Annotated in this window: 208 protein-coding genes, 4 tRNA genes, 1 other RNA gene, 3 pseudogenes and 1 riboswitch (1 of these 217 only partly in view); of the genes and pseudogenes, 123 read left to right on the forward strand and 93 right to left on the reverse strand. The window is 72.3% G+C overall.

From position 1 onward, the window contains the following. The first annotated feature begins 308 nt into the window (after positions 1–308). The 3 genes from ACZ7LT_RS02345 (at position 309) to ACZ7LT_RS02355 (ending at position 3,423) form a co-directional block, all read left to right on the forward strand. The gene (locus tag ACZ7LT_RS02345) at positions 309–2,384 is read left to right on the forward strand and encodes a PIG-L family deacetylase (protein ID WP_471232993.1); all 2,076 of its coding nucleotides are present in this window, start codon (positions 309–311) and stop codon (positions 2,382–2,384) included. A gap of 72 nt (positions 2,385–2,456) precedes the next feature. Then, a complete protein-coding gene (locus ACZ7LT_RS02350) occupies positions 2,457–2,972 on the forward strand; it encodes a pyridoxamine 5'-phosphate oxidase family protein (protein WP_471232994.1) in 516 nt (171 codons plus the stop codon). Positions 2,973–2,991: 19 nt separating this feature from the next. Next, positions 2,992–3,423 (forward strand): VOC family protein, encoded by a 432-nt coding sequence (locus ACZ7LT_RS02355; protein ID WP_471232996.1) that lies wholly within the window; start codon positions 2,992–2,994, stop codon positions 3,421–3,423. Positions 3,424–3,497: 74 nt separating this feature from the next. On the opposite strand, the gene ACZ7LT_RS02360 is transcribed toward ACZ7LT_RS02355, so the two are convergent. Beyond that, a complete protein-coding gene (locus ACZ7LT_RS02360) occupies positions 3,498–4,859 on the reverse strand; it encodes a glutamine synthetase family protein (protein ID WP_019885761.1) in 1,362 nt (453 codons plus the stop codon). Between the two features lie 324 nt (positions 4,860–5,183). On the opposite strand from ACZ7LT_RS02360, the gene ACZ7LT_RS02365 reads away from it, so the two are divergent. The 4 genes from ACZ7LT_RS02365 to ACZ7LT_RS02380 all read left to right on the forward strand — a co-directional run bounded on the left by ACZ7LT_RS02365 (position 5,184) and on the right by ACZ7LT_RS02380 (position 7,514). Continuing rightward, the gene (locus ACZ7LT_RS02365) at positions 5,184–5,546 is read left to right on the forward strand and encodes a hypothetical protein (RefSeq protein WP_471232998.1); all 363 of its coding nucleotides are present in this window, start codon (positions 5,184–5,186) and stop codon (positions 5,544–5,546) included. Positions 5,547–5,637: 91 nt separating this feature from the next. Beyond that, the gene (locus ACZ7LT_RS02370; protein ID WP_471232999.1) at positions 5,638–6,285 is read left to right on the forward strand and encodes a DUF3105 domain-containing protein; all 648 of its coding nucleotides are present in this window, start codon (positions 5,638–5,640) and stop codon (positions 6,283–6,285) included. Next, the gene (locus tag ACZ7LT_RS02375; RefSeq protein ID WP_471233001.1) at positions 6,282–6,917 is read left to right on the forward strand and encodes a DUF305 domain-containing protein; all 636 of its coding nucleotides are present in this window, start codon (positions 6,282–6,284) and stop codon (positions 6,915–6,917) included. Before ACZ7LT_RS02370 ends, ACZ7LT_RS02375 begins: the two co-directional genes overlap by 4 nt. 177 nt (positions 6,918–7,094) lie before the next feature. Next, positions 7,095–7,514 (forward strand): CBS domain-containing protein, encoded by a 420-nt coding sequence (locus tag ACZ7LT_RS02380; RefSeq protein WP_471233002.1) that lies wholly within the window; start codon positions 7,095–7,097, stop codon positions 7,512–7,514. Here the strand turns inward: ACZ7LT_RS02380 and ACZ7LT_RS02385 are convergent. Together ACZ7LT_RS02385 and ACZ7LT_RS02390 are read right to left on the reverse strand one after the other, a co-directional pair. Next, positions 7,499–8,374 carry an alpha/beta fold hydrolase gene (locus ACZ7LT_RS02385; RefSeq protein ID WP_471233003.1) on the reverse strand — a complete coding sequence of 292 codons (876 nt, stop codon included), beginning with the start codon at positions 8,372–8,374 and terminating at the stop codon, positions 7,499–7,501. The genes ACZ7LT_RS02380 and ACZ7LT_RS02385 overlap by 16 nt on opposite strands. Beyond that, positions 8,371–9,039 (reverse strand): DUF998 domain-containing protein, encoded by a 669-nt coding sequence (locus ACZ7LT_RS02390; RefSeq protein ID WP_471233005.1) that lies wholly within the window; start codon positions 9,037–9,039, stop codon positions 8,371–8,373. The genes ACZ7LT_RS02385 and ACZ7LT_RS02390 overlap by 4 nt, the downstream gene beginning before the upstream one ends. 112 nt (positions 9,040–9,151) lie before the next feature. Between ACZ7LT_RS02390 and ACZ7LT_RS02395 the strand changes: the two genes are divergently transcribed. The 3 genes from ACZ7LT_RS02395 (at position 9,152) to ACZ7LT_RS02405 (ending at position 13,198) form a co-directional block, all read left to right on the forward strand. Further along, positions 9,152–9,646 carry a hypothetical protein gene (locus ACZ7LT_RS02395; RefSeq protein ID WP_471233007.1) on the forward strand — a complete coding sequence of 165 codons (495 nt, stop codon included), beginning with the start codon at positions 9,152–9,154 and terminating at the stop codon, positions 9,644–9,646. 80 nt (positions 9,647–9,726) lie between these two features. Continuing rightward, entirely contained in the window at positions 9,727–11,352 is a 1,626-nt protein-coding gene (locus tag ACZ7LT_RS02400; RefSeq protein ID WP_471233009.1) for a multicopper oxidase family protein, read from the forward strand. 91 nt (positions 11,353–11,443) lie between these two features. After that, positions 11,444–13,198, forward strand: coding sequence for an NAD+ synthase (locus tag ACZ7LT_RS02405; RefSeq protein ID WP_471233011.1), 1,755 nt, complete (start codon positions 11,444–11,446; stop codon positions 13,196–13,198). A gap of 33 nt (positions 13,199–13,231) precedes the next feature. On the opposite strand, the gene ACZ7LT_RS02410 is transcribed toward ACZ7LT_RS02405, so the two are convergent. From ACZ7LT_RS02410 to ACZ7LT_RS02420, 3 genes are all read right to left on the reverse strand, one after another. After that, positions 13,232–14,254: an endonuclease/exonuclease/phosphatase family protein gene (locus tag ACZ7LT_RS02410; protein WP_471233012.1), complete on the reverse strand. Its 1,023-nt coding sequence runs from the start codon at positions 14,252–14,254 to the stop codon at positions 13,232–13,234. Positions 14,255–14,445: 191 nt separating this feature from the next. Continuing rightward, the gene (locus tag ACZ7LT_RS02415) at positions 14,446–15,066 is read right to left on the reverse strand and encodes a TetR/AcrR family transcriptional regulator (RefSeq protein ID WP_471233014.1); all 621 of its coding nucleotides are present in this window, start codon (positions 15,064–15,066) and stop codon (positions 14,446–14,448) included. 53 nt (positions 15,067–15,119) lie between these two features. Continuing rightward, positions 15,120–16,748 carry an MFS transporter gene (locus ACZ7LT_RS02420; RefSeq protein WP_471233016.1) on the reverse strand — a complete coding sequence of 543 codons (1,629 nt, stop codon included), beginning with the start codon at positions 16,746–16,748 and terminating at the stop codon, positions 15,120–15,122. 190 nt (positions 16,749–16,938) lie between these two features. On the opposite strand from ACZ7LT_RS02420, the gene panB reads away from it, so the two are divergent. The 3 genes from panB (at position 16,939) to ACZ7LT_RS02435 (ending at position 19,803) form a co-directional block, all read left to right on the forward strand. Continuing rightward, positions 16,939–17,805 carry a 3-methyl-2-oxobutanoate hydroxymethyltransferase gene (panB, locus tag ACZ7LT_RS02425; protein ID WP_471233018.1) on the forward strand — a complete coding sequence of 289 codons (867 nt, stop codon included), beginning with the start codon at positions 16,939–16,941 and terminating at the stop codon, positions 17,803–17,805. A gap of 157 nt (positions 17,806–17,962) precedes the next feature. Beyond that, positions 17,963–18,955 (forward strand): ATP-binding cassette domain-containing protein, encoded by a 993-nt coding sequence (locus tag ACZ7LT_RS02430; protein WP_471233020.1) that lies wholly within the window; start codon positions 17,963–17,965, stop codon positions 18,953–18,955. Then, positions 18,952–19,803, forward strand: a complete 852-nt coding sequence (locus ACZ7LT_RS02435) for an ABC transporter permease (protein WP_471233023.1) — start codon at positions 18,952–18,954, stop codon at positions 19,801–19,803. The genes ACZ7LT_RS02430 and ACZ7LT_RS02435 overlap by 4 nt, the downstream gene beginning before the upstream one ends. Before the next feature lie 13 nt (positions 19,804–19,816). Here the strand turns inward: ACZ7LT_RS02435 and ACZ7LT_RS02440 are convergent, their stop codons facing one another. Continuing rightward, positions 19,817–23,332, reverse strand: coding sequence for an AfsR/SARP family transcriptional regulator (locus tag ACZ7LT_RS02440; protein WP_471233025.1), 3,516 nt, complete (start codon positions 23,330–23,332; stop codon positions 19,817–19,819). A gap of 439 nt (positions 23,333–23,771) precedes the next feature. On the opposite strand from ACZ7LT_RS02440, the gene ACZ7LT_RS02445 reads away from it, so the two are divergent. Next, on the forward strand, positions 23,772–24,575 hold the full coding sequence (locus ACZ7LT_RS02445) for a site-2 protease family protein (RefSeq protein WP_471233026.1): 804 nt from the start codon (positions 23,772–23,774) through the stop codon (positions 24,573–24,575). A gap of 19 nt (positions 24,576–24,594) precedes the next feature. Here ACZ7LT_RS02445 and ACZ7LT_RS02450 read toward each other — a convergent pair whose 3' ends face one another. Next, positions 24,595–24,819 carry a hypothetical protein gene (locus tag ACZ7LT_RS02450; RefSeq protein WP_471233028.1) on the reverse strand — a complete coding sequence of 75 codons (225 nt, stop codon included), beginning with the start codon at positions 24,817–24,819 and terminating at the stop codon, positions 24,595–24,597. Positions 24,820–24,831: 12 nt separating this feature from the next. Beyond that, on the reverse strand, positions 24,832–25,536 hold the full coding sequence (gene npdG, locus ACZ7LT_RS02455; RefSeq protein WP_471233031.1) for an NADPH-dependent F420 reductase: 705 nt from the start codon (positions 25,534–25,536) through the stop codon (positions 24,832–24,834). A gap of 98 nt (positions 25,537–25,634) precedes the next feature. Between npdG and ACZ7LT_RS02460 the strand changes: the two genes are divergently transcribed. Together ACZ7LT_RS02460 and ACZ7LT_RS02465 are read left to right on the forward strand one after the other, a co-directional pair. Continuing rightward, positions 25,635–26,243 (forward strand): hypothetical protein, encoded by a 609-nt coding sequence (locus ACZ7LT_RS02460; protein ID WP_471233032.1) that lies wholly within the window; start codon positions 25,635–25,637, stop codon positions 26,241–26,243. Between the two features lie 108 nt (positions 26,244–26,351). Next, positions 26,352–27,683 (forward strand): MFS transporter, encoded by a 1,332-nt coding sequence (locus ACZ7LT_RS02465; RefSeq protein WP_471233034.1) that lies wholly within the window; start codon positions 26,352–26,354, stop codon positions 27,681–27,683. A gap of 162 nt (positions 27,684–27,845) precedes the next feature. Here ACZ7LT_RS02465 and ACZ7LT_RS02470 read toward each other — a convergent pair whose 3' ends face one another. Beyond that, entirely contained in the window at positions 27,846–28,082 is a 237-nt protein-coding gene (locus ACZ7LT_RS02470; RefSeq protein WP_471233037.1) for a hypothetical protein, read from the reverse strand. A 58-nt stretch (positions 28,083–28,140) separates the two neighbouring features. On the opposite strand from ACZ7LT_RS02470, the gene map reads away from it, so the two are divergent. Both map and ACZ7LT_RS02480 read left to right on the forward strand, forming a co-directional pair. Then, complete coding sequence (map, locus tag ACZ7LT_RS02475; RefSeq protein WP_471233040.1) at positions 28,141–28,998, forward strand: type I methionyl aminopeptidase; 858 nt, start codon at positions 28,141–28,143, stop codon at positions 28,996–28,998. Between the two features lie 126 nt (positions 28,999–29,124). Beyond that, positions 29,125–29,775: a biliverdin-producing heme oxygenase gene (locus ACZ7LT_RS02480; protein ID WP_471233043.1), complete on the forward strand. Its 651-nt coding sequence runs from the start codon at positions 29,125–29,127 to the stop codon at positions 29,773–29,775. Between the two features lie 9 nt (positions 29,776–29,784). On the opposite strand, the gene ACZ7LT_RS02485 is transcribed toward ACZ7LT_RS02480, so the two are convergent. After that, positions 29,785–30,486 (reverse strand): PhzF family phenazine biosynthesis protein, encoded by a 702-nt coding sequence (locus ACZ7LT_RS02485; protein ID WP_471233046.1) that lies wholly within the window; start codon positions 30,484–30,486, stop codon positions 29,785–29,787. Between the two features lie 126 nt (positions 30,487–30,612). Next, positions 30,613–30,771: a hypothetical protein gene (locus ACZ7LT_RS02490; protein WP_471233048.1), complete on the reverse strand. Its 159-nt coding sequence runs from the start codon at positions 30,769–30,771 to the stop codon at positions 30,613–30,615. A gap of 27 nt (positions 30,772–30,798) precedes the next feature. Here ACZ7LT_RS02490 and ACZ7LT_RS02495 point away from each other — a divergent pair. From ACZ7LT_RS02495 to ACZ7LT_RS02505, 3 genes and pseudogenes are all read left to right on the forward strand, one after another. Next, a pseudogene (locus tag ACZ7LT_RS02495) lies at positions 30,799–30,939 on the forward strand (hemin ABC transporter ATP-binding protein); the annotation flags it as partial. A gap of 67 nt (positions 30,940–31,006) precedes the next feature. Further along, positions 31,007–31,942 carry an FTR1 family iron permease gene (locus tag ACZ7LT_RS02500; RefSeq protein ID WP_471233051.1) on the forward strand — a complete coding sequence of 312 codons (936 nt, stop codon included), beginning with the start codon at positions 31,007–31,009 and terminating at the stop codon, positions 31,940–31,942. Next, complete coding sequence (locus tag ACZ7LT_RS02505; RefSeq protein WP_471233053.1) at positions 31,824–32,810, forward strand: SCO2278 family lipoprotein; 987 nt, start codon at positions 31,824–31,826, stop codon at positions 32,808–32,810. Before ACZ7LT_RS02500 ends, ACZ7LT_RS02505 begins: the two co-directional genes overlap by 119 nt. Positions 32,811–32,865: 55 nt before the next feature. Here the strand turns inward: ACZ7LT_RS02505 and ACZ7LT_RS02510 are convergent, their stop codons facing one another. Beyond that, positions 32,866–33,618, reverse strand: coding sequence for a bifunctional DNA primase/polymerase (locus ACZ7LT_RS02510; protein WP_471233055.1), 753 nt, complete (start codon positions 33,616–33,618; stop codon positions 32,866–32,868). Between the two features lie 194 nt (positions 33,619–33,812). Here ACZ7LT_RS02510 and ACZ7LT_RS02515 point away from each other — a divergent pair, with 194 nt between their 5' ends. Further along, a complete protein-coding gene (locus ACZ7LT_RS02515; protein ID WP_471233058.1) occupies positions 33,813–34,667 on the forward strand; it encodes a glycerophosphodiester phosphodiesterase in 855 nt (284 codons plus the stop codon). A 40-nt stretch (positions 34,668–34,707) separates the two neighbouring features. Here the strand turns inward: ACZ7LT_RS02515 and ACZ7LT_RS02520 are convergent, their stop codons facing one another. Continuing rightward, positions 34,708–35,328, reverse strand: coding sequence for a TetR/AcrR family transcriptional regulator (locus tag ACZ7LT_RS02520; RefSeq protein ID WP_471233060.1), 621 nt, complete (start codon positions 35,326–35,328; stop codon positions 34,708–34,710). Positions 35,329–35,459: 131 nt separating this feature from the next. On the opposite strand from ACZ7LT_RS02520, the gene ACZ7LT_RS02525 reads away from it, so the two are divergent. Together ACZ7LT_RS02525 and ddaH are read left to right on the forward strand one after the other, a co-directional pair. Then, a complete protein-coding gene (locus ACZ7LT_RS02525; RefSeq protein ID WP_471233062.1) occupies positions 35,460–35,648 on the forward strand; it encodes a DUF6243 family protein in 189 nt (62 codons plus the stop codon). A gap of 111 nt (positions 35,649–35,759) precedes the next feature. Continuing rightward, the gene (ddaH, locus tag ACZ7LT_RS02530) at positions 35,760–36,587 is read left to right on the forward strand and encodes a dimethylargininase (RefSeq protein ID WP_471233066.1); all 828 of its coding nucleotides are present in this window, start codon (positions 35,760–35,762) and stop codon (positions 36,585–36,587) included. Between the two features lie 22 nt (positions 36,588–36,609). On the opposite strand, the gene ACZ7LT_RS02535 is transcribed toward ddaH, so the two are convergent. Further along, a complete protein-coding gene (locus tag ACZ7LT_RS02535) occupies positions 36,610–36,942 on the reverse strand; it encodes a MazG-like family protein (protein WP_471233069.1) in 333 nt (110 codons plus the stop codon). A 127-nt stretch (positions 36,943–37,069) separates the two neighbouring features. On the opposite strand from ACZ7LT_RS02535, the gene ACZ7LT_RS02540 reads away from it, so the two are divergent. Then, positions 37,070–37,393 carry a nuclear transport factor 2-like protein gene (locus ACZ7LT_RS02540; RefSeq protein WP_471233072.1) on the forward strand — a complete coding sequence of 108 codons (324 nt, stop codon included), beginning with the start codon at positions 37,070–37,072 and terminating at the stop codon, positions 37,391–37,393. Between the two features lie 229 nt (positions 37,394–37,622). Here ACZ7LT_RS02540 and ACZ7LT_RS02545 read toward each other — a convergent pair whose 3' ends face one another. Both ACZ7LT_RS02545 and ACZ7LT_RS02550 read right to left on the reverse strand, forming a co-directional pair. Then, positions 37,623–38,486 carry a PhzF family phenazine biosynthesis protein gene (locus ACZ7LT_RS02545; RefSeq protein WP_471233075.1) on the reverse strand — a complete coding sequence of 288 codons (864 nt, stop codon included), beginning with the start codon at positions 38,484–38,486 and terminating at the stop codon, positions 37,623–37,625. A 586-nt stretch (positions 38,487–39,072) separates the two neighbouring features. Continuing rightward, positions 39,073–39,825 carry an SDR family oxidoreductase gene (locus ACZ7LT_RS02550; RefSeq protein ID WP_471233078.1) on the reverse strand — a complete coding sequence of 251 codons (753 nt, stop codon included), beginning with the start codon at positions 39,823–39,825 and terminating at the stop codon, positions 39,073–39,075. 133 nt (positions 39,826–39,958) lie between these two features. Between ACZ7LT_RS02550 and ACZ7LT_RS02555 the strand changes: the two genes are divergently transcribed. Continuing rightward, a complete protein-coding gene (locus ACZ7LT_RS02555; RefSeq protein WP_471233082.1) occupies positions 39,959–41,602 on the forward strand; it encodes an alkaline phosphatase D family protein in 1,644 nt (547 codons plus the stop codon). A gap of 89 nt (positions 41,603–41,691) precedes the next feature. Next, on the forward strand, positions 41,692–42,990 hold the full coding sequence (locus tag ACZ7LT_RS02560; protein ID WP_471233085.1) for a Bcr/CflA family multidrug efflux MFS transporter: 1,299 nt from the start codon (positions 41,692–41,694) through the stop codon (positions 42,988–42,990). A gap of 10 nt (positions 42,991–43,000) precedes the next feature. On the opposite strand, the gene ACZ7LT_RS02565 is transcribed toward ACZ7LT_RS02560, so the two are convergent. After that, positions 43,001–44,257: a hypothetical protein gene (locus ACZ7LT_RS02565; RefSeq protein WP_471234767.1), complete on the reverse strand. Its 1,257-nt coding sequence runs from the start codon at positions 44,255–44,257 to the stop codon at positions 43,001–43,003. Positions 44,258–44,475: 218 nt separating this feature from the next. Between ACZ7LT_RS02565 and ACZ7LT_RS02570 the strand changes: the two genes are divergently transcribed. Next, positions 44,476–45,465 (forward strand): small ribosomal subunit Rsm22 family protein, encoded by a 990-nt coding sequence (locus ACZ7LT_RS02570; RefSeq protein ID WP_471233087.1) that lies wholly within the window; start codon positions 44,476–44,478, stop codon positions 45,463–45,465. A gap of 43 nt (positions 45,466–45,508) precedes the next feature. Here ACZ7LT_RS02570 and ACZ7LT_RS02575 read toward each other — a convergent pair whose 3' ends face one another. Both ACZ7LT_RS02575 and ACZ7LT_RS02580 read right to left on the reverse strand, forming a co-directional pair. Beyond that, positions 45,509–46,021 carry a GNAT family N-acetyltransferase gene (locus tag ACZ7LT_RS02575; protein WP_471233091.1) on the reverse strand — a complete coding sequence of 171 codons (513 nt, stop codon included), beginning with the start codon at positions 46,019–46,021 and terminating at the stop codon, positions 45,509–45,511. After that, a complete protein-coding gene (locus tag ACZ7LT_RS02580) occupies positions 46,012–46,986 on the reverse strand; it encodes an XRE family transcriptional regulator (protein ID WP_471233095.1) in 975 nt (324 codons plus the stop codon). The genes ACZ7LT_RS02575 and ACZ7LT_RS02580 overlap by 10 nt, the downstream gene beginning before the upstream one ends. A 138-nt stretch (positions 46,987–47,124) precedes the next feature. Between ACZ7LT_RS02580 and ACZ7LT_RS02585 the strand changes: the two genes are divergently transcribed. The 4 genes from ACZ7LT_RS02585 to ACZ7LT_RS02600 are packed head-to-tail and all read left to right on the forward strand — an operon-like array spanning position 47,125 to position 49,750. Then, positions 47,125–47,310 (forward strand): putative ATP-grasp-modified RiPP, encoded by a 186-nt coding sequence (locus tag ACZ7LT_RS02585; protein ID WP_471234768.1) that lies wholly within the window; start codon positions 47,125–47,127, stop codon positions 47,308–47,310. Next, positions 47,310–48,275, forward strand: coding sequence for an ATP-grasp ribosomal peptide maturase (gene tgmB, locus ACZ7LT_RS02590; protein WP_471233098.1), 966 nt, complete (start codon positions 47,310–47,312; stop codon positions 48,273–48,275). Before ACZ7LT_RS02585 ends, tgmB begins: the two co-directional genes overlap by 1 nt. Then, positions 48,272–49,435 (forward strand): ATP-grasp peptide maturase system methyltransferase, encoded by a 1,164-nt coding sequence (gene tgmC / locus ACZ7LT_RS02595; protein WP_471233102.1) that lies wholly within the window; start codon positions 48,272–48,274, stop codon positions 49,433–49,435. Before tgmB ends, tgmC begins: the two co-directional genes overlap by 4 nt. Before the next feature lie 18 nt (positions 49,436–49,453). Further along, positions 49,454–49,750 carry a DUF6087 family protein gene (locus ACZ7LT_RS02600; RefSeq protein WP_471233106.1) on the forward strand — a complete coding sequence of 99 codons (297 nt, stop codon included), beginning with the start codon at positions 49,454–49,456 and terminating at the stop codon, positions 49,748–49,750. A gap of 36 nt (positions 49,751–49,786) precedes the next feature. On the opposite strand, the gene rnpB is transcribed toward ACZ7LT_RS02600, so the two are convergent. Further along, positions 49,787–50,187, reverse strand: an RNA gene (gene rnpB, locus ACZ7LT_RS02605) — RNase P RNA component class A. A gap of 85 nt (positions 50,188–50,272) precedes the next feature. On the opposite strand from rnpB, the gene ACZ7LT_RS02610 reads away from it, so the two are divergent. Further along, the gene (locus tag ACZ7LT_RS02610) at positions 50,273–51,082 is read left to right on the forward strand and encodes a MerR family transcriptional regulator (protein ID WP_471233110.1); all 810 of its coding nucleotides are present in this window, start codon (positions 50,273–50,275) and stop codon (positions 51,080–51,082) included. Positions 51,083–51,087: 5 nt separating this feature from the next. Then, a complete protein-coding gene (locus tag ACZ7LT_RS02615) occupies positions 51,088–51,699 on the forward strand; it encodes a hypothetical protein (protein WP_471233112.1) in 612 nt (203 codons plus the stop codon). 15 nt (positions 51,700–51,714) lie between these two features. Here ACZ7LT_RS02615 and ACZ7LT_RS02620 read toward each other — a convergent pair whose 3' ends face one another. After that, positions 51,715–53,157, reverse strand: coding sequence for an RNB domain-containing ribonuclease (locus ACZ7LT_RS02620; protein WP_471233115.1), 1,443 nt, complete (start codon positions 53,155–53,157; stop codon positions 51,715–51,717). Between the two features lie 111 nt (positions 53,158–53,268). On the opposite strand from ACZ7LT_RS02620, the gene yaaA reads away from it, so the two are divergent. Both yaaA and eda read left to right on the forward strand, forming a co-directional pair. Further along, positions 53,269–54,051: a peroxide stress protein YaaA gene (gene yaaA / locus ACZ7LT_RS02625; protein WP_471233117.1), complete on the forward strand. Its 783-nt coding sequence runs from the start codon at positions 53,269–53,271 to the stop codon at positions 54,049–54,051. Between the two features lie 216 nt (positions 54,052–54,267). Further along, positions 54,268–54,885 (forward strand): bifunctional 4-hydroxy-2-oxoglutarate aldolase/2-dehydro-3-deoxy-phosphogluconate aldolase, encoded by a 618-nt coding sequence (gene eda, locus ACZ7LT_RS02630; protein ID WP_471233121.1) that lies wholly within the window; start codon positions 54,268–54,270, stop codon positions 54,883–54,885. 11 nt (positions 54,886–54,896) lie between these two features. Here eda and ACZ7LT_RS02635 read toward each other — a convergent pair whose 3' ends face one another. From ACZ7LT_RS02635 to ACZ7LT_RS02665, 7 genes are all read right to left on the reverse strand, one after another. Continuing rightward, positions 54,897–59,306, reverse strand: a complete 4,410-nt coding sequence (locus tag ACZ7LT_RS02635) for a caspase, EACC1-associated type (RefSeq protein WP_471233126.1) — start codon at positions 59,304–59,306, stop codon at positions 54,897–54,899. Beyond that, positions 59,303–59,818 (reverse strand): effector-associated constant component EACC1, encoded by a 516-nt coding sequence (locus ACZ7LT_RS02640; RefSeq protein WP_471233129.1) that lies wholly within the window; start codon positions 59,816–59,818, stop codon positions 59,303–59,305. Before ACZ7LT_RS02640 ends, ACZ7LT_RS02635 begins: the two co-directional genes overlap by 4 nt. Positions 59,819–59,834: 16 nt before the next feature. Further along, on the reverse strand, positions 59,835–60,665 hold the full coding sequence (locus ACZ7LT_RS02645; protein ID WP_471233133.1) for a GNAT family N-acetyltransferase: 831 nt from the start codon (positions 60,663–60,665) through the stop codon (positions 59,835–59,837). A gap of 82 nt (positions 60,666–60,747) precedes the next feature. Next, positions 60,748–62,184 carry a bifunctional RNase H/acid phosphatase gene (locus ACZ7LT_RS02650; RefSeq protein ID WP_471234769.1) on the reverse strand — a complete coding sequence of 479 codons (1,437 nt, stop codon included), beginning with the start codon at positions 62,182–62,184 and terminating at the stop codon, positions 60,748–60,750. Between the two features lie 14 nt (positions 62,185–62,198). Next, positions 62,199–62,942 (reverse strand): zinc ribbon domain-containing protein, encoded by a 744-nt coding sequence (locus ACZ7LT_RS02655; RefSeq protein ID WP_471234770.1) that lies wholly within the window; start codon positions 62,940–62,942, stop codon positions 62,199–62,201. Beyond that, entirely contained in the window at positions 62,939–63,754 is an 816-nt protein-coding gene (locus ACZ7LT_RS02660; RefSeq protein WP_471233137.1) for a Nif3-like dinuclear metal center hexameric protein, read from the reverse strand. Before ACZ7LT_RS02660 ends, ACZ7LT_RS02655 begins: the two co-directional genes overlap by 4 nt. A gap of 101 nt (positions 63,755–63,855) precedes the next feature. Further along, entirely contained in the window at positions 63,856–64,899 is a 1,044-nt protein-coding gene (locus tag ACZ7LT_RS02665) for an ABC transporter substrate-binding protein (RefSeq protein ID WP_471233141.1), read from the reverse strand. A gap of 196 nt (positions 64,900–65,095) precedes the next feature. Here ACZ7LT_RS02665 and ACZ7LT_RS02670 point away from each other — a divergent pair, with 196 nt between their 5' ends. Further along, positions 65,096–66,253 carry a hypothetical protein gene (locus ACZ7LT_RS02670; protein ID WP_471233143.1) on the forward strand — a complete coding sequence of 386 codons (1,158 nt, stop codon included), beginning with the start codon at positions 65,096–65,098 and terminating at the stop codon, positions 66,251–66,253. A 47-nt stretch (positions 66,254–66,300) separates the two neighbouring features. Further along, positions 66,301–66,426, forward strand: a complete 126-nt coding sequence (locus tag ACZ7LT_RS02675) for a hypothetical protein (RefSeq protein ID WP_019885909.1) — start codon at positions 66,301–66,303, stop codon at positions 66,424–66,426. 226 nt (positions 66,427–66,652) lie between these two features. Here the strand turns inward: ACZ7LT_RS02675 and ACZ7LT_RS02680 are convergent, their stop codons facing one another. From ACZ7LT_RS02680 to ACZ7LT_RS02690, 3 genes are all read right to left on the reverse strand, one after another. After that, entirely contained in the window at positions 66,653–67,594 is a 942-nt protein-coding gene (locus tag ACZ7LT_RS02680; protein WP_471233148.1) for a 3-oxoacyl-ACP reductase, read from the reverse strand. 64 nt (positions 67,595–67,658) lie between these two features. Next, positions 67,659–68,735, reverse strand: a complete 1,077-nt coding sequence (locus ACZ7LT_RS02685; protein ID WP_471233152.1) for a Zn-dependent alcohol dehydrogenase — start codon at positions 68,733–68,735, stop codon at positions 67,659–67,661. A 61-nt stretch (positions 68,736–68,796) separates the two neighbouring features. Continuing rightward, positions 68,797–69,651: a MaoC/PaaZ C-terminal domain-containing protein gene (locus ACZ7LT_RS02690; RefSeq protein ID WP_471233156.1), complete on the reverse strand. Its 855-nt coding sequence runs from the start codon at positions 69,649–69,651 to the stop codon at positions 68,797–68,799. Positions 69,652–69,934: 283 nt separating this feature from the next. On the opposite strand from ACZ7LT_RS02690, the gene ACZ7LT_RS02695 reads away from it, so the two are divergent. The 4 genes from ACZ7LT_RS02695 to ACZ7LT_RS02710 are packed head-to-tail and all read left to right on the forward strand — an operon-like array spanning position 69,935 to position 73,442. Further along, a complete protein-coding gene (locus ACZ7LT_RS02695) occupies positions 69,935–70,903 on the forward strand; it encodes an ABC transporter ATP-binding protein (protein ID WP_471233159.1) in 969 nt (322 codons plus the stop codon). Further along, a complete protein-coding gene (locus ACZ7LT_RS02700; protein WP_471233163.1) occupies positions 70,900–71,628 on the forward strand; it encodes an ABC transporter permease in 729 nt (242 codons plus the stop codon). Before ACZ7LT_RS02695 ends, ACZ7LT_RS02700 begins: the two co-directional genes overlap by 4 nt. A 9-nt stretch (positions 71,629–71,637) precedes the next feature. After that, entirely contained in the window at positions 71,638–72,840 is a 1,203-nt protein-coding gene (locus tag ACZ7LT_RS02705; protein ID WP_471233167.1) for a sensor histidine kinase, read from the forward strand. After that, positions 72,837–73,442: a response regulator gene (locus ACZ7LT_RS02710; protein WP_471233172.1), complete on the forward strand. Its 606-nt coding sequence runs from the start codon at positions 72,837–72,839 to the stop codon at positions 73,440–73,442. Before ACZ7LT_RS02705 ends, ACZ7LT_RS02710 begins: the two co-directional genes overlap by 4 nt. Positions 73,443–73,474: 32 nt before the next feature. Here ACZ7LT_RS02710 and ACZ7LT_RS02715 read toward each other — a convergent pair whose 3' ends face one another. Beyond that, complete coding sequence (locus tag ACZ7LT_RS02715; protein ID WP_471233175.1) at positions 73,475–74,953, reverse strand: MFS transporter; 1,479 nt, start codon at positions 74,951–74,953, stop codon at positions 73,475–73,477. 192 nt (positions 74,954–75,145) lie between these two features. Here ACZ7LT_RS02715 and ACZ7LT_RS02720 point away from each other — a divergent pair, with 192 nt between their 5' ends. After that, positions 75,146–75,691: an EF-hand domain-containing protein gene (locus ACZ7LT_RS02720; protein WP_471233179.1), complete on the forward strand. Its 546-nt coding sequence runs from the start codon at positions 75,146–75,148 to the stop codon at positions 75,689–75,691. A gap of 48 nt (positions 75,692–75,739) precedes the next feature. On the opposite strand, the gene ACZ7LT_RS02725 is transcribed toward ACZ7LT_RS02720, so the two are convergent. Together ACZ7LT_RS02725 and ACZ7LT_RS02730 are read right to left on the reverse strand one after the other, a co-directional pair. Continuing rightward, the gene (locus ACZ7LT_RS02725; protein ID WP_471233182.1) at positions 75,740–76,945 is read right to left on the reverse strand and encodes a thiolase C-terminal domain-containing protein; all 1,206 of its coding nucleotides are present in this window, start codon (positions 76,943–76,945) and stop codon (positions 75,740–75,742) included. A gap of 22 nt (positions 76,946–76,967) precedes the next feature. Beyond that, positions 76,968–79,148, reverse strand: a complete 2,181-nt coding sequence (locus tag ACZ7LT_RS02730; RefSeq protein ID WP_471233186.1) for an acyl-CoA dehydrogenase — start codon at positions 79,146–79,148, stop codon at positions 76,968–76,970. A gap of 312 nt (positions 79,149–79,460) precedes the next feature. On the opposite strand from ACZ7LT_RS02730, the gene ACZ7LT_RS02735 reads away from it, so the two are divergent. The 3 genes and pseudogenes from ACZ7LT_RS02735 (at position 79,461) to ACZ7LT_RS02745 (ending at position 82,145) form a co-directional block, all read left to right on the forward strand. Further along, a complete protein-coding gene (locus ACZ7LT_RS02735) occupies positions 79,461–80,690 on the forward strand; it encodes a serine hydrolase domain-containing protein (RefSeq protein ID WP_471233189.1) in 1,230 nt (409 codons plus the stop codon). A gap of 104 nt (positions 80,691–80,794) precedes the next feature. Beyond that, positions 80,795–80,918 (forward strand): annotated as a pseudogene (locus tag ACZ7LT_RS02740) (IS5/IS1182 family transposase); the annotation flags it as partial. A 406-nt stretch (positions 80,919–81,324) separates the two neighbouring features. Then, positions 81,325–82,145 (forward strand): IS5 family transposase gene (locus tag ACZ7LT_RS02745; RefSeq protein WP_471234771.1). Its coding sequence is split into 2 segments (ribosomal slippage): positions 81,325–81,648 and positions 81,651–82,145, totalling 819 coding nucleotides; the frame shifts between segments, so codons are not numbered across the junction. Positions 82,146–82,290: 145 nt separating this feature from the next. Here the strand turns inward: ACZ7LT_RS02745 and ACZ7LT_RS02750 are convergent. Continuing rightward, entirely contained in the window at positions 82,291–82,752 is a 462-nt protein-coding gene (locus tag ACZ7LT_RS02750; protein ID WP_471233192.1) for a hypothetical protein, read from the reverse strand. Between the two features lie 162 nt (positions 82,753–82,914). Between ACZ7LT_RS02750 and ACZ7LT_RS02755 the strand changes: the two genes are divergently transcribed. After that, positions 82,915–85,083 (forward strand): DUF3289 family protein, encoded by a 2,169-nt coding sequence (locus ACZ7LT_RS02755; protein ID WP_471233195.1) that lies wholly within the window; start codon positions 82,915–82,917, stop codon positions 85,081–85,083. Positions 85,084–85,096: 13 nt separating this feature from the next. Further along, positions 85,097–85,669: a hypothetical protein gene (locus ACZ7LT_RS02760; RefSeq protein WP_471233200.1), complete on the forward strand. Its 573-nt coding sequence runs from the start codon at positions 85,097–85,099 to the stop codon at positions 85,667–85,669. Positions 85,670–86,266: 597 nt separating this feature from the next. Here ACZ7LT_RS02760 and ACZ7LT_RS02765 read toward each other — a convergent pair. From ACZ7LT_RS02765 to ACZ7LT_RS02780, 4 genes are all read right to left on the reverse strand, one after another. After that, positions 86,267–86,971: a hypothetical protein gene (locus ACZ7LT_RS02765; RefSeq protein WP_471233204.1), complete on the reverse strand. Its 705-nt coding sequence runs from the start codon at positions 86,969–86,971 to the stop codon at positions 86,267–86,269. A gap of 223 nt (positions 86,972–87,194) precedes the next feature. Beyond that, positions 87,195–87,470 (reverse strand): hypothetical protein, encoded by a 276-nt coding sequence (locus ACZ7LT_RS02770; protein ID WP_471233207.1) that lies wholly within the window; start codon positions 87,468–87,470, stop codon positions 87,195–87,197. Between the two features lie 318 nt (positions 87,471–87,788). Continuing rightward, positions 87,789–88,055, reverse strand: a complete 267-nt coding sequence (locus tag ACZ7LT_RS02775) for a DUF397 domain-containing protein (protein ID WP_471233210.1) — start codon at positions 88,053–88,055, stop codon at positions 87,789–87,791. Continuing rightward, positions 88,015–88,863: a helix-turn-helix domain-containing protein gene (locus tag ACZ7LT_RS02780; protein WP_471233214.1), complete on the reverse strand. Its 849-nt coding sequence runs from the start codon at positions 88,861–88,863 to the stop codon at positions 88,015–88,017. Before ACZ7LT_RS02780 ends, ACZ7LT_RS02775 begins: the two co-directional genes overlap by 41 nt. A gap of 85 nt (positions 88,864–88,948) precedes the next feature. On the opposite strand from ACZ7LT_RS02780, the gene ACZ7LT_RS02785 reads away from it, so the two are divergent. From ACZ7LT_RS02785 to ACZ7LT_RS02805, 5 genes are all read left to right on the forward strand, one after another. Beyond that, positions 88,949–89,413 carry an ATP-binding protein gene (locus ACZ7LT_RS02785; protein ID WP_471233218.1) on the forward strand — a complete coding sequence of 155 codons (465 nt, stop codon included), beginning with the start codon at positions 88,949–88,951 and terminating at the stop codon, positions 89,411–89,413. A 51-nt stretch (positions 89,414–89,464) separates the two neighbouring features. Continuing rightward, positions 89,465–90,157 carry a class I SAM-dependent methyltransferase gene (locus tag ACZ7LT_RS02790; RefSeq protein ID WP_471233222.1) on the forward strand — a complete coding sequence of 231 codons (693 nt, stop codon included), beginning with the start codon at positions 89,465–89,467 and terminating at the stop codon, positions 90,155–90,157. Between the two features lie 89 nt (positions 90,158–90,246). Beyond that, complete coding sequence (locus tag ACZ7LT_RS02795) at positions 90,247–91,188, forward strand: N-acetylmuramoyl-L-alanine amidase (protein ID WP_471234772.1); 942 nt, start codon at positions 90,247–90,249, stop codon at positions 91,186–91,188. A gap of 139 nt (positions 91,189–91,327) precedes the next feature. Further along, positions 91,328–92,173 (forward strand): hypothetical protein, encoded by an 846-nt coding sequence (locus ACZ7LT_RS02800; protein ID WP_471233227.1) that lies wholly within the window; start codon positions 91,328–91,330, stop codon positions 92,171–92,173. A gap of 96 nt (positions 92,174–92,269) precedes the next feature. Next, positions 92,270–93,274 (forward strand): LLM class F420-dependent oxidoreductase, encoded by a 1,005-nt coding sequence (locus ACZ7LT_RS02805; RefSeq protein WP_471233232.1) that lies wholly within the window; start codon positions 92,270–92,272, stop codon positions 93,272–93,274. On the opposite strand, the gene ACZ7LT_RS02810 is transcribed toward ACZ7LT_RS02805, so the two are convergent. Beyond that, a complete protein-coding gene (locus ACZ7LT_RS02810) occupies positions 93,275–94,381 on the reverse strand; it encodes a pentapeptide repeat-containing protein (protein ID WP_471233234.1) in 1,107 nt (368 codons plus the stop codon). A 59-nt stretch (positions 94,382–94,440) separates the two neighbouring features. Next, positions 94,441–94,977, reverse strand: coding sequence for a hypothetical protein (locus ACZ7LT_RS02815; protein WP_471233236.1), 537 nt, complete (start codon positions 94,975–94,977; stop codon positions 94,441–94,443). Between the two features lie 111 nt (positions 94,978–95,088). On the opposite strand from ACZ7LT_RS02815, the gene ACZ7LT_RS02820 reads away from it, so the two are divergent. Continuing rightward, positions 95,089–95,382, forward strand: coding sequence for a hypothetical protein (locus ACZ7LT_RS02820; protein ID WP_471233240.1), 294 nt, complete (start codon positions 95,089–95,091; stop codon positions 95,380–95,382). 130 nt (positions 95,383–95,512) lie between these two features. Here the strand turns inward: ACZ7LT_RS02820 and ACZ7LT_RS02825 are convergent, their stop codons facing one another. From ACZ7LT_RS02825 to ACZ7LT_RS02835, 3 genes are read right to left on the reverse strand one after another with little or no spacing between them, the layout of a single operon-like run. Further along, complete coding sequence (locus ACZ7LT_RS02825; RefSeq protein ID WP_471233243.1) at positions 95,513–96,586, reverse strand: prenyltransferase/squalene oxidase repeat-containing protein; 1,074 nt, start codon at positions 96,584–96,586, stop codon at positions 95,513–95,515. Continuing rightward, a complete protein-coding gene (locus ACZ7LT_RS02830) occupies positions 96,583–97,314 on the reverse strand; it encodes a class I SAM-dependent methyltransferase (RefSeq protein WP_471233247.1) in 732 nt (243 codons plus the stop codon). Before ACZ7LT_RS02830 ends, ACZ7LT_RS02825 begins: the two co-directional genes overlap by 4 nt. After that, positions 97,314–98,708 (reverse strand): glycosyltransferase family 4 protein, encoded by a 1,395-nt coding sequence (locus tag ACZ7LT_RS02835; protein ID WP_471233252.1) that lies wholly within the window; start codon positions 98,706–98,708, stop codon positions 97,314–97,316. The genes ACZ7LT_RS02830 and ACZ7LT_RS02835 overlap by 1 nt, the downstream gene beginning before the upstream one ends. 206 nt (positions 98,709–98,914) lie before the next feature. Between ACZ7LT_RS02835 and ACZ7LT_RS02840 the strand changes: the two genes are divergently transcribed. After that, positions 98,915–99,553 carry a TetR family transcriptional regulator gene (locus ACZ7LT_RS02840; protein ID WP_471233255.1) on the forward strand — a complete coding sequence of 213 codons (639 nt, stop codon included), beginning with the start codon at positions 98,915–98,917 and terminating at the stop codon, positions 99,551–99,553. 8 nt (positions 99,554–99,561) lie between these two features. Here ACZ7LT_RS02840 and ACZ7LT_RS02845 read toward each other — a convergent pair whose 3' ends face one another. The 4 genes from ACZ7LT_RS02845 to ACZ7LT_RS02860 form a co-directional block, all read right to left on the reverse strand. Then, positions 99,562–100,101 carry a hypothetical protein gene (locus ACZ7LT_RS02845; protein WP_471233257.1) on the reverse strand — a complete coding sequence of 180 codons (540 nt, stop codon included), beginning with the start codon at positions 100,099–100,101 and terminating at the stop codon, positions 99,562–99,564. A gap of 120 nt (positions 100,102–100,221) precedes the next feature. Further along, positions 100,222–100,746 carry a hypothetical protein gene (locus ACZ7LT_RS02850; RefSeq protein WP_471233259.1) on the reverse strand — a complete coding sequence of 175 codons (525 nt, stop codon included), beginning with the start codon at positions 100,744–100,746 and terminating at the stop codon, positions 100,222–100,224. A 114-nt stretch (positions 100,747–100,860) separates the two neighbouring features. Next, positions 100,861–101,094, reverse strand: a complete 234-nt coding sequence (locus tag ACZ7LT_RS02855) for a ferredoxin (protein ID WP_471233262.1) — start codon at positions 101,092–101,094, stop codon at positions 100,861–100,863. Beyond that, positions 101,094–102,554, reverse strand: a complete 1,461-nt coding sequence (locus ACZ7LT_RS02860; RefSeq protein ID WP_471233265.1) for an aldehyde dehydrogenase — start codon at positions 102,552–102,554, stop codon at positions 101,094–101,096. Before ACZ7LT_RS02860 ends, ACZ7LT_RS02855 begins: the two co-directional genes overlap by 1 nt. A 131-nt stretch (positions 102,555–102,685) precedes the next feature. On the opposite strand from ACZ7LT_RS02860, the gene ACZ7LT_RS02865 reads away from it, so the two are divergent. The 7 genes from ACZ7LT_RS02865 to ACZ7LT_RS02895 all read left to right on the forward strand — a co-directional run bounded on the left by ACZ7LT_RS02865 (position 102,686) and on the right by ACZ7LT_RS02895 (position 110,449). Beyond that, the gene (locus tag ACZ7LT_RS02865; RefSeq protein ID WP_471233268.1) at positions 102,686–103,723 is read left to right on the forward strand and encodes an MBL fold metallo-hydrolase; all 1,038 of its coding nucleotides are present in this window, start codon (positions 102,686–102,688) and stop codon (positions 103,721–103,723) included. A gap of 101 nt (positions 103,724–103,824) precedes the next feature. After that, positions 103,825–103,926, forward strand: a riboswitch (cobalamin riboswitch). 133 nt (positions 103,927–104,059) lie between these two features. After that, complete coding sequence (locus ACZ7LT_RS02870) at positions 104,060–105,364, forward strand: prenyltransferase/squalene oxidase repeat-containing protein (RefSeq protein WP_471233270.1); 1,305 nt, start codon at positions 104,060–104,062, stop codon at positions 105,362–105,364. Beyond that, on the forward strand, positions 105,361–106,032 hold the full coding sequence (locus ACZ7LT_RS02875; protein ID WP_471233273.1) for an SCO2322 family protein: 672 nt from the start codon (positions 105,361–105,363) through the stop codon (positions 106,030–106,032). Before ACZ7LT_RS02870 ends, ACZ7LT_RS02875 begins: the two co-directional genes overlap by 4 nt. Further along, complete coding sequence (locus ACZ7LT_RS02880) at positions 106,032–107,159, forward strand: energy-coupling factor transporter transmembrane component T (protein WP_471233275.1); 1,128 nt, start codon at positions 106,032–106,034, stop codon at positions 107,157–107,159. The genes ACZ7LT_RS02875 and ACZ7LT_RS02880 overlap by 1 nt, the downstream gene beginning before the upstream one ends. Continuing rightward, on the forward strand, positions 107,156–108,874 hold the full coding sequence (locus ACZ7LT_RS02885) for an ABC transporter ATP-binding protein (RefSeq protein ID WP_471233279.1): 1,719 nt from the start codon (positions 107,156–107,158) through the stop codon (positions 108,872–108,874). The genes ACZ7LT_RS02880 and ACZ7LT_RS02885 overlap by 4 nt, the downstream gene beginning before the upstream one ends. Further along, entirely contained in the window at positions 108,871–109,767 is an 897-nt protein-coding gene (locus ACZ7LT_RS02890) for an ECF transporter S component (RefSeq protein ID WP_471233283.1), read from the forward strand. Before ACZ7LT_RS02885 ends, ACZ7LT_RS02890 begins: the two co-directional genes overlap by 4 nt. A gap of 256 nt (positions 109,768–110,023) precedes the next feature. After that, positions 110,024–110,449: an aggregation-promoting factor C-terminal-like domain-containing protein gene (locus tag ACZ7LT_RS02895; protein ID WP_471233287.1), complete on the forward strand. Its 426-nt coding sequence runs from the start codon at positions 110,024–110,026 to the stop codon at positions 110,447–110,449. A gap of 135 nt (positions 110,450–110,584) precedes the next feature. Here ACZ7LT_RS02895 and ACZ7LT_RS02900 read toward each other — a convergent pair whose 3' ends face one another. Beyond that, the gene (locus tag ACZ7LT_RS02900) at positions 110,585–111,763 is read right to left on the reverse strand and encodes a steroid 3-ketoacyl-CoA thiolase (RefSeq protein WP_471233291.1); all 1,179 of its coding nucleotides are present in this window, start codon (positions 111,761–111,763) and stop codon (positions 110,585–110,587) included. A 238-nt stretch (positions 111,764–112,001) separates the two neighbouring features. Here ACZ7LT_RS02900 and ACZ7LT_RS02905 point away from each other — a divergent pair, with 238 nt between their 5' ends. Beyond that, the gene (locus ACZ7LT_RS02905; protein ID WP_471234773.1) at positions 112,002–113,249 is read left to right on the forward strand and encodes a cytochrome P450; all 1,248 of its coding nucleotides are present in this window, start codon (positions 112,002–112,004) and stop codon (positions 113,247–113,249) included. 170 nt (positions 113,250–113,419) lie between these two features. Beyond that, complete coding sequence (locus tag ACZ7LT_RS02910) at positions 113,420–114,496, forward strand: DUF2330 domain-containing protein (RefSeq protein WP_471233296.1); 1,077 nt, start codon at positions 113,420–113,422, stop codon at positions 114,494–114,496. A 54-nt stretch (positions 114,497–114,550) separates the two neighbouring features. Here ACZ7LT_RS02910 and ACZ7LT_RS02915 read toward each other — a convergent pair whose 3' ends face one another. Continuing rightward, on the reverse strand, positions 114,551–114,892 hold the full coding sequence (locus tag ACZ7LT_RS02915) for a DUF397 domain-containing protein (protein WP_471233300.1): 342 nt from the start codon (positions 114,890–114,892) through the stop codon (positions 114,551–114,553). 173 nt (positions 114,893–115,065) lie between these two features. On the opposite strand from ACZ7LT_RS02915, the gene ACZ7LT_RS02920 reads away from it, so the two are divergent. Continuing rightward, complete coding sequence (locus ACZ7LT_RS02920; RefSeq protein ID WP_471233305.1) at positions 115,066–115,422, forward strand: antibiotic biosynthesis monooxygenase family protein; 357 nt, start codon at positions 115,066–115,068, stop codon at positions 115,420–115,422. Between the two features lie 37 nt (positions 115,423–115,459). Then, on the forward strand, positions 115,460–115,948 hold the full coding sequence (locus tag ACZ7LT_RS02925; RefSeq protein ID WP_471233309.1) for a GNAT family N-acetyltransferase: 489 nt from the start codon (positions 115,460–115,462) through the stop codon (positions 115,946–115,948). Positions 115,949–116,134: 186 nt separating this feature from the next. Here ACZ7LT_RS02925 and ACZ7LT_RS02930 read toward each other — a convergent pair whose 3' ends face one another. After that, positions 116,135–118,183 (reverse strand): MDR family MFS transporter, encoded by a 2,049-nt coding sequence (locus tag ACZ7LT_RS02930; protein ID WP_471233315.1) that lies wholly within the window; start codon positions 118,181–118,183, stop codon positions 116,135–116,137. A 170-nt stretch (positions 118,184–118,353) separates the two neighbouring features. On the opposite strand from ACZ7LT_RS02930, the gene ACZ7LT_RS02935 reads away from it, so the two are divergent. Continuing rightward, positions 118,354–119,349, forward strand: a complete 996-nt coding sequence (locus ACZ7LT_RS02935) for a peptidoglycan-binding domain-containing protein (protein ID WP_471233319.1) — start codon at positions 118,354–118,356, stop codon at positions 119,347–119,349. 157 nt (positions 119,350–119,506) lie between these two features. Beyond that, positions 119,507–120,163 carry an HAD-IA family hydrolase gene (locus ACZ7LT_RS02940; protein ID WP_471233323.1) on the forward strand — a complete coding sequence of 219 codons (657 nt, stop codon included), beginning with the start codon at positions 119,507–119,509 and terminating at the stop codon, positions 120,161–120,163. Positions 120,164–120,309: 146 nt separating this feature from the next. Here the strand turns inward: ACZ7LT_RS02940 and ACZ7LT_RS02945 are convergent, their stop codons facing one another. Next, the gene (locus ACZ7LT_RS02945; protein ID WP_471233327.1) at positions 120,310–121,074 is read right to left on the reverse strand and encodes an ABC transporter permease; all 765 of its coding nucleotides are present in this window, start codon (positions 121,072–121,074) and stop codon (positions 120,310–120,312) included. Positions 121,075–121,279: 205 nt separating this feature from the next. Between ACZ7LT_RS02945 and ACZ7LT_RS02950 the strand changes: the two genes are divergently transcribed. The 5 genes from ACZ7LT_RS02950 to ACZ7LT_RS02970 all read left to right on the forward strand — a co-directional run bounded on the left by ACZ7LT_RS02950 (position 121,280) and on the right by ACZ7LT_RS02970 (position 127,279). After that, positions 121,280–121,924, forward strand: a complete 645-nt coding sequence (locus ACZ7LT_RS02950; protein WP_471233331.1) for an HNH endonuclease family protein — start codon at positions 121,280–121,282, stop codon at positions 121,922–121,924. A 145-nt stretch (positions 121,925–122,069) separates the two neighbouring features. Continuing rightward, complete coding sequence (locus ACZ7LT_RS02955; protein WP_471233334.1) at positions 122,070–123,830, forward strand: alkaline phosphatase D family protein; 1,761 nt, start codon at positions 122,070–122,072, stop codon at positions 123,828–123,830. 94 nt (positions 123,831–123,924) lie between these two features. Beyond that, positions 123,925–126,024, forward strand: coding sequence for an FAD/NAD(P)-binding protein (locus tag ACZ7LT_RS02960; protein WP_471233337.1), 2,100 nt, complete (start codon positions 123,925–123,927; stop codon positions 126,022–126,024). Positions 126,025–126,066: 42 nt separating this feature from the next. Further along, positions 126,067–126,534, forward strand: coding sequence for a DoxX family protein (locus tag ACZ7LT_RS02965; protein ID WP_471233341.1), 468 nt, complete (start codon positions 126,067–126,069; stop codon positions 126,532–126,534). Positions 126,535–126,664: 130 nt separating this feature from the next. Further along, positions 126,665–127,279: a DedA family protein gene (locus tag ACZ7LT_RS02970; protein ID WP_471233345.1), complete on the forward strand. Its 615-nt coding sequence runs from the start codon at positions 126,665–126,667 to the stop codon at positions 127,277–127,279. Here ACZ7LT_RS02970 and ACZ7LT_RS02975 read toward each other — a convergent pair. Next, on the reverse strand, positions 127,239–127,487 hold the full coding sequence (locus ACZ7LT_RS02975) for a DUF2277 domain-containing protein (protein ID WP_019885976.1): 249 nt from the start codon (positions 127,485–127,487) through the stop codon (positions 127,239–127,241). The genes ACZ7LT_RS02970 and ACZ7LT_RS02975 overlap by 41 nt on opposite strands. Before the next feature lie 158 nt (positions 127,488–127,645). Between ACZ7LT_RS02975 and ACZ7LT_RS02980 the strand changes: the two genes are divergently transcribed. From ACZ7LT_RS02980 to ACZ7LT_RS03000, 5 genes are all read left to right on the forward strand, one after another. Then, on the forward strand, positions 127,646–128,971 hold the full coding sequence (locus ACZ7LT_RS02980) for a DUF1254 domain-containing protein (protein WP_471233348.1): 1,326 nt from the start codon (positions 127,646–127,648) through the stop codon (positions 128,969–128,971). Positions 128,972–129,089: 118 nt separating this feature from the next. Beyond that, positions 129,090–130,322, forward strand: a complete 1,233-nt coding sequence (locus tag ACZ7LT_RS02985; protein ID WP_471233351.1) for a helix-turn-helix domain-containing protein — start codon at positions 129,090–129,092, stop codon at positions 130,320–130,322. Positions 130,323–130,428: 106 nt separating this feature from the next. Further along, positions 130,429–130,887, forward strand: coding sequence for a DUF6415 family natural product biosynthesis protein (locus tag ACZ7LT_RS02990; protein ID WP_471233353.1), 459 nt, complete (start codon positions 130,429–130,431; stop codon positions 130,885–130,887). A gap of 323 nt (positions 130,888–131,210) precedes the next feature. Next, entirely contained in the window at positions 131,211–131,765 is a 555-nt protein-coding gene (locus ACZ7LT_RS02995; protein WP_471233356.1) for a glycine-rich domain-containing protein, read from the forward strand. Between the two features lie 29 nt (positions 131,766–131,794). Next, positions 131,795–132,013, forward strand: a complete 219-nt coding sequence (locus ACZ7LT_RS03000; RefSeq protein WP_471233359.1) for a hypothetical protein — start codon at positions 131,795–131,797, stop codon at positions 132,011–132,013. Between the two features lie 394 nt (positions 132,014–132,407). Here ACZ7LT_RS03000 and ACZ7LT_RS03005 read toward each other — a convergent pair. Continuing rightward, a tRNA-Val gene (locus ACZ7LT_RS03005) sits at positions 132,408–132,479 on the reverse strand. Positions 132,480–132,658: 179 nt separating this feature from the next. Here ACZ7LT_RS03005 and ACZ7LT_RS03010 point away from each other — a divergent pair. From ACZ7LT_RS03010 to ACZ7LT_RS03025, 4 genes are all read left to right on the forward strand, one after another. Then, entirely contained in the window at positions 132,659–133,435 is a 777-nt protein-coding gene (locus ACZ7LT_RS03010; protein ID WP_471233362.1) for a DUF4097 family beta strand repeat-containing protein, read from the forward strand. Between the two features lie 70 nt (positions 133,436–133,505). Continuing rightward, complete coding sequence (locus ACZ7LT_RS03015; RefSeq protein WP_471233366.1) at positions 133,506–134,876, forward strand: hypothetical protein; 1,371 nt, start codon at positions 133,506–133,508, stop codon at positions 134,874–134,876. 86 nt (positions 134,877–134,962) lie between these two features. Then, complete coding sequence (locus ACZ7LT_RS03020; protein ID WP_471233369.1) at positions 134,963–135,571, forward strand: DUF4383 domain-containing protein; 609 nt, start codon at positions 134,963–134,965, stop codon at positions 135,569–135,571. A 9-nt stretch (positions 135,572–135,580) separates the two neighbouring features. Next, positions 135,581–135,802: an FmdB family zinc ribbon protein gene (locus ACZ7LT_RS03025; RefSeq protein WP_471233373.1), complete on the forward strand. Its 222-nt coding sequence runs from the start codon at positions 135,581–135,583 to the stop codon at positions 135,800–135,802. A 51-nt stretch (positions 135,803–135,853) separates the two neighbouring features. On the opposite strand, the gene ACZ7LT_RS03030 is transcribed toward ACZ7LT_RS03025, so the two are convergent. Genes ACZ7LT_RS03030 through ACZ7LT_RS03040 form a run of 3 tightly spaced genes read right to left on the reverse strand, consistent with a single transcriptional unit; the run spans position 135,854 to position 140,358 of the window. After that, on the reverse strand, positions 135,854–136,723 hold the full coding sequence (locus ACZ7LT_RS03030) for an HAD family hydrolase (protein ID WP_471233377.1): 870 nt from the start codon (positions 136,721–136,723) through the stop codon (positions 135,854–135,856). After that, entirely contained in the window at positions 136,720–139,179 is a 2,460-nt protein-coding gene (locus ACZ7LT_RS03035) for a phosphoribosyltransferase (protein ID WP_471233379.1), read from the reverse strand. The genes ACZ7LT_RS03030 and ACZ7LT_RS03035 overlap by 4 nt, the downstream gene beginning before the upstream one ends. Before the next feature lie 15 nt (positions 139,180–139,194). After that, the gene (locus ACZ7LT_RS03040) at positions 139,195–140,358 is read right to left on the reverse strand and encodes an HpcH/HpaI aldolase/citrate lyase family protein (RefSeq protein WP_471233381.1); all 1,164 of its coding nucleotides are present in this window, start codon (positions 140,356–140,358) and stop codon (positions 139,195–139,197) included. 190 nt (positions 140,359–140,548) lie between these two features. On the opposite strand from ACZ7LT_RS03040, the gene ACZ7LT_RS03045 reads away from it, so the two are divergent. After that, positions 140,549–141,448, forward strand: coding sequence for a TerD family protein (locus ACZ7LT_RS03045; protein WP_471233384.1), 900 nt, complete (start codon positions 140,549–140,551; stop codon positions 141,446–141,448). 23 nt (positions 141,449–141,471) lie between these two features. On the opposite strand, the gene ACZ7LT_RS03050 is transcribed toward ACZ7LT_RS03045, so the two are convergent. The 6 genes from ACZ7LT_RS03050 to ACZ7LT_RS03075 form a co-directional block, all read right to left on the reverse strand. Beyond that, on the reverse strand, positions 141,472–142,212 hold the full coding sequence (locus tag ACZ7LT_RS03050; RefSeq protein WP_471233386.1) for a TerD family protein: 741 nt from the start codon (positions 142,210–142,212) through the stop codon (positions 141,472–141,474). Positions 142,213–142,321: 109 nt separating this feature from the next. Beyond that, entirely contained in the window at positions 142,322–143,467 is a 1,146-nt protein-coding gene (locus tag ACZ7LT_RS03055) for a DUF475 domain-containing protein (protein WP_471233389.1), read from the reverse strand. 48 nt (positions 143,468–143,515) lie between these two features. Further along, positions 143,516–144,091 (reverse strand): TerD family protein, encoded by a 576-nt coding sequence (locus ACZ7LT_RS03060; RefSeq protein ID WP_019886006.1) that lies wholly within the window; start codon positions 144,089–144,091, stop codon positions 143,516–143,518. Positions 144,092–144,183: 92 nt separating this feature from the next. Beyond that, positions 144,184–144,759, reverse strand: a complete 576-nt coding sequence (locus tag ACZ7LT_RS03065) for a TerD family protein (RefSeq protein ID WP_468705497.1) — start codon at positions 144,757–144,759, stop codon at positions 144,184–144,186. Positions 144,760–144,871: 112 nt separating this feature from the next. Further along, positions 144,872–145,330 (reverse strand): peroxiredoxin, encoded by a 459-nt coding sequence (locus tag ACZ7LT_RS03070; protein ID WP_471233394.1) that lies wholly within the window; start codon positions 145,328–145,330, stop codon positions 144,872–144,874. A 104-nt stretch (positions 145,331–145,434) separates the two neighbouring features. Beyond that, positions 145,435–145,866: a DUF3052 domain-containing protein gene (locus ACZ7LT_RS03075; protein ID WP_019886009.1), complete on the reverse strand. Its 432-nt coding sequence runs from the start codon at positions 145,864–145,866 to the stop codon at positions 145,435–145,437. 454 nt (positions 145,867–146,320) lie between these two features. Between ACZ7LT_RS03075 and aceE the strand changes: the two genes are divergently transcribed. Continuing rightward, positions 146,321–149,053, forward strand: a complete 2,733-nt coding sequence (gene aceE / locus ACZ7LT_RS03080) for a pyruvate dehydrogenase (acetyl-transferring), homodimeric type (RefSeq protein WP_471233399.1) — start codon at positions 146,321–146,323, stop codon at positions 149,051–149,053. 51 nt (positions 149,054–149,104) lie between these two features. Beyond that, a complete protein-coding gene (locus ACZ7LT_RS03085; RefSeq protein ID WP_471233402.1) occupies positions 149,105–149,860 on the forward strand; it encodes a potassium channel family protein in 756 nt (251 codons plus the stop codon). On the opposite strand, the gene ACZ7LT_RS03090 is transcribed toward ACZ7LT_RS03085, so the two are convergent. Together ACZ7LT_RS03090 and ACZ7LT_RS03095 are read right to left on the reverse strand one after the other, a co-directional pair. After that, on the reverse strand, positions 149,841–150,221 hold the full coding sequence (locus ACZ7LT_RS03090) for a peptidase inhibitor family I36 protein (protein ID WP_471233406.1): 381 nt from the start codon (positions 150,219–150,221) through the stop codon (positions 149,841–149,843). The genes ACZ7LT_RS03085 and ACZ7LT_RS03090 overlap by 20 nt on opposite strands. Before the next feature lie 198 nt (positions 150,222–150,419). Next, complete coding sequence (locus ACZ7LT_RS03095) at positions 150,420–152,039, reverse strand: MFS transporter (RefSeq protein WP_471233409.1); 1,620 nt, start codon at positions 152,037–152,039, stop codon at positions 150,420–150,422. 126 nt (positions 152,040–152,165) lie between these two features. Here ACZ7LT_RS03095 and ACZ7LT_RS03100 point away from each other — a divergent pair, with 126 nt between their 5' ends. The 7 genes from ACZ7LT_RS03100 to ACZ7LT_RS03130 all read left to right on the forward strand — a co-directional run bounded on the left by ACZ7LT_RS03100 (position 152,166) and on the right by ACZ7LT_RS03130 (position 160,115). Further along, a complete protein-coding gene (locus ACZ7LT_RS03100) occupies positions 152,166–152,795 on the forward strand; it encodes a TetR family transcriptional regulator (protein WP_471233412.1) in 630 nt (209 codons plus the stop codon). A gap of 155 nt (positions 152,796–152,950) precedes the next feature. Then, entirely contained in the window at positions 152,951–154,162 is a 1,212-nt protein-coding gene (locus tag ACZ7LT_RS03105) for an alpha/beta hydrolase (RefSeq protein WP_471233414.1), read from the forward strand. Between the two features lie 86 nt (positions 154,163–154,248). Next, positions 154,249–155,124, forward strand: a complete 876-nt coding sequence (locus ACZ7LT_RS03110) for a DUF4429 domain-containing protein (RefSeq protein WP_471233417.1) — start codon at positions 154,249–154,251, stop codon at positions 155,122–155,124. Positions 155,125–155,438: 314 nt separating this feature from the next. Beyond that, a complete protein-coding gene (locus ACZ7LT_RS03115; RefSeq protein ID WP_471234774.1) occupies positions 155,439–156,692 on the forward strand; it encodes a sensor histidine kinase in 1,254 nt (417 codons plus the stop codon). Continuing rightward, the gene (locus ACZ7LT_RS03120; RefSeq protein ID WP_471233419.1) at positions 156,689–157,372 is read left to right on the forward strand and encodes a response regulator; all 684 of its coding nucleotides are present in this window, start codon (positions 156,689–156,691) and stop codon (positions 157,370–157,372) included. Before ACZ7LT_RS03115 ends, ACZ7LT_RS03120 begins: the two co-directional genes overlap by 4 nt. 560 nt (positions 157,373–157,932) lie before the next feature. Beyond that, on the forward strand, positions 157,933–158,928 hold the full coding sequence (locus ACZ7LT_RS03125; protein WP_471233422.1) for an alpha/beta hydrolase: 996 nt from the start codon (positions 157,933–157,935) through the stop codon (positions 158,926–158,928). Beyond that, positions 158,925–160,115, forward strand: coding sequence for an acyltransferase family protein (locus tag ACZ7LT_RS03130; RefSeq protein ID WP_471233423.1), 1,191 nt, complete (start codon positions 158,925–158,927; stop codon positions 160,113–160,115). Before ACZ7LT_RS03125 ends, ACZ7LT_RS03130 begins: the two co-directional genes overlap by 4 nt. Positions 160,116–160,125: 10 nt before the next feature. Here ACZ7LT_RS03130 and ACZ7LT_RS03135 read toward each other — a convergent pair whose 3' ends face one another. After that, positions 160,126–161,139 (reverse strand): aldo/keto reductase, encoded by a 1,014-nt coding sequence (locus tag ACZ7LT_RS03135; RefSeq protein WP_471233427.1) that lies wholly within the window; start codon positions 161,137–161,139, stop codon positions 160,126–160,128. Then, complete coding sequence (locus ACZ7LT_RS03140; protein WP_471233429.1) at positions 161,139–161,588, reverse strand: MerR family transcriptional regulator; 450 nt, start codon at positions 161,586–161,588, stop codon at positions 161,139–161,141. Before ACZ7LT_RS03140 ends, ACZ7LT_RS03135 begins: the two co-directional genes overlap by 1 nt. 68 nt (positions 161,589–161,656) lie before the next feature. Between ACZ7LT_RS03140 and ACZ7LT_RS03145 the strand changes: the two genes are divergently transcribed. Next, positions 161,657–162,475, forward strand: a complete 819-nt coding sequence (locus ACZ7LT_RS03145; protein WP_471233431.1) for a serine hydrolase domain-containing protein — start codon at positions 161,657–161,659, stop codon at positions 162,473–162,475. 37 nt (positions 162,476–162,512) lie between these two features. Here ACZ7LT_RS03145 and ACZ7LT_RS03150 read toward each other — a convergent pair whose 3' ends face one another. Genes ACZ7LT_RS03150 through ACZ7LT_RS03170 form a run of 5 tightly spaced genes read right to left on the reverse strand, consistent with a single transcriptional unit; the run spans position 162,513 to position 168,252 of the window. Next, positions 162,513–163,169 (reverse strand): hypothetical protein, encoded by a 657-nt coding sequence (locus ACZ7LT_RS03150; RefSeq protein WP_471233434.1) that lies wholly within the window; start codon positions 163,167–163,169, stop codon positions 162,513–162,515. Continuing rightward, positions 163,156–164,712: an ATP-binding protein gene (locus tag ACZ7LT_RS03155; protein ID WP_471233438.1), complete on the reverse strand. Its 1,557-nt coding sequence runs from the start codon at positions 164,710–164,712 to the stop codon at positions 163,156–163,158. Before ACZ7LT_RS03155 ends, ACZ7LT_RS03150 begins: the two co-directional genes overlap by 14 nt. Further along, entirely contained in the window at positions 164,709–165,392 is a 684-nt protein-coding gene (locus tag ACZ7LT_RS03160) for a response regulator transcription factor (RefSeq protein WP_019886032.1), read from the reverse strand. The genes ACZ7LT_RS03155 and ACZ7LT_RS03160 overlap by 4 nt, the downstream gene beginning before the upstream one ends. Before the next feature lie 32 nt (positions 165,393–165,424). Then, on the reverse strand, positions 165,425–167,080 hold the full coding sequence (murJ, locus tag ACZ7LT_RS03165) for a murein biosynthesis integral membrane protein MurJ (RefSeq protein WP_471233442.1): 1,656 nt from the start codon (positions 167,078–167,080) through the stop codon (positions 165,425–165,427). After that, a complete protein-coding gene (locus ACZ7LT_RS03170; protein ID WP_471233444.1) occupies positions 167,077–168,252 on the reverse strand; it encodes a lipid II:glycine glycyltransferase FemX in 1,176 nt (391 codons plus the stop codon). Before ACZ7LT_RS03170 ends, murJ begins: the two co-directional genes overlap by 4 nt. A gap of 211 nt (positions 168,253–168,463) precedes the next feature. On the opposite strand from ACZ7LT_RS03170, the gene ACZ7LT_RS03175 reads away from it, so the two are divergent. After that, complete coding sequence (locus ACZ7LT_RS03175; RefSeq protein ID WP_471233446.1) at positions 168,464–169,663, forward strand: L,D-transpeptidase; 1,200 nt, start codon at positions 168,464–168,466, stop codon at positions 169,661–169,663. Between the two features lie 7 nt (positions 169,664–169,670). On the opposite strand, the gene ACZ7LT_RS03180 is transcribed toward ACZ7LT_RS03175, so the two are convergent. After that, positions 169,671–170,330, reverse strand: a complete 660-nt coding sequence (locus ACZ7LT_RS03180; RefSeq protein WP_471233448.1) for a pirin family protein — start codon at positions 170,328–170,330, stop codon at positions 169,671–169,673. Positions 170,331–170,409: 79 nt separating this feature from the next. On the opposite strand from ACZ7LT_RS03180, the gene fasR reads away from it, so the two are divergent. The 5 genes from fasR (at position 170,410) to fabF (ending at position 175,262) form a co-directional block, all read left to right on the forward strand. Continuing rightward, complete coding sequence (gene fasR, locus ACZ7LT_RS03185) at positions 170,410–171,591, forward strand: fatty acid biosynthesis transcriptional regulator FasR (protein ID WP_471233450.1); 1,182 nt, start codon at positions 170,410–170,412, stop codon at positions 171,589–171,591. Positions 171,592–171,680: 89 nt separating this feature from the next. Beyond that, positions 171,681–172,601 (forward strand): ACP S-malonyltransferase, encoded by a 921-nt coding sequence (locus ACZ7LT_RS03190; RefSeq protein ID WP_471233452.1) that lies wholly within the window; start codon positions 171,681–171,683, stop codon positions 172,599–172,601. Between the two features lie 15 nt (positions 172,602–172,616). Continuing rightward, positions 172,617–173,621, forward strand: a complete 1,005-nt coding sequence (locus ACZ7LT_RS03195) for a beta-ketoacyl-ACP synthase 3 (protein ID WP_471233454.1) — start codon at positions 172,617–172,619, stop codon at positions 173,619–173,621. A 67-nt stretch (positions 173,622–173,688) separates the two neighbouring features. Then, complete coding sequence (locus tag ACZ7LT_RS03200) at positions 173,689–173,937, forward strand: acyl carrier protein (RefSeq protein WP_471233455.1); 249 nt, start codon at positions 173,689–173,691, stop codon at positions 173,935–173,937. A 62-nt stretch (positions 173,938–173,999) separates the two neighbouring features. Continuing rightward, a complete protein-coding gene (gene fabF, locus ACZ7LT_RS03205; RefSeq protein WP_471233457.1) occupies positions 174,000–175,262 on the forward strand; it encodes a beta-ketoacyl-ACP synthase II in 1,263 nt (420 codons plus the stop codon). A gap of 65 nt (positions 175,263–175,327) precedes the next feature. Here the strand turns inward: fabF and ACZ7LT_RS03210 are convergent, their stop codons facing one another. Then, entirely contained in the window at positions 175,328–175,822 is a 495-nt protein-coding gene (locus ACZ7LT_RS03210; RefSeq protein ID WP_471233458.1) for a DUF3145 domain-containing protein, read from the reverse strand. A 271-nt stretch (positions 175,823–176,093) separates the two neighbouring features. Between ACZ7LT_RS03210 and ACZ7LT_RS03215 the strand changes: the two genes are divergently transcribed. Next, complete coding sequence (locus tag ACZ7LT_RS03215) at positions 176,094–177,017, forward strand: SGNH/GDSL hydrolase family protein (RefSeq protein ID WP_471233460.1); 924 nt, start codon at positions 176,094–176,096, stop codon at positions 177,015–177,017. 13 nt (positions 177,018–177,030) lie between these two features. Beyond that, positions 177,031–177,948, forward strand: coding sequence for an aldose epimerase family protein (locus ACZ7LT_RS03220; protein WP_471234775.1), 918 nt, complete (start codon positions 177,031–177,033; stop codon positions 177,946–177,948). Positions 177,949–178,001: 53 nt separating this feature from the next. Here the strand turns inward: ACZ7LT_RS03220 and ACZ7LT_RS03225 are convergent, their stop codons facing one another. Beyond that, complete coding sequence (locus ACZ7LT_RS03225) at positions 178,002–180,449, reverse strand: glycoside hydrolase family 3 protein (RefSeq protein WP_471233464.1); 2,448 nt, start codon at positions 180,447–180,449, stop codon at positions 178,002–178,004. A 176-nt stretch (positions 180,450–180,625) separates the two neighbouring features. Here ACZ7LT_RS03225 and ACZ7LT_RS03230 point away from each other — a divergent pair, with 176 nt between their 5' ends. Together ACZ7LT_RS03230 and ACZ7LT_RS03235 are read left to right on the forward strand one after the other, a co-directional pair. Next, positions 180,626–181,228 (forward strand): TetR/AcrR family transcriptional regulator, encoded by a 603-nt coding sequence (locus ACZ7LT_RS03230; protein ID WP_471233468.1) that lies wholly within the window; start codon positions 180,626–180,628, stop codon positions 181,226–181,228. 64 nt (positions 181,229–181,292) lie between these two features. Further along, on the forward strand, positions 181,293–182,546 hold the full coding sequence (locus ACZ7LT_RS03235) for a pyroglutamyl-peptidase I (protein WP_471233470.1): 1,254 nt from the start codon (positions 181,293–181,295) through the stop codon (positions 182,544–182,546). Here ACZ7LT_RS03235 and ACZ7LT_RS03240 read toward each other — a convergent pair. Further along, positions 182,537–182,755, reverse strand: a complete 219-nt coding sequence (locus ACZ7LT_RS03240; RefSeq protein WP_471233474.1) for a hypothetical protein — start codon at positions 182,753–182,755, stop codon at positions 182,537–182,539. The genes ACZ7LT_RS03235 and ACZ7LT_RS03240 overlap by 10 nt on opposite strands. 84 nt (positions 182,756–182,839) lie before the next feature. Between ACZ7LT_RS03240 and ACZ7LT_RS03245 the strand changes: the two genes are divergently transcribed. Further along, entirely contained in the window at positions 182,840–183,556 is a 717-nt protein-coding gene (locus tag ACZ7LT_RS03245; RefSeq protein ID WP_471233478.1) for a carbon-nitrogen hydrolase family protein, read from the forward strand. A gap of 31 nt (positions 183,557–183,587) precedes the next feature. On the opposite strand, the gene ACZ7LT_RS03250 is transcribed toward ACZ7LT_RS03245, so the two are convergent. Then, positions 183,588–184,391: an EI24 domain-containing protein gene (locus ACZ7LT_RS03250; protein WP_471233482.1), complete on the reverse strand. Its 804-nt coding sequence runs from the start codon at positions 184,389–184,391 to the stop codon at positions 183,588–183,590. An 80-nt stretch (positions 184,392–184,471) separates the two neighbouring features. Further along, positions 184,472–185,322, reverse strand: a pseudogene (locus ACZ7LT_RS03255) (IS200/IS605 family accessory protein TnpB-related protein); the annotation flags it as partial. 308 nt (positions 185,323–185,630) lie between these two features. On the opposite strand from ACZ7LT_RS03255, the gene ACZ7LT_RS03260 reads away from it, so the two are divergent. Then, on the forward strand, positions 185,631–188,171 hold the full coding sequence (locus ACZ7LT_RS03260) for a M14 family zinc carboxypeptidase (RefSeq protein WP_471233487.1): 2,541 nt from the start codon (positions 185,631–185,633) through the stop codon (positions 188,169–188,171). A gap of 105 nt (positions 188,172–188,276) precedes the next feature. On the opposite strand, the gene ACZ7LT_RS03265 is transcribed toward ACZ7LT_RS03260, so the two are convergent. After that, positions 188,277–188,699, reverse strand: coding sequence for an organic hydroperoxide resistance protein (locus tag ACZ7LT_RS03265; protein WP_471233491.1), 423 nt, complete (start codon positions 188,697–188,699; stop codon positions 188,277–188,279). Positions 188,700–188,761: 62 nt separating this feature from the next. Then, positions 188,762–189,781, reverse strand: coding sequence for an NADP-dependent oxidoreductase (locus tag ACZ7LT_RS03270; RefSeq protein WP_471233494.1), 1,020 nt, complete (start codon positions 189,779–189,781; stop codon positions 188,762–188,764). A 90-nt stretch (positions 189,782–189,871) separates the two neighbouring features. On the opposite strand from ACZ7LT_RS03270, the gene ACZ7LT_RS03275 reads away from it, so the two are divergent. Beyond that, complete coding sequence (locus tag ACZ7LT_RS03275; RefSeq protein ID WP_471233497.1) at positions 189,872–190,312, forward strand: MarR family winged helix-turn-helix transcriptional regulator; 441 nt, start codon at positions 189,872–189,874, stop codon at positions 190,310–190,312. A 3-nt stretch (positions 190,313–190,315) separates the two neighbouring features. Here ACZ7LT_RS03275 and ACZ7LT_RS03280 read toward each other — a convergent pair whose 3' ends face one another. Further along, positions 190,316–191,212 carry an SCO2400 family protein gene (locus tag ACZ7LT_RS03280; RefSeq protein ID WP_471233501.1) on the reverse strand — a complete coding sequence of 299 codons (897 nt, stop codon included), beginning with the start codon at positions 191,210–191,212 and terminating at the stop codon, positions 190,316–190,318. Between the two features lie 123 nt (positions 191,213–191,335). On the opposite strand from ACZ7LT_RS03280, the gene ACZ7LT_RS03285 reads away from it, so the two are divergent. The 5 genes from ACZ7LT_RS03285 (at position 191,336) to ACZ7LT_RS03305 (ending at position 197,614) form a co-directional block, all read left to right on the forward strand. Beyond that, a complete protein-coding gene (locus ACZ7LT_RS03285) occupies positions 191,336–191,905 on the forward strand; it encodes a hypothetical protein (protein ID WP_471233503.1) in 570 nt (189 codons plus the stop codon). 117 nt (positions 191,906–192,022) lie between these two features. Beyond that, on the forward strand, positions 192,023–193,072 hold the full coding sequence (gene mreB, locus ACZ7LT_RS03290) for a rod shape-determining protein MreB (protein WP_471233505.1): 1,050 nt from the start codon (positions 192,023–192,025) through the stop codon (positions 193,070–193,072). Between the two features lie 43 nt (positions 193,073–193,115). Continuing rightward, the gene (locus ACZ7LT_RS03295) at positions 193,116–194,651 is read left to right on the forward strand and encodes a GAF domain-containing sensor histidine kinase (RefSeq protein WP_471233507.1); all 1,536 of its coding nucleotides are present in this window, start codon (positions 193,116–193,118) and stop codon (positions 194,649–194,651) included. Between the two features lie 169 nt (positions 194,652–194,820). Beyond that, positions 194,821–196,260, forward strand: coding sequence for an acyl-CoA synthetase (locus ACZ7LT_RS03300; RefSeq protein WP_471233509.1), 1,440 nt, complete (start codon positions 194,821–194,823; stop codon positions 196,258–196,260). Further along, the gene (locus ACZ7LT_RS03305; RefSeq protein ID WP_471233512.1) at positions 196,253–197,614 is read left to right on the forward strand and encodes a carboxyl transferase domain-containing protein; all 1,362 of its coding nucleotides are present in this window, start codon (positions 196,253–196,255) and stop codon (positions 197,612–197,614) included. The genes ACZ7LT_RS03300 and ACZ7LT_RS03305 overlap by 8 nt, the downstream gene beginning before the upstream one ends. Before the next feature lie 181 nt (positions 197,615–197,795). Here the strand turns inward: ACZ7LT_RS03305 and ACZ7LT_RS03310 are convergent, their stop codons facing one another. Beyond that, the gene (locus ACZ7LT_RS03310; protein ID WP_471233514.1) at positions 197,796–201,005 is read right to left on the reverse strand and encodes an AfsR/SARP family transcriptional regulator; all 3,210 of its coding nucleotides are present in this window, start codon (positions 201,003–201,005) and stop codon (positions 197,796–197,798) included. Between the two features lie 172 nt (positions 201,006–201,177). On the opposite strand from ACZ7LT_RS03310, the gene ACZ7LT_RS03315 reads away from it, so the two are divergent. From ACZ7LT_RS03315 to ACZ7LT_RS03325, 3 genes are read left to right on the forward strand one after another with little or no spacing between them, the layout of a single operon-like run. Further along, entirely contained in the window at positions 201,178–201,927 is a 750-nt protein-coding gene (locus ACZ7LT_RS03315; RefSeq protein WP_471233517.1) for an SDR family oxidoreductase, read from the forward strand. A gap of 13 nt (positions 201,928–201,940) precedes the next feature. Further along, on the forward strand, positions 201,941–202,531 hold the full coding sequence (locus tag ACZ7LT_RS03320) for an NAD(P)H oxidoreductase (protein WP_471233520.1): 591 nt from the start codon (positions 201,941–201,943) through the stop codon (positions 202,529–202,531). After that, on the forward strand, positions 202,528–204,033 hold the full coding sequence (locus ACZ7LT_RS03325; RefSeq protein ID WP_471233524.1) for an MFS transporter: 1,506 nt from the start codon (positions 202,528–202,530) through the stop codon (positions 204,031–204,033). Before ACZ7LT_RS03320 ends, ACZ7LT_RS03325 begins: the two co-directional genes overlap by 4 nt. A gap of 84 nt (positions 204,034–204,117) precedes the next feature. On the opposite strand, the gene ACZ7LT_RS03330 is transcribed toward ACZ7LT_RS03325, so the two are convergent. Beyond that, positions 204,118–204,612: a MarR family winged helix-turn-helix transcriptional regulator gene (locus ACZ7LT_RS03330; RefSeq protein ID WP_471233526.1), complete on the reverse strand. Its 495-nt coding sequence runs from the start codon at positions 204,610–204,612 to the stop codon at positions 204,118–204,120. Between the two features lie 97 nt (positions 204,613–204,709). Here ACZ7LT_RS03330 and ACZ7LT_RS03335 point away from each other — a divergent pair, with 97 nt between their 5' ends. After that, positions 204,710–205,123, forward strand: a complete 414-nt coding sequence (locus ACZ7LT_RS03335; protein WP_471233528.1) for an organic hydroperoxide resistance protein — start codon at positions 204,710–204,712, stop codon at positions 205,121–205,123. Positions 205,124–205,298: 175 nt separating this feature from the next. On the opposite strand, the gene ACZ7LT_RS03340 is transcribed toward ACZ7LT_RS03335, so the two are convergent. The 3 genes from ACZ7LT_RS03340 to ACZ7LT_RS03350 all read right to left on the reverse strand — a co-directional run bounded on the left by ACZ7LT_RS03340 (position 205,299) and on the right by ACZ7LT_RS03350 (position 205,691). Further along, positions 205,299–205,372, reverse strand: a tRNA-Ile gene (locus ACZ7LT_RS03340). Between the two features lie 168 nt (positions 205,373–205,540). Next, positions 205,541–205,613: transfer RNA gene (locus ACZ7LT_RS03345), tRNA-Asn, on the reverse strand. Positions 205,614–205,618: 5 nt separating this feature from the next. Further along, a tRNA-Asn gene (locus ACZ7LT_RS03350) sits at positions 205,619–205,691 on the reverse strand. 190 nt (positions 205,692–205,881) lie between these two features. Between ACZ7LT_RS03350 and ACZ7LT_RS03355 the strand changes: the two genes are divergently transcribed. The 5 genes from ACZ7LT_RS03355 (at position 205,882) to ACZ7LT_RS03375 (ending at position 212,623) form a co-directional block, all read left to right on the forward strand. Next, positions 205,882–206,172 carry a hypothetical protein gene (locus ACZ7LT_RS03355; protein ID WP_019886077.1) on the forward strand — a complete coding sequence of 97 codons (291 nt, stop codon included), beginning with the start codon at positions 205,882–205,884 and terminating at the stop codon, positions 206,170–206,172. A 39-nt stretch (positions 206,173–206,211) separates the two neighbouring features. Beyond that, positions 206,212–207,651, forward strand: coding sequence for an FGGY family carbohydrate kinase (locus ACZ7LT_RS03360; protein ID WP_471233530.1), 1,440 nt, complete (start codon positions 206,212–206,214; stop codon positions 207,649–207,651). A gap of 68 nt (positions 207,652–207,719) precedes the next feature. After that, positions 207,720–209,453, forward strand: a complete 1,734-nt coding sequence (locus ACZ7LT_RS03365; protein WP_471233533.1) for an ABC transporter ATP-binding protein — start codon at positions 207,720–207,722, stop codon at positions 209,451–209,453. Then, a complete protein-coding gene (locus ACZ7LT_RS03370) occupies positions 209,453–211,378 on the forward strand; it encodes an ABC transporter ATP-binding protein (RefSeq protein WP_471233535.1) in 1,926 nt (641 codons plus the stop codon). The genes ACZ7LT_RS03365 and ACZ7LT_RS03370 overlap by 1 nt, the downstream gene beginning before the upstream one ends. A 54-nt stretch (positions 211,379–211,432) precedes the next feature. Continuing rightward, the gene (locus ACZ7LT_RS03375; protein ID WP_471233536.1) at positions 211,433–212,623 is read left to right on the forward strand and encodes a TerD family protein; all 1,191 of its coding nucleotides are present in this window, start codon (positions 211,433–211,435) and stop codon (positions 212,621–212,623) included. Here ACZ7LT_RS03375 and ACZ7LT_RS03380 read toward each other — a convergent pair. The 6 genes from ACZ7LT_RS03380 to ACZ7LT_RS03405 form a co-directional block, all read right to left on the reverse strand. Further along, positions 212,620–213,882 (reverse strand): RNA polymerase sigma factor, encoded by a 1,263-nt coding sequence (locus ACZ7LT_RS03380; protein WP_471233538.1) that lies wholly within the window; start codon positions 213,880–213,882, stop codon positions 212,620–212,622. The genes ACZ7LT_RS03375 and ACZ7LT_RS03380 overlap by 4 nt on opposite strands. Positions 213,883–213,962: 80 nt before the next feature. Continuing rightward, positions 213,963–215,846: a DNA primase gene (gene dnaG / locus ACZ7LT_RS03385; RefSeq protein WP_471233540.1), complete on the reverse strand. Its 1,884-nt coding sequence runs from the start codon at positions 215,844–215,846 to the stop codon at positions 213,963–213,965. A gap of 37 nt (positions 215,847–215,883) precedes the next feature. Then, entirely contained in the window at positions 215,884–217,143 is a 1,260-nt protein-coding gene (locus tag ACZ7LT_RS03390) for an NAD(P)/FAD-dependent oxidoreductase (RefSeq protein ID WP_471233542.1), read from the reverse strand. Positions 217,144–217,357: 214 nt separating this feature from the next. Then, entirely contained in the window at positions 217,358–218,626 is a 1,269-nt protein-coding gene (locus tag ACZ7LT_RS03395) for a deoxyguanosinetriphosphate triphosphohydrolase (RefSeq protein ID WP_471233544.1), read from the reverse strand. A 35-nt stretch (positions 218,627–218,661) separates the two neighbouring features. Continuing rightward, positions 218,662–219,600, reverse strand: a complete 939-nt coding sequence (locus ACZ7LT_RS03400) for a sirohydrochlorin chelatase (RefSeq protein WP_471233547.1) — start codon at positions 219,598–219,600, stop codon at positions 218,662–218,664. A 303-nt stretch (positions 219,601–219,903) separates the two neighbouring features. Then, complete coding sequence (locus tag ACZ7LT_RS03405; protein ID WP_471233551.1) at positions 219,904–220,605, reverse strand: hypothetical protein; 702 nt, start codon at positions 220,603–220,605, stop codon at positions 219,904–219,906. Between the two features lie 108 nt (positions 220,606–220,713). On the opposite strand from ACZ7LT_RS03405, the gene ACZ7LT_RS03410 reads away from it, so the two are divergent. From ACZ7LT_RS03410 to ACZ7LT_RS03420, 3 genes are all read left to right on the forward strand, one after another. Then, entirely contained in the window at positions 220,714–221,415 is a 702-nt protein-coding gene (locus ACZ7LT_RS03410) for an aquaporin (RefSeq protein ID WP_471234776.1), read from the forward strand. Between the two features lie 127 nt (positions 221,416–221,542). Continuing rightward, positions 221,543–222,220, forward strand: a complete 678-nt coding sequence (locus ACZ7LT_RS03415) for a SanA/YdcF family protein (RefSeq protein WP_471233555.1) — start codon at positions 221,543–221,545, stop codon at positions 222,218–222,220. Positions 222,221–222,375: 155 nt separating this feature from the next. Next, a protein-coding gene (locus tag ACZ7LT_RS03420; protein ID WP_471233559.1) for a molybdopterin oxidoreductase family protein crosses the window boundary here: on the forward strand, positions 222,376–223,271 show its beginning. 1,225 nt of this gene lie beyond the right edge of the window; the window shows 896 of its 2,121 coding nt (coding positions 1–896); its start codon is at positions 222,376–222,378; the stop codon falls past the right edge of the window.

Genomic DNA, 223,271 nt, shown 5'->3' on the forward strand with positions numbered 1-223,271 from the left:
CACGCACACCACGTGCCACGTCACATGCCGACCGGACCACGCAACGTCCCCCGGCCCCCGGGGCGGGGCGGCACGCCGCGAGGAGTGCCGGGTCCGCTACCGGCGCCCGGGGCGGGCGCCAGCCGGCCCCGGCAACGTGCTCGCCCGTGCGCGCCGCAGGGCCCGATGTGAGGCGCGTATCACGTGACATACGCCATGTTCTTCGCCCTTCGCGGCTGATGAACCGTATTCATGGAAATTCCGTCTTCTTTGCCGCTTCGGGCCGTCCGGCCCGGAGCCGGCCCTGCCTGCACGAAAGTCCGACGCCCATGCCGCCGCGCTCCCGCCGCCCCCGTCGTCCTCGTCGACGCCTTCTCCTGGCGACCGCCGTGACCCTGACCGCGCTCACCGGCGCGACCGCCGGCACGCTGTGGCTGACGTCCTCGTCGTCCGACGCGTCCGACGTGCCGAGCCGGGGTGTTCCGGTGGAGGCGGCGATGAAGCCCGTGCGGACGGCCGGGACCGCGGTCGTGCAGATCATGGCCCACCCCGACGACGACCTGTTCTTCATGAACCCGGACACCGCCCAGTCCATACGCTCCGGCGACAGCCTCACCTCCGTGTACCTGACCGCGGGCGAGTCGGACGGGGTGAACGCCCGCCGGGACGACGCCCACCAGCCCGCGCCGGACAAGGCCGCCTACGCCGAGGCCCGCCAGAACGGCATACGCGCCGCCTACGCCGAGATGGCCACCGGCAACCGCACCAGCCCCTGGGACCGCACCGCGATACCCACCGAGGGCGGCGGGCTCGCCGAGCTGGACACGCTGCGCGCGAAGCCGCAGATCAGCCTGGTGTGGGTGCAGCTGCGCGAGGCCGGCTCGATCAGCGGCGACCGGCCGCACAGCCTGCACGGCCTTTGGGACGGCCGGATCGGCTCGCTCGCGTCCCAGCGGGCCGCCGGGACGCCGGTCCGCCAGGACTTCTCGTACACCAAGGAGCAGGTCGTCGACACGGTCGCCGGGCTACTGGAGCGGTTCCGGCCGACGTTCGTACGGATGCAGGACCCGACGCCGGGCCGCGACACCGGGTCGGGGAAGTACGCGGACCACCAGGACCACATGTACGGGGCGCGGTTCGCGCAGGCGGCGCTGGCCCGCTACGCCGAGGTGCCGGGCCGCCCCGCCTTCGGGGTCCAGAACTACCTTGGCTACTTCACCGGCGGCCTGCCGCACACCCTGGACCGCAGGTCGTACGGGGAGAAGCTGCGCACGCTGAAGACGTACGCCTGGACCGACCACACGGACTACTGCGAGGACCCCGCCGGGTGCGGCGACCGGAAGGTCGCGGCGCGGCCGGCCGGGCACGGCTGGGCGCAGTCGGTGCGCTACACGCGCGGATCGTCCACGTCGTGGGTGCAGCGCGGCGGCGACGGCTCGCTGTGGGCGTTCTCGGTGCTCGACGGGCGGCTCGCGGTGTGGCAGAAGCCGGTCGGCGCCGCCTCCCTGTGGCGCGGGCCGACGCTGACGGCCGGGACGGGTCTGGACGCGGGCGTGACGTCCGTACGGCTGCCGGACGGCCGGATCGCGGTCTTCGCCACCCGTACGACCCTCGGCGAGACGGCGGAGCAGTACCGGCGTGATGTGGTGACGTCGGTGCAGGCCGCCGTGGGCGGGGCGTTCGGGCCGTGGCGTTCCCTCGGGACGCCCGAGCGGGACGACCGTACGTCCACCTCCGACATCAGCGCCCCGGCGGTGACCGTCGACGCGCGGGGCCATGTGACCGTGTACGTACGCGACGGCCGCTACCGCCTCACCGCCACGGCCCAGCGCGCGGACGGCGGCTGGTCACCGTGGCGGTCCCTGGGCGGACACGACATCCACGGCGACCCGGTGGCCGCCACCGACGCGCACGGCCGCGGCTATGTCTTCGCCGCGACCCCGAAGACCGTGCTGGCCTGGACGCAGCGGACGCCCGGCGGGCCGCTGACCGGGCCCGTGCCGACGGGTCTGCCGCCGACGACGCTGTCGCTGAGCGTGGGACCCGACGGGGACGAGGGCGACGGCGTACGGCTGTGGTTCCGCGCCCCGGGCTCGGGCGATGTGCGCAGCGCCCGGTTCGCGGGCAGCGGCCTGGCCTCCCCGGTGACGGCGCTGACGGGCGGTGTGGCCGGCTGGGGGCCGGTCAGCGGTGGCGAGGGGCTGGTCGCGGCCCGTTCCCGCAGCGGCGGTCTGGCGACCGCGCAGCCGGGCGGCGCGGGGAAGAAGCCGTGGACGCTGTCGACGCCGCTGTTCTCGGGCGCGCCCAGCGGCATCCCGGACGGCCGGGACGCCACAGGCAGCACGGGTGGCGTCGCGACGATCGGTCTGGACGGCCGGCTGAACTGGACGCCGACGCGGCGATGAGTTCCGTTCCGTGGCACGGTCATTCCTGAGGACCTGAACGCCAGCAGGTGACCGACACCGGAGGACCGTGCCATGGAGCAGCCGACGGAACAGCCGACGACCGACCTCGATCCGCGCTACAGCGACGAGAAGGCCACGCCGACACCGTGGTCCGAGGCGGTGGCGAGCCTGGGCGCGGCGGAGGTGTTCTGGCTGACGACGGTCCGTCCGGACGGCCGCCCGCATGTGACGCCGCTGATCGCGGTCTGGTGGGACGGAAGCCTGCATTTCTGCACCGGCGCCGACGAGCGGAAGGCCCGCAACCTCACGCACAATCAGGAGGTCGTCCTCACCACGGGCGCCAACCGCCTCGGTGAGGGGTTCGACGTGGTGGTCGAGGGAGCGGCCGTACGGGTGACGGACGAGGCGCGCCTGCGTGAACTCGCCGCCGCCTACGAGGAGAAGTACGGCCCCGAGTGGCACTTCGACGTACGCGACGGCGCGTTCCTGGGGGACGGTCATCAGGCGCTGGTGTTCGCCGTCGCGCCCCGTACGGCCTTCGGTTTCGCCAAGGGCGAGCCGTACGGTCAGACCCGCTGGCGCTTCTGACGTGACTTGAGGAGACCCGATGAACTGGACGCTCGAAGTGGTCCCGGTCCCCGCCACCGACCTGGACCGGTCGAAGGAGTTCTACGCCGACAAGGTCGGTTTCAAAGTGGACCTGGACGACGAGGTCGCTCCCGGTATGCGCATCATCCAGCTGACCCCGCCCGGCTCCCGCTGTTCGGTCGCACTGCTCTCGGGCATGCCGACGGCCCCGGGTTCGAAGAACATGACACCCGGCACCCTGCACGGCCTCCAGCTCTGCGTCACCGACATCGAGTCGGCCCGCGCCCAGCTGGTGGACCGCGGCGTGGAGGCGGGCCCGATCCAGCACGTGGGCGCGGCGGGCTGGGAGGACGGCAAGGGCGACACCTGGAACTCCTTCATGACCTTCGCCGACCCCGACGGCAACACCTGGGTCGTCCAGGAGGCCCCCTCCGAACTCTCCGAACGCTGACGTCAGGACGCGGCCCGGACATACGAGTACGGGGGTACGGGGACCGGGTCCCCGTACCCCCGTACTCGTAGCGGTCAGAGCACCGGCAGGTTCTTGCGGAGCTCGAAGGCCGTCACCTCGGAGCGGTACTCCTCCCACTCCTGCTTCTTGTTGCGCAGGAAGAAGTCGAAGACGTGCTCGCCGAGGGTCTCGGCGACCAGTTCGCTCTTCTCCATCAGGTGGATCGCCTCGCCGAGGTTCTGCGGGAGGGGCTCGATGCCCATCGCGCGGCGCTCGGCGTCGGAGAGGGCCCAGACGTCGTCGTCGGCGCCGGCCGGGAGTTCGTAGCCCTCCTCGATGCCCTTGAGGCCCGCGGCGAGCAGGACCGCGTAAGTGAGGTAGGGGTTGGCGCCGGAGTCGATGGAGCGGACCTCGACGCGGGAGGAGCCGGTCTTGCCGGGCTTGTACATGGGGACGCGGATCAGGGCCGAGCGGTTGTTGTGGCCCCAGCAGATGTACGAGGGGGCCTCGCCGCCCGAGCCCGCCGTGCGGGCCGAGCCGCCCCAGATGCGCTTGTAGGAGTTGACCCACTGGTTGGTGACGGCCGAGATCTCGGCGGCGTGCTTGAGCAGGCCGGCGATGAAGGAACGGCCCACCTTGGAGAGCTGGTACTCGGCGCCGGACTCGTAGAAGGCGTTCCGGTCTCCCTCGAAGAGGGAGAGGTGGGTGTGCATCCCGGAGCCGGGGTACTCGGAGAACGGCTTGGGCATGAACGTCGCCTGGACGCCCTGCTCCAGCGCCACCTGCTTCATGACCAGCCGGAACGTCATGATGTTGTCGGCGGTGGAGAGCGCGTCGGCGTACCGCAGGTCGATCTCCTGCTGGCCGGGGGCGCCCTCGTGGTGGGAGAACTCCACCGAGATGCCCATCGATTCCAGCATCGTGATCGCCTGGCGGCGGAAGTCCATGCCGACGTTCTGCGGGGTGTGGTCGAAGTAGCCGGAGTTGTCGGCGGGGGTGGGCTTGGTCCCGTCGAGCGGCTTGTCCTTCAGCAGGAAGAACTCGATCTCGGGGTGGGTGTAGAAGGTGAAGCCGAGGTCCGAGGTCTTGGCCAGGATCCGCTTGAGGACGAAGCGGGGGTCCGCGAAGGACGGCGAGCCGTCCGGCATGAGGATGTCGCAGAACATCCGGGCGGTGCCCGGGGCCTCCGCGCGCCAGGGCAGGATCTGGAAGGTGCCCGGATCCGGCTTGGCGATCATGTCGGACTCGTAGACCCGGGCGAAGCCCTCGATCGCCGAGCCGTCGAAGCCGATGCCCTCGTCGAAGGCCTGTTCCAGCTCGGCGGGCGCCACCGCGACCGACTTGAGGAAGCCGAGCACATCGGTGAACCACAGGCGCACGAACCGGATGTCACGCTCCTCGAGCGTGCGGAGCACGAATTCCTGCTGCTTGTCCATTTCCACACCCATCTTCGCTGGTCAGCCCGCCTGCTCCCGCCGTGCGCACCGGGGGGACCATGAGCATCCCACCACACGGTTTCATACAGGTTGCGGACCCATACTGCCTGCTCACGTGCGCCACAGGGAACGGCCACCCCCAGGTCGCCCCGCACTCGTCCCGGACTCGTCCCGCAGTGATCGACGCAGTCGTCCCGCACGCGTCCCGGATCGTGCTCCGCAGAGTCATGCATACCCCGTCTGGCGTGCGACAGGGGTTCTCCCACTACGATCGCGGCCATGGGGGGCCTGCGGCTCAGACGCATCTCGGACACCGCGCGTCCCATGGCACTGCTGAGTGCCATGGCGACGCTGCTCGCCGCGCTCTTCGTCTGTCTGGGCGCGGCCGAGGCGGCCGAGGCCCGTGACCACCACCGGGCCGTCGCCCCGTCCCCGGTCCTGACCGCCTCCCCCACCCGGCCCGCCCCGGCGACGAGCTCCTATCTGTGCCCGTACGACCGCGGGGACTGCGGCCTCTTCCCGTCGCTGAGCGCCGCCGTGCTCACCGCCCCGCCGCTCGATCCCCCGCTGCCCGCCGCGGCGACGCTGCCCCGGCTCGCCCCGCCGAGCGCCCCCGGGGGCACGCACCGTCCGGGGCCACCGCCCCGGGCGCCCGATCTTCACGTCCTTCAGGTCCTGCGGACATAGCCGGGCCGTGCGCACAGGGCCCACCCCGCTCGTTGTGCACCACACCGCTCGAACCGATCGACAGAACACTCGAATGTGAAGGACTTCCGTCATGGGCAACCGCAACACCACCGCCGACCGCCGCGCCCGAATAGAGGAGATGCGCCGCGCGGAGAAGGCCCGCGAGACCCGTAATCGCATCATCACGATCGGCCTGTCCACCGTCGTGGTGGCCGGTCTCGTCGGCTTCGGCGCGTACGTGCTCAACAAGGAGTCGGACAAGAAGGAGCAGCGGGAGACCGCCGCCAAGGCGCCCATCAAGGACGAGAAGACCTGGGACGCGAAGAAGCTCGGCCGCAACCACGTGACCAAGTCCGTCACGTACGAGATGAAGCCCCCGGTCGGCGGCGACCACCACCCGGTGTGGATGAACTGCGACGGCGACGTCTACAAGACCCCGATCCCCGAGGTCAACGCCGTCCACTCGCTGGAGCACGGCGCGGTCTGGGTGACGTACAACGACAAGGCCCCGCAGGCCGAGGTGAAGAAGCTCGCCGAGAAGGTCGACAAGACGTCGTACACGCTGATGAGCCCGGTGAAGGAGCAGACCGGCGCGATCATGCTCAGCGCGTGGGGCAAGCAGGTCACGGTGGACAGCGCGAGCGACCCGCGGGTGGACGCGTTCTTCACCAAGTACATCCAGGGCCCGCAGACTCCTGAGCCGGGCGCCGCGTGCACCGGCGGTCAGGTCGCGCAGTGACCCGTACACACTGGGCCGCGATCACCGCGGTCGTCCTCGCGCTGCTGTTCGCCGGGGCGGCCACGGTCACCTCGGCGCAGCGGGACGAGCCGCGCGCCTCGGGGCCGGCCCATGACTCGGCCGACGCGGGCTTCGCCCGTGACATGGCGCTCCACCACCAGCAGGCGGTGGAGATGTCGTTCATCGTGCGGGACCGCACTCAGGACGAGGACGTCCGCCGCCTCGCCTACGACATCGCCAACACCCAGGCCAACCAGCGCGGCATGATGCTGGGCTGGCTGGACCTGTGGGGGCTTCCGAAGGTCGCCGCGGACCAGGAGCCGATGGCCTGGATGGGCATGGCCGGTCACGGGGGCTCGGGCCCCAAGGACGGGGCGGTCATGCCCGGCATGGCGACCCGGACACAGCTGGCGCAGCTGCGCAAGGCGAGCGGCAAGCAGGCCGAGATCCTGTACCTGCAGCTGATGACCGCCCACCACAAGGGCGGCGTGCACATGGCGCAGGGGTGTGTGGAGCGGTGTGTGCCGGGGGTCGAGCGGCAGCTGGCGCAGGGCATGGTCGACGCGCAGGAGTCGGAGATCCTGCTCATGGCCGACATGCTGCGAAAGCGGGGCGCGAAGCCCGCGGTGTGACATCGCGATCCGACATACCGGTGTGACATCGCGATATGACAGCACGCGCGGACGGCCGCCGAGGGGGCGAGGCCCCCTCGGCGGCCGTCGCCGTCTCCAGCGGTCGCGGGGCGCGACGGGACGGACGATGATGGAGGCGCTCGGGGACGTACGACGCCTTACGGAGGTACGCACCCCATGACCACCGCGAAAGACATCATGCACTCCGGGGCCAAGTGGATCCCCCGGCACGAGACGCTCGACCGGGCCGCGCAGATGATGCGTGACCTGAACGTCGGCGCGCTGCCCATCGCCGACGAGAACGAACGGCTCTGCGGCATCATCACGGACCGCGACATCGTGGTCGGCTGTGTGGCGCTGGGCCATGACCCGGCCCGGATCACCTGCGGCGAGATGGCCAAGGGCACCCCCCGCTGGATCGACGCGGGGTCGGATGTCGGCGAGGTGCTCCAGGAGATGAAGGGCCACCAGATCAAGCGGCTCCCGGTGATCGAGAACAAGCGTCTGGTCGGCATGATCAGCGAGGCCGATCTGGCCAAGCACCTGAACGACGAGCAGATCGCGGAGTTCTGCGAGAGCGTCTACGGGCGCGCCTGACCTCCCCGACCCTGGTCCCCCTGATCCTCCAGGTCCCGCACGGCCAGTACGGCCCGGGCCACGGCTTCGGGGCGGTCCAGCATCATCAGATGGCCCGACGGTTCGACGGCCTCGTAGCGGGCGCCGAGCCGCCGGGCCAGCGCGCGCTGGCGGGCGGCCCAGCGGGCCGAGCCGTCGGGCGCGGCGAGGACGGTGACCGGGAGCCCGCCGGGCAGCGGATGGCGCTCGCGCAGGGCGAGGAGCTCGGCGGCCACCGCGCGGTAGTGGGTGTTCTCCAGGAATGCGCCCCGCATCACACGTGACGTGGCATAGCAGCGGCGTACGAGCGCGGCCGGTGCCGGGTCGCCGCCGCCGCTGCGGGAGAACCGTACGGTGACGCGGCGGGCGAGCGGGCCGACCGCGGCGGGCGCGCCGACGGCAGTGAGGGCGGTGCCGATACCGCGCGCGAGGGCGGTACGCACGGCCGGGGCGGCCGGGGTGCGTGCGTGCTCCTCGACGGAGGAGTCGACGAGGACGAGCGCGGCGGTACGGGCGGGGTGGAGGCGGGCGAAGGCCTCGGCGTGGAACCCCGCGACGGAGTGCCCGACGACGGTGGCCGGACCGGTCAGGCCGAGCGCATCGAGCAGCCCCGCGATGCGGTGGGCCTCCCCCGCGGCGGTCGGGGCGACCGGGGCCGGGGCGGAGAGTCCGTGGCCGGGCCGGTCGAAGCGGACGACGGTGCGGTGCGGGGCGAGCAGCGGGACGACCGGGTCCCAGTCGAACCAACTCATGCCGAGACCGGCGCTGAGGACGCAGACCGGTCCGCCGCCCTCGACGACGACGTGGTGGGCGACGCCGCCGACCCGTACGAAAGGACTCAATCTCGCTCCCTGGCCACGGAGATGGCGAGTACCGCGAGCCAGCCTGCCACGAGCAGTACCTGAAGGCGCTGCCCGGCCCCCAGGGACCAGTTCCCGCGGCCGGCCTCGAAGGCGGCCACGGCGGCCAGGGTCCAGCCGGTGGCGGCGAGTTCGAGGACGACGAGGGCGGGTCCGGTACGGGCGAGGGGCGCCCAGATGCGGTAGCGGCGGGCGGCGACCGTGAGCGCCACCATCCCGGCGAGCGCCCCGGCCATGGCGAGGCTGGAGCTGACGGCGTGGGCGGTGTGGGTGGCCGGGACGAGCCCGGCGGTCTCGCGGGCGGCGCACTCGGGGTCGACGGTGGGCGGGCAGCTGAGCGGCAGCCGGGAGTCGACGGCGGTGGCGGCGCCGAACAGCGCGAGGGCCGCCCATCCCGCGACGGTCCACGGCCGCCGCGGAAGCCTCAGCAGGGCCCACAGGGCTCCGGCGAGCAGGAGGAGCCCGGCGGCGAGGTCGGTGGCGCGGAACAGCCCGCCCAGGGGCTGGTCGGCGGCGGCGAGTTCGGAGACGTACGTCCGGACCGGGTCGAGTCCGGTGTGGGCGACGACTTCGAGCACCCACGCGGTGTACACGAGCGCGCCGAGGGCGAGGAGGACGGCGACAGAGCGAGCACCACGTGTGGACATAGTGGGATGAAGCCTACGCGCGCGCGGCCGCCTCCTGGCGGCCGGGGTGACGCGACGCGGCGTGCGGTACGCCGCCATGCCGGCGCATACCGGGTGGGGGTAGGGTGCGGGCGTGGTGACATGGCGGCGCGGGAGCGAGGGGCGGTACGGGCGGTGGCTGCTGCTCGTGGCGCTGCTCTTCGGCATCGTCACCATGCACACGCTGGGCCACCCCTCTGCCCACGGCACCGGCCACGGCCCGCAGGCCTCCACGGCGGAGGCCGGGACGCACGGCCCCGCGGCGGCCGACGCGCACGAGGCGCACAGTGCGCATACCGAGGCCGTACCCGTCTCCCCTGAAGCCGCTCTGGACGCACACCCGCCCCTGGCCCGCGACCACACCACACCCAGCACCAGCCACAGCGGCGAAGGCCAGGGATTCGACCCGACGTCGGTGTGCCTGGCCGTGCTCGGGGCGCTCGGGGTGGCCCTGCTGATCGTGCGGCCGGCCGTGCGGCACACGGGCGCCGCGCTCGTCGTCGCGAGCGGCCGGCGGCTGCGGGCGCTGTGGCCGATCCCCCCGCCGCCGAGGACGCACCTCACCCTGCTGTCGGTCCTGCGGATTTAGGAGCGCCCGGCCGCCCACGCGGCCCTTCGCGCCCTTTTCGTACGCAGCAACACCGACACCCTCACGAGGTGCACCCAGTCATGTCCACGCAGCACACCCGCCGCGCCGTCCTCGGCGCGGGAATCGCCGTCGCCGGTACGGGACTTCTGTCCGCGTGCTCGACCTCCACGACCGACCCCACCACCCACACCGCCACCGGTTTCGTCGCGCCCGACGGGAAGGAGGTCGCCGCCGCCGAGGCCCGGCGCGCCAGGGGACCCGTCCGCGAGGTACGGCTCACCGCCACCCCGACCCCGCTCGACCTGGGCGGCGGCCGGACCGTCAAGTCCTGGGCGTACGGGGACCGGTTGCCCGGCAAGGAGGTCCGGGTCACCGCCGGCGACACCCTCGCCCTCACCCTCGCCAACCACCTGCCCGCCCCCACCTCCCTGCACTGGCACGGCCTCGCCCTGCGCAACGACATGGACGGCGTCCCGGGCCTGACCCAGCAGGAGATCCGGCCGGGCGGGCAGTTCGCGTACCGCTTCGCGGTGCCGCACCCGGGGACGTACTGGTTCCATCCGCACTCCGGCGTCCAGCAGGACCGCGGACTGTACGCGCCGCTGATCGTGGAGGACCCGAAGGAGCCGCTGGCCTACGACAAGGAGTGGGTCGTCGTCCTCGACGACTGGGTCGACGGCGTGGACGGCTCGACCCCGGACGGGGTGCTGGCGGAGCTGCGCAAGGGCATGCCGCCGGGCATGGACCACGGCGACGGCTCCGGCAGCGGCACGAGCGGCTCCGGCTCCGGCTCCGGCGGCCATGAGGGTCACAGCATGTCCATGAAAATTGACGAAGCGCCTTCCCCGGCCGCCGCCCCCTCCCCCACCGGCCCCTCCCGGATGATGATGGGCGCCACCAGCGACCTGCTCGGCGGTGATGCCGGTGACGTCGCCTACCCGCACTACCTGATCAACGGCCGTACCCCCGAGGCCCCCACCGAGTTCCGCGCCAAGCCGGGCGACCGCATCCGGCTGCGGATCATCAACGCGGGCGGCGACACCGCCTTCCGGGTCGCCCTCGGCGGCCACCGGCTCACCGTGACCCACACCGACGGCTTCCCGGTCCGCCACGCCCCGGCGGACGCGCTGCTGCTCGGCATGGGTGAGCGCTACGACGTCCTGGTCACCGCGGGCGACGGGGTCTTCCCGCTCACCGCCGTCGCCGAGGGCAAGAAGGCGGCGGCGCTGGCCGTGCTGCGCACCGGTGGCGGCGCGGCGCCCACCGCGTCCGTACGGCCCAAGGAGCTGTCCGGGAAGGTGCTCACCGCGGACCGGCTGACGGCCCACCCGTCGGTGGCGCTGCCCGCCCGTACGCCCGACCGGACGATCCGCATCAAGCTCACCGGCGGGATGGCGGCGTACGACTGGGCCTTCGACAAGCAGCCGTACACGCCCGGACGGCGGCACGCGGTGAAGGCGGGTGAGCGGGTGCGGATCGAGTTCACCAACACGACCACGATGTGGCATCCGCTCCATCTGCACGGGCACACCTTCGCCCTGGCGAACGTGGCCGGCGGGCCCCGCAAGGACACGGCGGTGATCCTGCCCAACGCCACGCTGGCCGTGGACTTCGACGCCGACAATCCGGGTCTGTGGATGGTCCACTGCCACAACGTCTACCACTCGGAGGCCGGGATGATGACGGTCGTCGGATACCGGAGCTGACCCCTCCGCGAGCAGGGGGCGCCCCGCCACGTGGGGCGCCCCACACCGCTCCGTCCCGACATCGCGTCGCTTTGACGATTACACTGGACGCGTGCCTCAACTACGCCTCGCCCTGAATCAGATCGACTCGACCGTCGGTGATCTCGCCGGCAACGCCGAGGCGATCGTGCACTGGACCCGGCACGCCGCCGAGCAGGGGGCGCATCTCGTCGCCTTCCCCGAGATGGTGCTGACCGGCTACCCCGTCGAGGACCTCGCCCTGCGCTCGTCGTTCGTCGAGGCGTCCCGGGCCGCGCTGCGCGCGCTGGCCGTACGCCTGGACGCCGAGGGCTTCGGGGAGCTGCCGGTCGTCGTCGGCTACCTCGACCGCTCCGAGCGCGCCGTCCCCACGTACGGCCAGCCGGCGGGCGCCCCGCAGAACGCGGCGGCGGTGCTGCACCGCGGCCGGGTGGCGCTCAGCTTCGCCAAGCACCACCTGCCGAACTACGGCGTCTTCGACGAGTTCCGCTACTTCGTGCCCGGCGACACCATGCCGGTGGTCCGGGTCCACGGCATCGACGTGGCGCTGGCCATCTGCGAGGACCTGTGGCAGGACGGCGGGCGCGTCCCGGCGGCCCGTTCCGCGGGGGCCGGGCTGCTGCTGTCGGTCAACGCCTCGCCGTACGAGCAGAACAAGGACGACACCCGTCTGGAGCTGGTGCGCAAGCGCGCCCAGGAGGCGGGCTGCACGCTCGCGTACCTGGCGATGATGGGCGGCCAGGACGAGCTGGTGTTCGACGGCGACTCGATCGTCGTCGACCGGGACGGCGAAGTGATCGCGCGTGCGCCGCAGTTCTCCGAGGGCAGTGTGATCCTCGACCTCGACCTGCCGGCCGGCGCGGCGGAGCCGGTGACCGGGGTCGTCGACGACGGGCTGCGGATCGACCGGGTGGTCCTCTCCGAGGAGCCGCTCGCGCCGTACGAACCGGAGCTGACGGGCGGTTACGCGGACCGCCTGGACGACGACGAGGAGGTGTACTCGGCGCTGGTCGTGGGCCTGCGGGCGTACGCCGCGAAGAACGGCTTCCGGTCGGTGCTGATCGGCCTGTCGGGCGGCATCGACTCGGCGCTGGTCGCCGCGATCGCCTGCGACGCGCTGGGTGCGCAGAACGTGTACGGCGTCTCGATGCCGTCCAAGTACTCCTCGGACCACTCCAAGGACGACGCGGCCGAGCTGGCCCGGCGTACCGGCCTCAACTTCCGTACGGTGTCGATCGCGCCGATGTTCGACGCGTACATGGGCGCGCTGGACCTCACCGGGCTCGCCGAGGAGAACCTCCAGTCCCGGATGCGCGGAACGCTGCTGATGGCGCTCTCCAACGAGGAGGGCCACATCGTCCTCGCGCCGGGCAACAAGTCCGAGCTGGCGGTGGGCTATTCGACGCTGTACGGCGACTCGGTCGGCGCGTACGGGCCGATCAAGGACGTCTACAAGACGTCGGTCTTCCGGCTGGCGCGCTGGCGCAACCGCGCCGCCGAGGAGCGCGGGCAGACGCCGCCGATCCCGGAGAACTCCCTCACCAAGCCGCCGAGCGCCGAGCTGCGCCCGGGCCAGGTCGACACGGACTCGCTGCCCGACTACGACGTCCTGGACCGGGTCCTGGAGCTGTACGTCGACCGGGACCAGGGCCGGGAGGCGATCGTGGCGGCCGGGTTCGACGAGGAGCTGGTCACCCGGACCGTACGGCTGGTCGACACGGCCGAGTACAAGCGCCGCCAGTACCCGCCGGGCACCAAGATCTCGGCAAAGGGCTTCGGCAAGGACCGCCGGCTGCCGATCACCAACCGCTGGCGCGAACACGCCTGACGGCCGGGAACACGCCTGAGGGCGCGGCGGCCGCTACATCTTCACGCGGGCCGCGATCGGCAGGTGGTCGCTGTCGGTGGCCGGGAGCGTCCAGGACGAGACCGGCTCCACGCCCTTGACCATGATCTGGTCGATGCGGGCCATCGGGAAGGACGCGGGCCAGCTGAAGCCGAAGCCGTCGCCCGCCGCGCCCTGGGTGGAGCGCATCTGGGACGTGACGGCGTTGAGGGAACGGTCATTCATGGTGCCGTTGAGGTCGCCGAGCAGGATCACCCGCCGCACCTGCTCGGCGGCGATGGCCTCGCCGAGCTGGTCGGCGCTGTTGTCGCGCTGGTTGGCGGTGAACCCGGCGTTCAGCTTGACCCGCACGGACGGGAGATGGGCGACGTAGACGGCGACCTCGCCGTGCGGGGTGGTCACCGTGGAGCGCATGGCGCGGGTCCAGCCCATGCGGATGTCGACGGGACGGGTGTCGCTCATGGGGTACTTGCTCCACAGGCCGACCGTGCCCTGCACGTCGTGGTACTTGTACGTGTCGGCCAGCGCCTTCTCGTACACCGGGACCATCTCGCCCTTGAGCTCCTCCAGGGCCACCACGTCCGCGCCGGAGGCGGCGACCTGACGGGCCGTGCCCGCGGGGTCGGGGTTGTCGGCGTTGACGTTGTGGGTGGCGACAGTGAGGTCGCCGCCCGCGGCGGACTTGTCGGTCAGCAGACCGCCGAAGAAGTTGAGCCACACGATCGCCGGGAGCAGCAGGGCGATCAGGGCGGTGGCGGAGCGCCGCAGCAGGGCCAGGGCGAGCAGCAGCGGCACGAAGAGGCCGAACCACGGCAGGAACGTCTCGGTGAGGCTGCCGAGGTTGCCGATCCGGTTGGGGATCTCGGCGTGGAAGATCATCGTGAGCGTGAGCAGCACCGCGCAGACGGCGAGCAGGATGCCCCGGCGCCAGATGCCCGGGTCGCGGCGCCAGCGGTCGAGGACTGTCCGGGGCCGGGGTCGCCCGGCGGAAGCCTCCGCGCCGCCGTGTCCGGTCTCCGTCATGTCCACCTGAGCCATACCGCTGTCCTCACTGCCTTGCCGTGCTCACCGTCCCGGGCTCGACACTAGGCGATGAGGGACGGCCGTACTGCCACGAGGACGACCAAGCGGCGCGGCGGGTTCCGGCGGGCGTCGGCGGGAGCCGGGCTGTGACAGAACGCGCATAAACGGACGGCTGCGGCAAGGGCGTACGGATGCGTGCCGCGTCGTCAGGACGGGGGCCGTACGCCGCCCAGGACGGCGTCGACGATCTGGGCGGCGAGCGCGGCGTCGAGCGGGGCCCCCGGGCGTATGACGCTGCGCAGGAGCAGCGGCCCGACGAAGAGGTCGTCGATGAGCTCGATGTCGAGGTCGGCGCGGATCTCGCCGGTGCGCACGCCGCGGCGCAGGACGTCACGGGTGAGGGTGCGGCGGGGTTCGATGACGATGCGGTGGTACGCCTCCCAGAGCTTGGGATAGCTCTGCATCTGGGCGAAGACGTTGTGCAGGAGTGCGGAGGAGCGCTTGGCGAGGCCGCGTTGGCGCAGGGCCTCCAGGAGGGCGACGAGGTCGTCGCGGACGGAGGTGCCGGGCAGGACGGGGTCGGGGGGTTCGACGGAGCGCAGGAGGTCGACGAAGAGTTCCTCCTTGCCGGGCCAGCGGCGGTAGATGGTGGCCTTGCCGACGCCGGCGGTGCGGGCGATCCGTTCGATGGAGACCTCGGCGAGCGGGACGCCCTGTTCGAGGAGGGCGACCGCGCCGTCGAGGATGGCCTGCTCGGCCGCCTCGCTGCGCGGGCGTCCGCGGCGGCCGGGCCCCGGGCCGTGCTGTTCGTCCTGCTGCCGGGACACGTCCGCTCCGCCCTCTCGTCGCCACCGCCTCAGCACCTGAGGGGGCGGTCATCTCATGAACGTACCGATTCTCGCTGGTCGTCCCCGCTGGTGTCGTCGGGGGCCGGGGCCGCCGGGGGCCGGGCCGGGGCCTGTCGGGGCAGGAAGACCGCCACGACGACCGCGCCGGCCACGGCGACGGCGGCCGAGCAGAGGGCGGTGATGTGCATGGCGTGGAGGAAGGCCTCGTGGGCGGGGGTGACCAGCGCTTTCCCGGCCGGTCCGAGGTGCTCGGCGGCGGCCAGGGTGGCCTCGACGGACTCCCCGGCCGCTGCCCGGGCCCCGGCGGGCACGGCGCCCAGGTGTCCTTCGATCCCACCGCGGTAGGTGGCGGAGAGTACGGAGCCGATGACGGCGACACCCAGTGCCCCGCCGACCTGGCGGAAGGTGTTGCTGACGGCCGAGCCGGAGCCGGCCTTCTCGCGGGGCAGGGACTGCATGACGGAGACGGTGACCGGGGGCATGACGTGGGCCATGCCGACGCCCTGGACGAAGAAGACGGTCTCCAGGAGCCACAGCGGGGTGGTGGCGTCGAAGAAGGCGAAGGCGGCGAGCCCGGCGCCGACCAGGAGCATGCCGGCCGTGCAGACGCTCCGGGCGCCGTAGCGCCGTACCACGAGCCGGGCGCGCGGCGCGAGGACCATTTGGGCGACGGCCATGGGCAGGATGAGCAGCCCGGCCTGCAAGGGGGTGTAGCCGCGCACGCTCTGCAGGTAGAAGGCGGAGAAGAAGGTCACGCCGAGTACGGCGAAGAAGATGAGCGCGATGGCGGTGACGGCGGCGGAGAAGGCCGGATCGCGGAAGTAGGCGAGGTCCATGGCCGGGTGGTCGCTGCGCTTCTCGTGCAGGACGAAGACGGCGAGGACGGCCACTCCGGCGAGCAGCGGCAGCAGCACGGTGGCGTCGGTGAAGTCGGCCAGCTCGCCGCCGCGGATGATGCCGTACACCAGCAGGACGAGGCCGACGACGGAGAGCACCACCCCGAGCGGGTCGATCCGGCCGGGCCGGGGGTCCTTGGAGTCGGGGACGAGGAGCACCATCGCGATGAGCGCGACGACCACGACGGGGACGTTGATCAGGAAGATCGAGCCCCACCAGAAGTGCTCCAGGAGGAGGCCGCCGGTGATGGGGCCGATGGCGATGGCCAGTCCGACCCCGCCGGCCCAGATCCCTATGGCCTTGGGCTGCTCCTCGCGGTCGAAGACGTTCATCAGGACGGCGAGGGTGGCGGGCATGACGAAGGCGGAGCCGAAGCCCATCACGGCGCGGTGGACGATCAGCTCGCCTGGCGAGTGGGAGAACGCGGCCATGGCGGAGCCGAGACCGAAGACGGCGAGTCCGAAGAGCAGCACCTTCTTGCGGCCGAACCGGTCGCCGAGGATGCCCGCGGTGAAAAGGAGCCCGGCGAAGACGAGCGTGTAGGAGTTGATGGACCACTCCAGCTCGCTCTGGGTGGCGCCGATGCCGGTGGGTGCGGGGCTCGCGATGGTCTTGACGGCGACGTTGAGGATCGAGCTGTCCAGGACGACGACGAGCAGGCTGAGCATGAGGACGCCGAGGACGGCCCAGCGACGGCGGTGCACGGCCTCGGGGATGGAGAGGGCCTGGGGACCGGGGCTGTGGGGGCCGGGGGTCGGGGACATATCTCCACGCTACTTTATTTTCAATACGAGACCGTCTCGTATCGAAAAGTGTTGCCTTCTGTGACGCCGGATGACCGACGCGTGAAGTGATGTGAACGGCCCCACTTCCCCGAGCGCGGCACGAGGTGCCACCATGGATGTGGTCCGGGGACGCCACAGGGCGCCTCGAGATGACGAAGGAGCCGGCACCATGACGCTTCAGGCTGCCCAGAAGCAGCCCGCCGACAGCAGCAGCAAGGCGCTGTACGGCGGCAAGGGCACTCGCCGCATCACCGTCCACGACATCGCCGCCGCCAAGGAGCGCGGCGAGAAGTGGCCCATGCTCACCGCCTACGACGCGATGACCGCGTCCGTCTTCGACGAGGCCGGGATTCCGGTGCTCCTCGTCGGCGACTCCATGGGCAATTGCCATCTCGGCTACGACACCACCGTGCCCGTCACGATGGACGAGATGACGCTGCTCTCCGCCGCCGTCGTACGGGGCACCAAGCGTGCCCTGGTCGTCGGCGACCTCCCCTTCGGCTCGTACCAGGAAGGCCCGGTACAGGCCCTGCGCAGCGCGACCCGGCTGGTCAAGGACGCGGGCGTGGGCGCCGTCAAGCTGGAGGGCGGCGAGCGGTCGCTGCCGCAGACCGAGCTGCTGGTCCAGGCCGGAATCCCCGTGATGTCACACCTCGGTCTGACACCGCAGTCCGTGAACACCATGGGATACCGCGTCCAGGGCCGCAGCGACGAGGCGGCGCACCGGCTGCTCAGCGACGCCAAGGCGGCGCAGGACGCGGGCGCGTTCGCCGTCGTCCTGGAGCTCGTACCGGCCGAGCTGGCCGCCGAGGTGACCCGTTCCCTGCACATCCCGACCATCGGGATCGGCGCGGGCCCGGACACCGACGCGCAGGTCCTCGTCTGGACCGACATGGCCGGTCTGACCGGAGGCAAGGTCCCGCGCTTCACCAAGCAGTACGCGAACCTGCGGGCGACGCTCGGCGACGCGGCGCGCGCGTTCGCCGAGGACGTGTCCGTCTCGGCCTTCCCGGCCGAGGAGCACACGTTCCACTAGGTTCCGCATTCCGGCCGGCCCACCGGCCGGCCCCTGAGCCATAGCGGCACAGACGACAGCCCGCCGACTTCCCCCATCGGCGGGCTGTCGGTCGTCTGTCGGTCCTCTGTCGGTGGAATGTCGGTGGATTGTCGGTGGCCGCTGGTCTCCTAGGGGCATGACGCGATCCGAACACAACGCCGTCGAGGTCCGGGGCCTCGTGAAGCACTACGGCGACACCAAGGCCCTCGACGGGGTCGACCTCGACGTACGGGAGGGGACGGTCCTCGGGGTGCTGGGGCCCAACGGCGCGGGCAAGACCACTCTCGTGCGCTGCCTGTCCACCCTGATCATCCCGGACGCCGGGACCGCCACCGTCGCCGGCTACGACGTGGTGCGCCACCCCCGGCAGCTGCGCCGCACCATCGGCCTCACCGGCCAGTACGCCTCCGTGGACGAGAAGCTCTCCGGCTGGGAAAACCTCTACATGATCGGGCGGCTGCTCGACCTGTCCCGCAAGGACGCCCGGCGCCGCGCCGACGAGATGCTGGAGCGGTTCTCCCTCACCGAGGCCGCCAAGCGCGCGGCGATGACCTACTCCGGCGGTATGCGCCGCCGGCTGGACCTCGCCGCCTCGATGATCGGGCAGCCCGCCGTGCTGTACCTGGACGAGCCGACGACCGGCCTCGACCCGCGGACCCGTAACGAGGTGTGGGACGAGGTCCGGCGGATGGTCTCCGAGGGCGTCACCGTCCTGCTCACCACCCAGTACATGGAGGAGGCGGAGCAGCTCGCCAGCGAGCTGACCGTCATCGACCGGGGGCGGGTCATCGCCAACGGCACGGTCGACGAGCTGAAGGCGAAGGTCGGCGGCCGGACGCTGAAGGTCCGCCCGGTCGATCCGGCCGATCTGCCGGAGATGGCCGCGGTCCTGCGCGAGACCGGCCTCGACGGCATCGCCGGAGCCACCGTCGTCCCCGACGAGGACGCGCTGTACGTGCCCATCCTCAGTGACGACCAACTGACCGCCGTCGTCGGCCTCTTCGGCGCCCGCGGCTACGGCATCGCCCACATCGGTACCCATCTGCCCAGCCTGGACGAGGTGTTCCTGGCCATCACGGGCGAGAAGACACACGTCTCCGACACGACGCCCGAAGAGGTCGCCGCATGAGCACCACCACCGTCACCCGCGCGCCCGCGCCCACGCCGGCCGCCCCGGCCGGGCGGAAGCCCGCCGCCGAGGGCCGGATCGGCCTGCGCGCCAACGTGCGCCACATCGGCGCCCTGGTGCGGCGCAACGCCCTGCAGATCAAGCAGGATCCGGAGTCGATGTTCGACGCGGTCCTGATGCCGATCATCTTCATCCTGCTGTTCGTGTACGTCTTCGGCGGCGCGATCTCCGGCAAGGGCAACAACGACGCCTACGTCAACTACGTGACCCCCGGTCTGATGGCGATGATGGGCCTGAACATCGCCATGGCCGTCGGCGTGGGCATCAACGACGACATCAAGAAGGGGGTGATGGACCGGTTCCGCACGATGCCGATAGCCCGGTCCTCCGTCCTCGTCGCGAAGATCGTCGTCGAGATCGGCCGCATGATGATCGCCACCGCGATCCTGCTCGGCACGGGCTTCCTGCTGGGCCTGGACATCAAGACCTCGGTCCTCCACCTCTTCGCCGCCATCGGCCTGTCGGTGGTGTTCGGGGCCTCGCTGATGTGGATCTTCATCCTGCTCGGTCTCACCATGAAGACGGCCCAGGCAGTCCAGGGAATCGCCATGCTGGTTCTGATGCCCCTGCAGTTCGGCTCCTCCATCTTCGCCCCGCCGAGCTCGATGCCCGGCTGGCTGAAGACCTTCACCGACTACAACCCGCTGTCCAACCTCGCCGACGCCGCCCGCAACCTGGTCAACGGCGGCCCGGTCGCCGAATCGGTGTGGATGACCCTCGGCTGGGCGGTCGCCATCACGGCCGTCACGGCGCCGCTCGCGGTCGCCAAGTTCCGCAAGAAGACCTGACGGCCGTACGGGCTCAGGTCCCGGCCGGCTCGTCCGGGTCGCGGGCGAGCAGGGCGGCGGCCTCTTCGAGGGAGAGGCCGCCGCCCTCGGCGTACGCCGCCGCGAAGACGGCGTCGTCGCCGAGCGCGTCCCGGGCGAGCTTCTCTGCCGTGGCCGCGTCCTCCCGCTCGGGCGGCGCGACGACATGGCCCGGCGGCAGCAGCGCGGCCTGCGCGCCGAGCAGCACCGCGGCCGTACGGGCCGACGCGCCGCCGAGCCCCGCCAGCGCCCAGGCGGCGGTGACCAGCTGGATCGACGGCATGTGCGGCGCGACCATGAGCGAGAGGGGCTCCCGGGAGCGCTCCAAGGCGCGTGCCGCCAGGCTCAGCGCCTCGGCGTGGCGGCCGTCCAGATTCTCCAGCCAGGCCAGGATGCCCAGGGTCACCCCGTCGAAGATCGACATGGTCTGGGAGCGGAACCGGGCACGCAGTTCGGTCATCTGCTCACGGGCCTCGGCGGTCCGGCCGGTGCGGCCGAGCCACACCGAGAGGAAGGTCTGCGCCGCGTACATCGCCTCGGCGCCGGAGCGGCGGCCTCCCGCCATGACCTCGCGCAGGATCGCCTCGCCCTCCTCGCCGCGCCCGGTCGCGGTGAGCACCTCGCCGTAGCGGGCCCGCAGGAGCGCCATCTGGGCCTGGGCGCCCAGGCGTTCGGCGTAGCCGATGGCGGCCGCGAAGTCCTCGGCGGCGGCCTCGTAGTCGCACCGCTTCTCCCGCGCCTCGCCGCGCGAGGAGAGCGCCTCGGCGGCGCCCCACGCGTCGTCGAGCCGCATGAAGATCTCCAGGGCTTCGTCGGCGTCCCGGGTCGCGTCCCCGGCCCATCCGGCGCGGTTGGCCAGGACGTTGGCCCGTACGCCGAGGGCGCAGGCCAGCTCCCAGTCGTAGCCGTACTCCCGGCAGGCGTCGACCGTACGGTCGAGCAGGTGGCGTACCTCGTCGGGGGAAGCGGTGAGCAGGACGGCGTAGAAGTGGAGGAAGCCGGGATGGCGGCAGGTCTGGGGCAGCCCGGCCCGGTAGACCGCGGCGATCTCGCGCAGCCGCTGGAGGCCCTTCGGGCTGGTCCAGACGGCGGACTCGTGGTCCATGCTGGCGATTTCGATCAGCCGCACCCCGCGCCGGGCCTCCCACCGTACGTCCTCGTCGAGCGGCGGGGGCGCGTCGGTGCAGCGCCGGGTGAGCGGGACGACGGGCGCGGCGGGCGGCGCGAACGGGTCGGGGCCGAGCGCGGCGGCCCGCTCGGCCCAGTGCCGGGCGTCGGCGCGCAGGTCGCGCAGCTGCCAGTAGGTGAGCAGGGAGTGGACGAGGACGAGGGCCTCGTCCTCGTCCTGGTCGGCCACGGCGCGGCGCAGGGCGGTGCGCAGGTTCTCGTACTCGGTGCTCAGGCGCGCGATGGCCCGGCTCTGGCCGCCGCCGCGCAGCTCGGGGTCGGTGGTGCGGGCGAGTTCGCGGTAGTGGACGAGGTGGCGGCGCTCGGCGTCGGCGCGGTCGCCGGCCTCGTCGAGGCGTTCGGCGCCGTATTCGGCGACGGTCTCCAGGAGCCGGTAGCGCATGCCGTCGCCGCCGGTGGGGTCGGCGACGACGAGCGACTTGTCGACAAGGGCGCCGAGCAGGGCGAGGGTGTCGGGCTCGGCGCAGACGGCCTCGGCGGCGTCCGGGTCGCAGCCGCCGCTGAACACGGACAGCCGCCGCAGGACGGTGCGTTCGGCGTCGCCGAGGAGGTCCCAGGACCAGTCGACGACGGCGCGGAGGGTCTGCTGGCGGGGCAGCACGGTCCGGGCGCCGGAGGTGAGCAGCCGGAAGCGGTCGTCCAGCCGGTCGGCGAGCTGGCGCGGGGTGAGCAGGCGCAGCCGCGCGGCGGCGAGTTCGATGGCGAGCGGCAGTCCGTCGAGACGGCGGCAGATCTCGGCGCAGGCGTCGTGGTCGTCGGCCGGGTCGAAGCCGGGCCGGGCGGCGGCGCCCCGCTCGGCGAGCAGCCGCAGCGCCATCGGGTCGGGCAGCGGGTCGACGGGCCGGAGCAGCTCGCCCGGGACGCCGAGCGGTTCGCGGCTGGTGGCGAGGACCGTCAGGCCGGGGCAGCGGGCGAGGAGTTCCTCGGCGAGGACGGCGGCAGCGTGGACGACGTGCTCGCAGTTGTCGAGGAGGAGCAGCATGCGGCGGCCGACGCAGTGCTGGACGAGCCGCCCGAGCGAGTCGGCGGCGCCCCCGGCGGCGCGCAGCTCCTCGGCCCCGGCTCCGCGCAGTACGGTCTCGCGGGCGCCCAGCGCGCCGAGGACGGCCTCGGGCAGGGCGTCGGGGTCGGCGACGGGCGCGAGCTCGACGAGCCACACGCCGTCCTCCCACGCGTCGGCGACCCGCTCGGCCGCCTCCTGCGACAGCCGCGTCTTCCCGGCTCCGCCGGGCCCGAGCAGGGTGACGAGCCGCGCCCGACCGAGGTCGTCCCGGATGCGGGCGATGTCCTCCTCGCGCCCGACGAAGCTGGTGAGCCGGGCGCGGAGGTTGCCGGGGGGTGGGAGTTCTGCTGGGCCGAGGGCGTGCGCGAGCGCCTCGCAGCCGGGGCCGGGGCCGGGGCCGGGGCCGACAGGTGCGGGGCCGGCGGGTGCGGGCCCGTCGGGGCCCAGGTGCGCGAGCGGCTCGCCGCCCGGGCGGCGCGCGAGCCGAGCGGCGGCCCCGGGCGTGCCGTGGCCGGGCGCGGCAGGGGCGGGCTCCTCCGACCCCCGTGGGTATGCGGGCCCAGCGGCGGCCTCGGGCATGCCCTGCTCGGCGCCGACGGGTGCGGGCCGCAGCAAATCCGCGTGCAGGGCGCGTAGTTCGGGCCCGGGGTCGGTACCGAGGCGGTGGGCGAGTCGGGTGCGTACGGTCTCATACGCGGCCAGCGCCTCGGCCGGGCGACCCGCCTCGCGCAGCGCCCGGATATGGAGCGCCTGCACGGGCTCGTCGAGCCGGAACTCGGTGGCGAGCGCGGCCAGTTCCGGCAGGGTCTCTTCGGCGCGGCCCAGGGCGAGGAGGGCGGCGAGGCGGGCGCGGCGGGCGGCGAGGCGGCGGGTCTCCCAGCGGGCGGCCTCGGCGGCCCGGTCGGGCAGGTCGGCGAGGACGGGGTCGCGCCACAGGGCGAGCGCCTCGTCCAGGATCCCGAGGGCGCGGCCCGGCTCGCCGCCGTCCCCGGCCCGTACGCCTTCGGTGACCAGCCGGTCGAAGCGGTGCAGGTCGACGGCGTCCCGGTCGGCGCCGAGGCGGTAGCCGCCGGGCACCGACACGACGGCGTCACGACCCAGGGCCCGCCGCAGCCGCCCGACCAGCGCCTGCAGGGCGGCGGGCGCGTCCTCGGGCGGGTCGCCGTCCCACACCTCGTCGACGAGCACCTCGACGCCCGCTCCCCGTCCGACCCGCAGCGCGAGCACGGTCAGCAGGGCACGCAGCCGTGGACCGCCGACGGGCCGCGGGGTGCCGTCGTCATGGAGAGCCTGGGTGGTGCCGAGTACGCGATAGTGCACGGTGACATTGTCCCCGGCCGACATCGTGCTGGGCATCGGCATTGTTTCCGGCCGACACCGTCCGTGGGGCGCCGGCACGTTCCCGCCCGGACCACATCCGTGGGCGCGCGGCATGTTCCGCCCGAGAACGCCGACGGGCGCCGAGGCATGGCCCCCGGCCGGACATCGCCGTAGGCGTGCGACATGTTCCCGCCCGACATCCCGGTGGACCGAGGCCTGCCCCCGGCCGGACCACGTCCGTGGGCGGGCGGGACTGCCCCGCCGGCGTCGCCGGTCGGCGCCGAGGCATGGCCCCCGGCCGGACCTCCTCCGCGGCCGTGCGGGACCGCCCCGCACGGCCGCGCCCCCGGCCCCGCGGCCAGGAACCCCAGGGCCTCGGCGGGACGTTCACCTATCGTCACCGGTACGGTCGACTCTCACCCGACCCCTGGAGCGCCCCATGACCACGGCCACCGCGCGCCGCGACCGCCGGATCAGTCCCGTCTTTCTGGGGATCGTCGCCGTCATGGCGGTCGCCGGCTGGGCCGTGTGGACGGGCTTCGCGGCCTCGCCCGGACTCGCGCTGTTCCTCTTCGTGACCGCCGCCTGGGTCGTCTCGCTCTGTCTGCACGAGTACGCGCACGCCCGCACCGCGCTGCACAGCGGCGACGCCTCCGTCGAGGCGCGTGGCTATCTCACCCTCAATCCGCTGAAGTACGCGCACGCGCTGCTCAGCATCGTGCTGCCGGTCCTCTTCGTGATCATGGGCGGGATCGGTCTGCCCGGTGGCGCGGTCTTCATCGACCGGGGCCGGATCCGGGGCCGCTGGAAGCACAGCCTGATCTCCGCCGCCGGGCCGCTGACCAACGTCCTCTTCGCCGTCGTCTGCACCGCGCCGTTCTGGCTCGGCGCGCTCGACGGGGTGCCGCTGGCGTTCCGGTTCGCGCTGGGATTCCTCGCGCTGCTCCAGGTCACGGCCGCGCTGCTGAATCTGCTGCCGGTTCCGGGGCTGGACGGCTACGGGGTGGTGGAGCCCTGGCTCTCGTACAACTTCCGCCGGAAGATCGAGCCGTACGCGCCCTACGGCTTCTTCATCGTGATCGCGCTGCTCTTCGTGCCCGTGGTCAACGACGCCTTCTTCGACGTGATCGACGCGCTGCTACGCGGGCTCGGGGTCAGCGACGCGGAGCGCTACTGCGGCTGGGAGCTCTACCGCTTCTGGCAGGAGGCCCCGGAGCTGTGCACCGCGGCCGTCGGCAACTAGGCCCCCGCCCCCGCCTGGGTCAGGCCTCGCGGCTGATCCGGGCCCGGCGGATGTAGTACCACGCCATGTTGGAGGAGAGGCCGGCGAGGAGCACCCAGATCACGCCGAGCCAGCTGCCCTGGACGAAGGAGACGACGGCGGCGGCCACGGCGAGGACGCAGACGGCGAGGGCGTACAGAGCGAGGCGGGGCATGGGGGTCGGCTTTCTCTCCGGCGGTGAGGTACGTCCACCAGTGTCCCCCATGCCCCTGGCCCGCTAGACGTCGGTCACGCGCAGACCGGCGTGCGCCTTGTAGCGGCGGTTGACCGAGATCAGGTTGGCGACGAGCGATTCGACCTGGTGGGCGCCCCGCAGCCGGCCCGCGAAGACGCCGCGCATGCCCGGGATACGGGCCGCCAGCGCCTGCACGATGTCGGTGTCGGCGCGGGTCTCGCCGAGGACCATCACATCCGTGTCGATCTCCTCGATCGACTCGTCCTGGAGCAGGACCGCGGACAGGTGGTGGAAGGCGGCCGTGACCCGCGAGTCCGGCAGCAGGGCGGCGGCCTGCTCCGCGGCGCTGCCCTCCTCGGGCTTGAGGGCGTACGCGCCCTTCTTGTCGAAGCCGAGCGGGTTGACGCAGTCGACGACCAGCTTCCCGGCCAGCTCCGCGCGCAGGGACTCCAGCGTCTTGGCGTGTCCCTCCCACGGCACGGCGATGATCACGACATCGCTGCGGCGGGCGCAGTCGGCGTTGTCGGCGCCCTCGATGCCGAGGCCGAGCTCGGCGGCGGCGGCCTCGGCGCGCTCGGCGGCCCGGGAGCCGATGATCACCTTCTGGCCGGCCCGGGCGAGGCGGTAGGCCAGACCGCGGCCCTGGTCGCCGGTGCCACCGAGGACGCCGACGACCAGGCCGGAGACGTCGGGGAGGTCCCACGGGTCCTTGGCCGCGGGCTTGGGCGTGCTGTCATTCGAAGTCATGGACCCGACAGTACGGGACGGGCTGGACCGTTCCCGTACGGGTGAGCTGCCGCCCGACCGGCCCCGCCCGCGGCGCCGTTCGGGCAGGATGCGGGCCCATGGATGCCGTGCGTGTCGCGCTGCTGCGTGAGGTGCTCGCCGGGACCGAGTGGCCGGCGACGACCCGCTGTTTCGCCGGGGCTCTGCGGTCGTCGGTGGTCCCGCAGGGTGGCGGGCTGCTGCTGGTGGGCACCGAGGAGTACGAGCCGTGGCATCTGGCCGCGCATCTGGTGGACGAGGCCGCGTGGTCGGGGCAGCCGGAGCTGTCGCCCACGCTCGTACGCCACCGGGTGAGCCCGGGCGACCCGGCCCATCTGGCGGTGGGTCTGGGCCGGCTGGAGTCGGCGGGGCGCGGGGCGACACTGCTGATGGTGGCCCCGCACCGGCCCGGGCCGAGCGTGCTGGAGCGGGTGCACGACGCGCGGCGGGCCGGGGCGACGGTGCTGGCGCTGGACGGCGGCGATCCGGAGGTGCGGGGCCTCGCGCACGAGGCGCTGGCCGTCCCCGAGGAGACGGCGGGGGTGGATCTGGACATCGTGCAGCACCTGGTCAGCGCGGCGGCCGGGGAGAACAGCCTGCCGGCCGAGCCTCGGGGCCGGCGCCGCCTGCGGGACCGGCTGGCGCGTCTGGCGGACCAGCTGACCTCCCCTCCGCCGGTGCGCTGGTAGGGGCGACGGCCGGATACTTCGGCCCGCCGCTGGTAGGGGCGACGGCCCGACACATCGGCCCGGTAAATCGATTGCCCGGTCGAGGCCTCGGGCGGACCATGGCCCTTCGTGTCCCCCAAGCTCTCCTCCAGGCTCTCCTCCAAGCGCTCCTCCGCGCTCTCCTCCCTCCTGCCAGATCTCTCCCCCTGGCGTTCCTCGCGGGACTTCCGTCTGCTGTGGATCCAGGGTCTGGTCACCACCTTCGCGAGCTTCATGGCGATGGTCGCGCTGCCGCTCCAGATCAAGGACCTGACCGGCTCGCCGTTCGCGGTCGGCGCGATGGGCGCGGTGGAGCTGGTTCCGCTGGTGGTGTTCGGGCTGTACGGCGGGGCGCTCGCGGACGCCGTCGACCGGCGCCGGGTGATCCTGTGGACGGAGGTGGGTCTCGGCCTGCTGGCGGCGATCCTGCTGGTCAACTCCTTGCTGCCGCAGCCTCTGCTGTGGCCGCTGTACGTGGTCGCGGCCGGGGTCTCGGCGGCCGCCGGGCTCCAGCGGCCCGCGCTGGACTCCCTGCTGGCCCGGATCGTGCCGCACGACCAGCAGACGGCGGCGGCCGCGCTGAACGCGCTGCGCTGGCAGGTCGCCGCGATCGCGGCGCCCGCTGCGGCGGGGCTCGTGGTGGCGTACGCCGGCCACGCCCCTTCGTACGGTGTGACGATCGCAGGGCTCGCCGTCTCCGTACTGCTCTGTCTGCGGCTGGCGCCCGCGCCGCCTGCCCATGACGCCCAGAAGCCGTCGCTGCGCGGGATCGCCGAGGGCGCGCGGTACGCCTGGTCACGGCCGGTGCTGCTGGGGACGTACGCGATCGATCTGGCGGCGATGCTCTTCGCCTTCCCGAACACGATCTTCCCCTTCCTGGCGGACGAGCTGGACGCGCAGTGGGCGCTGGGCCTGATGTACGCGGCCGGGTCGGTCGGCTCGGTGCTGCTCAGTCTGACGAGCGGCTGGACCTCGCGGGTGCGGCGGCACGGGCTGCTGGTGGTCTTCGGGGCGGCGGGCTGGGGGGCGGCGATCGCGGCGGCGGGCTGGTTCTCGAACGTATGGCTGGTGCTGCTGTGCCTGGTGGCCGCCGGGGCGGGCGACATGCTCAGCGGTCTGGGCCGCTCCACGATCTGGAACCAGACCATCCCGGAGTCGCTGCGGGGGCGGCTGGCCGGTATCGAGGTGCTGTCGTACAGCGTCGGCCCGCAGCTCGGCCAGGTCCGCGCGGGCGCCATGGCGGGCTGGACGGGCACCCGTCCGGCGATCTGGTCGGGCGGCCTGGCCTGTCTGGTGTCGGTGGCGGCCCTGACCGTGGTGCTGCCGAAGCTGGTGACGTACGACGCGACGACCGACGAGGACGCGGCCCGGCGCCGGGCCCAGCACGAGGACGCCTCCGACTCGGCCTCGGCGACGGCATGACGGTGGCCCGCCGCCCCGAGAAGGGGTGGCGGGCCACGTGCCGGGGCCGGCTCGACGCGTGGGTCGAGGGGCGAACGGCCCGGCCGTCCCGTCGAACGGCCACCGGTTCAGTCCGTCGGGCGCGGGGCCAACGCCCACTCCGTCCGTCGAACGGCCACCGGCTCAGTCCGTCGGGCCCGCGTCCTCGCCCTTGGACGGGTCGTGCCACTTCGGGTCCGTCTCCCACTCCACGTTCCGCTCCCGCGCCCGTTCCATCGCGTGCCCGGCCTCCTCACGTGACGTGTACGGGCCGAAGCGGTTCTTGGCCGGGCACTCGGGGCCCTCCTCGACCTTCTTGTGCTCCAGGCAGTAGAACCACTCGCCCGGTTTGCCCACCGCGCGCCTCTTGAACAGGGCCATGTCCGGCTCCTTCCTCTGACCACATGCTGCCCCACCCCCGCTGGTTAGACTCGCTGACATGTCTGGCCAGTCGCTGCTCGCACCAGGGGAGCTCTCCCCCACCCGTTCCGTTCCCGGTTCCATCCGACGTCCCGAGTACGTCGGGAAGCCGGCACCCGCGCCGTACACCGGTCCGGAGGTGCAGGATTCCGACACGATCGAGCGGATGCGCATCGCCGGGCAAATCGCCGCGCAGGCGATGGCGGAGGCCGCCAAGCACATCGCGCCGGGTGTGACCACGGACGAGCTGGACCGGGTCGCGCACGAGTTCCTGTGCGACCACGGCGCCTACCCCTCCACGCTCGGCTACCGCGGTTTCCCCAAGTCCCTGTGCTCCTCGGTCAACGAGGTCATCTGCCACGGCATCCCCGACTCCACCGTCCTGCGGGACGGCGACATCGTGAACCTGGACGTCACCGCCTACATCAACGGCGTCCACGGCGACAACAACGCCACCTACCTCTGCGGCGACGTCGACGAGGAGTCCCGGCTCCTGGTCGAGCGGACCCGTGAGTCGCTGAACCGGGCGATCAAGGCGGTCAAGCCCGGCCGCCAGATCAACGTCATCGGCCGGGTCATCGAGTCGTACGCGAAGCGGTTCGGATACGGCGTCGTGCGCGACTTCACCGGGCACGGGATCAATTCCTCGTTCCACTCCGGGCTGATCATCCCGCACTACGACTCCCCGCACGCCACCACCGTGATCCAGCCCGGCATGACGTTCACGATCGAGCCGATGCTGACGCTGGGCACGCACGAGTACGACATGTGGGCCGACGGCTGGACCGTGGTGACCAAGGACCGGAAGCGGACGGCGCAGTTCGAGCACACGCTCGTGGTGACCGAGACGGGGACCGAAATTCTCACGTTGCCGTGACCCCGTGACGGGGTAGCGTCTTACCGACAGGTCGTCGGGAACCAGTTGACTTAGGTAAGCCTAAGTAGCAGGATCGTAACTGGTTCCCGTCCCCCTCGGTTCCGGAGGCACGCCTTGGACACGCCCGTGGACACGCCCTTCTCGACGCTCATCCGAGTCGCTTCGCACGAGCAGCACACCGAAGCGGAGACCTCGACCTTCATGAGCGATCTGCTCGGCGGACGGCTGGGTGTGGACGCGTACACCCGCTACACCGAGCAGCTGTGGTTCGTGTACCGCGCGCTGGAGGGCGCCGCGGAGACCCTGAAGGACGATCCGGTCGCGGGGCCGTTCATCCGGCCGGAGCTGTTCCGCACGGCCGAGCTGGAGCGGGACCTCGCGCATCTGCGGGGCCCCGGCTGGCGGAACGGGCTGACCGCACTGCCGTCGACGGCCGCGTACGCCGCCCGGGTCGAGGAGTGCGCGAGGACCTGGCCCGCCGGGTATGTGGCCCACCACTACACCCGATATCTGGGCGACCTCTCCGGTGGGCAGATCATCCGGGACAAGGCCGAGCGCACGTGGGGGTTCGCGCGCAAGGGCGACGGCGTGCGCTTCTACGTCTTCGAGCAGATCTCCAACCCGGCGGCGTTCAAGCGGGCCTACCGCGAGCTCCTGGACCGGGTGAACGCGGACGACCTGGAGAAGCAGCGGATCGTCGACGAGTGCAAGCGCGCCTTCGACTTCAACGGCGCGGTGTTCCGGGAGCTGGGCGGCGAGTTCCCGCTCAGCGCGTAGCGGAGCGGCTCAGCGGACGGGCGGCTCAGCGGACGGGGTGAAGGCCGGGTCGAAGCGGACCCGGCCGCCGAGCTCGATGATGCCGTCGGGGCCGGGGGCGGTCAGCAGCTGTGACCCCCGGCCCTGCCTGATGTTCAGGGCGCGGCCCAGCTCGGCGGTGAGCAGCAGCGCCGCCGCGCCGGTGGCCTCGTCCTCGTCGATACCGTCGCCCCGGCCAGGGAACGCGCGGGCGCGGATCCGGCCGGCGGACTCGTCCTCCCAGGCCCAGGCGTAGATCCACTCCCCGGGCTCCGGCACCTCCAGGGCGTCGACCTCGGCCGCGGAGGTGTAGGCGCGCAGGGTGCGCGGCGGGGCCCACTCGGCGCGGGCGTTGATCCAGGTGAACTCGCCGTCGTGGCGCACCCACACCTCCCCCGCGGGCGGGTTGATCACTTCCAGGTCGAGCAGCCAGGCCACTCCGACCAGCGGATGCCCGGCGAAGGGCAGCCGCACGGCGGGGGTGTAGATGTCGACGACGCCGAGCTCGGGGTCGTCCACGAACACCGTCTCGCTGAAGCCCAGGTGCTTGGCGAGCGCCTGCCGGGAGGCCTCGTCGGGGTGGGTGCGCCCGTCGCGTACGACGGCGAGGGCGTTGCCGTGCCGGCCGTCGCCCGCGCAGAAGACGCGCAGCACGTCGATGTCGGTCGCGGTCGTTTTCGTTCCGGCGTTCATCCGGGCATTCAAACATCCGCGACCTGGGGGCCGCACGGCAAACCAGGGCCGCGGCGTGCGTTTTCCCGCACACCGCGGCCCGGTTCCTGTGGGGGTCTACGAGGTCCGACGAGGCCCTACGGATGGTCAGTTTCCGGTCGTACGGCGGCGTACGGCGAAGACGACCGCGGCGCCGGCGGCCACGGCGGCGCCCGCCGTACCGCCCGTGGTCGCGCCGGTGGTGCCCGTGGAGCCGTTGGCGCTGGGCAGGTTGGCGTTCTTGGAGTGGGCGAGGGAGACCGTCACCGGGTCGACGGCCGTGCCCGGCTGGCTCACGACAGCCGCGTCGCCGCGGACGGGCCGCCCGCCGAGGTGTTCGACGCGGCGCTGTTGAGCGGGGTGTACCGGCAGCCGGTCGAGGTGGTGCCGCATCCCCGTACCGGCACGCCTTTGATCGTCCCCGTCCGCGGTTAGGTTGGGACCGCGCCCCTCTTCAGGGCCGGGGGCCGGGCGCTGTCCTCCTGACCTGAAGGGACCCGACGTGTACGGCATCTACCTGATAGGCCTGCGGCAAGGCCTGGCGGCGATCGTGGTCGTCTGCGTCCTCGCCGCGTATCTGGTGAGGATCGGCCGACGGGACGCGCTGCGGCCGGTCCGGGCCGGTGCCGGCATCGCGGCGAGCCTGGCGCTCGCCTTCGGCTGCCTCCTGGAATTCGGCTCGCAGGAACTGACCGCCGAGGCGCGGGAGCTGCTCGGCGGCTCGCTCTCGGTCCTCGCCGCGGGCCTGATGACCTGGCTGGTCTTCCGGATGCGGCGCACGGGCCCTCAGCAGGAGGTGGCGGTGGGGGCGGTGTTCGCCACGGCGATCCTGGCGGTGGGCCGGGAGGGCCTGGAGACGGCGCAGTACGTGTGGGCGTCCGTGCGGGCCGCCACCGACGAGGCCGGTTCGTCCGGCCCGCTGTGGAATCTGCTGCTGGGCCTCGCGACCGCGGCCGTGCTCGGCCTGCTGTTCCACCGGGGCCTGCTGCGAATCCGGCCGGCGAGGTTCTTCACCTGGGCCGGCGGCATGCTGGCCGTGGTGGCGGCGGGTGTCCTCGCGTACGGCGTCCAGGGCCTGCGGGATGCGGGCCTCCTGGGCGGCACCGGCGGTCCGTCGGACACGGCGTTCGACATCGGCTCCGTACTCCCGCCGGACAGCTGGTACGGCACGCTTCTGACGGGTGTGTTCGCCTTCCAGCCCGATCCGACGGAGCTCCAGGTGTGGGTGTGGGTGCTGTATCTGGTCCCGGCGCTCGCGCTCTTGCCAGCCCCGGTAGGGTTCGGTCGGTCAGTGGGGGTCGAGGAGCAGAAGGCAACCGATGAGAAGGCTGAGGCCCGCGACGGCGCTCGCGACGGTGACGGTGCTGGCGACGGTGGCGACCGGCTGTGTGACGGTGCACGGCGAGCTGGAAGTCGTACCGGCGGCGACGACGTCTGAGGCCGAACAGGCCGTCAAGGACTTCACCGAGGCGTACAACAAGGCGGACAAGGCGTACGACCCGGCTCTCGACGCGGGCCGGGTCACCGGTCCGCTCGGCGCCGTCAACCAGGCGGGTCTGAAGGCCCGTTCCGTCACCAGTCCGAACGGCAATCCGCAGCACCAGGCGCTGGAGCTGACGGACACGACGTTCGTCATCCCGAAGAAGGCGGGCTGGCCGCGCTGGTTCGTCGCGAACGCCGACTCGAACCGTGACACCGACAGCGGCGCCGCCGACACCCGCTGGCTGCTCGTCTTCGTCAAGAACGGCTCGCAGCAGCTGTGGGAGGTGGCGTACCTCTCGATCCTCGCCCCCGGGCAGATCCCGGCGCTCAAGAAGGACGCCGCCGGGTTCGTGGAGCCGGCCGACCCGGCCTCGACGACGCTGGCGGTGGCGCCGCGGAACCTGAGCGAGGCGTACGCCTCGTATCTGGGCAACGGAAAGCCGGAGCAGTTCGCGCCCGGTCCGCACACCAACGGCTGGCGCGAGGAGCGGGTGAAGGGCGCGCGGCGGGCGGGTCTTGCCACGCAGTACGTCGACCAGGCCCTGGACACCGGTGACTTCGCGCCGCTCGGCCTGACCACCGAGGACGGTGGGGCGCTGGTCTTCTTCGCGATCCGCTTCCACGAACGGCAGACGGCCGCACCCGGCTACCGTCCGAAGGTGAGCCCGGACGTGAAGGCGCTGATGACCGGCGAGGTGAAGAACACGGTCACCAAGGAGTGGGTGGCGAGCCAGACCGTGCTGGTGAAGCCGGCCGGACAGGAGCGCGACGGGGTGACGGTCCTGGGCCGGCTCCAAGGCGTGGTCTCGGCGCAGGGGTCGTAGCGCTGCCCCGTCGCGGCGGGTGCGCGCGGGTCAGCGGCTCACGTGCGGGGCGGGGTCAGCGGCTCAGCGGCCAGGCGACGGCGTGGTCGAGGGACTCGTCCCGGCCCTGCGCGTGGCGGGCGCAGGCGTCGGTGAGGGCTTCGAGGAGGGTCAGCGGGTCCGGGAGCTCGTGTTCGGGGCCGCGGACCCAGTCGACGGTGTGGTCACCGGGGAGCCGGGCCGGAGGGACGAGGACGTAGCTGCCGCGGCAGTGCCAGCGCAGGCCCGGATGTTCGTCCATGGTCTCGGGGTGGCAGTCCAGCTCGCAGGGCCACCACTCGTCCTCGTCCTCGGGGGTGCCGCGGGTCGCGGTGAAGAAGAGCATCCGCGCCTCGTCGTGCGCCTCACCGCCGGAGCGGGCGACCGGTCCGACGTCGACGCCTTCGGCGAGCAGCCGCTCCAGGGCGGCCCGGCCGGCCTCCAGCGGGACGTCCAGGACGTCGTGGACCATGCCGGTCGCGGTGATGAAGTTGGCCTGGGGCTGGTTGCGTACCCACCGTTCGAGCTGGGCACGATCGGTGGTGGACTGGGTCTGCCAGGCGAAGGAGACGGGGTGTCTGGCCGGGGTGGGACAGCCGATGCGCTCACAGGAACAGCGGTAGCCGACGGGATGGGCGGCGGGGGCGAGGGGCAGGCCCGCGGCGGCGACGGCCAGGAGCAGCCTTTCGCGGTGCGCGCCGTCCGGGTCGGCGGGCTGCTTCGGTGCCCGGCGCAGCCACTGCGCAAGTTTGCTCCCCGTGCCGCGGTAGCGGCCGATACCGTCGCCCATCTATCCCCTCACACCTCACGCTCGCCCCGGCCCACGCGGCGAAAGCCGCGCGGCGAAACTCCTGCCATGGTCCCACCATCCTGCGCCTCGGGTGACCGGAGTCCCCAACCGGGGTACGGCGGCCGATTCCGGCGTACGGATCCGTCGGGTGTCATTGACCGTTTTGTCCAGATATGCCGATCTAGCGTGAGGGTATGGCCCCACCGACTCCGCCGGCTCCGCTGACGTCGCCGGCCGCCCTGACCGCCCTGACCTTGGCGGGCCTCGCCGCCCTGCTGCCACCGCCGGAGTGGGGCGCGGCGGGGCGGGAGCGGGCGGCGGCCGGGGTGACGATCGACACACTGCCCCGCGTCGTCTACACCGCCCACCGCGGCGGCGCGCTGGAGTCCCCGGAGAACAGCATGTCCGGGCTGACGGCGGCGTACCGCGGCGGGGCGGCGTCGGTGCTCGACGTGGACGTACGGATGCTGCGCGACGGCACGCTCGTCGCGATGCACGACCGGACCCTGGACCGTACGACCTTCTCCCGCGGCCCGGTCCGGGAGCTGGACGCGCGCCAGTGGCGGGCGGTACGGCTGCGGGGCACCCGGCCCGCCGAGCGGCCGCCGACGCTGGCGGAGGTCCTCGACCGGTTCGGCGGGCGGGCGGTCCTGATGCTGGAGGCGAAGGACCCCCGGAGCCTGGAGCGGCTGGCCGCGATGGTGCACGGGCGGGGGCTCGCGGCGTCGGTGCTGGTCAACTCCCACCACCCGGAGGTGGCGCGCGCGGCCCACACCCTGGGACTGCGGGCCCAGCTGTGGCGCTCGGCGCGGCAGCTGCGGACGGACGACCCGTCGCGCTGGCGGGCGTACGTGGACGTGCTGGACGTGGACCACCGGGCGCGGGACGAGGATCTGCGCAGGGCGGTCCGGTCCGGGATCGCCCGGGTGTGGGCGCACACGGTGAACACGGAACAGGACCGGGACAGGGCCCTGCGGCTGGGCTGCGACGGCATCATCACGGACGCGCCGCGCCGCCTGGCGGGGGCGGGCGGCCGGGCCAGGGGCTAGGCGTCTCCGGTCCCGTCTCCGTGTCCGCGTTCGACAGGGGCTAGGCGCGGGGGGCCAGTCCGTGGAGGGCGTAGTCGACGAGGGTGTCGGCGTACTCGTGGGTGAGCGGCAGGGTGCGCAGCATCCAGCGGTGGGTGAGGGGGCCGACGAAGAGTTCGAGGGCGATGCGCGGATCGATCCCGGGGCGTACGTCCCCGGCGTCCTGGGCCGCCTCCAGCCGCCGTACGTAGTGCATGAGCTGCGGCTCCAGGAGCTGCTCGACGAACTGGGCGCCGAGCTCGGCGTTGATGACGCCCTCGGCCGCGAGGGCGCGGGAGGGCACGTCGTAGGTGGGGTCGTTCAGCTCGTCGACGGTGGCGCGCAGCACGAAGCGCAGGTCGGCGGCGAGGTCGCCGGTGTCCGGGATGCCGCTGTCGGCGTCGCCGCCGAGGGCTTCGTTGGCCTGCCGGCCGAGGTCGACGAAGGCCTCCAGGAGGACGGCGGCCTTGGAGGGCCACCAGCGGTAGATGGTCTGCTTGCCGACGCCGGCGCGGGCGGCGATGCCCTCGATGGTGGTCTTGGCGTAGCCGACCTCGCCGACGAGGGCGAGGGCGGCGTCGTAGATGGCGCGCCGGGAGCGTTCGCTGCGGCGGGCGGAGTCGGGTGCCTTGGTGTCTGCCATGGCAGCAATCTAGCAGCGAGCGAGGCGAGACGTATCGTCTTAACAAGACGATACGTCTCGTCCACTCTTGAGGAGTCGCCGGGAACCCCCGGCGAGCGAACCGAGCCCTCAAAAAGGGAGAGGAGTGCCATATGACCCGTGGTGGAGCAGGGAACATGCTGGGAGTCGGCGGGACCCGGCAGAAGCTCTCGCGCAAGGCGCTGCGCGGGAACGGCGGAGCGGCGGCCGGGCACGGCATCGATCCGCTCGCCCAGAAGCGGGAGTTGCTGCGGAAACTGAAGGAGGGCCGTACGGCACGTACGACACGCGACGGCTCGTGATCCCGTCGATGAACCACCCTTTCGGCTCAATGCGCGAGGGCTCCTCACACCGCACCATGGGCAGCACGCACAACCGTGCGTCGCACCCGGCCCGTTCGTGAGGAGCCCTCTTTGCGCTCAGCACCACGCGAGGCATCGCCCCGCCGCTACCTGATGTGCCCACCCACGCACTTCCAGGTCACGTACTCCATCAATCCGTGGATGGACCCCGCTAAGCCGGTGGACCTGGGGCTCGCCCTCGCCCAGTGGGAGGATCTGCGGGACCGCTACCGCTCGCTCGGCCACACCGTCGAGCTGCTCGACCCGGACCCCGGCCTGCCGGACATGGTCTTCGCCGCCAACGGCGCCACCGTCATCGACGGGCGGGTGCTCGGCGCCCGGTTCTTCCACCCCCAGCGGACGGCGGAGGCCGCCGCCCACCGCGCGTGGTTCCGCGCCCACGGCTACACCGAGATCCGCGAACCCGAGCACGTCAACGAAGGCGAGGGCGACTTCGCCGTCACCGACTCGTACATCCTGGCCGGGCGAGGCTTCCGCTCCAGCCCGCTGTCGCACGACGAGGCGCAGGAGTTCTTCGGCCGGCCGGTGATCGGCCTCGACCTCGTCGACCCGCGCTACTACCACCTGGACACGGCGCTGTGCGTCCTGGACGACACGGCCGACGAGATCATGTACTACCCCGCCGCCTTCTCCCCCGGCAGCCGCGCCGTGCTCGCCCGGCTCTTCCCGGACGCGCTGCTCGCCGACGAACCGGACGCGGCCGCCTTCGGCCTGAACGCGGTGAGCGACGGCCGGCACGTGATGCTGCCCCAGACCGCGCTGGGGCTCTTCGGTCCGCTCCGGGAGCGGGGCTTCGAACCGATCGGCATGGACCTCGGGGAGCTGCTCAAGGGCGGCGGCAGCGTGAAGTGCTGCACGCAGGAGCTGCGCGGCGGCTGATCAGGTCGAGCTGAGGGGAGGTTCACCGCTCCGGGTCGGCGGCGGGCGGCGCGCCGCGCGCCGCCACCCGGGCAAGGTTGGCCTCGAAGACGCGGGCGGCGTCCGGGGTGAGGGTGCGCAGGGCGACCATCGCCGTGATGATCACGTCACAGAGCTCGGACTCCACGTCCTGCCAGGTGTGGGTCGTGCCCTTGCGGGGGTTCTGACCGGTGGTGCCGATGATCGCCTCGGCGACCTCACCGACCTCCTCGGACAGTTTCAGCACCCGCAGCAGCGCCTTCTGCTGGGGCGGGAAGGAGCTGTGGGCCTCCAGCCAGGCGTGGAGGCCCTCGACGGTCTCCCAGGTGTCGTCCATGGGTGTGAGCCTGCCAGGTCGGTCCCCGGCGGGGCGGCCGCGGCGGTGTACGGGTGGGCAGTGCACCACCCGTACATCCGCGTACGCCTCCGTACGCCCCCCTGTGCCCCACCGAGGAGCCGCTGCCATGACCATCCCCGTCGACCGGCTGTCCGACCCCGCCGTACGCGCCTTCGTCACGGCGCTCAACGCCAACGACCGCGACGCCTTCTTCGGCGCGCTGACGCCGGACGCGACCATGTCCGACGACGGTTCGGACCGTGACATCGACCAGTGGACCGACAAGGAGGTGTTCTCCTCGCGCGGCCACATGGAGATCGAGTCGGAGAAGGACGGCGGCCGGGCGCTGGTCGCCCGCTACCGCAACGACGCCTGGGGGGAGATGAGGACGGCCTGGCGGTTCACGGTCCAGGACGGGAAGGTGAGCCGCTTCGAGACCGGCCAGGCGTGAGGCGACCGCGGCGCCGCGCGTGAGGCCGCTTGGTCGCGAGACCGCGGCGGGAACTGAGTCAGGCGGCCCGCCGGCCGCGGTGCCGGGTCTGAGCCCGGCGGCCGCTTGCCCGCGGCGCCGGGCCTACGGGCAGCAGGTCGTCAGAGCGCGGCGCAGGGCCTGCGGGCAGCAGCCTGTCGTCAGACCGTGGCGCCACGCCTGAGGCCGGCCGCCCGTCAATCCGCGTCCGTCAGGCCGGGATGCGGGCTCCCGTGCCGCCGACCCGGACCCGCGGGTCGCCGGTGCGCAGCTCCACCGTCAGGGTGCCGGGGCGTCCCATGTCCTCGCCCTGGTGCAGGGTGAGGACGGTCGCCTCCGGGACCAGACCGAGCTCGCGGAGGTACGCGCCGAAGGCGGCGGCCGCGGCGCCCGTCGCCGGGTCCTCCACGACGCCGCCCACCGGGAACGGGGCGCGGACGTGGAACACCGTCTCCGACGCGCGCCACGCCAGCTGAACCGTCGTCAGTTCCAGCCGGTGCATGAGGGCTTCCAGCCGGGCGAAGTCGTAGTCCAGGTCCGCGAGGCGCTCCCGGGTCGCCGCGGCGAGCACGAGGTGGCGGGCGCCGCCGAAGGCGATCCGGGGCGGCAGGGCGGGGTCGAGGTCCGCCGCGGGCCAGTCGAGGGCGGCCAGCGCCTCGGTCACGTCGGCGGCATCGACGGCCTCGACGTGCGGCTCGACGCTGGTGAGCATGGCCCGCAGGGTACCGTCCTCCTCCTTGGACACGGTGACGGGCACCGTCCCGGCGGGGGTCTCGAAGACCAGCTCGCCGGGGCCGATGCGCTCGCCCAGCGCGATGGAGGTGGCGATGGTGGCGTGCCCGCAGAACGGCACCTCCGCCTTGGGGCTGAAGTACCGCACCCCGAACGCCCGCCCGTCCGGCGGCCCGGTCAGAAACGCGGTCTCGCTGTAGCCGACCTCGGCGGCGATCGCCAGCATCTCGGCCTCCCCGAGCCCGGAGGCGTCCAGCACGACCCCGGCGGGGTTGCCGCCGGCCGGGTCGCCGGAGAAGGCGGTGTAGTGGAGTACGTCGGTGGTGTGAGATGTGCTCGTCATGCCCCGCTCAACGGCGCGGGGTGCGTGGCTTGTTCCCGCCGGTTTGATTCCCCCACCCCGCCCCTTCCCGAAACCCTGCCGGGGGCGGGTGGGGGGTGACCATCCGGGGGCGAAGCCCCCTGGCCCCCCGGGGGGCGGCAGCTTCGCGCCGCAGAGAAAGCGCTGACGCGGAGGCGGCAGCTGCGCGCCGCGGACGGACCCCGTTGTGGCCATGCGCCCGGCCCGGGGGCGGCAGCTTCGCGCCGCCCGTTGTGGGCATGCGTTCCGCAGGGCTGGGGGTCCCCCCGGACGGAGTCTGGGGGAGGGTGGGCACAACGCCCCGACGGGCGGCGTCCTCTCGGTCCCGGCCCACCCCGACGGGCCTCGGGTCCACCCGGACGAGCGGCGCCCCTTTCGGTCCGGGCCCACCCCGACGGGCCTCGGGTCCACCCCGACGGGCCCGCCCCCGCCAAGGACCCGCCCAGCCCCACCGGCCCGCCCCGCGCCAAGGGGCCCGCCCACCCCGATGGGCCAAGGCGGTCCGCCCCGAACGCCCCCGCCAGGGAACCGCTCCGCCACCCGGGCGTACCCCCGCGGCGTCGTCCCCTCAGCCGCGCCCGATGTACGGCATGTTCGTCGCCATGACCGTCGCGAACTGGACGTTCGCCTCCAGCGGCAGGCCCGCCATGTGCACCACCGTCCGCGCCACATCCCCCGCGTCCATCACCGGCTCCACCGCCAGCTCGCCGTTCGCCTGCAGGATGCCCTGCTGCATCGCCTCCGTCATCCGCGTCGCCGCGTTGCCGATGTCGATCTGGCCGCAGGCGATCCGGTACGGGCGGCCGTCCAGGGAGAGGGATTTGGTCAGGCCCGTCAGTGCGTGCTTGGTCGCCGTGTACGGGGCCGAGTGCGGGCGGGGGACGTGCGCCGAGATGGAGCCGTTGTTGATGATCCGGCCGCCCTGCGGGCGCTGCTCCTTCATCGCCCGGAACGCCGCCTGCGCGCACAGGAACGCCCCGGTCAGGTTGACGTCCACGACCGAGCGCCAGGCCTCGTAGGTGAGGTCCTCGAAGGGCACACCCCCGGGGCCGAACGTGCCCGCGTTGTTGAAGAGCAGGTCCACCCGGCCGTACCGCTCCCGTACCGCCTCGAAGAGCGCCGCCACCTCCCCCGGTGACGTCACGTCCGTCGGGACGGTGAGGCAGGGGCCGCCCGCCAGTACCGCCGTCTCCTCCAGCGCGTCCGCGCGGCGACCGGCCAGCGCCAGCGACCAGCCCGCCTCCGAGAGGGCCGCCGCCACGCTGCGGCCGATACCCGAGCCCGCGCCCGTCACCACCGCGATCTTCGCTTCAGCGTTCATGGGGCCGCAGCGTACGTGAGGTCGGTGCACAGGGAACTCATCTGTCCGACACGCGGATGTTCTGTACCCGACAACGCCCGGCCTTGCCCCGCCACTGCAATGCCATGGACAACAGCCGCCAGGGGAGGGTCACATGACACCCTTAGACCGCCACGCCTCCGAATTCCGGGCCGCCGCCCGTCACTTCGTGCGTCACGTCGACCGCCGACGGTTCCTCACCGTCACCGGCGCGGCCGCCGCCCTCGCGTTCGCCGCCGAGCTGCCGGGCGCGGGTGCCGCGAGCGCCGCCGAGCTCGACGCGGCCCGGGTCACCGAGGACCCGTTCACCCTGGGCGTCGCCTCGGGCGATCCGCTGCCCGGTTCGGTGCTGCTGTGGACCCGGCTCGCCACCCGTCCGTACGAGCCCGGCAACGGCCTGCCCCGGGCCCGTGTCGAGGTCCGCTGGGAGCTCGCCCGCGACGAGGGCTTCCGCCGGATCGTCGCTCGCGGCAGCGCCACCGCCCACCCGGAGTACAACCACACCGTGCACGTCGAGGCGAAGGGCCTCGCCCCCGACCGCGTCCATTGGTACCGCTTCCGCGTCGGCCGCTGGATCAGCCCGGTCGGCCGTACCCGTACCGCGCCCGCCCCCGGCGCCCGTATCACCGAGCTGAAGCTCGCCGCCGTCTCCTGCCAGGCGTACCACGACGGCTATTTCACCGCGTACCGTCACCTCGCCGACGAGGACCTCGACGCCGTCTTCCACCTCGGGGACTACCTCTACGAATACGCGGTCAACTCCGCCGGCGGTGTCCGCAAGTACACCGACCGGGTGCTGCCCGCCCACTTCAACCGCGAGACGGTGACCCTGGAGGACTACCGGCTGCGGTACGCGCTCTACCGGACCGACCCCGACCTGCGGGCCGCGCACGCCGCGCACCCGTTCGTCGTCACCTGGGACGACCACGAGACCGAGAACAACTACGCGGGCGGCATCCCGGAGAACGGCGTGCCCCCGGAGGAGTTCCTGCTGCGCCGCGCCGCCGCCTACCGCGCGTACTGGGAGAACCAGCCCCTGCGCGCCCCGCAGCGGCCCGACGGCCCGGACATGCGGCTCTACCGCCGCCTCCACTTCGGGCGCCTCGCGCAGTTCGACATCCTCGACACCCGGCAGTACCGCTCCAACCAGGCGTACGGGGACGGCTGGCAGACCCCCGGCCCGGAGTCGCAGGATCCGGCGCGCACGATGACCGGCGCGACGCAGGAGCGCTGGCTGCTCGACGGCTGGCAGCGTTCGCGTGCACGGTGGAATGTGATGCCGCAGCAGGTCACGTTCGCCCAGCGGCGCAATCTGCCGACACCGGACTCCAAGCTGTCCATGGACGCCTGGGACGGCTACACCGCCTCCCGCGACCGCGTCCTGGCAGGTGCCCGCGCGGCCGGTGTCGACAATCTCGTCGTCCTCACCGGTGACGTCCACGTCGGCTACGCCTTCGACCTGAAGGCCGACTTCGACGACCCGGCGTCCCGTACGGTCGGAACGGAGATCGTGGCCACCTCGATCGCCAGCGGCAAGGACGGTACGGACAAACCTGCCAACTGGGACAATCTCACCCGGGCGAACCCGCATTTGAAGTTCTACAACGGGCGCCGGGGCTATGTGAACGTCACCCTGTCCCAGTCCCAGGCCCGAGCCGACTTCCGCACGGTGTCACATGTCACCACGCCCGGTGGCACCATCGCCACGGCGGCGTCGTTCGTGACCGAGGCGGACGACCCCGGCCTTCAGCCCGGCTAACTCGCCGCCCCCGGCAGCCCCGCCCCGCTTTCCCCATGCCTCTCGGTGAGCTGAGAACATGGGGAAAGTTCAACGAAACGGAGCTGTCGATGCCGGAGAGCGGCCAGAGCACGCAAGGTCACATATCGAGCCCGCGCGCGAAGGCCGCACCCCCGGCCGCGCGGCGGGCAAGTCTCCTCGTCACCCTCATCCTCGGCGGCCTCACCGCGCTGCCCCCGCTCTCCATGGACATGTACCTCCCGGCCCTGCCGGAGGTCACGGACTCCCTGCGGGCGCCCGCCGCCACCATCCAGCTCACGCTGACCGCCTGCCTCCTCGGCATGGCCCTCGGCCAGCTCGTCGTCGGCCCCATGAGCGACAAGTGGGGCCGCCGGCGGCCGCTGCTCATCGGCATGGTCGTGTACGTCGCCGCCACCGCCGTCTGCGCGCTGGCGCCCACCGCCGAACTCCTCATCGGCTTCCGGTTGCTCCAAGGCCTCGCCGGAGCCGCCGGGATCGTGATCGCCCGGGCGATCGTCCGCGATCTGTACGACGGCGTCGAGATGGCCCGCTTCTTCTCCACGCTGATGCTGATCTCCGGCATGGCCCCGATCGTGGCCCCCCTCATCGGCGGCCAGATCCTCCAGGTCACCGACTGGCGGGGCGTCTTCCACGTCCTCGCCGTCATCGGCGTCCTGCTCACCTTCGTCGTATGGAAGTGGCTCGCCGAGACCCTGCCCGCGGAGCGGCGGCACAGCGGCGGTGTCGGCGCGGCCCTGCGGACCATGCGCGGGCTGCTCGCCGACCGGGTCTTCACCGGCTACATGCTGGCCGGCTCCCTCGCCTTCGCCGCGCTCTTCGCCTACATCTCCGCCTCGCCGTTCGTGGTCCAGGAGATCTACGGCGCCTCACCCCAGACCTTCAGCCTGCTCTTCGGCGTCAACTCGGTCGGCCTGGTCGTCGCCGGCCAGATCAACGGCAAGCTGCTCGTCGGCCGCGTCAGCATGGACAAGACCCTCGGCTTCGGCCTCGCCGTGATCACCCTGGCGGCGACCGCGCTGCTGCTGATGACGTCCGGTGTCTTCGGCGATCTCGGCCTGGTCGGGGTCTCGGCCGGGCTGTTCGTCCTCATGTCGGCGATGGGTCTGGCGCTGCCCAACACCAACGCCTCGGCCCTGATGCGCACTCCGCACGCCGCCGGTTCGGCGTCGGCACTGCTGGGGACGGGCTCGTTCCTGGTGGGCGCGGTGGCCTCGCCGCTGGTGGGGATCGCGGGCGAGACGACCGCGGTGCCGATGGCGGCCGTCCAGCTCAGCTGCGCGGTGGCGGCGCTCGGCTGCTTCCTCGGCCTGTGCCGGCCGTGGCGGAAGCAGCCCGCGCAGCTCGCGCAGCCGGGGGCCGAGGCGTAGGCTTGGGCCGTCAGTCGCGGCGGGGGTAGCCGATGAGATGGACCCGGTCCTTCGCGTCGGTCCAGCGGAAGATCCCCACGCCCCCGACCTCCACGCCCGGCAGCCGGACGTTGGCGGCGAGCGGCTCCAGGTCGCCGGTCGCCAGGTCCGCCTCGACGGGGGTGCCGTGGCCCGCGAGGGCGTCCGCCGCGTTCCGTACGCCCGCCGCGCCGTAGACGAGGCCGTCGTCCGTGACGGTGGCGAGGCTGGGCCGATGGGTGCCGTCGGCCTCCTCGAAGCAGTGGCCCTTCTTGCGCTCCAGGTCGAAGGCGAGGTTCCCGGCGATCAGATAGCGGCCGTTCGGGGAGAGGACCGCCTGCGGATGGTCACCGGGCTCTATCGCCGGTTTGCGGCACTCGACCTGGACCAGCGGGGCGCCGGTCGCCGAGTCGTGGACGGCCCAGATGTCGTGCGTGGCGGCCCGCTTGGCGCCCTTCTTCTGCTGCCAGCGGGCGACGACCCGGCCGGGCACCACGGAGGTGGGCAGCCCGCCGGTGGCCTCGGCGCCGCTGGGCGGGCGGTTGCGGCTGAACCAGCCGCCGCGCACCCAGAACTCCCGCGCCCCGCCCACCAGCAGGCCCTTCCCGGTCACGCCGTGGACCTCGGTGAGGCGGCGGCAGTCCGCGCAGCCGGCCGGGTGGCCGAGCTTGTCCGGCGGGACGGTGGTGACCTCGCCGGTCTCCGGGTCGACAGTCGCGCTCCTCGCCTTGCCGTCGGTGATCAGCAGGGCGGGGCCGGTGCCGGTCACCGTCGGCGCGTCCGCCCAGGGCACCTCGAACCGGCGGCGGGCGCCGTCCTCGGCGTCGTACACGTCGAGGGAGACGAAGGTCCCGGCCGGGGTCCAGGAGTCGGCGCCGGCCTTCCCGTACGACCAGGTCACGAAGTACCGCCGGTCGCCCTTGGTGAGGGAGAGCAGATGCGGATACGTGCCGGGGGCGGTCAGCGGCCGCCACGGCTTGCCCGCCCACAGCGGCCTGCCGGTCGCGGTATGGAGGGTGCGCAGCCGGAACTGGGTGGCGTCGACCCGTTCCAGATAGCCGAGCGTGTCCGGCCCGGCCAGGGCGTGCACCGCCGACGCCTTGGGGATCTCCCAGCCGCGACCGGTGTCGTACGCCTCGGGGACGGCGAGCCTGGTCGCCGGGCCGGGGGCGCTCTTCTTCACCGGCTTCTTGGGCCGGGCGTCGTCCGCGCCGCCGCCGGGGCCGCACATCGACAGCAGCAGGATCATCGCGAGGACGGCCGCTCCGGCCAGGAGGGCCGTGCGGACGGCGCGTTCCCGGGGGGTGGCGCCGAGGGCGGCGCCGGTGAGTCCGAGCCGTCCGAGACCGCCGCCCCTGGGCCTGGTCCGGGTCCTGCGGAACGTCCCTCCGATGCGCACTGCTGGCCCCCCGATGAGCACCGCCGCCTCGACAACGGGCGTCAGCGTATCCCGCCTAGGATGGGCCGGTGAACGACTCCCTCCCCACCGCCGATGTGCTGCGCGGCGCGCTGGCCGGACTGCTCGACGGGCTGCCGCCGAAGCAGGCGGCGCAAGCCGTCGAGCGGCTGATCGCCAACTACCGGGGCACGACCCCGACCGATGCCCCGCTGCTCCGCGACCGCTCGGACGTGGCGGCGTACGCGGCGTACCGCATGCCGGCGACCTTCGAGGCGGTACGGGCCGCGCTGGGCGCGCTGCGGGACGCGGCGCCGGACTGGGCGCCGGCGACGCACACCGACATCGGCGGGGGTACGGGCGCGGCGAGCTGGGCGGTCGCGGAGGCGTGGGACTCGGCGGCGCGTACGACGATCCTGGACTGGGCCGAGCCCGCGCTGGCGCTGGGCGAGGAGCTGGCCCGGGCGTCGGGGATCGAGGGGCTCACGGCGGCGCGCTGGCAGCGCTCTCGGATCAGTGCGTCGCTCCGGATCGAGAGCAGTGATCTCGTGACGGTCTCGTACGTGCTGAACGAGCTCACCGTGGCGGACCGGGCGGCCGTCGTCGAGGAGGCCGCCCGCGCGGCGCAGGCGGTCGTGATCGTCGAGCCCGGCACCCCGGACGGCTACGAGCGGGTGATCGCCGCCCGCGACCGCCTGATCGCGGCGGGCATGACCGTGGCCGCCCCCTGCCCGCACAGCGCGGCCTGCCCGATCGTGCCGGGCACGGACTGGTGCCACTTCGCGGCCCGGGTCAGCCGCTCGTCCCTGCACCGGCAGGTCAAGGGCGGTTCGCTGCCGTACGAGGACGAGAAGTTCAGCTACGTCGCCGCCACCCGCTTCCCGGTGACCCCGGCCGTCTCCCGCGTCACCCGGAAGCCACAGATCCGCAAGGGCCAGGTCTTGCTCGACCTCTGCGCCCCGGACGGCCTCGAACGCTCCACGGTCACCAAGCGCCACGGCGCGCTCTACAAGACGGCGCGCGACACGGAGTGGGGCGACGCCTGGCCACCGCCGGAGTGAGCCGGGGGCCGGGGGCGGCACGGTTCAGGGGTGTACTCCCGGCTCAGACGGTGTGCAGCGTGCGCACCATCACCGCGTACACGGGAGAGTCGTCGGATGGCTTGGCCTCATCCCGCTTCTCATAGCCCCACTTCTCGTACAGAGCTTGCACCTTGGGGTGGGTGGAGTCGACGAGGAGCGTCACGAAGTCGACGTCGACCGACTGGATCAGCGCGTCATGGATCTGCCGCGCCCGGCCGGTGCCCTGCCACTGGGGCACCACCATCAGCTCCGACAGGGCGAAGATCCGGCCGCGCACGCCTCTGGGCCGATCCGTTCCCTTCCACCAGCCGCCCGGTTTGAACTTCGAACCGTACGCGTATCCGACGGGGCCGCCGGCCTCCCACCCCGAGACGCACCGCCAGTCCTCGCGGCCTGACCACAGGTCGACGAAGTACGAGAACCTTTCGCGCGAGTGGAACGGGTCGGGATCGTCCGCGTACACCTCATCGTGTACGTCCAGGAGCAAGGAGCGGACGTCCGGCGCGTCGGCGTGCGTGTACCACTTCAGGTCCATCGGCGTGACTCCTCCATCCAGCTCACAACCTCGGGCGCCTTCGTGCCCGTGGCCTCGATGACTTGGCGCGTTCTGGTGAGCGTGTTCGTCACGCGCTGGGACCCGGACGCCGGCAGCAGCATGGCGTAAGCCCGTCTTCCGGTTGCGCACGCCAGTTCCGCCTCCCCCTGCCTGGCCTGGGACAGCGACAGATGTGCCGTGTAGAGCGCCCGGTTGCGGACCATGTCGCCAGGAATGGCGGCGAGGGTACGGTGAAGGCAGGACTCGGCCCGCTCGTGCTCCCCGAGCGCCGTCCAGACGTACGACGACAGGGCGTCGAACTCAGCCCGGCTGTAGAACGTGATCCACGTCGACAGCCCCTCACCTCGGGCCCGTCCGAAAGCCCTCTCCGCAAGGTTCAAGACCCGCAACGACTCCACGGGCCGGTGCAGCCTGGCCAAGGCGTTGGCGTGCCGGATGTGCCCTAGCGATGCGTACAAGGGGTCGCGCCGAGCCACAGACGAGCGCTTCATCACCTCCGCACCGGCCGCAGCCTCGGCGTGGTTCTCCCGCTGGCTGGAGGTGAGCATCAGATGGTCCCAGACCCGGTACATGGTCTCGCTGTCGCGCGCGAGGCCCGCGAGGGTCAGGGCCGTGTCCAGGTGGGCTCGGGCGCGCTGCGGGTCGCTCGCGTCAATGGCGGCGAAGGCCGCCAGGCATGTGACGTCGGAAGCGAGCCGGTACATCTGACGCCGAACGCGGTCCGAGGTGCCGCCGACGCCGAGCGAGGACTGGATACGCGCCGCGAGCTCGACGGCCTTGGCCTGGGTCTGCCGCGTTCCGCCGAGTTGGTCATCGCGCAGCAGTTCGGCGTACTCCCGGCGAAACCGGTCGGCGTCGGGCTGTCCCAGCCGCGAGCGTCGCGCCGGGGCGGCAGCGGCGACAGCAGTGCCTGTCGCTGCGACAAGAAAGGTACGGCGGTGCACTGGAGCCTCCGCGTGTGCGGCAGTACGTGGTGGGTCGAACCCTAAAGCCGACACGGGGCACCCGAACACCGCTTCCAACGCGGCGCAAGTGCGACCGATCGGCCTGCGGGTGCTCCCGTTCAGCAGGTTCCGACCACCATCCGCCGGCCCCACGCCACGGTCGCCATCGACCCCACGACCCAACTCGGCGTCTTCCGCGACCGCTCCGGTCAAGTGGTCGAGATGGGGAAGCACGGCACCAGCTCCGGCACCGAGACCTCCACGACGACGAATTCGGACTCACGGAACGACCAGGGCCACGACCAGGACAGCAACCAAGACTGATGATCACGACCGAGGAGAGGCCGGTTCTGGTGGTCACCGAGGCGGACGACATCACCGCCGACATGGTGATCGCCGAGCTCAACCGGCGCAATGTGCCGGTGGTCCGGTTCAACCCCGCCGACATCGGCGAGGGCCTCACGGTCTCGGCCCGGTTCGGCGCCTGCCCGGCCCCCGTGGTCGGGCGGGTGCGCACCCCGTCGAGGACCGCCGATCTGAGCCGCGTCCGATCGGTGTACTGGCGCCGCCCGGAGTGGCCCACATTCGCCCACTTGTCTCCGAACGACTCCGAGTTCGCGGCGGCGCAGGTCCGCTACGGACTCGGAGGCACCCTCTACGCTTTGGACGGCCCGCTCTGGGTCAACCACCCGTTGCACATCGCGACGGCCGACTACAAGCCCGCTCAGCTCGCTGTCGCTCAGCAGCTCGGCTTCACCGTCCTGCCTACCCTCATCACCAACGACCCCGGCGAGGCACGTGAGTTCATCAGCGTTCAGGAAGACGCGATCTCCAAGACCCTGCGGTGGACCCCGTACACGCGTGACGGCGTGCCGATGACCGGATGGGCTGAGCCCGTGGCCGCCGAAGAAATCGACGACAGCGTTCGCGTGACGCCCCACCTGTTCCAGGCCCGCGTGGACAAGGTCGCCGACCTCCGCGTCCTGATCGTGGGCCCGCACACGTTCGCGGTGCGCATCGAATCCGAGCTGCTGGACTGGCGCAAGGACTACAGCGCCCTGACCTACACCGTCGAGCATCTCCCCCACCGGGTGGACAGAGCCCTGCACGCATACCTGGACCGTCTGGAGCTGGTGTCAGGAAGCTTCGACCTCGCGGTGGACCGGGCAGGGGACTACTGGTGGCTGGAGCTGAATCCCAACGGGCAGTGGGCATGGCTGGAGACGGAGACCGGCCTCCCGATGTCCGCGGCCTTCGCCGACCTACTCGCCCAAGGAGACAGCCGATGACCGACTCGCCATCCGAGCGGCGCCGCATGGCCGCGCTACTCGAGAGCCAGGGCGCCCTGCGGTCCCCCTGGCTGCGCGCAGCCGTGGAGACCGTGCCGCGCGAGCAGTTCCTCCACCCCGGAGTCTTCCTCGACGAGGGGCGGACCTGGCGGCCCGTCACCGCCCTCGGCACCGCCCCGGACGAGTGGCTGAAGATCGCCTACAGCGTCGACACCCTCACGACCCAGCTCGACGGCCACCTCACCGCCGACCAGACACGCGAGGCCGTCACAGGCGTACCGACGTCCTCTTCGACCGACCCGACCACCGTCGTCAGCATGATCGAGGCTCTGGACCTCACGGCGGACCACCGCGTCCTGGAGATCGGCACAGGTACCGGCTACTCCACCGCCCTGATGTGCCATTTCCTCGGGGAGGACAACGTCACCACGATCGAGGTCGACCCGCAGGTGGCGGCACGCGCCGATGCCGCCCTGGAAGCCGTCGGCTACTCGACGTGGACGGTGACGGGCGACGGACTTCTCGGTCACCCGAGCCGGGCACCGTACGACAGGGTCATCGCCACCTGCGCGGTGCGTCGCATCCCGTACACATGGGTCCGGCAGACGAAGCCTGGTGGCATCGTGCTCGGCACGGTCGGCACCTGGCCCTGGGGAGCCGGTCTGGCAAGGCTCACCGTCGCGGATGACGGCACCGCCGAGGGCGCGATCAGCGGACGCTCCTCCTTCATGCAGGCACGAGCCCAGGCGGTGACGCCCCTGGCCGGCGACCTCTCCGCCCGCACCGCGTATGCGGACAGTAAGCGGTCGGCGCTGGTATCCCCCCTCGTGCTGGAGGAGTGGATGCCCGCGTTCCTCGCGCAGCTCGCCGCACCCGGATCTCAGTTCGTCCGCGCCACGCGCAGGGACGGCGCACCGCTGCGGTACCTCTTCGATCCTGAGCGGGAGTCGTTCGCCGAGTTCGTCGCCGACGGCGAGAGCTGGATCGTCCGCCAGGGCGGCCCGGTCGCTCTCTGGGACCACGTGGAGCGCTCCCTGGTCGCCTGGCAGGAGGCAGGGGCGCCGGACATCGACTCCGTACGGCTTCGCGTCACCGACGGGTCCCATCTGTACTGGATCGGCGAGAGCCCGTCGCTGCGCTGGGAACACCGGCTCGCCTGAGCCACTACCCTCCCAGGAATGGACGACGAACCGCTGTCCCAGTGGGCCGAACGCCGTGACGCGAGGATCGGACAGCTCCGCGCCGTACTTCTCGTGAGCGGCGACGGTCCACGGGGGTCGCATCTGAACCCTGACGCACCCCGTGCGATCCAGCGGTGGAACGGGCACATGTGGGAGCCGTACGGATTCGCGGCGAACCTCGCGGAGGCGAGGCGGGTTCTGTTCCCCGGCAGCGAGGTCGCCCCTTCCTCGGGGCCGGCGCCGAAGCTGGGTCCTGGGACCGGCAGGCACCGGAAGCCTCAGACGCCGCGATAGGGCCCTTGGCGGGCCGGCCCGGTGGGGAGGGTGGGGCAGACGAGTCGGGCTGTACGCCGGGTTCTGTACCTCGGGACCTCGCGGTCGTCGAGGCGACGGCCATCCATCTAGGACCGGTGTTGCCACCGGCCTCGTGCGGTCTACCCGCGGACTCGGGCGGGCAGCCCTCGATCGTCCGCGCAGGGTCGTCCGAGAACGACCCCTCTTGACCTTGCTCCAGGTGGGGTTTACCTAGCCGCCTGAGTCACCTCAGGCGCTGGTGGTCTCTTACACCACCGTTTCACCCTTACCGAGGACCGAGGTCCCCGGCGGTCTGTTTTCTGTGGCACTGTCCCGCGGGTCACCCCGGGTGGGCGTTACCCACCACCCTGCCCTGTGGAGCCCGGACGTTCCTCGGGGGGATCCAAGGACCCCCACGCGGCCGCCCGCCCGGCTCGTCTGCCGTGTCGACCATGCTACCCGCCCCGCGCAGCCCGCCCGGACGCTTGACCTTGTCGCGACGTCAAGGTCTGTACTGAGCTCATGCGTATCGGAGAGATCGCCGCGATGGTGGGGTTCACCACGCGGGCCGTCAGGCACTACCACCACCTCGGGCTGCTGCCCGAGCCCGTCCGCCGGGCCAACGGGTACCGCGACTACACGCTGCGCGACGCGGTGCTGCTGGCCCGGATCCGGCGGCTGACCGAGCTGGGGCTCGCCCTGGACGAGGTACGGGACGTGCTCGCCGACGACGCGGGGCGCGAACTGGTCGACGTACTGGAGGAGTTGGACGCCGATCTCAGGCGCCAGGAGGCGCTGGTCAAGGAGCGCAGGGCGCGGCTCGCGGTGCTGCTTGAGCAGGCGCGGGCCGGGCGGCTGCCCGCCGAGGGGCCGGTGTCGCCGCGGCTGGCCGAGGTGTTCCGCGAGATGGCCGGCGGCCCGGCGGACGCCTCCCCGATGGCCGCGAAGGACCGGGAGATGCTGGCCCTGCTGGACACCGTGGCCCCGGACGCCGAACGGGACCGGATGATGGACGCCCTGCACACGATGGCCCAGGAGCCGGGAGCGGGGGAGCGGGCCCATGAGGTGTACGGGATGCTCGACGCCCTCGTGGACGCGGACCCCGCCGACCCGGCGGTCGAGGCGGCGGCGCGGGCGCTCGCCGAGCTGATCCCGGACGCGGCCGTCGCCCACCTCCGCCCGGAGGCGGTACCGGAGGTGGGGGTGCCTGGGGCGGTCGGGTCCGACGGCTCCGAGGGCCGGTTCATGGACGCCTTCCTCGCCGACTTCGCCCCGGCCCAGGGCGCGGCGGTGGCCCGGGCCCTGCGGATCGTCACGGAGCGTGCCCGGTGAGGCGGGTGCCGGAGCCTCTGCGGCGGGTACTCGGGCATGAGCTGCGTCTGATGTACAGCCTGCTGCTCTGGATAGCGCGGCGGCGGGACGGCGTCGGACCGGGCGAGCGGGCCTTCGGGCACGCCCGGGACCAGGCGGCGCTGATGCACGGCTTCGCGTTCGTGTGCGTGGTGGAGACGGTCGGGCTGTCGTACCTCCTGGACGCCTGGCCGACAGTGCACGCCGTGGTCCTCATCCTCGACGTGTACACGGTGCTGTTCGTCATCGGTCTGCACGCGGCGTCCGTCACCCGGCCCCATGTGCTGACCCCGGACACGCTGCGGCTGCGCCACGCCGCCCATGTGGACCTGCGGATCCCGCTGGAGCGGATAGCGGCGGTCCGGCACGAGCTGCTGTTCACGCACGAGAAGCAGGAGGGTGTCCTCGACCTGAAGGTGGCGGCGCAGACGTCGCTGACGCTGGAGCTGTCGGAGCCGGTGACGGGGGTGAGCCTGCTGGGACGGCGGTACGAGGTACGGACCGTACGGTGCCACGCCGACGACGCGAGGGCGCTGGGGGCGGCGGTACGGGAGGCGGTGGCTGGTGTGGGCGCGCGCAATGTCACGCAGCACCCGTGACCACCTCACGTCACCTCACGCCGGGACGAACAGCACGTTCTTCGTCCCCGGCGACGCCTCCGTGAGCCGGACCCTCAGCCGGTCGCCCAGCGGCAGCTCCACACCGTCGGCCTCGACGCGGCCGACCACGGCCGGGTCCTCCAGGTGGACGGTGCCGAGGTCAGGTTCCTGTTCCTGGACGTCGATGACGACCGAGTCGAAGGTCTCCCCGATGCGATCGCTCATCAGCGCCGCCTCGACGATGTCGACGCACCTGCGCTCGGCGGTGTTGGCGAGCCGGGACCCGTCCTTCATCGCCTGCCGCAGCCCGTCCAGCGCGCGCACGACCCACTCCGGCGGCGGCGTGCCCGCGGCGGCCGCCAGGCTCAGTTCGCCCGCGTACCGGTCGATGAGCCGCCGCAGCGGCGCGGTGACGTGGGTGTACTCGTCGGCGACGGCCGCGTGGACGGCGGGCACCGGCACCTGACCGCCGGTGAAGACGGTGTAGTCCGACCCGCGCAGCAGACTGGTCGCCTCCTGGAGGAACGCCGCGTGCCTGCTCTGGCGCGGGTCGAGCGAACGGATGAGCTCCGCGTACGAGACGTGGTGGGGCCAGTCGATGCCCAGCGCCTTGGCCGCGCGGCGCAGCCGGGCGACCTCCCCGCTGGGGGCGCTCGGCAGGGTGCGCAGGATGCCGGTGCCGGAGGCGGTCATCAGATCGGCCGCTGCCATGCCGGTGAGCAGGGAGATCTGGGCGTTCCAGCCGTCGACGGGCCGGGGGGCGCGGTATTCGAGGGAGTACGAGCCGTCGGTCCCGACGATGATCTCCTGCTCGGGGACGTTGAGGGAGACCCCGCCGCGTTCGATCTCCAGCCGTTCGCGGAGGAGTCCGACGGGCTTGATGAGGGCGACGGGTTCCTCGGCGGTGCCGGCGTCGATCTGGGCCTGGACGCCCGCGTAGTCGAGCTTGGCGCAGCTGCGGACGAGCGCGCGCCGTACGTCGGTGGCGACGTTGCGCCCCTCGGCGTCGAGGTCGATGCGCCACAGCAGCGCGGGCGCGGTGTTCCCTGGCAGCAGGCTGGCGGCGCCCTCGGAGATCACGGCGGGGTGCAGGGGCACCTTGCCGTCCGGGAGGTAGAGCGTCAGCGCCCGCCGGTGGGCCTCGGCGTCGACGGCTCCGCCGGGGGTGACGAACGCGGCGACGTCGGCGATGGCGTAGTGGACGCGGTACCCGCCGTCGCGGCGGGCCAGGTGCATGGCCTGGTCGAGGTCGACGGAGGTCGGCGGGTCGATGGTGAAGAAGGGGATGTCGGTCGCGTCGTAGGCCGGCACGGCCGGGTTCTTCGCGGCCTCCTCCGCCTCGGCGAGGACGTCCGGCGGGAAGCTCTCGGGGATGCGGAGCTGGGTGCGGAGTGCACGCAGGGCGGCCTGCAGCGGGCCGTCGCCTGCGCCGGTCACACGGATATGACGGCGGGGCATGGGTCGAGCGTAGGGCGGGTGGCGCGGGACGGCATTTCGGCCGGGCGGGGGTTTGTACGCTGGGCGGTCGGGGCCGCACCCCCGTTCCGTACGTCATGAAGGAGAAACGCCGTGCTCGTGCTGTTGCCGCCGTCGGAGGGTAAGGCCGCGTCCGGGCGCGGGGCTCCGCTCAAGCCGGAGGCGCTCTCCCTGCCCGGTCTCGCCGAGGCGCGGGCCGCGGTCCTGGACGAGCTGGTGGAGCTGTGCGTCTCCGACGAGGAGAAGGCGCGGGAGGTACTCGGCCTGAGCGAGGGCCTGCGCGGCGAGATCGCCAAGAACACGGAGCTGCGGACGGCAGGCGCGCGGCCGGCCGGTGAGATCTACACGGGCGTGCTGTACGACGCCCTGGGCCTGGCCACGCTGGACGCGGCGGCGCGGGGCCGGGCGCGGGAGCGGCTGCTGGTGTTCTCCGGCCTGTGGGGCGCGGTCCGGGTGGACGACCTGATCCCGTCGTACCGCTGCTCGATGGGGGTGAAGCTGCCGGGCCTGGGCGCGCTGGGCGCGTACTGGCGTACGCCGATGGCGTCGGTGCTGCCGGAGGCGGCCGGGGAGGGTCTTGTGCTTGACCTGCGGTCGGCGGCGTACGCGACGGCGTGGAAGCCGAAGGGGGAGGTGGCGGAGCGTACGGCGACGGTGCGGGTGCTGCACGCGCCGACGCGGAAGGTCGTGAGCCACTTCAACAAGGCGACGAAGGGCCGGATCGTCCGCAGCCTCCTGGAGTCGGCGGCGGCCCCGAAGGACCCGGCGGAGCTGGTGGAGACGCTGCGGGGGCTGGGGTACGTGGTGGAGCCGAAGGCGCCGGGCAGGGCGGGGACGGCGTGGTCGCTGGATGTGCTGGTGGACGAGATCCACTGAGGCTCCTGGGCGGGGGCGGGGGCGCCAGCCGCCCGCTGGTCGCCGGGCAGGGCAGGCGGGCACCCTCGCGGGCGCGAAACGACCCGGCCCTGCGGCCGGGCAAGGCGGCGTGGGGCGCGGGGCGCTCCGGCCTGGATGCGGTACGCCTGCGCATCCTCGTTGCAGCATGCGCAACGCTCGTTGCGAAGACCGCACCGGCCCCGACAGGATGCCGCCATGGCCTCCGTCCTCGACCTCGCCCCCGTCGTGCCCGTCGTCGTCCTCGACGACGCCGCCGACGCCGTCCCCCTCGCCCGGGCCCTCGTCGCCGGGGGCCTGCCCGCGATCGAGGTCACGCTTCGTACGCCCGCCGCGCTCGGGGCGATCCGGGCGATCGCGGACGAGGTGCCGGACGCCGTCGTCGGTGCGGGTACGGTCGTCACGGCTCGGGGCGTATGGGACGCGGTGGACGCCGGGGCGCGGTTTCTGGTGAGTCCGGGGTGGACGGACACCCTGCTCGGCGCGATGAAGGCCTCCGGCGTGCCGTTCCTGCCCGGGGTGTCGACGGCGTCGGAGGTCGTGGCGCTGCTGGAGCGCGGGGTGAGCGAAATGAAGTTCTTCCCGGCGGAGGCCGCGGGCGGCGTCCCGTACCTGAAGTCCCTCGCCGGCCCCCTCCCCCAGGCCCGCTTCTGCCCCACCGGCGGAATCTCCCTGGCCTCGGCGCCGTCCTACCTCGCGCTGCCGAACGTCGGCTGCCTCGGCGGCACGTGGATGCTTCCGGCGGACGCGCTCGCGGCGCGGGACTGGGGGCGGGTGGAGTCGCTGGCGCGGGAGGCGGCGGCGCTGGCGGGGTGACGGGGCGCCGTCTACGGGCAGGTCTTCCGGTACTTCAGCGCTGCCGCGTACTTCTTCCACTCGTCATACGCGTCGGTGAGCCCGCCGCCCGCCACCGCGCACGCGAGACCGAGCGTGTCGGCGGCGATCGACGGGAATTCGCCCAGTTCCCAGACGAGGACGCTGCGCCCGTCCGTGGCGAGCAGATGACGCCCGTCCGGGGTGAACCGTACGGAATCCACCCGCGACCTGGCCTCGGTGAGGGTCGCGACGTGGTGAGGGAGGCCGCGGTCACCGACGACCCACAGCAGCACGTTCCCCTCCCCTGTCGCCTCGGCGAGCAGGTTGCCGCCCGGGTGGAACACCAGCTCCGTGGTGTTCTGCTTCTTTCCTTTCGTCACCCCACTGCCCAGCGAGCGCGGACGGCGGGGGTCGGTGACGTCCGACAGGTCGACGCCCCCGTTCCCGTTCCCTATCGCGACGGTCCGGCCGTCGGCGGAGAACGCGATCGGACCGGCGCCTTTCACCTCGACGCGTTTCCCGCCCGGGGTCAAGTCCCACAACAGTGTCTGGGCGTTGAGTGGTCGCGGGGTCCAGACCCCGAAGGCGAGAAGCTTGCCGTCGGGCCGGAAGCGCGGCGCTTGCGTCAGAGTCACGTCGGCGAGGGTGAGAAGCGCGTGCGGGCGGCGACGGTCCGTCGTGTCCCAGACCGTGCCCTGGCCGGTGGGGGAGGGCAGTTCGCCCTCCACCGACACCACCCTGTCGCCGCGCGGCGAGAAGGCCAGCTGCTCGACCGGCTTGTCGCGCCGCACGGTGGCCGTCGTACGCGGACGCGTCGGCCGGGCGACGTCCCAGAACAGGATCTTGCCCCCGTGGTCGCCGCTGACCAGCGCCTTTCCGTCCCCGCTGAACGCGACGGCCCTGATGGTGGACGTATGGCCGGCCAGCGAGGCCAGACGCTTGGGGCGTAGTAGATCACGGACGTCCCACAGGTCCACCACTTCGTCCCCGCCGCCCGCGAGGAGCGTGCCGTCGGGGCTGAGGTCGAAGGAGTAGTAGCCGCGCATCCTGTCGAGGGACGTGACCGCTCGTGGTCGGCCGTCTCCCCCCGTCTTCCAGTGGATGACCTCCTCGTCCGCCGCGCTGACGAGCCGTCGGCCGTGGGAGGCGAACGCCATCGTGTTCACGGTCCTTTCGTGCTGGACCAGGGTCGCCACCTTCGTGGGCTTCACCGGATCGGTGACGTTCCAGAGGACAACGTTGTTGTCCCAACTGCTGGTGGCCAGCATCTTGCCGTCCTGCCGGAAGGCGAGGGTGGTGACAATGTCCTTGTGCGCGAGCCAGTGGTGCATGCGGCGGGGCTTGCCTGGTGTTGAGACGTCCCAGAGCTCCACGGTCCCGCCCCCGGCGGTGGCCAGTCGGCGACCGTCCGGGCTGAAGGCGGCCGCCTCCTCCCGTACGGGAAACCGGCTGAGCTCCTTGGGCCGGGCCGGGTCGGTGATGTCCCAGAGCATCGCCCCGGAGTGATGCACGATCGACTCCTCGGCGCCCTGCTGCTCGGTCAGGTACGCGCGGGAGGCTGTGAACAGGGTCCGCCCGTCGGGGCTGAAGTGCAGCTCCTTGCTTTCGTACACCCCTCGCCGGACGCCCAGTTGGCGCGGCCGCGACTGGTTCCGTACGTCCCACAGCGCCAGCGCGCCGTACCGGTCGTCGTCCTGCCACCAGCCGACCGCGCCCAGCGTCCTGCCGTCCGCGCCGAACCGGATCGCGTTGGCGTGGCCGGGCAGCCCCGGCGGGCGGAAGGTGGTGGTGCGGCGCGGAGCGGCGGGGGTACGCAGGCTCCACAGGCCCACCGTCCCGTCCTTGCAGGCGACGGCCAGTGTCCGGGCGCCGGGGCTGAAGTCTGCGGCCTTCACATCGTCGGGGCAGGCGTCGAAGGCCGCGAGCCGACGGCCCGGCCGGCCCGGTGTGCCGACATCCCACAGCTCGATCCGCCGTCCCTCGCGGAACCGGTCGAGGGCCAGGTAGCGGCCGCCGCCGCCCAAAGTCCGGACGTCGGACGCCCCGTCCTCCGGGACCGGCACGCGCCCGGCGAAGTGCCCCTGGGCCAGCCCGTCGAAGAGCGCCGTCCTGGCCTCCGCCGACGGCTGGATCCGGTACGCGGCGATACCCAGCCGCAACGCCATCTCCGGCTGCGTCGAGCGGAGCGTCTCGGCCTCCGCCTTCAGTGCCCGGTACGTCGCCACGACGCTCTGCTCCTCGGCGATACGCCGCTGCGCCTCCGTCTCGTTCTGCTCGCCGTACGCGATGAACGTGGCGATCAGCGCCACGCACAGGGCCACCACCACACCGCCCAGCGCCTGCTTCAGACGGCGGGTGCGGCGGGCCTCCTTTTTACGCTCCGCCGCCTCCTCGGCGAGGCCGCTCTTGACGAAGGCGACGTCCAGGGGGCGTGTGAGGCGGTTGCGGCGCAGTAGAGCCGCCGCGGTCAGCAGACGCGGCCCGCGATAGAGGTAGCCCGGGTGGCGGCCGGCGGCGTTCCATTCGTCGGCGTCGTCGGCGAGCTGCTGGCGCAGGACGAGTTCGGCGCGGTTCTCGTCGATCCAGCGGTGCAGGCGGCGCCAGGCGCGCAGCAGGGCCTCGTGGGAGATCTGGGCGTGGGACTGGTCGAGGGTGACGAGCCGGGCCTCGACGAGCCGGTTGAGGATGCCACCGGCCTCCGGCAGCTCATCGGTCGGGATGCGGCGGCGTACGGCGTCCTCGGAGGCGTCGGCGCCGACGTGCACCATCCGCAGGAGCAGTTCGCGCAGGGCCTCCCGGCCGGGCTGGTCGAGCGACTGGTACAGCTTCTCCGTCGTGGTGGTGACGGACTGCCAGATCCCGCCGGTGGCTTGGTACCCGGCGAGGGTGAGCGTGGCGCCGCTGCGGCGCAGCCAGGTCTCGCGCAGCGCGTGGGAGAGGAAGGGAAGTCCGGTGAGGCCCGCCGGGCCGCCCTGGCGCAGGTCGTCCAGGAGCCGGTCGACGAGGCCGGGCTGCAGGGCCAGACCGGCGGCCGGGGCGGGCGCTTCGACGGCGGTGCGCAGCTCGTCCTCGGTCATCGGCAGGACGGTCAGCTGGTGGTGTTCGAGGGCGTGGGCGAGGGCGGGGTGGTCGAGGCAGCTGCCGTAGTGGTCGGCGCGCAGGCTCAGGACGACCTTGGGGTGGCCGGGGGCGTCGGCGGTGAGGACGGCGATGAAGCGGGCGCGCTCCTCCGCGTCGCCGCAACGTGTGAAGACCTCCTCGAACTGGTCGACGACCAGCAGCCGGCAGGGCCGGTGGCCGGGGAGCGGCGGCGGCAGCCGGCCGCCGTCGAGCGCGGCGCGTACGTCGTCCCGGTCGCGGCCGGTGGCCCGGGCCCACAGCTCGGCCAGGGCGCGCAGCGGGCGGGGGCCGGGCGAGGACAGCAGGAGCGTGGGCCAGGGCTCGGGGCGGCGCTCCAGGCGGGTGAGGAGTCCGGCCCGTAACAGGGACGACTTGCCGACGCCGGAGGCGCCGACGAGGACCAGCGGATGGGGCACGTCGGTGTCGGTCAGCGCGGTCACCAGGCGGTCGGTGAGCGCGTCGCGGCCGTGGAAGTAGCCGCTGTCCTCCTCGCGGAAGGCCTCCATGCCGCGGTACGGACAGGGCACGTCGGCGGGCGGGGCGCCGTCCGGGCCGGCCGCGGGCGGGGGGCGGTAGGCCGCGTTGCGGGCGACGACGAGGCCGCCGAGCGTTCCCTCGCTCTGCCGCTGCGGCTGTATGAGCCCGCCGCTGAACTTCCGGTCCAGTGCGGCGTGGAGGTGGTCCAGGGTGAGGCGGGGAGGGCCGGTGGGGTCGCCGGATTCGAGGAGCTCGACGAGCCCTCCGCCGAAGAGGGTGTGCCGCTCGCCCTTGGGGGCGTAAGAGATGGCGTAGTACGCGGCGGAGCTGAGGAGGAAGCTGCCGCTGGGGCGTGCGGAGACGAACGGGTCGGCCGTCCGGCCGCCGGCGGGGGCCTCGGCCCGGCCGGAGAAGCAGCAGTCGAGGACGACGACGCTGCCCGCGGCGGCGCGGCCGAGGAGCCCTTTGAGCGTGTGGTACGGGACGGCGTCCGCGATCTGCTCGGCGGACCGGCTCGTACGGGTGGCGAAGTACAGCTCGTCGCCAGGGCCGAGGAGGCCGTGCCCGGCGTAGAGGAACAGCACCACTCCCGTCGCCTCGTCGACGGCCCGCTCCACGGCGGCCACGATCTCGTCGGGGCGGGCGGTCGCCGGGACCCGGTGGATACGGTCCTCGGCCATGCCGCAGACGTCGCGCAGGATCCGTTGCAGGTCGTCGAGCGTCGTGTCGACGGACGGCAGCCCGGGGAGGCGGGAGTCGGGCGCGTGCGTCCCGGTCCCGACGATGACCGCGCGCGCCCCGTCCTCGGCGAGGCCGCCGGTCATGGCGTGGGCGGGGTGCGCGGGTCGTCGGCGGGGGCGCCCGGGAGGGCCGGGGGCTGGGGGGCGGCCGAGGTCTCGGGGAGGGCCGGGGGCTGGGGGGCGCCCGTGACGGGCGGGGCGTCGGGTGTCACCGTTTGGCCCGGGGCCGCGGATCCCGCGATGTCCGTGGCGAGTTGGCGGGCCAGGTCCGCCGACTGCTGGGCGTCCAGGCCGCGTACGTGGGTCGTGGAGATGGTGACCTCGGTGCCGTCGGGGCGGATGATGGTGATCGTCTGGCTGCCCCTGCGGGTCTGGGCCCAGGCGACGACCGCCCCGGCGAAGACGGCGGCCACCCCGCCGGGCGCGAGGATGGCGAGCAGCGCATCGGTCGCGAGACCCATGGCGCCGTCGTCCGGTTCGGCGTACGTCGCGCCGCTCTGGATGCGGCCCCGCAGCTGCGGTACCGCACTCAGCCAGCGTTTCAACTCGTGGGCGCCGTCGGCGCCTTCACCGTGCACCTCGATGACTGTGCGCATGGCCGTAGCCTACGGGTCAGGTGTGACGCGGCGTGCGGGTGGTGGTGATCGCCACATGATCGACCAGGGGACGGTAACCAAGGCGCTGGTACAGGGCGTTGCTGGTCGGGTTGGCCAGGTCGGTGAAGAGCAGCACCTGCCGGGCCCCGGCGTCCAGGGCCGCCCGGCTGACGGCGCTGGTGACGGCTCCTCCGAAGCCCCGGCCGCGCCACGCGGGCGGGGTGTAGACGGGCGAGACCCGGGCCTGGCCCGCGATGAGCGGCGAGACGCTCGCCATGGCGACCGGTCCGTCGTCGGTCTCCCAGAGGTGGAGCCGGCCGTCGGCGACGCGGGCCTCGATGTTCGGGGCGTAGTCGGCGTCGGGGTCCTCGCCGATGTCGGCGGCGAAGCCGCGCATCCACTCCAGGGCGAGCGGTACGTCGGCGGTGACCGCGGCCCGGACACGTCCCGGCGGCGACGGATGCGGCGGGGTGAGGGCGCCGAGCCGGAAGAGCCGCATCCGGCGGACGGTCGTCCAGTCGTGGCGGCCCAATGCCTCGGCGAACGCGCGGGCCGGTGCCTGCTCGCCGCGTGCGCCCGTGGCGTCGGGCAGCTCGCGCGCGAGGGCGCGGGCAGCGCGGTCGGGCATGGGGCCGAGGGCCGGCGGGTGGGGCGGGGTGACCAGGAAGGACCCGGTCACCCGCCCGTCCGGCTCGGTCCACCAGCCGTAGCGCGCGCCGTCGACGGGCAGTCGGCGTGCGCCCTCGCTGACGGTGAGCAGCACGGTGTTCCGGGCGGGGTCCGCGGCAAGGTGGTCGTCGGCGGCGGCCCGGAAGGCGTCCACGTCACGGGTGACATGCCATGTCATGGCGTCACCGTAAGCCGGACCACACCACCGGTGACATGGCATGCCATGGGCCGCGCCCCCACACCACCGGTGACATGGCACGTCACCTCAGGTGCGACGTGTCGTTCAGCAGCCGGACCGACGCGTTGCCGTCGGCGTAGTACGCGACGGCCGAGAGCGAGGCCGCCGCCAGCTCCATGCGGAACAGCGACTCCGGCGGGGCGCCGAGGGCGAGTCGGACCAGCGTCTTGACCGGGGTGACGTGGGTGACCAGGAGGATCGTGCGCCCCGCGTGACGGGCCGTCAGCCTGTCCCGGGTCGCCGCGACGCGCCGGGCGACGGTCGCGAAGCTCTCGCCGCCGCCGGTCGGGGCGGCCTTCGGTGAGGCGAGCCAGGCGTCGAGGTCGTCGGGGTAGCGCTCCCGTACCTCCGCGAAGGTCAGCCCTTCCCAGGCGCCGAAGTCGGTCTCCCGCAGGCCGTTGTCGATCTGCACCTCCAGGCCGAGGCGGGCGGCCACGGCATCGGCGGTCTGCCGGCAGCGGGTGAGGGGGGAGCTGATGATCTCCTGGATCGTGCCGCGCGCGGCGAGCGCCGTGGCGACGGCCTCGGCCTGCCGCCATCCGGCGGCGGACAGCTCGGGATCAGCCCCGCCGCTCCCGGAGAACCGCTTCTCCGGAGTGAGCGCGGTCTCCCCGTGCCGCAGCAGGACGAACGTCGCCGGCGCCCCCATGTCGGGCCCCCAGCCGGGCGCGGCCCCGGTGGCGGCAGCTCGGCCAGGTCCGGCCTGCGCCACGGCCGTCGGGCCGCCCGCCTGCACGGCCTCGCCGCCGGCGGTCACCCCGGCGCCCTGCGCCTGCCCCGCGCCAGGAACCCCGGCCTCGGTGCCCGTACCGCCAGCTCCCGCGCCCTGCGCCCACGGCGCCACCCCGGGCGCCTCCGAGGGCGTACCCACAGCCCCGGCGACACCGGCGGCCGGGGCCGTCGTCGCCCCCGCCATGGCCGCCCTCGCCTTGGCCGCGCCCGCCGTCGCGTCGCCGGGCGGGCCCGACGGCGGGGCGGGGACGGCGGCGGCGTTGCGGGCCGCCGCCGTGTCCAGGGCTGCGGTCGAGGCCGACGGCTGCCATTGTCTGCCGTGCTTGCCCGCGTCCATCGCCTCGTTGGCGAGGCGGTCCGCGTGCTTGTTCTGCTCGCGCGGGATCCACTCGTAGCGGACCTGCCCGGGCGGCAGGATCCGGGCGGCCTCCGCCGCCAGCGGCTTCATGTCCGGGTGCTTGATCTTCCAGCGTCCCGACATCTGCTCGACGACCAGCTTCGAGTCCATCCGGACCCGCACCCGCGCGCCGGGCGCCAGCTCCTTCGCCGCCCGCAGGCCCGCGATCAGGCCCTTGTACTCGGCGACGTTGTTCGTCGCGACCCCGATGTACTCGGCGGCCTCGGCGAGCGGCTCGCCCGTCACCGAGTCGAGGACGACCGCGCCGTAGCCGGCCGGGCCCGGGTTCCCCCGGGAGCCGCCGTCGGCCTCGACGATCAGCTCACGCAGCTCCCCCGCAGCCATCAGAGGCCGGACTCCGACGTACGGACCAGGATCCGGCGGCAGTTCTCGCAGCGCACGACGGTGTCGGCGGAGGCCGCCCGTACGTCGTTCAGCTCGGTGATGTTCAGCTCGATGTGGCAGCCCTCGCAGCGGCGCTGGTACAGCCGGGCCGCGCCCACCCCGCCCTGCTGCTCGCGCAGCTTCTCGTACAGCTTCAGCAGGTCCGCCGGGATCGACCCGGCGACGAGCTCGCGCTCCTTGCGTACGGACTCGGCCTCGCCGTCGAGCTGGGCCTGCGCCGCGTCCCGGCGGGCGGTCGCGTCGTCGGTCTTGGACTGGACGGACTCCACCCGGCCGGTGAGCTCGGTCACCCGCTCCTGGGCCGACTCGCGGCGCTCCATGACCTCCAGGACGACGTCCTCCAGGTCGCCCTGGCGCTTGGCCAGCGAGACGATCTCCTTCTGGAGGTTCTCCAGGTCCTTGGGGGAGGTGATCGCGCCGGAGTCCAGGCGCTGCTGGTCACGGGCGGCGCGCTGGCGCACCTGGTCGACGTCCTGCTCCGCCTTGGTCTGCTCGCGGGCGCAGTCACTCTCCTCGGTCTGCGCGGCGACGAGCAGATCGCGCAGCTGGGTGAGGTCCTTGTTCAGCGACTCGATCTCGGCGTGCTCGGGCAGCGACTTGCGCTTGTGGGCGAGCTGCTGCAGTCGTACGTCCAGGGCCTGGACGTCGAGGAGGCGGATCTGGTCGGCGGGCGCGGCGTTCAGTTGGGGGCTCCAGAATTGTGGTGGGAGGACCAGGGGTCGGTGACCGTCTTCGAGACGTGGACCCGCAGGCCCCACCCATGGCGGTCGGAAATCTCGTCGAGCTGGGCGGCCGCCTGCTCGCACCAGGGCCATTCGGTGGCCCAGTGGGCGGCGTCGACCAGGCCCAGCGGAGTGTGCTGGGTGGCCTCGGACACCGGGTGGTGGCGCAGGTCGGCGGTGAGGAAGGCGTCCACGCCGGCGGCCCGTACGGCGTCGAAGAGGCCGTCGCCGGATCCACCGCTGACGGCGACCCGGCGCACGATCATGGTGGGGTCGCCGGCGACGCGGATGCCCTGCGCGGTGGCGGGCAGTCGCTTGGCGGCGCGCGCCGCGAACTCGGACAGGGTCTCCGGATGGTCGAGCTCGCAGATCCGGCCGAGGTTGTTCTCGGCCACGAGGGGCCCGGTGACCCGCAGGTCGAGGGCGCCGGCGAGGGCGTCGGAGACACCGGGGTCGGCGGTGTCGGCGTTGGTGTGGGCGACGTGCAGGGCGATGTCGTGCTTGATGAGGCTGTGCACGACCCGGCCCTTGAAGTGGGAGGCGGCGACCGTCGTCGTACCACGCAGGTAGAGCGGGTGGTGGGCGACGATCAGCTGGGCGCCCAGGGTGATCGCCTCGTCGGCGATCTCCTGGACCGGGTCGACGGCGAACAGGACGCGGTCGATCTCCGCGTCGGGGTCGCCGCAGACCGTGCCGACGGCGTCCCACTGCTCGGCCCGCTCGGGTGGCCAGAGGGCGTCGAGCGCGGCGATGACTTCAGACAGACGGGGCACGGAGGAAAGGCTACCTGTCCTGCGTGCCCCGCTTCCTGCGCGCGCTTGCTCGACCGAGGTCACCGCTGTTGCGCGAGGTCTACTCGACGAGGCGGCGAGGTCTACTTGACGAGGTCGCCGCGCAGGTCGTCGAGGACCTCGTCGGCGGCCGTGACGCCGAGGCCGAGGTACCAGGTCTCATCCGGGACGTCCTTGGCCTGGCCGGCCTTGACGGCCTTCAGGTTCTTCCAGAGCGGATTGGCCTGGGCGGTGTCGCGCTTGGTGGCCTTCGGGTCGCCGTAGACGCCGGTGAAGATCCAGTCGGCGTCCGCCTCGTCGATCTTCTCGGGGCTGACCTCGGCGGCGAGGTCGTTGATCTGCTGGTTCTTGGGCCGGGGCAGGCCGACGTCCTCAAGGATGGTGCCGATGAAGGAGGCCTTGGCGTAGAGGCGGATGCGGTCCGGGAGGTAGCGGACCATCGAGACGGTCGGCTTCTTCGGGCCGATGTCCGTGCCGAGCTTCTTGGCCTTGGCCTCGTAGGCGGCGAGCTTCGCCTTGGCGTCGGCGGTCTTGTCCAGGGCCGCGGCGTTGAGGAGGTAGTTCTCCTTCCAGGTGAAGCCGGGGCGGATGGAGAAGACCGTCGGGGCGATCTTGGAGAGTTCCTTGTACTTGTCGGCGGCGCGCAGCTGGCTGCCGAGGATGAGGTCGGGCTCCAGGTTGGCGATGGCCTCAAGGTTGAGGTTGTTGATGGTGCCGACGCTCTTGGGGTCGCCGGCGTCCTTCTTCAGGTAGCCGGGGATGCCGGCGTCGCCCTCGCTGGGGGCGTAGCCGACGGGCTTGACGCCGAGGGAGACGACGTTGTCGAGCTCGCCGACGTCCAGGACGACGACCCGCTTGGGCGCGGCCTTGATCTCCGTCTTGCCGAGGGCGTGGGTGACGGTACGGGGGAACTGTCCCGGCTTGGCGTCCGTACCCATGGCCGCGGTCTTCTTCGCCGCGTCGCCGAAGTCCTTGCCGCCGGTCGCGACGGACTTCTTGCCGCTGCCGCCGGCCTTGGCCGGGTCGGAACCGGAAGCGGAACCGGACTCTTGGCCTCCGCATGCCGCGAGGGAGAGGGCGGCTGCGAGGGCTACGACGGCGGCGGTGCCGCGACGACGCAGGGACATGGGTGCTCCTGACAAGGAAACGGAACATAAAGGTAAGGGCCGCCTTACCTTAAGCACCTCGCGTCTCTTCAGCACAATCACCCACTTGCCGGGGCGCGAATCGGTCGATGGCCACCCTTATGTGTGAAGAGGTAGGTCTCGCGTCGTTCGGCTGGAAGTGCGAAAACTAGCTTCGGTGGCCGGAGGTGACGACCCGATGACAGCCTGTGCCATCGAGGCCGCCGCGGAGGAAGACGGCACGCTGCGGCCCACGGGGTTCACGATCACTGCGGACGGCGCGTACGCCGCGCGCCTGGCGGGAGACGGGGACGCCCTGTATCCGGAACGGTGGACGCTGGACGGCCCGGAGCCGTACGCGGTCCCCCTGCCGCTCGGCCAGCCCGAGGAGCCCGACGCGCGGGTCCTGCCGATGGCGGACGGGCGGGTGCTGATCGGACGCCGGGTGCAGGGGCGGTACGTCTTCTCGCTGCTGTACCCGACGGGCCCGGGGACCGGCGAACTGCCGCTCGGCGCCCTCGAGTCGGCGGGGCTCACCCTGCTGCCGCCGTCGCCGGACGGCACCTGCGCCTACGCGCTCGTGCCCGGCCCGGTCGCCACGGCGATCTGGCTCGTGGCGGGCGGCGCGTTCGGTCCTGAGCTGGTGGCCGAGGTGAAGGGCCGCTGCACGGGCGGGGTGTGGCTGGACCGTACGGGCCGGATGCTCGCCGTCGACCGGCGGCTGGACGGCGGGCCGGTGAAGACGGTCGCGGTCGACCTGGAGCGGGGCGGCGAGGTCACCGAGCTGCTCCAGATCACCGAGGAGAGCGACGACCGGCTGCTGCTCGCCGACCCGGACAGCGGGCTGCTGCTGATCCGCTCGGACGCGCCGTCGCCGGGGCACCACCGGCTGGGGTGGGGGGTGCTGGGCAGTTCGCGGCCGGTGCGTTTCCCGGAGTGCCTGCGGCTGCCGGACGCGGCGGTGACGCCGTTCGCGATCCAGCCGGGGCAGATGCTGATGCCGGAGAGCTGCGCGGTGGCGCTGCGGATCGACGGGGCGGCGGGCAGCTGGGTGGGCCTGTGGCGCCCCTCGGCGCGCCGCCTCCACCAGGTCGCGGCGCCCGCCGGATGGCTCGCGGGGGCGGGCCTGTGGACCCCGTCCGGTGCCCTGCGCCTGCCGTACGTCACGGCAGGAGTGCCGTGCGGTCTGGCGCGCCTCGAAGTGCCGGTGGAGGTGCCGGTGGGGACTCCGGCGGGGGCGGCGGCCTCGCCGGCACAGGCCGCGCAGACCGTGCAGGCGCCGGTGAAACCCGCCGTGTGCAGACCCGTGCCGTTGCAGCAGGCGCCGCTGAGCGGGCGGCGGAGTGCCGCTGGTTAGACTCACGGCTTTGGCACAACAGCGATAACTACGGGGTGAGTTCCAGCATGTCAGACGCCACCACCGACCAGACTCGACCGGTCGGCTCCGGCAAGCACCGCGGGGGCGCGTCGTCCCAGGACGACCAGTCGGCCCGCCCGCACGGCCGCCACCGCCGCGACGACGCGGAGTAGCAGCCGGGCGGAGGCCCCACCCGCCGCGGCGGGTGGGGCGTGTGCCCCCCGAGAGGGCCCCGAGGGAGCGGCCGACGGGCAGCCCGTGGCCGCCGACGGCGAAGACGCGGCCGGCCGCAGCAACCGGCCGAGCAGGCCGTACGGGCCGGGCTTGGCGGGAGGCCAGGCGCCGGGATCAGCCCCCACCGCCACCGCGATCCAACCCCGCCGCCCGCCCAAGGGCCCCTCACCCCTTCTTCAAGCCCAGCACCTCCGTCGCCGCGAACGACTCGTTCGCCGGGCGGGTGTCGTAGTACGGGGTCAGGACGCCGTCCAGTTCCTCGTACGTGAAGGACTCCTTCGCCGTGTCGAACTTGGCCGCGACTCGAGGGCGTTCCACGATCGCCACCATCCCGCCGTGCACCACCAGCACCTGGCCGTTCACCTTCGCCGCCGCGGGCGAGGCCAGATAGCCCACGAGAGGCGACACGTGCTCGGGCGCCAGCGGGTCCAGTTCGCCCGAGGCCGGTTCGGCGAAGCCGGCGAAGACGTCCTCCGTCATCCGCGTACGGGCCCGGGGGCAGATCGCGTTCGCCGTGACGCCGTACTTCCCCAGCGCCGCCGCCGTGGACGTCGTCAGGCCCACGATCCCGCCCTTGGCCGCCGCGTAGTTCGGCTGGCCCGCGGAGCCCGCGAGGAACGCCTCCGACGAGGTGTTGACGATCCGGCCGTACACCGGCCCGCCCGCCGCCTTCGACCGCTCACGCCAGTGCACGGAGGCGTAATGCGTGGTGTTGAAGTGGCCCTTGAGATGGACCCGGATCACCGAATCCCACTCCTCTTCGCTCATCGAGAAGACCATCCGGTCCCGCAGGATCCCAGCGTTGTTGACCAGGATGTCGAGCTTTCCGTACGTGGTGACCGCCAGGTCCACCAGCGCGCGGGCAGCGTCCGTGTCGGCCACGTCGCCGACGTGGGCCACGGCCCGGCCGCCCGCCGCGACGATCTCCGCCGTGACCTGCTCCGCGGGCCCCGCTGACACCTCGCCCGAGCCGTCCCGGCCCGGCCGGCCGTAGTCGTTGACGACGACGGCCGCGCCGAGCCGGGCCAGTTCCAGCGCCTCGGCGCGCCCCAGGCCCCGCCCGGCGCCCGTGACGATCGCGCTCAAGCCCTCAAGAGGCAGTGACATCCGGCAGCGTCCTCTCAGCTCTCGATACGGTCAGATCTCGATGCGGTTCGGCTCTCGATACAGGTCAGATCTCGATGCAGGTACGCAGCGCCGCGCCCGTACGCATCTGGTCCAGCGCCTCGTTGATCCCTGCCAGCGGCACCCGGTGGGTGATCAGCGAGGCGAGGTCGATCCGGCCCGCCCGCCACAGCGCGATGGCCCGTTCGTACGAGCGCATCACGTCCCCGCCGCCGTACATCGACGGCAGGATCCGCTTCTCGTCGAAGAACAGCTCGAACATGTTGAGCTGGAGGAAGTCGTCGAGCGCGCCCGCGCCGACCACGCACAGCGTGCCGCCGCGCCGGGTGGTCTCGTAGGCCGTGCGGGCCGTCGCCGACCTGCCGACGACCTCGAAGACGTAGTCGAAGCCCTCGCCGCCGGTGATCCGCTGTTTGGCGTCGGCGAGTGCGTCCGGTGCGACCGCCTCCGTCGCGCCGAACCGCAGCGCCGCCTCCCGCCGGGACTCGACCGGGTCGACGGCGACGATCTGCGCCGCGCCCTGGAGTCTGGCGCCCTGGACGGCGGAGATGCCCACGCCGCCGCAGCCGATGACGGCGACTGACGAACCGGCCTCCACCTTGGCGGTGTTGATGGCCGCGCCGAGTCCGGTGGTGACGCCGCAGCCGATGAGGGCGGCGATGTCGTAGGGCACGTCGTCCGGGATCGGTACGGCGCAGCCCGCGTCGACGACGACCTCCTCGGCGAACGTGCCGGTGCCGGCGAAGCCGAAGACGTCGCCGCCGGGGCGTTTGAAGTTGGGCACGCCGGCGTTCATGAAGCCGGCCAGGCACAGCTGGGTCTGGCCGCGCTTGCAGGACGGGCAGGTACCGCACGCGGGCAGCCAGCACAGCAGGACCCGGGCGCCGGGGCTCAGGCCGGTGACGCCGTCGCCGACGTCGAGGATCTCGCCCGCGCCCTCGTGTCCGGGGACGAAGGGCGCGGGCTGGGGCAGCACCCCGCTCATCGCGGAGATGTCGGAGTGGCACAGTCCCGTGGCCCGGACCCGGATCTTGACCTTGCCGGGGCCGAAGCCCACCGCCTCGATGTCGTCGAGGACTTCGAGTTTGTCCTGACCTGTCTCGTGCAGTACGGCTGCGCGCATGGTGCGGCTCCCATCACGAAGGGTCGATCACGAACGGTCGATCACGGAAGGGGCGACGGAATCACGAATGGTCGACGACGGTGTCGGCGAGGACGGGCGCGTCGTCCCGTTCCACGGCCGTCACCGACACCTGGACGCGGCCGTCCCCGGTCCACATCCGGATCCGCAGGGTCTCCCCGGGGAAGACCACCCCGGCGAAGCGCGTGCTGTACGAGCGGACCCGGGTCACGTCCCCGTCGAGGAGGGTGTCGACGACCGCCTTGAGGGTCATGCCGTACGAGCACAGGCCGTGCAGAATGGGCCGATCGAAGCCGGCGAGCTTGGCGAACTCGGGGTCGGCGTGGAGCGGGTTCCAGTCGCCGGACAGCCGGTAGAGCAGCGCCTGCTCCTCGCGGATGGGGCGTTCGACGGTGCGGTCCGGCGCGCGGTCGGGGAGTTCGGTGCGTACGGAAGGCCCGCGGTCGCCGCCCCAGCCGCCTTCGCCCCGTACGAAGATCTGCGCGTCGCTCGTCCACAGCGGGCCGTCGGCGTCGGCGGCCTCCGAGCGCAGGACGAGGATCGCGGCCTTGCCCTTGTCGTAGACGGCGGCGACGCGCGAGGTGGTGGTGGCCCGGCCCGCGACCGGCAGGGCGCGGTGCAGTGTGATGGTCTGGCCGCCGTGCAGGACGGCGGCGAGGTCGACGTCGATGCCGGGCGCCCCGAGTCCGCCGACGACGCCCACCCCACCGCCGGCGACGGTGGCGAAGCTGGGCAGGACGTGGAGCTTGGACTCCAGGGTGTAGCGCAGTTCGTCGGGGTCGGTGGCGGGGACGCCCGCGCCGAGGCCGAGGTGGTAGAGCTGGACGTCCTTGTGGTCCCAGGTGATCTCCGCGCTCCTGGGTTCGGCGGCGATCGCCTTGGCGGCATCGATGGGCATGTGGCTGCTGCTCCTACGAGGGTCGAGGAGTGGAAGACCTCGGCGCGGCCGTCCGCACCGTCGGCCGCACCGAGGCCGTACGGGACCGGCCGCCCCGCGCCTGTTCTAGAACGCGTTCTAGGCCGGTTGGCCCCTATGTATAACGCACCCCCCATGACTTGTGAAGGCTCCTGACGCCGCGTCAGATGCGCGCGTCGGACAGGCCACCCAGGACATTTGTCACCGCCGGGTCCGTACATCCGCATCTGCCGGGGCGACCGCGCGGCTCCGTAGCGTCGAGGCCATGACGAAGACATCACCGGACACCGCTCCGGCGGTCCAGCTGGCCGGGGCCGTGAAGGCCTTCGGGGACGTACGCGCCGTGGACGGCGTCGATCTGACGGTCCGCCGGGGCGAGACGGTCGCCCTGCTCGGCCGCAACGGCGCCGGGAAGTCCACCACCATCGGGCTGCTCCTCGGCCTGGACGAGCCCGACGCGGGCGCCGTGCGGCTCTTCGGGCGGGCGCCCGGCCACGCGGTCGCCGCCGGGCGGGTCGGGGCGATGCTCCAGGACGCCCGGCCGGTCCCCCGCGTCACGGTGCGGGAACTGGTCACGTTCACCGCCCGTACGTACGCCCGCCCGTTGCCCGTCGCGCAGGCTCTGGAGCTGGCCGGGCTGACGGACCTGGCCGACCGCCGCGTCGACCGGCTCTCCGGCGGCCAGGCGCAGCGCGTGCGGTTCGCCCTCGCGCTGGCGGGCCGGCCCGAGCTGATCGTCCTCGACGAGCCGACCGCGGCCCTCGACGTGGAGGCCCGGCACGCCTTCTGGGCGTCGATGCGGGGCTACGCGGGACATGGCAACACCGTGCTGTTCTCCACCCACTATCTGGAGGAGGCCGACGCACACGCCGATCGGATCGTGGTGGTCGACCGCGGCCGGATCGTCGCGGACGGCACGGCCGAGGCGCTCAAGCGGGCGGTGGGCGGCCATCTGGTCTCCGTCGACCTGGCGGGCCGCCCGGCGGACGGGCTCGGTCGGCTGCCGGGGGTCGTCTCCGTGGAGGTCCACGCGGGCCGGGCCCGGCTCCGTACGGACGATTCGGACGCGACCGTGCTCGCCCTCGCCGCTCTCGACGCGATCCGGGGGCTCGAAGTCGCCCCGGTCTCCCTCGACGACGCCTTCCTCGCCCTCACGTCGGCCCCGCCCGTCCCGCCCGTCCCATCCGTTACGCCCGTCCACCCGGAAAACGTCCGCTTGGAGAACGCCCGGTGATCGCCTCGACCCGCGCCTACGTCGCCCTGGAAGTCCGCCGCACCCTGCGCGACGCCGGTTTCGTGATCTTCGGCATCGGGATGCCGGTCCTCATGTACCTGCTCTTCACCAACCTCGGTCAGAACACCGACGGCTGGCCCACCGCCGCCATGGTCGGCATGGCGGCGTACGGAGCGCTGGGCGCCGCCCTGTCCACCGGCACCGGCGTCGCCGAGGACAAGTCCCACGGTTGGCTGCGGCAGTTGCGGATCACGCCCATGAGCCCCCGGCAGGTCGTCGTCGGCCGCGCGCTCACCGGATCGGTGATCGTCCTGCCGTCCATCGTCGCCGTCCTCGCGGCCGGGGCACTGGTCAACGGCGTACGGATGGCGGCCTGGCAGTGGGCTGCCGTCGTCGGCACGCTGTGGATCGGCGCGCTTCCCTTCACCCTCCTCGGCCTCGGCAACGGCTACCGCCTCTCCGCCCAGACCACGGGTGTGGTGAACGTGGTGTGCAATCTGGGCCTCGCGATCGTCGGCGGGCTGTGGTTCCCGGTGGACCTCTTCCCGGGGTGGCTGCGCACGCTGTCGCAGATCACCCCGACCAACCGGTTCGCCGAAGTCGGCCGGGCCGTCACCGAGGGCACCGTCCCCGGGCTGACCGCCCTGGCCGTCCTCACCTTCTGGGCCCTGCTGTTCGGCGCGTACGCGGCCGTTTCGTACCGTCGGTCCGCCAGGACGGCGTAGGCGACGACGATGACGACAGGTAGGGGCATGCGGGAAGAGGACGGGCAGGACCAGGACCAGGACCTGGGCCAGGACTCGGGCCCGGGCCGGGAGCGGGGGCTCTCCGGGGGCTGGAGTCTGCTGCCCTGGCTGCTGATGGGTCTGGGGGCCTTCTCCCACCTCCTCCAGGGCGAGACCCCGAACCCCTGGGCCGGCGCCCTCGGCCTGCTCGCCTTCAACTCCCTCTACGTCGCCGTCGCCTTCCGCGCCTTCGACCGGCGCACCCGCGAGAGCTGGGCCACCCGAGGCGCGCTGGTGACGATGGGCGGGATCACCTTCGGCCTCGCGATCGGCTACGGCGGCGGATGGGTGATGTTCTTCCCGCTGCTCACCCTCGCCTGCGGGGCGGTGCTGCGCGGCAGGGCGCTGACCGCGGCCGTGCTGCCGCTGACCGTCGCGTCGGGCGCGATCGGCGCGTACCACGACGGGTGGGGCGGGCTGACCATCTCGTACGGCACGTTCATCTCCGGCATGGTCACCGCCACGGTCCTCGCGCTCCACGAGTCGGTGCGCGAACTGCGCGCCACCCGGCAGGAACTGGCGCGCACGGCGGTCGAGAAGGAACGGCTGCGCTTCTCCCGCGATCTGCACGACCTGCTCGGCCACACCCTCTCCGTCGTCGTGGTGAAGGCGGAGGCCGCCCGCAGGCTCGCCCCGCGCGATCTCGACGCGGCCCTCGCCCAGGTCAAGGACATCGAGACGGTCGGCCGTCAGGCCCTCACCGAGATCCGCGAGGCGGTCACCGGCTACCGTCAGGGCAGCCTCACCACCGAACTCGACCGCGCCCGCGACCTGCTGACCGCCGCGGGGATCGAGCCGGCCGTGCGCCGGGCGGGACCGCCCCTGGAGCCGGCCACCGAGGCGCTGCTGGCGTGGGTGGTACGGGAGTCGGCCACCAACGCCGTACGTCACAGTGGCGCGTCACACTGCGACATCACCGTGCACTCCACCGCGGACCGGGTCCGGCTGACGTTCAGCGACGACGGTACGGGCGGCAGCTCGGGCGCAGGTGCGGGCGTCGGTACGGGCGGCAGCGGGCTGGCGGGGCTGCGCGAGCGGGTGGCCGCGGCAGGCGGGACCCTGGAGTCGGGACCCGGCCCGCGCCGGGGGTTCCGGGTCGTGGCAGAACTGCCGGTGGACGCACCGGCCGCCGATGAGGAGCGCAGCCGATGATCAGAGTCCTGCTCGCCGAGGACCAGGGCATGATGCGGGGCGCCCTCGCGCTGCTGCTCGGCCTCGAACCCGACATCGAGGTGGTGGCGCAGGTCGGGCGCGGGGACGAGATCGTGGAGGCGGCGCTCACCGCACGCCCGGACGTGGCGCTCCTCGACATCGAACTGCCGGGCCGCAGCGGGCTGGACGCAGCGGCCGATCTGCGGGAGGAGGCGCCGGACTGCCGGGTGCTGATCCTCACGACCTTCGGGCGACCCGGGTATCTGCGGCGCGCGATGGAGGCGGGGGCGGCCGGGTTCCTGGTGAAGGACGGGCCGGTGGAGGAGCTGGCGGCGGCGATCCGACGGGTCCTGACCGGTGAGCGGGTGATCGATCCGGTCCTGGCGGCGGCCGCGTTGAGCGCCGGGCCCAATCCGCTGACCGCCCGGGAACGGGACGCGCTGACCGCGTCGGTGGACGGGGCGACGATCGCGGACATCGCCGCCACGCTGCACCTGTCCGAGTCGACGGTACGGAACTACCTCTCGTCGGCCATCGGCAAGACGGGCACCCGCAACCGCATGGAGGCCGTCCGGGCAGCCCGTCAGCAGGGCTGGCTCTGAGCCGCGCCCGAAGGCCGGACCACGGAGTGCCGTTACGGCTCCGAGCGGCGCGGCAGCCACAGCAGCATCAGCACGGCCCCGGCCAGCAGCACGCCCGTACCCGTACGGAACGCCAGCGCGTACCCCTCGGTCAGGGCCTGCGGGGTGGTGGCGCCGGCCGTCTTCGACGCGGCGACGGTCGACAGCACCGCGAGCCCGAGCGCCCCGCCCATCGTCCGCGAGGTGTTGACGATCCCGGACACGAGGCCCGCGTCGCCCGGCGCCGCGCCCGAGGTGGCCAGCGACGCGAGCGGGGTCAGGGCGAGGCCGAGGCCCGTCATCATCAGGACGCCGGGGCCGAGGATGGAGGTGACGAAGTCGCCGTCGGCGGTCATCGTCGACTGCCAGCCGAAGCCGCAGGCGGCGATCAGCGCGCCGATGACGGCGAGGTTCCGCGCGCCGGTCGACGGCATCAGCCGCGGGGCGAGCTTGGAGCCGACGATGACACTCACCGAGCTGGGGATGAGGGCGAGTCCCGCCTCCAGCGGGGTGTAGCCGAGGACGTTCTGGGCGTAGACGATCATGAAGAACCACATGGCGAACGACGCCGAACCGTTCACCAACATCGCCACGTTGGCCGCCGACACGGCTCGCGTCCGGAACACCTTCAGCGGCATCAGCGGCTCCGCCGTCCGGGCCTCGACCGCGACGAAGACGGCCAGCAGGGCCAGGCCGCCCAGCAGCGGCAGCAGGGTGGCGGCCGCGCCCCAGCCGGCCTCCTCCGTCTGCACGATGCCGTACGCCACCGCCGCGAGGCCGCCGGTGACGAGGACGGCACCGGGCAGATCCAGCCTGCGCCCGCCGCCCGTACGGCTCTCGCGCAGCCACAGGGCCGCGCCGACCAGGATCAGCGCGCCGACCGGGACGTTGATCAGGAGCACCCAGCGCCAGGACAGCAGCTCGGTGAGGACCCCGCCGACCAGTCCCCCGGCCGCGCCGCCGCCCGCGCCCACCGCCGACCATGTGCCGATGGCCCGGGTCCGGGCGGGTCCTGCCGGGACGGCGGCCGTCACGATCGTCAGGGTCGCCGGGGCGAGGACGGCCGCGCCGAGGCCCTGCACGGCGCGGGCGGCCAGCAGCTGCCACCCCTCCTGGGCGAGGCCGCCGGCCACGGACGCGGCGGTGAAGAGGCCGAGGCCCAGCAGGAATATCCGCTTGCGGCCGAAGAGATCCGCCGCGCGTCCGCCGAGCAGCATGAAACCGGCGAAGGCGATGGCGTAGGCGTTGAGGACCCACTGCAGTCCGGTGGCGGAGAGACCGAGGTCGGCGCGCATCGAGGGCAGCGCCACGTTCACCACGGAGACGTCGAGGACGACGAGGAACTGGCCGGCGCAGGCGACGGCGATGGCCACCCAGGTCCGCGTCGCCAGGCGGCGGCCGGAGCCGGGACCGGAGCCGGGATCAGCGGCTGGGGCATCGGTGGGGTGGGCGGGGTCCGCGCTGGCTATCCGGGCTTCGGGCATGGGTGTCATGGTCGCACCCGCACAGCGGTCCGTACATCCCGATTTCGATGTAGGAGCCACCGGGCGTTCGACCTAGGCCCTGGCCGTGATCACCCACATGGGTGGACCTGGTGGGGCGCCGTGTCGAGGGGCCTGACCTGGGCAGTGTTCAGCGGCGCGCGCCACGTCACCCCCTCGTTCGGTCATGAGAGGACCCCATAGATGACGACCACGACCTCCAGGGACACCCGGCTGGAGCGGCTCTTCGAGGCCACCGACGTGAACGCCGACGGCTATGTCGAGTGGGCCGACCACCAGCTGATCGTCGAGCGGATCCTGGACGCGTACAAGACGGAGCGGGACGGCCAGGAGGGCCAGGCGCTGACGGCCGCGTACGCGATGGCCTGGCAGGAGGTGCGCCGCCACGCGGGCGGCAAGGAGCGTCTCAGCAAGGCCGAGTACACGGCGGCGCTGCGCGCGACCGTGCTCGACACCAGCCGGTTCACTCTGGTCGAGGCCCTGCCGCACGCCGTCTTCGACATCATCGACACCGACGGCGACGGACTGATCGACAAGGGCGAGTACCAGCGGTGGCTGGAGGTCTGGGACATCACCGCCCCGGACGCGATGGACCTCTTCCACGCGCTGGACACCGACGGCGACGGCACGATCAGCCGCCAGGAGTCCGTCCGCTCCTGGCGGGAGTTCTTCCTCTCCGACGATCCCCGGGCGGCCGGCGCCCTCTTCTTCGGCACCCCCGCCTTCTGACCCTGCTCCTTCTGACCCTGCTCCTTCTGGCCCTGCTCCTTCGGACCCTCAGACCGGCCTCCGCAGCAGCGTGACCACGGCCGCCCCGCCGAGTCCGATGTTGTGCGCGAGGCCCACGCGGGCGCCCTCCACCTGGCGGGCGCCCGCCTCCGCACGCAGCTGCCGGACCAGTTCGGCGGCCTGGGCGAGTCCGGTCGCGCCCAGCGGGTGGCCCTTGGAGATCAGCCCGCCGGACGGATTGACCACCCAGCGCCCGCCGTACGTCGTCGCCCCGGACTCCACAAGCTCCCCCGACCCGCCGGGTTCGCACATGCCGAGCGCCTCGTAGGTCAGCAGCTCGTTGATGGAGAAGCAGTCGTGCAGCTCGACGACGTCGACGTCGTCGATGCCGAGGCCCGCCCGCTCGTACGCCTGCCGGGCCGCCTCCCGGGACATCGGCTGCCCGACCGCGTCGATACAGGTCCCCGACGCGAAGGAGGCGGCCGTGTCGGTGGTCATCGCCTGGCCCGCGATCTCCACGGCCTTCTCCGCGAGCCCGTGCCGCTCCACGAAACGCTCCGACACGACGACGGCGGCGGCCGAGCCGTCCGAGGTCGGCGAGCATTGCAGCTTGGTCAGCGGCGCGTGGACGGTCCTGGCGGCGAGGACCTCGTCGACCGTGTAGACATCCTGGAACTGCGCCTGCGGGTTGTGCGCGGAGTGCCGGTGGTTCTTGGCCCCCACGGCGGCGAGCTGCGCCTCGGTCGTGCCGTACTTCGCCATGTGCTCGCGGGCCGCGTTGCCGAAGATCTGCGCGGTGGGCGGTGTCATCTCGAAGCCGTGCGAGGCGGCCATGATGCCGTAGTGCCGGGCGACCGGCGACGTCTTGAAGTCCCCGCCGTCGGAACCTCCTCCCAGCGCGCCGCGCGCCATCTTCTCGAAGCCGAGGGCCAGCACGCAGTCGCTGATCCCGCCCTCCACGAACTGCCGGGCCATCATGAGCGCGGTCGACCCGGTCGCGCAGTTGTTGTTGACGTTGTAGACGGGGACACCGGTCAGACCGAGTTCGTACGCGGCGCGCTGACCGGCCGTGGAGGCCTGGAAGCAGTAGCCGACGGGGACCTGCTCGACTTGCTCGTACGCGATCCCGGCATCGGCGAGCGCGGCGCCGCCCGCCTCCCGCACCATGTCCCAGTACTGCCAGTCACGGGACTCGGGCTTCTCGAAATTCGTCGTACCGACTCCGACGATGTAGCTCTTCGCGTAGCTCTTCACCAGGACTCCTTCAGTCGCGGGGTCAGTCGCGGGGCAGGCCGAGGATGCGCTCGGCGACGACATTGAGCTGGACCTGCGTGGTGCCTCCGGCGATGGTGAGACAGCGGGACATCAGCAGGCCGTGCACGGCCCGCTCCCCCGGCCCCTCGCGCAACGCGCCTGCCGGGCCGAGCAGTTCGAGGGCGAGCTCGGCGATCTTCTGCTGGTGGACGGTCTGGACGAGCTTGCGGACGCTGGCGCCCGCGCCCGGTTCAAGACCGGACACCTGTTGGAGGGTGGTGCGCAGCCCGATGCAGCCGAGCGCGTGCGCCTCGGCGACCAGGGCGCCGATCCGGGCGCGGTACGTGTCGTCCAGCTCGGGGACGCGGGCGAGCAGGGCCTCCAGGCCGGTATCGAAGGCGACCTGGTCGGCCATGTGGACCCGCTCGTTGCCGAGCGTGTTACGGGCGACGCGCCAGCCGTCGTCGACCGTCCCCACCACCGCGTCCGGCGGCAGCAGCGCGTCGTCGAAGTACACCTCGTTGAAGAGGGCGTCCCCGGTGATCTCCTTCAGTGGCCGGATCTCGATGCCGGGGGTGCGCTTCATGTCGACGAGGAAGTACGTCAGCCCCTTGTGCTTGGGGGCGTCCGGGTCGGTACGGGCCAGCAGGATGCCGTAGTCGGCCCACTGGGCGGCGCTCGTCCACACCTTCTGCCCGTTGATCCGCCAGCCGTCCTCCGTCCGGTCGGCCCGGGTCCGCAGCGACGCCAGGTCGGAGCCGGCGCCCGGTTCGCTGAAGAGCTGGCACCACTGCACCTCGCCGCGCAAGGTCGGCAGCAGGAAACGTTCCTTCTGCGCGTCGGAGCCGTACGCGATCAGGGACGGTACGACCCAGGTGGCGATCCCCAGCTCGGCCACGGCCACCCCGGCCGCCGCGAGCTCCTGCTGCACGGCGAGCTGCTGGAGCGGCCCGGCGCCCAGGCCGTACGGTTGCGGGAGGTGCGGGGCGGCATGGCCGGTGGCGGCGAGGGCGCGGCGGGCGGCGGCCGGGTCGAGCCCGACGGCCACGGCGACGGCCTCCCGCGCCGCGACGCGGTACGGCTCCGCCTCCGGGGGCAGGTCGAGCCGCAGCTCCCGGCGCGCCCCGGCCGCCGCAAGGGCGACGGCCCGCAGGCGGTGGGCGTCGCCCGCGCCCAGGAGCTGCCGGGCGACGACGGCGCGGCGCAGATAGAGATGGGCGTCGTGCTCCCAGGTGAAGCCAATGCCGCCGAGGACCTGAATGCAGTCCTTGGCGCAGGAGTACGCGGCGTCCAGGGCGGCGGAGGCGGCGAGGGCGACGGTCAGGGCGCGTACGTCACGGCCGGTGCCGTCAGCGCTTTCGGCCGCCCGTGCCGCGTCCCAGGTGAGGGCGCGGGCCTGCTCGAGCCGTACGAGCATGTCGGCGCAGATGTGCTTCACCCCCTGGAACCGCCCGATGGGGCTGCCGAACTGCTCCCGCACCTTGGCGTATTCGACGGCGGTCTCCAGCGCCCGCGCGGCGGTCCCGCAGGCGTCCGCCGCGAACAGCACGGCCGCGAGGTCCCGTACGTGTACGGAGTCCAGGCCGTCCAGGACCCGGTCGGCGGGGACGACCGCACCGAGGGCGGTGACCTCGGCGGTGGGCCGGGTCGGGTCGGCGCTCTCGTGGGCGCGGACGGCGAGGGCCCCGGCGTCGACGGCCAGCCAACGGGTGCGGTCCTCCTGCCGGGCGGCGAGCAGGAGCAGATCGGCCTGCGCGCCCCCGAGGACGGGCGGCGCGGTCCCGTCGATCCGCAGCCCGCCGCCCTCGGCTGGGGTGGCGGTGAGCGAACCCGCGCCCAGGGCCACGGCCGCGATCCGCTCGCCCGCCGCGAGGGGGCCGACCAGCTCGGTACGGCCGGCCCGGTGCAGGAGCCCGGCGGCGAGAACGTGCGGCAGGTACGGCCCGGGAAGCACGCCCCGCGCGGTCTCCTCCAGCACCACGACGAGCTCCCCGAGCCCGCCACCGCCACCCCCACACGCCTCAGGCAGATGCACCCCGAGCATCCCCTGCCCCCCGAGACCACTCCAGTACCCGGGCCGCCCAACCCCGGTCCCGGGCACGTCGAGGTGCTTCCGCACCTCCTCGGGAGGCATGGCCCGGGCGATCCAGCCACGGACGGACCGGGCGAGCTCCCGCTGTTCTTCGGTGATTCCGATGCCCATGGCTGGGCAGACTAGAACACGTTTCAATCTGACGGAAGGTCAGAAGCGGGTGCGGGCTTTTTAGGCGATCAGGGTGGGCCGGGGAGGTGGGGTCCCACGCCCAGCGATGTTTGCGCCTGGGGTGGGATGGCGTCTGCGGGTCAGGGCTGCGCATGAGTGGAATGGGGCTTCTGGGCTGCGCTTAGCGGCGGACGGCCGTTCTGTTGGTTGGGGCGCAAGCACTGGGCTGATGCCCCACTTGGCGAGGGACAGGACGGTGAGGGATGGGGACTGCCCCCGTATCAATCCGGGCGTCAGCAGGATGTTCGACCGGTGCGGCGGCCCGGCACGCTGGGGCAGGAACGGCACAGGCAACAAAAACAGGAGCAATCGGTGAATGCACGCGCAGGGGCCGCAGCACTGTGGGCGGGGATTTGCGCGGTGGCGGCATCAGGGATCTTTTTCCCGGCGGCCACGGCGGAGCGGGTGTCGGCCTCGCCGCCCGCCGGCCTTAAGGAGGCCATCGAGCAGACGGTCGCGGACGGATTCCCAGGGGTCGTGGCGTATGCCAGGCACGGAGAGTGGGAGTCACGGATGGCGGCCGGGCTCGCGAACACGGCCAGCGGCGAGCGAGCCCGGCCGGACCAGCGGTTCCGGATTGCCAGTAACACCAAGTCATTTGTGTCGACGGTGCTTCTGCAGTTGGAGGGCGAAGGACGGCTCTCGCTCGACGACAGCGTGGAGAAATGGCTGCCCGGCATGGTCCAGGGAAACGGCAACGCTGGCAGGGCCATCACCATCCGGCAACTGCTCAACCACACCTCGGGCATCTACGACCCCACCACCGAGCCGGAGTTCTTCGCCCCCTACCTGGAGCGCCACGAATGGGGCCACGTTTACACCCCTCGGGAGGTGATCGCCCGCGCCGTCCGGCACAAGCCGCTATTCGCGCCCGGCGGCGGCTGGTCGTACTCCAATACCAACTACCTACTCGCCGGTCTGGTGATCGAGGCAGTCACACGTCACAGCGCACCCTCCGAAATTCATCGGCGGATTCTCGCCCCGCTCGGCCTGAAGGACACCTCCTTCCCGCTGACCGACCCGGCCATTCACGGCCCTCATCTGCACGGCTACGACCTCACGGGACGCGATGTGACCCGATTCAGCCCGTCGTACGACTGGACCGCCGGCGCCATGATCTCCACGGTCAACGACCTGGCCCGTTTCCACCGGGCCCTGTTCACCGGCAAGCTGCTGCGCCCCGCCCAGCAGCGCGAACTCCTGACCCCGGTGCAGTTCCCCGACGCGCCGGCGTACGGACTCGGCGTGCAGCGCATGGACGTGCCATGCGGCTCGGCGCCGGACACCAAGCCGATCAGTGCCTGGGAGACCGACGGCGGCGGCCCCGGCTTCACCAGCGTGTCCCTCACTACCGCCGACGGTGAGCGACAGCTAGTCCTCGCCGTCAATGTCTACGACCTCGGCGCGGACCTGAAGGGTGAGCCGCCCGTCCCGCGAAGCAAGGGACTGATGAAGGCGCAGATGGCAGCCCTGTGCGACTGAGGCGGCGTCATGTCATCGCGGGTGACGTCGCACCGTCCGCGGCGCAGGACCCGCAAGGAAGCGGGACGCGATGACCGCCCACTCAGTGATCACGAAGGACGGCCGTGCCCGCAGTGCCATGTTGCCTGCTCGAACCCCTCTGGGATCAGTTCGCCGCACTCCTGCCCTCCCGGGGAAGAGTTCGTCGCGGACCACCCGCTGAGCTGTCACCGCCGCCGGATCGCCGACCGGACGGCCGCCCCACCACCTGGCGCCTCAAATGATCCTTTTGCCGGTTGGTCCAAGGGAGCCCGGTCGGCGAGTGGCTGCCTCTGGCGTCACACAAGACGCCCCGAGCCTCTTGAACGGCAAACCGGGCGACGAAATGCGCCGCGGTTTAACCGTGAAGGGGTTCAGGGTGCCTCCTGTGACGGGAGAGGCGCCGATTCTGCGAGGGAGTTCATTCCGCGCGCGTTTTCGTTCGCCCGACGCTTATCGAGGGCCTTCGCCCCGGGCCGAGCCACCCACCGGGCATCAGCCCAGTGTCTGCACCCCAGCCAACCGACGGCCGTCCGCCGCTAAGAGTTCCTAACACAATGAGGTGGATCGCCCCTGGCAGGCGTGCCCGGCACGGGAGTTGAGCGTTGTCGAGGGCGTGGGGACTTCGCCGTGGATCGTGTCGGACGAGTTGTGGGAGCGCATCGAGCCGCTGCTGCCATGCAAGGAGCGCCGTTTCCGGCATCCGGGCCGCAGACCGCTGCCGGACCGGCAAGTCTTGTGCGGCATCCTGTTCGTGCTGCATACCGGCATCCAGTGGGAGTACCTGCCGAAGGAACTGGGCTTCGGATCCGGGATGACCTGCTGGCGGCGGCTGCGGGACTGGAACGAAGCAGGCGTCTGGCAGCAGTTGCACGAGGTGCTGCTGGCCGAGCTCAACGCGGCCGCACGGCTGGACTGGTCGCGGGCGGTGGTCGACTCCAGCCACGTGCGGGCGCCAAAAGGGGGCCGCAGACGGGACCGAATCCGGTCGATCGTGGCCGAGCCGGATCGAAACACCACCTGATCACCGACGGCCACGGCACTCCACTCGCCGTGCTGCTGACCGGCGGAAACCGCAATGACGTCACCCAGCTGATGCCACTGCTTGACGCGATTCCACCGGTCCGCGGCCGCGTCGGTCATCCGAAACGCAAGCCGGCCTCGCTCTTCGCCGACCGCGGCTACGACCACGACATCTACCGCGACCAGGTTCGCGCCCGCGGCATCGTGCCGGCCATCGCCCGCCGCGGCACCCTCCACGGCACTGGCCTGGGCACCTACCGCTGGGTCGTAGAGCGCGGCTTCGCCTGGCTGCACGGCTTCAAACGGCTGCGCATCCGCTGGGAACGCCGCGCCGACATCCACGAAGCCTTCCTCAAGCTGGCCTGCAGCCTCATTGCCCATCGACAGATCCGGTCATTGTGTAGGAACTCTTAGCCCTCAGTCTGGGCTTCGGGGGTTTCCTCCTCATCGTGGTGCTCGCCATGGGACACCTCTCCCCCATGGGCCTCATCCTGGTGGTGTCCACGGTGCTGCTGGCATCCCTGGTGTCGCTCGTTCTCCTCGACTGACCTCCGCGAGCTCAGCTGGCGCGTAGACGCCGCTGCCGAACCGGGGTACGGAGCACCCCACGCCGCCTTTCGTGGGCGCCGACGAGCGGCCGATGCCGGCGGCGGTCCGGTTCGGCGCCGTACGGTTGCCGCCGCCTGGCGCAGCACCTGGCCCTCGATGGCCTCGACGACGTCCAGGTGTGCGTCCTCGTGCTGCTTCTTGGCGGTCTCCGCGGACGATCATCAGCAGCGGCGCCCGCCACCGTGCCCGGCCGCGACAGCCCGTACGCCAGGGCCACCGCGCAGAGCAGGCTGAGCGCCGTGCCGACCAGGGTGATGACGACGCTGACCACCGCGGCCCGCGTGACCACGCCGCCGGAGAGGACCACGTTGTAGGACTCGAAGGTCGGATTGCTCGGGAAGAGCACGTAGCCGCCGTTGGCCGCGAGCTCCTCCTTGGTCGCCAGGCTGGTGCCCAGGCAGAGCAGGAACACATGCGGAACAGGGCTTACCAATCTCCCAAACGCCTCAATTTCGCCTCCACACACCTTGGGAACCATCCCCCACGTCTGCTAGCTTCCCCGTTCGATTCCGAACTGCCCTGGCACAACGGCAGCTTCGAGAGAACAGGCATGTCTTCAGACATGGGAGGCCCCATGAACAGAAGCGCCGCCGTGCCCCTCGGCGCGGCCTTACTCCTTCTCCTCGGCACGGCCGTGCCCGCCGCCGCGGGAACCCCCGGTGACGGCGCGGCCACCGACGGGGCGACGCTCTACCGCGACAACACGGTCGACGTCTCCTACCGCCAGGTCGCCCCCGGCGACGCGGCGTGGAGCCAGGTCCCGGCCGCCCTCCGCGGCAGAGCGACGGAGGGCTCGTACGTCGCCCGGCTCCAGCTCGAGAACGTCTCAGATCACCCCGTCTCCAAATGGTCGCTGACCTTCGAGCTCTCTGACCGCATCACGGACACCTCCGCCGCGAAGCTCGCCGCTCCCCAGGACGCGCGCACGACGCTCCAGGGCGTCGGCCCCACGAACACCCTCCAGCCGGGCAGGATCGAGACCGTCTGGTACCGCGCCGAGCCCGGCGCCCAGGCCGATACCCCGACCTGGGCGTCCTTCGCCAAGCACGGCATCTCGCCGACGGAGGACACCGACGGCGACCGCCTCCCCGACGACCTGGAGGTGCGCGCCAAGCTCGACCCCAAGTCCGAGGACACCGACGGCGACGGCCTCTCCGACTTCGCCGAGCTCGGCTACCGATTCAGCTCCCCGCTCAAGGCCGACACCGACGGTGACGGCACCGAGGACGGCGCCGAGGACCCCGACAAGGACGGCCTCACGGCCGCCCGCGAGCTCGAGCTCCGCACCACGCCCACCCGCGCCGACACCGACCAGGACGGCCTCGCGGACGCCCGCGAGCTCGAGCTCGGCACGGAGCCCACCAAGGCCGACACCGACGGCGACGGCGTCCAGGACGGCGAGGAGACGAGGCTCAACGCCTCCCCCCGCGCCAAGAACTCCGCCTTCGACGTGACCCGCCGCGCGGACGGCGGCGCCACCGCCGCCGAGGCCACGCTCGAGGGCCTGCGCGCCGAGCAGGTCGGCGGCTTCCAGGTCACCGGGCTCCCGGCCGAGCAGCGGGAGTTCCCGGAGTCCACTCCGGGCTACCTCGGCAACGGCTTCCAGGTCTCCGCCCCCGCGGACGGCGCCGCAAGGCTTACCTTCCGCCTCGACCCCGACCGTACGGAGGGCACCGCACCGGCCCTCTACCGCTACGACGAGAAGGCCCGCCACCTCGTCAAGGAGTCGGGCCAGCAGCGCAGCGGCAGCACGATCACGGCCACCGCCGACGGCTCCGCCAAGTACGTCGTCCTGGACAGCCTCGCCTTCGACAAGGCAGGCCCCGAGGCCCCTGGCAAGCGCATCCTCTCCGACGGCCCCGGCGACGGCGGAGACCCGGGTGACCCGGGCGACCCGCCCCCGACCGACATGCTGATCCACCAGTCGTCCTTCCGCGAGGGCCACCGCAAGGCCCCCGACCCCCAGAACCCGCCCGTCCCGGCCGACCCGCGCGTCGCCGACGACCTCACCTTCAACGACTACAACTTCGACGAACTCACCGACCTCGGCTGGGACTTCTGGGTCGCCCGCATCACGCCCGAGTCCTGGATGTGGGCCGAGTTCAACGACATCATGAACTTCGGCAAGCTCGGCGCCGACGCCGACAACGCCCAGTCCGTCGACGACCTCCGCAACGCCTTCCGCTACGGCCGCGACGGCCAGGGCGCGGGCACGGTCACCGTCGACGACAACTTCGACCCCGGCCGCTACCTCTACCGCGGCTCCGGCACGGCCCTCTCCCGCGCCGTCGAAGCCTCACCGCAGGAGGAGACGTACACCGACAAGGCCGGCCAGATCATCAAGCAATCCCTCATCGACAACAAGGGCCGCACCGATCAGCTCAAGGTCCAGGAGGACCTCACCAAGAACTTCCTCTTCCAGGAGTTCCTCCGCCAGGACGTGAAGTACCCGGTGTACGACTTCTCGCTCTGGGACGGCAACCAGCGCGCCCTCTCCATCGCGATCCACCAGTTCCACGGCCACACGATCGCGCTGAAGGACTACAAGGTCGAGGGCAACTCCTTCTCCGGCAAGCTCGTCTTCCACTCCTACGACCACTTCGGTCTCGACCCGGACGACGAGATCACGCAGTACGGCTTCATCGACTGGTTTACGCTCCAGCACTATGACCGGTTCGATGGGAAGTACCCCCCGCCGATCGCGCAGGCGGACATCGAGATCCCCATCAGCGGCACGTTCTGACCTCGCCGGCCTGATGCCCCACAGGCGCTCGCCGGGCCGGGTCCTGGTCGTCACGCTGCTCGTCGTGACGGCCGGGTACCTGGCCTGGCGGGTCGCCGTCCTCGCGGGCCTGGAGGCCCACTTCGGCAGCGGCTTCGACGAGCAGCGCTTCAACCGGCTGCAGCAGGAGTACGACCGCCGCGAGGACGCCTTCGCCCGGGCCGACGCCCGGATGCGGAAGCTGATCGCGGAACACCCCCGCGCCGAACGCATCGACTGGAGCCGGTACCGGACCTGCGTCCGCGAGCCAGGACGTCCCTCCGACACGTGCACGACGACGCCCCCGCGCGACCAGAAGGTGTACGACGCCCTCTGGGGCGTCAGCGTGATCCTCTACCAGTCCAAGGACGAGGGCCGCACGTTCTACCGCTTCTACCACGAGGACCCCCCGCGCTACACGATCATGCGCGCCCCCGAGGACACAGCGGAGGAGGCCGAGGAGTACGCGGCCGCCCACGGCTTCCGCTCCACCCGCCCCCTCGGGCCCGGCTGGACGATCCTCGGCCCGATCGACGACATCGGCCGCGAGGAGAAGCAGTTCCCGTAGGAGGGCTCGCGGAACGCTTCGCCGGAAAGCAGCAGGGAAGCAGCAGGCACGACAGGAGACCCCCACCCCCGTGAACACGTTACTGATCACCGCCGACCGTGTCATCGCAGGCCCCGCGGACCATTCCGGGCACGCCTGCCAGGGGCGATCCACCTCATTGTGTTAGGAACTCTAAGCGCAGCCCAGAAGCCCGATTCCACTCATGCGCAGCTCTGACCCGCAGACGCCCACGGGCCCCAGGCACGAGCATGGCTCGGCGGGGGACCCCGCCCCCCGGCCCACCCCGACCGCCAAAGAAACCCGCAGCAGGCCTCACCCGCAGCAACGGCGGCCCCAGCGGGAGACGGCGGTGGAGATCAGCGCCACCACGAAATCGAGCCGGGCCAGGCACTTCACGCACAGAAGCGGGCGAGGGCCTCAGGATTCGTCATGGCGGGCGTCCCGCTGGGGTGTGCAGCCGGCGACCAGTGGGTGGATGGTCCAGGAGCGCTCCGGCTGGTGCTGCGCGCCCCAGACGGTCAGCGCCTCCGGCGCCATGGCGGCCGCTGCCGGCTCCTGCCCCCGCCCGGCGGTTGGGGGGCAGGAGCCAGCGGTCTCTCAGGGCGCGTTGACCTGGAGATCCTGGTTGTTGGTGTTGGTGTTGGTGTTGGTGTTGGTGTTGCTGGCGCCGGGGCTGTTGATGTTCTTGTTCTTGTTGATGTTCTTGTTGGTGTTGTGGTTGATCGGGATCAGGCCGCTGAAGTTGATGGAAAGGATGGACGTTCCGCCGTTCCCACCGTTCCCACCATTCCCGCCGTTGCAGTTGGGGCCGGGGATGTTGACGGTGTCACTTGCTGAGTCGCTGAGGCCGCCTTGGATATCGATCACGGTGGCGGTGTTGGTGACCGTGCAGGGAGCGTCCTGGGCCACGCTCATGGTCACTTCGACCGTGTAGCTGCCTCCAGGGTCGATGGGGCCCGTGGTTTCGCACTCAAGCCTGGTGCGTGGATCGTTGAGGAAGCACCCAACCCCGCTGCCGGTGGTGTTCTGGGTGATCGCGATCGATGTGGCTGTAAGCCCTGCGGGGAACGTGTCCGTCATCCGCGTCCCGGCAGGGCTGGTCGGCTCGTCGCCGGGGTTGCTCACCGTGATGGTGAAGATCCCCTGCCCGCCCCGGGGGAAGTCCCCCTCGTGGGTCTTCGTGATGTTCAGCTGGGCCTGCGCGTAGGCGGGGGTGGCCCCTACGGCGAACGGCAGGGCGACGCCCAGCCCCAGGACGGTGCCGACGGCGGCGAAGCGCCGCCTCAGCGTGTGGATGGCCATGGTGGGTTTCTCCTGTGGTGTGTAGGTCTGCCGTGATGCGGCTCCGGCCGAGAACGGCGGGGAGCTCGGCTCACGCGGGATGCCTGCACACACAGGAACGCGGCCGGGGACGGCTTGATCACGGCCGCGAAGCCCGTGTCACTCGATCGCCACGCGGTGGTAGGAGGGCAACCGGAATACGACCGAAACAGGCAACGGGCCAAGGGTGACGCGTGACGGCCTGTCAGCGCTTTCGTCGGGCAGCCGGATCCGGGGCCGCGGCGTGGGCGGCGACCGCGTCGACGCCAGGCCGTACGTACCGTTCCGGGGAGCGGACGAAGGCGTGCCGGGAACGCGCGAGGTCCATCTCGTCCCCCCGGGCCGCCGCCGGCTCGGCCAGCACCTCCGGCAGTACCGGGTCGTCGACCGCGACGACCGGGAAGAGGGGCGGCTTCGCGCCCCGGCGGGCCGGGCCGGTCGGCGCGCTCTCGCCGGCGAGCATCCATCCCCACGTCGTCAACGAGACCCGGTAGATCCAGGCAGAGGACTTCGCGAAGCCCGCGCCGGTGAGGTACCGCTCGACCGCAGTCGTATAAGTGGCAGGAGGGGCGGACCGTCGGCGGGCTTGGGCACTTCACGACCGGCAAGCCGGCACAGCCGCCGCAGCTCCTTCAAGAGCCATCCCACCCACCGCAGAGCGAGCAACAGCCACAGCAGCTGTAGCCAGCGGGGACAGGCGAGCGGCTCACAGCGGCTGCGCCGTCTGCACCGGGGTCGGCCGTGTGACAGAGGTCCCGCTTACGCTGGACGACCGCACCCCGGAGGGGCGCGGCCCGCCTCAGTCCTTGAGCCCCGCGACGAACGTGGCCCAGGCGGCCGCGTCGACGACGAAGGTCGGCCCCTCGGGGTTCTTGGAGTCACGGAGCCCGACGCGGCAGGGCTGGGAGGCGACCTCGACGCACTCACCACCGGTGTCCGCGCTGTACGAGGAGGTGCGCCAGGCAGCTGCCCCGAGGGGAGCACACTCGACGCACTCACCACCGGTGTCACCGCTGTATGAAGACTTACGCCACCGTGCGCCCGCCAGGTCCTGGTTCGTTCCCATAACGCTCCTCCATCACTCGGGCGATGAGCGCCGCTGACTCCTCGACTGAGAGCGCGGCCGCCTGCAAGTGATCGTATCGGAGCGAACCCTCCCTGAAAGCGTCCGAATTGGCTGTCATATGGCCCTGCACGAAGTCCTCGCTGTAGACGATGTCCGGGTCGTCCTCGAAGCGGAGAAGCGTGAACGAGCCCATGAGCCCCGCGTGCGCGCCCGCCGAGAAGGGCAGGATCTGCACCTTCACCCACTCCTGGTCCTTCGTCTCCAACAGACGCTCCAGTTGGTTTCGCATGACCTCCTTGCCGCCGATCTCCTGGTGGAGCACCGCCTCGCTCAACACCACCCAGATCAAAGGCGGATTCTTCTTCTCGAGGATGCGCTGGCGCTCCATCCGAGCCGCCACCTTCCCGTCGAGGTCCCCGTCCGTCCGTACGCCCAGTACGGCTCGTGCGTAGTCCTCGGTTTGGAGCAGGCCGTACACCAACTGCGCTTGGTACGTGGAGATGTACGCGGCCTTCTTCTCTAGGTCGGCGAACGGCTGGAACCATGCAGGCAGCTGGCTCCGCAGCACCAGTCCAATCAAGCGCTCGAAGACACCCCCCGTCTCCAGCGCCACATCCAGCCTCAACGAGAACTTCCGCGTCGGCACCTTCCGTGCGTTCTCGATCTGCCCGATCAAGGACGCCGTGCAGAACACACACGCCCCCAACTGCGCCTGATTCAGCCCGGCGTCCTCTCTCAGCCGGCGGAGTTCTGATCCGTAGTAGTCCAGCGGCGACGCGCTGGGATCCAGGTCGCGGATGTTGACCATGGTCGACGGCACCCCCAAGCTCACACCTTGCGGCGTTCGGTTCAAGCCGTAGCCGAGCGTAACCAGTTCGTCGCACTCTAGTGACATGAATCACGCAACTGGCCTCCCACCGGCAGAAATTGAGGCCATCTATCGCATGGGCTTCACCGTCGGTGACCACTCCGCGCGGCACATGCGCCGGATCCTCCGCATCTTCCTCGGCCGCTGGGGCATGCCCGAGCTCGTCGACGACGCCGAGCTCGCGCTCACCGAGCTCGTTGCGAACGTCGTACGGCATGTGCCCGGCAGCCGCTGCACGCTGCTGATCATGCGGCGGCCGGCGGGGCTGCGGGTGGAGGTCTCCGACGCGTGCGCGGGCGCCGTACAGCCCCGTCCTCCGCGCGATCTGCTCTCGGAGGATGGGCGCGGGCTCCTCCTGGTCGAGGCCGTGACCGACCGGTGGGGGTGCCTGCCCCGGGCGGACGGACAGGGCGCCGGGAAGACGGTGTGGTTCGAGTGCGACGCGAAGCCGCGGCGTCGCGCGCGAAGGTACACGCGCGCGCAGCAATAATGGGCGCCCCGGACCGTACCGCCCAGTAGCGCCGCCCCCTAGGAGACCCCCATGGCCGAGCAGCCCGCGTCCATCCCCGCGCAAGTGCCCGCTTCGGCACCGGCGCCCGAGCCCAAGCGGGAGACGCTCGCCGCCTTCGAGGCGGCCAAGGGGTTCATGCCCGTCGGTGAGGGGCTGGCGCTGTACGCGGCGGCCGTCGAGGCGGGGCGGCTCGGGCTGCCGCTGCTGGAGGTGGGGACGTACTGCGGGCGCTCCACGATCCTGCTGGCCGACGCCGCCCGCGAGGCCGGTACGGTCGCGGTCACCGTCGACCACCACCGGGGCAGCGAGGAGCAGCAGCCGGGGTGGGAGTACCACGACGAGACCGTCGTGGACCCGGAGGTGGGCCGGATGGACACCCTTCCGACCTTCCGCCGGACGCTGCACAAGGCAGGCCTGGAGGACCACGTCGTCGCGGTCGTGGGGCGGTCGCCGCAGGTCGCGAAGGTGTGGGGCGGTGAGGTCGGGCTGGTCTTCATCGACGGCGGGCACACCGACGAGCACGCGACCAACGACTACGAGGGCTGGGCGCCGAAGGTCGCCGAGGGGGGCCTGCTCGTGATCCATGACGTGTTCCCGGACCCGGCGGACGGTGGGCAGGCTCCGTACCGGATCTATGTACGGGCGCTTGAGTCCGGCGCGTTCGGTGAGGTGTCCGTGACTGATTCGCTCCGTGTGCTCCGTCGCACCGGTCCGGGGATCTGACGCCGCCGGAGCGGTAGTACTAGGGTCTCGGCGTGCCGTACGACGAGGAACAGCCCCCCGCCCGCCGACGCCTGGCCCGGTCGAACCTGATGGTGGCGGTCATCGCGCTGGCTCCGCTCACGATGGCGGGCTGGCTGATGTGGCAGGCGGCGGGGGATTCGGGGCCGGGGGCTCCGCCCGGAGCGGTGGCGCCTGCGCCGAGCCGCAGCGCGACCGTACCCGCGACCACACCGGCGACCGCGCCCGCGACGTCGGGTCCGGCCGCCGGGCCCAGGCCGTCGGCACCGACCCCGTCACCGGTACCCAGCCCGTCCACGCCGACGCTTCCCCCTCCCGGGATCGGCCCTCTCTCCGGGAAGGTCGTCGTGATCGACCCCGGTCACAACCCCGGGAACTTCGATCATTCACGAGAAATCAACAAATCCGTGAACATCGGCACAAACCACAAGGAATGCGATACAACTGGCACGTCCACCAACCGGACCTCCACCCGTCCGGCCTACACCGAGGCGGAATTCACACTCGACGTGTCACACCGCATCGTGAAGGTGCTACGTGACCAGGGGGCGACCGTTCTCCTCACCCAGGACAACGACCGCCCCTGGGGCCCCTGCATCGACGAGCGCGCCCGGATCGGGAACGCCGTCAAGGCCCATGCCGTCGTCTCCGTCCACGCGGACGGCTCGGCGGTCGGCAACCGGGGCTTCCATGTGATCCTTCCGGCGCAGGTCAAGGGGGGTGCGGCGGACACGACGGGCATCGTCGGGCCGTCGCGCGAGCTCGGTGAGCGGATCGCCGGGAGGTTCGTCCTGGCGACCGGCAGCCGGCCCTCCAACTATGTGGGCGGGGGAACGGGGTTGGACGTACGGAAGGATCTCGGCGGGCTCAACCTGTCCAAGGTCCCGAAGGTGTTCGTGGAGTGCGGCAACATGCGGGATCCGCAGGACGCCGCATTGCTGACGAATGCGGCGTGGCGCCAGAAAGCGGCGCAGGGAATCGCCGACGGTATCAGCACCTACCTGCTGGGGTAGACCGGCCAGACGATAGATTCTCTTATCTGCCGGGGGGATGCGGGGGCTGCCCCCGGGCGCGCACACCATCCGTACGATGGGGGCCGCCCCCGTGCCTTGCGCCACCCCCGACGAGACGATCGACGAAGGACTTTTACACGTGAACATCCGCTCGCTCACTCGAGGCGATGGCGTGGTGATCGGAGCAGCGGTGTTGCTCTTCATCGCCTCCTTCCTCAGCATCAGTGGCTGCGAAGGCAGCTTCTGTGGCCCGTCCACCAACTCGTGGGAGCTGTCGCCCCTCGGGTGGGGTGCCTTCTTCCTCGGCATCGTGGGTGCCGCGCTGATCGTGGTCTCGCACGGTCTCCCCCAGCCCCGCAAGGTGGCCGGTCTCGAACTCGGCCAGGTCGGTGTCGTCTTCACCGTCGCCTCGGCGTGGAACATCCTCATGTGGATCTTCGAGTCGAACAACGCGGGTGCCGGTCTGATCATGGGCCTGATCGCCGCGCTGCTGCTGGCCGCCGCCGCGGTCGCCGGGCCGCTCGTGCCCGCGTTGAAGGCCCCGCTGGTGGGTGCGCCGCGTCCGCAGGCTCCGGCTCCGTACGGTCAGCAGCCGGGCGTTCCCGGCGGCTACGGCTACCCGGGTGCCCAGCAGCAGCCGTACGGCGCCCAGCCGGTCCAGGGTCAGCCGCAGCCGTTCGGCGCGCAGCCCGGTCAGCCGGGTCAGCCGCAGCCTGAGCCCGCGCCGCAGCCGCAGGCCGCGCAGCCGGCTCAGCAGCAGCCCGCCGGGCCGGGCGCTCCCGCGTCCGACTTCGCGCCGTTCTGGTTCGCGGTGCCGGTGGCGCGTCCGCTGTACGGGGAGGACGGTTCGCCGGCTCCGATCGCCGAGCTGGCGCCGGGGACCTGGTACCTCGCGGTGGAGCAGCGCGGCTCCGGTCTGGTCGCCCAGACGCAGGACGGCCGTCGTGGTGTCCTCCAGGACACGACGGGTATCCAGCGCGGCTGAGATCTCTGTGGCAGCGGCCCCTCGCCCTTCCGGGCGGGGGGCCGTTGTCGTACAGTCACCCTCTACCTGACGGGGCGTCAGAAAGGGTGGGGGCTCATGCGGCTCGGACTCGCGCTCGGCTACTGGGGCCGGGGCCCCAACCCCGGCCATCTCGACCTCGCCCGGGAGGCGGAGCGGCTCGGCTACGCCTCGGTGTGGACCGCCGAGGCGTGGGGGTCGGATGTGTTCACCCCGCTGACCTGGATCGCGGCGCACACCTCCCGTATCGAACTGGGCACCGCCATCGCCCAGATGGCCGCACGCTCCCCCACCGCGACCGCCATGCACGCGCTGACCCTGGATCATCTGTCCGGCGGGCGGATGACGCTGGGGCTGGGGCTGTCGGGACCGCAGGTGGTTGAGGGGTGGTACGGACGGCCGTTCCCGAAGAGCCCGCTGACGGCGACACGGGAGTACGTGGAGGTGATCCGGCAGACGCTGCGGCGGGAGGGGCCGGTGTTGCTGGAGGGGCGGTTCCACTCCCATCCGTACCGGGGCGAGGACGGCACCGGCCTGGGCAAGCCGCTGAAATCGATCACCCATCCGCTGCGGGCCGAACTGCCCGTACTGCTGGGCGCGGAGGGGCCCCGGAACATCGCGCAGACGCTGGAGATCGCCGACGGCTGGCTCCCGCTCTACTGGTCACCGACCCGCACCGACGTCTACGCCCTCCCGGACCGGCTTCCGCCCGGCTTCCGGGTCGCCCCGCTGGTGCGCGCGCAGGTTTGTGACGATGTCGCCGCCGGTCTGCTGCCGGTCAAGGCGATGCTCGGCTTCTACATCGGCGGCATGGGCCACGCGAGCCGTAACTTCCACGCGGACCTGATGGCGCGGATGGGGTACGAGCCCGAGGCCTGGCGCATCCAGGAGCTGTTCGCGGAGGGGCGCCGCGAGGAGGCCGTGCTGGCCGTTCCCGACGCGTTCGCCGACGAGATCTCCCTGGTCGGCCCTCGGCAGCGCATCGCGGAACGCCTGGAGGCCTGGCGCAAGGGCCCGGTGACGGACCTTCTGGTGACGGCCCCGGACCCGGCGACGCTCAGGATGCTCGCGGATCTCGTCTGATCACGCCTGGCCGCCGTCGGGCAGGAGCGCCCACGACGGAGGGCCTTCCGGGCCGAAGACCGGCGGAACACTCCACTTGTGCTTGGCCGGCTTCCGCAGGTCGACTCCGCCGTCGCCCGACCTCGCCCCTACGAAGCTGACCTCACCTCCGGTGAACTCCGCCTCGTCGAATCCCACGTTCTTGCTGTTGAACTCCGCGTTCTGGAAACTCACCGTCCCGGCGGAGAACTCGGCGTGACAGAATCCCACGTCGGCTCCGTTGAACTTGGCTCCTTCGAAGGTCACCGAGCAGTTGCCCGCGAACGAGACATGCCTGAAGGTGGTCTTCCCGCCGGTGAACTCCGCCCCATGGAATCGGACGGTCCCACCGGTGAATTTCGCCCCGCCGAACTCCACCTTCGCGCCACTGAACTTTGCCTCCTGGAAGATCACCTCACCACCAGAGAACTCGGCGTTCCAGAAGACGATCGGCTTGTCCCCCTCGAAGTTCGCACCCCAGAAATCGACCGTCGCACCGCTGAACTTGGCCCCTTCGAAGGTGACCATGTCGCCGTTCCCGCCGGAGAACGTCGCGCCGCGGAAGAACACGGTGCCGTCGCGGAACTCGGCGTCCTTGAAGCTGCCGCCGTCGAAGACGACGTTGGTGAAGTCGAAGTCATTGCCGTGCCAAGGCCTGTGGGCACTGCCGAGCAGATGGGACTTGATGACTCCGATGATGGCGTGACGCACTTCGTGGTCGGCGCGCCAGCGAATGCTCGTCTCGATCGGCGCGTCCGGTCCAGGGTAGCGCTGGTACGGCAGCCGCAAATATGCGCAAAGGACGTCGATACAGGTCTGCCGCTGTTCCTCCCAGGCGTCCGCCAGTGCGGCCATTCCGTGCACGCCGGCCAGCCGTACAGAACGCTCCTCGTGGCCGAGCTGTGCGGCGACGGTGCCGAAGCGCTCATTGAGCAGCCTGTCCCTCTCGTGCGCCAGTTCGGCCCTCAGCCTGGCGGCTTCCGCATTTCGGACGTCTTCCATTTCCTTGCTCAGCCGCTTTCCGCTGTAGCGCGCGGTGAAGAAACCGGCCGCGGCGGCGATCAGCGCGGCCGCGATGGCGCCGACCACGGTCCAGGAGTCGTTGGACTGCGGCGTCGCGGCAAGCTGCAAGAGGGAATTCACATGTCCTAGCCCCTCAGCTGGGAGAGGCTCGGGACCTTGTCCGTGACCTCGGCGCCCGCGCTGCGGCCCGCGTCCTTCACGTCGGTGATGACGTTCTCGAACGAGCCGATGTCCGCCTCGGTCGCCTCGCCCTTGCGGAGTTTCGTGCCGAGGTTCTTGAGGGAGTCGATACCGGCGGTGACCGGGGCGAGCGCCTTGGACAGGAGTGGGTCGCCCTTGGCGTTGTTCGCCGCCGCCTTGAGGCGGTTGTAGGCGAAGGCGCCCGCGAGGCCCGCCTTGATCAAGGCCGACGTACGGCCGTCCGCGCCCTTCTTGAAGGTGCCCGCGCGGTAGGGCTTAACGATCCACTGGTACGTCGCCCCGGCCGCGAGGCCCGCGTTGGCGACGAAGCGGGTCTTCGCGAACCGCTGGGTCTCGGTCGTACCGGTGAGAGTGGCCGAGCCGCCTCCGTCGTCGCCTCCGCAGGCGGCCGTGGTGAGCAGCAGGGTGCAGCACAGGAGCAGCGCCACGGCGGCGCGGCGGTGCGGGGCAGTTCGGGGCACGGCGGCACCTCCCAGGGGGCTTCGGTGTCAGCCTCGGCCCCCGGTGGCGGCCTCACCAGCCAGGCGGAGCCGAACGGGTTTCCGGCGGCGTGTGGCGGTAAGGCGAACCCCATGACTCACCGACGGAGCAACACCACGCAGGCGGCGCGGGTGATCAGCGTCGTCGCCGATGTCCTGGCCGCAATCATCGGCCTCTGGATCCTGATGTACCTGCTGGACGCCAACCGGGCGAACGGTCTGGTGGAGTTCGTCCAGAACGTGGCCCGCTTCCTGGCCGGCTGGTCGCACGACCTGTTCACCTTCGACACGGCGTGGGCGCGTGTGGTGGCGGGATACGGTCTCGCCGCGGTGGTGTACCTCGTGGTCGGGCACATGGTGGCGGGACGGCTGCTGCGCCGCCACTGACCGTTCGAGCAGGGGCCGAGCACGGTCCGGGTCCGTGGGGGGACCCGGGCCGTGCTGCCGTTCACTCCCGATCATCGCGGCCGGTCGTCCCCGGGCGGTGCGGCCGGTCAGCCGCGGGCCGTGCTGCCGCTCAGGCGCAGCAGTCGGGCTCCAGGCCCCTCGGCAGGCGTTCGCCGCCGAAGACCGCCGTCGTCGCCTCGTCGCCGCCGAGTGCGGCGACCGCGAGGAGGAGGGAGCCCGCCGTCCAGGTGGTGAGTTCCTCGGGCCAGATCGCCTTGTTGCCCTCGAAGACGTAGCCCGTCCAGTAGAGGCCGTCCTCGGCGCGCAGGTGCTGGATGGCCTGGAGGATCTCCAGGGCGCGGTCGGACTCGCCCATCGCCCACAGGGCGAGGGCCAGTTCGCAGCTCTCGCCGCCGGTGACCCAGGGGTTGGGCAGGACGCAGCGGACGCCGAGGCCGGGGACCACGAAGTCGTCCCAGGCGGATTCGATACGGGCCTTGGCCTCGGGGCCGGTGATCGCGCCGCCGAGGATGGGGTAGTACCAGTCCATCGAGTAGCGGCTCTTGTCGAGGAACCGCTCGGGGTGGCTGCGTATCGCGTGGCCCAGGGCGCCGGTGGCGAGCTCCCAGTCCGGCTGGGGCTCCTCGCAGGTCTCGGCGATGGCGAGCGCGCAGCGCAGGGCGTGGTGGATGGAGGAGGAGCCGGTGAGCAGCGCGTCGGTGACGGGAGTGCCGTCGGCCTCGCGCTTCCAGCCGATCTGGCCGCCGGGCTGCTGGAGGTCGAGGACGAACTCGATCGCCGCGTACACGGCCGGCCACATGCGCTCGAGGAAGGCGTCGTCGCCGGTGGCGAGGTGGTGGTGCCAGACGCCGACGGCGAGGTAGGCGCAGAAGTTGGTCTCGCGGCTGTGGTCGGTGACCTGGTCCCACTGGCCGTCGTGGTAGGCGGCGTACCAGGATCCGTCGTCGTTCTGGTGCCGGGCCAGCCACTCGTAGGCGCGTTCGGCGGCGGCGTGTTCGCCGGCCGCGTCCAGGGCCATGGCGGCCTCGGTGTGGTCCCAGGGGTCGAGGTGGTGGCCCCGGAACCACGGGATGGCGCCGTCCTCGCGCTGGACTGCGAGGATTCCGGCGACGGTCCGGGCGGCCTGGTCGGCGGTGAGGACGCCGGGCAGGACGAGGTGTTCGGTACGGCCCGGAGATGTCACGCGTCGGCCTTGGGGAGGTGCGGCTTGGTGGCGTAGGCGACGAAGCTCTTGCCGACGACGGGGTTGAGCAGCTGCTCGGCGACCCGGGTGAGGGCGGGCTTCTTCATGATGTCCCAGACCAGCAGCTTGTGGTAGGCGCGGACCGGCAGGGCCTTGTCGTTGTCGACGCCGAACGCGCACTTGAGCCACCAGTACGGGGAGTGCAGGGCATGGGCGTGGTGGGTGCCGTACGGCTTGAGTCCGGCCTGGCGGATCTTGGCGAGGAGCTCGTCGGCCTTGTAGATGCGGATGTGGCCGCCCTCGACCTCGTGGTACGCGTCGGAGAGCGTCCAGCAGATCTTCTCGGGGCCGTAGCGCGGGACGGTGACGGCGATGCGGCCGCCGGGCTTGAGCACGCGCACCATTTCGGCGAGGACGCCCTTGTCGTCCGGGATGTGCTCCATGACCTCGGAGATGATCACGACGTCGAAGGACTCGTCGGGGAAGGGGAGGTTGAGCGCGTCGCCCTCCATGGCGGTGGCGGTGGCTCCGGCGGGGGCCTCACCGGCCTCCTTCATCGCCGCGAACCACTTGGCGACCTCGCGGATCTCCTCGCCGTTCTGGTCGAGGGCCACCACCTGGGCGCCGCGCCGGTAGCACTCGAACGCGTGCCGGCCGGCGCCGCAGCCCAGGTCGAGCACGCGGTCGCCGGGGGCGAGCGGGAAGCGGGTGAAGTCGACGGTCAGCATCAGCGATTGCTCCCAAGGGGGGTACCCGTACCCGGGGCCGTGGAGAGGCCCGGAATCCTGGCCGCGGCGCGGCCCTTGGCGTGCCGGCCCGCGATCGCCTCGCGGTACAGCTCGGCGGTGCCCTGGGCGGCGCGGGCCCAGGTGAAGTTGGCCAGAACCCGGTCGCGGCCGGCGGCGCCGAGGCGGGCCCGCAGGGCGGGGTCGGCGAGGGCCCGGCCGAGGGCGGCGGCGAGGGCGTCGGCGTCGCCCGGGGGGACCGCGAGGCAGGTCTCGCCGTCGGGGCCTGAGACCTCGGGGATCGCGCCGCCGGTGGTGGCGACGAGCGGGGTGCCGGTGGCCATCGCCTCGGCGGCGGGCAGGGAGAAGCCTTCGTAGAGGGAGGGCACGCAGGCGACCTGGGCGCTGCGTACGAGGTCGACGAGTTCGGCGTCGGTGATGCCCTTGACGAAGTCGACGTGGCCTTCGAGGCCGTACCGCTCGATCGCCTGGGCGACGGGTCCGTCCTCCGCGCGCTTGCCGACGACGACGAGGTGGGCGGCGGGGTTCTCGGTGCGGAGCTTGGCGAGGGCCTCGACGAGGTGGATCAGGCCCTTGAGGGGGACGTCGGCGCTGGAGGTGGTGACGATGCGGCCGGGGACCTCGGCGACGGACGGGTCGGGGGACCACAGGTCGGTGTCGGCGCCGATGTGGACGACGCGGATGCGGTCCTCGCGTACGCCGAGGTGGTCGACGATCTCCTGCCGGGAGGAGCCGGAGACGGTGAGGACGGAGGGCAGGCGGCGGGCGACCCGCTTCTGCATGCGGGTGAAGGCGTACCAGCGGCGGACGGAGGCGCGGCGCTTCCAGTCGGTGGCGGCGTCGAGTTCGAGCTGCCGGTCGACGGTGATGGGGTGGTGGATCGTGGTGACGAGCGGGGCGCCGATCGCGGCGGTGCCGCCGAGGAGTCCGTAGCCGAGGGTCTGGTTGTCGTGGACGACGTCGAACTGGCCCGCGCGGGCGGCGAGGTGGCGGCGGGCGCGCAGGGAGAAGGTGAGGGGCTCGGGGAAGCCGCCGGTCCACATGGTGGCGACTTCGAGGGCGTCGATCCAGTCGCGGTACTCGTCGCGGGCCGGGGTGCGGAAGGGGTCCGGCTGGCGGTAGAGGTCGAGGCTGGCCAGCTCGGTGAGCGGGACGCCCTCGTCGAGGGTGGGGTAGGGCTGGGAGCCGATGACCTCGACGTGGTGGCCGAGGCGGGCGAGCTCGCGGGAGAGGTGCCGGACGTAGACGCCCTGACCGCCGCAGAACGGGTTCCCCTTGTACGTGAGGAGCGCGATGCGCAGGGGGCGGTCGCCCTTGGCCTGGGCGCCGGTGGCGGCACCGGCGCGGGGGCCTGCATCTATGGCCTCAGCGGTCACTCGCGGCCCCCTTCTGCTTGCGTTTCGCGGGAGCGTAACCGCTCGCGCTAATCTAGAACAAGTTCCACACTTGATCGTTCAAGGAGCTTCGAATCTACCGGCAGGTAGCGCCTGCGTAAGAGCCGGATCAGGTGATTCGCGCCACGGCGGGTGCCCGGCCATCCTGAGCCATACTGTCGCGAGCCAAACCCCACGGAACGGGACCTATGACAGCGGAAGACAGACCTGCGTCACCTCCCCTGACAGAGCGCCAGGAGGCGCGTCGCCGCCGCATCCTGCACGCCAGTGCGCAGCTGGCCGGGCGGGGTGGGTTCGACGCCGTGCAGATGCGCGAGGTCGCGGAGGCGGCGGGGGTCGCGCTGGGCACGCTGTACCGCTACTTCCCGTCCAAGATCCATCTGCTGGTCGCCACGATGCAGGATCAGCTGGACCATATGCACTCCACGCTCCGCAAGCGGCCCCCGGCGGCGGAGGACCCGGCGGAGCGGGTGGCGGAGACCCTGATGCGGGCGTTCCGGGCGTTGCAGCGTGAGCCGCATCTGGCGGACGCGATGGTCAGGGCGCTGACCTTCGCGGACCGGAGCGTGAGCCCGGAGGTGGACACCGTCTCGCGGCAGACGACGGCGATCATCCTGGACGCGATGGGGCTCGACCATCCGACGCCGCAGCAGCTGTCGGCGGTCCGGGTCATCGAGCACACCTGGCACTCGGCGCTGATCACCTGGCTGTCGGGGCGGGCGTCGATCGCGCAGGTGAAGATCGACATCGAGACGGTGTGCCGGCTGATCGACCTGACGGCGCCGGGGGCGGCGGCCGCGTCCCCGAAGGGCCGCGGACGCCGCTGAGCGGTCCGTCAGGACTTCTTGTTCTTCGCGAGGTCCTCGGCGAAGAGCTTCTCGCACTCGGGGCCGTTGTCGGTGGCGACGAAGTGGACGATGACGAAGGCCTGCTTCGTACCGACCGGCGCGCCGGAGTAGTTGGCCTTCACGGTCCAGCCGCTCTTGTCCAGGGACTTGATGGTGGCCGGGCCCTGCTCGAAGGCCCGCCCCTGTGCCCAGCCGCCCTTGGCGAGGGCCGCGACGGTGTCCTCGTACGACTTCTTCGGGTCGGCGGCCTGCTTGGTCTCGGGCGACCAGGAGACCATGCAGTTCTTGAGCGTGGGCGGGACGTCGTCGCCGGGCTTCTCGGTGAAGCCGGCGGCGGTGGCCGCGTCCGCGATCTCCTTCTTGACGGCGGCGGCGTCCAGGCTGCCGCCGTTCTCCTTGGCCGGAGCCGAGGCCCCCGAGGACGGCGCGCCGGTGGCCCCACCCTTGCCCGAACCGCCTTCGCCGCCGCACCCCGCGACCAGCAGCACCACACCGGCAGCCGCGGCCGCCCACTTCGCCTTGCGCACAACACTCCCAAATACGCACGTACGAAGGCCTCTTGCCCCCGTTTTCACGGGGCCTAGTTTTGCACGTGGAAATGGGGCTCACCGCTCCTACTCGGGGCGGGCGACGTGAGGGTGGGGCGGTCAGCCGAGCGGACCCGCGCCGGCGTTCGCGCTCGCGCCGACGCGGTACCGCTCCATACAGGCGTCCTCGAATGCCATCAGGTTGAGCTGGCCCGTCCCACCGGTGTCCCGGAACTCCGCCACCAGGGTCCAGCCGCGCTTCTTGAGGAGCGACCGCGCCTGACCGGCCGTCTTGCCGTCGGCCTTGGTCTGCTGCCAGCCTCGCTCGCGCAGTTCGCCGGTCGCCGCCTCGTACTGGCGGAGGTCGATCGGGTCGGCCTCCGTGCCGTAGCCCCGGTATTCGACCCAGCATGCCCGCTTCGAGCCGGCGGGGGCCTTCGCGGCCATTTCGGCCCAGTCCGGGTCGGTGGGCGGAGCCCCGGCGTCCGCGGCCGACGTGTCGAGGTCCGCACGCACCCGGTCCTTGGTGAACGGCCCGGAGTCCTCGGGCCGTGCCAAGGCCGACGGAGCGGCGGACGCACCACCCTGCGGCCCCGCGCCGCAACCCGCGGCACCGAGCACCATGGCCGCGGCCGCGGCGGTCACGGCCGCCCGCGTCGTCGCTGTCCTGCGCGTGATCGTTTCCCACCCCTGTTCGACGACCGCCGGGCACGGTTCGCCCGGCGGTGCCGCAGGAGTGTCGCACGGGGCCCGGGCCTCCTACTCCTCGGGCGGGAAGACCTGTTCGCCGCTGCCCAGCAAGGTGATCATGATGGCCTCGACCGGGCAGCCCTCCGCCGCCGCGAGGACCTTCTCGTTGGCGTCGGAGTCCGGGTGGCGGGGGTGGGACTGGCGGGCGGTGTCGAGGGTGAAGGCGTCCGGGGCGTGGTTCACGCACATGGCCGAGCCGATGCAGACGCTCCGGTCGACCTCGACGTGCCAGCGGTCTCCCATCACGCACCTCCGTACCCGGCCGGCAGGTGGATCATCTTGTGCTCCAGGTACTCGCCGAATCCCTCGGGGCCGAACTCCCGCCCCAGGCCGGAGTTCTTGTAGCCGCCGAACGGGCCGAGCATGTCGAGGCTGAAGGTGTTGACGTTGAACGTGCCGGTGCGGACCTGGCGGCCGAAGTCGATGCCGTGATCGACGTCGGAGGTCCAGACGCTGCCGCTGAGGCCGTAGTCGGAGTCGTTGGCGATCCGCAGGGCCTCGTCCTCGTCGCCGTACGGCAGGAGGCAGATGACCGGTCCGAAGATCTCCTCGCGGGCGATGCGCATGGTGTTGTCGACGCCGCCGAAGAGGGTGGGTTCCACGTACCAGCCGCGGTCCAGGCCGGCCGGGCGGCCGCCGCCGGCGAGGATTTTGGCGCCCTCCTCCTGGCCGATGCGGATGTAGTCGAGGGAGCGTTCCTGCTGGCGCCGGGCGACGAGCGGGCCGACCTGGGTGGCCGGGTCGAGCGGGTCGCCGACGACGAGGGCTCCGGCGGCCGCGGCGAGGGCCTCGGCGATCTCGTCGTAGCGGGCGCGGGGGGCGAGGATGCGGGTCTGGGCGACGCAGGCCTGGCCGTTGTTCATCCAGGCGGCGGGAACGATCCCGGCGACGGCGGTGTCCAGGTCGGCGTCCGGCAGGATGACGGCGGCGGACTTGCCGCCGAGCTCGAGGGTGACGCGGGTGAGGTTGCGGGAGGCCACCTCCATGACCCGCCGGCCCGCGGCGACCGAGCCGGTGAAGGAGACCTTGTCGATGCCGGGGTGGCCGACGAGGTACTCGCTGACCTCGCGGTCGGCGGGCAGGATCGACAGGACGCCTTCGGGCAGCCCGGCCTCCCGCGCGATCTCGCCGAGGACGTAGGAGTCGAGCGGCGACTCGGGCGAGGGCTTGAGAACGACCGTGCAGCCGGCGAGCAGCGCGGGGCCGAGCTTGGCGGCTGCGGTGAACTGCGGCACGTTCCAGGGCACGACGGCGGCGACCACCCCGACCGGCTCGCGGCGCACCAGGATCGGCCCGAGGACGCCGGCGCGTTCGGCCTCGTAGGGGTAGTCACGGGCGACGGTGATCGCCGCGTCCCAGACCATCATCGCGCCGAGGGCCTGGGCGAGGACGCTCCAGGAGTACGGGGAGCCGTTCTGGGAGCTGACGAGCCGGGCGATCTCCTCGTGGCGTACGAGGACCGCGTCCTTGATGCGGGTGACGACGGCGATCCGCTCGTCCAGGGTCATCCGTGGCCAGGGCCCGCGGTCGAAGGCGGCCCGGGCGGCGGCGACGGCGCGGTCGACGTCGGCGGTGGAGGCGTGCGGGACGCGGCCGATGACCTGTTCGGTGTGCGGGGAGATCACCTCGATGACGTCGCCGCCGAGCGGATCGGTCAACTCCCCGCCGATGAACAGCTTTCCGTGCTCCACAAGCTCGGTCATGACCGACTGCCTCCCGGAACCCGCGATGTGTCTGACGATGTATCTGACTGAGTATCAGAACTGATACCAGTTCTAGTTATAGTGGGCAATGGCTGAGCAAGCGCCGTGCCGTCGCGGAGAGATGAGGGCCCATGAGCCAGGTGATCGAGCACGGCGGAGGCGTCTGGTCGATCAAGGTGCCCATTCCGGACAATCCACTGGGTCACACCCTGGTCCATCTCCTCGACACCGACCGCGGGCCGGTCCTCGTCGACACCGGGTGGGACGATCCGGCCTCCTGGGACGAACTCACCCGGGGGCTCACCGCGCTCGGGACCTCCGCGGCCGAGATCCACGGTGTCGTGATCACCCACCACCACCCCGACCACCACGGGCTCTCCGGCCAGGTGCGGGAGGCCTCGGGGGCGTGGATCGCCATGCACGCCGCCGACGCCGCCGTCGTCCGCCGGACCCGCGAGGCCGACCCCGGCAGCTGGCTCGACTACCTGGCGCACAAACTGGCCGCCGCCGGAGCCCCCGAGGAGCACACCGCTCCCCTGCACGCGGCGCGGGCCTCGGGACGGACGCGGACCCTGCCGGGGCTGCGGTCCGCCCTGCCGGACCGGGAGATCGTCCCCGGGGAGCTGCTCTCCCTCGCCGGGCGCCGGCTGCGCGCCGTCTGGACGCCCGGGCACACGCCCGGCCATGTGTGCCTGCATCTGGAGGAGGAGCATCCGGCCGGGCTGCCCGGCCGGGGGCGGCTCTTCTCCGGCGACCATCTGCTGCCCGGCATCACCCCGCACATCGGCCTGTACGAGGACCCGGACGGCGCGACCGTCACCGATCCGCTCGGGGACTACCTCGCCTCGCTGGAGCGGATCGGGCGGCTCGGCGTGGCGGAGGTGCTGCCCGCGCACCAGCACGCCTTCACCGACGCGGCCGGCCGGGTCCGGGAGCTGCTCGGCCACCACGAGGAGCGGCTCACCGGGCTGCTCGGGCTGCTCGCGGCGCCGCTGACGCCGTGGCAGCTCGCCGAGCGGATGGAGTGGAACCGGCCCTGGGAGCAGATCCCGTACGGCTCCCGCAACATCGCGGTCAGCGAGGCGGAGGCGCATCTGCGGCGGCTGGTGAGGCTGGGGCGGGCGGAGGCGGTGGCCGGGAGCGACCCGGTGACGTACGTGGCGGTGTGAGCCGGCCCGCGGTGTGACCCGGCGCCAGGCCCGGCGGTACGGGCCGGTCCTGGCGGAGTACGGGCCGGTAGAGTGTGCGAGTCGTCATCTTGCCCGTACGGGGGGAAGCCGGTGCAAATCCGGCACTGACCCCGCAGCCGTGAGCCGTTCGTCTACAGATCGACAGGTCGACCGGTCGAACAGGACGGTGAGTCGGAATGCCCCGCACGGGTACGTGACCGGCTCGCGTCCACCGGGATCCGCCCGGTGGGCAGGCACCGTCGAGGTTCACGGAGCCGGAGCCTGGTGCCTCCGTGTGCCGGTGCCCCGGCCCCCGCAGGAGAGGCCAGCACCGCCATGACCACCGTCCGCCGCAGCGCCGCCACGCTCGTCGCCACCGCACTGCTGTGCGCCGGTGCCGTCGGAGCCGTCGCCCCCGCCGCGACCGCCGCGCCCTCTCCCTCCCCCACGCCGACGCTCCCGGCCGGTCTGTACGGCACGAAGGACCCGACGTACGACGGAGTCTGGCGGCAGTCCCTCGCGTTCATGGCCCAACAGACGGCCGGGGTGAAGCCCGCCCAGGTGTCCGTGGACTGGCTGCTCGGCCAGCAGTGCGGCAGCGGCGCCTTCGCCTCGTACCGCCCCGACCCGGCCAAGACCTGCGACCCGTCCACGATGCTGGACGTCAACGCCACCGCCGTCGCCGTCCAGGCGCTGAACGGCATCGAGCGGAGCCCGGCGACCGCGACCGCCGCCGCCACCGCGGCATCCGCCGGCCCGAGCCCGGCCGTGCACCCGGTCAGCGCGGCCGTCGCCGCGGGAGCGGGCTGGCTCAAGGGCGTGCAGAACAAGGACGGCGGCTGGGGCTACAACCCCGGCAGCCCCAGCGACGCCAACTCCACCGCGCTCGTCATCAGCGCCCTCGCCGCCCTCGGCCAGCAGCCAGGCGCCGTGAAGTCCGCGGCCGGCAAGAGCCCGTACGACGCGCTGCTCACCTTCGCCAAGCCGTGCGCCGACAAGGACGGCCCGGGCGCCTTCGCCTACCAGCCCGACAAGACCGGCAAGCTCTTCGCCAACGGCGACGCCACCGCCGCCGCCACCCTCGCCGGGCTCGGCAAGCCGATGAACACCCGTGGTGTGAAGCCGGACCAGAAGCCCACCTGCGAGGACATGGACGAGCGCGCCCCCGAGCGGGTCGCCCGCAACGGCGCCTCCTATCTCGCCACCGCGCTCGCGAAGACCGGCCACCTCGACCAGCCGCCGATGCCCGGCGCCACCGACCCCGCGCCGAAGCCCGACTTCGGCAACACCGCCGACGCCGTGGTCGCCCTCGCCGCCGCCGGGCACGGCCCCCAGGCCATGCCCGCGCTGAGCTGGCTGGAGAAGAACTCCCCGGCCTGGGCGAAGGAGAACGGCCCCGCCGCCTACGCCCAGCTGGTCTTCGCCGCGCACGCCATGGGCGCCAACCTCCGCGACTTCGGCGGCGCCGACCTCGTCGAGCAGCTGAACGCCACCGGGCCCGCGCCGCAGGCCCCCACCGGCAGCCCCGACACCGCCGAGGACGAGGGCTTCAACGTGTGGTGGATCGTCGGCATCGGCCTGGTCGCCGGTGTCGGCATCGGCTTCCTGCTCAGCGGCCGCCGCAAGGGGAAGCAGCTGTGACCGGTGCGTCGCGCCGGCTCCTGTCGGCGCTGGCCCTGGGCGCCGTGCTGACCGGGCTCGGCGCCGGGCCCGCGCAGGCCGCCGGGTACCGCTACTGGTCGTTCTGGCAGGGCGGCGCGGGCGATACGTGGACGTACGCGACGCAGGGCCCGGCCACCGCCCGCCCGGCGGACGGTGACGTCACCGGCTACCGCTTCTCCGTCAGCGAGGACTCCGACGACTCGGCCCGGCCGCGGACCGCCCCCGACTTCGCCGCCCTGTGTGCCGCGGTGCCGGCCAAGGACGGCATGAAGCGGGTCGGCGTCGTCGTCGACTTCGGCACCCCGGCCGACGCACCGAAGGGCGGGACGCCGCCCGAGCGGCGGACCGGCTGCGCGCAGGTGGCGCCCGGGGCGACCGCCGCGGAGGCGCTGGCGGCCGTCGCCAAGCCGCTGCGCTACAACAACCAGGCCCTGCTGTGCGGGATCGCCGGATATCCGCGGACGGGCTGCGGCGAGCAGGTGACGGAGAAGTCCCGGCCCGCCCCGGCGGCCTCGACGCCCGCCGCCTCGGCCGATGGCGGTGAGGGCGACGGCGGGCCGTCGGTCGGTGCGTACGCGGGGATCGCGGCCGTGGCCGCGCTCGCGGGCGGGGCGCTGTGGCAGGCCCGTCGGCGCCGACAGCGCTGATGGCGTTCCCGGCACCGTCCCGGACGACGCTCCGCCCGCTGCGCGCCCCGGAGGCGAACAGGAGCAACGCCCTGCACGCCGGGGCCTGGTGGCTGTGGGCGCTGGGTCTTGCGACCGCCGCGTCCCGGACCACCAATCCGCTGCTGCTCGGGCTGCTCGTGGGTGTGGCGGGATATGTGGTGGCGGCGCGGCGCACGGACGCGCCGTGGGCCCGCTCGTACGGGGCGTTCGTGAAGCTGGGGCTGTTCGTGGTCGCGGTCCGGCTCGTCTTCACGGTGGTGCTCGGCTCGCCGATCCCGGGGACGCACGTGCTGTTCACCGTGCCGGAGCTGCCGCTGCCCGACTGGGTGCAAGGGGTGCGGATCGGGGGCCGGTTCACCGCCGAGCAGCTGGTGTTCGCGCTGTACGACGGCGCGAAGCTGGCGACCCTGCTGATCTGTGTGGGCGCGGCGAACGCGCTCGCCAATCCGGCGCGGCTGCTGAAGTCCCTGCCCGGGGCGTTGTACGAGGCCGGGGTCGCGGTCGTGGTGGCGATGACGTTCGCGCCGAACATGGTCGCGGACGTGGTGCGGCTGCGGACGGCGCGGCGGCTGCGCGGGCGGCCGACGGGCGGGGTGAAGGCGGTGCTCCAGATCGGGCTGCCGGTACTGGAAGGCGCTCTGGAGCGGTCGATCGCGGTGGCCGCGTCGATGGACGCGCGGGGGTACGGCCGGACGGCCGAGGTCCCGGCGGCGGTGCGGCGTACGACCAACGTGCTGACGCTGGGCGGGCTGCTGGGGGTGTGCGCCGGTTCGTACGGGCTGCTGGCCGCGGCCGGAGCGGGGTACGGGCTTCCGGTGCTCGTGGCCGGTCTGGTGGCGGCGGCGGCCGGTCTTTCCCTGGGCGGGCGCAGGTCGGTCCGTACCCGCTACCGGCCCGACCGGTGGGGCGTACGGGCCTGGCTGGTGGCCGGGTCCGGGGTGGCCGTGGCCGCGTTGATGATCTGGGCGGCGGCGTACGCCCCGGGGGCTCTGCACCCTGGGGTCGTCCCGCTGACGGCGCCGCAGCTGCCGTTGTGGCCGGCGCTTTCCGTACTCGTGGGCCTGGTGCCCGCGTTCGTGGCCCCGGTGCCGAAGGAGTCGTCGTGATCCGGTTCGAGAACGTCTCGGTGACGTACACAGGCGCGTCGGGCCCGACGCTGGCGGCCGTGGACCTGGAGGTGCCGGAGGGGGAGCTGGTGCTGCTGGTCGGCCCGTCGGGGGTCGGCAAGTCGACGCTGCTCGGGGCGGTGTCGGGGCTGGTGCCGCACTTCACGGGCGGGACGCTGCGGGGCCGGGTGACGGTCGACGGCCGCGACACGCGTCTGCACAAGCCGCGGGAGCTGGCGGACGTCGTGGGGACGGTCGGCCAGGACCCGCCGGCCCACTTCGTCACGGACACGGTGGAGGACGAGCTCGCGTACGGGATGGAGTCGCTGGGGCTCGCGCCGGAGGTGATGCGGCGCCGGGTGGAGGAGACGCTCGACCTGCTGGGCCTCGCGGAGCTCCGCGACCGGCCGATCGCGACGCTCTCGGGCGGGCAGCAGCAGCGGGTCGCGATCGGTTCCGTGCTGACCCCGCACCCGAAGGTCCTCGTCCTCGACGAGCCGACGTCGGCGCTCGACCCGGCGGCGGCGGAGGACGTCCTCGCGGTGCTCCAGCGACTGGTGCACGACCTGGGCACGACGGTCCTGATGGCGGAGCACCGCCTGGAACGGGTGGTGCAGTACGCGGACCGCGTGGTCCTGCTGCCGGAGGGGGTCATGGGCCCACCGGCCGAGATCATGGCGCTCTCGCCGGTGTACCCGCCGGTGGTGGACCTGGGCCGGCTGGCGGGCTGGTCGCCGCTGCCCCTGACGGTGCGCGACGCCCGGCGGCGCGCGGGCGACCTGCGGTCACGCCTGGAGGACCGCACGCCGACGCCTGCCCCCGCGAGGGGGCTCCGCCCCCAGACCCCCGCGCCTCAAACGCCGGCGGGGCTGAAGAGCCGGGGCTTCGGGAAGGGGCGGGGTGGGGGAATCTCCCGGTTCTGGCGACGCGGCGCCGACGCGCCCGCCCCCGTCCCCGTGTCCGACCAGCTCGTCGAGGCCGACGGCCTCGGGGTCCGTCGTGGGCGCGTCGAGGCGCTCCGGCGGGTGGACCTGCGCGTCCGGGCCGGTGAGACCGTCGCGCTCATGGGGCGTAACGGCTCCGGGAAGTCGACGCTGCTCAACGCGCTCGTCGGCACGCTCGCGCCCACCTCCGGCACCCTCCTCGTCGGGGGCCGCGTGCCGCACCGGACCGCACCGCGGGAGCTGATCCGCGAGGTGGGGCTCGTACCGCAGGAGCCGCGGGATCTGCTGTACGCGGACACCGTGGCCGCCGAGTGCGCCGCCGCCGACGCCGACGCGGGCGCCCCGCCGGGGACCTGCCGGGCCCTGGTGTCGGAGCTGGTGCCGGGTGTGGCGGACGACACACACCCCCGGGACCTGTCCGAGGGGCAGCGGCTGACGCTGGCGCTCGCCGTCGTCCTCACCGGCCGCCCCGCGCTGCTGCTGCTCGACGAGCCGACCCGTGGTCTGGACTACGCCGCCAAGGCCCGGCTGGTGCGGATCCTGACCCGGCTCGCCGCCGAGGGGCACGGCATCGTCCTCGCCACGCACGACGTGGAGCTCGCCGCCGAGCTGGCCCACCGGGTGGTGATCCTGGCCGACGGGGAGATCGTCGCGGACGGCCCGGCGGCGGAGGTCGTCACGTCCTCGCCGGCCTTCGCGCCGCAGGTGGCGAAGGTCCTCGCGCCGGGGCCGTGGCTCACCGTCGGACAGGTCCGGGAGGCCCTCCGATGAACACGCGGAACACGCCGCACGCGCAGAGCGGTGCCCGGCCGCTGCGCCTCGGGCCGCGCTCGGCCGCCGCGCTCGCGCTGATCACCACGATCGGGGTGGTCGCGTTCGGCTGGCCGCTGCTCGCGGACGGTGACAGCGCGGTCACGAATCACGCCGCCGACGCCCCGTGGCTGTTCGCGGCGCTGCTGCCGCTCCTGGTCGGCGTCGTGGTGGCCACGATCGCCGACGCGGGCATGGACGCGAAGGCCGTGGCGATGCTGGGCGTGCTCGCCGCCGTCGGCGCGGCCCTACGGCCGCTGGGCGCGGGGACGGCCGGTCTGGAGCCGATGTTCTTCCTGATGGTGCTGAGCGGCCGGGTGCTGGGGCCTGGCTTCGGCTTCGTGCTTGGCGCGGTGACGATGTTCGCGTCCGCGCTGCTCACGGGCGGGGTCGGGCCGTGGATGCCGTTCCAGATGCTGTCGATGGCGTGGTTCACGATGGGTGCGGGGCTGCTGCCGGGCCCGGAGCGGCTGCGCGGCCGGGGGGAGCTGCTGATGCTCGCGGGGTACGGGGCCGTGGCGGCGTTCGCGTACGGCACGGTCATGAACCTGCAGGGCTGGGTGCTGCTCCAGGGCATCGGTACGGGCATCGCCTTCCAGCCGGGCGATCCGCTCCACGAGAACCTGGCCCGGTTCGTGGCGTACTGCCTGGCGACCTCGATGGGCTGGGATCTGGGGCGCGCGACGCTGACCGTCGTACTGACGCTGACCGTCGGCGGGACGCTGTTGAAGGCGCTCCGAAGGGCCACCAGGAGGGCCAACTTCGAGGCCCAGGTCACATTTGAGGGCCCGGGCCTGGAGACCCAGGTCACATCCGAGGGTCCCGGTACGGTGAGGCGCCCCACAGGACCTTAGTCCTCTCCTAGCTTGAGTAGTAGATCTTCTAGGGGGTTCTGAGGGCCGTGGAATTCGCACGCGACCTGCACATATGCGCGATATGCCCGGCTTGGGATCTTTGCCGGGGATGCGATGCGGGCTAGTAAGAGGGGTCGTTGCATCGGGCTTCCGGCCCTGCTTGTCTGGATGACGTCGCCGGGCACCGCCGCAGCGTGGTGCCGGCAGCCAACTCCCCCACCCCCTGGTGTGGTTCCGGCTTGCCTGGCGACAGCAAATGTCCCCGACGTTAGGTCGATCTGTGTTCCGCTCGCTCGCCGCTCGTGTCACCACCCGCAAGAAGTCCGTCGCCGTCACCGCAGCCGTGCTGCTGGGCGCCTCGGGAGCGGTGCTCGGCACGACCGCGCCGGCTTCGGCCGCGACTCCGCAGGAGATCGCCCGGAAGATCGTCCCGGCCGACCAGTTCGCCTCGTTCAGCAAGATCGTTGAGCACGAGTCGCACTGGAAGCACACTGCCACCAACCCCTCCAGCGGCGCCTACGGCCTGGTCCAGGCCCTGCCGGCCTCCAAGATGGCCACCGCCGGTTCCGACTGGAAGACCAACCCCGCCACTCAGATCAAGTGGGGTCTGGACTACATGAACGACCGCTACGGCAGCCCGAACGCCGCCTGGTCCTTCTGGCAGGCCAACGGCTGGTACTAAGCCGCCGCATGTGACGCCACGCCCTGGTGGGTGACCGCGAAGGTCGCCCACCAGGGCTTCGTCATACCCGGGGCTTGGTCACGTGCGTGGCGTCGCGGCCGGGCCACCGGGCCACCGGGCCGCGCGTGAGCCGGGTCACAGCCGCTGGATGATCGTGCCGGTCGCCAGCGCCCCGCCCGCGCACATCGTGATCAGCGCGAACTCCTTGTCACTGCGCTCCAGTTCATGCAGGGCCGTGGTGATGAGGCGGGCCCCGGTCGCGCCGACCGGATGGCCGAGCGCGATCGCGCCGCCGTTGACGTTGACCTTCGTGAGCCCGTCCAGGTCCCGCTCGAAGACCTGCGCCCAGCTCAGCACCACCGAGGCGAACGCTTCGTTGATCTCAACGAGATCGATGTCCCTCAGGGACATCCCGGCCTTGCCGAGCACGGCCCGGGTCGCGTCGATCGGCCCGTCCAGATGGAAGTGCGGATCGGCGCCGACGAGGGCCTGGGCGACGATCCTGGCCCGCGGTTTCAGCTTGAGGGCGCGGGCCATCCGCTTGGACGCCCACATGAGGGCGGCGGCGCCGTCGGAGATCTGCGAGGAGTTGCCGGCGGTGTGCACGGCGGTCGGCATGACCGGCTTCAGCCCCGCCAGCGCCTCCATCGACGTGTCGCGCAGCCCTTCGTCCCGGTCGACCAGGCGCCACATGCCCTGTCCGGCGGCCTGCTCCTCCTCGGTCGTGGGGACCTGGACGGCGAACGTCTCCCGCTTGAACCGCTCCTCGCCCCAGGCGGCGGCGGCCCGCTCCTGGGAGAGCAGCCCGAGGTCGTCGACCCGCTCCCGGGTCAGGCCGCGGCGGCGGGCGATCCGCTCGGCGGCCTCGAACTGGTTGGGCAGGTCGACGTTCCACTCGTCCGGCCAGGGCTTTCCGGGGCCGTGCTTGGAGCCGGAGCCCAGCGGCACCCGGGACATCGCCTCGACACCGCAGCTGATGCCGATGTCGACGACCCCGGAGGAGATCATGTTGGCGACCATGTGACTGGCCTGCTGCGAGGAGCCGCACTGGCAGTCGACGGTCGTCGCGGCGGTCTCGTACGGCAGTCCCATGGCGAGCCAGGCGTTGCGCGCCGGGTTCATGGACTGCTCGCCGGCGTGCGTGACCGTGCCGCCGACGATCTGCTCGACGCAGTCGGGCTGGATGGCGGTCCGGCCGAGGAGTTCTCGGTAGGTCTCGCCCAGGAGGTAGGCGGGGTGGAGGTTGGCGAGCGCGCCGTGGCGCTTGCCGATGGGGGTGCGTACGGCTTCGACGATGACGGGTTCCGCGGCCATGGGCTCGTCCTCTCCTCGCACACCGGCGGGGGCGTCCCGGCGCCCGCGCGCGGTGAACTAGTACGCGTTCTAGTTCTGAGTGCAGTCTTATGAGTGCTACCCGCGGTACGCAAGGGTTGTGCACGTCCCTACAAGCCATTCCGCGCGCAACACTTCCGGTTGCGACCCTTGCCACTTGTAGAACTCGTTACTACCTTTCGGACACCTTCTGATGGTCCGTCAGACACTGGAGACGCCGATGCCCTGTCCCGCGCTCCCCGACGGGTTCGACTTCACCGACCCCGATCTGCTCCAGAGCCGCATACCCTTCCCGGAGTTCGCTCAACTGCGGCAGACCGCTCCGGTGTGGTGGTGCGCTCAGCCGCGCGGCATCACGGGCTTCGACGACGAGGGGTACTGGGCCGTCACCCGGCACGCGGACGTCAAGTACGTCTCCACGCACCCGGAGCTCTTCTCCTCCACCGCCAACACGGCCGTCATCCGCTTCAACGAGCACATCACCCGCGAACAGATCGAGGTCCAGCGGCTGATCATGCTCAACATGGACCCGCCCGAGCACACCCGGGTCCGTCAGATCGTCCAGCGCGGCTTCACACCGAGGGCGATACGGAGTCTGGAAACCGCCTTGCGCGACCGCGCCCGGCGCATCGTCGAGGAGGCGCGCGAACACACCGCCGCCGACGGCTCCTTCGACTTCGTCACCCAGGTCGCCGTCGAACTCCCCCTCCAGGCCATCGCCGAACTCATCGGCGTCCCCCAGGAGGACCGGGCCCGTATCTTCGACTGGTCGAACAAGATGATCGCGTACGACGACCCCGAGTACGCGATCACCGAAGAGGTCGGCGCCGACGCCGCCATGGAACTCATCGGCTACTCGATGAACATGGCCGCCGCCCGCAAGGAGTGCCCCGCCCACGACATCGTGAGCCAGCTCGTCGCGGCCGAGGGCGAAGGCAACCTCAACTCAGACGAGTTCGGATTCTTCGTCCTGCTGCTCGCCGTCGCGGGCAACGAGACCACCCGCAACGCCATCAGCCACGGCATGCACGCCTTCCTCACCCACCCCGATGCATGGGAGCGGTACAAGCGCGAGCGCCCCGCCACCGCCGCCGAGGAGATCGTCCGCTGGGCCACGCCCGTCGTCTCCTTCCAGCGCACGGCCACCCAGGACACCGAACTCGGCGGACAGAAGATCAAGAAGGGCGACCGGGTGGGGCTGTTCTACTCCTCCGCCAACCACGACCCCGAGGTCTTCGAGAACCCCGAGGTCTTCGACATCACCCGCGACCCCAACCCGCACCTCGGCTTCGGCGGCGGCGGCCCGCACTTCTGCCTCGGCAAGTCCCTCGCCATCCAGGAGATCGACCTCATCTTCAACGCGCTCGCCGACGCGCTGCCCGACCTGGAGGCGGTCGGCGGCCCACGCCGGCTGCGCGCAGCCTGGCTCAACGGCATCAAGGAGCTCCGCGTCCGGGTCCCCGGCTGATCCGGCCGGCTCTCGCTGATCCGCGCCGACCAGCTCCGGCCCGTACCGCTGGAGCGCTTCCCCTGCTCGGGAGGCGGGGGCTCCTCACCCCCACGCCCCGCCCTCGCCTCCCGCGACTCCGTTTCGCCACCGCCCGGAACCGGATCTTCCTCCCCGTCGTCTGAGCCGTCATGCGGGGGAAACAGAGAATCCTGACACTGGTGTTCGTGCTGCTCGCCATGCAGCTCGGGTCGCTGATCAGCCCGGCGTACGCCTGCGGCTGCGGCGCGATGGTCACCGACCCGTCGACGCGGTTCGGCGTCGACCGTGAGACGTCCGTGGTCCACTGGGACGGCCGTACGGAACAGATCGTCATGCGCTTCACCGTCGACGGGAACGCGCCGCGGGCGGCCTGGATCATGCCCGTACCCAGCCGGGCCACCGTCGAGCTCGGCGACCACCGCCTCTTCAGCGACCTCGCCCGGCGGACCCGGCCCGAGCTGCGGACCCGCCACTACTTCTGGCCGCGCTGGCGTGACCTGCCCTTCGCGGGGAACACGGACGGCGCCTCGGCGGGCGCCCCGCCCATGGCCGCGGCGCCCCCGGTCGGTGTGGTCGGCCGGGAGCGGCTCGGCGCCTTCGACGTCGCCCGGCTCACCGCCACCGACCCGGACGCACTGCGCGGCTGGCTGAAGGCGAACGGCTTCGAACTGCCGGACCGGCTCGCCGCCGAGGTGACGCCGTACGTCGAGCAGAAGTGGGAGTACGTCGCCGTCCGCCTCGCCCCCAAGGAACAGGGCGAGACGCTCGGCGGCACCCTCGACCCGCTGAAGATCCGCTTCGCCAGCGACCGCCTGATCTACCCGATGCGCCTCTCCCGCCTGGCCCGGACCCCGCAGTCGCTCGGCCTGTACGTCCTCGCCGCGCACCGGATGGAGCCGAAGAGCGGCATCGGCGGCGCGGCGCCGGAGGTGACGTTCGCCGGGACCGTCGAACCGGATGGCCCGCTCGCCGCCCTGACCGGCGGGCAACCGGCCTTCCTGACCGCCGTCGACCAGCACTTCCCCGACCCGTCCCAGATCAACGGCGACCACGAACTGACGGCGACCGCCGAGGACACCCCCTACCGCCGCGCCATCTACCGCGACCGGCTCCTGAAGGTCGGCGGCGTCCCGGCGTGGCTGCTCACCGTCACGGGTGTGGCAGTGGCGGCGCTCGCGACGGCCCTGACCCTCCGGGCCCGACGACACCGGGCGCCGGCGGTCTGAACGGCGCCTCGCCATGGCCCCGGGGGTCGCGGAGGCGGCTGCGATCTCTCGGCATCAGCCCACAGCCACCAGAGAGGCGGCGTCCATCTCCTCGTCTGTGGCCAGGAAGTCGTCGAACTCCCCGTCCTTGACGCCTTCGATGAACTTCGTGAGTTCGGCGCGGGTGAAGAGGAGCACCGGACTGTCGGGGTCCTTGTCGTCCGACAACGCCACCATGCGCGTCCCGTCCGGGACGTGCGGGTGCGGATGATCCTTCGCGGCGGGTGCCACGGCCAGAATCACGCAGTCCTTGAGGATGGGATCCAGGTCCGTCCGGCTCGCCTTGCGCCAGTCGAGCCCGCGGGCGTTGCTGTTCTCGTACGGCTTGCTGGTGCGGCCGTTGGTGATCGTACCCATGCGAAGTGTTCCTCTCGGTCGAGCCTCCGCGGCGTCCATGACCCCGCTCCTACTGCTACGGATCAGGTGGGGGCGGAAACTCAAACGGACCTCACGCCGTTTCGACCGCCTGATGTAAGAGACTGCTGGCACAGGGGCCCAGGTGGGCCCGTCCGTTCGGTGAGAGGTGTCATGTGCCCAGCGTCGTGAAGATCAATGTCCTGACCGTGCCGGAAGAGCAGCGTGCGGTCCTGGAGAAGCGGTTCGCCTCGCGGGCGGGGGCCGTGGAGGGGTCCGACGGGTTCGAGTGGTTCGAGCTGCTGCGGCCGGTGGAGGGCACCGACCAGTACCTCGTCTACACCCGGTGGCGCAGCGAGGAGGACTTCCAGGCGTGGATGGAGGGTCCGATGAAGGCGGCCCACCAGGGCGGTGGCCAGGGTGGCGGCCAGGGTGGCCCCGGGGGTGAGGGCGGGGAGCGGCCCAAGCCGGCCGCGTCCGCGTCGACGCTGTGGTCCTTCGAGGTCGTGCAGCAGGCCGGCCCGAAGAATTGACGGGCGTGGCCGGGCCCGGCCCGGTCACAATGCCCGCATGCAGTGGATCATCAGCCCGGAGCGGTACGACACCGCCGACGCGACCGCCCTTCGCCGTGACTACTACGACGAGGTGGCGAGCCGCTACTGGCGGCGCCCCGCGACCGGCGCGGAGATCGACGAGGGGCTCACCGGCGACGGCGTGGAGGAACTCGCCCCGCCCACAGGTGAGTTCCTCGTCGGGCGGTACGACGGATCGCCGGCAGCCTGCGGGGGTGTGCTGCTGCTCGACGCGGAACGGGCCGAGCTGACGCGCGTGTTCGTCCGCCCCGCCTTCCGTGGCACCGGCGGCGCGGGGCTGTTGCTCGGGGCGCTGGAGGACGCGGCCCGGGGCCTCGGCGCCCGCCGCATGGTCCTCAACACCCGGCTCGACCTCATCGAGGCACGGACGCTCTACACCCGGCACGGCTACGCGGAGATCCCCGCGTACTGCGAGGGTCCGTACATGGACGTCTGGTACGGCAAGGAACTCACCGCCGCGGCGTGAGCGAGCGGCCGACCCGGGCCGTCAGGCGTGGTGATCGCGGGGGCGGCCGTCAGGCGTGGTGATCGCGGGGGCGGCCGTCAGGCGTGGTGATCGCGGGGGCGGCCGTCAGGCGTGGTGGTCGCGGGGCGGCTGTCAGGCGTGGTGGTCGCGGGGCGGCTGTCAGGCGTGGTGGTCGCGGGGCGGCTGTCAGGCGTGGTGGTCGCGGGGCGGCGGCGGGCCGTAGGGGCGTTCGTCGTCCGATCCGCTCAGCTCCGCCGTCAGCTCCTCCACGAGCTTGACGAGATCCGTCGGCCGGTCGGGGCTCCACCAGTCGCCGAGCAGCTCGGCGAGGGACTCCTCGCGGGCCTTCGCCAGCCGTGTCGCGACCTCCACACCCTCGTCGGTCAGCATCAGCTGGAGCCCTTCGCGGCGCGCGAGGCGGCGTTCCTCGACCTGCCGCGACGCCTCGGTGACGGCACGCAGCGGTACGGACGTCTGCTCGGCGAGCCGGGCCGGTTCGACCGTGCCCTGGCGTCTGATCCGCAGCAGCAGCCAGCTCGCGGCGGGCAACAGGTCGAGACCGGCGCGGCGGGTGATCTTCTCGTAGACGGCCTTGCGGCCCTCCCGTGAGCCGAGGACCGACAGGGCGCGGGCGCACTCCTCGTACGAGGAGCGCTCGACGGGGTTGCTGGCGAGGGTCTGGGTGGGGTCGGGCGCGGTGACCGAGCCGCGCAGCCTGTCCTCGTGCAGGAACCAGGCCACCAGGAACGCGACCAGGACGACGGGTGAGGCGTACAGGAAGACGTCCGTGATGGCGGTCGCGTACGCGTTCAGCACCGAGGGGCGCAGTCCGGGCGGGAGTTGGGCGATCGCGCGCGGGTCGGCGGCGAGCTGGTCGGCGCCGGCGCCCGGCGGCACCTGCTGCCCGGCGAGCGCGGACTCCAGTTTGTCCGTGAGGCGGCTGGTGAAGAGGGTGCCGAAGACGGCGACACCGAAGGAGGCGCCGATGGAGCGGAAGAAGGTGGCTCCGGAAGTGGCGACGCCGAGGTCCTCGTACGGCACGGCGTTCTGCGCGACCAGGACGAGAACCTGCATCACCAGACCGAGCCCGGCGCCGAAGACGAAGAAGTACAGGCTCATCTCCCAGGTGGAGCTGGTCTCGTGGAGCTGGTGGAGCAGGAGGAGTCCGAACGCGGTGACGCCGGTGCCGACGATGGGGAAGACCTTCCAGCGGCCGGTACGGGAGACGATCTGCCCGGAGCCGGTGGAGGTGAGGAGCAGGCCGAGCACCATCGGCAGCATGTGCACCCCGGACATCGTGGGGCTGACGCCCTGGACGACCTGGAGGAACGTCGGCAGATAGGTCATCGCGCCGAACATGGCGAAGCCGACGACGAAACTGATGACGGAGACGAGGGTGAAGGTGCGGCTCCGGAACAGCTTCAGCGGCAGGACGGGTTCGGCCGCGCGCCGCTCGACGAGGACGAAGACGACGAGGAGTACGGCTCCGAGGACGGCGAGGGCGATGATCTGGGCCGAGTCCCAGGCCCAGGTGGTGCCGCCGAGCGAGGCGACCAGGACCAGGCAGGTGGCGACGGAGGCGATGAGGAACGTACCGAGGTAGTCGATGCGGTGCCGGGTGCCGTGCGCCGGAATGTGCAGGACGGCGGCGATGACGAAGAGCGCGACGACCCCGATGGGCAGATTGATGTAGAAGACCCAGCGCCAGGAGAGGTGCTCGGTGAACAGCCCGCCGAGCAGCGGCCCGAGGACGCTGGTGGCGCCGAAGACCGCGCCGAACAGCCCTTGGTACTTTCCGCGTTCGCGCGGTGAGACGAGATCGCCGACGATCGCCATCGACAGCACCATGAGACCGCCGCCGCCCAGGCCCTGGACGGCGCGGAAGGCGATGAGCTGCGGCATGTTCTGGGCGATGCCGCAGAGTGCCGAGCCGATGAGGAAGATGACGATGGCGGCCTGGAAGAGTTTCTTGCGGCCGTACTGGTCGCCGAGCTTGCCCCACAGCGGCGTCGCGGCGGTGGAGGCGAGCATGTAGGCGGTGACCACCCAGGACAGATGGTCCATGCCGCCGAGTTCGCTGACGATGGTCGGCAGGGCGGTGGAGACGATGGTCTGATCGAGGGCCGCGAGCAGCATGCCGAGCAGCAGCGCCCCGATGGCGACCAGCACGGAGCGGTGGCTACGGCCCTCGCCCGGCACCGGTCCGGCGGCCGGGGTGCGTACTTCCTGCGCCATGGACATCCCCTTCGCTGGCCTGGCCTTCAACTGCACCCTCCATCGTGGTGGGTCTGTCCCGTTATGGCCCGCTGAGAGGTGCGGTGGATGGAGCCTGGGGCCGGGTGCCTTGGGCGGACCGGGGGTGGCCTGCATAATCGCTGGCAGTTTCAAGGGGAGGGAAAACCACTGTGGCGGCACACGTGTGTCCTGAGTGCGGTACGCCGCCGAGCCCGGACGGCAGACCGGGGCCGGCCTGTGGCTGCGCGCGGGCAGCCGAGCTCGCGGCGCGGAAGGCGGCCGACATCGCGGCGGCGGAGGACTTCGATCCGCTGCGCATCCGCCCGTACGTGAATCTCGCCCCGCGGACGCCGCAGGAGCCGGAGGCGCCCACGGCGGCGATCCCTCGGGTGGTCGGGCCCGCGGAGCCCGTGCCTGCCGCCGAGCAGACGATGCCGCTGTTCCTGGGTGCGACGCCGGGTGACGGCGACGGCTCCGGCTCGTACGCCCCCCATACGTACGAGTCCGCGTACGAGTCCGGTACGTACGAGCTCGGTGTGTACGACGAGGAGCCGCGCCGCCGGAGGACCGGCGCCATGGCGGCCGTCGCGGCGGCCGTGGTCGTCGTGGTCGCCACGGCCGCGTTCGCCGGCGGCCTGTTCGACACAGAGGACGCTCCGGTCGCGGCCCTGCCCGCGAGGGCGACGGGCGGGCCGGCCACCGCCGTCCTCGAGGCGCCATCGGCGTCGGCCTCGCCGTCCGCGTCCGCCTCCCCGTCCGCCTCGGACTCGGCCTCGGCGTCCGCCTCGCCCTCGTCGTCGAGCGCGTCACCGAGCGCCTCCGCGTCCTCCGTCTCGGCCGAGCCGTCCCCGTCGGAGTCCTCACTGACGCGTTCCGCCCCGCCGTCGGCGTCGAAGCCGGCGAGCCAGGCGCCCAGCACGGCCCCGGCCGCGGGCACGCTGCGGCGCGGCGACTCCGGCCCGGAGGTCGCCGAGCTCCAGCGCCGCCTCTCCGAGCTGTGGCTGTACGACGGCCCGATCCACGGCAAGTACGGCGACCGGGTCGAGGACGCCGTGGCCTCGTACCAGTGGGACCACGGCATCGAGGGCGACCCCGTGGGCGTCTACGGGCCGAACACGCGCCGGGCTTTGGAGGCCGAGACCACCGGCGAGGGGGAGCGCCGCTGAGGGCCGCACCCCGGCCGGAGAGCCGCCGAGGGGGGCGGGGTGGCGCGGGACCGCCTTCGTTTTGTATCGTGAAGAAACAAAGTGGCCCCGCTCGTACTCCCTGACCGGCGGGCGGGTCCACTTCGTACCCTTTCCTCCCCCGTCCAGGAGACCACCCATGCTGCTCGCCCGCGCCTTCCTCCTCGACATGGACGGCACGCTGGTCAATTCGGACGCGGTGGTGGAGCGCTGCTGGCGCCGCTGGGCGGAGCGCAACGGCCTGGACCCGGACGAGGCGCTGAAGGTCGTCCACGGCCGCCAGGGCTACGCCACGATGGCGGCGCTGCTGCCGGACCGGCCCATGGAGCAGAACTACGCCGACAACCGCGTGATGCTCGCCGAGGAGACCGCGGACCTCGACGGGGTCGTTCCGATCGACGGCGCGGCCGCCTTCCTCGCCACCATCGCCGAGCTCCCGCACGCGCTGGTCACCTCGGCCGACGAGACCCTCGCGCAGGCTCGTATGGGCGCCGCCGGGCTGCCGATGCCCGTGACGCGCGTCACGGCCGAGCGGGTCGGCGCCAGCAAGCCGGACCCGGAGGGCTTCCTCAAGGGCGCGGCGGAGCTGGGCTTCGACCCGGCAGACTGCCTGGTCTTCGAGGACAGCCAGGCCGGCATCGAGGCGGGCCGGGCCGCCGGCATGCGGGTGGTGGGCGTCGGCCCGCGCGCGGCCGCCTTCGCCCCCGACCTTCACGTACCGGACCTGACCGGGCTGCGGGTGGAGCCGGCGGCGGACGGCTCGTTCCTGCTGCGCGTCACCTCCTCCGCGGCGTAGCCGGACGCGCCTGGCAGCAGGTCACGGCCGCGAGGCGGCCGTAGCCGGGCCCAGCCCACCGGCACCGCGACACGCTCGCAGCCGGGCGCACCCACCGGCGCGTCACGGGCCCGCAGCGTCCGTAACCGGCACACCTGGCCCACACCTCACGGCCGCGCGGCGCGCGCCGCCGCGTTCTCCTCGCGGTGCAGGTGGCCCCGGGCGACCAGTTCGAGGACGACGGCCACCGCCACGGCCTGTACCGCCATCAGCCCCACCAGTACGAACAACTGCACCGCACCCGCCTGTACGGGTGACGCGCCGCCGAGCAGCATGCCCACGAACGCGCCCGGCAGGGTGACAAGCCCGACCGTCCTGGTCTGATCGAGCCCGGGCAGCAGCGCGTCCGCCGCCGCGGGCCGGGCGATCTCCAGGCGGGCCTCCCGTTCCGGCAGCCCGAGCGCGAGCCCCGCCTCCACCTCGCCGCGCCGCGCCGCCAGTTCGTCCAGCGCGCGCCGCCCGCCCAGTACGGTCGCGGTGAGCGCCCCGCCGATCAGGATGCCGGTGACCGGGATCAGGGCGATGCCCTTGACCGGTACGAGTCCGGTGAGCAGCAGCGCGGCCACGACCGGGACGACGCCCGCCGCGAGCGGCGCCGCGGCCCACCACCAGGACGCGTTGGCGGTGATCCGGCGCCCGGCGGTCCGTACCGCGACCGCGTACATCAGCAGCAGGAAGCCGAGCAGCAGCGGCACCGACCGCACCACCCAGCCGATCACCAGCGAGACGACCAGCAGCTGGACGGCGGCCCGGGCGCCCGCGGCGAGGTGGACCCGGGCCCGGCCCAGGTGGGCGAGGGCCGCGACGGTGGCACCGGCGGCGAGCAGAACAGCCAGAACCGCACCGAATGCGGCGTTGACGGGCAGCAGCACACCCCAACCCTACGGACCTGTCCCCACACTTCGGACCCACAGATGAACTGCCGGTGCGTCAAAACCCCTTGAAGTGACGTGCTCATGTCGCCACGCTGTTACCTGGCGCATCCCCACTAGAAACCTGGCGCCGCCACGATGACCGAGCCGCCGAGCCGCCCGCCCGGGCGTCCGGCCAAGGTCCCCCCACATCAAGGGAGTTCACATGTCCGGTGTCTACGCGCGTCGAATAGGTGTCACGCTCGCCGCGGCCGCCCTGACCGCAACCGGTCTCCTGGCCACCGCCCCCGCCGCCCAGGCGGCCCCGCCCACCCCGATCAGCGCCGACACCGCCCGGACGTACCTCGGGCAGCTCACGGTCAAGCCCGAGGGCTCCTCCAGCGGCTACAGCCGGGACCTCTTCCCGCACTGGAGCACCGTCTCGGGCGCCTGCAACACCCGCGAGACCGTCCTCAAGCGCGACGGCGTGAACGTCGTCCAGGACTCCAGCTGTGCCGCCGTCAGCGGAAGCTGGTACTCCGAGTACGACGGCGCGACCTGGACCGCCGCCTCCGACCTCGACATCGACCACGTCGTGGCGCTGGCCGAGGCCTGGCGCTCCGGCGCCAACTCCTGGACCACCTCCAAGCGCCAGCAGTTCGCCAACGACCTCACCCGCCCCCAGCTCATCGCCGTCACCGACAACGTGAACCAGGCCAAGAGCGACCTCGACCCGGCCGAGTGGCTGCCGCCGCGCACCGAGTACCGCTGCACCTACGCCCGGATGTGGGTGCATGTGAAGCACAGCTGGGGCCTGTCCGTCGACTCCGCCGAGAAGAGCGCACTGCAGTCCGTCCTCAACGGCTGCTGAGCCGGACCCAGCTGAACCTTCCCGGGTGAAGGGATCCTGGCGGAACGTTTCTGGCTGAAACCTCCGGCGGGAACCTCTGGCCGGAACCTACCGTGTCCCCTCCGTCGTTCCGTACCGTACGTGCGGGGCGACAGAGGGGGACCACATGGCAGCCGGACTGCGGCTCGGACCACTGCTCAGATACGTCGACTGGGACCGTGGTGACACCGCCACCGTCTGGGTCGAGACGGACCGGCCGTGCACCGCGAGGGTGCGGTGTGCGGATGGGGCGGGTGGCGCGATCCGTACGTTCCAGATCGCCGGGCACCACTACGCCCTCATACCGGTGACCGGCCTCACCCCGGGGTCGACGACACCGTACGAGGTGCTGCTGGACGAGCGCCCGGTCTGGCCGCCGGCCGAATTCCGCTTCCCCGCCTCCACCATCACCACTCCCCCGCCCGGCCCGGCCGCGGTCAAGGTCACCTTCGGCTCCTGCCGGCTGGCGGCGCCGCCCGAGGGGGAGAAGGACCCGGCGGGGCCGGACGCGCTGGACGCCCTCGCCGCCCAGCTGGCCGCCGACCCGCGCGCCCTACGGCCCGACGTGCTGCTGCTCCTCGGCGACCAGGTGTACGCGGACAAGACCTCCAAGGCCACGCGCCGCTGGCTGGCCGCCCGTCGCGATCTGCGCGAGCCGCCCGGCCCGGACGTCGCGGATTACGAGGAATACACCCGCCTGTACTACGAGTCCTGGCTCGACCCCGAGGTGCGCTGGCTGCTGTCCACGGTCCCCAGCTGCATGATCTTCGACGACCACGACGTCATCGACGACTGGAACACCAGCGCCTCCTGGGTGGCGGACATGCGGGCCACCCCTTGGTGGAACGAACGGGTGCTCAGCGGGCTAATGTCGTACTGGGTCCATCAGCACCTCGGCAACCTCTCCCCCGCCGAACTGGCCACGGACGAGCTGTACGCGGCGGTACGGTCCGTGCCGGACGGGACGGACGCGCTGCGCCGGTTCGCCGCCGAGGCCGACGCGGACCCGGCCTGCGCACGCTGGAGCTACCGGCGCGACTTCGGCCGCACCCGGCTCCTGATGATCGACACCCGCGCGGCGCGCGTCCTCGACGAGGGTCATCGGGCCATGCTCGACCCGGCGGAGGCCCGCTGGCTGCGCGAACAGGCCCTGGTGGACCGGCCCGGCTACGACCACCTCCTCATCGGCACCTCACTACCGTGGCTCATGCCGCCGCTCATCCATGACGCGGAGGGCTGGAACGCGGCGCTCTGCCGAGGGGTTCGCGGCGGGCCGGGCGGGCGCTGGGCGCGGTTCGCGGAGGATCTGCGGCGCCGCTCGGACCTGGAGCACTGGGCGGCCTTCCCGGCCTCCTTCGACGAACTGACCCGGCTGATCGCGGAGGTGGGCAGCGGCACGGACGCCCCGGCGACGGTCTGCGTCCTGTCGGGCGACGTGCACCATGCGTACGTCGCCGAGCCGGAGTGGCCGGCCGGGCGCGGCGGGCCGGACGCGCGGGTGCTGCAACTGACCTGCTCGCCCGTGCACAACTCCATCCACCGGTCGGTGAAGCTGGGATTCCGCTTCGGCTGGAGCCAGGCGGGGCGACGGCTCGGGCGGGCGCTGGCCCGGCACGGCCGGGTGGGCCCGCCGCCGGTCGAGTGGAGCCGGACGGGCGGGCCGTGGTTCGGGAACCAGCTGATGACGCTGGTGCTGCGCGGCCGTTCGGCGGAGCTGTGGCTGGACCAGGCGCGGGCGGGGCGGGCGGATCGCCACGCGGGCCGACAGGCGGATCGGCGGGCGGATCGGCGGGCGGATCGGCTGGTCAGGGTCGAGGCGCGGACGCTCGCGGAGGACCAGGGGGTGGGCTGTGAGGTGCCTGTGGAGATTTCCCTACCCGGGGAGTGAGGCTCCGGCCAGTGGTTCGTCCGGCGGCGCCACACCGGCATGATGAGCCGGAAGTCTTACTTCCAGCACCCCGCATGTCCCGGGAGTCACCGCTTTGTCCGAGCTGAGAGACGTACGGCAGCCCGCAGTTCCCGCCCCGGCGGACTCGGTAGCCCAGGCAGCCCCACCAGCCTGTTCTATCGCCCTGGTCGGGGCAGGCCCGCGCGGTACGTCGATCCTCGAACGGCTCTGCGCCTCCGTCCCCGAGCTCGCCCCCGGCACCCCGATCACCGTCCATGTCGTCGACCCGGCCCCGCCCGGAGCGGGCCAGGTCTGGCGGACCGACCAGTCCGGCGAGCTGCTGATGAACACTGTCGCGTCACAGGTGACCGTGTACACCGACGCGAGCGTGCGCTGCGCGGGCCCGATACGCCCGGGGCCGAGCCTGTACGAGTGGGCCGCGACCACGCCGTACGCGCTCGGCCCCGACGACTATCCGCCCCGCGCCCTCTACGGCCGCTATCTGCGGTGGGCCTTCGAGCAGACGGTGGCGGGAGCGCCGTGCCATGTGACCGTACGCGTCCACCGGGCGCGGGCGGTGCGGCTGGAGGACGCGGGTGAGGGGGGTGCGTTGGGTGCTGGGGGCCCGTGGGGCGCTGGGGGCGCCGGAGGCCCGCATGGCACCGGCGGCGCGCCGCTTCAGGAGCTGACGCTCTCGGACGGCACCGTGCTGAGCGAGCTCGGCGCGGTCGTCCTCGCGCAGGGGCACCTTCCGGCGGAGCCGGGGCCCGAGCAGGCCCGGCTCTCCGCGTACGCCGCCCGACACGGTCTGCGCCACATACCGCCCGCGAACCCCGCCGATCTCGACCTTTCCCATATCGAACCGGGCGAACCGGTCCTGCTGCGCGGTCTCGGCCTCAACTTCTTCGACCACATGGCGCTGTTGACCGTCGGCCGCGGCGGCAGCTTCCGGCGCGGCGCCGACGGGCGGTGGATCTACCACCCCTCGGGCCGCGAGCCCCGCCTCTACGCGGGGTCGCGGCGAGGCGTCCCGTACCGCGCGCGGGGCGACAACGAGAAGGGCGCGTCCGAGCGGCACGAGCCGCTGGTCCTGACGGACGACGTGATCGAGGTGTTCCGCAAACGGGCGGACGCGGGCGATCCGCCGGACTTCCGGCGGGAGATATGGCCCTTGGTGGCCAAGGAGGTCGAGACGGTCTACTACGAGACGCTGATCCGGGCCCCAGCCCAGACCCCGACCCCGGCCCCTGCCCCGGCCCCGGCTCCGGGGGAGTTCCGGCGGCGGTTCCTGGACGCCGGATGCGCCGCCGAGGAGGCCGCGGTCCTGGACGACTTCGGTGTCGCGGAGGCCGAGCGCTGGTGCTGGGAGCGGGTCGAGCGGCCGTACGGCGGAGAAACCTTTCACTCCCCCGCCGAGCACCGCACCCGGCTACTGGCCCAGCTGCGCCAGGACGCCGCCGAGGCCGCGCGCGGCAACGTCGGCGGCCCGGTCAAGGCCGCCCTGGACGTCCTGCGGGACATCCGCAACGAACTGCGCCGCATCGTGGACCACGCCGGACTCTCCGGCGCCGGCCGCCGCGACCAACTGGACCGCTGGTACACGCCGCTGAACGCCTTCCTCTCCATCGGGCCGCCGCGCCGCCGGATCGAGGAGATGACGGCCCTGATCGAGGCGGGCGTCCTGGAGGTGGTGGGGCCACGTCTTGAAGTACGGGCGGAGGGCGGCGCGTTCGTGGCCCGGTCGCCGGACGTGGCGGACTCGACGGTGACGATCACCACACTGGTCGAGGCGCGGCTGCCGGAACCGGACCTGGCCCGTACCGGCGACGAGCTCCTTGCCCGGCTCCTGCGCTCGGGCGGCTGCCGCGTCCACACCGTCGACGGTTACGCGACCGGCGGCCTCGACGTCACCGAACGCCCCTTTCACCTGATCGACCGTCAAGGCGTGCCGCACACAAGGAGGTTCGGCATCGGAGTGCTGACCGAGGGGGTCCACTGGGTGACCGCAGCGGGCGCCCGGCCGGGGGTCGACTCGGTGATGCTGACGGATACGGACGCGGTCGCCCGGGCCGCGCTGCGCGCCGCCGTGGGGCCCTCGGCGGGCGGCTCGGCGCACCCCCTCCCACCTCCACGGAAGAGCCGAGAACGACCGAATGTTGAACTTGCAAGTATTGATGAGGGCTGCCTAACCTGAGGATCTCGTCGGTTTCCGTCCCCCGCCGAAGGAGCCTCCCCCATGCCCCCCACTCCCCCCACGGCCTCGCTGCCCGGCCGCCTGCACCAGGCCCAGCCGTACGCCCTCGGTCTGTTCCGGATCGTCATCGGTCTGCTCTTCGCCTGCCACGGCGCCGCCTCGCTCTTCGGCGTCCTCGGTGGCGCGATGGGCGGCGGCACGGTCGAGACCGGCGCCTGGCCGGGCTGGTACGCGGCCGTGATCCAGCTGGTCGCCGGTGCGCTGGTGCTGCTCGGCGTCGGCACCCGCTCCGCGGCCTTCCTCGCCTCCGGCTCCATGGCGTACGCGTACTTCTACGCCCACCAGCCCGAGGCGCTGTTCCCGCTGCAGAACGGCGGCGAGTCCTCCGCGATCTTCTGCTGGGCCTTCCTGCTCCTCGTCTTCACCGGCCCCGGCGCCTTCGCCGCCGACCGGCTCTTCGCGGCGCGCGGCGTCGCGGGCGAGGAGCGCAAGGACCCGGTCACGGCGTAAGCCGGACCGAGCCGCCGTACGAGGCCCGGAACCGTCGACCGGTTCCGGGCCTTCGCGCGTCCCGCCCGAAAGGCCCGTGATCACCAGGCGTACGCTGTGCGGCGGTTCTTGTACGGAACGGGGAGTCAAGGTGATCGACAGCGTGGGTTCGCTGATCGCCGGCCCATGGATCTATGCCGTGGTCGCCGTGTCGATCCTCCTCGACGTCTTCCTGCCCGTACTCCCCAGCGGCGTGCTCGTGATCACGGCGGCCACGGCGGTGGCCACCGCCGCGCCCCTGGCCCCCGGCACCCCCTCCCTGCTCGCGCTGACCCTGTGCGCGGCCACCGCCTCCGTCCTGGGTGACCTCGTGGCGTACCGCCTCGCCTGGCGGGGCGGAGCCCGGCTGGACCGGGCGATCGCCCGCTCGCGCCGGCTCACCACCGCGCAGGAACGTCTCGGCACCGCCCTGGCCCGGGGCGGCGGGGCCCTGGTCGTGATCGCGCGGTTCGCCCCGGCGGGCCGGTCGGTCGTCTCGCTGGGCGCCGGCGCGGCCCGGCGCCGGGTGCGTGACTTCCTGCCCTGGTCGGCGCTGGCAGGCCTGGTCTGGGCGGCGTACAGCGTCGGGCTCGGCTACTTCGGCGGCCAGTGGCTGGGCGCGACGTGGTTCGGCCTGGCGGTCTCCCTGCTCGCGCTCTTCCTCGCGGGCACCCTGGCCGTCTACGTCATACGGCGTCCAGCTCCGGCTCCGGCGCCGGTGGCCTAGCGCCCCGTATCTCCAGGCCTTCGAGCAGCCTGCGGGTCGCGTCGGTGATGTCCGCGACGGCCTGGTCGAACACTTCCCTGTTGTGCGCGGCGGGCGCGCGGAAGCCGGACACCTTGCGGACGTACTGCAAGGCGGCGGCGTGGAAGTCGTCCTCGGTGGCCTTCTCGGGCAGGGCGGGCGGTCGGAGTGTCTTGATGCTGCGGCACATGCCTCCAGTGTGACGCGCCCCACTGACAATCGGCCCCCGGCGCCCGCGCCTGCGCCATCGGGGTGGCGGACGGCGGACCCGGTCGCCAGATGCCGGGTTCGGGCGACATTTCACGCATGGTGATCCTTCGTGCACGGGAACGCGACGGAGGGCGCACGATGATTGGTCTGTCCGAGCTGGCCACGGAGGCGTACGTCTACGGCTACCCTCTGGTCGCCGGTCTGGAGATGGTGGACGCCTGCAAGCACAAGGGTTTCGGGACGCTGCCGCCGACCCCCTTCAACCGCTTCGCCCATTCGACCGAACTCGCCGGGCCCGACGCCCATTTCGTGTCCGTGAACAACGACACGCTGTACTCGATCGCCCAGCTCGACCTGTCCGGCGGCCCGGTGCGGCTGCATGTGCCGGACACCGGCGGGGCGTATTACGTCCTGCAGTTCGTGGACGCGTGGACCAACAACTTCGCCTATGTCGGCAAGCGGGCGACCGGCACCACCGAGGGCGAGTGGCTGATCGTGCCGCCGGGGTGGTCGGGGAGCGAGCCGGACGACGTGCGGGGGGTGATCGACGCGCCGACGACGATCGTGTCGGTCATCGGCCGGAACGTCTGCGACGGCCCGCACGACCTGGGGCGCGTACGGGAGCTCCAGAAAGGTTTCACACTGCACGCCGGTGACGCACCCGGCGAGCTCCCCGCCCCCGACCCGGACGTCCCCCCTCAGTTGCGTTTCTTCGAGCAACTGCGGGTGTGGATGGCGGACTTCCCGCCCTCGGCGCCCGACCAGGAGTACCAGGAGCGCTTCCAGCCGCTGGGCCTCCTGGAGGAGGGCCGCTCGCCGTACGTGTCGGCCGACTCCGCCCTCGTCCGGGCCCTGACGGAGGGCCTCGCGGCCGGCCGGGCCCGGGTGGAGACGGCGAGCCGCACCTCCGGCTCCCGCGAGCCGGGCGCCTGGCTGATGGATCCGCACCTCTTCGACTACAACCTGGACCACTTCGGCGTCGGCACCGTCGACTCGTCGCTGTGGCGCGCCCCGGACCGTACCGCGTCCTACCTGTGGCGCGCGGTGGCGGCGCGGGTGGGGCTGTGGGGCAACCACGGCTACGAGGCGGTGTACGCGCACACCTCCACCGACGCGGACAACGCCCAGCTGACCGGCGCCCACTCCTACACCCTGCGCTTCCCCCAGCCGCCGCCGGTGGACGCCTTCTGGTCGCTGACGATGTACGACGCGCCGGACTACTACCTGGTCGACAACCCCCTCGACCGCCACTCGATCGGCGACCGCACCCCGGGCCTGGTGTACGACGCGGACGGCGGCCTGACGATCGTCATCCAGAAGGACCGCCCCACACCCCCGGCGGAGGCCGCGAACTGGCTCCCGGCCCCGGCCGGCGACTTCCGCCCGATGATCCGCCTGTACATGCCGCACGAGTCGGTCCTGGAGGGCGACTACCGCCTCCCCACCATCGAACGCCGCCCCTGACGCGGCGCGCCTCGCATGACGAACGCCCCCATCGCGCTGGGCGTTTTCGGCGTTCCCCCTACGTAATCCCGGGGGAGTAGCGTTCTGGGTGTCGAGGTCAGAACGAACGGAGCCCAGTATGCCCGGTCCCACCGACAACCCGGCAGACATCACCGCCTCCTTCGCGCAGCGCGTCCGGCGCGCACGCGAGCGTAAGGGAATCACTCGCGCTGCGGCAGCTGCACGGGTAGGCCGCTCCTACGAATGGTGGAAAGGCATCGAGTCCGGCCGGCTCCGCATGCCGCGGCTGCCCATGCTGATGCGAATGGCCGACATCCTCGACGTCAGCTCGCTCGCCGACCTCACTGGCGACGATCGCGTCACCGCGTCCACGTACAGCAACGCCGCACACCCGTCCCTTCCTCGGGTGAAAGACGCCCTCACCACCTACTCCTTCCAGGCCCCCGACCAAGAGCCGCAGCAAGTCGAGGCCCTGACGGCTCGCGTGCGGCACGCGTGGCTGCTCTGGCACGGCATTGGCGACCACCGCACAAACGTCGCCGACGTTCTGCCAGCGCTCATCGCCGACCTCCAGCACGCCGCCCGCGCGCTGGAGGGAACAGTACGACGCAGGGCACTGGTCGCCCTTGCCGAGGCGTACCACCTCACCCAGCTCTACCTATCGTTCCAGCCAGCGCCCGAGCTGGTCATGCTCACCGGCGACCGGGCCATGGCCGCCGCACAGGACGCGGACAGCCCGCAGGCAATCGCCGGGGCAGCCTGGTATATGAACCACGTCTACAGGGATGCTGGAGAAGCGCACGAGGCCCGCGTCGAACTGGCCATGAAAGCCTCTGAGCTGCTACGTCGCGACCGCAGCGAGGAGGACACCGCCCGATGGGGCCTGCTCCAACTGGCCGCAGCTCTCTCGTACGCCAAGGTCGGCCAGAAAGGGAACGCCGAGTATCACTGGTCCAAGGCGGACGAGGCAGCCCGTGTTCTCGGTGCCGCCTACTCTCACCCCTATCTGATCTTCGGTAGGGGCATGGTTGACGCGTATTGGCTCACGATGAATGTCGACCTCGCACAGGCGACGTCCGCCGCCACCGTCGCCGCGGAACTCGATCTCACGGGCATGCCCTCGGCAACTCGCCGCGGATTCCACGCCATTGAATCGGCGCGCGCCTACGCACTCAACGGCGAGGACATCGCCGCCGTTCACTTCCTCGCTGACGCCAACCGGCTGAGCCCGGAGACCGCACGCTTCAACACCTTTGCCAGGAGCACGGTTGCGGACCTGGTCGAGTCGGGTCCGGCCGCTATCCGCCCTACGGTGCGTGCCCTTGCGCGCGAGTGGGGCATCCCCGCGTAGGTACAACTTGTACCCATAACCAAGCGGGTACAGGTTGTACCCATGAGGTGAGGCACCCGCCCCTACCGTCGTAGACACAGCAAGCGACGACGGTAGGGAGCGGACCATGCAGGAGAGGCACGATCGGCCGACCAAGCGCGTTGAGGTCCCCCTCGGGTCGTTCCTCACCCAGGCCGTCGACGCCATAGAAGAACACGTCGAGCGGGCGGCCGATGTCGACATCCGGCGCGCGCTCAACATGCGCAGCTACCCCGGCCTCTCCGAGCTCACGCGCCTCAACGACAGGCTCGACATGTACTGCGAGACCCTGGCCGTCGGCGTCCAAGAAATTCCAGAGCAGCGCCGGACCGTGCGCGGCGTGACAGCCCTGAAGACGTGGGTCGGCCTCGCAGAAGCCGGACCTGCGCCCGGGCCGCTGGGCGCCTGGTCTCACTCGCACCATCTCGCCCAGACCGCACGGGACATGCTCGCCGAGATCCGCGCGTACCGCGCGCAGCAGACCGCGTTCGTCGGCCGTGCCGACCTGCCGCCCATCGCGCCGACTCGCAAGGGGACAGCCCGGTGAGTGACTGGCAGCGGCAGGCCTTCTACTGCCTGGTCGTCCTCGCCGCCTTGGCCGCGGTCGGCCTCAGTACCACCATGACGGAGCCACGATGACCCACGAAGGCACTCAGTTCTGCGTGCGCTGTGACAAGCGATCGTCGGGCCCGCCGCAGAGCTCGACGAGATGCCGTCGGACTCGGGGGCCCAACAGAACCGATTCGTGCATCAACCGGGGGATCCGGCCTGCAAGCGGCCCTCCGGCCTCTACTAGCCGCGCCCCCGCCCACGACTCCCGCCCCCGATGGGGTGGGCCTCGCACCATCGGAATCCATCTTGGAGGAACCAATGGGGTGTAAGAACCAGCCCGGCCAGCCCGTACCGCCACCCTGCTCGACCAAACCGGCCGGCGGAGCAGCACCGCAGAACGCACGCGCCCTGCTCAGCGACTCCGCGTTCAACGCGGTGTTGCACACGGTCCTCGACAACAACCCTGGAATGAACGTCTCTATGGCCAGCCGAATCGTGGTCGAGGCCCTCAAGTTCGTGCACGCCGCCTCACTCTTCCCGACCGTACCCATCGCCCCCACGCGCGAGGTCGACGAAGGCTGGCATGCCCTCATCCTCCACACACACCTGTACGCGACCCTGTGCAGCCGCCTCGGCCGCACCGTCCACCACTACCCGGAGCGGCCCGACCCGTCCCGCCACGACCCTGAGGTCCTGACGCGCACGGTGGCCCTGATCGAGCAGGCCGGGTACACCCTCGACGCCGAGCTCTGGACGGGCCCGGACAGGGCACTGGTCAGTGTGGCCGCAAACTGCTCGCACACCCCCGTACCCGGCGGCTGCGGCCCGATCAACCCGGGCAACTGTGCAACCCACGGTGGCGGCGAGGAATAGGCTCGACGCCCCGACGGAAGGTGAGGGTCATGAACGCAGACGACGTCTCGGAACTGCACGACGCGATGCGCCAGTACGGCATCCCCGGGACCCTCGCACCAGAGGATCCGATGAACCCGTCTGGTCCCTGGCGGGTGTTCGACGGCGACGACCCCAGCACCCGACGGGATATCACCGCCGCCACCCTCGCCGCCGTGGCTGACGCCGCCGCGAGGCAACCCGCCCGCGGGTTCGTCATCGCTGGCTAGCTGTCCTGATCCGCCCCGGCCTGCCTGTCCCCCGATACCGGCCGGGGCTCACCGCTCCCGCTCTGGTCCCAGCCCTGGCACAAGCCCGGACGCACCGCCGTCCGGGCGGGCATTCGATCCGTAGCGAAGGTGCAAGAGCGGGCCGCCCCGGCCAGGTTTCGACGCTGGCCGGGGCGCTATCGCACGAGGTCGGCGAGTGGGACACCGATTGCGTCGGCATGAGGATCAGGGTGTCGAGGAGTGGGCTGGCCTGGCCCTGCTCGAATGGGACACTTTCAACAACCGCTTTCGGCGGGCCCCTGCGGGGGATGGCGGACTTCGATCATGAAAAGGCCCCTCGAACCGAGCTGTTCGAGGGGCCCAGAGCAGGCTCTCACCTGCTACTTCTCGCCGGTGGGCGCGGACGGTTTCGAACCGCCGACATCTGCTTTGTAAGAGCAGCGCTCTACCCCTGAGCTACGCACCCGTGGAATGAGGCAACAGCGTACATGGCCCATGGGTGGGTCCCGCAAACCGATACGGGAAGGCGGGGCCGACGCGGGGGATAGCCCTACCCCCAGGGCGGTGGGTCGCCGGATCGTCCGGGTGGGAGGGGGGTCCGTACGGTGGGGCGACACGTCGTCGCACTTCGGGGGATTGATCATCATGACCGCACGCCGCAACCGCACGCTCGTCACCGCCGCCGCCGTCGGGGGCGCCGTCGTCGGGATGCTCGGGCTCACGGGGTGCGGGAGCGCCGATGTGGACGCGGCGCCCGTGGAGCGGAAGACGTTCGCGTTCTCCGGGGAGACCCTCGCCGTCGACGCCGACAACTCGGAGCTCACGATCGTGCCGGCCGACGTGAAGGAGGTGCAGGTGAGCCGGCAGGTCGACGGGTGGGTGTTCATGGGGAACGGGCCCGAGAGCAGCTGGGGGCTGGAGGGCGGGAAGCTGACCCTGCGGACCGGCTGCACGGGGATCGCCAGCAACTGCGATGCGCGCCATGAGATCAAGGTGCCGCGTGGGGTCGCCGTGAGCGTGGAGGACGACAACGGCAGCGTGACCGCCGACGGGTTCACCACCGCGCTGCGGCTGAAGTCGGACAACGGCGAGGTGACGGTACGCAATTCCTCCGGGCCGCTGGAGCTGACCAGCAACAACGGCGCCGTCCTCGTCGAGCGGTCCAGCGCGAGGAGCGTGATCGCGCACAGCGACAACGGGGAGGTACGGCTGAAGCTGACCGCCGTGCCCGACCGGGTGGAGACGACCAGCGACAACGGCCGCGTCGACATCGAGCTGCCCGCCAAGGGTGTGGCGTACGCGGTGAACGCGAAGAGCGACAACGGCAGCGTCGACGTCGACGTGCCGACCGACAAGGGCAGCGCGCATGTGGTGACGGCGCGCAGCGACAACGGCGAAGTCTCCGTGCGAACCGCGAACTGAAGGGCTCGTGTGTTCGTCCTACCTGGTGGGACAATGACCGGGCAGGGCGGACACAGCACGGGAGAGGGATGTGGCGGCGACCCACGCGAAGGCACAGGCGAGCAAGGGCGTCACCGGTGCCGTCGGGGATCTCCTCGGGCTGAGCCTGCTTCTCGTGCCCCTCGCCCTGGCCGCCGTCCCTGGTGCGTTCGCCGGCGGCGGTACGCGGCGCTGGTTCGGCGGGCGTGGCGAGAGCCAGCGGGCCGACGCGCAGGCCGCCAAGGACGCCGCCGCGGCGGCCTTCTACGAACTGGACACCGCCCAGCGGGATCTGCGGATCTCGATCGAGACGATCACGGCCGTGGACAGTTCGCCGGGCGCGCGCCGCGCGGTGGACGATTTCGCGGCGCTGGGGCGGCGCATCGACGAGGTCAGCCATGCGTACATCACCGCCGTCGACGCGCACGACCTGGACCGGGACGGTCTGGAGAGCTCGGTCGCCGCGCGGGCGCGGACGGAGCTGACGCGGGCCAAGGACGATCTCGTACGGGTCAAGGGCGAGCTGGACCGGTTCGAGCAGGGGCTCGCGCCGCTGCTCGACAAGGCGGAGACGCAGCTGGCCCGGCTGGCGCCGGCGGTCGAGCGGGCGCGACAGGCGCTCCGAAACGCGAGCACCGCTCTCGATTCGGTGCGGGGCTCCGGACTGAGAGCGGACGACCTCGCCGGGCGGCTCGCCGCCCTCGCGCCCGAGCTCACCAAGCTCAACGAAGGCGCCGGCCGCCACGGCGTCCCTGAGACCCTCCAGCGCGCAGACCGGGTCCTGCGGGACGCCGAGGCCGTACGGACGGAGGCCGAGCGGCTCCCCGAGCGCGCCGCCGAGACCGACCGGCGCCTGGTCTCGCTGCGGACCCGCGCCCAGGCCCTCGCCAACCGCGCCACCACCGTCGAGCCCGTCCTCAGCGAGCTCCGCCGCCGCTTCACCGCCGCCTGCTGGCAGGACCTCCAGCCCGTGCCCGACCAGGCCCTGAGCACCGTCCGGCAGGCCGAGGAGAAGCTCCAGGAGGCCGCCAAGGCCCGTGACGAGCAGCGCTGGCCCGACGCCACCGCGCTCCTCTCCACCGTCCGCGCCCTGCTCAACGCCACCGACGAGGCGGTCTCCGCCGCCGGGGAGCGGCTGCGGCGGCTCGACGCCGTCGCCAAGGACCCGCAGCAGGAGATCGACCGCACCCGCTTCGCCATCCGCGACGCCCAGCGCCTGGCCATGGCCGGCCGCCACACCCCCGACCCCCGCCACGCCCGGCCCCTCGACGACGCCGTGGCCCGCCTGGACCGGGCCGTCGCCGGCCTGGAGGGCCGCCACCCGGACTACTGGCACTTCCTGACCGAGACCGCGGCCGTACGGGACAGCGCCGCCCGGGTCGTCGAGCTCATCCGGGACGAACGCGGCCGCGGGCAGGGCTGACCCGGCGCCGGGCGGCGGCTGGAGTTGTTGGGTGCGCACGCCCGGCCGATCCTGGAAGTACCCCGTACCCCAGCGAGGGAGGGCCCATGAGTCAGGTACCGCACGTCCGCCGCGCCGCCCACGTCCGCCTCGACGAGCACCTCCCCGTCGACCACCGCCTGAGCAAGATCTACCGCGTCGGCGCCGGACTCACCGGACTCGTCCTGCTCGCCTTCGGCATCCTCGGCCTGATCGACCGGATCGGCTTCTTCGACACCGGCGGCGACACGGTCGCCGGCCTCAACACCAACGGCGCGCTGAGCGTCCTGTCGATCTGTGTGGGCCTGCTGCTCTTCGTCGGTATGGTCATCGGCGGCAACTTCGCCTCCACCCTCAACATGGTGCTCGGCATCGCCTTCATCGTGAGCGGCTTCGCCAATCTGGCCCTGCTGGAGACCGGTCTCAACTTCCTGGCGTTCCGGATCCAGAACGTCCTCTTCAGCTTCGTGGTGGGCCTGATGCTGATGGTCTTCGGGATGTACGGGCGGGTCAGCGGGACGCTCCCGCACGACAACCCCTACTGGCAGGCCCGCCACCCGGAGGAGGCCGAGGGCGAGCGGCGCGGGCGACATCACTACAAGGTCCCGTCCGACGCCCAGCGCACCGGCCATGCGGGCGTACGGCGCGAGCGGACGGGCGCTGGACAGCGCCGATAGCCTGTCGGCATGCCTCGTTACGAATACCGCTGCCGCAGCTGCGGCGACACCTTCGAGCTGAACCGCCCCATGGCCGAGTCCAGCGCCCCAGCCGCCTGCCCGGCCGGGCACGACGACACCGTCAAGCTGCTCTCGGCCGTCGCCGTGGGCGGTACCGCCACCGGCCCCGCCCCCCGCTCAGGCGGAAGCGGAGGTGGCGGGGGCTGCTGCGGCGGCGGCTGCTGCGGCTAGCCGCCCTGCGGAAATCCGCAGGGTCCTGGACCCGGCCAAAACCGCAGGGTCCTAGACGAGGCCCACCATCGGCGGTCCGGCCGGGGCGGGGCCGTCGGGCGCCGCCGCCGGGAGCCAGGCGCGGCCCGCGGCGGCGAAGCGGCGGAGGATCTCCTCGCCCGCCGCGACGCCCCGCTCGGTGAGGACGTCCAGGTGGGGGGCGCTCCAGGCGGAGTCGGCGAGTTCGCCGTGGCCCGGGCGCCAGGCGCGGTCGGCGGCCAGGAGCAGATCGGCGTCGAGGAGGGAGTCGCCCGCGGCGAGGGTGAGCGTGGCGCCGCAGCGGCGGGCGACCTCGCGCATGGCGGCGCTCTTGGTGAGCGGCTTGGGGACGGCGTAGACCTTGCGGCCCTGGAGGGAGACCGTCCAGCCGCGTTCGCCGGCCCAGGCCGAGAACTCCGCCAGCCACTCCCCCGGCAGCAGGTCCCGCTCGATCACGAGGTACGTGAACACGTCCTCGGCGACGCGGTGTTTGCGTACCCAGGACGGGTCCGTGGTCGCGACGAGCCGGGCTCGTACGTCCGCGAGCGGCGCGCACTCGGCGGCCAGGCGGCGGACGACGGAGGCGTGCCAGTCGTGGTCGGTGACGCCGTCGACGAGCAGGTGGCCGCCGTTGGCGCAGATCGCGAACCGGGGGGCGGGGCCGGGGAGCTGGATGCGCTGGTACTGCTTACGCGTGCGGGTGGTGGTCGGGACGAAGACGGTGTCCGCGGCGAGTTCGGCGAGCAGCGCGGCGGCGTCCTCGGTCATGTAGGACAGCGGCTTGCTCTCGTGGACCTCGACGCAGAGCAGGCGCGGGGCCTGGGCGTCGGGCATGGCGAGCGCGAGGGCCGCGGAGGAGTAGATCAGCGTGCGGTCGAGGTCGCTGGCGACGAGGACGGTCATGCGTGGGTCACCGCCTTGCCGTCGGCGCCGGTGGCGCCCCGGGTGTAGTGGGGGTGGATCAGTCCGACGCAGCTGTACGGGAGGCCGTCGACCTCCTCGACCGGTACGCCGCGCTGCTGGGCCAGGAGCCGTACGTGGTCGAGGTCGGCGCCCGCGCCGCGCTGGGCGAGGATCTTCCAGGGGACGCGGCGCAGCAGGACCCGGGTGGTCTCTCCGACGCCGGGCTTGACCAGGTTGACGTCGTGGATGCCGTACTCCTCGCTGATCCGCTCGACGGCGGCCCAGCCTTCCCAGGTGGGGGTGCGGTCGGCGCCGAGCAGCTCCTTGACGTCGGCGGCGACGGCGTCGGCGACCTCGTCGAAGCGGGCGGCGACGGTGTCGAGGAAGTGGTTCGACAGGTCGGCGCCGGCGAGCTCGCGGTAGAACTTCCCGCCGTGGAAGTCGTGCGGTCCGACGAGGTCGGCGCGGAGGACCGTCCGCGATATGAGGCCGGAGACCGTGGAGTTGAGGCAGGCGGAGGGGATGAGGAAGTCCTCGCGGGTGCCGTAGACGCGGACGCAGGAGCCGGGGTCGGCGAGGACCGCGATCTCCGGGTCGAAGCCGTCGAAGTCCTTGAGCGCTTCGGCGAGTTCGCGGGTGATGGCGCCCTTGCCGGTCCAGCCGTCGACGAAGACGACGTCGGCGGGGTTGTGGTGGGCGGCGAGCCAGCGCAGCGCGTTGGCGTCGATGCCGCGGCCGCGCACGATGGAGACGGCGTAGTGCGGCAGGTCCAGGCCGTGGCGGTGCTGGGCCCAGCGGCGCATCAGGACCCCGACGGGGGTGCCGGCGCGGGCGAGCGAGACGAGCACGGGGCGGGGCGAGCGCTCGGCGAGGACGGTCTCGGTGACCGTGCCGACGGCGCGGGCGATCCGGGCGGCGGAGGTGTCCAGGGCGGCGTGGAAGAGCTGCTGGTACTGCGGGCTGGGCTGGTACTCGACCGGCAGCGACTCGGCGTAGTGGGCGCCGCCGCTCTGGATGGCCTCCTCGCGCTCCTCGGTGGGGGCCTCCAGCTCGACGTCCGAGAGGTCCTGGAGCAGCCAGCCGACCTCCTCGGGGGCGTACGAGGAGAACGCGGGGCCGCGCAGGGGCTCGGGCAGCATCGGGGCACCTTGGGGTCGTGGAACGTACGACGGGACGACGGCGAGGACGACCCGGGGGATGTGCGTGGTGAGCTGGTGGAGCAGGCCGCCGGGGGCGTGCAGGGCAGGGGTGTCGGCGGCGGAGTCGACGACGAGGACGACGGCGTCGAAGCCGCCGCCGACGACGTTGTAGGCGTACCGCTCGCCGGGGCCGTCGGCCGGGTCGTCGTGGGCGGGGAAGACGAGCCGGGTCCGGATGGCGTATCCGGGGTCGTCGACGGCGAGGACGGGCGAGCGGGTGGTGGTGGAGTACCGCACGTCCGCCCCGCGCTCCTCCAGGGCGACGGCGAGGGCGAGCGGCGCGTACATGAGCTCCTCGAAGCCGAGGACGAGCGTCCGCCCCGCCCCGTCGAGGGCCTCGGCCAGCCGGGCCGCCATCCCCGGCAGGGCCTGGTCGAGCCGGGCGCGGTGGGCGTGGGTGAAGCCGTGCCGCCCGCCGTCCGGAACGCCGTCGGGCCACCCGAGGTCGACCCGTACGGCCGTCGCGGCGGCGGGCGTGACGGCGGGGGCGCCCGGGCCGGTGGGGCCGTGGGCCGCGGCGGCTCCCGGGCCCGCGCCCGGGTCCACGGCCGCCGACACCGCCCGCTCATAGCGCTCGACCAGTGCCCGGCCCTTCTCCAGGACGCCGTCCGGGAGGCGGACCGTGCCCGCCGCGAGGGTGAGCAGGTCGACGGCGGCGCCGGTCTCGGCCGCGAAGGCGGTCAGCCGGGCGTGGTCCTCGGGGGCGCGCATGTCGACGAGGGCGACGATCACATAGCGGTCGCGGGGGTAGCGGCGGTGCAGGTCGCGGATGGTGTTGAGGACGGTGTTGCCGGTGGAGAACTCGTCGTCGACCAGGACCAGCGGGCCGGTGCCGGCGAGCAGCGCCGGGTCCTCCGGGAGCAGCAGGTGGGAGGTGGCGTGGGAGTGGGACTCCTCGAAGCCTCCGGCCGGGGTGAGGCCGGGCACCGGGCGGCGGGTGGAGTGGAGGTAGGGGGCGGCGCCGACGCCGTCGGCGACGGCGTGGCCGAGGCCCGTCGCGGTCTCCGCGTAGCCGAGGACGACCGCGGCCGCCGCGTCGGCGCCGAGCAGCTCCCGGACCCGTACGCCCAGGTCGTACCCGGCGCGGTGGACCACGCTGGGGCGCTGCGGCACATGCTTGCCGAGGATGTTCGACACGAGCAGATGGGCCCGCTTGGGGTTGCGCCGCAGGGCCAGGCCCAGCAGCTCGGGCAGCCGGTCGTCACCGGTCAGTTCGACGCCCAGCCGCTCGGCGACCCACGTTCCCGTCCACACCACGTCGTCCAGTCCCCTTCAGCCGGCCAGTCCGGCGGTGAGCAGTTCCACGAAGCCGACGTCTTCCTTGGCGACGCCGAAGACCTCGGCTCTGCGCAGGGTCCGTTCGGCCCAGGCGCGGTGCGGCTTCACTTCGTTCATCTTGTTCGTGTACGCGGAGCGCAGCACCCCGCCGCCGCCCCGTTCGGGCCGGAGGATGTCCTGCGCGTCGCTGTACTCCTCGTGGCTGACCACGGACAGGGCGTGCACGGGCAGGACGTGCGAGGGGTGGATGCAGGTCTTGCCGAGCAGGCCGTTGGCGCGGTCGAGCTCGATCTCGCGGAGCAGTCCGTCCATGTCGTGTTCGATGAGCGCGGTGCGCAGCTCCTCGGCGCGGCCTTCCATGAAGGGGCTGCGGCGCAGCTGCGGTTTGAACATGCGCTCCTGGAGCCGGAAGTACTCCCAGACGGGTCCGGTGATGGTGAAGCCGGTGCCGTCGGAGCGGCCGAGGACGTTGACGACGTCGGCGATGACATGGGCGACGAGCTGGACGTCGTAGGCGGTCATGTCGGGCGAGCGGCGCAGGCCGTAGGCGGAGCAGAAGTCGGTGACGCCCAGGCGCAGGGCGAGGACCCGGTCGCGGTACTTGTCGACGGTGCGGGCGATCCCGGCGAGGGTCTCGGCGCGGGTTTCGAGGTGGAGCAGCTGGGGCGATTCGAGGACGGGCATGGCGAAAAGGCGCCGCCCGGCCTCGGTCTCGGCGACGGCGAGGGCCTCCATGAACGGGACGCCGCGTTCCTCGGTGAACTTCGGCAGGACGAATCCGGACAGGTGCCGGACGGCTGGGCCGAGTCTTCGGACGAGGTCCGGTATCTGGAGCGGCTCGCGCACCCGGATGAAGAGCAGGGGCGATTCCGCGCCACGGGCGTCGAGGTCGGCGAACTGCCGGACGAGATTGGTCTCGGCCGCCTCCACGTCCCGGTCGTCGATGGAGTCCTCCAGGCAGAGCACCATCGACACGACGCCCCGTGCGGTCTGCTTGAGTACGTCGTCGGCGAGGTGGGGCCTGGTCGCGGGCGAGTAGAGGGTGGCGCCGAGAGCGGCTGCCAGGGTCCTCGCGGGAGAGTCGGAGTCGAACTCACCGGGCTCCTGATGGAACAGCCCGGCTCGAACAGAGGATGGGATATGCCCGAAATGACGCATGAGAATCCCCCGAACTGCCGTGACGGCCCTGACAACATGTGGCCGGTAATAGTACGTAGGGACGGGTGTCAAGAGTTCCCCATGTCCATGAAATTCAGGTGACCCGTCTGCTTCGTGTCCGTGTCCTGAGCGTAGGCCACGGGGGAGCTCGGGTGCCCCGCGTTGTCCGCGGGGCCTGCGGGAAGGCAGGATGACCGGCATGACGCACGCGATGCTGAAGGGCTCGAACGTCCCTCTTGACGCCGCGGCCGTACGGGCCGTACTGCGCTGGACCCCGGGCGCCGGCGTACCCGACGTGGACGCCTCCGCCCTGCTCCTCGGCACCGACGGCCGTGTGCGCTCCGACGAGGACTTCGTCTTCTACAACCAGCCGCGCCACCCCTCGGGTCTGGTGCGTCGGCTGTCCAAGAAGCGGGTGGCCCAGGCGCTGACCGACACCGTGGAGGCGGATCTGGCGGCGCTCGACCCGTCCGTGGACCAGGTGGTGCTGGCCGCCTCGTCCGACGGGGACACCTTCCAGCACGTCCAGGACTTGCGGATCCTGCTGTACGACGCGGGCGCGGCCGAGGGCGAACCGCTGGCCGTCTTCGACGTGAAGGCGGAGACCGGCGAGGAGACCGCGATCATCTGCGGCGAGCTCTACCGGCGGGGGGAGGGCTGGAAGTTCCGCGCGGTCGGCCAGGGCTATCCGACGGGTCTGGTCGGTCTTGCGACGGCGTTCGGCATCTCGGTGGACGAGGGCGCGCAGGACGGCGAGGACGCCCCGGCCGCGGCCGCGGAGGGCGCCGCCACGCAGGCCCCGGCCCCCGCTCCCGTACCGGGCGCCGACGACGCGACCGCGCATCTGCCCGCCCCGCCCCAGCAGCCCCCGGTGCCGGTCGGCGTGCCGCCGCAGCCGACCGCCCCGCCCGGGCCCGCCTACGGCTACCCGCACGCCGCTCCGGAGGCTCCCGCCCCCGCCTACGGCTATCCGCAGCCGTCGTCGGCGCGGCCCTCGTACGGCTATCCGCAGCCCGCCGCGGCGGCCGCCCCGGCACCGGACCCGAACTTCACGCTGCCGCCGATGGGCCCGCAGTTCGTCCGCCCGTAGCGGCACCCCGCCCGTCACGGCGCTCAGGTCTTCGCCTTGTAGCCGCGCCCCCACTGCAAGCCCCAGCCGTACAGCCGGTCCAGCTCCGCCTGGAAGCCGTAGACGAACTTCACCTCACGCCGGACGATCAGCTCGCCCTTGACGTTCTCCATGGAGAACACCGCGCAGGAGCGGGCCTGGGGCGCGCGCTCGTCCAGCTCGATCTCGATCCGGGGGCCGCTGCTCGGGTAGAGCGTCATCGTGGCGTGGGTGCGGTCGAAGGCCGGCGTCTGGTCGTAGATGTAGACGAAGAACAGCAGCCGCTTGATCTCGTCCCGGTGGTCGAGGTTGACGAATATCGTCTCGCCCGACGGAGACCCGAACCGGTCGTCGCCGCTGAGCTTCACGTACGGCGCGGTGTTCAGGTCCCCGAAGAAGCCGCCCAGCGGCTGGACGACGCCCTTGCTGCCGTCGGCGAGCTCGTACAGGCAGCCGATGTCCAGGTCGACGTTGACCACGCCCTGAGTGTGGGCCTGGACGACGTCCGGCTTGAAGAGCTTGGAGGGGTGGCGCAGCAGCCGGCCGCTCTGCTTGGAGCGGCCCTCGATGTCCGAGGTGCGCATGCGCCAGGAGAGGTTCACCCGGAGGTTGCCGGTGGCGGCGCCCTGTTTGGTCAGGGAGACCGAGGGGCGGCGTTTGGTGAGGTCGATGGCGTTGCTCGCGGCGCTGCCGGAGTCGAACTGCGCCGTCGCCCTGCCCTGAAACAGGCTGTCCCAGAAGGCCATGCCCCCACCCCCCTCTGCCCCGCTCCCACGGGGTCCCCTGCGGATGTGCCGACGGGGCGGCCGGGTGCACCGGCCGCCCCGTCAGAAGCGTTCCTCGTCGGCGGGGCCGTCACACCCCGGAGGACACCTCGGCCTTGTCGCCCGAGGGGTCAGCTTTTCCCTCGGCCTGCGCGATCCGCTTGTTGCGGACCAGGGAGGACCAGAAGGAGAGTGCGATCAGCACGACACCGATGGTGCCGGTGATGAGCTCGCTGATCTCGTGCTCGATGGTGATGAGCAGGATGACGGCGAGCGCGCCGATGGCGTAGTGGGCGCCGTGCTCCAGGTAGACGTAGTCGTCCAGGGTGCCCTGGCGGACCAGGTAGACCGTGAGCGACCGGACGTACATGGCACCGATACCGAGGCCGAGCGCCATCCAGAAGATGTGGTTGGTGATGGCGAAGGCGCCGATGACACCGTCGAAGGAGAAGGAGGCGTCGAGAACTTCCAGGTACAGGAAGAGGAAGAACGCCGCCTTGCCGGCCAGACCGACCGCGGAGACCGGCTTGCCCTCGGCCTTGGCCTTCTCCTCCTCCTCGTGCTCGCGCTCCTCCTCCTCTTCCAGCTTGTTCTCGAAGAAGCCGGAGAGACCGCCGACGATCAGGTACGTGATCAGACCGGCGACGCCGGAGAGCAGCACGGTCGTGGACTTGTCCTGGTAACCGGTGCTGGTGTGCGCGTGGGTGGCGAAGGTCATCGCGGTGGCCAGCAGCACGATGAGCGCGATGCAGGCCGACAGCATGTCGACCTTGCCGAACTTGGCCAGCGGCCGCTCCAGCCAGCCGAGCCACTTGATGTCCCGGTCCTCGAAGATGAAGTCGAGGAAGATCATCAGGAGGAACATGCCACCGAAGGCGGCGATCGCCGGGTGCGCGTCAGTCACCAGGGCCTCGTACCGCCCAGGATCGTCCATGGCGAGCTGGACGGCCTCGATGGGGCCGACCTTGGCACTGATGGCGACGATGGCGACGGGGAAGACCAGCCGCATGCCGAAGACCGCGACGAGAATGCCGACCGTCAGGAAGATCTTCTGCCAGAAGGCGTTCATCTTCTTCAGGATGCCGGCGTTGACGACCGCATTGTCGAAGGACAGTGAGATCTCGAGGATCGACAGGATCAGTACGACCCCGAACGCCTCCCACCCCCACTGCCACGCGGCGAAGGCCAGGCCGAGCGCAGTGACTGCGAACGACCAGCCGAAGGTTTTCAGGACCACTGGCTACCCAATCGTTGTGTACGGGGCTCCCCCGCGCCGTACCCGGCTTTACGAAACGTTGACCCCGAAGTCTAGAGCGATGCCTCGGAGCCCCGACGCGTACCCCTGCCCGACGGCACGGAACTTCCACTCACCGCCGTACCGGTACAGCTCGCCGAAGATCATCGCGGTCTCCGTCGAGGCGTCCTCGGAGAGGTCGTAGCGGGCGAGCTCCTGGCCGTCCGCCTGGTTCACGACGCGGATGAAGGCGTTGCTGACCTGGCCGAACGTCTGGCCGCGGTTGTCGGCCTCATGGATCGAGACCGGAAAGATGATCTTGTCGACATGGGCCGGCACCTTCACGAGGTCCACGATCAGCGACTCGTCGTCGCCGTCGCCCTCGCCCGTCAGGTTGTCGCCGGTGTGCGTCACCGAGCCGTCGGGGCTCGTCAGGTTGTTGTAGAACACGAACCACTCGTCGCCCAGCACTCGGCCGGACTGGCACAGCAGCGCGCTGGCGTCGAGGTCGAAGTCCGCCCCGGTGGTCGAGCGCGCGTCCCAGCCGAGCCCGACCAGGACCTGGGTGAGGTTGGGTGCGGCCTTGGAGAGGGAGACATTGCCTCCCTTGGCGAGTGTGACGCCCATGACGATGGATCCTCCCCGGTCAGGTGTTACTCGAAGAAGGCGCGTCCGGCGCCGCACTCACGTGCGGCGCCGGACGGTTCTGGTGTGGCGGCTCAGACGTTCACGCCGAAGTCCTGCGCGATGCCGCGCAGGCCCGAGGCGTAGCCCTGGCCGACGGCGCGGAACTTCCACTCCGCGCCGTTGCGGTACAGCTCGCCGAAGACCATGGCGGTCTCGGTCGAGGCGTCCTCGGAGAGGTCGTACCGGGCGATCTCCGCGCCACCGGCCTGGTTCACGACGCGGATGAACGCGTTGCGGACCTGGCCGAAGGACTGCTGGCGGTTCTCGGCGTCGTAGATCGACACCGGGAACACGATCTTGGCGACATCGGCAGGGACGCCGGCCAGGTTGACCTTGACCTGCTCGTCGTCGCCCTCGCCCTCACCGGTCAGGTTGTCACCGGTGTGCTCGACCGAGCCGTCCGCGCTCTTCAGGTTGTTGAAGAACACGAAGTCCTGGTCGTTGCGGACCTTGCCCTCGGCGTTGACCAGGATCGCGCTGGCGTCGAGGTCGAAGTCCGTACCGGTGGTGGTACGGACGTCCCAGCCCAGACCGACGGTGACATCCGTCAGGCCCGGGGCCTCCTTGGTCAGCGAGACGTTGCCGCCCTTGCTGAGGCTGACTCCCACGAGTCCCTCCATTGGTTTTCAGGGGCAGCGCCCCCGTCGTGCGTTGGCATCGGATCAACGACTGGATCCTAGTGACGGGTTCCCCGTCGAAACAGACACTTCGCCCGAGTGTTCAGAGGGTGTCGAGAGCCTTCACGTAGTCGTTCAGGTCCCGGGCGTCCGGCAGCTCGTTGACGACGGTCCAGCGGACCGTGCCCTCCTTGTCGATGATGAAGGTGCCGCGCACGGCGCAGCCCTTGTCCTCGTCGAAGACGCCGTACGCGCGCGACGCCTCACCGTGCTTCCAGAAGTCGGAGAGCAGCGGGTACTCCAGGCCTTCCTGCTCGGCGAAGACGCGCAGGGTGTGGATGGAGTCGTTGGAGACCGCGAGCAGCTGGGTGTCGTCGTTGACGAACTTGGGAAGCTCGTCGCGCAGGGCGCACAACTCACCGGTGCACACGCCGGTGAAGGCGAAGGGGTAGAAGAGCAGCACCACGTTCTTCTCACCATGGAAGTCCGAGAGCCGCACGGTGCGGCCGTGGTTGTCCTTGAGCTCGAAGTCCGGGGCCTTGGTGCCGACCTCGATCGCCATGTCAGACGCTTCCCTTCACTGGGCCGAAGTAGTGAAGACCCAGACTACGCACAGAGCCCCCGCCGACGGAGGTCGGCGGGGGCTCTGGATTGCTGGGGGAAGGCTCAGCGGCGGCCGGCCTTGGGGGCGACCAGGCGGCTGCCCGACCACTCCTTGGCCACACTGATGCTCTTCGTCTGGGAGAGACCCGCGGTCTGGGCGGCGTCGCTGATGTCACTGGGCTCGATGTAACCGTCCCGGCCCGTCTTGGGCGTCAGCAGCCAGATGACTCCGCCATCCTCGAGGAGACCGATGGTGTCCACCAGGGCATCCGTGAGGTCGCCGTCCTCGTCCCGGAACCAGAGCACGACGCCGTCTGCGACGTCGTCGTACTCCTCGTCGACGAGATCCTGGCCGATGATGGCCTCGATGCCTTCACGGAGCTCGTGGTCGACGTCGTCGTCGAAGCCGATCTCCTGGACCACCTGTCCGGGCTCGAACCCCAGCCTCGCTGCCGGGTTGGTCCGCTCCTCCGCGTGGTCCGCGGTCGCGCTCACGGCTTGCCTCCTGATCGTTTTTGGATAGTGCTGCGGGCCGCGCGCGTACGCGCGGCGTTGGCCGTAGTCCACACGGGCTGGGCGGATCGCGCAAGTACCCGGCCGTCGAGACCGCCGAAACGGTGACGTTTGGGGCCGTCTCGCCGCAACTTCAGTCACTGCGGTGAGCCGCCCTCGTGATCCATGCCACACCACTTGCCCGTGTTTGTCGCGTTCTACGGTAAGGCCGGGGACCAGGTAAGGGACCCGTACGGGTCCCGTGGGGATCGAGTGCACCTTCCAAAGTCGAACCGGCCGACGAAACAGCTGGTCGGGTTGGGCGTAAGGTTGCGATTTGGCCGAACTGAGGACCCAGGCGTGGTTACCCCTCGGTAGAGATGACGTTTACGCCTGCGGGGTACACGATGGACATCCCGTACTCCCCGTAGGCACCACCGAACAGCGAAGGAAAAGCGTGGCTTCCGGATCCGATCGCAACCCGATCATCATTGGCGGCCTTCCCAGCCAGGTCCCGGACTTTGATCCCGAAGAGACCCAGGAATGGCTCGACTCGCTCGACGCCGCCGTCGACGAGCGGGGCCGCGAGCGGGCCCGCTACCTGATGCTCCGCCTGATCGAGCGGGCCCGTGAGAAGCGCGTGGCCGTGCCCGAGATGCGCAGCACGGACTACGTGAACACCATCGCCACCAAGGACGAGCCGTTCTTCCCGGGCAACGAGGAGATCGAGCGCAAGGTCCTCAACGCGACCCGCTGGAACGCGGCGGTGATGGTCTCGCGCGCGCAGCGCCCGGGCATCGGGGTCGGTGGGCACATCGCCACCTTCGCCTCGTCCGCCTCGCTCTACGACGTCGGCTTCAACCACTTCTTCCGCGGCAAGGACGAGGGCGACGGCGGCGACCAGATCTTCTTCCAGGGCCACGCGTCGCCCGGCATCTACGCCCGCGCGTTCCTGCTCGACCGCCTGAACGAGACCCAGCTCGACGCCTTCCGCCAGGAGAAGTCGAAGTTCCCCAACGGCCTGTCGTCCTACCCGCACCCGCGGCTGATGCCGGACTTCTGGGAGTTCCCGACCGTCTCGATGGGCCTCGGCCCGCTCGGCGCGATCTACCAGGCCCGGATGAACCGCTACATGGAGGCGCGCGGTATCGCCGACACCTCCAAGTCGCATGTGTGGGCGTTCCTCGGCGACGGCGAGATGGACGAGCCGGAGTCGCTCGGCCAGCTGTCCATCGCCGCCCGTGAGGGCCTGGACAACCTGACCTTCGTCGTCAACTGCAACCTGCAGCGGCTCGACGGCCCGGTGCGCGGCAACGGCAAGATCATCCAGGAGCTGGAGTCGCAGTTCCGCGGCGCCGGCTGGAACGTCGTCAAGCTGGTCTGGGACCGCTCCTGGGACCCGCTGCTCGCGCAGGACCGCGACGGTGTGCTCGTCAACAAGATGAACACCACGCCCGACGGCCAGTTCCAGACGTACGCCACCGAGACCGGCGCGTACATCCGCGACCACTTCTTCGGCGACGACCACCGGCTGCGCGCGATGGTCGAGAACATGACCGACGACCAGATCCTGCACCTGGGCCGTGGCGGTCACGACCACAAGAAGATCTTCGCCGCGTTCGCCGCGGCCAAGGCCCACAAGGGCCAGCCGACGGTGATCCTCGCCAAGACGATCAAGGGCTGGACGCTGGGTCCCAACTTCGAGGGCCGCAACGCCACGCACCAGATGAAGAAGCTCACGGTCGACGACCTCAAGGGCTTCCGCGACCGGCTGCACATCCCGATCACGGACAGGCAGCTGGAGGAAGGCCTTCCGCCGTACTACCACCCGGGCCGTGACTCGGAGGAGATCCAGTACATGCACGACCGCCGCAAGGCGCTGGGCGGGTACGTCCCCACCCGTGTCGTGCGGTCGAAGCCGCTGGTCCTCCCCGAGGAGAAGACGTACGCCGCGGTGAAGAAGGGCTCCGGCCAGCAGTCGATCGCCACCACGATGGCGTTCGTCCGGCTGCTCAAGGACCTGATGCGGGACAAGGAGATCGGCAAGCGGTTCGTGCTGATCGCGCCGGACGAGTACCGCACCTTCGGTATGGACTCGTTCTTCCCGAGCGCCAAGATCTACAACCCGCTGGGCCAGCAGTACGAGGCCGTGGACCGCGAGCTGCTGCTCGCCTACAAGGAGTCCCCCACCGGGCAGATGCTGCACGACGGCATCTCCGAGGCGGGCTGCACGGCCTCGCTGATCGCGGCCGGTTCGGCGTACGCCACGCACGGCGAGCCCCTGATCCCGGTCTACGTCTTCTACTCGATGTTCGGTTTCCAGCGGACCGGCGACCAGTTCTGGCAGATGGCCGACCAGCTGGCGCGCGGTTTCGTGCTCGGTGCGACCGCGGGCCGTACGACCCTGACCGGTGAGGGCCTCCAGCACGCGGACGGCCACTCGCAGCTGCTCGCCTCCACGAACCCCGGCTGCGTCGCCTACGACCCGGCCTTCGGCTTCGAGATCGCGCACATCGTCAAGGACGGTCTGCGGCGGATGTACGGCGAGAAGCCCGAGGACGTCTTCTACTACCTGACCGTCTACAACGAGCCGATCCAGCACCCGGCCGAGCCCGCGGACGTGGACGCCGAGGGCATCCTCAAGGGCATCTACCGCTTCAAGGCCGGCGAGGCGGGCGCGATCCCGGCGCAGATCATGGCGTCCGGTGTCGCGGTGCCGTGGGCGGTCGAGGCGCAGCGGATCCTCGCCGAGGAGTGGAACGTCAAGGCCGACGTCTGGTCGGCGACCTCCTGGAACGAGCTGCGCCGGGACGCCGTCGAGGTGGAGGAGTACAACCTGCTCCACCCCGAGGAGGAGCAGCGCGTCCCCTATGTCACGCGGAAGCTCCAGGGCGCGCAGGGTCCGTTCGTGGCCGTCTCGGACTGGATGCGGTCGGTTCCCGACCAGATCTCGCGCTGGGTGCCGGGTGCGTACACCTCGCTGGGCGCCGACGGCTTCGGCTTCGCGGACACCCGCGGCGCCGCCCGCCGCTACTTCCACATCGACGCCCAGTCGATCGTCCTCGCGGTGCTCACCGAGCTCGCCCGGGACGGCAAGGTGGACCGTTCGGTGCTGAAGCAGGCCGTGGACCGCTACCAGCTCCTGGACGTGACCGCCGCCGACCCGGGCGCCGCCGGCGGAGACGCGTAGCGAAAGGTGCGGGGGGAATACGACCCCCCGCACCGCCTTACGATTCCCGGCATGAAGGATCGCTGGGAGAAGCGCACCCAGACGCCACTGCTGGCCTTGGCAGTGGCGTTCGGCGTTGCTTACGCCGTACCCATCGTCGTGCCCGACGCCGACCCGTGGGTGCATGAGGTGTGCACGGCGGTGGAGTGGCTGGTGTGGGGCGCGTTCGCCCTGGACTATGTCGTACGGCTCGTCCTGGCTCCGGCCAAGTGGCAGTTCGTACGTAGCCATCCGCTGGATCTGCTGGCCGTGCTGCTGCCGCTGGTGCAGCCGCTGCGGCTGCTGCGGCTGGTCTCCACGCTGCTGCTGGTCGGGCGGCGGGCGAGGATGGCGCCGCAGATCACGCTCACCACCTATGTGGCGGGCGCGGTGGTGGGGCTGATGATGTTCGGGTCGCTGGCCGTGCTGCATGTGGAGCGGGGCGCGCCGGACGGCAACATCAAGACGCTCGGGGACGCGGTGTGGTGGTCGTTCACCACGATGACGACCGTGGGGTACGGCGACCACGCGCCGACCACCGGGCTCGGGCGGGTCCTCGCGGTGGGCCTGATGCTCTCGGGGATCGCGCTGCTCGGTGTGGTCACCGCGAACATCGCGGCCTGGTTCATCTCCCGGTTCGAGCGCGACGACGAGGTGGAGCGCCGGCAGACCGCGCTCCTTGAGGCGCTCACCCATGAGGTCATGGAGCTGCGCGCGGAGGTGGCGCGGCTGTCGGCGCCGCCCGAGCGGACGGTGGACGTACCGGCGCCTACGTCTCCCAGATCTTGAAGGCCCGTACGAGATACGGGGAACGGGGCACCCAGGTCCCCTTGCCGGGATAGGTCTCGAACTGGCCGGTCTCCGCGCAGGCCGCCGACTGGTAGGCGGTGACCGGCCGGCCGACGCGGTTGGCGAGGGACTCGGCGGTGACGCCCGCCGGGAGCGCGACACAGCTGTCGATGTCGGTGTCGGCGAGCTCGTACGTCTGCCTGGCGCCCCGGAAGTCGGCGCCCGGCCAGAGGCAGAGCGCCCCGGGCGCGCAGGAGCCGAGCCGGGGCGGCGGGGCGGCCGTGGCGGTGGCCGGCAGGGCGGTGAGCAGCGTCGCCGCGAGGGCGGCGGTGAGGATCGTCTTCGTGGTCTTGGTACGCATCGTGGTGGAACCCCCCGTGTGGTGACTGTCCGTGATCGGGAGCTTGGTGGGGCGACCGGCCGGCACGGAAGAGCGTCCGGGGCGATCCACCCGGATAGGTGAACAGCCCCGCCGGACGGACCGGCGGGGCTGTCGTACGTACTGTGTTGACGCGTCGGACGGGGCGCGCGTCAGAGATGGCGCGCCAGAGGTGGCGCGTCAGATGTGGGCGCCGCCCGCGCCCGCCTCGGCGTTCTCGCCGCGCTTGGTGAACACCGCGACCAGCGCCGCGACGACCGCCACGACACCGGCGACGGTGAAGGCGAGGCCCATGCCCGACATGAAGGTGTCGTGGATGACGCCGCCGATCTTGGCGAAGAGGTCGGGCGTCATGCCGGGTGCCTTGGCCATCTCGGCCGGAACCATGCCGAACTCGGCGGCCTGCTCCAGCTTCGGGTCCGGCGGCACGGGGATGCCGGCCTTCTCCCAGTTCTCCGCGAAGGCGCTGCTGACCTTGGAGGACATCACGGCGCCGAGCACTGCGGTGCCGAGCGCGCCGCCGACCTGCATGGCGGCCTGCTGGAGGCCGCCGGCGACGCCGGAGAGCTCCAGCGGGGCGTTGCCGACGATGACCTCGGTGGCGCCGACCATGACCGGCGCGAGGCCGAGACCGAGGAGGGCAAACCACAGGGACATGGCCAGCGTGCCGGTTTCGGCGGTGAGCGTGATCATGCCGAACATCGCGACGGCGGTGCAGACCATGCCGCCGACCAGCGGGATGCGCGGGCCGAACTTGGTGATCAGCACGCCGGCGAGCGGCGAGGAGACGATCATCATGGCCGTCAGCGGCAGCAGGTGCAGACCGCTGTCGACCGGGCTGAGGCCCTTGACGCCCTGGAGGTAGAAGGTCACGAAGAAGAGGCCGCCCATGAAGGCGAAGGCCATCAGGACCATCAGCACCACACCGGCCGACAGCGGGACCGAGCGGAACATGCCCAGCGGGATGAGCGGTTCCTTGACCTTGCTCTCCCAGAGGGCGAAGAGCACGAAGAGCAGGACCGCGCCGCCCAGGAACGCCCAGGTGTTGCCGCTCGCCCAGCCCCAGGACTCGCCGGCCTTGATGATGCCCCAGATGAGGGACGCCATCGCGCCGGAGAGCAGCAGGATGCCGACGAGGTCGAAGGAGCGCGGCGCGTTCTCGGCGCGGTGGTCCTTGAGGATCACCAGACCGAAGACGAGCGCGATCACGCCGACCGGCACGTTGATGAAGAAGACGGACTGCCAGCTGACGTGCTCGACGAGCAGGCCGCCGACGATCGGGCCGCCCGCCGTGGAGGCGCCGATGACCATGCCCCAGATGCCGATGGCCATGTTCAGCTTCTCGGCGGGGAAGGTGGCGCGCAGCAGGCCGAGCGCCGCCGGCATCAGCAGGGCACCGAAGAGGCCCTGAAGCACCCGGAAGCCGATGACCAGGGCGATCGAGTCGGAGAGACCGATCGCGCCGGAGGCGGCGGCGAAGCCCGCGATGCCTATGAGGAAGGTCTGGCGGTGGCCGAAGCGGTCACCGAGCTTGCCGGCGGTGATCAGCGCGACGGCGAGCGCCAGAAGATAGCCGTTGGTGATCCACTGGACGTCGGCGAGCGAGGCGCCGAGGTCCTTCTGGATGGCGGGGTTGGCGATCGCGACGATGGTGCCGTCGAGCGCGACCATCATCACGCCGATGGCCACGGCGAACAGCGTCAGCCAGGGATGGCCGCGCAGCCCCTTGGACGGCGCGACGGCGGGATCCTGGCCGCCAGGGCCCAGCGGCGCCTTGTCGATGGTGGTCTGACTAGTCATGCGAGCAGGCTAATGTCAGCCACTGACAATTGACAAAGCAATTCACACGTCGGTAACTGTCATGTAGCTCACAGGTACACCCCAGTACCCTGAGCGGTCGAAGTGGCAGAAAGAAGGACCATCGACGTGACGGTTTCCGGCCTCCGGGAACGGAAGAAGCAGCGCACGCGGGACGCCCTCGTACGCGTCGCTCTGGAGCTCTTCACCACCAAGGGCTACGAGCGCACGACCGTCGACGAGATCGCGGGCGCTGTCGAGGTCTCCCAGCGCACCTTCTTCCGCTATTTCGCGAGCAAGGAGGAGGTCGCCTTCGCCGTCCAGCAGATGGTCGAGGAGCGCTTCTACGAGGCGCTGGTCGAGCGGCCCGCCGAAGAGGCGCCGTTCGACGCGATGCGCAACGCGGTGCTGAGCGCCTGGGACACCATCGGTGAGGCGATCGAGGCGGTCGTACCGGTCGAGTTGCATCTGCGGATGTTCCAGGTCATCGAGTCGACCCCCGCCCTGCTCGCGGTGCACCTGCGCCGCGCCACGGAGATGGAGGAGCGGATCGCCCGGCTGATCGCCGAACGCGAGGGCCTGGACGTGGACGCGGACCCGCGCCCGCGGGTGGCGGTGGCGGCGTTCAGCGGGGTGATGCGGGTGGCCGGGCAGCTGTGGGGCCGGGGCACGGAGCTGACGGTCTGCGCGATGAGGGACCTGACGGAGACGTACCTCGATCATCTGGGGCCGGCGCTGGCGACGGAGTGGCGGGACTGAGAGGTCTCCGCGGGTCGAACAGGGCCGCGGGCTCGGCGGAGCGTACCGGGTTCGGGTACGGAGCGTGACCTTACTCGCGCGTAGCCCCCGGCCAGGGCGTGATCCACATCACCCTCGGCCCGGGTGGGTGCGGGACTCTCCTAGGGTGTCCCGCAGTGACTTCTTTCGACGCCTCCCCCACGCTCTCCGTCTGGCGCATGCTGCTCGCGCTCGCCGTCGTGTTCGTCCTGCTGGCCACCACCGGCTGGACCACGATCCGGCATCAGCGCGGGTCGGGCGAGTCTCCACAGGCCGCTCTCGCCGCCTGGCGGCACGCCCGGGTCGACGGCCTGCCCCTGCCGGACGCCGCCTCGCCGCCGTCCGCCGTCGCCGCGTTCTTCGCCTCCCTGAGCGACTCCGAGCGCACCTGGCTCGCCGAAGAGCACCCGCTCGTCGTCGGCAACCTCGACGGCGCCCCGGTCACCCTGCGCTATCGCGCCAACCGGCACGCCCTCGACCGCGCCCTGCGCGCCGAACGGACGCGGGTGGACGACTCCCGGCTCTCGGCCGCCGGCCGCCACGAGGCCGTACGACGCGTGCACCGCTTCGAGTCGCTGATGCGCGAGGACCGGCAGATCCTCGCCTTCGACCCGACCGGTCCGGGGCGCGCAGCCGAGGTGCTCGGCAACCTCGACCGGGCCGAGCGGGTCTCCGTGATCGTGCCGGGCGTCGACACCAATCTGCTCACCTTCCAGAAGACCCACCGCAAGTACTCGGCTCCGGCCGGGATGGCCCAGTCGCTGTACGCCGCCGAGCGCGGGGCCGCGCCCGGCACCCGGACCGCGGTGATCGCCTGGGCCGACTACACGGCGCCCGCCGGGGTCGGCGTGGACGCGGCGACCGGGCGGCTCGCCGAGAACGGCGCCGTACGCCTGCTCCGCCTGGTGGACGCGCTGCCGGCCCACGCGCGCGTGGCGCTGCTCTGCCACAGCTACGGCTCCGTGCTGTGCGGGGTCGCGGCGCCCTCGCTCCCGGCGCGAGTGACCGATGTGGCGGTGGCGGGCAGCCCCGGTATGCGGGTGCGCAACGCGGCCGAGCTGAAGACGCGGGCGCGGGTGTGGGCGATGCGGGACGCGGACGACTGGATCCAGGACGTGCCCCATCTGGAGGTCGGCGGGGTGGGCCACGGGGCCGACCCGGTGGCGCCGGAGTTCGGGGCGCGGGTGCTGTCGGCCGCCGGGGCGGCCGGGCACGCAGGCTATTTCGAGCCGGGTACGGAGAGCCTCCACAACCTCGCCGAGATAGGGGCCGGGACGTACGAGGGCCTCACGTGCGCGAGCGCCGCGGCAGCCTGCCGCAGTGGAATTTCCGGCGGAACCGGCGTCTGACCGGATCCGACGCGCGTAGAGCGGACGCGAGTTCGGCCACGTTCCGAGGGGCGACGTGCGGGCGCCCGCCGCCTACGATGAGGCGCATGGGTGATGTGCTGGCCGGAATTCATGCCACCTGGGAATTTGAGACCGACGCCGTGCTCATCCGCTTCGACCGGGGGATACGTACGCCGAAACTCTTCCAGGCGCTGCGCGAACGGCGCGTGCCGCACGAGGCGTTGGCGGCGGTGACGCTCTCCCCGGGCAAGCGGGGCACGGTCGTGCTGCACGCCGTGCCGAGACCGGGGGCGGACCCCCTGATGGAGGCCGCGGCGGGGCAGCTGAAGGAGGGATGCGATCCGTACCGGCTGGTGCTGCCGGCCGAGCGGGAGACGCTGGCGGAGTACTACGCGGACGAGCTCCGGGCGGAGCTGGGACCGGCGGCCGGGGAGCCCGCGGGGCACTTCCTGGTGGCGGCACCCAAGGCACCGCTGCACTTCAAGGCGTACGACGCGAAGGCGTCCTTCGACGGGCGGCAGGTGTCGTTCCGGTGGTTCTGGACGGGGGCGTCGTCGGCGAAGTGGAAGGCGGGCGACCAGAGCTTTCCGGTGGGTGAGCTGAGCGGCGTCGAATGGCGCTCGCCCGACGTCTTCGACGGCTACCTCCGGCTGCTGCGCCGGGGCGACGCGACCCGGCCCGCCCAGGCCGACCAGGACCCGGCGGCGGTCGTCTTCGGCCTCGGCTACGGCCCGGTGCACGAATCGCTCCCCTTCGCGGCGGCGGTCCTCTCCGCCACCCGCGCCACGAGCCCCTCCCCGGCACCGCTCCCGGCGGGCGCGGTGGGAGCGGCGGGCGCCGGTGGCCGGGACCCGGCGACGATCGCGGACCGGATCCGGCACCTGGGGGAGCTGCACCAGGCGGGGCTGGTGACGGACGAGGAGTTCACGGCGAAGAAGGCGGAGTTGCTGGCGGAGTTGTGAGCGGGGGCGGGAGCTCGGGCGGATGCGGCAGGCGGGCGGAGGCTCGGGGAGGGTGCCGGCCAGGACGATGGCGGCGTTGATGAGGACGGCGAGTCCGACGCCGTCGAGGACAGGGCCGGTGCCGGTGCGGCCGCGGATGTGGCGGTTCGGCCGCGCGCGGTCCGCGTCGCACGGGCGCCGCGCGTCGGTGCGGCGGCCGGGGTCATACCGTGGTACGACCCCGCACCCCGCACCCCGGTATGACGCCTCCCGGGGCGCCGGCTGCCTAGGCTGAACGGGCCATGAGTACCCACACCCCGGCCGCCCCGGTCCGCATGATCCGCTCGGTCGCCGGAGCCGCCACCGCGCTCGCGACCCCCACCCGGCCCGACACACCGCTGCTCGCGCACGCCTCGTCGCGGTGGCTGCGGCTGCTGCCCTACGTCGTCGCGCTGGCTCTCGTCAGCTCGCTGCTGCCGGTCACCGTCACCGTGCTGGTCAACGACTACCAGGTCAACGGCGCCCTCGCCGGCGCCCTCGCCACCGCGCAGGCCGCGCCGCTGCTGCTTGCCGTCTCGCGGCCCCTGCAGGCCTGGTGGATCGTGTTCGCCGCCGACGTCCTCGGCGCGGTGGTGCTCCTCGGCGCGGACGGGGGCGCCGGGCGCTCCTGGCCGTGGACCCCGATGATCGTCGTCGGCTATCTCGCCCTGCTGATCCCGCTCGGGCTGCGCGAGCCCCGCCGCACGCTGGTGGGCGTCTGGCTGGTGACCGGCACGGCCGGGCTCGTCTTCGAGCTGGTCTCCGCCGAGCGCAGCGACGGCATCGGACTGCTGCTGTTCGTCCTCGGCGGGGTCGTCCTGCTGCTCTCCGGCGCGCTGCGCGAGCGCGGCGACGCCGAACGCCGCCTCGTCGAGCAGGCGACCATCAGCGAGGCCGAACGCTCCCGGCGCACCCTGCTGGAGGAACGCACCCGGATCGCCCGCGAGCTGCACGACGTGGTCGCCCACCACATGTCGGTGATCACCGTCCAGGCGGACTCGGCGCCGTACCGCATCCCGGAGCTGCCCGAGGCGGCCCGCGAGGAGTTCTCCTCGATCGCGGCGAGCGCCCGGGAATCCCTCACCGAGATGCGGCGGCTGCTCGCGGTGCTCCGCAGCGACGGCACGGAGGGCGAACGGGCCCCGCAGCCGGGCCTGTCGCGGGTGCAGCAGCTGGTGGAGGCGACGGTACGGGCGGGGGTGCCGGCCCAGCTGTCGATGCCGGCCGAGCTCGGGGACGTACCGCAGGCCGTGGACCTGTCCGCGTACCGGATCGTGCAGGAGGCGCTCGCCAATGTGGTGCGCCACGCGCCGGGCGCGCCGACGCGGGTGTCGGTCTCGGCGCACGGCGAGTGGCTGACGGTGCTGGTGGTCAACGGCCCGCCGGAGGAGGCCGGTTCGCCGCTGGAGACGTCGGGCACCGGGCACGGGCTGGTCGGGATGCGGGAGCGCGTACGGTTGACCGGCGGCACGCTGGACACCGGGCCGCTGCCGGACGGCGGCTTCCGGGTCGCGGCCCGGCTCCCGCTGCGTACGGAGGACGGCTCGTGACCATCCGCGTGATCATCGTCGACGACCAGGCCATGGTGCGGGCGGGGTTCGCCGCGCTGCTCTCGGCGCAGGCCGACATCGATGTGGTGGGCGAGGCGCCGGACGGGCGGCAGGGCGTGGAGGTGGCGCGTTCGACGCATCCGGACGTGGTGCTGATGGACGTACGGATGCCGGAGATGGACGGGCTCGCGGCGGCGCGGGAGATTCTGTCGCCGCCGGTGGGGGTTGTGCATCGGCCGAAGGTGCTCATGCTGACCACGTTCGACGTGGACGACTACGTGTACGAGGCGCTGCGGGCGGGCGCGTCGGGCTTCCTGCTGAAGGACGCGCCGCCGGCGGACCTGATCTCGGCGGTCCGAGTGGTGGCGGCGGGCGAGGCGCTCCTCGCGCCGTCGGTGACGCGCCGCCTGATCGCCGACTTCGCGGCGCAGCGGTCGGCGCCGCGGGGGGACCGGGGGGCGCTGGCGCTGCGGCTGAACGGCCTGACGCCGCGTGAGACGGAGGTCCTGGAGCTCATCGCGCGGGGCCTGTCGAACCAGGAGATCGCGGAGCGGCTGGTCCTGGCGGAACAGACGGTGAAGACGCACATCGGGCGGGTGCTGGCGAAGCTGGACCTGCGGGACAGGGCGCAGGCGGTGATTTTCGCGTACGAGGCGGGGGTGGTGACGCCGGGGCGCTGACGGGTCGCTCCGCCGGTTCGGGGTGCCGCGGCGGTGCGGGGCGCGTGGCGTTCGTGGCCGCCGGGGTCGTGCGGGGCGCGTGGCGTTCGTGGCCGCCGGGGTCGTGCGGGGCGCCGGGCGGTCGGGGTGGGCCGGGACCGAAAAGGGCACCGCCCGTCGGGGCGTTGTGCCCACCCGTTCCGCCCCAGCGGAACGTATGCCCACAACGGGCACGTACCCGCGCGGCGCGAAGCCGCCGCACCCAACGAGGGCCCCTGCCATGCGGCGCGAAGCTGCCGCGCCCCAACCCGGGACGGGGCACCGCCCCCGCAAGCCCCCCGGGGCCCGGGGCGTCGGCCCCAAACAACACACCCCACCCGCCCCCGGCAGGGTTTCGGGAAGGGGCGGGGTGGGGGAAATCCACCCCGCCGGCACCACCCCCGCCCGGGGGTTTGCCCCACCCCCCTCCCCTACTCCGGTAGCACGTCCGACTTGGCACCCCGGTGTGACGTGGCGTCACCCAATCCCTTCCTACCTTCCTCCCGTCAACGACGAGGCGGAGAAGGAAGAGGGGGCGCGAGATGCGGCGCTTCAAGAGGACCATGGCCGTGGGCGCGCTGGTGGGTATGGGGGTCGCGGGGACCGTCGGGTGGGTCGGCGCCGGTGGGGAGCGGGCCGTCACCGGGGCGCCGCCGGGGGTTGGGGCGTGGCAGGACGCCGGGTTGCCGGATCCCGAGGGGATGAGTGCCGAGGGCGTCGCGCGGTACTTCGGCGGGCTCAGCCAGGACCGTCAGCGGGCGCTCGCCGAGGCGTACCCCCTGGTCGTGGGGAACCTCGACGGCGCCCCCGTCGCCCTGCGCTACGCCGCCAACGCCCGCGCCCTCGCCGCCGACGGCCGGTTCGGGCAGTACGCCGGGCAGCGGGTCCTCGCCTTCGACCCGCGCGGCCGGGGCCAGGTCGCCGTCGTGTACGGGGACCTGGGCGCCGCGCGGAACGTCGCCGTCGTCGTACCCGGCTCCGACATCGACGCCGGGCACAGCGCGCCCCTCCTCGACCAGGCCACGTCACTGCGGCGCGCCACCGGCGGGCGGACCGCGGTGATCGCCTGGGCCGGTTACACCACCCCCGTCGGCGTCGGGCTCGACGCCGCCACCGGCGACCTGGCCGAGGCCGGGGCCGAGCGGCTGAGACGGTTCACGGACGGGCTGGCCGCGACCGGCTCCCCCGAGCCGTCGCTGTTCTGCCACAGCTACGGCTCCGTGGTGTGCGGGCTCGCCGCCTCCCAGCTCAAGGCGAAGGACCTGGTGGTCCTCGGCTCCCCGGGCATGCGCGCCGACAACGTACGGCAGTTGCACGCCTCCGCGCGGGTGTGGGCCGCCAAGGACCCGAGCGACTGGATATCGAAGGTGCCGCACGTGCGGTTCGCCGGGCTCGGGCACGGCACCGACCCCGCCTCCCCGGCCTTCGGTGCCCGCGTCGTCCCCGCCGCCGACGCGGTCGGCCACAACGGCTACTTCGCGTCCGGCACCCAGTCGCTGCGTACGTTCGCCGCCATCGCCACGGGAGAGGCAAAGTGAAGGCACTGATCGAGAGGATCGAGGGGCGCACCCCGGGCCACCGCGACCGGGCGATCGACGGGCTGCGCGCCCTCGCCCTGCTGGCGGTCCCCACCGGTCACTGGCTGCTCGGCGGCTTCACGGTCTCCGACGACGGGGCGATCCACAACGCCAGCCCGCTCTCCGCCTTCGGCGGCTTCGCCCCGGTCAGCTGGGTGCTCCAGATGCTGGGCATCTTCTTCCTGGTCGGGGGGTACGCATCGGTGCTTTCGTACACCCGGCGCACGGGCTCGACCCGTGACTGGCTCACCCAACGACTCGCCCGGCTCGGGCGGCCCGTGCTCGGGGTCACCGCCGTCTGGGCGGTGCTGCTGCCGCTGCTGCACCACGGCCTCGGCGTCCCGGCCGACACGTTGCGGACTGCGTCGACGCTGGTCGTGCAGCCGCTGTGGTTCGTCGGCGTGTACGCGGTGGTCACGGCCCTCACGCCGTACTGCGTCCGGGCCGCGCACCGGCTCGGCGCCTGGGCGGCGGCGCCGCTGCTCGGCACGGTCGCCGTGGTCGACTTCCTGCGGTACGGGCCGTACGCCGAGGCGATGCCCGGCTGGCTGAGCGTGGTGAACATCCTGCCGGGCTGGATGTTCGCCTACCAGCTGGGCGTCGCCTGGGGCCTGGGCAGGCTCGGCCGGCGGCACGCCTGGGCGCTGCTCGTCGGCGGCGCCGTGCTCTTCGCGGCCCTGCTGGCCGTCTTCGGCTACCCCGCCTCGATGGTCGGTGTCCCCGGCGAGACCCGGACCAACTCGCATCCGCCCTCGCTGCTGGTCCTCGCGCTGGCCGCGGCGCAGAGCGGCGCCGCGATCCTGCTGCGGGACCGAATCGCCAGGGCCCTGCGCAGGCCCGCCCTGTGGGCACCGGTCGTGGTGATCAACCTGTCCGCGATGACGATCCTGTGCTGGCACCAGACGGCGATGCTGGCCGCCGCGATCCCGGCGTCGTTCGCCGGGGAGGTCCCGGGCCTGACGACGGCCCCCGACACCCTGGGCTGGGTCCTGGCCCGGGTGGCCTGGCTGCCGCTCTTCGCCGGCCTGCTCGTCCTCATCGGCCGGTACGCCCGCGGTTTCGAGTCCCCGTGGGCGAACACCGGCACAGCCCTGCGCGCGACCGCGGGGGTCCTCGCCGCCGGCTTCGCGGTGTTCGCCCTCGCCTGAAGCGACAGAGCTACTCGCGGTTGACGGAGGTGAACGACATGTCCGGGTACCTGTCCCCCGCCACCTGGCCGGCGATCGGCTCCAGGAGCGCGAGGTCGGCCTCGGTGAGGGTGATCCGGGTCGCGGCCGCATTCTCCAGGAGTCGGGCGCGCTTGCGGGTGCCCGGGATGGGGACGACCGTCAGGCCGTGGACCGAGGCCCGCTGCTGGACCCACGCCAGGGCGATCTGGGCCGGCGTCGCGCCGTGGGCCTCCGCGATCTTCCGGACCGGGGCCAGGAGGGCCGCGTTGCGCTCGGCGTTCTCGCCGGAGAACCGGGGCTGGAACTTACGGAAGTCGCTCTCCTGGAGGTCCTTGGCCGCGTCGGCGAACGCGCCCGTCAGGAAGCCCCGGCCGAGCGGCGAGTACGGCACGAAGGTCACCCCGAGCTCGGCCGCGGCGCCGACCGCGCTGCGCTCCACGTCACGGGAGAAGAGCGACCACTCCGACTGGAGCGCGGCGATCGGGTGCACGGCGTGCGCCTCGCGCAGCTCGGCGCCGGTGACCTCGCTGAGACCGAGGTGCTTGACCTTGCCCTCCCGTACGAGCTCGGCCATCGCGCCGATCGACTCGGCGAACGGTACGGCCGGGTCGCGGCGGTGCATGTAGTAGAGGTCGATCGTCTCGACGCCGAGGCGGCGCAGGCTCCGCTCGACGGCCTGCTTGATGTAGGCGGGGTCGTTGCGTATGCCCCGGTAGTGGGGGTCGTCGGTGCGCTCCATGGCGAACTTGGTCGCCAGGGTGATCTCGTCGCGGTGCGCGGCGACGAAGGGCGCGAGGAACTCCTCGTTGGCGCCGCGCCCGTAGATGTCGGCCGTGTCGACGAGGGTGACCCCGGCCTCCAGGGCGGCGTCGAGGGTGTCGCGGGCGGCGGCCTCGTCGGTCTCTCCGTAGAACTCGCTGATGCCCATGGCGCCGAAGCCCTGGACCCCGATCTCGGGCCCGTCCGTGCCGAGCCGGGTCGTGCCGATCTTCTCCGTACGCATCAAGCCGTCTCCGCATCCGAGTACATGTTGATCTTGTAGTCGAGTACGGCGAGCGCGTCCTGGAGCTCCGCGACCCGGGACAGGACGTCCCGGCGGGTGGCCTCCAGCAGCGCGCGCCGCTCGTCGACGGTGTGGTCGCCCTGCCGCACGAGCTCCGCGTACCGCACCATCGAGGCGACCGGCATCCCGGTCAGCCGCAGCTTGCCGACGAAGGTGAGCCAGTCGAGGTCCCGGTTGGTGAAGCGGCGCTGGCCGGTGTGCGAGCGGTCGATGTGCGGCATCAGCCCGATCCGCTCGTACCAGCGCAGGGTGTGCGCGGACAGACCGGTCCAGGCGGCGACCTCGCTGATCGTGTAGCGGTCCTGGCCGTGGGGGCGGGGGTGCCCCGGCGGCCGCCCTTCGCAGCCGGTGGTGGCCGGGGACTGCGGGCTGCTCTCGATCACCGTCATGCCTCCACGCTAGGACCTTGGAGTGCACTCGAAGCAAGGCCGGACGGGGAGCAAGTAGGCTCGGGCGCATGCAGAGCCTGGCGTTGATCGAGAACTGGCCGGTCCCCACCGCGGCCGCCGCCGTCGTCCGCGCGGACGGAACCGTCGCCGGGACGCACGGCCCCACCGGCCGGCGTTTCCCGCTGGCGTCGGTGACCAAACCGCTCGCCGCGTACGCGGTTCTCGTCGCGTACGAGGAGGGGGCGGTCGACCTCGACGAGCCGGCCGGGCCCGAGGGCGCCACGGTCCGTCATCTGCTCGCGCACACCTCCGGTCTGGCCTTCGACGAGCCGAAGGTGATGGCCGCGCCCGGGACCCGGCGGATCTACTCCAACGCCGGTTTCGACGCACTGGCCGACCATGTCACCAAGGCGACGGACATTCCGTTCGCCGACTATCTGCGCCAGGCGGTGCTCGAGCCGCTGGGCATGGCGTCCACGACGCTGGAGGGCTCGCCCGCCAAGGACGGCGTGTCCACGGTCGACGACCTGGTGCGGTTCGCGGCAGAGGTGCAGGCGCCGCGGCTGCTCGACGCCCGTACGGTCCTGGAGGCGATGACGGTCGTCCACCCGGGCCTGACCGGGATCCTGCCCGGCTACGGCCACCAGAAGCCCAACGACTGGGGTCTGGGGTTCGAGATCCGGGACGGCAAGTCACCGCACTGGACGGGTGCTTCGTCCAGCCCTCGCACGTTCGGGCACTTCGGGCAGTCCGGTACGTTCCTGTGGATCGACCCGGACGCGCGCGCGGCGTGTGTCGCGCTGAGCGACCGGGCGTTCGGGCCGTGGGCGGTCGAGGCGTGGCCGCCGTTCACCGACGCGGTCCTGGCCGAGCTGCGCGGCGCGTGACACAGGCTGCCTGCCAGGGACCGCCTGCCAGGAGCGGCTATTCGCAGCGCGCCGGGTCGCGTTCGCCGTCCGGCCCGCGCAGGACGATGTCCACCTCGCCCGCCGGGTCCTCGGCGTACACGGCCGTGCAGACGATCTGCTGGACGGCGGCCCAGTCGAGCTCGGTGACCGTCAGGGACGTACGGATCCACACCCGTCGCGGTGACGCGGGGTCGGCGGTGGCCCCCTCCTGATGGCTGACCTGGAACGACGGCGAGTCCGGCGTGGGCAGCCGGGTGCCGAGTCCCATGGCCCGTTCGGCCTTGCGCGGGCCGTGCATCAGGAGGGCGAGGGTCTTGTCGGTGCCGAGCCGGGGCAGGTCCTGGCCGGTCCAGGGGTCGGCGGTGGCCCAGCCGTGCGCCGGGTCCTCGCGGGGCCAGTCGGCGGGCGGGGGCGTGTCGTGTTCGGGCCGGCCGAGCGGGTCGCCGAAGAGGTTCTCCCGGGAGCGGGCCACGGGAAGCACCGTGCCGTCCTGGCCGACGAAGAAGAGCAGGACCCGCTGCCGGTGCTGCGGAGAGACCTCGATGGCCGCCGCGCCGCCCGCCTCGATCACATCGCTGCCCCGGATGCCGCAGGCGGTGAGGGTGGCGGCGAGCAGCAGGACACCGGCCCGCGCGGTGTGACGCCGTCTCCTGGTGTGCTCACGCCGTCTCATGTGTGCTCTCCCCCTCCCCCGTCCTGAGCGGTATCTCCACGACGAAGACGGCGCCGCCGGCGGGGCCGTTCGCGGCCCGGACCGTGCCGCCGTGCAGCCGTACGTTCTCCAGGGTGATGGCGAGCCCGAGTCCGCTGCCGGCGGAGCGGCGGCGGGCTGGGTCGGCCTTGAAGAAGCGGTCGAAGACGTGGGGCAGGACCTCGGGGTCGATGCCGGGGCCGCGGTCGGTCACCTCCACGACGATGACACCGTCCGCGCTGGTCAGCCGGACGGTGACCGGGGGGCGGCCGTGGCGCAGGGCGTTGCCGACGAGGTTGGCGACGACCACGTCGAAGCGGCGCGGGTCGAGGCGGGCGCGGATGCCGTCGGGGAGGTCGGTGACGATCCGCTCCGGGTCGGTCCAGTGCCGGGCGATGAGGGTCCTGCGGATGGTCTCGGCGACGTCGATCTCGTCGGTGTTGAGTTCGGCGGCGCGGGCGTCGAAGCGGGAGATCTCCATCAGGTCCTCGACGAGGACGGCGAGTTTGCCGGTCTCGGTGCTGATGAGGCGGACGGCGGCGGCCGTGTCGGGGTCGAGTCCGCCCGCGTCCTCGTCGAGGACCTCGGTGACGGCGAGCATGCCGGCGAGCGGGGTGCGCAGTTCGTGGGAGACGTCGGAGGCGAAGCGGCGGGCGCGGGCCTCGGCGTTCTGGAGCTCCTCGACGGAGCGTTGGAGCTGGGCGGCCGATTCGTTGAAGGTCCGGGCGAGGTCGGCGAGTTCGTCGCCGCCCTTGACCTGGATACGGGTGTCGAGGTGGCCCTGTCCCATGTGGTGCGCGGCGCGCTGGACGTCGCGGACGGGCCGCAGCACGCTGCGGGCGGCGAGCAGTGCGGGGACGAGGGCGACGGCGAGGGCGGGCAGGGCGCCGTCGCGGGCGGCGAGGACCATGGCGCGGACGCCCGCCTCCGCCTCGTCGAGGCGCATCACCGCGTAGAGGACGAGGCCGGTGGGGTGGGTGGACCCGGCGTTCGTGTCGTCCACCTTGAAGATGGTGGGGATGGCGATGGTGAGGTACGCGGTGCCGTTGGAGACGACCCGTTGGAAGCTGCCGTGCGGGCGGGCCAGGGCGGTGCGGCGCAGTTCGGGGGTGATGACGGTGGAGGTGGGGCGCGTGCCGGAGGAGATCCGCATGCTGCCGTATTCGGCGAAGACGACCCAGGGGTGGGGCTTGGCCTGACGGGCGATCGTCAGCACGGTCTGCTGGAGGTTCTCGCGGTCCACGGGCAGGCTGAAGCCGATGCCGCGTATCTGGTCCCGGAAGTGGGAGACCGCGGTGTCCTGGGTCTGTTCGAGGATGGCGTTGCGGGCGGCACGGTAGGTGAGGGCCGCGGTGGTGCCGCAGCTGACGGCGGCGACGAGCAGGAAGGCGACGACGAGGCGGGTGCGCAGTCCGTACCGGGTCAGACGCCGGCGCCGCAGCCTGAGCTCGACGCCTCCGGCCGTGGTGCCCCGCCGCCGACCACGCCCCGGCGCGGGCGTGGTCTCGGCGCCAGGAGTGGTCACAGCGGTCCGAAGCGGTAGCCGAAGCCGCGCAGGGTCTGTATGTAGCGGGGGCTGCCCGGCACGTCCTCGATCTTGTGGCGCAGGCGCCGTACACAGGCGTCGACGAGCCGCGCGTCGCCGTGGTAGCTGTGCTCCCACACGTGCTCCAGGAGCTGCTGGCGGCTGAAGACCTGTTCGGGCGCGGCGGACAGGTGCAGCAGCAGTTTGAGTTCGGAGGGGGCGAGCGCGATCCGTTCGCCGGACTTGGCGACGGTCAGGCCGGTGCGGTCGATGGCGAGTTCGCCGTGGAACTCGACGGCGGGGCGGCCGCTGCCGGGCGCCTCAAGGCGGCGCAGGACGGCCCGGATGCGGGCCTCGATGACTTCGGTACGGGCGGGTTTGACGATGTAGTCGTCGGCGCCCGCCTCCAGGCCGACGACGACGTCGAAGTCGTCGCCGCGCGCGGTGAGCATGATGATCGGCAGCTGGCTGTCCTCACGGACCCGGCGGCACACCTGCACGCCGTTCATGCCGGGGAGCATGAGGTCGAGCAGCAGCAGATCGGGCCGGAACTCCCCGAGCGCGGCGAGGCCCGCCTCGCCGGTGGCGGCGGTCCGTACCTCGTGCCCCCGGCGCCGCAGCCCGAGCTCGACGCCTTCCCGTACGGAGGGGTCGTCTTCGATGAGGAGCACGCGTGGCATCTGTGGAGTTCCCAAGGGTCGGTGGCGGGTCGTCAGCGTGTCCGGCGCAGGCGGCGTACGGCCCCGCCGAGCAGGGCGTCGAGCTCGGTGAGGCGCAGTGGCCGGGCCAGGGCTGCGAAGACCAGGAGGATGGCCGCGGAGCCCGCGGCCGCGGCGGCGAGCGGCCCGGCCGGCTGGGTCCAGCCGACGGCCGCGTACCCGAGCGCGGTGGCGGGGACGGCGGCGGCCAGGAGCCGGGCGAGGGCGCCGAGGCTGCCGCCGCTGCTTCCGGCCTTGCCGAGCCTGCGGGTGAGGACGAGCGCGGTCACCGCCCAGCCCGCCCACAGCGCGAGCGAGTAGGCGGCGGCCATGCCGGTGACGGCCCAGCGGGCCGGCAGCAGGGTGTACGCGGCGGTGGCCAGGCCGGCGTTGAGGGTGACGATCACGAGGTTGAGCAGGAACGGGGTGCGGGTGTCGCGCAGCGCGTAGAAGGTGCGGGAGAGGACGTACTGCCCGGACAGGGCGATCAGGCCGGGCGCGAAGGCCATGAGGATGGCGGCCATCGCGGCGATGTCGTCGGCGTCGGTCTTGCCGTACTGGAAGACCAGCGCCATCACCGGTGCGGCGAGGGCGAACAGGGCGCAGGCGGCGGGGACGACGGCGGCACTGGCGGAGCGCAGGGCGTAGGAGACGTCGTGGCGGACGGCGGCCGTGTCGCCGTCGGCGGCGGAGCCGCTCATCCGGGGCATGAGGGCGGTGACGAGGGAGACCGTGATGATGCCGTGCGGGACGGCCCACAGGGTGTAGGCGTTGTTGTAGGCGCTGAATCCGGCGCCGCCGTCGACGCCCTGTGTGGCGGCGGTCTGCCCGGCGGCGGTGGCGAGTTTGGTGACGACCCAGTACGCGGCCTGGTTGCTGAGTACGAGCAGGACGAGCCAGCCCGCCGAGCGCAGCGGGTGGGCCAGTCCGCTGCCGCGCCAGTCGAAGCGGGGCCGGTAGCGGAAGCGGGCGGCGCGCAGGGCGGGCAGCAGGGCGAGGGCCTGGACGGCGATGCCGGCGGTGGTGCCCCAGCCGAGGAGGGCGGTCTCGGCGGGGGTGAGGGCGCCGCCGGTGCTCGTGGCCAGATAGAGCCCGAACACGGCGATGACGACGACGTTGTTGAGGACCGGGGTCCACATCATGGCGCCGAACCGGCCGCGGGCGTTAAGGGCCTGCCCGAGCAGGGTGAACAGGCCGAGGAAGAAGATCTGCGGCAGGCAGTAGCGGGCGAAGGCGACCGTCATGGACTCCTGCGCGCCGGTGTAGTCGGTGTACGCGTCGACGAGGGCGGGGGCGGCGAGCACCGCGCCCGCGGTGAGCGTGAGCAGCGCGAGGACGCAGGCGGTCAGCAGCCGGTCGGTGTAGGCGCGGCCGCCGTCGGCGTGTTCCTTGGCGGCCTTGACGAGTTCGGGCACGAACACGGCGTTGAGGGCGCCGCCGATGAGCAGGGTGTAGATGATGGTGGGAACGGAGTTGCCGACCGCGTAGCCGTCGGCGGTGAGGCCGATGCCGAGCGCCGCGGCGACGACCGCGGAGCGGACGAAGCCGGTGGCCCGGGACACCAGCGATCCGGCGGCCATCAGGGCGCCGCTGCGCAGCACGGAGCCCTGGCGGGTGGTGTCCTTCCCGGGTGCGGATGCGGCCTCGGCGGTGGTAGTGCCGCCGCTCATCGGCGGGCCATGTACGCCTGAAAGGCGCGGTACAGCGTGTGGTTGGTCGTGCCGGCCATGGGTGTCTCCCACTCCCCCAGTGTCTCGACGACCTGTCCGCCGGTGCCGAGCTTCCACCGCATCAGCCCGAATCCACGGTCGTCCGGATCAAGAGTGGAGGGTACCCCGCGCATGTCGTACACGTCGGCGCCGAGCGCGTGGGCGTCGAGCATCATCCGCCACTGCAGGGCGTTGGAGGGGCGGACCTCTCGGCGGTGGTCGGCGGAGGCACCGGTCTGGTACCAGACCCGCCGGCCGACCGTGATCATCGTGTGGGCGGCGAGGGTCTCCCCGCCGTGGCGGGCGAGGTAGAGCTTCATCCGGCCCGGTTCCTCGGCGTTGAGGACCGCGTACTGCCGCTCGTAGTACGCGAGGGAGCGGCCGAGGCGGAAGCCGTCGCGCTCCTCGGTGACGCGCAGCAGCCGGTAGAAGTCGGGCAGGTCGGCGGCGGAGCCGACGACGACCTCGACGCCGGACTTGCGGGCCTTACGGACGTTGCGCCGCCACTCCTGGTTGAGGCCGTCCCACAGGTCGTCGGTGGTGCGTCCGGCGAGCGGGACCTGGAAGACCAGCCGGGGCTGGGCGTCCGCGTCGCCGCCGCTGTCGTCGCCTCCGCAGCGGCGCCAGCCGCGGGCCCGCAGCCGTTCGGCGACGGCGGTCCCGAGCGGGTCGACCTCGCAGGCGAGGACGTCGGAGATGCGCCGGCCGTTGCCGGTGAGGGTCTTGAGGCGGGGGGCGTTCCAGCGCCGGAAGGCGGGCGAGGGCCCGATGCGTACGGCGAAGGCGCCGGCGGCCCGCAGGTGGCGCAGCAGCGGGGCGAGCCAGCTGTCGATGTCGGGGTCGGACCAGTCGGCGACGGGCCCTTCGGGGAGGTAGGCGAAGAATTTACGGGTGCCGGGGAAGGGCCGCAGCAGGGCCAGGGCCGCCCCGGACAGTTCCCCGTCGCCCCGCCCCCAGCCGATGAAGTGCGGCCGCCAGCCTTCCTTGACCTCGGCCCAGGAGGGGCACTGCAGGAAGCTGGGGCCGCCGGGCGCGGCGGCGCGGGTGGCGACGAATGCGGAATAGGCCTCGGCGGTGAGCGGGCCGAGCCGGGTCTCCTGACCGTGGCCGGCCGTCACGAGCAGCGCTGACACAACGTGAGCCTCCGTGTTCCGCCCCCTCGTCCGGTGGGGGCACACAGGAGATTCACAGCGGTCCATGACCGCTCCGCGCGGCGTATGTGACCGGACGATGACCGTTTCTCGGCAGCCGCCGTCACATGGGCCGGGAGCCGCTTCGGGGGCGGTGCGGGCGGCTTAGAGTCCGGACATCCCACCCCAGTCCGCCCTCTTCCACGGAGGATCTGTGAGTTCCATACGCACGCGTCCGGCGGCCCTGGCCGCCGTCGTCCTGAGCGTCGCGCTCTCGGCCTGCTCGTCCGGCGGCGGTCTCAAGGCCTCGCCGCCGGACGACGCCAAGGCGGGCGGGGAGGCCGAACGCCCGGCGACGGTGACGGTGACCCCTTCGGGGAAGGGCGTGACGGCCGGGAAGCCGGTGGTGGTGACCGCGCGGGGCGGCACCCTGAGCGTGGTGACCGTCACCGACGCCGAGGGGAAGACGCTCCCCGGCCGCCCCTCCGCCGACGGGGCGTCCTGGACCTCGGACCGCAGGGCCGCGCCCGGCACCACGTACACGGTGCGGGCGACGACCCGCACGCAGAGCGGCCGTACGCAGGCCACGCAGGCGTCGTTCTCCACCGCCGACGCCGAGCAGGTGAACCGGCTGACCCTGGCGCCGGGCAAGAACACCACCGTCGGGGTCGGCCAGCCGCTGTCGATCGTCTTCGACCGTCCGGTGACCCGCAAGGCGGACGTGGAGAAGCAGCTGAAGGTGACCACCTCGAACGGCACCGAGGGGTCCTGGGGCTGGCTGAAGGACTGGTCGGGCAAGGACAGGGCGGACTGGCGGCCCAAGGAGTACTGGAAGGCGGGGACGAAGGTCACCCTCGACGCCCAGCTGAACGGCACGGACTCGGGCGGGGGCTGGTTCGTACGCGACTACCGCACCGGATTCACCGTGGGCGCCCGGCAGATCGTCCGCGTCGACCTCGACGCCAAGAAGCTCACGCTGGAGCGCGACGGCAAGCGGGTGCGCGAGATCCCCGTCTCCGGCGGCACCCCGGGCGGCGACAAGCGGTCCTGGAAGGGCACGGCCGTGCTGATGGCGAAGGAGGGCACCATCAACATGAACTCCGAGACGGTGGGCCTGGGCGACGCCTACGACAAGATGGTCGACCACTCGATGCGGCTGACCTGGTCGGGGATGTACGCGCACGCGGCGCCGTGGAACGCGCGGTGGATGGGCCGGGCCAACAAGTCCTCCGGCTGCATCGGCATGAGCGACGCCGACGCGGCGTACTTCTACGGGCAGGTGCGCGTCGGCGACCCGTTCGAGATCACCGGCGAGGACACCAAGGGCACGGTCGCCGAGGGCAACGGCTACGGCGCGTGGAACGTGACCTGGGAGCGGTGGCGGGCCAAGAGCGCGCTCACCACCCGCGGCTGACGTCCCCTCAGCCGCGCATCTCCCACAGCAGCACCTCGGCGGGCGCCTCCAGGGCGCTCAGCTCCAGACCGGCGGCGTCGGTGATCCGCGCCGCGTCGCCGGGCCCCAGCTCCTCGTCGCCGAGGCGGACCCTGCCCCGTACGACATGCGCGTACACGTACGGCGCGTCGGGGACGGCGGTGCGCCCGCCCGGGTCGAGCCGCCGTACGTGCAGCATCGCCCCGGCCGCCGTCAGGGCGTACGGCGTCGCGTCGGCGATCCCGCGGACCACCTCGTACACCGGCTCTCCGCCGGGGGTCAGCGGCTCCAGCCACATCTGGACGAAGACCAGCGGTACGTCGCCGTCGTTGCGCTCCACGTGCCGCACCCCGGACGCCGAGGACAGGTGCTGGAGGTCCCCGGTGCGTACGACGGTGGCGTGGCCGGCCGAGTCACGGTGGGTCAGCTCGCCCTCGACGACCCAGGTGACGATCTCGGTGTGGCTGTGCGGATGCTCCTCGAACCCGGCGCCGGGCGCGAGCCGCTCCTCGTTGCAGGCGAGGAGCGCGCCGAAGCCGAGGTTGTCGGGGTCGTAGAAGGAGCCGAAGGAGAAGGCGTGCCGGGTCTCGATCCCGGCGGCCGGATCCCCTCCGGCGTAGCGGTCACCGGAGCGCCGTACGTCTGTCACGGCGTCCAGGGTAGGCGGACGGCGCCGCAGCGGGCCCCGGCGGGGCGGGGCACCGTCCCGATAAGGCAGTCTTGTCCCCGTGCCTGAACCCGCGAACGCCCCCCACCCGCACTCCGCCACCCTCAAGCGCCTGGAGCAGTCCTCCGGGCGGCTCGCCGCGAACGCCATCGCGCGCATGGACGAGACGCTGCCGTGGTACCGGGCGATGCCGCCAGAGAACCGGTCGTGGATCGGCCTGGTCGCCCAGGCCGGTATCGCCGCGTTCACCGAATGGTTCCGGCACCCGGAGACCCCGCAGGCGATCTCCACCGACGTCTTCGGCACGGCCCCGCGCGAGCTGACCCGGGCGATCACGCTGCGTCAGACCGTCGAGATGGTCCGCACCACCATCGAGGTCATGGAGTCGGCGATCGAGGAGGTCGCGGCACCCGGTGACGAATCGGTGCTGCGGGAGGCGCTGCTCGTCTACGCCCGGGAGATCGCCTTCGCCACCGCCCAGGTGTACGCCCAGGCCGCCGAGGCCCGCGGCGCCTGGGACGCGCGGCTCGAATCGCTCGTGGTCAACGCGGTCCTCTCCGGCGAGGCCGACGAGGGCGCCGTCTCCCGCGCCGCCGCCCTGGGCTGGAACTCGCCAGAGCACGTCTGCGTGGTGCTCGGCACCGCCCCCGACGGGGACAGCGAGCTGACCGTGGAGGCCATCCGGCGGGCCGCCCGGCACGCCAAGCTCCAGGTCCTCACCGGTGTGCTCGGCGACCGTCTGGTCGTCATCGCGGGCGGCAGCGACAACCCGCTGCATGTGGCGAAATCCCTGATCGGACCGTACGCGGCCGGGCCCGTGGTGGCCGGCCCCGTCGTCCCCGACCTGCTCGCCGCGACCCGGTCCGCGCAGGCCGCCGCGGCCGGTCTCAAGGCATGTTCGGCGTGGCAGGATGCGCCGCGTCCCGTCCTCGCGGACGATCTGCTCCCGGAGCGTGCGATCGCTTCGGACCCGGCGGCGCGTGAGCAGCTGGTGGAGGAGATCTACAGACCACTGGAGGAAGCGGGGTCGGCACTTCTCGAAACACTGAGTGTCTATCTGGAGCAGGCGAGCAGCCTCGAAGGGGCCGCGCGGATGCTGTTCGTGCACCCCAACACCGTGCGCTACCGGCTCCGACGTGTGACCGATGTCACCGGCTGGTCACCCTCCGATGTCCGTTCGGCGTTCACGCTCCGAATCGCGCTGATCCTGGGGCGCTTGGCCGACCCTGATCTCCAGTCCTAGACTTTTGTCGGACACCAACAATTCCCCTGACGGTTCTTCGTCCCTGTCCCCACGGGCGTCCGGGCCCGTCCACAAGAGAGAGTGTGAGGGTGCTCGTACTCGTCGCTCCCGGCCAAGGCGCTCAGACGCCCGGCTTCCTGACCCCCTGGCTCGACCTCCCCGGTGCCGCCGACCGCGTCGCCGCGTGGTCCGAGGCCATCGGGCTCGACCTCGCCCACTACGGCACGAAGGCCAACGCGGACGAGATCCGCGACACCGCCGTCGCGCAGCCGCTGCTCGTCGCGGCCGGACTGCTGTCCGCCTCGGCACTCGGTGACATTCGCCCCGGCGCGGTCGCCGGTCACAGCGTCGGAGAGATCACCGCGGCAGCGTTCGCCGGTGTCCTCGACGAGACCGCCGCGCTGCGGTTCGTACGGACCCGCGGACTGGCGATGGCCGAGGCCGCCGCCGTCACCGCGACCGGCATGTCGGCGCTGCTCGGCGGCGAGCCCGAGGTGACCGTGCCGCACCTGGAGAAGCTGGGGCTGACCCCGGCCAACGTCAACGGCGCCGGCCAGATCGTCGCCGCCGGCACCATGGAGCAGCTCGCCGCGCTGGAGGCGGACAAGCCCGAGGGCGTCCGCCGGGTCGTGGCGCTCAAGGTCGCCGGCGCCTTCCACACGCACCACATGGCCCCCGCGGTCGCCACGCTGGAGGAGGCCGCCAAGGGCCTCTCCGTCGCCGATCCGGCCGTGCCGTACGTCTCCAACAAGGACGGGCAGACCGTCGCGACGGGCGCCGAGGTCGTCGCCCGCCTGGTCGGCCAGGTCGCCAACCCGGTCCGCTGGGACCTGTGCATGGAGACCTTCCAGCAGCTCGGTGTGACCGCCCTCGTCGAGGTGTGCCCGGGCGGCACCCTCACCGGTCTCGCCAAGCGCGCCCTGCCGGGTGTCGCCACCCTCGCGCTGAGGACCCCCGACGACCTCGAGGCGGCCCGCACGCTGCTCACCGAGCACGCCACCCAGGCCTGACAAGGAGCCGTCAGCATGTCGAAGATCAAGCCCAGCCAGGGCGCCCCGTACGCACGGATCATGGGTGTCGGCGGCTACCGCCCGACCCGGGTCGTGCCGAACGAGGTGATCCTCGAGACGATCGACTCCTCCGACGAGTGGATCCGCTCCCGCTCCGGCATCGCCACCCGCCACTGGGCCTCCGACGAGGAGACCGTGGCCGCGATGTCCATCGAGGCGGCGGGCAAGGCCATCGCGGACGCCGGGATCACCCCGGACCAGATCGGCGGTGTGATCGTCTCCACCGTCTCGCACTTCAAGCAGACCCCGGCCGTCGCCACCGAGATCGCGGACAAGATCGGCGCCAACAAGCCGGCCGCGTTCGACATCTCGGCCGGCTGCGCCGGCTTCGGCTACGGCCTGACCCTCGCCAAGGGCATGGTTGTCGAAGGCTCGGCGGAGTACGTCCTCGTCATCGGCGTGGAGCGGCTCAGCGACCTGACCGACCTGGAGGACCGTGCGACGGCCTTCCTGTTCGGCGACGGCGCGGGCGCGGTCGTCGTCGGCCCCGCGAAGGAGCCGAAGATCGGCCCCACGGTGTGGGGTTCGGAGGGCGACAAGTCCGAGACCATCAAGCAGACCGTGCCGTGGACGGACTACCGTGACGGCGGCCAGGTCGAGAAGTTCCCGGCCATCACGCAGGAGGGTCAGGCGGTCTTCCGCTGGGCCGTCTTCGAGATGGCGAAGGTCGCCCAGCAGGCCCTGGACGCCGCCGGTATCACCGCGGACGACCTGGACGTCTTCATCCCGCACCAGGCAAACATGCGGATCATCGACTCGATGGTGAAGACTCTGAAACTGCCGGAGCACGTCACGGTCGCCCGTGACGTGGAGACCACCGGCAACACGTCGGCCGCCTCGATTCCGCTCGCGATGGAGCGGCTTCTGGCGACCGGCCAGGCGAAGAGTGGCGACACCGCACTCGTCATCGGCTTCGGGGCGGGTCTCGTATACGCCGCGACGGTCGTTACCCTCCCCTAGGCACCGTACGGATCTTCCGGACGGAAACGCCGTTACACCCTCTGATACACATCGAAGGAGCGCCAACATGGCCGCCACTCAGGAAGAGATCGTCGCCGGTCTCGCGGAGATCGTGAACGAGATCGCCGGTATCCCGGTCGAGGACGTCGAGATCGACAAGTCCTTCACCGACGACCTGGACGTCGACTCGCTGTCCATGGTCGAGGTCGTTGTCGCCGCCGAAGAGCGCTTCGACGTCAAGATCCCCGACGAGGACGTCAAGAACCTCAAGACCGTCGGCGACGCTGCCGACTACATCCTGAAGCACCAGGGCTGATGCGGTCCGCCACCCAGCGGTGGCGCCGGCATTCGACCATCACACACGTGGAGAAAATTCCTGTGAGCTCGACCAATCGCACCGTGGTCGTCACCGGTATCGGCGCAACCACACCGCTGGGTGGCGACACCGCTTCGACCTGGGAAGGTCTGCTGGCGGGGCGCTCCGGCGTCCGCCCCCTCGAAGGCGAACGCTTCGCCGAACTGCCCGTCCGCATCGCCGCGCTCGCCGCGGTCGACCCCGAGGACGTGCTTCCCCGCCCGCTCGCCCGCAAGCTGGACCGTTCGGCGCAGTTCGCGCTGATCGCGGCCCGCGAGGCGTGGGCCGACGCGGGCTTCACCGCCCCGGCCGGTGCGGACGAGAAGGTCGTGCCCGAGCGGCTCGGCTCCGTCATCGCCTCCGGCATCGGCGGTGTCACCACCCTGCTCGACCAGTACGACGTGCTCAAGGAGAAGGGCGTACGCCGCGTCTCCCCGCACACCGTGCCGATGCTGATGCCCAACGGCCCCTCCGCCAACGTCGGCCTTGAGGTGAACGCCCGCGCGGGCGTGCACACCCCGGTCTCCGCGTGCGCGTCGGGTGCCGAGGCGATCGGCTACGCCGTCGAGATGATCCGTACCGGCCGGGCCGACGTGGTCGTCGCCGGCGGTACCGAGGCGGCCATCCACCCGCTGCCCATCGCGGCGTTCGCCAACATGATGGCGATGTCCAAGAGCAACGACGAGCCCACCAAGGCCTCCCGTCCGTACGACACGGGCCGTGACGGCTTCGTCCTCGGTGAGGGCGCCGGTGTCGTCGTCCTGGAGTCGGCCGAGCACGCCGCCCGGCGCGGCGCCCGGGTCTACTGCGAGGTGCTGGGCCAGGGCCTGTCGGCCGACAGCCATCACATCGCGCAGCCGGAGCCCACGGGCCGCGGTATCGCCGCCGCCATGCAGAACCTGCTGGACACCACCGACCTGAAGCCGGCCGAGGTCGTCCACCTCAACGCCCATGCCACGTCCACCCCGCAGGGTGACGTCGCCGAGGTCAAGGCGCTGCGCAAGGTGCTCGGCGACGACCTCGACCATGTGGCGATCTCGGCGACCAAGTCGATGACCGGTCACCTGCTGGGCGGCGCGGGCGGTATCGAGACCGTGGCGACGGTCCTGGCGCTGCACCACCGCCTCGCCCCGCCGACCATCAACATCGACGAGCTCGACGAGACGGTCGACGCGGACATCGTCCGCGACGAGCCGCGTGAACTGCCCCAGGGCACGATCGCCGCGATCAACAACTCGTTCGGCTTCGGCGGCCACAACGTGGTCCTCGCCTTCCGTACGGTCTGATCCGAAGACACGGCAAAGCGGCCCGCACCGGGAAACCGGTGCGGGCCGCTTTGGCTTCGCCCGTCTCAGACCACCTGGTGGAGCCAGCGCACCGGGGCGCCCTCGCCGGCGTAGCGGAAGGGCTCCAGTTCGTCGTCCCAGGGCTTGCCCAGGAGCTTGGCGATCTCCGCCTCCAGGTTCGTCTCGCCCTGCGCCGAGCGGGCCAGCGCGGCGCGCAGCCGGTCCTCGGGGACGAGGATGTCGCCGTGGATGCCGGTGACCGCGTGAAAGATGCCCAGGTCGGGGGTGGCGCTGTAGCGCTCGCCCTCCGCGGCCTGGCACGGCTCGGCGGTGACCTCGAAGCGGAGCATCTGCCAGCCGCGCAGCGCCGAGGCCAGTTTGGAGGCGGTGCCCGACTCGCCCTTCCAGGAGAACTCGGCTCTCCAGGTGCCCGGGGCGGCCGGTTGGCGGATCCAGTCGAGCTGGACCCGCGCACCGAGGACGCCCGCCACCGCCCATTCGACATGTGGGCACAGCGCGCGCGGTGCGGAGTGTACGTACAGGACTCCACGTGTCGTCACCGGGACCTCCAGTGTGGGACGAGGTTCGCCTTTCCCAGCGGCCTCAGTAAACAGCATCGGGAGCAAAACTCCACAAACCCTCGAAAAAGGGACAGCATGTGACGTGATGTAATTTACCGGAGCCGGTTGGCAAAGGCGCCTCTGGTTCGACGGGGGAAAAGCTACCGTGCCGCACCGCCCTTGGGGTGACGTACGGCCGCTCCGGGGGCCCAGGGACACGAAGCTTTCACTCGCCAGGACGCCCGGACAGACCTGAGGGAGGGGCCAGGGGATGCGAGAGAGCCGACCGGACCGACGGCGGCCGCGGGCCGCCGCCGCGCTCGCCGCGGGCGTGCTGCTCTGTCTGACCGCGCTGTCCGGCTGCAGCGCCGACGGCGCCGACGCGGCCAGCAGGACGGAGCCGCGCCCGGCCTCGCCGCGGCCCGCCCCGGTCTGGGACCCCTCACCTGCCTCGATCGCGGCCGTCGGGGACTCCATCACCCGCGGTTTCGACGCCTGCACGCTGCTCGCCGACTGCCCGGAGGTCTCCTGGGCGACCGGGACGGACGCGGGGGTGAACAGCCTCGCGCTGCGGCTGCTCGGCGCGCCGGGGGCCGCCGAGCGCAGCTGGAACCTGGCCCGTACCGGCGCCCGGATGGCGGAGCTGCCCGCGCAGATGGAGCAGGCGGCGGCCGAGAAGCCGGAGTTGGTGACGGTGATGGTGGGCGCCAACGACGCCTGCCGGGACAGCACCGAACTGATGACGCCGGTCGCGCGGTTCAAGGCCGACTTCCAGGCGGCCATGGACACACTGCGCGAGGGGGCGCCGAAGGCGCAGGTGTACGTGGCGAGCGTGCCGGACCTGAAGCGGCTGTGGTCGGCGGGGAAGGACAACCCGCTGGGCAAGGAGATCTGGAAGCTGGGGATCTGCGCCTCGATGCTCGCGGACGCCGACGATCTGGGCCCCACCGCCGAGCACCGGCGGTCCCTGGTGCGCGAGCGGGTGGTGGCGTACAACGAGGCGCTGAAGGAGGTCTGCGCGCGGGACACCCGCTGCCGCTACGACGGCGGCGCGGTCTTCGGTTTCTCTTTCGGCACGAGGCAGTTGAGCCCGCTGGACTTCTTCCATCCGAGCAAGGACGGGCAGCGACGGCTGGCCGAGATCGCCTACCGTCAGGTGACGTCCGCCGAGCCGCCCGCCGCGCCGCGCGCCTGACGTAGAGTCGGTGATCATGGAATTCTTCGGGACGCTGGACGACGGCACGGCCGTGCACCGCTGGACGGTCGAGCGGGGCGGCACCCGCGTACGGGTGCTGACGTACGGCGGTGTCGTGCAGTCCGTCCGGATCCCGGACCGGGACGGCGAGGCCTCCCATGTGGCGCTCGGCTTCCAGGAGCTGACGGGGTATCTGAAGAACCCCGACCCGTACTTCGGGGCCCTGGTGGGCCGGTACGCCAACCGGATCGGGGGCGGCTCGTTCACCCTGGACGGCCGCAGCTACCGGCTCGCCCGCAACGGCGGGCCGAACAGCCTGCACGGCGGCCCGCGCGGCTTCGACAAGCGGGTGTGGGAGGCGGAGCCGGTCGAGCACGGCGTCCGGCTCTTCCGGGTGAGCCCGGACGGCGAGGAGGGCTTCCCCGGCCGCCTCGAGGTCTCCGTGACGTACACGCTGGACGCGGCCGGGGCGCTGCGGATCGCCTACGAGGCGGTGACCGACGCGCCGACGGTGGTGGCGCTGACCAACCACACGTACTGGGACCTGGGCGGGCCGCACGAGCTGCGGGTGGCGGCCTCCCGCTGGACGCCCACGGACGGCACGGGGGTGCCGACCGGCGAGGTCGCGCGGGTGGCGGGCCGGCTCGACTTCCGCGCCGGACGCCCCCTCGACGGCCCGCTCGACCACAACTTCGTCCTGGACACGGGCAGTACGGCGGCCGAGCTGTACGCGCCCGCCACCGGCCGGACCCTGACGGTGACGACCACCGAGCCGGGGCTCCAGGTCTACGCGGACCCGGGGCTGACCGGTGTCGCGCTGGAGACCCAGCACTTCCCGGACTCGCCGAACCGGCCGGAGTTCCCCTCGACGGTGCTACGCCCCGGTGAGGTGTACGCGTCGGAGACGACGTACGCGTTCGGTACGCGCTGAAGCCCCGGAGCGGCTGTCAGGGGCCGCTCCGGAGCCGCCGGTGGGGCCGCTGGCTAGACCGCCAGCGTCGCTGTCAGTCGCTCGTCGGCGAGTGAGTGCGCGGCCCTGACCTCGTACGTTCCGGGGACGAAGGTCCAGGCGCCGGCCTGCTCGTCCCAGATCTCGAAGGCGCGGCGCGCGAGCGGGATCTCCACTTCGACGCTGTCGCCCGCGGCGGCCTCGGCCTGGGCGAAGCCGGCCAGGAGGCGGGCCGGGCGTCCTGCGGTGTCGTGGGTGGGGGCGAGGTAGATCTGCACGGTCTCGCGGCCCGGGCGGGTGCCGGTGTTGGTGAGCGTGACCTTGGCGGAGTCCGGGGTGACCGCCAGCGCGTCGTACGACCAGGTGGTGTATCCGAGGCCGTGGCCGAAGGCGTACGCGGGGGCCGCCTCGGCCCGGTCCCAGGCGCGGTGGCCGATGAACACGCCCTCGGTGTAGGCGAGGGTGCCGTCGGTGGGGGTGACCTCGGTGACGGGGGCGTCGGCGAGGCGCACCGGCCAGGTGGTGGGCAGCCGGCCGCCGGGCTCCTCGGCGCCGGTGAGGACGTCGGCGAGGGCGGCGCCGCCCTCCTGGCCGGGGAACCAGCTGAGCAGGATCGCGGCGACGTCGTCGCGCCAGGGCATCTCGACCGGTGAGCCGGCGTTGACGACCACGACAGTGTTGGGGTTGGCCGCGGCCACGGCGGCGACGAGGTCGTCCTGGCGGCCGGGCAGGGCGAGGTCGCGCCGGTCGAAGCCCTCGGACTCGACCCGTTCGGTGGTGGCGACCACGACGACGGCGGTGTCGGCGGCGCGGGCGGCCGCGACGGCTTCGGCGATCAGTTCGTCGGGGTCACGGCGCGGGCCGAGGTGGACGAGGGAGAACATCACGGCCGGCAGCGGGGCCACGAACTCCCGGTCGAGCGGATGGGTCAGGGACACCTCCACGGTCTGACCGGCGGTGAGAGCGACCCGGCCGCGCTCGATCGGCGCGCCGAAGAAGGCCTCGAACGGGTCGGTCTCGTCGCCCATCACCTGCACGCCTTCGTAGAGCGTGCGGCCGTCGACGGTGAGGGTGAACGCGCCGAGGCCCCGAGTGCCGAAGGCCTGCTCGCCGCTCTCGCACGGGGTGAAGGTGCCGGTGATCTCGATGGAGGCCAGGGTGTCGTGGGTGACTCCGGCGGGCAGGTCGTCGCCGATCCACTGGACCTGGCCACTGGGCAGGCTGCCCTCGCCGAGGATCTCGCCGTCGAAGCCGCGGCAGACGGCCTTGAGGGTGAAGCCCTGGTCGGCGGGGGCGAGTTCGTCGCTCGGGTCGGCGCCGACGGTATAGCTGAGGCTTCCTTCGGGCAGGGCGGCGGTGAGCCCGTCGAGCGGCGGGACGACGTGGTCGGGGAAGACCTGCGCGGAGCCGCCGCCGAGGACGCGGGCGTCGCGGGCGGCCGCGCCGATCAGGGCCACGCTGCCGGGCTTCAGGGGCAGCGCCGCGCGTTCGTCGCGTACTTCGTTGCGTACGAGGACGAAGCCGCGGTGGGCGATCTCGCGGGCCAGCGCCACGCCGTCGACGGGGGCCGGGAGGTCGGTGACGGCGGGCGGGGCGCCGTCCAGGGCGCCGACCCGGGCGGCCAGGCGCAGCACGTTGCGTACGGCGGCGTCGACGGCGGACTCGTCGACCTGTCCGGCGCGGACGGCGGCGGTGAGCGCCTCGCCGTAGACGGTCACGGGGCCGGGCATGGCGAGGTCGAGGCCGCCCTCGATGCAGCCGGTGGTGGAGCGGGCGGCCATCCAGTCGGAGACGTTGACGCCGTCGAAGCCCCACTCGCCGCGCAGGACCTCCTCGACGAGGTGGCGGTGCTCGGTCATGGTGACGCCGTTGACCTGGTTGTAGGCGGTCATGACGCCCCAGGGCCGGGCGTTCTTGACGATCGCCTCGAAGGGGGCGAGGTAGAGCTCGCGCAGCGGCCGGGCGTCGATGGCGTTGTCGACGGTGAACCGGTCGGTCTCGGCGTCGTTGGCGACGAAGTGCTTGACGGTGGTGCCGACGCCGCCGTCCTGGACGCCCAGCACGTAGCCGGTGCCGATCTCGCCGGTGAGCAGGGGGTCCTCGCTGTACGCCTCGAAGTGGCGGCCGCCGAGCGGGGAGCGGTGGAGGTTCACGGTCGGCGCGAGGAGGACGTGGACGCCCTTGCGCCGGGCCTCCTGGGCGAGGAGGCGGCCGGCCCGGCGGGCGAGCTCCGGGTCCCAGGTGGCGGCGAGCGCGGTCGGGGACGGGAGCGCGATCGAGGGGTCGTCGGCGGTCCAGCGCACGCCCCGCACCCCTATGGGCCCGTCGGACATGACGAGCGAGGCGAGACCGATCTCGGGGAGCGCGGTCAGCGACCACATGTCCCGGCCGCCGAGCAGCCGCGCCTTGGTGTCGAGATCGAGCTTGCCGAGCGCGCTCTCCACGGCCTGTTCGCGGACGCTGTCCGCCTGGTTTCCGGCCACGGCCGTACCTCCCCCGTCGAAGTCCTGGTGCGTGCCCCATGGTGGACCCCCTACTTGTAGTTCGGTAGGTTTCGTTATCATTGCGTTACCTTCATGGGGTGACTCCTTCATGGAGTGACTTTCGAATGGCGTACGGTCCTGTCGGCAGGCAGGGACCGGAAAGAGGGCGGGCGGGCATGGCCAGGGCCAGGAGCGAGGAGCGGCGCGCGGAGATCCTCCGCGCCGCCCTTGAAGTGATCGCCGAGCGCGGCTACCGCGGCGCCTCCCTGAGCGCGGTCGCCGAACGGGTCGGCCTCACCCAGCAGGGGCTGCTGCACCACTACCCCACCAAGGAGGCGCTGCTCGTCGCGGTCCTGGCGGAGCGCGACCAGTGGGACACCGGCGGCGGCGCCGGGCGTGAGAGCTGGCGGCTGGAGCTGATGGACTCCCTGGTCGAGTACAACGCGATGCGGCCGGGGATCGTGCAGACCTTCTCCGCCCTGCTCGGCGAAAGCGTCACCGACGGGCACCCGGCACGGGAGTTCTTCACCCACCGCTACACCCAGGTCCGGGCAGATATGGCGGACGTCCTGCGCGCGGAGTACGGCGAGCGGCTGCCGGGCGGCCTGACCCCGGAGCAGGCGGCGCCGCTGCTCACGGCGGTGATGGACGGCCTTCAGTACCAATGGCTGCTCGACCCGCGGGCGGTGGACATGCCGGCCGCGTTCCGGGACTTCCTGAGCCTGCTGCGCGGCGCCGCTCCTCAGGACGGCACGGGGACGGACCAAGGGGACAACTGAGGGCACCGTAGCGAGAGTTGCGTACGGCCGGTGATACTGCCGGGACCGCTACGGAAGGACTCCCGTGTCACGGATACGCACCGCCCTCGGCCTCGCCCTCGCCGCCTCCGCACTCACCCTCGGCGCGCCAGCCGCCGCTGCCTCCGCGCCCGCCCCGGCCGCCGGTACGGCCACGGTCGAGGAGGCGCGGCTGGAGCGGGCGGTGCCGCAGGAGATCCTGCGGCGCAGCGGATTCGACGCGGCGGCACGGGAGTTCGGCCGGGCCCTCGCGCGCGCCGAGACCTACCCGCAGGCCGAGCGGGCCGCCGTCCGGCACGGCGCGGGGCTGTGGCGGCGGGCCGTGGACCGGGCGCAGGGCCGCGGCCCTGCCGTCGGCGACCTCAGCCGGGACGACGACCGCCCGCTGTACTGGGCGCGGCTCGCGATGATCCGCGAACTGCGCCTGTGGCAGCCCGGATTCGGGCTGACCGACGAGGGCCGCGCCCGCCTCCTCGACCGGCTCGAAGTGACCTCACGCGGCCAGAACTCGATGGACTTCCCGGCCGGCAAGGGCGTCCGGCGGATCGTGCTGACCGGCTTCGACCCGTTCACGCTGGACCGGGACATCCGGATCAGCAACCCGTCCGGCGCGTCCGCGTTGGCCCTGGACGGCACCTGGATCCGCACCGCGGACGGCCGGCGGGCCCGGATCGAGACGGCCGTCTTCCCGGTCCGCTGGCAGGACTTCGCCGACGGCACGGTCGAGCGCGCCCTGCGGCCGGTCCTGCCGCGCGCGGACGTGTTCACGACCGTGAGCCAGGGCCGGATCGGCCGGTTCGACATCGAGCGGTTCAACGGCGCGTGGCGGGGCGGCTTCCCCGACAACGAGAACGTCGCCCGCACGGAGACCGTCCCGGTCCCCGACCCGGCCTCCCAGCCGCAGTGGACGGCGACGACCCTGCCGTACGCGCGGATCACGGCGGCGCCGACGGGCCGCTTCCCGGTGTACGACAACACCTCGGTCACCGAGATCCCGGCCGCCGGCGGCGCCCCGGTCACCCGCGCCGACGGACCGACCGCCGGATCCACGGCCCGCGCCGGAGGCGGCGGAAACTACCTCTCCAACGAGATCGCCTACCGGGCGACCCTGCTACGCGACCGGATCGGCCGCCCCGCGCTGCCCGGCGGCCATGTCCACACCCCGGTCCTTCAGTTCGCCCCGGACAACACCGACCCGGCGTCCGGCACGGTCACCGACCCGGAGTTCGTCCGCAACCGCCTGGACATCGTCGCCCAGGTCCGGGCGATCGTCGCGGTGGCGGCGGCCGGTCAGGGCTGACGCCGGCGGCCGTCCATGCCTTGCGGGGTGTTGTGCACGACGGCGGAGTGGTAGGTGTTCCGGTCGCTGTGCGCCTGGAGCCGCCGCTGCTGCTCGATGAGCAGCCCCTCCACGTTCTCCGTACGGTCACTGCCGCGCCGCAGCAGCGTAACGATCAGAACCAGCACCCCGACGACCAGCAGGCCGAAGAAGACACCGAGCGCGACCATGGACGACTCCCCCTGAGACGGGCGCGGCTGCGCCCCGGCCCGGAGCCGTGGCGCGCCGGGCCTCATGGGGACGATGATATGACCGTGATCGTCACTGGAGCTCAGTTCACGTCCGTACGCGGCGACATCGAGGCCAACGTCCGCGCCATGGCGGCGCTCGTGCGGGAGGCGGGCGGGCGGGGTGCCCGGGTCGTGGTCTTCGCCGAGCTGGCCGCGACCGGGTACGAACCGGCCCTCATCCAGCGGGATCCCTCGCTCTGGCTGACCGAGGAGGACGCCCGGCTGGAGCCGGTCCGCGAGGCGTGCCGGGCCACCGGGGCGGTCGCGGTCGTCGGCGGCCCGGTGCGGACCGCGGCCGGCCGTCCCGCCGTGACCACCCTCGTGATCGGCCCGGACGGCGGGCTCCTGGCCCGCTACGACAAGACACATCTGTACGGGCGGGAGAACGAGGTCTTCGCCGCGGGCTCGGCGCCGGGCCGGTTCACCCTGGACGGCGTCGGGTTCGCGCTGGCGACCTGCTACGACAACCGCTTCCCGGAGGTCGCCGAGCAGGCGGCCGCCGACGGCTCCCGGGTCTATCTGGCGAGTTCGGTGCTGAACACCGAGAACGACTCGTTCGAGAAGGTCTATCCGGTCCGGGCCCGGGACAATGGCCTCCACGTCGTCCTCGGCAACGCCGTCGGAGCGAGTGAGGAGGGCGAGTGCCGGGGCGGCAGCGCGGTCTGGGGCCCGGACGGCTCGGTCCTCGCCGACGCGGGCACGGCCGCGCCCGGACTCGCGCTCGCCGAGCTGCCGCTGTGAACGCGTCGCCCCTCGGCGAGCGCGGCCCGGATCAGGCCTTGTGGAAGGAGGGAGACGCGCCGTACGGCGCGGGCGTGGGCGCCGGCGGCTGCGGCTGACGCGGCGCCTCCAGGTCCCGTACCAGCAGCGTCGCCCCGGCGACCGCGCCCGGCATCAGGAACACCGCCACGAACGGCACCAGGAAGGCCAGCGCCAGCGGCACACCGAAGCCGAGGGTGAGCATGCGGCGCCCGCGCAGCATGCGCAGGCGCTCCTTCAGCTCCACGCCCCGCCGCTGGAGCGCCACCGCGGTCAGCTCCTCGGCGAGGAAGAAGCCGGAGACGCAGAAGCCGAGCACGGGGATGACGGTCTGTCCGATCACGGGGATGAAGCCGAGGGCGAAGAGCCCGATCCCGTACAGCGCCACCCGCAGCACGACCCTGAGGCTGTCGCGGGCCGAGATCCACAGCTCGCGCCAGAGCGGCAGCCCGGACTCGGGCACCTCGCCGCCCTCGGTGCGGTCGACCTCCTCGGAGAGCGACTCGTAGAAGGGCTGGCCGACGAGGAGGGTCACGGCGGTGAAGGTGATCACCGCGAGGAACAGCCCGAAGACGAAGACCAGCGCGGTCAGGAAGCCACGGAACAGGCCCTGCCAGGGCGAGGACCAGTCGTCGGCGAACGGTGTCGCCCAGGCCGCCAGGTCGTCGGCGCCGTAACCGAGCCCGACGAGCGCGCCCCCGTACAGCACGAGGGTGATCAGTCCGGGCAGCAGCCCGATCCCGAACCACCGTCCGTGCCCGGCCACCCACCGCTGGCCCTTCATCAGATAGCCGAAGCCAACCCCAAGATCACGCATGCGGCCACCCTAACCGCGGGTCGGACGGGCCTTGGCCGGGCGCCCTCTTGTTGTTCCTGGATTGAGACGGTAGACCGTTCCTAGGGACTGAGCGGGAGTGGGTCCTGTTGCCAGGACTTGTGCTCAGCCGCGTGTCCCGAACGGTGTTGGGCACGCTGGTCTCCCGCGTTCGCTCCGCGTCCGGCGGCGCGCATCGTGTGCGTGGTCCGGGGATGCGGGGGCGGGGTTCCTCACGCCTGAGGGTGCCTGATGGGGCCTGGGCGGTCCGATGCCCGCGACGATCACTCCGGTCGTCGTGGGGCGGTGCCGTCCGTCGCCGGATCGGGTGCCCTTGGGCGCGCCTTCCGATCGCCACGGCGGCTGCGTCGTGGCGAGTGGACTTACGGGTGGTGCTGGTGAGGGGTTTCTGCCAGTGCTGGGCGCCCCACTTGCTGGTGTAGGCGGGGTCCACGGCGATGATGCTGATACCGGTGGCATCCGCCCTGGAGGTGAGACGGGCGCGGAGTTTGCCGGTGGGCATGTTGGAGATCAACTGCCGGAAGCGTTTCCTGCGGCCGTGCTTCTCCCGGGTCTTCTCCGCCGCAAAGTCCAGGTCCTCCACCGCGATCGCCGCCACCCGGCAGGTCTTCGCCCAGTTCAGCAGCCGCGACAGGGCGTGGCGGACCTGCGCGTCGCGGTGCTGTGTGATGCCGGACAGGTCGTAGAAGAAGCGGCGCGGGTTGCCGACCGGGTTTCCGTGGACGTCCAGGCGCCAGGCGGCGAGGTGGTCGGCGTTGGTGTCCACACCGATCACGCCGTGCGCGAGTGCCGCCTTAAGCGGCACCGTGGGTGCGGGCGGGATTTGCCAGGAAGCGGTCAGATACCAGCGCCCGCGCCGGGTGTCGTGGTGAATGCGGTAGGCCACGGCGCGGTTGGCTTCGATCTCCCCGGCAGGGAGGCCCTTGAGCCGATCACGCACCGCCACCCCCGACGGGCCCGGAACGGCGAACGGCGCGGCAAGCCCACGCACACCCGAAACGAACCGCACCCCACCCACGACGACCACCCCCACCCAGGACCAGACCCTCTCCTGACCGGTCAACGAACCACACCCGGAAAGGTCACCCGTTCCCTCCTCGAACAACCAGCCACCCCAGCCGATTAGTTCAGCTCTCATGAACACGCCAAAGCAGTAACACGTACAAAAATGCCAGCCGTTAAGTACCCTCCGTACTGATCACTGACGGAGGTTGGGGACGCATGCCGCTACGGAGACCTGTTCTGCTCACCACGGCCGGTGCCGCCGTCGCGGGCGCGCTGCTGATGACACCGCTGCCCGCGACGGCCCACGACGGACGGCCCGGGGCGCATCCGGTACGGGAGGGTGGCGGGCGCACGGCCGAGGACACCGCGGCCCGGGCGCCCCGGGCGGCGCTGCCCCAGGCCGAGGCCCTCGCCGCCGACCGGCTGCGGAAGGACGCCGGCTACCCGCGGCGGACGGTCCTTCCGGCGCCGCCGGTGAACCCGGCCGACGCCTCGATCAAGCTGGGCCTCGCCCCGTATCACTCCCTCGCCCCCAAGCTCAACGCCCTGCAGAAGCTGGGCGACCGGGTCAGTGTGGAGGTCGCCGGGTACTCGGCGGGCGGGCGCGCGCTCTATCTGGTGACCGTGACCGCGCCGGAGAGCGCCGCGCAGAGCCGCGAGCAGGAGCGGATGCGGGAGCTCATCGAGAACGCGCCCGCGGCCGCCGCGAAGGACCGGCGGGTGAAGGCCGCGTACAAGACGCCCGTCTTCATCAACAACAACATCCACGGCAACGAGTGGGAGGGCACGGACGCGGCCCTGAAGCTCGTCGAGCAGCTGGCCAAGGCCAAGGACCGTACGACCGCGGGCATGCTGGCGCGGACCCGGATCCATCTCAACATCACCGCCAACCCGGACGGCCGGATCGCCGGCACCCGCGCCAACGGCAACGGCTTCGACCTCAACCGGGACTTCATCACCGGCTCCCAGCCCGAGGCCCGCGCGATCCGGCGGATCGCCGTCGACAAGCAGCCCGCCGTCATGCTCGACCTGCACGGCTACGTCAACGGCACCCTGATCGAGCCGACCACCCCGCCGCACGGCGAAAACTACGAGTACGACCTCTTCCTGAAGAACTCCTACGCCAACGCGCTCGGCATGGAGAAGGCCGTCAACGGCCTCGGGTACACGCCCGCGAAGGACGGGGTCCGGCCGGCGGTCATCCCCTTCCGCGACGAGAAGGAGGGCTGGGACGACTGGCCGCCGATCTTCACGCCGCAGTACATGCCCTTCCAGGGCGCGGTGGCCGCGCACACCATCGAGTTCCCGATGGCGGTGAACAACGAGGAGTACGACACCCTGCCGGTCGCCGAGCTGCGCCGCCGGGCCTCGATCAACGTCGCGATCGCGGGCGCCGCGATGCGGGCCACCCTCGACTACACGTACCGCAACCGCGCCTCGGTCCTCGCCGACCAGATCGAAACGTTTCGGCGCGGGGCCGCGGGCGAGGCGCAGCGGCCGGTGTCGGAGCGGACGGTGCCGGGGGTGCCCGGGATCGGGCCGGAGGACGTCTACACGACCACGTTCCCGAAGGCGTACGTCATCCCGGCCGGGCGGGCGCAGAAGTCGGCCCCGGCCGCGGCGCGGCTCGTGGACCATCTGCTGGTCAACGACGTGAAGGTGATCCGGGCGAGCAAGGACTTCCGGCTCGGCGGGCGTCCGTACGCCGCGGGCTCGTACGTCGTCGACATGCGCCAGCCCAAGCGGGGGCTGGCCAATGTGATCCTCGCCGAGGGGCGGGACATCAGCGCCGACGTGTCCACGATGTACGACATCTCGGGCTGGTCGCTGGGGCTGCTGTGGGGCGCGAGCGTGGACAAGGTCACGGGCGGAACGGTGAAGGTGTCGGGGCGTCAGGTCCTGACGGCCGCGCCGACCGGGTACGTGGCGCCCCGCGGTGACCTGCTGCTGCGGCTGGACGACCCGAAGGAGCTCGGCGCGCTGAACTCGCTGCTCGCGCAGGGGGTTTCGGTGCGTGCCACCGGGAACGGCGGGGCGGTGGTCCCGGCGTCGGCGCGCGGCCGGGCGCGGGTGCTCGCGGACCGGCTCGGGGTGGTGTTCACGGCCACCCGGGAGCGGGGCGTGGCGCCGCTGAAGCGGACCAGGGTCGCGGCGGCGGTGTCGGCCGGTGAGCTGACCGCGCTGCGGGAGATGGGCTTCGAGGTCGTGCCGGTCTCCACGGAGATCCTCAACGCGGGCTTCGACTGGGGCCGGGCGGATGTGCTGTACGTCTCCCAGGGCCTGGACCACGGCGAGTTGACGCCCGCCGCACGAGCCGCGCTCGCCGCGAGCAAGGTGGGCGTGGTCGGGGTCGGCGTCCAGGGCGCCGCGTTCAACAAGGCGGCCGGGCTGCTGAAGGTGACGGCGGTCGAGGGCAACGGCGCCGCGAACGGCGTCGTACGGGTCCGGAACACGGGTGGCCCGGTCACCGGCGGCGCCCCCGCGCACTCCTTCGTCTACTCGCCGCTCTGGTTCACGGCCCTGGGAGCGGGGGTCCGCGCCGACCAGACGTACGCCACGGGCACCCCGCTCGTGTCGGGCCACTGGCGCCCGGCCGAGGATGGCACGGGCGGCCCCCGGAATGCGGCGGGCCAGGCGTCGGTGGTCAGCGGCCACGCGAAGGGCGCCCCGGTGACCCTCTTCGGCACGGAACCGCTGTTCCGCGACCACCCGAAGGGCCTGTTCGCCCAGGTCGGCCGAGCCCTGCTGGCCCGGTGACCTGCTGAAAGGAACGAGGCCCGCACCCCGGTCGGTCGGGGTGCGGGCCTCGTTCCTTTGAGGGCTCGGTTCGCCAGGCGGCCGTGGCCACCCCGGAGGGAGCGGTCAGACCGCGAGCTCGACCGTGATGTTGCCGCGGGTCGCCTTGGAGTACGGGCAGACCTGGTGGGCCTTCTCGATCAGGCTCTTGGCCGTCTCGACGTCCACGTTCGGGATCGTCGCCGAGATCTTGACGATGAGGCCGAAGCCGTCGTCGTTCTTGCCGATGCCGACCTCGGCGGTGACCGTCGAGCCGGAGATGTCGGCGTTCTCGTTGCGGGCGACGACACCGAGCGCACCCTGGAAGCAGGCGCTGTAGCCGGCGGCGAAGAGCTGCTCGGGGTTGGTGCCCGCGCCGGAGCCGCCCATCGCCTTCGGCGGGTTGACGACGACGTCGAGCTGACCGTCGTCCGTGGCGACCCGGCCGTCGCGGCCGTTCTCCGCGGTGGCGACAGCGGTGTACAGGACGTCGGTGTGCTGGATGGACATCTGCTCTTCCTTCTCTGGTTCGCCGCGACTCGCGCCCACGATCGCGACGGCTGGGGACGAGACTAACTGGTCGCCGAAACGATCATCTTTCCGGTGTTGTCCCCGCGGAGCAGACCGAGGAAGGCGTCCACGCCGTTCTCGATGCCCTCGACGGAGGTCTCGCGGTACTTCAGCTCGCCGGAGCGCAGCCAGCCGCCGACCTCCTTGACGAACTGCGGCTGGAGGCCGTAGTGGTCGCCCACGAGCACACCCTGGAGCCGCAGCCGCTTGCCGATGATCATGGCCATGTTGCGCGGGCCGGGGGTCGGCTCGGTGTCGTTGTAGCCGGCGATCATGCCGCAGATGGTGGCGCGGCCGTGCACGTTGAGCGAGGAGATCGCGGCTTCGAGGTGGTCGCCGCCGACGTTGTCGAAGTAGACGTCGATGCCGTCGGGGGCGGCCTCGCGCAGCTGGTCGCGGACCGGGCCGTTCTTGTAGTTGAAGGCGGCGTCGAAGCCGAGCTCGTCGACGAGGTACGCGACCTTCTCGTCGGAGCCGGCCGAGCCGATCACCCGGGAGGCGCCGCGGAGCTTCGCCATCTGGCCGACCTGGCTGCCGACGGCGCCGGCCGCGCCGGAGACGAAGACGGCGTCGCCCTCCTTGAAGGAGGCGGTCTCGAAGAGGCCGGCGTAGGCGGTCAGGCCGGTCATGCCGAGGACGCCGAGGTAGGCGGAGAGCGGGGCGAGCTCGGGGTCGACCTTGGTGGCGTGCTGGGCCGGGACGTCGGCGTACTCGCGCCAGCCGAGGCCGTGCAGGACGTGGTCGCCGACCGCGAAGCCCTCGGCGTTCGAGGCGACGATCACGCCGACGGCGCCGCCGTCCATGGGGTGGTCGAGCTTGAAGGGCGGGATGTAGGACTTCACGTCGTTCATCCGGCCGCGCATGTACGGGTCGACCGAGAAGTGCAGGTTACGGACGAGGACACGGCCCTCGGCCGGGGCGCTGACAGGGGCCTCGCGCAGGGCGAAGTCCTCCGGCGTGGGCCAGCCGTGGGGGCGGGCGATCAGGTGCCATTCGCGGCTGGACGCGGGAAGTACGGACATTGTGCGGGCCTCCTAAAAAAGCTTCACTACCTGAAACAACCATGCTCCTGGATATTTCATGTTGTCAAGTATCTGGGTACGATGATGCCCATGGCCGCCCCACACACAGACCCCCTGACCCTCGAAGTCGTGGAACTCATCGGCTCGGTCGTGGCCCGCTACTACGAGGAGTACGAGCAGGCCGCCGCCGAGCACGCGCTGACCGGCGCCCAGGCGCGGGTCCTCGGACTGCTCGCCCTGGAGCCGGTCCCCATGCGCAAGATCGCCCAGAAGCTGAAGTGCGAACCGTCGAACGTCACCGGCATCGTCGACCGCCTCGAATCCCGGGGCATGGTCGAGCGCCGCCCGGACCCGGCCGACCGCCGGGTCAAGCTGGCGGCTGCCACCGACGAAGGGCGGCGTACCGCGCGCGAGCTGCGCGAGTCGCTGGGCTTCGCCCGCGAACCGCTCGCCCAGCTCTCCGAGGAGGAGCGGACCGTCCTGCGCGATCTGCTGCGCCGGATGCTCGGCGTGGACACGCCCGCGCCGTAGCGGCTACACGCACCACCAAAGGAACCGGGTGCACGTCTCCGTGGGGGTGGGCTCCGGGTCCTGCGGGGGCGGCGGGTCCTGGTCGGGCGGCGGCTGCTGGCCCGGAGGCGTGGCGGTGGGCCGCCCGCCGGGCGAGTCACTGGGGCGCGGGGCGGAGGCGGACGGCGCCTCGGACGGACCGGCCGTGGGGCCGGACGTACCGCCCGCGCCGGGCGCGCCACCAGGACCCGTGCCCGTACCGTCGCCGGAGCCGCTGCCCGTACCCGTGCCTGTGCCGGTCCCCGAGCCGTCGCCGTCACCCTCGCCGGGTCCCGTGGACTTGCCCGGGCCGCGGTACGTCGACGAGGGCCGTGGGGCGGGCGAGGTCGCCGAGGCGGGGCGGTCCACCGGGCTCGGCCCCTGCGGCGGCTCGGTCACCCCCTCCGGCTCGGCCGGCAGCTCCGTCTCCACCACGTCTTCCTGGCGCACCGAGGTCGCCGGGCCGTCCTCGCCCGGCTGCTCCATGGCCAGCTCGGTCAGGCTCAGCGCACCGGCCGCCATCAGCAGGCCGACCGTGCCGATCAGTACTTTGCGGCCGCGGCGGCGCCGGGCCCGGCGGGGACGCGCGGGCCCGCGGCGCGACGCGGCGCGCCGGGCGGCGCGACCGCCGTCGCCCGGCCGCCCGGTGGGACGCTCGACCGGATCCAGCTCGAAGACCGGGCCGTAGGGCTCCTCGGGCTCCTCCTGGGGCCCGGGGCCGTGGCCGGTCTCCGCCGCCGGACCGGGCTCGGGCATACGCACGGGCTCGGGCGCCCGGGGGGCGCTGGGGGCGTGGTACCGCAGCTCCTCCACGGGGGTGCCGCACCCGGCACAGGCCAGGGCGCCGTTGAGATGCCGCCGGCACTGAAGGCAGTAATCCATGGCGCCCGCAGATTATGTGCCGCCGGGACACCTGAGATAGGCGTGACTGTGTGGATCCTGTGTGGACTCCGCTGTGTCACGGCGCGCCCACTCGCCGGCACGGCACCCGGGCAGGATGGCCGTATGAATCCCGCCAAGGGGGCCGCCGCGCCCTTCGGACCGCTCGACTTCCAGCTCGTCCTGCTGCGCCGGATGGCCGACCACCAACCCGGGCTCGTCGAGGACGCCCGCCGTCAACTGGGCGCCTCCCTGACCGAGATGCGCGAGGCCAACCGCCGCTGGCAGGCCATGTCCCGCGCGCCGCGCGGCCGCGGCGCGCTCGCCCGCTACCGCGCCGTGCTCGGCGAACCCGAGTCCCGCGCCCGCCGCCGGATCGGCGACCTGGAGTGCGACGCGCTGCTGTGGCCCGTACCGCTCTGGCCGGACCTGCGGTTCGAGGTACTGGCCGGGCCCGGCGGCGCCGTATGGAACGAATGGCTGGTCAGAGCCCCCGGCGCGGCCGGACCCGCACTGCGTGCGGCAGCCGACCTGAAGCCCTGGTCGTGCACCGTCGACGAGGTCGCGCGGGCGTTCGCGCCCGCCCGGCCGATGGAGGGCAGCGCCCCGACCCGCTGGCGCCTCGCCTTCACCACCCCCGACGGGGTGGACCGGGTCGCGGAATTCACCTGGGGCCTGCTGCAACGATTGCTCTGAACGGCCGTCAGGATCCCCGCCCCCACCCGCGATCACCCCCGACCGGCGCAGCCCAGCGCGCGCGCCGCGCCTCGCGAACGGACGATGCGAACATCTACCGTTCCCGGGAGGACCGCCGTGTCAGTCAGTCTGGAGCAGCTGCGCCGTTGCCATGTCGCCGTCGACCTCGGGGCCGCGCGCACCCGCGTCTTCGTCAAGGGGGCCGGGCTCGTCGTGGACGAGCCGAGCGTCGCCGCCGTGAACACCCGCACCGGTGCGCTCATCGCCGTCGGCACCCTCGCCGAGAAGATGACCGGCCGGACCCCCGGCTACATCCGGGTCGTACGGCCCGTCTCCGGCGGGACGGTCGTCGACATCGAGATGGCCCAGCGGATGCTGCGCCACCTCCTCGGCGAGAAGCTCCGCCGCCAGCTGCGCCGCAAACCGCGGCTGCGGGCCGCGGCCTGCACCCCGCACGAAGCCGACCCACTCGCCCAGCGCGCCACCATCGAGACGCTGGTCGGGCTCGGAGCGCGGCGCGTCGAACTGGTCGACACCCTGATCGCGGCGGCCGTCGGCTGCGGACTCCCGGTCGAGCAGCCGACCGCCACCATGATCATGGTGTGCGGCGCGGCCACCACCCAGGTCGCCGTGCTCTCGCTCGGCTCGATCGTCACCGCCGAACGGATCCCCGTGGGCGGCGACGCCATCGACCACGCCGTCATCCAGCACCTGCGCCACCAGCACGAACTGATGCTGCCCAGCCAGTCCGTGCGGCCGCTGCAACTGGCTCTCAGCGGCAACGGCCTGACCGTCCAGGGCCCGGAGTCGACCGAGATCCACGGCCGGGACGTGGCCACGGGCCTGGCCCGTTCGGTCCTGGTGAACACCGCCGCCGTACGGGACGCCATCCACACCCCGCTCACCGCGGTGCTCGACGGCATCGGCAAGGTCCTGCGCGACTGCCCGCCCGACCTGGTGGCCGACCTCGCCGACAGCGGCATCATGATGGTCGGCGGCAGCGCCCTGCTGCCGGGCCTCGACCACATGCTGCGCGAGGCGACCGGGATGCCGGTCGCCATCGCGGAACGGCCCGACATTTGTGCCGTGCTCGGGCTCGGCGCGATGCTGGAGGGCCGGATCCAGCCGCTGGTCCTGGACCCGGTGGCCGTCTCCGTGCCCGAATGATCCCCCGCGCCCCTGTACGGACGAGATGGGTGACGATGGGGGCATGTCCCTGGAACCGGGGAGCGCCGCCCCCCGCCTTCCGCAGCTCCTGGAGGCGGTCCTCGGCGTCGGCAGCGAGCTGGAGCTGCGGGCCGCCCTCCAGCACCTGGTGGACTCCGCGACAGAACTGACCGGGGCGCGGTACGGCGCGCTCGGGGTGGTCGATCCCGAGCGCGGCCGGATCACCGAGCTGTTCACCACCGGGCTGACCGAGGCCGAGCGGCGCCGCATCGGACGGCTCCCCGACGGGCGCCGAGGGGTGATCGGCGCGCTCGTCCAGGACCCGCGGCCGCTGCGGCTCGACGATCTGACCACCGATCCGCGCTCCTGCGGGATGCCGGAGGGGCACCCCGCGATGCGGTCCTTCCTCGGTGTCCCCATCCGGGTCCACACGGAGGTGTTCGGCAACCTCTACCTCACGGAGAAACGATCCGGCTCCTTCACGGACGACGACCTCGCCCTGCTGCGGGTGCTCGCCTCGCAGGCCGGGATCGCCATCGGCAACTCCCGCCTCTACGAGACCGCCCGGCAGCGCGAACGCTGGATCGAGGGCGCGGCCGCGGTGACGACGGCGCTGCTCACGGGCGAGTCCGCGGCCGACGCGCTGGTGACCGTGGCCGAGCGGGCCCGGCTGCTCGCGGACGCCTCGGCCGGGGTGGTCCTCCAGCCGACCGCCACGGGCGGCATGGAGATCGTCGCCGCGTCCACCCATGACGACCCGGGCGACCTGATCGGCACGACCATCGCGCCCGGCTCCCCCATCCTGGTCCAACTGCTCGGCGGAGAGCCGGTGTTCGTCGAGGACTCGGCGACCGACCCCCGGATGACGACGGCGGTACGGTCCCGGTTCGGGCCCTCGATGATGCTGCCGCTGCAGAGCGGCGGGAAGCTCATCGGCACCCTCGCCCTGCCCCGGCGCCGTGGCGGACCGCCGTACACGGCCGTGGAGCGGCTGCTGGCCTCGCAGTTCGCCTCCCAGGCCGCACTGGCCCTCGTCCTCGCCGACGCCCAGCACGACCGTGAGTGGCTCGCAGTCTTCGAGGACCGCGACCGGATCGCCCGCGACCTGCACGATCTCGTCGTGCAGCGGCTGTTCGCCACCGAGATGATGCTGGAGTCGACGCGCCGCCGGGCGGGCGCCGCCTCCGAGGAGTCCGCCCTGCTCGGCCGGGCCGTCGACGAACTCGACTCCACCATCCAGGAGGTCCGCACCACGATCTTCGCCCTCCAGCAGCCGCCGGCCGACGTCCCGGCCTCCTTCCGGGGCCGGGTACTGCGCGAGACCGGCGGCGCGGCGGCCCTCCTCGGCTTCCAGCCGTCCGTCCACTTCAGCGGGGCGGTGGACACCCTCGTCCCGGCCCCGGTGGCGGACCGGCTCCTGGCGGCCCTGCGGGGCGCACTGGCGGCGGCACACCGCCGGGCCGGGGTGTCGAGGGTCGACGTGGAGATCGCGGCGGCGGACGAGGTCTCGCTGCGCGTCACGGACGACGGTGAGGGCGGTACGACGGGCTCGTGGTCGTGGGCGCTGCCGGGGGCGTGACCGCGGGGTCACCGGTGCCCGCCACGGGCGGCGGGACGAGGTCGGCATCGCTTCCCCTTCGGCGGAGTTACGCACGAGTAGGCCCGCAGTGGGGAGAATGCTGAGGCTTGTGAGTCCGGAAGAACAGCCCCGTGCGGCAGGCTCTGCCGCGATGTGAGGAGGACGAAGGGTGAGCTCCCTCTTCCCGGCCCTGACCGCCCGGTCGGACCGACCCGCCGTGCGCTTCGGCGACCGTGCGCTGACGTACGACGGTCTCGCCTCGGCGGCCGGTGCGCTGGCCGCCCGGATCGACGGGGCGGGGCGGGTCGCCGTCTGGGCCACGCCGACCCTGGAGACCGCGGTCGCGGTGGTCGCCGCGCTGCTGGCCGGGGTGCCGGCCGTACCGCTCAATCCACGGACCGGGGAACGGGAGCTCGCGCACATCCTCGACGACAGCGCCCCCGCGCTGGTCCTCGCGGCGCCGGGCGACGTGCTCCCGGACGGTCTCGCCGGGCCGAAGCGGCTGGACGTGGACGTGACGGCGGTCGACCGCGCGCCGCTGCCGCCGGAGCCGGGCCCGGAGGAGCCGGCCCTGATCGTGTACACCTCGGGCACGACCGGCCCGCCCAAGGGCACGGTCCTGCCCCGCCGGGCCGTCGCCGCCTCGCTGGACGCTCTGGAGGAAGCCTGGGCGTGGACCGCGGACGACGTGCTGGTGCACGCGCTGCCGCTGTTCCATGTGCACGGCCTGATCCTCGGCGTCCTCGGGCCGCTGCGGCGCGGCGGAGCGGTGCGTCATCTGGGCCGGTTCACCACGGAGGGCGTGGCGCGGGAGCTCGGCGCGGGCGGCACGATGCTGTTCGGGGTGCCGACGATGTACCACCGCATCGCCGAGGCCCTCGCCGACGACGCCGGCCTGGCGGCGGCCCTGGCCGGGGCGCGGCTGCTGGTGTCGGGTTCGGCGGCGCTGCCGGTCCACGACCATGAGCGGATCGGCGCGGCGACCGGGCGGCGGGTGATCGAGCGGTACGGCATGACCGAGACGCTGATGAACACCTCCATCCGGGTGGACGGGGAGCCCCGCCCCGGTTCGGTGGGGCTGCCGTTGGCCGGGGTGGAGCTGCGGCTCGTGGAGGAGGACGGTTCGGTGATCGAGGCGTACGACGGGGAGACGGTCGGCGAGATCCAGGTGCGGGGGCCGAATCTGTTCTCCGGCTATCTGAACCGGCCGGAGGCGACGGCGGCGGCGTTCGACGGGGACTGGTTCCGTACGGGCGACATGGCGATCCGCGACCCGGACGGGTACGTACGGATCGTGGGCCGCAAGGCCACGGATCTGATCAAGAGCGGCGGGTACAAGATCGGCGCGGGCGAGATCGAGAACGCGCTCCTTGACCACCCCGGGGTACGGGAGGCCGCCGTGACCGGTGAGCCGGATCCGGATCTCGGTGAGCGGATCGTGGCCTGGGTGGTCGCGGCGGATCCGGCGGAGCCGCCGGCGGGGCAGGAGTTGGTGGACCATGTGTCGGGTCAGTTGGCGCCGCACAAGCGGCCGCGGGTGGTGCGGTTCCTCGAGTCGCTGCCCCGCAACGACATGGGCAAGGTCATGAAGAAGGCCCTCCATGGCTGAGCGGCTGAGCGCGCGGGAGGCGATCGCCCTCCTGACGGACGACTTCACGGACGACTTCACGGACGATGTGACGGGCGAGGTCACGGGCGGCCCGGCGGACGGGCCTCTTGGCTGGGAGGGGTACGACGCCTCGCACGCGCGGGCCGCCGCCCGCACCGGCGAGTCGGAGTCGGTCGTCCACGGCACGGCGGTGGTCGAGGGACAGCGGTGTGTGGTGGTGGCCTTCGAATTCGGCTTCCTGGGCGGGTCGTTGGGGCACCGCACGGGTGACCGGCTGGTCGCCGCGTACCGCAGGGCGAGGGAGTGCCGTCTTCCGCTGGTCTCGCTGGTCGCGACGGGCGGCAGCCGGATGCAGGAGGGCATGATCGCCCTGACCCAGCTCCAGCGCGTCGCCGCCGAGACGGTGGCGTTGCGGGAGGCCGCGGTCCCCCATGTGACGGTCCTGCGCGACCCCGCCACGGGCGGCGGCTGGGCCACGGTCGGCGCGGGCGCCGATGTCGTGCTGGCCCTGCCGTCGGCGCAGATCGGGTTCGCCGGTTCGCGGGTGCGCCCGCCGGACGCCGATCCGTCGGCGTACACGGCCGAGGGCCAGTGGGCGGCGGGCCATGTGGACGCGCTCGTCCCCGCGCCGGAGCTGCGGGCGGCAGTGGGCCGGTGGCTGCGGCTGCTGACGGGCGGCGGCCCCCGCCTCGCGGCGGCTCCCCTCCCCCCGCCGCCCGCGCTCGCCGAGGTGTCGGCCCCGGCCACCGGTTGGGAGGCCGTCGCGCTGGCCCGGGCGCCGGAGCGGCGTCGCGCGGGGGCGTATCTCGACGCGTACGTCGAGGGGCGGGCGGAGATCCGGGGGGACCGCTGTGGTGGGGTGGATCCCGGGATGCGGTGTGGGTTCGGGTGGTACGGGGGGCGGGTGGTGGCGTACGCCGCGCAGGGCGGGACGCCGACCCGGCCGGCGGGCTACCGCACCGCGGCGCGGCTGGTGCGGCTCGCGGACCGGCTCGGGATACCCGTCCTGACCCTCGTGGACACCCCGGGCGCGGCGAACGACGCCGAGGCGGAGCGGGCCGGGGCGGGACCGGCCATCGCGGAGACGTTCGCCGCGATCGCGGCGGCGAGGGTCCCGGTCACCTCGCTGCTGATCGGCGAGGGCGGGTCGGGCGGGGCGTTGGCGCTGGCCGCGGCGGGCAACACGTGGGCCACGCCGGACAGTTACTTCTCCGTGATCGCTCCCGAGCTGGCCGCGGCGATCCTCAAACGCCCGCCGGAACAGGCACCGGCCACCGCCGACCAGCTGCGGCTCCGCCCGCAGGATCTGGTGGAGCTGGGTGTGGTGCGCGGGATCGTGTCCCGGAGGGAGTAGGGGCCGGGCGATCCGCCGTGGCCGCCACTCGTCGTCGCCGCGGACGAGGCGCGGCCGCGGTGGCGGTACGCCGCCTGCGGTTGTGCCCGGGTCGCGTCCTGCTGCCCGGGGCTGCCGCCGCGCACAGGAGGTCCGGCCGCGCGAAGGCTGCCGGCTCCGCGTCCGCCGCGCAGACGCACACCTACCCCCGGGCGGACACGCGTTGCCCCTCCTCGGCCCCGTCGGGCCCGGCGACGGCCGCGGTGAGCGCCTGCGCCGCCCGGAGCGTGCCGCCCCGGGTGAACGCCGCCGCGTAGGCCGTCTCGCCCAGGGCGTCGCGGGCCCGGGCCTGGGCACGGTCCACGTCGGCGCGTTCGGCCGGGGGCAGCGGGGCGCCTGTCGCGGTGCGCAGGGCGTTCGCCGTGCCCAGCAGGAGGGCGGTGCGGGCGGGGGAGGTGGCGGCGTGGGCGCAGGCGAGGCCTTCCAGGGCGAGGGCGACGGCTCGGGGGTCGCCGGTGGCGGTGGCGGTTTCGTAGCCCTGCGTGTGGAGGGTGAGCGCGCCGGGCAGGTCGCCGCGGAGCTCGGCGACGAAGCCGAGTTCGGCCAGGATCAGTGCGTTGGCGCCGTCGAGGCCTACGCGGCGGTGCCAGTCGAGGACGGCCCGCAGATGTGTTTCGGCCTCCGCGAGGGCTCCTTCGCGCCGTGCGCCGAGGCCGAGTCCGAGTACGGCGTTGATCTCGCCCGCGCGGAAGCCGAGTTCGGCGGCGCGTTCGCGGGAGCGTTGGTGGTACGTGCGGCCTGCGGCGAGGTCTCCGGTGAGCAGGGCGGTGCGGCCGAGGCCGGAGAGGAGGTCGGCGGCCTGGGTGGAGAGGCCGAAGGCCTGGGCGGTCTCCAGGGCGGCCCGTTGGAGCCGTGCGGCGCGGGGGTAGTCGCCGTGGATCTCGGCGACGGAGGCCAGGGGGTAGACGGACCACAGTCCGCTGCACGCGTCGCCCAGTTCGGCGAAGAGTTCGGCGCTGCGGGCCGCGTCGGCCTCGGCGCCCGTCAGATCGCCGGTGAGGAGGCGCTGGATGCCGCGGTCGGCGAGGGCCGCCGCCTCGCCCCAGCGGTCGCCCTGGGCGCGGAAGCCGTCGAGGGCGAGTGCGGTCAGCTCCTCACCTTCGGTGAGGTCGCCGGTGCCGCAGAGGGCGTGGGCGAGGAACCAGCGGGCCCAGGTCCTGCCTTCCTCGTCGTCGTGGGGGTAGGCGGCGAGCGCGTCCTGGATCCGTCGGGTGCGGTCGGTGCCGTCGCCGGTCATGACGGTGAGGCCGATGTGCCAGGCGCCGACGCGGGGCCGTAGGGCGCTGGGGCCGGGCAGGGCGAGCGCGGCGGCGGCGGAGCGTCGGGCTTCGCCGAGGCGGCCGCGCAGGATCCAGTACCAGGCGAGCGCGTCCACGAGCCGTAGTGCCTGTTCGTGGTCGCCGCGTTCCAGGGCGCCGTCGAGGGCGAGGCGCAGGTTGGCGCTTTCGGTGTCGAGCCGGGTGAGCCAGGTGCGCTGGCCGGCGCCGCGCAGTTCGGGTTCGGCGCGTTCGGCGAGGGCGAGGTGGTGGGCGAGGTGCCGGGCCCGTACGGCGTCGGTCTCGCCCGCGTCCCGCAGCCGTTCGGCGCAGTACGCGGCGACGGATTCGAGGAGCCGGTAGCGGGGCCCGGCGGGCCCGTCCACGGCGACGACCAGGGAGCGGTCGACGAGCCGTACGAGCAGACCGAGGACGTCCTCGGGGGCGACGTCGGCTCCGGCGCAGACCTCTTCGGCCGCTTCCAGGGTGCAGCCTTCGGCGTGGACGGCGAGGCGGCGGAGCGCGGCCCGCTCGGGGTCGCCGAGCAGCTCCCAGCTCCAGTCGATCACGGCACGGAGGGTCTGCTGGCGGGCAGGTGCGCCGCGCTGTCCGGCGCTGAGCAGCCGGAAGCGGTCGTCGAGCCGTTCCAGGAGCTGGTGTGCGCCGAGGGCGCGTACGCGGGTCGCGGCCAGTTCGAGGGCGAGGGGGATGCCGTCGAGGCGGCGGCAGATTCCTTCCACGGCCGGTCGGTTGTCGCCGTCGAGTGTGAAGCCGGGGGCGGCGGCCGTGGCGCGGCGGGTGAAGAGGGCGACGGCGCCTTCGCCGGAGAGTGGGGGTACGGCCCACAGGGTCTCTCCGGCGAGGGCGAGGGGTTCTTGGCTGGTGGTGAGGACGACGAGGCCGGGCGCGGTCCGCAGGAGCAGTTCGGTGAGGGCGGCGGCTTCGTCGACGACGTGCTCGCAGTTGTCGAGGACGAGGAGGGTGCGCCGGTCGCGCAGGACGTCGGCGAGGTGGCGGGCGGCGTCGGGCGGTCCTTCGGGGTGTACGCCCCAGACGCCGTCGTCGCGCAGGTGGAGTGCGGCGGCCACGACCTCGGCCAGTTCGCCGCCGGTTCCGGCCAGTTCGACGAGCCAGACGCCGTCGGGGAAGGCAGCGTGCAGCCGTCCGGCGGCTTCGACGGCGAGGCGGGTTTTGCCGACACCGCCGGGGCCGGTGAGGGTGACGAGGCGCCGGGTGCCGAGGAGGGTGAGGAGTTCGGCGACGGCGTCGTCGCGGCCGACGATCTCGCTGAGTGGGGTGGTGAGGTTGGTGCGCGGGGGTGTCGGGGGCTCGTCGGGCGCCGGGTGGGCCGGGGGCAGTTCCTGGCGCAGGAGGGCGCTGTGGAGGGCGGCGAGTTCGGGGCTGGGGTCGAGGCCGAGTTCGTCGGCGAGGCGGGCGCGCAGGTCTTCGTATCCGGCGAGTGCCTCGTGCTGGCGGCCGGAGCGGTAGAGGGCGCGCAGCTGGATGGAGCGGAGCCGTTCGCGCAGGGGGTGGAGGGCGACGAGCTCGGCCAGTTCGCCGGCGAGCTGGGCGTGTTCGCCGGCGTCGAGACGGGCTTCGGCCTGTTCTTCGCGGACGGCGAGCCGGTCTTCTTCGAGCCGGGTCGCGGCGGCCCGGGCGAAGGGCTGCTCGGCGACGTCGGCGAAGGCGGGGCCACGCCACAGCTCCAGTGCCTGGGTGAACAGCTCGGCGCGGACGCGGGGTTGGGGTGCGCGGCGGGCCTGTTCGGCGAGTGCGGCGAAGCGGTGGGCGTCCAGGGCGCCGTCGGGTACGTCGAGGAGGTAGCCGGGGGCGCGGGAGAGGACGAGGTCACGTCCGCCGGGTTCGGCGTCGGCGAGGACGCGGCGCAGCTGGGACACCTTGGCCTGGAGGGCGCGCTGGGGGTTGCCCGGGGGTTCGTCGCCCCAGAGGTCGTCGATGAGGTGGTGGGTGGCGACGGGCCGGCCGGCCCGGGCGAGCAGGGACGCCAGCAGGATACGGACCTTCAGTTCCGGGACCCGGACGTCGCGCCCGTCGTCGGTCCGTACGGACGTCTCCCCCAGCACCCCGAATCGCATGGGCTCACGGTATCCCGTCGCCTTCCGCCGCCTCGTACGCGCCGTCACCCAGCCCCGAACAGGCCCCGGGCAGGCCCCGAACAGCACCCGAACCAGACACGAGCCGGACCCGAACACCCGCGGCGGATGGTCTTCCCGACACCCCGACGCACCACCACCAAGGGAGAACGTAATGGGACAGCTCAACGGCAAGACGGCCCTGGTCACCGGCGCCAGCCGCGGTATCGGCCGGGCGATCGCCCTGCGACTGGCCGCCGACGGCGCCCGGGTCGCCGTCCACTACGCCGGAAACGAGGCGGCGGCGAAGGAGACGGTCGCCCTGATCGAGGCGGCCGGCGGCAGCGCCTTCGCGCTGCGGACCGAACTGGGCGTCCCCGGCGACGCCGAGGCGCTGTGGAAGGCCTTCGACGCCCACGCGGACGGGGTCGACATCCTGGTCAACAACGCGGGCATCGCGGGCCCGGGCCTGATCCACGAGGTGACGGAGGCCGAGTACGACCGGGTCTTCGCGGTCAACGCCAAGGCGCCGTTCTTCATCATCCAGCACGGTCTGGACCGGCTGCGGGACGGCGGACGGATCATCAACATCTCGTCCGGGGTCACGAAGGTCGCCTTCCCCGGCATGACGTCGTACGCCGCCTCCAAGGGCGCGGTGGAGGTGCTGACGCTGACCCTGGCGCAGACGCTGGGCGCCCGGGGCATCACGGTCAACGCGGTCTCGCCCGGCACGATCGAGACCGACATCCACCCGTGGATGGCCGATCCGGCCGCCAAGGCGCACGCCGCGGCGTTCTCGGTCTTCAACCGGGTCGGGCAGCCGGACGACGTCGCCGACGTGGTCGGCTTCCTCGCCTCGGACGACGCGCGCTGGGTGACCGGCCAGAACGTCGACGTCAGCGGCGGCTCCGGCCTGGGTCTGTGAGAGGGACGACACGATGACCACCCACACGCTGCTGGTCGTGGCCCACCCGCGCCCCGACTCGCTCACCGCGCAGGTCGCCGATCACCTCCACGCCCGGATGAAGGCCGAGGGCGGCACCGTCGACGTCCTCGACCTGTACGCGGAGGGGTTCGACCCGCGGCTCACCCCGGTCGACGAACCGGACTGGGAGGACCGCGAGAAGCACTACTCCCCCGAGGTCCACGCCCACATGGACCGGATCCTCGCCGCCGACGACATCGTGGTCGTCTTCCCGGTGTGGTGGTGGTCCCCGCCGGCGATCCTCAAGGGCTGGATCGACCGGGTGTGGAACTACGGCTTCGCCTACGGCCGCAGCAGGCCCCGGCTGGCGGGCCGCCGGATGCGCTGGCTGGGCCTGGCGGGCGGCACCGCCGAGTCGATCGAGGAGCTGGGCCTGGCCGGTACGGCCGAGCGCACGCTGCGGGCGATCTCGCAGTTCTGCGGCATCGAGGACGTGTCGGCCCGACTGCTGCACGGCACCGAACTCTCCGGTGTCCCCCATGACCTGCGTCCCGCCCGGGTGCGGGAGATCCTTTCGGCGGCCGAGGAGGCGCTGACGCCATGACGCTCACCAAAACATCTCCCGAGACACCGCCCGCGGCGCCTGCGCGGGCCGGTGCCCGGCAGTGGCTGGGCCTGGCGGTCCTGCTGCTGCCTGTGACCCTGATGACCGCCGACCTGGGGGTGCTGTGGCTGGCCACCCCCTATCTCGCGGCCGATCTGCGGCCCACCAGCGCCCAGTTGCTGTGGACCACCGACATCTACGGCTTCCTCACCGCCGGCACGCTCGTGATCATGGGGACGCTCGGCGACCGGCTGGGCCGCCGCAAGCTGCTGATGGCGGGTTCGGCCGGGTTCGTCGCCGCCTCGCTGCTCGCCGCGTACGCCCCGGGTCCGGAGGTGCTGATCGCGGCCCGTGCCCTGCTCGGTGTCGCCGGGGCCGCCGTTCTGCCCTCCACCCTGGCGCTGATCAGCCAGCTGTTCGCCGATCCCCGGCAGCGGGCCACCGCCCTCGCCATGTGGGTGACCGCCCTGTCGGTGGGGCTGGCGATCGGCCCGGTGATCGGCGGGGCGCTGCTGGCGGTGTGGTGGTGGGGGTCGGTGTTCCTGATCGGGGTGCCGATCATGCTGCTCGCTCTGGTCACGGCCCCGGCGCTGCTGCCCGAGTACCGCGATCCGGCGGCCGGGCGGCTGGATGTGGCGAGCGTGGCGCTGTTCCTGCTGGCCGTCCTGCCGGTGGTGTACGGGATCAAGTCGCTGGCCTCGCACGGGCCGGGCGCGTCGGCGGGGATCGCCTTCGGGCTTGGCGCGCTCTTCGCGGTCGCCTTCGCCCGTCGCCAGAACCGGCTCGCGACCCCGCTGCTGGATCTGCGGCTCTTCCGTGACCGGACCTTCACCGGGGCGCTGCTGGCGCTGCTGCTGGGGATGACCGCGCTCAACGGTGTGGAGTATCTGGTGCCGCAGTACCTCCAGGGGGTGGCCGGGCAGTCGCCGCTCGAGGCCGGGCTGTGGCTGCTGCCGGGGGCGGCGGGGCTGGTCGCCGGCTCCCAGCTGACGCCGGTCCTCGCCCGGCGGATCCGGCCGGCGTACGTGCTGGTCGGCGGGCTGCTCATGTCGCTTGCCGGGTACGCGGCGCTGGCCCTGGGCGAGGGGGTGGTCGTCGCCTCCTCCGGTCTGGCCGTGATCATGTTCGGGGTGGCTCCGATCAGCGTCCTGGGCACGGCCCTGGCGGTCGGCGCGGCGCCGGCGCGGAAGGCGGGCGCGGCGGCGGCGACCGGGCAGACGGCGTACGACCTGGGCCTTGCCCTGGGGATCGCGGTGACCGGCAGTGTCGCGGTCGCCGTCTACCGGGGCCGGATGCCGGGGGACGCCCCGGCGGGGGCGCGGGACACGCTGGGGGCCGCGGTGTCGGCCGGTGACGCGGGTCTCGCGGCGGTGGCGCGGGAGGCGTTCACGGCCGGACTTCAGTCGGCGGCCGCGCTGAGCGCGGGGTTCGCGCTGGTGACGGCGGTTCTGGTGGCCGTCCTGCTGCGCCGGGTCCCGAAGATCACCTCCGCGTCCCACTGACCGCACGGCCCACGCGGACGACACGGCTGCGCCCCTCCTCCGGGAGGGGCGCTGTGTCGTTCCATCCGGGTCATGCCGTCCCGGTCATTGCGTCGTGCGGGTGCCTTCGAGGAGGTCCGGGTCGACGGCGTCGAGCCGGGCGGAGAGGGCGGTGAGCTGTTCGCGCAGGTCGCGGATCTCCTCCAGGGAGAGCCCGGTGGCCAGCGCAATCCGACGCGGTACGCCGAGCGCCCGCTCGCGCAGGTCCGTTCCGGCGTCGGTGGCGCGGGCGGTGACCGAGCGCTCGTCCTCGGCGCTGCGGCGCCGCTCGACGTATCCGGCCGCTTCCAGCCGTTTGAGGAGCGGGGAGAGGGTGCCGGAGTCGAGCCGCAGGTGCTCGCCGATCTTCTTGACCGGCAGTTCGCCGTGTTCCCAGAGCACCAGCATCACCAGGTACTGCGGATAGGTGAGGCCCAGCTCCTTGAGCGCGCCGCGGTAGACGCCGTTGAAGGCGCGGGTGGCGGCGTGCAGGGAGAAGCAGATCTGGTGGTCGAGACGGAGGAAGTCCTCGTCCCGCACGGTGCCGAGCGTGGTCTTCATGGCTCCAGACTACGTCACATCCGCGCGATTGAGTTGTGCACAACTGAATCGTGCGCTATCAATGAAGTACCGCAAGGACGAGAGGACAGGACCCCACATGAACGCGCTGTACACCGCCGTCGCCACCGCCAACGGCCGCGAGGGCCGCGCCGTCAGCTCCGACGGCCACATCGACCTCCCGCTGGCCCACCCCCAGGCCCTGGGCGGCAACGGCCAGGGCACCAACCCCGAGCAGCTCTTCGCCGCCGGCTACGCCGCCTGCTTCGCCAGCGCGATGGGCGTGATCGCCCGCCAGGAGAAGATCGACATCACGGACGTCTCGGTGACCGCCGAGGTCAGCATCGGCAAGGACACCGACGGCGGCTTCGGCCTCGCGGTCGTGATGCGCGCCGAGTTCCCGGACCACCTCCAGGGCGAGCCCGGCCGCGAGCTGCTGGAGAAGACCCACGCGTTCTGCCCGTACTCCAAGGCCACCCGCGGCAACATCGCGGTGGACCTCGTCATCGAGTAATGCCGCCCCCGCCGGAATTCAGAATTCCGACGGATCGAGGCGCTTTCCGCCCCGGAGGCTCTCCTCCGGACGGGCGGACACGGAAATGCCCCCGGCGTGTCGTACGTGGCGTACGTCACTCCGGGGGCATCCTGGTCGCGTCAGGCGGAAACCTTCCTGCATGCACGACACGCGGTGGGGCGGGTGGGACTCGAACCCACGGCCGACGGATTATGAGTCCGCTGCTCTAACCGGCTGAGCTACCGCCCCTTGTACGGCGTGGCGCGTACATGTGTGCGCGCCGTCTGCCGCAGCATAGCCGCTCATACGATCTCCTGCTCCGGATGGTGGCAACGCACGACCAAGATGACCGCACCAAGCGCCCTGTGGTTCCCGGACACAAGAAAGAGGACCCCTAAGGGTCCTCTTTTCTTTCCGCTCCCCCGGCTGGACTCGAACCAGCAACCCTCCGGTTAACAGCCGAATGCTCTGCCAATTGAGCTACAGGGGATCGCGCTCCCCCGACTGGACTCGAACCAGTAACCTGCCGGTTAACAGCCGGCTGCTCTGCCAATTGAGCTACAGGGGATTGCTGCGTTGCATCGAACGTACCCACCTCGGGTGTCCCGGGCGGCGCTCGCTCGCTGCGACACATACATTAGCGCAAGCAGGGGGGTGCTCCGCCAATCGGTATCGCCGAGGGCGAGAGGCCGGGTGATCACGGGCCCCGCCGGGTAGGCGGCCTGCACCTGCACCGACACCAGGGAAGGGTGGCTGCCATGCGGTACAAGCTCACATTCGTCGTCGGACTGGCCCTCGGGTACGTCATCGGCACCCGGGCCGGCCGCGAGCGTTACGAGCAGTTGAAGAAGTCCGCGCGCGAGTTCTCCCAGAACCCCGCCGTACGCAACGCCGCCGAGTCGGCCGCGCAGACCGGCCGGGAGGTCGCGGGCAAGGCCTTCCACGCCGTGAGCGAGAAGGTGCCCGGCTCCGTCTCCGAGCGGGTCCGGTCCCTGCGCGAGCGCGGCCAGGGCGACGTCGACGACGACTGGGGTACGAGCAACACCTGATGCCCCGGACGGCCCAGGAGTGCGGCAGAATCTTCACCCATGGGGATAGTCGCCGGGTTGGACAGTTCGTCGGAGTTCACACGCATCGTCGTCTGTGACGCAGACACGGGTGCCGTGCTGCGGCAGGGCTATGCCCCGCACCCCGTCGAGGCCAAGGCCACCGACGTCGATCCGCAGGCCTGGCTGCTGTCGCTGGGCGAGGCCGCCACCGGCGGGCTGCTCGAGGGCGTGCAGGCCATCGGTGTCTCCGCCCAGCAGCACGGACTCGTCCCGCTGGACGCGCAGGGCTCGCTGGTGCGGCCCGCGCTGGTCGGCAACGACAAGCGGGCCCAGGTCGCCGCGGCCGATCTCATCGAGGCCTTCGGAGGCCGGCAGGCGTGGGCCGAGGCCGTGGGGTGTGTGCCGCAGGCCTCGCAGACGGTGGCGAAGCTGCGCTGGCTGGCCCGGACCGAGCCCGAGGCGGCCCAGCGCATCGCCCTGCTGATGCAGCCGCACGACTGGCTGGTGTGGCAGCTGCTCGGCCGTCCGCTGCGCCGGACCACCGACCGCGGCGCGGCCTCGGCGACCGGCTACTGGTCGGCGGCCACCGGCGCCTACCGTCCCGACCTCGTCGAACTGGCTCTCGGCCATCAGGCGATGCTCCCCGAGGTGCTCGGCCCCGCCGAGGCCGCCGGCACCACCCCCGAGGGGCTGCTGATCTCCGCCGGCACCGGCGAGACCATGGCCGCCGCGTTCGGCCTCGGTCTGGGCGCCGGTGACGCGGTCGTCTCGCTGGGCGCGTCCGGCTCGGTCATGGCCGTGCACCACGGGGCGCTGGTCGACCCGCAGGGCATGATCACCTCGTTCGCGGACGCGACCGGGATGCACCTGCCCGTCGTCCACACCTCCAACGCCGTACGGGCGCTGCGCGGCACCGCCGAGATGCTCGGCACCGAGGACCTCGCCGAGCTGTCGGCGCTGGCCCTGAAGTCCACGCCGGGCGCGTCCGGTCTGGTGCTGCTGCCCTATCTGGAGGGTGAGCGAACGCCGCAGCTGCCGCACACCGCGGGCACCTTGAGCGGGCTGCGCCGGGAGTCGATGAAGCCGGAGCATCTGGCGCGGGCCGCGTTCGAGGGCATGCTGTGCTCGCTCGCCGACGCGATGGACGTGCTGCGCGGGCGTGGGGTGGAGGTGCGCCGGGTGTTCCTGCTGGGCGCGGCCGCCGAGCTGCCGGCCGTGCAGGCCATCGCCCCGGCGGTGTTCGCGGCGCAGGTCGTCGTCCCCCAGCCGGCCGACTACGCGGCGCTCGGCGCGGCCCGCCAGGCGGCCTGGGCGCTGGGTGTCTCGCAGGGGAAGCTGTCGCCGCAGGCCCCGCCGGCCTGGCAGGGCGCGGCGGCCCAGATCTTCGAGCCGGGTGAGGAACTGGCGGTGGGTCAGGCGGTGCGCCAGCAGTACATCGCCACGCGCGACCAGGTGCACCCCGGGGCATTCGGGGGCTGAGCCGGGGGGCCGGTCGGGCCGGGAAATCGGGTCGTAACGTTCCAGGGGCTCGGGCGATAGTAGGACCCGTGCTCATACGACTCCTCCGAACGCACTTGCGCCCGTACCGAAAACCCATCGCGCTGCTGGTGGCGCTCCAGTTCCTGCAGACCTGCGCCAGCCTCTACCTGCCGACCCTGAACGCGGACATCATCGACAAGGGTGTCGTGCGGGGTGACACCGGTTACATCCTGCGCTTCGGCGCGCTCATGATCGCGGTCTCCGTGGTCCAGGTCGTCTGCAACATCGGGGCGGTCTACTACGGGGCGCGGACCGCCTCGGCGCTCGGCCGGGACGTGCGCGCCGCCGTGTTCGAGCGGGTGCAGTCCTTCTCGGCGCGGGAGGTCGGCCAGTTCGGTGCCCCCTCGCTGATCACCCGTACCACCAATGACGTCCAGCAGGTCCAGATGCTGGTGCTGATGGCGTTCACGCTGATGGTGTCGGCGCCGATCATGTGTGTGGGCGGCATCGTGATGGCGCTCGGCCAGGACGTGCCGCTGTCGGCGGTGCTGCTGGCCGTCGTGCCCGTCCTCGGTGTCTGCGTCAGCCTCATCGTGGCGCGGATGCGGCCGCTGTTCCGCACGATGCAGGACCGGCTCGACACGGTGAACCGGGTGCTGCGCGAGCAGATCACCGGCAACCGTGTCATCCGGGCCTTCGTGAAGGACGCGTACGAGACCGAGCGGTTCGGGCGGGCCAACACCGGTCTGACCGATGTGTCGATGGCGACCGGACGGCTGATGGCGCTGATGTTCCCGACCGTGATGACGGTCGTGAACATCTCCAGCGTCGCGGTGGTCTGGTTCGGAGCGCACCGCATCGACAGCGGCGCGATGGAGATCGGCGCGCTGACCGCCTTCCTCGCCTATCTGATGCAGATCGTGATGGCCGTGATGATGGCCACCTTCATGTTCATGATGGTGCCGCGCGCCGAGGTGTGCGCCGAGCGCATCGAGGAGGTCCTCGGCACGGAGACGAGCGTGCTGCCGCCGCTCGCGCCGGTGACCGAGCTGCGGCGCACCGGCCATCTGGAGGTGCGGGGCGCGGGGTTCCGCTATCCAGGTGCCGAGGAGCCGGTGCTGCGGAACGTGGACCTGGTCGCCCGGCCCGGCGAGACCACGGCGATCATCGGGTCGACGGGCAGCGGCAAGTCGACCCTGCTGGGTCTGGTGCCGCGGCTGTTCGACGCGACCGACGGCGAGGTGCTCGTCGACGGCGTGGACGTACGGGACCTGGAGCCGGCGCTGATGGCGCGTACGGTCGGGCTCGTCCCGCAGAAGCCGTACCTCTTCTCCGGGACGGTGGCGACGAACCTGCGCTACGGGAAGCCGGACGCGTCCGACGAGGAGCTGTGGCACGCGCTGGAGGTGGCCCAGGCGGCCGACTTCGTACGCGGTCTGGAGCACGGTCTCGACGCGCCGATCGCGCAGGGCGGCACGAACGTCTCCGGCGGGCAGCGGCAGCGTCTGGCGATCGCGCGGACGCTGGTGCAGCGCCCGGAGATCTATCTCTTCGACGACTCGTTCTCGGCGCTGGACTACACGACCGACGCGCTGCTGCGCACGGCGCTGGCGCGGGAGACCGCCGAGTCGACGGTGGTGATCGTGGCCCAGCGGGTGTCGACGATCCGTGACGCCGACCGGATCGTGGTCCTCGACGAGGGCCGGGTCGTCGGCACCGGGCGCCATCACGAGCTGATGGCGGGCAACGGGACGTACCGGGAGATCGTGCTCTCCCAGCTCACCGAGGCGGAGGCAGCCTGATGGCCGGTCCTGGCGGACGCATGATGATGGGCCAGTCCGGTGAGCGGTCCATGGACTTCAAGGGCTCGGGCAAGCGGCTGCTGCGGCAGCTGGCCCCCGAGAAGACCGCGCTGTGGGTGATGCTCGCGGCCGGTGTGCTGAGTGTGGCGGCGTCGGTCGTCGGGCCAAAGATCCTCGGCCGGGCGACCGACCTGGTCTTCGCGGGGGTCGTGGGGCGGGAGATGCCCGACGGCTCGACGAAGGCGCAGGCGATCGAGGCGCTGCGGGCCAAGGGCGACGACGGGCTCGCCGACATGCTGTCCGGGGTGGATTTCGTGCCCGGGCAGGGCATCGACTTCACCGCGGTCGGCGAGGTGCTGCTGTGGGTGACGCTGATCTATGTGGCGGCCGGGCTGCTGATGCTGGTGTCGACCCGGATGTCGATCAAGGTGATCAACCGGACCGTGCACCGGATGCGCGAGGACGTGCAGGCGAAGCTGGCGCGGCTGCCGCTGTCGTACTTCGACCGGGCCAAGCGCGGTGAGGTGCTGAGCCGGGCGACCAACGACATCGACAACATCTCGCAGACCATGCAGCAGTCGATGGGCCAGCTGATCAACTCGCTGCTCACGATCGTGGGTGTGCTGGCGATGATGTTCTGGATCTCGCCGCTGCTCGCGCTGGTGGCGCTGGTGACGGTGCCGCTGTCGGTGGTCGTCGCCACCCGGATCGGCAAGCGGTCGCAGCCGCACTTCGTCCAGCAGTGGAAGTCCACGGGCACGCTGAACGCGCATGTGGAGGAGATGTACACCGGCCATGGGCTGGTGAAGGTCTTCGGCCGGCAGGAGGAGTCCGCGGCGGACTTCCGGGAGCAGAACGAGGCGCTGTACGAGGCCGGGTTCCGGGCGCAGTTCAACAGCGGGCTGATGCAGCCGGTGATGTTCTTCATCTCGAACCTGAACTATGTGCTGGTGGCCGTGGTGGGCGGGCTGCGGGTGGCGTCCGGGACGCTGTCCATCGGTGACGTCCAGGCGTTCATCATGTACTCGCGGCAGTTCTCGATGCCGCTGACGCAGGTCGCGTCGATGGCGAACCTGGTGCAGTCGGGGGTGGCGTCCGCGGAGCGGATCTTCGAGCTGCTCGACGCCGACGAGCAGGAGCCGGACGCGGCGGAGTCCGGGATGCCTGAGCGTCCGCAGGGCCGGGTCGCGCTGGAGAAGGTGTCGTTCCGCTACGAGCCGGACAAGCCGCTGATCGAGGATCTGTCGCTGGCGGTGGAGCCGGGGCAGACGGTCGCGATCGTCGGACCGACGGGCGCGGGCAAGACGACGCTGGTCAATCTGCTGATGCGGTTCTACGAGGTCACCGGCGGGCGGATCACGCTCGACGGCGTCGACGTGTCACGGATGTCGCGCGAGGACCTACGGGCCGGGATCGGCATGGTCCTCCAGGACACCTGGCTCTTCGGCGGCACCATCGCCGAGAACATCGCGTACGGCACATCGCGGGAGGTGTCCCGCGAGGAGATCGAGGCGGCGGCGCGGGCGGCCCACGCGGACCGGTTCATCCGCACTCTGCCGGACGGCTACGACACGGTCCTCGACGACGAGGGGGCGGGGGTGAGCGCGGGCGAGAAGCAGCTGATCACGATCGCCCGGGCGTTCCTGTCGGACCCGGTGATCCTGGTCCTGGACGAGGCGACGAGCTCGGTGGACACCCGTACGGAGGTCCTGATCCAGAAGGCGATGGCGCGCCTCGCCCATGGCCGTACGTCCTTCGTGATCGCGCACCGGCTCTCCACGATCCGGGACGCGGATGTGATCCTGGTGATGGAGAACGGTTCGATCGTCGAACAGGGCACGCACGACGAGCTGTTGGCGTCGGACGGGGCCTACGCCCGCCTGTACGCCGCCCAGTTCGCGCAGGCGGTCGCCGAGGTCGACTGACCAGCACAAACGGAATGATCCACTCGCCGTGACCCATGCCGCATCATGAGCGGCATGGGTCAATCGGTGAAGAACATGGGTCATTGGGTGCCGTCGGTCGCCCTCCGGGTGCGTATACCGGCGGCGGAGACGGCCGTGCTGCTCCTCGACGGGTCCGGACGGGTCCGCGGGGACGCGGATCTGGTCTTCGAGGGCCAGCCCTCACACCCGTCGGGGGCGGTACGGCTCGGCCCGTCGGATCTCGGCCTCGATCTGAACAAGGTCGAGCCCGCCGTCGAGCGGATCGTGGTCGCCGGGTGGAGCCGGCACGGCGGCTTCGGAGAGCCCCCGGTGCTCGACGCGGTGGCACCGGACGGTTCGGCCCTCCTCTCGTACGCGCCGACGGAAGCGCCGGACGTGCCCGCCCTCGCCCTCGGTGTCTTCTACCGGGAGGCGGGCGGCTGGAAGTTCGACGGTCTCGGGGAGGGGTACGGCGCCGGGCTCGCGGGCCTCGTCACGGCGTACGGGGTCGAGGTCACCGAGGACGAGCGGGTGCCGGTCCTCGCGGGGCCGGTGCGGCTGACCGGCGTGGTGAAGGTCCCGGGACAGACACCGGGCCCCGGCGGGTACATGCCGGGGCTCTTCCCGCCGCCGGAACGGCCGTACCACCTGGTCGACGGCTGGGAGTTCGGCGAGGTCTTCGAGCCCTTCACCGCCGAGGGCCACGGCCACCAGGTGGTCACCGTCGACCCCTCGACGCCGGGTCCCGTCCTCGTCGAGCTGGCGCACGAGGGAGAGGGATACGTCTCCGTCTATCCGCTCAACAAGAAGAACAAGGACGAGGACTTCCTCTTCGCCTCCGCGCTGCCCGACTTCCAGGGCAGCAAGATCCTCGAGGCCCCGCGCGACCGTCCGCTGCGCTTCCGGATCACCGCCACGGGCCGGTGGGTGCTGCGGGTGAAGCCGGTCGCGGCGGCCCGCCGCATCGAGGACGTACTGCACGGCTACGGCCCCGAGGCGCTCCTGTACACCGGCGCGGAAGCCGACATGCGGATCGACTTCTTCGGCACGACGGAGATCGAGGGCGGCTACGTCAGCCTCTACACGTACGAGGTGAAGGGCCGCACGAGCGTGCCGAGCCACGACCGGCTGCTGCTCACCAACAACGGAAGGATGCGGCGGTCGGCTCCGCTCTCGGCGGGCCCGCTGGTGCTGCGCTACTTCGCGGCGGGCCCGTGGACGCTGACCGTCGGGGACGTCGACTAGTCCAGGTAGCCGCGCAGCTGGTCGGCGAAGGTGTGGTCCCGCAGTTTGTTGAGGGTCTTGGACTCGATCTGGCGGATGCGTTCGCGTGTGACGCCGAAGAGCCGGCCGATCTCCTCCAGGGTGCGGGGCCTGCCGTCGTCGAGGCCGTAGCGGAGCTGGACGACTTTGCGTTCGCGTTCGCCGAGGGTGGAGAGCACCGCCTCCAGGTGTTGGCGCAGGAGCAGGAAGGCCGCTGTTTCGACGGGGGACGCCGCGTCGCCGTCCTCGATGAGGTCGCCGAGGGCGACGTCGTCCTCCTCGCCGACGGGGGCGTGGAGCGAGACCGGTTCCTGGGCGAGGCGCAGGACTTCGCCGACGCGTTCGGGCGACAGGTCGAGGTGGGCGGCGACCTCTTCGGCGGTGGGTTCGTAGCCGCGCTCCTGGAGCATGCGGCGCTGGACGCGGACGACCCGGTTGATGAGTTCGACGACGTGGACCGGCACCCGGATCGTGCGGGCCTGGTCGGCCAGGGCCCGGGACATGGCCTGGCGGATCCACCAGGTCGCGTACGTGGAGAACTTGTAGCCGCGGGCGTAGTCGAACTTCTCGACCGCTCTGATCAGGCCCAGGTTTCCTTCCTGGACGAGGTCGAGCATGGTCAGTCCGCGGCCCACGTACCGTTTGGCGACCGAGACGACCAGCCGCAGGTTGGCCTCGATCAGGCGGCGCTTGGCCATCCGGCCCATGACGACCAACCGGTCCAGGTCCAGGGCGAGTTGGGAGTCGAGGCTCGGGGTGGAGAGCAGCTTCTCCTCGGCGAACAGGCCGGCTTCGACCCGGCGTGCCAGCTCGACCTCCTCGGCCGCGGTGAGCAGCGGGATACGCCCTATCTCGCGCAGGTACTGCCGGAAGAGGTCGGAGGAGGGGCCGGTGGAGTCGGGGCGGACGGCGCGCGGCTCGGGCGGTTCGGGTGGCTCCGGGGCCTCGGCGACATCCTCGGCGATGTCTTCAGGGGCCTCGGGGGCCTGCGGGGTGTCCTCGGCGGGATCCGGGAACGCGTCGGGGACGGCTTCCGGGTGGTGCGGGGCCAGGCTCTGCGCCGGGACCAGGGTGTCCGGTTCGGTGTCGGTCAGGGTCTGGGTCTGCACGGGGGCGACCTCCAGGGTGATCGCTGCCGGGTCGGGGGCGTACGGCAGCGGGACGGCGGCGGCCGGGCCGCCGGGATCCGTCCCGTACACGTTGAGCGGAACCGCGGGGGTGCGCTCCGAGGACTCAGGCACCGCCCCTTAGTGTGGGGTACGACTCATCATCGCCACGAGGGGCGTGCGGTGACTTTTTGAGTCCGGCGGGTGACGGAACGTCAGAGGGCCGCCGCGCCATGGTTCTTGAGGGCCTCGCCGTACTGCGTGAGCACCCACAGCTCGTTCTGGACGGCGGCCAGCTGCTGCGGATCGCCGTGCTGGCCGAGCCGGGCCAGGGTGCCGTTGATGTCCCGCAGGCGCCGCTCGACGGCGCGCCTGCGGACCCAGACCAGCTGCTCCCCCGCGTAGGTCTCGTCCACCACGCGCGCGTGGATGGCTTCGACGGCCAGTTCGGTGACGAGGGCGCGGACGGTGTCGTTGGGGGCGGATTCCAGGACGGCGGTGAGGTAGTCGGAGGGCGCGTCGGTGGCGCCCCCGGCGTCCTGGATGCACTGGCGGACGGCGGCGTAGGGCGGGGCGGTGAACTCGTCGATGCCGTACGCGTCGAAGGCCGGGGAGACCAGCTCGGGGCGCTGGAGGGCGAGTTTGAGCAGCTCGCGTTCGGTGCGGTGGGCGGGGCTGCGGAGGTTGAGGGCGGGTCCGGCGGGGGCGGCGGCCTGGGCCTGGGTCTCGTACGTACGCTGCGGCGCGGCGGGGCCCTTGCCGCCGCGGTCCCTGGCCCAGCGGGCGATCTGGGCGACGCGCCGGACGACGAACTGGGTGTCGAGGATGCCGACGAGTCCGGCGAGCTGGACGGCTACCTCGTGCTGGGAGGCGCCGTTCTTGATCCGGGCGACGATCGGGGCGGCCTCGTCGAGGGCGGCGGCGCGGCCGGCCGGGGTCTCCAGGTCGTAGCGGCTCACGATCTGGCGCAGGGCGAACTCGAAGAGCGGGGTGCGCGGCTCGACGAGGTCGGCGACGGCCTCGTCGCCCTTGGCGAGCCGCAGCTCGCAGGGGTCCATGCCGTCAGGGGCGATGGCGATGTAGGTCTCGGCGGCGAACTTCTGGTCGTCCTCGAAGGCGCGGAGCGCGGCCTTCTGCCCGGCGGCGTCGCCGTCGAAGGTGAAGATCACCCGTGCCGAGCCGTTGTCCATCAGGAGCCGGCGCAGGATCTTGATGTGGTCGCCGCCGAAGGCGGTGCCGCAGGTGGCGATGGCGGTGGTGACGCCGGCGAGGTGGCAGGCCATGACGTCGGTGTAGCCCTCGACGACGACGGCGCGGCTGGCCTTGGCGATGTCCTTCTTGGCCAGGTCGATGCCGTAGAGGACCTGCGACTTCTTGTAGATCGGGGTCTCGGGGGTGTTGAGGTACTTGGGGCCGTTGTCGTCGTCGCGGAGCTTGCGCGCGCCGAAGCCGACGACCTCGCCGCCGACATCGCGGATGGGCCACATCAGGCGGCCGCGGAAGCGGTCGATGGGGCCGCGGCGGCCGTCCTGGGAGAGGCCGGAGACGATCAGCTCCTTGTCGCTGAAGCCCTTGCCGCGCAGGTAGCGGGTGAGGTGGTCCCAGCCGGCGGGGCTGTAGCCGACGCCGAAGTGTTCGGCGGCGGCCTGGTCGAAGCCGCGCTCGGCGAGGAACTTCCGGCCGATCTCGGCCTCGGCGCCGCCCAGTTGGTCGCTGTAGAACTGGGCGGCCGCCTTGTGGGCCTCGATGAGGCGGATGCGCTCGCCGCGCTGGTGTCCGGGGTTGTAGCCGCCTTCTTCGTACCGCAGGGTGATGCCCGCCTTGGCGGCGAGGCGTTCGACCGTCTCCGAGAAGGAGAGGTGGTCGATCTTCATCACGAAGGCGATGGTGTCGCCGCCCTCCTGGCAGCCGAAGCAGTGGAAGAGACCCTTGCTGGGGCTGACCTGGAAGGAGGGGGACTTCTCGTCGTGGAAGGGGCACAGGCCCTTGAGGTTGCCGCCGCCCGCGTTGCGCAGCTGGAGGTACTCGGACACGACGGCGTCGATCGGGACCGCGTCCCGTACCGCCTTCACGTCGTCATCGTTGATCCTGCCTGCCACGCGGGAATTCTACGGGCCTGCGGCTCGCCGCCGGATGTCAGACGAGGCTGTCCAGAGGCACCGAGGGGTCCCCCAGGGTGTCCGGGTCCACCTGGGCGCCGGAACGGATGAGTTTCTGGATGTCCTCTGTGACGTCCCACACATTCACGTTCATGCCGGCGAGGACCTTGCGGTCCTTCAGCCAGAAGGCGATGAACTCCCGTTTTCCGACGTCTCCGCGCAGCACCACCTGGTCGTACGTGCCCGGGGGCGCCCAGCCGGAGTACTCCATGCCGAGGTCGTACTGGTCGGAGAAGAAGTACGGGATCCGGTCGTAGGAGACCTCTTGGCCCAGCATGGCGCGGGCGGCGGCCGGGCCGCCGTTGAGGGCGTTGGCCCAGTGTTCGACGCGCAGCCGGATGTCGAGGAGGGGGTGGTGGGCGGCGGCCACGTCCCCGGCCGCGTAGATGTCCGGGTCGGAGGTGCGCAGCGAGGCGTCGACGGCGACGCCGCCCCCGTGGGCGCGGTCGACGAGGGCGAGGCCGGAGGTTTCGGCGAGGGCGGTGCGGGGGGCGGCACCGATGGCGGCGAGGACCTCGTGGGCGGGGTGTTCCTCGCCGTCGTCGGTGCGGACGGCGAGGACCATGCCGTCCTGGCCGGTGATCTCGGTGAGGCGGGTGCCGAAGCGGAAGCGGACGCCGTGCTCGGCGTGGATGTCGGTGAAGAGCTGGCCGAGCTCGGGCCCGATGACGCGGTGGAGCGGGGTGGGCTCGGGTTCGACGACGGTGACCTCGGCGCCGTAGCCGCGGGCGGCCGCGGCGACCTCCAGGCCGATCCAGCCGGCGCCGGCGATGACGAGGTGGCCGTTGTCGCGGCCGAGGGCGGCCAGGACGTGGCGGAGCCGGTCGGCGTGGGCGAGGCGGCGCAGGTGGTGGACGCCGGCGAGGCCGGTGCCGGGGACGTCGAGGCGGCGGGGTTCGGCGCCGGTGGCCAGGAGCAGCTTGTCGTAGCGGATGGTGGTGCCGTCGCCGAGGCGGACGGTGTGGCCGTCGCGGTCGATGGCGGTGACGGGCTGGCCGAGGTGGAGCTCGATGTCGTGGGCGGCGTACCAGGCGGCGTCGTGGACGAAGACGCTGTCGCGCTCTTCCTTGCCGGTGAGGTAGCCCTTGGAGAGGGGCGGCCGTTCGTACGGCTGGTCGCGTTCGTCGCCGATGAGGATCACCCGGCCGTTGAACCCTTCGGCGCGGAGGGTCTCCGCCGCCTTGGCCCCGGCCAGGCCCCCGCCGACGATGACGAAGGTCTGATCTGCGTCGACCACTTGATGCCTCCTCGTTACGCCCGCTTCTACGCTACGCCGCCGGCCGTACCCCGCTGCGGGGCGGCCGAGCCACTTGGCCGAGCGTCCCGCACGGAGCGTGATGGCGGAAGAGGGACCGCCCTTCGGGCGTGTCACGTCGGCGCGCCGAGGGGGCGCGGGGGCGCTCCGCTGGGCGGGGTGTGGGGTGGCCACGATTCCCTCGGCGAACCGAGGTCTAAGAAAGGAGGGCGGAGGCGTCCGTGAGGGAGGCGATGTGGTCGATGATCACTCGTTTGCGGGCGCGGTCGTCGGGGGCGGCTTCGAACAGGGCGCGGAACTGGGGGTCGAGGCCTTCGGGGGCGCGGAGGGTGAGGGCTTCGGCCAGTTCGGCGAGGATGACGCGCTGGTCGGCGCGGAGCGCCTCCTGCTCGGCGCGCTGCATGACGTAGCGGTCGGCGACGGCCTTGAGGACGGCGCATTCGTTGCGGGTCTCGCGGGGGACGACCAGCTCGGCGGCGTAGCGGGTGAGGCGTCCGGTGCCGTGGGTCTGGCGGGTGGCGCCTTCGGCGGCGAGGCAGAAGCGGCCGATGAGCTGGCTGGTGGCGTCCTTGAGGCGGGCCTGGGCGACGGCGGAGCCGTCGTAGCCGTTCGGCCACCAGTCCTGGGCGACGAGCCGGTCGAGGGCGTCGGAGAGCTCCTGGGGGTCGGTGTCGTGGGGCACGTACCGGCCGATGGCGACGGTCCAGATGTCGGCCCGCTCGGGCCCGGAGAGCAGCAGGGCGGGGTCGATGTGGCCGGCGTGGATGCCGTCCTCGAAGTCGTGGACGGAGTAGGCGACGTCGTCGGACCAGTCCATGACCTGGGCTTCGAAGCATTTGCGGTCGGCGGGGGCGCCGGCCCGGACCCATTCGAAGACCGGCAGGTCGTCGTCGTAGACCCCGAACTTGGGCGAGTCGGGATCTTCGGGGTGGCCGCCGCGGGGCCAGGGGTACTTGGTGGCGGCGTCGAGCGCGGCGCGGGTGAGGTTGAGGCCGACGCTGACCGGCTCGCCGGTGGCGGGGTCGGTGACGAACCGTTTGGGCTCGATGCGGGTGAGCAGCCGCAGTGACTGGGCGTTGCCCTCGAAGCCGCCGCAGTCCTTGGCGAAGTCGTTGAGGGCCTGCTCGCCGTTGTGTCCGAAGGGCGGGTGGCCCATGTCGTGGGAGAGGCAGGCGGCCTCGACGAGGTCGGGGTCGCAGCCGAGCGCGGCGCCGAGCTCGCGGCCGACCTGGGCGCATTCGAGGGAGTGGGTGAGCCGGGTGCGGGGGCTGGCGTCCCAGGCAGGGTTGCGCGTGCCGGGCGTGACGACCTGGGTCTTGCCGGCGAGGCGGCGCAGCGCGGCGGAGTGCAGCACGCGGGCGCGGTCGCGCTGGAAGGCGGTGCGGCCGGGGCGTTTGTCGGGTTCGGTGGCCCAGCGTTCGGTGTCGGTGTCGTCGTATCCGGGAATCGCGGTGGTGCCGTCCATGCACCGAAGGTAACGGTCGCCACCGACAGTGGGCGCTAGGCGGTGGCGAGTTCCCGCGTGTACGTGCGGTGCGGGGCGGGGGCGAGGGCCTGGTCGTAGCGGTGCAGGACGAGCCGGGCGACGGCCGGGTGGTCGCCGAGCGGGGCGGCGGCGAGGCCGGGCGCGGCGGCGGCGCTGCGGGTGGCGAAGAGGCCGGGGGCGGTGAAGTAGGAGGCGACGGCGATGCGGTGGCAGCCGCGGGCGGCGAGGGCGCGGACGGCGGCGGGGACGTTGGGGGTGGCGGCGGAGGCGTACGCGGGGACGACGGGTACGCCGCCGAGCCGTTCGCCGAGGAGGGCGGCGGTGCGGCGGGTGTCGGCGGCGGAGGCGGGGTCGCGGGAGCCGGCGGCGGCGAGGACGACCCCGGCGGAGCGGCTGTCGCCGTCCTCGGCCCGCCAGCCGGCTTCGGCGAGCCGGTCGCGGAGGGCTTCGACGAGCAGGGGGTGGGGCCCGAGGGGCCGGGCGATGCGCACGCGCGCGTGGGGGGCGGCGAGCGCGGCGGCGGGCAGGTCGTGGGTGACGTGGTAGCCGCGGCTGAGCAGGAGGGGCACGAGGACGGCGTCGCCGGGGTCGAGCCCGGCGAGGGTGTGGTCGAGCAGGGGCGCGTTGAGCTCGATGTGTCCAAGCCGCACGTCGAGCCCGGGCCGAAGCTCGCGTACCCGGTCGAGCAGCGCCTGCACGACCGTGAGAGCCCGCGGGTCGCGGGAGCCGTGCGCGACGGCTATGAGCGGCGGGTGCGCGTCGGCGGGGCGGGGGGTGCCGGGGCGGTCGGAACCGGGGGCGTCGGAGCCGGGGCGGGGGGCGCTCATGGGTCTGCGGGCTCCGTTCAGCTGGACGTGGCTCAGCTGGCTGCCGAGCTGCACGGTGATACGGGCGAGCAGCTCGGCCGTGCTGAATTCAGGAAGGGATGCGGGAAGTGGCACCGGCTCCGTCATGGACCGATCCTGGCTGGCGTGTGTTGCCGGGGCGTTGCGCGGTGGTGACGGGTGTTTTCGGGCGGCTCACAGGTGGGGGGCGCGGAGGCGCGGACGCGCCGAGCCCGAGGGCCCCCGGTCGGGGCGGTCGGTCGGGGGGCTCGAAGGCGCCGGCGCGGCGAAGCGGGACGCCACCCGCGCGGGCGAGCCCGAGGCCGCAGGGGGGCGATCGGCGGTGGTGCCGAGGTGGGGGGGCCGGGAACCACCGAGCCCGCCGGGCTCGCCCGGGGGCGCCAAGGTGTGGCCTACCCCCCCCCCCGAGCGCTACGCGGCCAGCCAGACCCGCAACGTGCCCGTCGGTTCGAAGCCCGCGCGGACGGCTGCCGTCAGGCCGTCGCCGCTCTCGTAGCCGACGATCGCGCTGTCCGGGTGGAGGGCGGCCGCGGTGGACAGGCAGCCCGCCCAGGCCGCGTCCGGGTCGGCGTCCGTGGTGAAGAGGTTGGAGATGCCGACGACCGAGGCGTCCTTGGCGGCGCTCAGGACCGCGCCGGCGACCACCCGGCCGTCCACGCGGGCCGCGACGACGTCGGTGAGTGGGTCGCCGAGGACGCCGAGGCGGAAGAGGCCGCGGGTCTCGCCGTCGCCCCAGGCGTCCTCCCAGGCGGCGAGGCCGTCCGCCGTGCGTACCCGCTCCCAGGCGACCGGGGCCGGCGTCGGGAGCGGCAGTCCTGCGGGGCGGTGGATCCACTGGGCCTCGAACAGGACGTGGAAGCCCTCGGGGGCCAGGTCCAGCGTCGCGAAGCTGTCCTTGACCGAGCAGCCGGGCGTGGAGCGGTCGACGCCGTCCAGCACGTCCCGTACCGACGCGGTGCCGGTGAGGGTCACGGCGTCGGGGTAGTACGGCGGCGTACGGCGGGCGTTGGTCCAGGCGGCGGCCCCGAACGTGCCGGGGACGCCGTGGGCCCGGCACATCACGTCGCACCACTCGGCGTTGTTGCGGGCGGCGGCCCGCGCCTTCTCGATCATGTCCGGATCATGCCACCCCGCCCCTTCACTCCCCCCGCGCGCTCCCCATTCCACAAGACGGAATATATTTTCCGCTGCATGAATGAAGTGAGGGGAGACACCACCACCATGACCACCCCGCGCGCCCTGCCGCGCCAGGTCGTCGCCGAGCTCGTCGGCACCGCCTCGCTGGTCGCCGTCGTCATCGGCTCCGGCATCCAGGCCACCGGCCTCAGCCAGGACGTCGGCGTACAGATGCTCGCCAACTCGCTCGCCTCCGCGATCGGACTCGGCCTGCTCATCGCGCTGTTCGGCCCGGTCTCCGGCGGCCATCTCAACCCCGTCGTCACCCTCTCCGCCTGGTGGGCCCGGCGGCGGGGCGGCGCGGAAGGCCCCGACGGGCGGGCCGCCGCGCTCTACCTCACCGCGCAGGTCGCCGGGGCGGTGGCCGGCGCGCTGCTCGCCGAGGCGATGTTCGGGCGGATGCCGGGCGCCTGGTCCACCCAGGTCCGCTCGGCCGGGCATCTGTGGCTCGGCGAGGTCGTGGCCACCGCCGGTCTCGTCCTGCTGATCCTGGGACTCCAGCGAGTCGGCCGGGACCGGCTGATGCCGCTCGCCGTCGCCGCGTACATCGCGGCGGCGATCTGGTTCACCTCGTCCGGTTCCTTCGCCAATCCGGCGGCGACGGTGGGCCGCGCCTTCAGCGATTCGTTCACGGGCATCGCCCCGTCCTCGCTGCCCGGCTTCATCGCGGCGCAACTGGTCGGCGGGGCCCTGGGGACGGCGCTGGCGGCGGTGCTCTACGGGCGGCGGGTACGGGAGGCCGGCTGAGCAGGGCCGGTAAGCACCGGGCCGATTACGGCCGGGGCGGGCGGAACGATTCGGCGGGGGCGGCAACCGTACGGGGACGGGGCGCGTCGGAGGAGTCGACGGTCCCCTTCACCTGGAGGTTTCTTCGATGCGGCGACTCCGGCTGCGGCTGCCCCGGACCAGACGGGGGCGGCGGCGTGCCGTCCAGGCCCTGATGGCCGGCTGCGTCCTGGCGCTGGCCCCGGCGACCTGGATGCACACCGTCGCCGACGGCCGGGTACGGACCGTCGCCGACGTGCCCGCCCAGGACGTCGCCGTCGTCTTCGGCGCGGGCCTGTGGAAGGGCCGGCCGACGCCGTACCTCGCCCACCGCCTGGACGCGGCGGCCGAGCTGTACCGGGTGGGGAAGGTGAAGGTCGTCCTCGTCACCGGCGACAACAGCCGGGCCGAGTACGACGAGCCGGACGCCATGCGGACGTACCTCACCCAGCGGGGCGTGCCGGACGGACGGATCGTCAGCGACTACGCCGGCTTCGACACGTGGGACTCCTGCGCCCGCGCGAAGAAGATCTTCGGCGTGGACCGCGCGGTCCTGGTCACCCAGGGCTTCCACATCCGCCGGGCGCTGGCGCTGTGCGGGGCGGCGGGTGTGGAGGCGTACGGTGTCGGCGTCGCCGAACCGCACGACGCGACCTGGTACTACGGCGGCACCCGCGAGATGCTGGCGGCGGGCAAGGCGGCGGTGGACGCGACCCTGCGGCCGGACCCGAGGTTCCTGGGCGAGCGGGAACGGGGCGTGCCGGAGGCCCTGGCCTCGGCGGGATAGGCCCGCGGCCTTCCCGGGACCCGCCGCCCCCACCCGACGGGCGGCCGCCCGCGCCGCCCCCTCACCGTCCCCGGCCCTCCCCGCAGAAGGCCCCGTACCCCGGCCGTAACGCCGGGCGACGCCCGTCGTAACACGGGCGTCGCACCCTCGGGGGCATGTACGACGCGCCGCAGGTCAGCACCCCCACCCACTGCCCGTACTGCGCCCTGCAGTGCGGGATGAACCTCCGGTCCCTGCCCGACGACGCCGGGGTCGGCGTCGAGGAGCGGGCGGACTTTCCCGTCAACCGCGGGGCTCTGTGCGGGAAGGGGCGGACCGCCGCGGACGTGCTCGACAAGCGGGTGCGGCTGGGCGGGCCGCTCGTACGCAGTGCGCGCACCGGCGAGCTGGAGCCGGCCACATGGGCCGAGGCGCTCGCCGCGGTCGCCGAGGGGCTGACGCGGGCCCGGGGGGCGTACGGCGCCGACGCCGTCGGCGTCTTCGGCGGCGGCGGGCTCACCAACGAGAAGGCGTACACGCTCGGGAAGTTCGCCCGGCTCGTCCTCGGGACCTCGCAGATCGACTACAACGGCCGCTTCTGCATGTCGTCCGCGGCCGCGGCCCACCAGCGCGCCTTCGGGCTCGACCGGGGCCTGCCCTTCCCACTGGAGGACATCCCCCGCACCGGCTGTGTGATCCTCGTCGGCTCCAACCTCGCCGAGACCATGCCGCCCGCGCTGCGCTACCTCACCGAACTCAAGGAGAACGGCGGCAAGCTGATCGTCGTCGACCCGCGCCGCACCCGCACCGCCGAGCACGCCGACCTCCATCTCGCGCCGCGCCCCGGCACCGACCTGGCCCTCGCGCTCGGCCTGCTGCATCTCGTGGTCGCCGAGGGCCGGGTCGACGAGGCGTTCGTCGAGGAGCGCACGGAAGGCTGGGAGGCCGCCCGCGCCGGGGCGATGGCGCACTGGCCCGAGCACGTCGAGCGGATCACCGGCGTCGCCGTGCCCCAGCTCCGGGACGCCGTACGGATGTTCTGCGACGCGCCCTCCGGCATGGTGCTCACCGC

The sequence above is a fragment of the Streptomyces sp. NPDC039465 genome (genome assembly GCF_055639315.1).

Excerpts from the sequence above, each read along its gene's own strand:
- ACZ7LT_RS02345 (WP_471232993.1), top strand. The coding sequence starts at position 309 with ATGCCGCCGCGCTCCCGCCGCCCCCGTCGTCCTCGTCGACGCCTTCTC.
- ACZ7LT_RS02350 (WP_471232994.1), top strand. The coding sequence starts at position 2,457 with ATGGAGCAGCCGACGGAACAGCCGACGACCGACCTCGATCCGCGCTAC.
- ACZ7LT_RS02355 (WP_471232996.1), top strand. The coding sequence starts at position 2,992 with ATGAACTGGACGCTCGAAGTGGTCCCGGTCCCCGCCACCGACCTGGAC.
- ACZ7LT_RS02360 (WP_019885761.1), bottom strand. The coding sequence starts at position 4,859 with ATGGACAAGCAGCAGGAATTCGTGCTCCGCACGCTCGAGGAGCGTGAC.
- ACZ7LT_RS02365 (WP_471232998.1), top strand. The coding sequence starts at position 5,184 with ATGGCACTGCTGAGTGCCATGGCGACGCTGCTCGCCGCGCTCTTCGTC.
- ACZ7LT_RS02370 (WP_471232999.1), top strand. The coding sequence starts at position 5,638 with ATGGGCAACCGCAACACCACCGCCGACCGCCGCGCCCGAATAGAGGAG.
- ACZ7LT_RS02380 (WP_471233002.1), top strand. The coding sequence starts at position 7,095 with ATGACCACCGCGAAAGACATCATGCACTCCGGGGCCAAGTGGATCCCC.
- ACZ7LT_RS02390 (WP_471233005.1), bottom strand. The coding sequence starts at position 9,039 with ATGTCCACACGTGGTGCTCGCTCTGTCGCCGTCCTCCTCGCCCTCGGC.
- ACZ7LT_RS02400 (WP_471233009.1), top strand. The coding sequence starts at position 9,727 with ATGTCCACGCAGCACACCCGCCGCGCCGTCCTCGGCGCGGGAATCGCC.
- ACZ7LT_RS02410 (WP_471233012.1), bottom strand. The coding sequence starts at position 14,254 with ATGGCTCAGGTGGACATGACGGAGACCGGACACGGCGGCGCGGAGGCT.
- ACZ7LT_RS02420 (WP_471233016.1), bottom strand. The coding sequence starts at position 16,748 with ATGTCCCCGACCCCCGGCCCCCACAGCCCCGGTCCCCAGGCCCTCTCC.
- panB (WP_471233018.1), top strand. The coding sequence starts at position 16,939 with ATGACGCTTCAGGCTGCCCAGAAGCAGCCCGCCGACAGCAGCAGCAAG.
- ACZ7LT_RS02430 (WP_471233020.1), top strand. The coding sequence starts at position 17,963 with ATGACGCGATCCGAACACAACGCCGTCGAGGTCCGGGGCCTCGTGAAG.
- ACZ7LT_RS02435 (WP_471233023.1), top strand. The coding sequence starts at position 18,952 with ATGAGCACCACCACCGTCACCCGCGCGCCCGCGCCCACGCCGGCCGCC.
- ACZ7LT_RS02445 (WP_471233026.1), top strand. The coding sequence starts at position 23,772 with ATGACCACGGCCACCGCGCGCCGCGACCGCCGGATCAGTCCCGTCTTT.
- ACZ7LT_RS02450 (WP_471233028.1), bottom strand. The coding sequence starts at position 24,819 with ATGGGGGACACTGGTGGACGTACCTCACCGCCGGAGAGAAAGCCGACC.
- npdG (WP_471233031.1), bottom strand. The coding sequence starts at position 25,536 with ATGACTTCGAATGACAGCACGCCCAAGCCCGCGGCCAAGGACCCGTGG.
- ACZ7LT_RS02460 (WP_471233032.1), top strand. The coding sequence starts at position 25,635 with ATGGATGCCGTGCGTGTCGCGCTGCTGCGTGAGGTGCTCGCCGGGACC.
- ACZ7LT_RS02470 (WP_471233037.1), bottom strand. The coding sequence starts at position 28,082 with ATGGCCCTGTTCAAGAGGCGCGCGGTGGGCAAACCGGGCGAGTGGTTC.
- map (WP_471233040.1), top strand. The coding sequence starts at position 28,141 with ATGTCTGGCCAGTCGCTGCTCGCACCAGGGGAGCTCTCCCCCACCCGT.
- ACZ7LT_RS02485 (WP_471233046.1), bottom strand. The coding sequence starts at position 30,486 with ATGAACGCCGGAACGAAAACGACCGCGACCGACATCGACGTGCTGCGC.
- ACZ7LT_RS02505 (WP_471233053.1), top strand. The coding sequence starts at position 31,824 with ATGAGAAGGCTGAGGCCCGCGACGGCGCTCGCGACGGTGACGGTGCTG.
- ACZ7LT_RS02510 (WP_471233055.1), bottom strand. The coding sequence starts at position 33,618 with ATGGGCGACGGTATCGGCCGCTACCGCGGCACGGGGAGCAAACTTGCG.
- ACZ7LT_RS02515 (WP_471233058.1), top strand. The coding sequence starts at position 33,813 with ATGGCCCCACCGACTCCGCCGGCTCCGCTGACGTCGCCGGCCGCCCTG.
- ACZ7LT_RS02520 (WP_471233060.1), bottom strand. The coding sequence starts at position 35,328 with ATGGCAGACACCAAGGCACCCGACTCCGCCCGCCGCAGCGAACGCTCC.
- ACZ7LT_RS02525 (WP_471233062.1), top strand. The coding sequence starts at position 35,460 with ATGACCCGTGGTGGAGCAGGGAACATGCTGGGAGTCGGCGGGACCCGG.
- ACZ7LT_RS02535 (WP_471233069.1), bottom strand. The coding sequence starts at position 36,942 with ATGGACGACACCTGGGAGACCGTCGAGGGCCTCCACGCCTGGCTGGAG.
- ACZ7LT_RS02540 (WP_471233072.1), top strand. The coding sequence starts at position 37,070 with ATGACCATCCCCGTCGACCGGCTGTCCGACCCCGCCGTACGCGCCTTC.
- ACZ7LT_RS02545 (WP_471233075.1), bottom strand. The coding sequence starts at position 38,486 with ATGACGAGCACATCTCACACCACCGACGTACTCCACTACACCGCCTTC.
- ACZ7LT_RS02550 (WP_471233078.1), bottom strand. The coding sequence starts at position 39,825 with ATGAACGCTGAAGCGAAGATCGCGGTGGTGACGGGCGCGGGCTCGGGT.
- ACZ7LT_RS02555 (WP_471233082.1), top strand. The coding sequence starts at position 39,959 with ATGACACCCTTAGACCGCCACGCCTCCGAATTCCGGGCCGCCGCCCGT.
- ACZ7LT_RS02560 (WP_471233085.1), top strand. The coding sequence starts at position 41,692 with ATGCCGGAGAGCGGCCAGAGCACGCAAGGTCACATATCGAGCCCGCGC.
- ACZ7LT_RS02565 (WP_471234767.1), bottom strand. The coding sequence starts at position 44,257 with ATGATCCTGCTGCTGTCGATGTGCGGCCCCGGCGGCGGCGCGGACGAC.
- ACZ7LT_RS02575 (WP_471233091.1), bottom strand. The coding sequence starts at position 46,021 with ATGGACCTGAAGTGGTACACGCACGCCGACGCGCCGGACGTCCGCTCC.
- tgmB (WP_471233098.1), top strand. The coding sequence starts at position 47,310 with ATGATCACGACCGAGGAGAGGCCGGTTCTGGTGGTCACCGAGGCGGAC.
- tgmC (WP_471233102.1), top strand. The coding sequence starts at position 48,272 with ATGACCGACTCGCCATCCGAGCGGCGCCGCATGGCCGCGCTACTCGAG.
- ACZ7LT_RS02600 (WP_471233106.1), top strand. The coding sequence starts at position 49,454 with ATGGACGACGAACCGCTGTCCCAGTGGGCCGAACGCCGTGACGCGAGG.
- ACZ7LT_RS02610 (WP_471233110.1), top strand. The coding sequence starts at position 50,273 with ATGCGTATCGGAGAGATCGCCGCGATGGTGGGGTTCACCACGCGGGCC.
- ACZ7LT_RS02620 (WP_471233115.1), bottom strand. The coding sequence starts at position 53,157 with ATGCCCCGCCGTCATATCCGTGTGACCGGCGCAGGCGACGGCCCGCTG.
- eda (WP_471233121.1), top strand. The coding sequence starts at position 54,268 with ATGGCCTCCGTCCTCGACCTCGCCCCCGTCGTGCCCGTCGTCGTCCTC.
- ACZ7LT_RS02635 (WP_471233126.1), bottom strand. The coding sequence starts at position 59,306 with ATGACCGGCGGCCTCGCCGAGGACGGGGCGCGCGCGGTCATCGTCGGG.
- ACZ7LT_RS02640 (WP_471233129.1), bottom strand. The coding sequence starts at position 59,818 with ATGCGCACAGTCATCGAGGTGCACGGTGAAGGCGCCGACGGCGCCCAC.
- ACZ7LT_RS02645 (WP_471233133.1), bottom strand. The coding sequence starts at position 60,665 with ATGACATGGCATGTCACCCGTGACGTGGACGCCTTCCGGGCCGCCGCC.
- ACZ7LT_RS02665 (WP_471233141.1), bottom strand. The coding sequence starts at position 64,899 with ATGTCCCTGCGTCGTCGCGGCACCGCCGCCGTCGTAGCCCTCGCAGCC.
- ACZ7LT_RS02670 (WP_471233143.1), top strand. The coding sequence starts at position 65,096 with ATGACAGCCTGTGCCATCGAGGCCGCCGCGGAGGAAGACGGCACGCTG.
- ACZ7LT_RS02675 (WP_019885909.1), top strand. The coding sequence starts at position 66,301 with ATGTCAGACGCCACCACCGACCAGACTCGACCGGTCGGCTCCGGCAAG.
- ACZ7LT_RS02680 (WP_471233148.1), bottom strand. The coding sequence starts at position 67,594 with ATGTCACTGCCTCTTGAGGGCTTGAGCGCGATCGTCACGGGCGCCGGG.
- ACZ7LT_RS02685 (WP_471233152.1), bottom strand. The coding sequence starts at position 68,735 with ATGCGCGCAGCCGTACTGCACGAGACAGGTCAGGACAAACTCGAAGTC.
- ACZ7LT_RS02690 (WP_471233156.1), bottom strand. The coding sequence starts at position 69,651 with ATGCCCATCGATGCCGCCAAGGCGATCGCCGCCGAACCCAGGAGCGCG.
- ACZ7LT_RS02695 (WP_471233159.1), top strand. The coding sequence starts at position 69,935 with ATGACGAAGACATCACCGGACACCGCTCCGGCGGTCCAGCTGGCCGGG.
- ACZ7LT_RS02705 (WP_471233167.1), top strand. The coding sequence starts at position 71,638 with ATGACGACAGGTAGGGGCATGCGGGAAGAGGACGGGCAGGACCAGGAC.
- ACZ7LT_RS02710 (WP_471233172.1), top strand. The coding sequence starts at position 72,837 with ATGATCAGAGTCCTGCTCGCCGAGGACCAGGGCATGATGCGGGGCGCC.
- ACZ7LT_RS02715 (WP_471233175.1), bottom strand. The coding sequence starts at position 74,953 with ATGACACCCATGCCCGAAGCCCGGATAGCCAGCGCGGACCCCGCCCAC.
- ACZ7LT_RS02720 (WP_471233179.1), top strand. The coding sequence starts at position 75,146 with ATGACGACCACGACCTCCAGGGACACCCGGCTGGAGCGGCTCTTCGAG.
- ACZ7LT_RS02730 (WP_471233186.1), bottom strand. The coding sequence starts at position 79,148 with ATGGGCATCGGAATCACCGAAGAACAGCGGGAGCTCGCCCGGTCCGTC.
- ACZ7LT_RS02755 (WP_471233195.1), top strand. The coding sequence starts at position 82,915 with ATGAACAGAAGCGCCGCCGTGCCCCTCGGCGCGGCCTTACTCCTTCTC.
- ACZ7LT_RS02760 (WP_471233200.1), top strand. The coding sequence starts at position 85,097 with ATGCCCCACAGGCGCTCGCCGGGCCGGGTCCTGGTCGTCACGCTGCTC.
- ACZ7LT_RS02765 (WP_471233204.1), bottom strand. The coding sequence starts at position 86,971 with ATGGCCATCCACACGCTGAGGCGGCGCTTCGCCGCCGTCGGCACCGTC.
- ACZ7LT_RS02775 (WP_471233210.1), bottom strand. The coding sequence starts at position 88,055 with ATGGGAACGAACCAGGACCTGGCGGGCGCACGGTGGCGTAAGTCTTCA.
- ACZ7LT_RS02780 (WP_471233214.1), bottom strand. The coding sequence starts at position 88,863 with ATGGTCAACATCCGCGACCTGGATCCCAGCGCGTCGCCGCTGGACTAC.
- ACZ7LT_RS02785 (WP_471233218.1), top strand. The coding sequence starts at position 88,949 with ATGAATCACGCAACTGGCCTCCCACCGGCAGAAATTGAGGCCATCTAT.
- ACZ7LT_RS02790 (WP_471233222.1), top strand. The coding sequence starts at position 89,465 with ATGGCCGAGCAGCCCGCGTCCATCCCCGCGCAAGTGCCCGCTTCGGCA.
- ACZ7LT_RS02795 (WP_471234772.1), top strand. The coding sequence starts at position 90,247 with ATGGTGGCGGTCATCGCGCTGGCTCCGCTCACGATGGCGGGCTGGCTG.
- ACZ7LT_RS02805 (WP_471233232.1), top strand. The coding sequence starts at position 92,270 with ATGCGGCTCGGACTCGCGCTCGGCTACTGGGGCCGGGGCCCCAACCCC.
- ACZ7LT_RS02820 (WP_471233240.1), top strand. The coding sequence starts at position 95,089 with ATGACTCACCGACGGAGCAACACCACGCAGGCGGCGCGGGTGATCAGC.
- ACZ7LT_RS02830 (WP_471233247.1), bottom strand. The coding sequence starts at position 97,314 with ATGCTGACCGTCGACTTCACCCGCTTCCCGCTCGCCCCCGGCGACCGC.
- ACZ7LT_RS02840 (WP_471233255.1), top strand. The coding sequence starts at position 98,915 with ATGACAGCGGAAGACAGACCTGCGTCACCTCCCCTGACAGAGCGCCAG.
- ACZ7LT_RS02855 (WP_471233262.1), bottom strand. The coding sequence starts at position 101,094 with ATGGGAGACCGCTGGCACGTCGAGGTCGACCGGAGCGTCTGCATCGGC.
- ACZ7LT_RS02860 (WP_471233265.1), bottom strand. The coding sequence starts at position 102,554 with ATGACCGAGCTTGTGGAGCACGGAAAGCTGTTCATCGGCGGGGAGTTG.
- ACZ7LT_RS02865 (WP_471233268.1), top strand. The coding sequence starts at position 102,686 with ATGAGCCAGGTGATCGAGCACGGCGGAGGCGTCTGGTCGATCAAGGTG.
- ACZ7LT_RS02870 (WP_471233270.1), top strand. The coding sequence starts at position 104,060 with ATGACCACCGTCCGCCGCAGCGCCGCCACGCTCGTCGCCACCGCACTG.
- ACZ7LT_RS02880 (WP_471233275.1), top strand. The coding sequence starts at position 106,032 with ATGGCGTTCCCGGCACCGTCCCGGACGACGCTCCGCCCGCTGCGCGCC.
- ACZ7LT_RS02890 (WP_471233283.1), top strand. The coding sequence starts at position 108,871 with ATGAACACGCGGAACACGCCGCACGCGCAGAGCGGTGCCCGGCCGCTG.
- ACZ7LT_RS02895 (WP_471233287.1), top strand. The coding sequence starts at position 110,024 with ATGTCCCCGACGTTAGGTCGATCTGTGTTCCGCTCGCTCGCCGCTCGT.
- ACZ7LT_RS02900 (WP_471233291.1), bottom strand. The coding sequence starts at position 111,763 with ATGGCCGCGGAACCCGTCATCGTCGAAGCCGTACGCACCCCCATCGGC.
- ACZ7LT_RS02905 (WP_471234773.1), top strand. The coding sequence starts at position 112,002 with ATGCCCTGTCCCGCGCTCCCCGACGGGTTCGACTTCACCGACCCCGAT.
- ACZ7LT_RS02910 (WP_471233296.1), top strand. The coding sequence starts at position 113,420 with ATGCGGGGGAAACAGAGAATCCTGACACTGGTGTTCGTGCTGCTCGCC.
- ACZ7LT_RS02915 (WP_471233300.1), bottom strand. The coding sequence starts at position 114,892 with ATGGGTACGATCACCAACGGCCGCACCAGCAAGCCGTACGAGAACAGC.
- ACZ7LT_RS02925 (WP_471233309.1), top strand. The coding sequence starts at position 115,460 with ATGCAGTGGATCATCAGCCCGGAGCGGTACGACACCGCCGACGCGACC.
- ACZ7LT_RS02930 (WP_471233315.1), bottom strand. The coding sequence starts at position 118,183 with ATGGCGCAGGAAGTACGCACCCCGGCCGCCGGACCGGTGCCGGGCGAG.
- ACZ7LT_RS02940 (WP_471233323.1), top strand. The coding sequence starts at position 119,507 with ATGCTGCTCGCCCGCGCCTTCCTCCTCGACATGGACGGCACGCTGGTC.
- ACZ7LT_RS02950 (WP_471233331.1), top strand. The coding sequence starts at position 121,280 with ATGTCCGGTGTCTACGCGCGTCGAATAGGTGTCACGCTCGCCGCGGCC.
- ACZ7LT_RS02955 (WP_471233334.1), top strand. The coding sequence starts at position 122,070 with ATGGCAGCCGGACTGCGGCTCGGACCACTGCTCAGATACGTCGACTGG.
- ACZ7LT_RS02965 (WP_471233341.1), top strand. The coding sequence starts at position 126,067 with ATGCCCCCCACTCCCCCCACGGCCTCGCTGCCCGGCCGCCTGCACCAG.
- ACZ7LT_RS02975 (WP_019885976.1), bottom strand. The coding sequence starts at position 127,487 with ATGTGCCGCAGCATCAAGACACTCCGACCGCCCGCCCTGCCCGAGAAG.
- ACZ7LT_RS02980 (WP_471233348.1), top strand. The coding sequence starts at position 127,646 with ATGATTGGTCTGTCCGAGCTGGCCACGGAGGCGTACGTCTACGGCTAC.
- ACZ7LT_RS02985 (WP_471233351.1), top strand. The coding sequence starts at position 129,090 with ATGCCCGGTCCCACCGACAACCCGGCAGACATCACCGCCTCCTTCGCG.
- ACZ7LT_RS02990 (WP_471233353.1), top strand. The coding sequence starts at position 130,429 with ATGCAGGAGAGGCACGATCGGCCGACCAAGCGCGTTGAGGTCCCCCTC.
- ACZ7LT_RS02995 (WP_471233356.1), top strand. The coding sequence starts at position 131,211 with ATGGGGTGTAAGAACCAGCCCGGCCAGCCCGTACCGCCACCCTGCTCG.
- ACZ7LT_RS03000 (WP_471233359.1), top strand. The coding sequence starts at position 131,795 with ATGAACGCAGACGACGTCTCGGAACTGCACGACGCGATGCGCCAGTAC.
- ACZ7LT_RS03010 (WP_471233362.1), top strand. The coding sequence starts at position 132,659 with ATGACCGCACGCCGCAACCGCACGCTCGTCACCGCCGCCGCCGTCGGG.
- ACZ7LT_RS03020 (WP_471233369.1), top strand. The coding sequence starts at position 134,963 with ATGAGTCAGGTACCGCACGTCCGCCGCGCCGCCCACGTCCGCCTCGAC.
- ACZ7LT_RS03025 (WP_471233373.1), top strand. The coding sequence starts at position 135,581 with ATGCCTCGTTACGAATACCGCTGCCGCAGCTGCGGCGACACCTTCGAG.
- ACZ7LT_RS03030 (WP_471233377.1), bottom strand. The coding sequence starts at position 136,723 with ATGACCGTCCTCGTCGCCAGCGACCTCGACCGCACGCTGATCTACTCC.
- ACZ7LT_RS03040 (WP_471233381.1), bottom strand. The coding sequence starts at position 140,358 with ATGCGTCATTTCGGGCATATCCCATCCTCTGTTCGAGCCGGGCTGTTC.
- ACZ7LT_RS03045 (WP_471233384.1), top strand. The coding sequence starts at position 140,549 with ATGACCGGCATGACGCACGCGATGCTGAAGGGCTCGAACGTCCCTCTT.
- ACZ7LT_RS03050 (WP_471233386.1), bottom strand. The coding sequence starts at position 142,212 with ATGGCCTTCTGGGACAGCCTGTTTCAGGGCAGGGCGACGGCGCAGTTC.
- ACZ7LT_RS03060 (WP_019886006.1), bottom strand. The coding sequence starts at position 144,091 with ATGGGCGTCACACTCGCCAAGGGAGGCAATGTCTCCCTCTCCAAGGCC.
- ACZ7LT_RS03070 (WP_471233394.1), bottom strand. The coding sequence starts at position 145,330 with ATGGCGATCGAGGTCGGCACCAAGGCCCCGGACTTCGAGCTCAAGGAC.
- ACZ7LT_RS03085 (WP_471233402.1), top strand. The coding sequence starts at position 149,105 with ATGAAGGATCGCTGGGAGAAGCGCACCCAGACGCCACTGCTGGCCTTG.
- ACZ7LT_RS03090 (WP_471233406.1), bottom strand. The coding sequence starts at position 150,221 with ATGCGTACCAAGACCACGAAGACGATCCTCACCGCCGCCCTCGCGGCG.
- ACZ7LT_RS03095 (WP_471233409.1), bottom strand. The coding sequence starts at position 152,039 with ATGACTAGTCAGACCACCATCGACAAGGCGCCGCTGGGCCCTGGCGGC.
- ACZ7LT_RS03110 (WP_471233417.1), top strand. The coding sequence starts at position 154,249 with ATGGGTGATGTGCTGGCCGGAATTCATGCCACCTGGGAATTTGAGACC.
- ACZ7LT_RS03115 (WP_471234774.1), top strand. The coding sequence starts at position 155,439 with ATGATCCGCTCGGTCGCCGGAGCCGCCACCGCGCTCGCGACCCCCACC.
- ACZ7LT_RS03125 (WP_471233422.1), top strand. The coding sequence starts at position 157,933 with ATGCGGCGCTTCAAGAGGACCATGGCCGTGGGCGCGCTGGTGGGTATG.
- ACZ7LT_RS03135 (WP_471233427.1), bottom strand. The coding sequence starts at position 161,139 with ATGCGTACGGAGAAGATCGGCACGACCCGGCTCGGCACGGACGGGCCC.
- ACZ7LT_RS03140 (WP_471233429.1), bottom strand. The coding sequence starts at position 161,588 with ATGACGGTGATCGAGAGCAGCCCGCAGTCCCCGGCCACCACCGGCTGC.
- ACZ7LT_RS03145 (WP_471233431.1), top strand. The coding sequence starts at position 161,657 with ATGCAGAGCCTGGCGTTGATCGAGAACTGGCCGGTCCCCACCGCGGCC.
- ACZ7LT_RS03150 (WP_471233434.1), bottom strand. The coding sequence starts at position 163,169 with ATGAGACGGCGTGAGCACACCAGGAGACGGCGTCACACCGCGCGGGCC.
- ACZ7LT_RS03160 (WP_019886032.1), bottom strand. The coding sequence starts at position 165,392 with ATGCCACGCGTGCTCCTCATCGAAGACGACCCCTCCGTACGGGAAGGC.
- murJ (WP_471233442.1), bottom strand. The coding sequence starts at position 167,080 with ATGAGCGGCGGCACTACCACCGCCGAGGCCGCATCCGCACCCGGGAAG.
- ACZ7LT_RS03195 (WP_471233454.1), top strand. The coding sequence starts at position 172,617 with ATGTCGAAGATCAAGCCCAGCCAGGGCGCCCCGTACGCACGGATCATG.
- ACZ7LT_RS03200 (WP_471233455.1), top strand. The coding sequence starts at position 173,689 with ATGGCCGCCACTCAGGAAGAGATCGTCGCCGGTCTCGCGGAGATCGTG.
- ACZ7LT_RS03215 (WP_471233460.1), top strand. The coding sequence starts at position 176,094 with ATGCGAGAGAGCCGACCGGACCGACGGCGGCCGCGGGCCGCCGCCGCG.
- ACZ7LT_RS03230 (WP_471233468.1), top strand. The coding sequence starts at position 180,626 with ATGGCCAGGGCCAGGAGCGAGGAGCGGCGCGCGGAGATCCTCCGCGCC.
- ACZ7LT_RS03240 (WP_471233474.1), bottom strand. The coding sequence starts at position 182,755 with ATGGTCGCGCTCGGTGTCTTCTTCGGCCTGCTGGTCGTCGGGGTGCTG.
- ACZ7LT_RS03250 (WP_471233482.1), bottom strand. The coding sequence starts at position 184,391 with ATGCGTGATCTTGGGGTTGGCTTCGGCTATCTGATGAAGGGCCAGCGG.
- ACZ7LT_RS03260 (WP_471233487.1), top strand. The coding sequence starts at position 185,631 with ATGCCGCTACGGAGACCTGTTCTGCTCACCACGGCCGGTGCCGCCGTC.
- ACZ7LT_RS03265 (WP_471233491.1), bottom strand. The coding sequence starts at position 188,699 with ATGTCCATCCAGCACACCGACGTCCTGTACACCGCTGTCGCCACCGCG.
- ACZ7LT_RS03270 (WP_471233494.1), bottom strand. The coding sequence starts at position 189,781 with ATGTCCGTACTTCCCGCGTCCAGCCGCGAATGGCACCTGATCGCCCGC.
- ACZ7LT_RS03275 (WP_471233497.1), top strand. The coding sequence starts at position 189,872 with ATGGCCGCCCCACACACAGACCCCCTGACCCTCGAAGTCGTGGAACTC.
- ACZ7LT_RS03280 (WP_471233501.1), bottom strand. The coding sequence starts at position 191,212 with ATGGATTACTGCCTTCAGTGCCGGCGGCATCTCAACGGCGCCCTGGCC.
- ACZ7LT_RS03285 (WP_471233503.1), top strand. The coding sequence starts at position 191,336 with ATGAATCCCGCCAAGGGGGCCGCCGCGCCCTTCGGACCGCTCGACTTC.
- ACZ7LT_RS03295 (WP_471233507.1), top strand. The coding sequence starts at position 193,116 with ATGTCCCTGGAACCGGGGAGCGCCGCCCCCCGCCTTCCGCAGCTCCTG.
- ACZ7LT_RS03305 (WP_471233512.1), top strand. The coding sequence starts at position 196,253 with ATGGCTGAGCGGCTGAGCGCGCGGGAGGCGATCGCCCTCCTGACGGAC.
- ACZ7LT_RS03310 (WP_471233514.1), bottom strand. The coding sequence starts at position 201,005 with ATGCGATTCGGGGTGCTGGGGGAGACGTCCGTACGGACCGACGACGGG.
- ACZ7LT_RS03315 (WP_471233517.1), top strand. The coding sequence starts at position 201,178 with ATGGGACAGCTCAACGGCAAGACGGCCCTGGTCACCGGCGCCAGCCGC.
- ACZ7LT_RS03320 (WP_471233520.1), top strand. The coding sequence starts at position 201,941 with ATGACCACCCACACGCTGCTGGTCGTGGCCCACCCGCGCCCCGACTCG.
- ACZ7LT_RS03325 (WP_471233524.1), top strand. The coding sequence starts at position 202,528 with ATGACGCTCACCAAAACATCTCCCGAGACACCGCCCGCGGCGCCTGCG.
- ACZ7LT_RS03330 (WP_471233526.1), bottom strand. The coding sequence starts at position 204,612 with ATGAAGACCACGCTCGGCACCGTGCGGGACGAGGACTTCCTCCGTCTC.
- ACZ7LT_RS03335 (WP_471233528.1), top strand. The coding sequence starts at position 204,710 with ATGAACGCGCTGTACACCGCCGTCGCCACCGCCAACGGCCGCGAGGGC.
- ACZ7LT_RS03355 (WP_019886077.1), top strand. The coding sequence starts at position 205,882 with ATGCGGTACAAGCTCACATTCGTCGTCGGACTGGCCCTCGGGTACGTC.
- ACZ7LT_RS03360 (WP_471233530.1), top strand. The coding sequence starts at position 206,212 with ATGGGGATAGTCGCCGGGTTGGACAGTTCGTCGGAGTTCACACGCATC.
- ACZ7LT_RS03370 (WP_471233535.1), top strand. The coding sequence starts at position 209,453 with ATGGCCGGTCCTGGCGGACGCATGATGATGGGCCAGTCCGGTGAGCGG.
- ACZ7LT_RS03375 (WP_471233536.1), top strand. The coding sequence starts at position 211,433 with ATGGGTCAATCGGTGAAGAACATGGGTCATTGGGTGCCGTCGGTCGCC.
- ACZ7LT_RS03395 (WP_471233544.1), bottom strand. The coding sequence starts at position 218,626 with ATGGACGGCACCACCGCGATTCCCGGATACGACGACACCGACACCGAA.
- ACZ7LT_RS03400 (WP_471233547.1), bottom strand. The coding sequence starts at position 219,600 with ATGACGGAGCCGGTGCCACTTCCCGCATCCCTTCCTGAATTCAGCACG.
- ACZ7LT_RS03405 (WP_471233551.1), bottom strand. The coding sequence starts at position 220,605 with ATGATCGAGAAGGCGCGGGCCGCCGCCCGCAACAACGCCGAGTGGTGC.
- ACZ7LT_RS03410 (WP_471234776.1), top strand. The coding sequence starts at position 220,714 with ATGACCACCCCGCGCGCCCTGCCGCGCCAGGTCGTCGCCGAGCTCGTC.
- ACZ7LT_RS03415 (WP_471233555.1), top strand. The coding sequence starts at position 221,543 with ATGCGGCGACTCCGGCTGCGGCTGCCCCGGACCAGACGGGGGCGGCGG.